This is a genomic window from Candidatus Microthrix parvicella Bio17-1 (assembly GCF_000299415.1).
Lineage (GTDB): Bacteria > Actinomycetota > Acidimicrobiia > Acidimicrobiales > Microtrichaceae > Microthrix > Microthrix parvicella.
This window is the reverse complement of record NZ_AMPG01000002.1, coordinates 628,641-859,326: the sequence shown is the minus strand read 5'-3', so window position 1 is coordinate 859,326 and position 230,686 is coordinate 628,641. Positions and strand designations below refer to the sequence as shown.

Sequence of the window (230,686 nt, the reverse complement as noted above, 5' to 3'; positions counted from 1 at the left end):
GGTCATGTGGCGTCTTGGCGACCCTGCACGCAGCCCCCGGGTGGTCGTGGCACCCATTCGCGCCCTGTTGCAACGGCTCGGCCCGCACATCGAGGAGACACGGCCGGTGATCGTGGGTGTGGGCGACACGGTCGACTCGACCCAACTCGTGGATGAACTGGTCGGGTGGGGGTATCGCCGTGAGTATCAGGTGGAGCACCGCGGTGAGGTGGCGGTCCGAGGTTCGATCGTCGACGTTTTTCCGGCTACGGCCAATTCGCCGGTGCGCATCGATCTGTGGGGCGACGAGGTTGAGCGACTCACCGAATTCTCGGTGGGCGATCAACGCTCGGTGGCCTCGATCTCCGAGGTGGAGATCCACCCGGCCCGCGAATTGTTGGTGACCGAGGAGGTGGCCGTGCGGGCCGCCAGGCTCGTGTCGGCCGAGCCCTGGGGCGCAGCGCAGTGGCAGCGCCTGGCCGACGGCGAGACGTTCGACGGCATGGAGTCGTGGCTGCCGTGGCTGACCGACACCGAACACGTGCTGTTCGATCTGCTGGACGCAGACGCCCAGGTGCTCTTGGTGGAGCCCAAGCGACTGGCCGACCGGGGCGCCGACCTCTTGGCGGAGGAGGCCGACCTGGCCGATTCGCTCGCCCGTACCTGGGGCACCGACGGCGCCTCGCTCCGTCGTCTGCACCTGCACTTCGACCGGCTGTTGGCACACACTGCGGCGCCCGCCTGGTCGGTGCTCGCCACGGCGTCGGGTCCCGACGTGCCCGTGCTGGAGAGCCACCGGTGGCCCACTGCGGTTGGCGGGGGCGAGGCCCTGACCGCTCGGCTCGGGTCGTTGCTCGCCGATGGCTACCGGGTGGTGGTCGCCGCCCACAACGCAGGCTCGCTCGATCGAATCGACGGGATGTTGGGTGACTCCGGCCTGACCCTTGCCCGGCACGACGCCGGCGTCGATCCCGAAGGATTGACGCTGGCCCGACCCGGTGGTCACCTGACGGTGGCACCGTTGCACGAGGGCTTCATCGCGTCCGAGGCCCGCCTGGCGGTGCTGGCCGAATCGGACCTGACCGGGCGCCGTCGAACCCACCGCAAGCCCAAGACCCCACGTAAGGCGTCGCGTGATGCCCAGGCGTTCTTCGCCGACCTGGCGCCGGGCGCCTACGTGGTGCACCACCACCATGGGGTGGCCCGCTACGGGGGCATGGTCACCCGCTCCCTGCCGGGGCCCAACAACACGTCGGTCGACCGCGACTACCTGCTGTTGGAATATCGAGGTGCCGACAAGCTGTACGTGCCGTCGGACCAGATTGACGCAGTGCGGCAATACACCGGCGGATCCACCCCCACGCTGTCGCGTATGGGTGGCTCGGACTTCGCCCGCACCAAGGCCAAGGTGCGCAGCCAGGTGGCCGAGGTGGCACAGGAACTAGTGGTGCTTTACCAACTGCGCACCCAAAGCGAGGGCCACGCGTATCCGCCCGACACGCCCTGGCAGACCGAGTTGGAGGAGGCCTTCGAGTTCACCGAAACCCCGGACCAGGACCGGGCGATCGACGACGTGAAGGCCGACATGGAGTCGGACCGTCCGATGGACCGCCTGGTGTGCGGCGACGTCGGGTTTGGCAAGACCGAGATCGCCCTCCGGGCGGTGTTCAAGGCGGTCCAGGACGGTCGCCAGGCCGCGATCCTGGTGCCGACCACGCTGTTGGCGTCGCAACACTTCACCACGTTCAGCGAGCGCTTCGCTCCGTTTCCGGTTCGGGTTGAGGTACTCAGCCGATTCCTCACCTCCGCCCAGGCCAAGCGTGTGCTGCAGGCGCTTGCCGCCGGCGAGGTGGACGTGGTGGTCGGCACCCACCGCCTGCTGGGCGCAGACGTGTCGATCCCCAAGTTGGGGCTGCTGGTCGTTGACGAGGAGCAGCGCTTCGGGGTGAGCCACAAGGAGCGCATCAAGGAGATGTCGGTGGGCGTCGACGTGCTCACCCTGTCGGCCACCCCCATCCCCCGCACGCTGGAGATGAGCCTCACCGGCATTCGAGACCTGTCACTGCTGCACACCGCACCCGCCGAACGCCAGCCGATCCTCACCTACGTCGGCGAGTTCGACGATGCGCCGGTGGCGGAGGCGATCCGGCGCGAACTGCTGCGTGAGGGTCAGGTGTTCTACGTCCACAACCGGGTGGAGGACATCGACCGGCGGGCCTCCCAGCTGGCCGAGTTGGTACCCGAGGCGCGCATCGCGGTTGCGCACGGACAGATGGACGAGGGCACGCTTGAGCAGGTGATGCTCGACTTCTGGGAGGGCCACTACGACGTACTGGTGTGCACCACCATCATCGAGTCGGGCATCGACATGCCCATGGTGAACACGCTGGTGGTCGAGCGCGCCGACCTGCTGGGGTTGGGCCAATTGCACCAGATCCGCGGGCGGGTGGGCAGGTCGGGCCAGCGGGCCTACGCCTACCTGTTCTACCCGCCCAATCGTGAACTGACCGAGGAGGCCTACGAGCGCCTGAAGACCATCGGAGAGAGCACCGAGCTTGGTTCGGGATTCCGCATCGCCATGCGTGACCTCGAGATCCGTGGCGCAGGCAACCTGTTGGGCACCGGCCAGTCCGGCCACATCGCAGCGGTGGGCTACGACCTGTACGTCGAGATGGTGACCCAGGCGATCGCCGAACTGTCCGGCGAGCCGGTGCGCCAACCCGCCGAGATCAAGCTGGACCTGCCGGTCGACGCGCACCTGCCCGACGACTACGTCGCGCAGGAGGATCTGCGTGTCGAGGCCTATCGGCGTTTGGCCACGGTCACCAGCCAGGCGGAGGTGGACGACATCGCAGCGGAATGGATCGACCGGTTTGGCCCAACGCCCGAACCGGCGCTGGCCCTGCTGTCGGTTGCCCGGGTGCGAGCCGAATGCTCCCGCATCGGCATCACCGAGTGCACCGCCACCCGCAACCCCGACTTCTCGGGTCCGCCGCTGCGGGCGGTGTTGGCGCCGGTGGAGCTGGGCGCATCGGCACACATGCGTCTCGACCGCGCGTTTTCGGGCGCCGTGTACAAGGCGGAGCCGGCCCGGTCCACCAACAGTTCCGCCACCACCCCGGGGGTGGGCGGTGGGCAGCTCCAGGTGCCGGTGCGGGCCGGGCACGGGTTGACCGAGGACCTGGGCACGCTGTTCGCCCAGCTCTGGCCGCCCGAAGGCACGGAGCCGCCTCCGTTGCCCCGGCCCACCGGCGGTCACGCCTCGACGGCACCGCGACGGCGAAGCACGATCGGCTCGCGGCCGCCGGCCCCAAATCGGAGACCCGCCCCATCGCCCGGCGATCCAGCTGCCATCGCCGAGGCTGAGGCCCGAGCAAAGCGGGTGGCCGAACGCCGTGCCCGGCGCTCGCAGCGGTAGCTCGCCGGGCGATCGGTCGGGTGGGGCGGCCGGCGCTACCATCGCGGGCGCACCATCCCCTGCATGCCTGGAACCCCTCTGACCATGTCGCTGATCAGCCCGCCCGCCCGAGTCCGGACACTTACCGCCTGTGTCGCCGTCGGTGCGCTGACGTTCAGCGGCTGTGGCGTGGCCGCAGAGACCACGGCCGCCACCGTGAACGGCGAGACGATCACCGACGCCCAGGTGGAACAGGCGGCGCGGGTGCAGGCCATCGGCAACCTGCCCCTGGCCGAGGACGACCCGGTGCCCCTCGAGGTACAGCGGCGGGCATTGAGCTTTCTGATCGCGGGACGGTTGCTGCAGGACGAGCAGGCCGATCTCAACATCGATGCCCCTGCGGGCTTGGCCGACGCTCTCGGTGCCCGACTGCAGGCCGATCCCGCATTCGCCAAGCTGTCCGACGGTGAGCAGAGCGATCTGGTGTCCACGGCTGTGGCGGTGGTGCCGCCTCAACAGGGTGCCGATGGCAGTCAGCCCCCCGGGGTGGCCGCCGCCATCCAGCAGGCACTGGTGAGCGATCCGGCGGCGCGGGCCACCTTTCGGGCCGAGCACCCGCAGATGTTTCGTGAGCTGTGCGCGGACATCGCCCAGGCACAGCCGGACGATGCCGACGAACTGAACCGGCTCATGGCCAAGGATCCGGCCGCCGGTTTCGAGAAGTTCGGGCAGCTCAACCAGTGTCAGACCGCGGCGGCCACCAACGGGTTGGTGCCGAGGTCGTCGCCCCAATGGCCCACCTTGAGTGCGGTGCTGTCGGGGCCGATCGACACGCTGGTGGGGCCGATCGCCTCCACGGTTGCCAACCCGGATCCGGCCGCACAGGGTGGCGGCGACAGCATCAGTCTGACCCGTTGGGTCCGTCCGACCGGGTCCCATGAGTTGGACGATACCGAGGCAACCAGCTTTGTTTCGTCGCTCGACGGGGAGACCCTGCTGACGTTGCTGGCGCTCCAGCCCGGCAGCGTGGATATCGACTCCCGCTACGGGGACGTGTTGACCGTCGGCCCGCCCGACGGGCTGCAGGTGGCCAGGGTGGCGCCCAACGGCTCCGGCGCGGTTTCGAGTTCGGCGTCCAGACCCGGCCAGGCCCCCTAGCGAGTGAGCGTCGTCCCGAGGGTCACCGTGGCCGGGCTCGGGCCGGCCGACGCCACCTTGATCCCGCCGCTGGTGTCGCAACGACTGGAAACCGGTCGCTGGTGGCTGCGCACCGCGCGTCATCCGGCGGCCGGCGAGGTGAACGCAGCGGGGTCCTTCGATGGGTTCTACGACACCAGCGACACCTTCGATCGCACCTACGAGCGCATCGTCGAGGCCCTGATCGCCGAGGCCGTCGAGCACGGCGAGGTGGGCTACGTGGTGCCGGGGTCGCCGCTGGTGCTCGAACGCGCCGTGGAACTGTTGGCGGCGGCGGCCGACCGGGGCGAGATCGTCCTCGAGGTGCTGCCGGCCATGTCGTTTCTCGATCTGGCCTGGGCGGCGCTGCGGGTGGACCCGGTGACCGTCGGTGTGCGCCTGGTGGACGGTCACCGTTTCGCCGTCGAGGCCGCCGGCCAGCGTGGCCCGCTGTTGGTGGCCCACACACACAGCAACGAGGTGCTCTCCGACATCAAGTTGGCGGTGCTCGACGAACCGGCCGCCGATCCCGGCGGCGAGGTGTGGGTGCTGTCGCACCTCGGGTTGCCCACCCAGGCGTTGACCCCGACCACCTGGGCGGAACTGGACCGCGGTGACCCCCCCGATCACCTCACCTCCCTCTGGGTTCCCACCTTGGCGTCGCCGGTGGCGGCGTCGTTGCAGGCGCTCGCCGAGGTCCTGGTCGCATCCGACAGCGGCCCGCTCGGCGACGCGGACGGCCGGTGGCGGCACTCGCCCGAGACGTGGAGGCTCGCGGCAGACCGGGTCGACGCGGCGTTGACCGGGCTCGACATCGCGGGCGGTGATGGCATCGACGAGCTTGAGGCGTCGCTGGGGGCTGCGCTCGGTGAGGTGGGCCGAATCGGTCGTCGGGCGGAACGGCAGGGCTGGTTCAACCTGGCCGACGTGGCCGCCGAAGCAGCCCTGCGCTCGAAGTAGCCCGACACGCTCGGGGCGCGATGCGTCACAATCGTGCCCATGACCGATGCAACTCACTCCGGCGGTTCCTCCTCCGGCCTCACGACCGCCAGCGGCGACATCGTCGTCAACTATCTGACCCAGGGCGACCCGACCGATCCGCCGGTCCTCATGATCATGGGGCTGGGTGCCCAGCGGGTCAGCTGGCCGCCCGAGTTCGTCGAGGCGCTGGTCGAGCGCGGCCGGTACGTGATCACCTTCGACAACCGCGATGCCGGTGAGTCCACCCACCTGAGCGACGCCGAGGTGGACCTGGGCGAGTTGGTCGGGGCGCTGCTCGGCGGTGCGCCGTTGGCGGAGGTGCCCTACACGCTGTCGGAGATGGCCGCCGATGCGGTTGCCGTCCTCGATGCCGTCGGTATCGATCGGGCTCACATCGTCGGCGCGTCGATGGGCGGGATGATCGCCCAGACCCTGGTGATCGCGCACCCGGAGCGGGCGCTCAGCCTGACGTCGGTGTTCTCGACCACCGGCGAGCCCGAGGTGGGTCGTCCGTCGGACGAGGCGGCGGCCGCGCTGATCACCCCGGCGCCGACCGAGCGCGAGGCCTACCTCGAGGCCACAGCCGAACGGTGGAAGATCTGGTCGGCACCCGAGCACTGGGACGCGGCGGCGGTTCGGGCTCGTCTGGAGCGCGAGTACGTCCGCAGCTTCGACCCTGCTGCGGTCACCCGACAGCTGGCGGCCATCCTGGCGAGCGGGTCGCGGGCCGAGGCCCTGCCCAGCGTGACCGCACCCACGCTGGTGATCCACGGGTTGGCCGATACTCTGGTGAAGCCCGACGGTGGCCGCCGAACCGCCGAGCTGATTCCGGGCGCAAAGCTGTTGGAGATCCCCGACATGGGCCACGAGCTGCCCGAGGCGCACTGGGACACCGTGCTCGATGCGGTCGAGGCCCACACCGGCGCCTGAACGGCGCCGATTGGCCCTGTCGACATCCGGAGCGCGGCGCTAGCGTGAGGGAGTGCCGCCGGAGCTTGAGGTCAACGTCTCGTTGGGCGATCTGGCCCAGCAGCTCGATGCGCAGCGATTCGTCGGGCGCCACACGGAGCGAGCGCTGGTGGCGGAGGCGCTGGCGGGGTCGCGCAGCAGCAGGTTGGTGTACGTGCACGGCCGGGGTGGGGTCGGCAAGAGCGCCCTGTGTCGGGCGGTCGCCCGCGACGCGGAACTTGGCGGCTACCGGGTTCACCGGTTGGATGGACGGACCCTCACCCCCGACCCCGACGAGTTGCGGGCGGCATTCGTCGCTGCGGCCGACCACTCGGCGCTGCTGATCATCGACGAGATCGATCAGCTGGCCGCCATGCGGGTCGCTGTCCGTGACCTGCTGGTGCAGGTGATGCCCGCCAGCTCGGTCGTCGTGCTGGTCGGGCGCTGCGCCCCGGACCGCACGTGGTTCGATGCCGGGCTCGACCAGGTGGTCGTCGAGTTGCGACTCCGTCCACTCGGCCACGCCGATGCGCTGGAACTGCTGTGTCGCCTGGGTGTGCACGACGCTGCCGTTTGCGGCCGGCTGGTTCGTTGGTCGGGGGGTTCGCCGCTGGCGCTCATCGTCGCCGCCCAGTCCGCCGAGGAGCGGCGCCTTGGCATGCCGGTGCCGCCGCCGGCGCTGGGCGTCGACGGCGACGTCGAGGCCCTGCTGGCCGATCGTCTGGGTGGTGGCGAGCTGAGCGGCGTCGACCCGGACGTGCTCGACGTCGCCGGCGTCGCTTCGGTGGTCGATGCCCGAGTGTTGGCCGCCGCACTGCCCGGCGGCCCGGTGCGCGGCGGGCTGGCCCAGCTCCGGGACCTGTCGACGGCGGAGCGGTTGGGTGCCCGGGTCAGCCTGCACCGACTCCTCCGCTCTGCGGTGCGTGCCCGGTTGGCCTCCACCGATCCCGATCGTTACCGAACGCTGGTGATGCGCACCGCCGAGCATTTGCGGCATCGCGCGCTCACCGAGGATCACCGGCTGCTGCTCGAGCTGGCCGACCTGGTGGAGGACCCAGAGCTACCGCTGAGCTTCGATCCCGGCACGTCCTACTTTCCGGACCGTGTACGCGCCGGCGACCTCGACGCGGTCGCCAGGGTGCACGACCCGACCGCCGGGTGGTTCGGGCGGCTGCGGCGCTGGTGCGAGGACGCCCCCGAGTCGGTGCTGATCGTTCGTCATGCCGACGGAACACCGGCGTCGCTGGTAGTGCTCAGCACCCCCGCCAGCCTCCCCGGCTGGGCCGCCGGTTTCATCGAGGTGGCGCCGGCGGTGGATCACGCAGCCCGTGCGGGGCACCTCGACGAGAGCTTCTTTGCTCATACGTCGGTCGTCATCGACCCTCCCGTCGATTCGGACGAACTCGCCGAGATGATGCAGGTAGGCAACTCGGCCGGGTTCGCCCGCGGGCTGGTCCGGTCCCAACGCTACGGCTACCTCACCGCCGTCGGCCGACGCGAGTGGGGCGCAGCTGACCTGTTGGGCTACCGGGAACTCCCCGAGTTGCGACGCAGCGACGACGGCCGAGAGCTGTTCACGTTGCGATCGGACTTCGGACCCGACGGGTTGATCGGGATGGTGTTTGCGATGATTCAGGAAGAGCAGCTGGGGGTGGCCTCCGTTGCCGGTAGCCGGGGCGTGGAGCTGATCGATGCGCTCCGGCACTTCCACGACGACGACGCCCTGCGGCGCTGCCGTATCGACGGCGATCCGGACGAGGTCAGGGCGGTCGTGCGGGCGGCGGTCGACGCAGCGTTCGGCGATGGCCCGACCGATGCGGTGCTGCGCCAGGCGCTGGTCCGCGCCTACCTGGACGTCGACGGCGGCCATGCCCCCGCCAGGGCCGAACTGCACATGAGCCGATCCAGCTTCTATCGCCACCTGCAGCGAGCCCGGCAACGTCTCGCCGACTCGGCCCGTTGAGCTACGGGTCCGGGGGCGCCACCCGCTTGGTGGCGGTCGCTGGGGGTATGTCGCACGGCGAGGGGTACACCGAGCGCGTCTCGACGGCGATGTTCGCGTCGGTCAGCGCAGCGACTGGATCCACGGCAGCCTCCTGCGAGGTGCCGGCGCCGCTCCACGATCCGGTTCCATCCAACGGTTCGTCCTCGGTGAGGACGAACGTCTCCCACGCATAGGGCGTCGGCCCGTGGTCCAGCTTGTTTGCCGGGTCCCGCATCTGCACCCGGCAGACCGCCCCGGTGGCGTCGGCGTCGGCCTCGGTGACGTGAGCGCTCAACTGCACCAGGAGGGGGTCGGCCAGCCCGCGCTTGTCCGGCGCCATCTCGAACCCCGGGATGTCGAAGTACGGCAGGCCCGATGCGGCGGCCGTCGCCGACGAGACCTGCTTCTTGACCGAGCTGATCAGTATCTTCGCCACGGCCAGACACGGGTCCGCTGCCGCCGCCGTCGCTTCGGAAGGTGCCCCGAGCTCGCCCCCGGCCGAGGTGATGGCGTCGGCGAACGCGGGGTCGGCCTTCAGCGAGTCGCATGGGATGCCGGCCTGCTTCATCAGCTCGACCGCCAGGAGGGCAACCTCGCCGTCGGCCAGCGCCTTCACCTGCGCGCTGGTCGGCAGGCTCGGGGGGAGGCCGAAGGAGGCCAGCACGGCGGTGACCGCGACGCCGGCCACCACCGAGGCGACGGCTGCGCATCCGTCGCCGGCGCCCTCGTCCGCTGCGGCCAGGGTCAAACAGATGGGGTTGTACTTGGCGAAGGTGTCGACCACCGCGGTGATGACGCTGTTGTAGGCGTAGCTGATGATGTCCCAGGCCTGAGCGGCTAGGTCGATGACAAACGCCACACCGGCGGCCGCTGCGTAGTAGGCCTTGCAGTACCACTCGTCGCAACGGGTGGGCGGCGGGAAGTCACGGGCGCAATAGGAACCGGAGGTGGGGTAGAACCTTCGAGCGACGTCGCGCTGGAACGTCATCCCTGGGTTTTCCAGGCTCGCACTTGGCTCGCCGGCGGCCCAGGGGACCGTGACCTGTTGGCAGCCGGTCCACTTGGGGTTGGGTGCCCGCCCGGGATCGATCGTCAGCGAGTCCACCGTGAAGTCCACCCCGGTCTCGGTGCTCTGGGGCACCGGAAGCGTCACGGGGTACGAGTTGGAGGTCGACGTTGGACCACCGCCGGTGGGGTTGGCCACTGCCCGCACCCAGACGGTGTCGCCGGGTTTGGGCAGGATCGACGTCGCCTGCACGACGGGGTCGGTGGTGCCGGCCGGAACCAGCGCGCCAAACGACGCCGATGAAGGCAGCGTGGCGCCGGCACCGGCGACCGGCGGCCTGAGCACCTTGAGCGCGCCCGGCTGACCGGCGCCCCCGGCCTGCTCGCCGGACTTCGTGGGCAGGCTCCCCGGCCGCCGGATGATGTCGGCGGTGTCGAGCACGAACGTGCCCCGTCGTCCGACCCGACTGTTCGGGATGGCAAGGCTCTGGCCGGTGGCCAGCAGCTGGGTCGGGGCCAGGGAACCGTCAGCGGGGCTGGGCTTGCCGGCGAGCAGTTGCCACTGGATGCGATCGGTGGAGTCGGAGGCGGCGTCCCAGGCGAACGTGAGCTTCTCGTCGGTGGAGCCCAGCTCCACGGCTGTGCGGGTGGGCTCGCCGGCGAGGCCCAACGTGAGGGCGGCCGGTTCGCCCACGACGGAGTTCAGCGTTTGCCCCTCGGGCACCTGGAGCTTGCCCGAGGCGACCTGTTTGGGGAACTCTCCGGCCTTCCACACCTGCAGGTCCAGGCTTCGCCCGGCGAGGGCGGGCAGCATGTTGGCGATGTCGGTGTGCACCCCGGCCTTGAACGTTTCGTTGGGATTGCTGGGAATCCTGATCCAGCGCTTTGACGATTGGGTCAGGTACAGGAAGGTGGAGCCATTGGGTTGGTCCAGGTTGAGGGTGCCGTTGACGATCGACGCGTTGCCGGTCCAGCCGGTGGCCGCCTGGCAGGCGGGGGGCATCTGAACGCTCACGGTGCTGCTGTCGCCCCCCGGGTCGCGGGCAAACACCGACTGCGCCGAGCCACCCGTGGGATCGATGACCGCTGTGCCCGATCCCGCCTTGACCCAGCCGGAGGTGCCGGAACCGGCACGAAAGATGGTGGCGCCCTTCGTGGAGGAGACCTTGACCGAACAGCCGTCCACCTTGGTGGTCGGGGCAGCGGGAGCGCCTCGCTCGGCCGTGACCTGGGCGGGCGCCTGCACGACGGCCTCCCGGACACCCCGGTCGTCGCCGCCTTCGATCTGGGCGTCGACGGTGACCACGACCGTCGCCGCGTCGCTTGCCTCCGGCCCATCTGCCTCCGGCCCATCTGCCTCCGGCCCATCTGCCTCCGGCCCATCTGCCTCCGGCCCATCTGCCTCCGGCTCGTCGGGGCCTGCGCCGGCCGGGGGTGGCTCCGGTTCGCTGACCGCATCGGGAGCCAGGCCCAGCCGTTTGGCCACCGCCTCCCGGGTCTCGCCGGGGAGCAACGTGACGAGGGCGGCCCTCTGGCCACCCGGGCCGGGCGCCACACCGACCGTGCTCGGCGCGGTCTTGGTGACGTGTCCCTTGCCGTCGACGAGCTCGGCGTGCACCAGGTGTTCGCCGGTGCTCAGGGCGGGGGCGCTCAGCGACGCCTCGGAGGAGTACTTCGGTCCTGGTGACCTCGCCACCATCCTGGCGCCGTCGTACAGGTCGATGTGGTCGATGCCGGATTTGGAGAAGCCGCCGACGCTGAACATCATCGAGCCGCCCACCGTGGTGACGGGAGCGCTCACCTGTGACATGGTCGCCTCGAAGGGCATGGCGGCGTAGACCGCGGCAGGGGCCGCCTCGGTTTGCTCCCGCCCACCGTCTGCATGGTGGCGGATCTGGACGGCGACGCCGGCGATCAGGACGGCTCCGGCGGTGACGTAGGCGAGGATCCAGAGCCGGCGAGAGGTGGTCACAGCCACGAAACGTACCGAGCAGCGACCGACCGGAGCCCGAATCTCGTCGGATCTGGGACCGGTTTGGGACCTGGTGGCCTGGCCAAGGGGCTGTCACGCACCGATACGGTCACCGCACCGGCCAGGTCACCCCGACCGTTGCCGGAAGCCAGGGGTTGGAGATGCCGGTATTCTGGGCGAAGGTGATCATCCCGGTGGTGATGGCCGCCGCCGGAGGGGGAGCCATGGTGCTGGCGGCTCGTGACGCGCCCGCGGGTGCCCTCGACTCGGCCCCGGCGCAGGTGTGGATCGATGGTCCCACCGGCGATCGGGCCTTTCCCCCCGGTGACCTGACGGTCACCGCACACGCCACCGACACCTCGATCGACGCGTTGATCCTGGAGGTCGACGGCAAGGACGTGGCCACCGACGACCAACTCGACCGGTCCGGCAAGCTGGCGCTGGCGCACTTCGCCTGGAGCGCCAAGCCCGGCCTGCACCAACTGGTCGCCAAGTCGCGGGGCACCTCGAACATCGCCTCGGCCATGCGCGAGATCGAGATCAGCGCCGACGCCCCCGCCGTCCCGACCAGTGCCGTCACCTCAACCACCGTGGCTCAGAACGCCTCGACCACCAGCGACCCGTCGGACACAACGGTTGGTGGGTCCGCCTCGACCTCGTCGGGTGTGCCGATCACCGACCCGGCAACGGGATCGGTGGTGGCCCCACCGGAAACGCAGCCGACCGGTATCGACCCGAGCCCCACCGGTGCGCCACCCGTGACGGGCCCGGCTGCTACGCCGCCACCCCAAACGCAGCCACCCGCAACGCAGCCACCCGCAAACCAGCCACCCGAAACGCAACCACCCGAAACGCAGCCACCCGCAACCCAGCCACCCGAAACGCAACCACCGCCCGTCGTGGATGGTGCCTCGGTGTCGGGCACCGTCTACGAGTACTCGTTCTGCCCGTACTCGGCCACCGTGTCGGTGCGGGCACGCAACGCCACCGGCGCGCAGGTATCGGTGGCGGGCACGTCGTTCAGCGCCCCGATGTCCGGTGGCGGACCGTCGTTCTCCGCTCAGATCCCGTCCGGTTTCACTGCCGCCGAGGTGGGCACCCACCCCGTCGTGGTGCAGGTCTCCGGCCCCGGCGGCACGGTGGAGCAAACGGTTGACAACCTCGTCGTCAACGGTGGGTGCCCGAAAGACTGAGCATCCTTGGGACCGACTTGGGACCGGTTTCAGCGCCGACAACGTGCGTGGTGCCGCCATGCTCTGTGAGGACCAGACCCAAGGAGCGTTTCATGTCACGTCAAACCCGTCTCGCCGCACTCATCGCCTGCGGCGCCCTGATGCTCGGCACGACCTCGTGCGGTTCGGACGATGGGCCGTCGGCCAACCCCGAGGGCGCATCCGTCACCACGGCCGCGCCGGCGGGCACCTCCGACGGGGGCACCGAACCCGCCGACGCCGCATCGGGCTCGGGCACGGCGACCCTGGTCGACGGTCCGGCCGCCGCCGACAAGACGGTCACGCTCACCGCCGCCGGCGCCTACGAGCCGAGCACACTCGAGGTCGGGGTGGGGGAGGAGTTCACCTTTCAAGCCGCCCCCGATGCGGGCACCCATGCTGTGTCGATCAACGGCGCGGACGCGGCGACCATCTCCGGCGGGTTGACCGAGACCTTCACCATCGACGCGCCGGGCACGTACCAGGCCACCGACGAGCTGAGCGACGCCACCGCAACGATCACCGTCACCGGTTAGCAGATCACACCTCGCGGCACCAACCTTGACAGGATTTGTTAGGGACGCCTAAAACACGTCCCATGAAGAGTGGCCTGTTGAGTTCCGTCCCCCTCGCTGCCGTGTTGATCGCCGCCTCGTGCGGCGGAGGTGATCAGACGACAACGGCGGCGTCTCAGCCCTCCGGGGCGGACGCAACGTTGAGCGCCGAAGTGGTTGAACACTACGCAGATGGTGTTTTCGCCAGCTATGGCGCCAGCCTGGACAGTGCCACCGCGATGAGCGACACGATCGACACGTTCCTGGCCACGCCGACCGAGGACACGCTGACCGCCGCCCGGCAGTCGTGGCTCGACGCCCGCCCAGACTACGGCGTGACCGAGGCGTTTCGCTTCTACGGTGGGCCGATCGATGCCGATGACGCAGGCCCCGAGGGGCAGATCAACGCCTGGCCGATGGATGAGTCGTACGTCGACTATGTCGAGGGAGATGCGAATTCGGGCATCATCAATGATCCGGAAGAACATCCGGAGCTCACCCCCGGGGCGTTGGCGGAACTGAACGAGGCCGGCGGCGAGACCAACGTGTCGACCGGCTGGCACGCGATCGAGTTCCTGCTGTGGGGCCAGGACCTGTCCGAAGATGGGCCGGGCGAGCGTCCGGCCACCGACTTCGCAACCACTGGAACTGCTGCTGCGAAGAACGCCGACCGTCGGGTCGAGTACCTGGGATCGGTCACCGAGCTGCTGTTGGCCGACCTGCAGGACGTGGCCGACGCCTGGGATCCCGAGGCCGACGACAACTACCGGGCCGAGTTCCTGGCCAAGCCGTCCGATGAGGCGCTCACCGACATCATCGGTGGCATCGGCGAGCTGAGCCGCGGCGAGTTGGCGGGCGAACGGATGTCGGTCGCCTACACCGAGCGAACCCAGGAAGAGGAGCACTCGTGCTTCTCGGACAACACCACCGAGGACATCGTTGCCAATGCCCAGGGGGTCGCCAACGTGATCACCGGTGACTATCCCGGGGGCCTCGCTGGACCGGGCCTGGCGCAACTTCTCGCCGACGACGATGAGGCCGCCGCCGCCGAGTTGACCGCTGCTGTCGAGACGAGCGTCACCTCAGCCGAGTCGATTCCCGCGCCGTTCGATCAGCACCTGCTCGACGGCGTGAGCGACGACGACCCGGGTCGCGCCGCCATCAAGACCACGATGGGCAACCTCGGAGCTCAGACCGACCTGATCGTCGATCAAGCGGCCGCGCTCGGGCTGACCGTCGAGGTGTCGTGACCGGGTTCGCCCGACGGGCTGTCGCCGTGGTGTTCGTCGCCGGACTCATCGTGTCCGCCTGCGCCGGCTCGGACGACGAGCCGGTGGCGATCGACCCCAAGCTGGGGGGCGAAGCCACCCGCTCGGCCACCAACCGCAACGCGTTTGGGCTGCCGGTCAAAGGGTTGGATGACGATCAGCGCTTGGACTTCGAGGTGGGCGACAGCTTCTTCAACCAAAACTGGGTGACGTCGCCGGCTTCGACCAAGGCGAGAGACGGGCTCGGCCCCACGTTTAACGCCCAGGCCTGCTCGTCGTGTCACGGGCTCGACGGGCGGGGAGCGCCGCCGATCGACGCCGACGACACCTCGACGCTGGGGCTGTTGCTACGCCTCTCGGTGCCGGGAACCTCGCCTGCAGGTGGTCCGATGCCCGAGCCCACGTATGGCGACCAACTGCAGGATCGGGCGGTGCCGGGCGTCCAGCCCGAGGGCATCGTTGCGATCGACTGGGTGTCCGAGACCGGCTCGTTCGACGACGGCGCCACCTACGAGCTGCGTCGGCCGAAGATCGACACTTCCGACTTGGCCCACGGGCCGTTGGGTGACGACGTGATGATCTCGCCCCGGCTGGCGCCGCAGGTGATGGGCGTCGGGTTGCTCGAGGCGATCCCGGAGGCCTCGGTGCGCGCTGCCGCCGATCCGGACGACGCCGACGGCGACGGCATCTCCGGACGGATCAACCTGGTGCCCGACCCCCACACCGGCGACGAGATACTGGGACGCTTCGGGTGGAAGGCCAACGTCGGCAAGGTCGAGGGCCAGGTGGCCGGGGCGTTCCACGGTGACATGGGCATCACCTCGCCGCTGTTTCCGGACGAGAACTGCCACAGCGATGACCCGTCGTGCGTGGCGGCCATCGGCGGCGGCAGTCCCGAGATCCCGCAGGAGACCTTTGATCGGGTCGTGTTCTACAACCGGACGCTGGCGGTGCCGGCGATGCGAGACTTCGAGTCGCCGCACGTGCGCTCCGGGGCGGAGCAGTTTGGCACCGTCGGCTGCGCCGGCTGCCACACGACCAGCCAGACGACCGGACCGGCCGACGTGCCCATGCTGAGCGAGCAGACGATCAGCCCGTTCACCGACCTGTTGCTGCACGACATGGGCCCCGGCCTTGCCGACGGCCGTCCCGACTTTGCGGCCTCCGGCACGGAATGGCGTACGCCGCCCCTGTGGGGCCTGGGCCTGGTTCCGGTGGTCAACGGCGAGCGATTCATGATGCACGACGGTCGAGCGCGAACCTTCGAGGAGGCCATCATGTGGCACGGCGGAGAAGCGCAGGCCGCGGCCGACGCGTTCGCAGCACTCGATGCCGACGAGCGCGCTGACCTGATCGCCTACCTGGAGGTCCTGTGACACGTCGTGAAATCCGCCGACCGATCGCCATTGGCGTAACGGTGCTGCTGATTGCCGCAGGGTGTGCGGGCGGTGTCAGTCGTGAGGAGACGACCGCGGCCATCGCACAGCTTGGCGCCGACGACATGGCCGCCTTGGTACCCGTGTCCCGCGAGGCCACCGACGCCGTCACCGACGCGTGTGCGTCGGGCCAACCGGGCGACGTCGAGGCAGCCGCCGACCAGGTCGCCGTCGCCCAAACCCGATGGCACGAGACCGAAGCGTGGTGGATGGGCCCGGCGACCGACCTGCGGGCCAACGCGCTGGTCGACTGGCCGGTCAACACCGACGACGTCGATGAACTGCTCGCGGCCGCCGAGCCGGTGACGATCGACGCCGACTACCTCGCCGAGTTCGTCGGCGCCGACACCCGAGGTTACGGGGCGGCCGCGTACCTGCTGGACGGCGCTCCGCTGGATGATCGAGCGTGTGACTACGCAACCGCGGCAACCGTTCTGGCGGCGTCAACCATTGATGAGGTGGCGAGCGCCTGGACCGAGTCCACCGATGCAGCGTCCTACCAGGAGCAGTTGACGGCCACCGGCGGCCTCGACGCGGTGGTCAACCACCTGCTGACGCTGCTGTCGAGCCGGGAGTCCGCCCACCTCGGTGCCCGGAGTGCGTCGATCGAGCGGGTGTTGTTTGGCGCCGATGGCGACTCGGGGCTGGCGGTCATGGTCGACGACGACCTCGCCGCCAGACTGCGCGTCGAGGCCGATCGCATGGTCGCTGTGGCAGGCCCGGTTGAGCAGCCGTCAGTTGAGCAGCAGCCGGCCGGGTTTGAGGAGGCCGCCGAGGCGCTGCGGGCCACCGTCGCCTCCGAGGTGGTCGCCAAACTGGGTATCAAGGTCACGTTCAGCGATGCTGACGGCGACAGCGCCGGTTGATCGGGCGGTCCGGCAGGTCACGGCCGCTCACGCCCGAGCGGTGTCGTCGGCCTCGCTGGAGGCGCTCCGCATCGCGTTCGGGCTGCTCGTCGCAGCGTCGGCGCTGCGGTTTCTGGCCCGGGGCTGGGTGGGGTCGCTGCACCTCGCTCCCGAGCATCACCTGACCTACCCCGGCTTCGATTGGGTGGCGCCGCTGCCCGGGGCCGGCGCCTCCCTGCACGTGGCCGTGGTGGCGTTCGCCGGGTTGGCGATCGCCGTCGGCTGGCGCACGCGCGCAGCTTTGGGGGTGTTCCTGGTCGCCTTCGTGTGGATGGAGTTGATCGATGCTGCGCTCTACCTGAACCACTACTGGCTGATGACGTTGCTGGGCGCGCTGCTGTTCGTGCTGCCGGTGGGAAGGGCCTGGTCGTTCGATGCGTGGACGGGCCGGGTCACCCCGTCGAGCGAGGTGCCGGTGTGGATGGTGTGGGCGGCCCGTTCCCAAGTCGGGATCGTCTATGTCGTTGCCGGGATCGCCAAGCTGAACGCCGATTGGCTCCTGCGGGGCGAGCCTTTGGGCATGTGGTTGGCGGCCCGCGGCGACCGGCCCCTGGTGGGATCGCTGTTCGACCTGCCGCTCACCCCGTTGGTGGTGTCGTGGGCGGGCGCGATCTTCGACCTCACCATCGTCGGCTGGCTCGTGTGGCGACGCTCCCGGCCGTGGGCGTATGTGGCGGTCGTCGTGTTCCACCTCAGCACCGCAGCGTTGTTCCAGATTGGGTTGTTTCCGTGGGCGATGATGGCCCTGACCCCGGTGTTCTTCGCACCGTCCTGGCCGGAGCGGATGCTCCGCCGGATCGGCGTCGTCGTGCCACGACCTCCGCAGGCCGATGCGCCGACAACCCCCACCTGGGTTCGTCGAGCGGCGCTTGGGCTGGTCGTCGTCAACCTGGTGGTGCCGCTGCGCCACTACGCCTACGCCGGTGACGTGACCGAGAACGAGGCCGGCTACTACGGGTCACTACGGGTCATGCTCACCGAGAAGACCGGTACGGCCCGGTTCCTGGTGACCGATCCCACGACGGACCAGGCATGGACAGTCGCCCCCGGCGACTACTTCGAACCCTGGCAGGTGGGCCAGCTGGCCTCGCGCCGGGACCTCTTGATCACCGCGGCCCACGTCGTCGCTGCCGAGGCCCGCGCCGATGGCCACCCCCGGGTGGAGGTGCGCGCTGATGCGTGGGTCTCGATCAACGGTCGACAACGCCGGCGACTGGTCGACCCGGCGCTCGACCTGGCCGCCCTTGAACGCCGGCCTCGCTGAACCGGCGCAGTCCTCGGTGGTGCAGTCCCTCGGTGGTGCAGTCCCTCGCTCCGAAGCCGAAGGTGCATCGATGCCCGGATCTACTCGAGTTGGCTGCCGTCGGGGCGGGTGGTTTGCCAGGTGCCGTCGGGGTTCCGGCGGATCGAGAAGCCTTTTTGTTTCCAGCGGTTGTGCCGGCCGCATAACGGTGCTGCGTTGGCCGGGTTGGTGGGGCCGTTTCGGGAGTGTTCGGTGAGGTGGTCGATGTCGCAGCGGCTGGCGGGTGCGTGGCAGCCGGGCCAGATGCAGTGGGTGTGGGTGGCGGTGGCGGCGGTTCGTGCTGAGCCGGTGAACCTGCGGGCTCTTCCCAGGTCGATCACGACGCCGGCTGCGTCGACGACGATCCGACGGAACGTTGAGAACAGGCTGGTGGCGGCTGTCTCGGTTGGGTCGAGGTCGTGGCCGTCGTCGGTGCGGCACATGAACGTGTCGGGATCGAAGACGGGTGGCCGGTTCTCGTCGATGGCGTGGAGCATTGCTTCGTACGCGGTTGCTGACCAGTGGATGTTGTGCACGAACCCGGGTGGGATCGCACCGTCGGGTGCGGTGGCGGCGTTCTGGAAGATCCGGAACAGGGCATCGGCGCGGCGTTGGGCGTCGGTACGGTCCAAATCGGCTTTGGTGATCTCACCGGTGCCACCGGCGGCGATCGCTGCGGCTTTGGCTGCAGCGCAGTCGGCTTCGAATTCGGCGTCGACGAACCGGTCGAAGATCTCGCGCATTTGGGCGCCCTGGGCCGAGGCGAAGAACCCGGTGAGGTCCCACGACAGGTCACCGGGGTTCGGACGGAGGCGGGTGTCGCGGTTGTTGTGGTTGCGTTCGTTGGCCGGTTCGGGGCCGTCTTCGTCGATGAGGCGTTCCCAGCGGTGGGCTTTGCTCGCGAACGATTTCGACGACATTGTCGTCGCGTCGGCGATGAATTCGTCTTGGCGGGCCTCGAGTGCTGGTGCGACCCGCTGGTTGGCGTGGACACGGCCCAACGTGTTGGCAGCCGACGTGGGCAGGGTCCCGGCCTGCCACGCCGCTTCCACCTTCGGGAGGTCGGCACACGCTTCGGCGGCCCGGGTGCGGTTGAGTGACTCGGCTTCGGACAACTTGGCGACGTGTCGGACCATGATCCTGGGTGAGCCGTGTCCGTCGGTCAGGTGGAACCGTGATCGGGTGATCTCGCCGACCAGCGCCGATTTGGCGGCATCAATCCTGCGGCCCAAGTGTTCGAGTCGGTCGATCCACACGACCGCGTCGCGGGCGTCGTCGGGGCGGACTCCGGCGGCGAACAGTTCGTCCAACGCCGCCTCGGCGTGCTCGAGTGCCGATGCCCCTGCGGGGTCGCCGACCTCGGGCTCGCGCACCCCGTCGCCATCGGTCCCGGAAGCGAGTGCTGCATCCAACGCTGCGATCTCGTCACGACGAATCCTGGCGCGCAACTCCTCCAGTGGGTCGGGGCCCTTCTGGGCCGAGTCGCTCTCCGCTGCCGATCTCATAGGTCCAGTATGCGGAAGGCCTGTGACAGTTAAGGATCCACTCCAGTGGACCGGCGAGATTCATTCATGACGTTAGTCACGTATCAAAATCCTGGCGTTGATCGATCACCGATCATCGAGCGAGTTCGCGAATTATCCGATTCCGACCTTCATCCTGAGAACGGGCCTAGATCGTGTCGAAGAAGGATGGGTCGACTGTGACGTCCTCGACGACCCGTTGCTCGGTGCTGACACCCAAGTCGTACTGCTTCAGGAGGTCACAGAGTCGGTCGCCATTGATGAGTTCTATTGGCTGAGCGCCATCGCGGGTCGCTTCGGCCTGGGCCTCTTTAGAGAAGATTCCCGTAGTGATCAACAAGCCCTTGTCACCGCGCCCCGCCATGGCCCCTCGGAAGTCTCGAACTTGAGAGGGAGCGACGTTGCCTCGGTAACGCTTGCATTGGAAGAAGGTCGGAAAGGAAACGAGAGGCGACACTCGGTATATCCCCGTCCCATCGATGCCGCCGTCACCGGATCGACCCGTGACGTTCACATTGACAAATCCAGCCTCACGCAGCAACCGCTGAGAGAGCCGTTCGAAGGCGTCCGCGGGCATCTCAAGGAGGCGGGCCAAGAGGATCGCCTTCCAGTCGTCTTCAGTCGACCCGCCATCGCCGTCCTCGTCCGAAAGCTCAGCGTCAGCGGACAGTTTCTGGGCTCGTTTTGCAGCAAGTTCGCGCCGCCACTGGCGGTCGAGATCGATGAGTTGACCTGCTGAAGCCTCGCGTCCGAAGTCGGTAATCGCCCAAACGCCTCTTGCGCTGTTGGTAACAGCGCCAAGGTTCTTCAGGTTCGTCCTGGCCCAAGCCAGCCGGTATGCGATTTCCGACTTTTCACCATCGCCGTGAAGAACTGCGAGCTGGGCGTCCGAATAGTCCTGTTGTCGAACGACCTCGTCATCGATCTCTTGGATGGTGCCAGACCCTCCCAGTTCCTTGAGCGCCGAGATGGTTGGCCAGAACGTTTCGTTCCATTTGGGGAGGGAGGGTTCACCGACTGGCATTTGGTTCAGGCTAGTCCTCGTGCGGTCTGGATCGATCCTGACAGCGCATCAGCATCGAGAAGCAGCGGACCAACGCGCGGCGTCAGTAGGCCAGTGTTGGCTCGGTGCCGGCGGGCAGGTTGATCGTCTTCGACTCGAGGTAGGCGGCCAGACCCTCGGGGCCAAGCTCCCGTCCGACCCCGGAGTCCTTGAAGCCGCCGAATGGCGCACCCCACTCCATGGCGAACCCGTTGACCGTGTAGGTGCCGGTGCGAACCTTGCGGGCGATGTCGAGGCCCGCGTCGGCGTCGGCGGTCCACACGGTGCCCGAGAGGCCGTACGCCGAGTCGTTGGCCACCCGCACGGCGTCGTCGGCATCGTCGACGGCAATGACCGCCAACACCGGGCCGAAGATCTCCTCCTGGGCGATGCGCATCGAGTTGTCGACGTCGGCAAACACGGTGGGCTCGACGAACCAGCCGCGGTCGAGACCTTCGGGGCGGCCGCCGCCGGTGGTGACGCGGGCACCCTCGTCGCGTCCGGCCTGGATGTAGCCCTCCACCCGCTCGCGCTGGCGTTCGGCGATCAGCGGTCCGCAGCCGGTTTCCATGTTGGCCGGGTCACCAACGGGAATGGCGGCGACCGCTTCGGTCAGCGCCTCGACGACCTCGTCGTAGCGGTTGCGGGTGGCGAGGATGCGGGTCTGGGCCACACACGCCTGGCCGTTGTTCATCGTCGAAGCGGCGATCAGCTCGGGCATGATCGCGTCGAGATCGGCGTCATCGCAGATGATGGCGGCGGACTTGCCGCCGAGCTCGAGGGTGACCCGGCGGAGCAGTTCGCCGCAGGCGGCGCCGATCTTGCGACCGGCCGCGGTCGAGCCGGTGAAGCTGACCTTGTCGACGTCGGGGTGGGTCACCAGGTGCTGGCCGGTCTCCCGTCCGGCCGGGACGATGTTGACCACCCCATCGGGCACCCCGGCGTCGATGCACATCTGGGCGAGGGCGTTGGCGCTTAGCGGCGTCTCCGGGGCGGGCTTGAGCACGATCGTCGATCCGCTGGCCAGCGCCGGGGCCAGCTTGAGCATCGAGATGAACAGCGGCACGTTCCACGGCACGATGCCGGCGCAGACGCCCACCGGCTCGTGGCGCACGAGGGCCGGGCCCATCATGCCGTCGCGCACCTCCTCGAAGGCGAAGCTTCGGGTCAGCTTGGCGAAGTAGTCGAGCGCCATGCCGGTGGCACCCACCTGGCCGAAGTGGCTGAACAGCAGTGGGCTGCCCACCTCGGCGGTGATCAGGTTGGCCAGGTCGTCGGACCGTTCCAGAAAGAGCGCATAGAGCCGGTCGATCACGTCGGCCCGCTCGGCGGCGGTCGAGCGGCCCCAGTCGCCGTCGAGTGCACCACGGGCGGCGGTGACCGCAGCGTCGATGTCGGCGGGCGCCCCCTCCGGGGTGGACCCCAGCTCCTGTTCGGTCATGGGCGAGATCACCGAGATGCGACCGTCGGTGGCGGGCGCCACCCAGTTTCCGCCGATGTAGAGGTGGTCGTGATGCAGGTCGGACATGAATCCCCTTGAGTCGTGCGTGTCGCCGTCGGTCGACCGATCCTAGTGACCCGCAGCTCGATCGGACGCCGGTTGGGAGCGGAGGTCGGTCGGCCCGCATGATGGATGACCATGAGCATTCCGATCAGGATCGCAATCACCGGCTACGGCAACCTCGGGCGGGGGGCGGAGGCGGCGATCAGCCAAAGCCCCGACCTGGAGCTGGTGGCTGTGGTCACCCGGCGGGACCCGGCCACGGTGACGCCGGCCAACCCGGAGACCCCGGTGGTGCACCTCGACGACGTCGCCGACCTCCAGGTCTTGGTCGACGTCATGTTGTGCTGTGGCGGTTCGAAGGAGGACCTGCCGGTGCAGGGGCCGTTGCTGGCCTCGATGTTCAACATCGTCGACAGCTACGACACCCATGCCAGGATCCCCGAGTACTTCGCGTCGGTCGATGCGCCCGCCAGGGACAACAACACCACCGCGGTGATCTCCACCGGATGGGACCCCGGCCTGTTCTCGATCAATCGGCTGATCGGTGAGGCGATCCTGCCCGAGGGTGCCACCTACTCGTTCTGGGGTAGGGGCCTCAGCCAGGGGCACTCCGACGCGGTGCGTCGCGTGGACGGCGTGGCCGCCGGCGTGCAGTACACCAACCCGACGTCGGACGCGGTCGCGCGAGCCCGTAGCGGCGAACGTCCGGAACTGACCACCCGGGAGAAGCACACCCGCCACTGTTTCGTGGTGCTGACCGACGGCGCCGACGCCGACGAGGTGGAGCAGGCGATCGTGACGATGCCCGACTACTTCGTCGACTACGACACCACGGTGACGTTCATCGACGCGGACACCCTGGCTGCCGAGCACGACGCCATGCCCCACGGCGGGGTCGTCATCCGCAGCGCCTCGACCGCCGACGGCCACGATCACACGATGCAGTTCTCCCTGGAGCTCGGCCACAACCCGTCGTTCACCGCCGGCGTGGTCGTGGCCTACGCCCGTGCCGCTCATCGCATGAATCAGGGGGGTGACTTCGGGGCCAAGACCCCGTTCGACGTGGCACCCGGCCTGCTGTCGCCCCGGTCGCCCGAGGACCTCCGGCGCGACCTGCTCTGATGGCCGACTCGCTGTTCGTTCCGCTCGGCGACGGCCGCTACCAGCCCACCGGGTTGAGCCGGGGGCCGTGGTCACCCAACGCGTTGCACGGTGGTCCGACCGCGGCGCTGGTGGCCCACGCCGCCGAGACCGTGCTGGTCGACAGCGGTGCGGACGCGCACCTGCCCGTCCGGCTGACCCTGGATCTCGAACGGGCCGTGCCCCTCGCCCCGCTCAGCGTTCACGCCGAGATCGTGCGGCCGGGTCGCAAGGTGCAGGTGGCCGAGGTGGTGATCGCCGACGACGAGGGTCGTCGGCTGGCGCGGGCCTCGATCCTGGCCATCCGACGTCGCGAGATGACGTTGCCCGACGGTCTGATCCGCCCGGTCGAGCCGCAGATCGCCGATCGATCCGTCGGGCAGAGCAGCCTCGACTGGGACTTTCCCGACGACCAGCTCGTCTTTCATGCCGATGGGACCGAACACCGCGTGGTCAAGGGATCGTTCAGCGAGCCCGGCCCGGCCACCGACTGGATCCGACTCAGGGTGCCGGTCCTGCCCGGGGTGGAGCCGACCGGGTTTCAGCGGGTGGTGGCGGCCGCCGACTTCCTCAACGGCATTTCGAGCGTCGTCGACCTCTCGGAGGCGACCTTCATCAACCCCGACCTCACCGTGACCGTGCACCGGCTGCCGGTGGGGGAGTGGGTGGCCGTCGACGCGGTGACCCGATTCACCGACGAGGGCATCGGCACCGCCGAAGCCGACCTGTACGACGAGCGTGGCCGCCTCGGTCGTGCGGTGCAGACCCTGCTGTTCGAGCCCGTCGGCTGAATCGATTGAGCCTGTCGGCTGGTCTGTTTGAGCCCGTCGGCCGACTCCAATTACACCGAGACGAGGAATCGCTCGGTGCGCGGGTCGGACGGCGCCCCCGTGCGGGTCACGGCGACCAAGCGCCGGGCGATGAGTTCACCGATGATCACCACCTCGGCGCCGGTCGGCTTGGCGCCGGTCGGCTTGGCGCCGGTCCCGCGTCGTTGCAGTCCGGGGGCATGGTCGGGCAGCACGGCCCAACCGAGCCCCAGCTCCACCATCGACAACAACACGGTGGGGTTGGAGCTCTCGAGGGTGGTCGTCGGGTCGGCACCCCGGGCACGCAGGGCGGCGTCGAGGAGTACCCGGGTGGTCGACCCTTCGGGTGGCATCACCCATGGGCCCCAACGTCGCGGGTCGGTCACCACCTCGGTGGAAACGTTGGCGGGGGCGACGATCACCATCGGCTCCTCGGCCACCGCCGTGACGGCGACGTTGGACTCCGACCCAAGCTGCGACCCGCCACTGGTGAGGGCGGCGTTGTCGGCGACAACGACGGCCAGGTCCAACTCGCCTCGTTGGACCGCCCGGGTGAGTGGCACCGAGGTGTCGACGATGACGTTCAGCGCATCGCCCGCCAGCCGCCGGACGGCAGCCAGGGCAGGTCGGCAGGTGGCCACCGCAGCCGAGTCGATGAGCCCCAGCCGGTAGGCGCCCGCAAAACCGTGACGAAGACGTTCCGCAAGCCGCCCCAGATCGGCGGCCTGGGCCAGCACCCGGTCGGCCTGGACCAGGATCTCGTTGCCCGCCGACGACAACACCCGGCGCCGCCCCACCCGTTCGAACAGCTCGATGCCGAGGCGCCGTTCCAACTCGGCGATTCCCTGGCTGAGCGCCGATTGGGTGACCCGGAGTTCGTTGGCGGCCTCGGTCCAGCTGGGGGCGCGGGCAGCTGTCTGCAGGTAGCGCAACTGCTGCGTGGACAGTGAGGGAACAGCGAAGAGCGAGGGGCTATTCATAAGACATGCCGATGAATCATGGCATTGACTCTAGGGAAGCTGTCAACAACACTCTGATGAACCCACCGCCGGCGCGCCCGCCCGGTGGACTCGAACGAAGCACTGTCCAACTCAACACCCAAGGATCCAGCCGTGACCCAGCCAAGCAGTACCCCACAACCGCTCGACATCGCGCCCGCCACCGGGCGCCTCGGCCTGCTGATGCCGGGCATGGGGGCGGTGTCCACCACCACGATCGCCGGCATCATGGCCGCCCGCCAGGGGCTGGCCGCGCCAATCGGCAGCCTCACCCAGATGGCCCACATTCGCCTCGGACGTCGCGAGGAGGGCCGCAACCCGATGATCAAGGACTTCGCCCCGTTGGCCGGCATGGACGACATGGCGTTCGGTGGGTGGGACCCCATCTCGGCCAATGCGCTGGAGGCCGCACGCACCTGTGGGGTGCTGCAGGAGGCAGACCTGGCCCCGATCTCCGGCGAGATGGAGGGCGTTACGTCGATGCCGGCAGTGTTCGATCAGCGTTGGGTGTCCAAGCTGGAGGGCATCCGGGTGAAGGAAGGGGCCAACAAGTGGGACCTGGCCCAGCAACTGGTTGAGGACATCGCCCGGTTCAAGGAGGAGGAGAACTGCGATCGTCTGGTGATGGTGTGGACCGGCTCGACCGAGGCCTACCAGGTGGAATCCGATGTGCACGCCGACCCCGATGCCTTCGAGGCCGGTATGAAGGCGAACGACCCCAACATCTCCCCCTCGCAGATGTATGCGTGGGCGGCGCTGAGCTCGGGTGTGCCGTTTGCCAACGGCGCCCCCAACCTGGCGGTCGACACCCCCTGGGCGGCCATGCTGGCCGCCGAGCGAGGCGTGCCGTTCACCGGCAAGGACTTCAAGACCGGCCAGACACTGATGAAGACCATCCTGGCCCCAGGGTTCAAGGCCCGCATGCTGGGCGTGCGTGGCTGGTACTCCACCAACATTCTGGGTAACCGGGACGGCGAGGTGCTGGATGATCCCGAGAACTTCAAGACCAAGGAGATGTCCAAGCTGGGTGTGCTGGACACCATCCTTCAGCCTGAGTTGTACCCCGACCTGTACGGCAACCTCGACCACGTGGTGCGCATCAACTACTACCCGCCCCGGGGTGACAACAAGGAGGGCTGGGACAACATCGACATCTTCGGCTGGATGGGCTATCCGATGCAGATCAAGGTGGACTTCCTGTGTCGGGACTCGATCCTCGCCGCCCCGATCGTGTTGGACCTGGCGCTGTTCCTCGACCTGGCCCAGCGCGCCGGACAGTCCGGGCTTCAGGAGTGGCTGAGCTTCTACTGGAAGGCGCCCGACGCCCTCGGTGGGATCCCACCCGAGCACGACATCTTCATCCAGCAGATCAAGCTGAAGAACACCCTTCGTGCATGGCTGGGCGAAGAGCCCGTCACCCACGCCGAGGACGAGTAGGCGGCTGCGCTCCCAGCCCCGCCTTCCGCTCTCCGTTCAGACGAGGGTCAGGTGCAGGTTGAGGCGGTCGAGGTTGGCTTTGACGGTAACCTCACCCGCGGTCGGTGGCGAGAGTTGCATCGAGCCCGACATCAGGCGGCCGACCACCTCGATGGTGAGGTGGTGGTCCGCCGCGCCCACCGGCACCTCGGCGACGATCACCCCGGCGTTCCCATCGGGACGGGTGGACACGCCGCAGCGCCGAGCCAACTCGACACCGCCGTACCGCACCACCACGGTGTCTCGGGCGAAGCCGTCGCCCAGCACCACTCGAAAGCTCCCATGTCGACTCTGGGGCGCCGCCTGACCGATGGGGGCCAGATCGGAGCTACCGTGCCGATGATCGGCCTGATGAAGCACTGACGACGGAACGTTGGACAGGAGCATGGCGAGCCTTTGTACCGGCCGGGCCGGTGGGCCGGGTGCGGTACGTCAATGAGCGCTGAAGCGAATGAGGTTTCAATAGTGTGCCCGATGCTGCACAACGATGGACGGCATCTGGTCAATGGCCACTCATTTTCCACTCAATCGCCGTCCATTCTGGTTGCGTGCTCACGCTCTGGCGATGAACTGTGGGTACATCGACCCACAGCCCCCGAAACCCTGTCCGATTCGAACCGGGCCCAAGTGCCTGCGCACGCGCTATGACGCGCTCGTGGTGGGCACCGGTCCCGCCGGTTCCGTTTTGGCCTACCGGCTGGCTCGCGCCGGGCTGAACGTCGGTGTCCTCGAGCGCGGGCGGGCCCAGCAAACCGGAACGTTTCCCGAATCGCCCGGCGAGCTGCTGTCCCAGGCCCAACTGTGGCGTCACGGTCGCCGGGTCGGCCCGGCGGACGGGCTCTTCGATCTGCGCGTCTTCGACGACCTGATGGTGCTGACCGGTTGCGGCGTGGGAGGGACCTCGTTGATCAACGCGTCGGTCTCGGTGGTGCCCGACGAGAGCGTGATGGGCGACCGGCGCTGGCCGACGGCGATCAGGGAGGATCCGGAGTGGCCACATGATTTCGACCGCGTGGGGTCCATGGTGGGCACCACGCCGTTGCCCGATGGGCGCAGGGTCGACAAGCTGACTGCGCTGGAGGCCATGGCCGAGGCCGAGGAGGTTGGCGGAGTGGTCCAGCGGGCGCCCCTCAACGTGGCTTTTGAGGACGGCTTCAACAGCACCGGCGAATACATGACGGCATGTAACGGGTGTGGCAATTGCATGACCGGGTGCAATGTCGGAGCGAAACAAACCTACGACCGCAACTATCTGTATGGGGCACGCCGCCTTGGCGCCTCGGTGTTCGCCCGGTGTTCGGTGCAACGGGTTGAGGCCACGGCGCACGGCTGGGCGGTGGTGGTGGCCGACACGATGGACCCATCGGTGCAGCGCCGCGTGGAGGCCGATCAGGTGCTGCTGGCGGCCGGCGCCCTTGGTTCCACCGAAATCCTGCTCAGATCCAGAGCGGTCGGTTTGGACGTCTCGCCCATGTTGGGTCAACGCTTCTCCGGCAACGGCGACCTGATCGCGTGGGGGTTCGACACCGACGCCCATGTGGGCTCGGTGGGCGTGCCCGGCGATTCCGGCGATGGCTGGCTGGGGGTCGGACCCACGATCACCGGGATGATCCGTGGTACCCCGAAGGACGCCGCGCCGGATGATCCAGGCGTTGACGCCTGGATGATGCAGGACGGCACCGTGCCGGTGGCCTTCGCCCGGCTGACCCCCCTGCTGATCGCAATCTCCGCGATCCTCGACAAATTGCCCCTGAACGAGGGGCCCGGACGCATTCGCGACTGGTTGCGTTCGCTCATGGACGGTCCGTATGCCGGGGCGGTCGGCCGCACCACCACCACCTTGTTCATGTCGGCCGACGATGCCGAGGGCGAGGTGGTGTTGGCCGGTTCGGGGATCGATATCCGCTGGCCGGGCGCCGGCATGCAGCGGTCACTCACCGAGGGCGGACGGCGGCTGGCAGCGGCGGCGCGCGAACTGGGCGGGCGCCCGGTGGGTAACCCGGGCCACCGCGGTCGACTGGGCAACCGGCCGGTGTCGGTGCATCCCCTTGGCGGCTGCGTGATGTCGTGTGACGCAGGCGACGGCGTCGTCAACGATCGCGGGCAGGTGTACGCCGGGGCGATGGGTCGACACGTGCATCGGGGCCTGTACGTGACCGATGGGTCGATCATTCCTCGGTCGTTGGGGGCAAACCCGTCGCTCACCATCGCGGCCCTGGCTGAGCGGACAGCCCGGCTGTTGCTGCTGGAGTTGGGCCTCGATCCGGACCCGGTCGAGCCGGTGTCCCCGCCCGAGGGGTCATCGGCCGAAGGGACGGCGCCGGTGGTGGTCGGCCCACAGGTTCGCTTTGGTGAGCGCCTTGGTGGTCACGTGATGGTCGATGGTCAGGCCTCGCCGATCACGCTGTCGCTGCGGGTGGCGGTGGACGACCCCGCTGAGGTGCGTCGCGACCCTGAGGGCACAACGCTTCGGGTCACCGGCACCGTGGAGGCGCCGCTACTGCACCCCGCGCCGATGACGGTCACCTGGGGCACGTTGCGGTTGGTGGTTGAGGACCCTGATCAGTCGGTGGGGCACCGCATGGAATACCGGCTGGGCCTTCGTGACGTTGCCGGCGGGCGGTACCGGCTGGATGCCGACAAGTTGATTCTTGACCAGCCGGGCATGGATTGGTTGTGGGACGCCACCGAAATGGTGGTGGCCATTCACCCCGAATTTGGAGATCCGCCGGAGCAGGGAGCGATCAGGTCGTACGGCATGGCACGTTTGGCCCCCTTCGACGCGGTGCGCATGGGCCTGTCGTTCCGAGGTCCCCAAGGTGGGTCGTTCAGGGAACAGGCGGGTGCGATCGGCTCGTTCCTGGGGGCCTTCGCGCTGCCGATGACCGGTGCCTTCGGCAAGGTGGCGGTGGCCGGCAAGGAACTGCGCGACGCACAACGGAAACTGGAACGACGGCGTGAGTTGGCGTTGCCGGAGCCAACCCGAAGCTGGCTCGATCGCAACGGCACCTGGTCCGACGCGATGCCTGCCGAACCGGTGGTGGGTCTATCGCGTTTCCGGGGCGGGACCGCCGGGCCGGTGTTGCTCGCACCAGGTTTTGGCATGTCGTCCGATCACTATTTGCTGGACGCCGCGGCACCCAACCTCACCGAGGTGTTGGTGGCGGCGGGCTACGACGTGTGGCTCTTCGACTACCGATCGTCGATCCTGTTTCCCGGGGCGGGCTCGCCGTCCAACCTGGACGAGATCGCACGCCTCGATTGGCCGGCCGCCGTCAACCGGGTTCGCAGCGAGGCCGGCGCGGAGGAGGTGTCGGTGGTGGCCCACTGCGTCGGCTCGGCCACGGTGCTGATGTCGCTGCTCGATGGGTTGGAGGGGGTGGGCTCGGTGGTGTGTTCCCAGATGTCGGCGCACTTTGACGTGCCCGGGTTCACCCGGCTTCGAGCGCGCCTGCGGCCGGGGCCCAAGCTGGAGGCGCTGGGCTTCACCTCGGTGTTTCCCGACCGTGGTACCGGGCTCTCGGCGCGGCTGGCCGACCTGGCGGTGCGGTCGACGCCGCTGGCTCACGGTGAGCGGTGCGATTCGCCGGTGTGTCGCTGGGTGTTCTTTTTCTATGGACCCACCCATGCTCATGCCAACCTCGACCGGTACACCCACGACCGCATCGCCGAACTGTTCGGGGAGGGGTCGCTTCGGGGCATGGACCACGTTGGCGCCATGTTCACGTCCGGGCGATTGGTGGACGCCGCCGGTGACGACTCCTATATGCCCCACGTGGAGCGATTGAAGCTCCCCATCCTGTTTCTGGCCGGTACCCGAAACCGTTTGGTGTTGCCGTCCGGTTCGGCCCGTTCGGTGGCCTGGCTGCGCTCGCACCACGGTCCGGACCTGCACCACCGCATCGAGTTGCCTGGATACGCACACCTGGACGGGCTGTTGGGGCGTCGCGCCCATCGTGACGTGTTTCCTCACATCGTCGACTTTCTTGGAGACCACCGGTAACTTCGGGCCATGACCGAAGCGACCTTTCCCATCACCGGCGATCCCGATGACGACGCGCTGTTGTTGGACGATCCCTTTGCGCTGTTGCTCGGCATGCTGCTCGACCAGCAGGTACCCATGGAGTGGGCGTTCCGATCGCCTTCCCGGCTTCGGGAGCGGATGGAGGCGGCCGAGCCCGGCTCATTCTCGCCCGCAGGGTTGGCAGCTCTGAGCGAGGATCGGGCGGTCGAGTTGTTCTCCGAGAAGCCGGCCCTTCACCGCTACCCCAAGTCGATGGGCAAGCGGGCACACGCGGTGGCCGAGATGCTCGTCGACGAGTACGACGGGGTGGCGTCGGCCGTCTGGACCACCGCAGCCGACGGCTCCGAGTTGTATCGGCGCCTGCGCGCCCTGCCCGGGTACGGGGAGGAGAAGGCCAAGATCTTCGTCGCCCTGCTGGCCAAGCGTCTTGGCATCCGTCCGGACGGCTGGCGGGAGGCGGCGGGGGTGTTCGCCGACGACGCGCCCCGATCAGCCGCAGACGTGGGCAGCGCCGCTGAGCTCACGCTGGTGCGCCAGTGGAAGCAGGCGCAGAAACAGAAGGGCAAGACCAAGCAGGAGTAGGGGCCAAGCGAGCGCTCAGGCCAGCGAGCGGGCGCCCTTGGCCAGCAAGGTGAGTCCGCGGTCCTCGGCCTCGGCGGCGATGGCGGACGGGTCGGCGTCGCCCCGCCCATCGGGCCCCACTCCGAGTCGGGCGAGTTCCACCTCGGCAAAAAGCCGCCAAGGCGTGGCGTCCACCCGGGCAGATCGGTTGGCAGCGGTCGCCAGTGCCTGAACCGCCGCCTCTTTGTGTTCGGCACCCTCCAACATCGACTCGGCGATGCCCAGGTAGTGCCAGCCAAACCCGAGGAACATCGTTTGTCCGAAGTGGACGGAAGCCTCGGGCTGCTCGCCGAACCAGGCGGCCAGCGGTGCGGCCCACTGGGTGCGACCGGTGAATTGGGCGACCAGGACGGCTGTCGATGCGAGGATCCAGTGGTTCTGTTGGCGTTCCTCACCCAGGAACGACTCCAGGTCGAATTCGTCGGCCGCCGCCGTCGCCGCGTCAAGGTTGCCCGAGACGGCGTGAAACCAGGCATCGAAGATGACCCACAGCGACCCGCGCTCGGAGAACATGCGCAGCACGTCGATGGTCATCTCGGCCGCCCGATGGTCGCCGACCATCGTTTGCCAGGGCAAGCGGACCAGACCGTCGACCACCTGAGCGTGTAAGGCCCGCCCGGTCTCGGCCAGCAGTCGGCTCGACTCGACTGCCAACTCCGATGCCAGGTGGTACTCCCCCCGCGAGCCGGCGCGCATCGCGGCGTACAACCGGTCGAGTCGCAGCATGTCGGCGCTGCCGACCTCGGCGGCCGAGGCTGCAAAGCGGGCGGCAACGTCGTCGGCCGCCTCAAGGTCACCGCCCTCCAGCGTCGTGTGGAGGCGACACTTGAGCACCTGAAGGGCCAACATCTTCTCGCCGGATTGGGCGGCGAGTGACCCGAGGCGCTCGATCAGGCTCCAGGTCACGACCGTGTCGGCGTCGATGTCGCATGCCCAATACCGATTGATGCCGATCCGGGTCCGGACGGCCGCGCCGGCGCCTGCTGCCAGACGGTCGGCTTCATCGCACATTGCCGTCCGCTCAGCGAGAGGCGTGTCCCAGTAGCGCAACTGCGCCAGGCGGGCGAGCAACTCGGCGCGTAGGTGAGGGTTCTCAGCCCCGAGCTCCTGCAGGGCGGCGGACAGCACGTCCGCAATCGATGGGTCGCTCACGTCGCCCATCGCAAGCACCCCGCCAATCTCCAGCGCGGCGATCGCCGCCAGATCGGTCCTACCGGAGCGCCGGGCCCGCTCGATCGCACGGTCGAGCAGGATGCGCCCTTCGCCCTGGTGGATGTAGGTCGACAGCACCCGACCCCGCTCGATCAACAGCTCGGCCGCCGTCTCGTGGTCGTCGGCGTCGTCGGAGATCAGGGCGAGTGCCGAGGCAAGCTTGCTGGAGGCGCGGTCGTAGGCGGAGTTGCGCACGGCCGATGCTGCGGCGGCGCGCAACCACTTGATCGCCGCCCCCCGACCGAACGATGGAGCCGCCAACAGGTAATGACGGGCGATGTCTCCGGCGGGGACCAGATCGCCGCCCGAACGACGCTCCGCCAGGAGCTCGGCGGCCCGGCGATGGAACGCTCGTCGCTGTTCCGGTCCGATCTGGTCGAGGAGCACGTCCCTGATCAAGCCGTGAACAAACCAGTAGCGGCCCGTTGACGGGTTGGTTCCGTTGCGGGCTGAGACCGCGTCCACGTCGGGCAGCGCGCTGAGCAGCCCGTCGGCAATCACCTCTTCCAGCGCCGCCACCGACTCGTCCGGGCTCAACGACGCCAACTCGATGGTGAGCCAACCGCGGGGATGGAGGCCGTCGATGGCTGCGGCGCGCAGCAGGGTCACCGCCTGCGGGGAACAGGTTGCAACGCGCCGCCATGCGAGTCGCGCCAACGACGTGGTGTCCTCGACGTCCCTGGTGCGCGCGAGTTGCTCGACAAACATGGGGTTGCCGCCACTCTGGCGAAGCAGGGTTGCGTCGTCGAGTCGATCGTCGCCCAACGACCTGGCGAGTTCAGCCACCGCCGCCTGCTCGAGGGGCCGAACCGGCACCTCGGCAACGTGGGTCTGGTGGGGTAAGGCGTTCAGCCACGTGGCCAGGGGGGCGTCCGGCACCAACTCGGCCGTCCGGGCGATGCCGATCACCAGCACCGGCGATGTGGCCAGCGGACCGATCAGGCGGCCCAACACCTCCAAGGTGTCCGCATCGACCTGGGCCAACTGGTCGATCACCAGCACCGGCGGCTCGTCGTCGGACAGGTGCTTCAGCAGGGTGCCCAAGGCGCCCAACAGCGCACTGCGGCTGGTCGTGTGCCGCGCACCCGTGTCCTCGATCCCAATCAGCTGATGGAGGGCGTCCATGGATGCGTCGGCCTCGAGCCGCTGGAGCAGCCCGGGATTGTGCACGTTGACGTGTTCCACGATGTCGGCGATCGGAGGAAACGACCGGCCCGCAGAGTCGTCGCCGGCGCCGTAGAAGACCCTGCGTGTCGGATTGCGGCGAGCAAACTCCATGACGAGCCGGGTCTTCCCGATGCCCAACTCGCCGCTCACCAGCACCAGTCGGGCGCCGCCCGCCACGGCCTGGTCGATGCGCTCCAGGTCGGGGCCCCGCCCCACAAGGGGCGCACCGGCTCGATCGATCCAACAGTCGCATCCGGAAAGAATGGTCGATGCCGGGGCGGGCGGCGGTGCTTTCAGCAGCGATTCGTGACTCAGGATCTGGCGTTCCAGGGTGTAGAGCTCGGGGCTTGGCTCAAGCCCAAACTGTTGCCCCAGCCGTCGGCGAGCATCCTGGAAACAGTTGAGCGCCTCCTGCTGGCGGCCATCGCGATACAGGGCCTTCATCAGGGCAGCCCAGTAGCGCTCGTTCTCGGGATGGTTCTCGGTGAGCACCGTCAGTTCCGGAATCAGCGCCGTGTCGTTGCCGTTGTCGAGGCGCAACTGGATCTCAAGTGATTTGAGGTCCTCTCGGAGATGTGTCAGACGAACGGCGTCGCTGCGAGCCCAGTCGTGGCTGGCGAACTCGGTCAGCGGCGGCCCGTGGAACAGCGTCAGCGCCTCGCTCACCCGCGAAAGCGCTGCGGCAGGGTCGACCTCGGCCAGGCTGCGGGCTGAATGGAGTGCGTCGTCGGCCACTACCGAGTCCAACTCGTTCGCTGCGAGCTTCAGGCGATAGGCGCACCCGCCGACGGTCACGATGCGGCCGCGTCCCACCAGGCCCCTGAGCGCATGGATCTGCTGTTGCAGGTTTCGTCGTGCCGACACGGTGTCCCGCCCGGGCCAGAGGTCGTCCATCAGGGTGTCGAAGCCCACCGCCTCGTCGTTGGCCAGCACCAGACGTACAAACAGGCCGCACTGTTTCGTGCCGGCCAGGTTGATCCTGGTGTCGTCGAGCGTGGCGCGAAGCGGACCCAGCAGTTGCACCAGCATCCGGTGGCGCCGGCGCGAAGTGTCTGCCGTGGGCAGTGGATCTGGCCCTGGCACGAGGCTCACCGTAACCAGGCCGGCCTTGCGCCGCCCAAAGCGAACCCCGTGCCGGGCTCGGGTCGGGCGGCGTCCGCGGTCGGCTACTGCAGCGCAGCTAGCGTCGTTGCGGCACAGGCACCCAAGGCGATCCCGCCCAGGAAAGGCAAGACCAGCGTGACCATCATCGATGACGTACTGGCCCGACAGATCCTCGACTCCCGAGGCAACCCCACCGTGGAGGTGGAGGTGGGCCTGATCGACGGTTCGGTTGGACGAGCGGCTGTGCCCTCGGGCGCCTCCACCGGGGCCTTCGAGGCCGTGGAGCGACGCGACGGCGGCGAGGCCTACGGCGGCAAGGGGGTGCTGGGCGCCGTCGGTGCGGTGAACGACGAGATCACCGACGCGGTGCTGGGCCTCGACGCGCTGGATCAGCGCGACCTGGACCAGACGATGTGTGACCTGGACGGCACCGACAACCTGGAGCGCCTTGGTGCCAACGCGGTGCTGGGCGTGTCGCTGGCGGCCGCCAAGGCGGCTGCGGCCAGCCTGGATCTGCCGTTGTACCGCTACGTCGGTGGTGTCTCGGCCTGCGTCCTGCCAATGCCGATGCTCAACGTGATCAACGGTGGCGAGCATGCCGACAACAACGTGGACCTGCAGGAGTTCATGCTGGTTCCCGTCGGTGCCGCCTCGTTCTCCGAGGCGCTGCGCTGGGGTACCGAGTGCTATCACAGCCTGAAGTCGGTGGTGGCCAAGCGGGGCCTGTCCACCGCCATCGGCGATGAGGGTGGCTTCGCCCCCAACCTGGGCTCCAACGAAGAGGCGCTGGCCCTGTTGACCGAGGCGATCGAGGCGGCGGGACGCACCCCCGGCGACGAGGTGGCGCTGGCACTCGACACCGCCTCCACCGAGTTCTATGCCGATGGCAAATACCAGCTGGCCGGTGAGGGCCGAAGCCTCGATGCGGGCGAGTTCGTGGCCTACCTCAGCGACTTGTGTGACCGCTACCCGATCGTGTCGATCGAGGACGGTATGGCCGAAGAGGACTGGGACGGTTGGGCTCAGCTCACCGAGGCGCTGGGCGATCGTGTCCAGCTGGTTGGTGACGACCTGTTCGTCACCAACCCGGTTCGGCTTCAGCGGGGTATCGAGGTGGGCGTTGCCAACTCGATCCTCATCAAGGTCAACCAGATCGGCACGCTCACCCAGACGTTGGAGGCGGTGCAACTGGCCACCCGGAATGCCTACACGTCGGTGATGAGTCACCGCTCGGGCGAGACCGAGGACGCCACGATCGCCGACCTGGCGGTTGCAACCAACTGCGCTCAGATCAAAACCGGGGCGCCGGCACGCTCCGATCGGGTGGCCAAGTACAACCAGCTGTTGCGCATCGAGGAACAACTGGGCGAGTCGGCGGTCTTCGAGGGTGGTGCCGCCTTGGCGCCGCGACCTGTGAACCGGCGCGGCAATGGCACCTAGGAGCGGGCGGGCCACAGCTCGCTCGCCCAGGTCGGAGGCGCACAAGGCGACCCGTAGCTCTGCGCCGCGCGTGCTCCAGATGCCATCGCGCCGCCGCTGGTTCTGGGTGGCGGCTCTGTCGGTGGTGGCGTTGTTCCTCGCCGTGCTGGCGTTGCCGGTGCGCAACCTCTTCGGTCAATCAGCCGAGTTGGGCCGTGCCCAGACGGAGTTGGTTGGCCTGCGGGCGGAGAACACCAAGTTGGAGCGCCGCCAGGCCGAACTTGAGGATCCCGAGCAGGTGGAGATACTCGCCCGCCGCAACCATGGCATGGTCTTTCCCGGCGAGGAGAGCTATGTGGTGCTTCCCCCGACCGTGGGCGGTGAGGTGCCGCCGTGGGTGGCCAAGGGGTGGAGCTTCGATCCGGCCGCTCAGCCGGCGTCGGAGCCCTAAGCTCGCCGTGAGGCCTCCCACCAAAGGATGATGAGCAGATGAGCACCCACCGACATCAAGGGATCATCAAGCCGCAGCGGCGTGGTTGGGGAAGGGTGTCCTTGGTCGCCATGGCATCGGCCGCCCTGTTGCTGGGTGCCTGTGGCGGCGGGGGCTCCGGGGGCTCCAGCGGGTCACAAACCGCCGGCGCAGGCGATGAGGGCACACCCCAGAGCGGCGGCACGGTGATCTACGCCCTCGAGAGCGAGACCAACTCCGGCTGGTGCCTGCAGGAGGCCCAGCTGGCAATCTCCGGCATCCAGGTCGCCCGGGCCATTTACGACACGCTCGTTCAGCCTGATGAGAGCGGCGAGATGCAGCCGATGCTGGCCGAGTCGGTCGAGCCCAATGCCACGTTCGATTCTTGGACCATCAAGATTCGGCCTGGCATCACCTTTCACGACGGCTCCAAGCTGGACGCCAAGGTGGTGGCCAACAACCTGAACGCCTATCGAGGTAAGTACAAGGCCCGGTCACCACTGCTGTTCGTGTTCGTGCTCGAGAACATCGCCACCGTCGAGGCAACCGACGACATGACCGTCACGGTCACCACCAAGACCCCGTGGCCGTCGTTCCCCAACTTCCTGTGGAATGACGGACGCCTTGGCATCGTCGGGCAGGCCCAACTGGACGACGCAAAGGGCTGTGACAAGAACCTGGTGGGTACCGGGCCATTCGTCAAAAAAGAATGGAAGATCAACGACCACTTCACCGCCACGAAGAACCCCGACTACTGGCAGAAGGATGCCGACGGCACGCAGCTGCCGTACCTGGACGAGATCGAGTTCCGCCCTCAGCCGGAGCCCAGCCAGCGCACCGAGGGCATCCAGACCGGCACCTACGATGCCGCCCACGTGCAGGGTGGCGACGCGCTGATCGAGTCGCAGTCGTTGGCCGACGCCGGCGCGGTCAACCTGATCGCCAACTCGGACTTCGCCGAGGTGAGCTACCTGTTGTTCAACGTGGCCAAGGCCCCATTCAACAATGCGGACGCCCGCATGGCCGTTGCCCAGGCGCTGAACCGCGAGGAGGCGAATCAGCTGCTGAGCAAGGGTCAGCAGAAGGTTGCCTCGGGCCCATTTGCCCCCGGGTCGATGGGATATCTCGCCGATGCCGGTCTGCCGGCGTTTGATCTCAAGGCGGCCAAGACCCATGTGGCGGCCTACGAAAAGGCGACGGGTAAAAAGCTGAGTTTCCTCGTGCCCTTCTTTGGTAACGCCGAGGCGCAGGCCACCCTCGAGCTGTATCAGTCGCAGTTGGCCGAGGCCGGCATCGAACTGAAGCTGCAACCCACCGAGCAGTCTGCCGAGATCGACCGGGCGATTGCCGGTGACTTCGGGGCATTGCTGTGGCGCAACCATCCCGGGGGTGATCCCGACCTGCAGTACGTCTGGTGGCAGAGCGAATCACCGGTGAACTTCGGCAAGTTCGCCGATCCTGAGATCGACAAGTTGCTCAATGAGGGCCGGGAGAATGCCGACCCCGCTGAGCGCACCAAGATCTATGAGGAGCTCAACCGACGCTTCGGGTCCGAGTTGTACAACGTGTGGACTGCCTGGGTGAAGTGGGGCGTGGTCTCAGCGCCCAAGGTGCACGGCATCCTGGGGCCGGACGTTGACGGCAAGCCGCCGTTCCCGGGCCTTGCCACCGGGCATCCGGTGTCAGGCATGTGGGTCGACGGGTAGTCGGGCTCCCGGTCGTCCAAACCTGAACCCCATCCCCGTTGCATCATGTGTCGGGACGGGTACAGTGCAGCGTCATCGGTCACATCTGGCCGCAGGTCTCGGTGGGGAATATCTAAATGTTGGGGGAACGAACATGAAGATGTCTCGGCGCACGCGAGGAATCGCAGCGACGCTGGCCATGGGCCTGGTGGCGGCGGCCTGCGGTGGTGGTGGTGACAGCGGTTCTGGGGCGAAGGCCGGGGGTGCGCCCGGCGATGAGGGCCCGCCGGTGTCCGGTGGCCGGGTGATCTACGCCCTGGAGGCCGAAACCAACGCCGGTTGGTGCCTGGCCGAGTCGCAGTTGGCCATCTCGGGGATCCAGGTGGCCAAGACCATCTACGACACCCTCGTCCAGCCCGATGAGTCGGGCAAGATGTTGCCCATGCTGGCCGAGTCGGTCGAGCCCAACGCCACTTTTGACTCGTGGACGATCAAGATTCGAGAGGGCGTGAAGTTCCACGACGGCACCAAGCTGGACGCCGAGGTGGTGAAGAACAACCTCGACGCCTACCGCGGCAAGTACGACGGTCGTAGCCCGCTGCTGTTCGTCTTCGTGCTCCAAAACATCAAAGCGGTGGACGTGACCGATCCGATGACGGTCACCATCACCACCAAGACGCCCTGGCCGGCACTACCCAGCTTCCTGTACTCCAGCGGCCGGTTGGGAATGTCGGCTCAGGCCCAGTTGGACAGCAAGGACAACTGCGACAAGGACCTGATCGGCACCGGGCCCTTCAAGCTGAAGGAGTGGAAGCTCAACGATCACTTCACGGCCGTGAAGAACCCCGATTACTGGCAGAAGGACGCCGACGGCACGCAACTGCCGTACCTCGACGAGATCGAGTATCGCCCGGTTCCCGATACCGACTCCCGGGTGGAGGGCGTTCAGACCGGCCAGTTCGACATGATCCACACCAACGGTGGTGAAGCGGTCAGCCAACTGCAGCCGCTCGCCGACTCGGGCACGATCAACATGATCGCCAACTCCGACGCCGCCGAGGTGACCTACCTGATGGCAAACGAGGCCAAGGCGCCCTTCGACAACCTCGATGCCCGCAAGGCTGTGGCCTACGGCATCAATCGCGAGGAGTTCAAGAAGCTGCGCGCCGCCGGATTGCAGGACGTCGCGTCGGGCCCGTTCGCGCCAGGCAACCTCGGATACCTCGAAGACACCGGTTTTCCCGAGTTCGACGTGGCCAAGGCCAAGGAGCATGCGGCGGCCTACAAGAAGGCCACGGGCAAAGACCTGAGCTTCACGATGTCCTACGCCGCCGATGCATCCACCAAGATCTCCGCCGAACTGCTCCAGAGTCAGCTTGCCGACTCGGGCATTGAGATGAAGCTGACATCCACCGATCAGGCGGCCCTGATCGACCGGGCCATCGGCGGCGACTTTGAGCTGGCGTACTTCCGCAACCACCCTGGCGGCGACCCGGACAATCAGTACGTGTGGTGGCACAGCAGTTCACCGGTGAACTTCGGCAAGATCAACGATCCCCAGGTGGACAAGGCCCTCGACGATGGCCGCGTCGAATCCGACGAGGCCAAGCGGGCCGGCATCTACGAGGGGATGAACGAGCGCTTCGCCGACCAGGTCCACAACATCTGGTTGGTCTGGAGCCTGTGGACGGTTTCGTCCCAGCCCAACGTCCATGGCGTGTTCGGGCCCGATGTGGATGGCGAGAAGCCCTTTACCGGCCTGGCGTCCGGCCACCCGGTCACGGGCCTGTGGGTGGACGGCGGCGGTGCGTGACATCGGACGCCCTCGGGCTGCTGGACGACGTGCGGGAGGCATGAGCAGGTGAGGTCGCTCCTTCCGAGGCTGGGACGCCTGGTGGTGGTGCTGTTCCTGGTGACGTTGTTTGCATCGTTGCTGGTCAGCTTCCTGCCCGGCGATCCGGCGGCGGTGGTTGCTCCGTTCGCCAGCGACGAGCAGCGGGCTGAGATCGCCGACGACCTTGGCATCTCCGATCCGCTGCCGGTGCGCTACGTGCATTGGCTTGGCGACTTCGTGACCGGCGACCTGGGAAAGACCTACTCCGGACCGACCTCGTCCACGGAGGTGTCGACACAGGTGGGTGATGCGTTGCCCGTCAGCCTGACGCTCATGGTGTACGCGCAGATCATGGCCTTGGCGCTGGCCATACCGCTGGGGGTGATCGCCGCCTACAAGGCCGGCGGCTGGGTGGATCGGGTGGTCTCCTCCAGCCTGTTCCTGTTCCTGGCGCTACCGGCGTTTGTGCTGGGCTTCATGCTGTCGTACTACGTGCGCCTAAAGATGGGGCTGTTCCGCACCAGGGGTGGTTACGTGGCGTTCTGGGAGGACCCGGCCACCAACCTGCAGTTCATGTTTCTGCCGGCTCTCAGTCTGGCCTTGGGGCAGGTGGCGGTGTACGCACGCCTGTTGCGCACCGACATGATCGCCACGCTGCAACAGGATTTCATCACGATGGCCCGAGCCAAGGGCCTCAGCACTCAGCGCATTCTGTGGCGCCATGCTCTTCGTCCCAGTTCGATCACGCTGCTGACGGCGGCCGGCCTGAACGTTGGCACGCTGATCGGCGGGGCGCTGGTCATCGAGGTCGTCTTCCAATTGCCGGGCATGGGCCTGTTGGCGCAGACCGCCATCGGTGGTCGTCAGTTGGTGGCGGTGCAGTCGATCGTGGCCATATTTGCTCTGCTGTATGTGTTGGTCAACGTGGTGGTCGACCTTGGATACACCGTGATCGATCCAAGGATTCGCCGTGGCTGAGTACATCGGGGAAGGCCCGTTCGACCATCCCGATCCTGGCGGTGGCATTCCCACGCCAGAGGGTGCCGGCATGGGTGCGGTCGGCGGCTCCGTGGCGGTCGTTCCGACCGGCGGGATACCGGTGGACCTCGGTACGCCTGACCAGCCGTCGAAGAAGCGCCGGCTGGGGCCTGCCGCCATTCTGGCCATCGCCTGGATCATCTTCGTGGTCGGTGGCGCGTTGCTGGCCCCGTACCTGCCGATCCCCAGCACCACCGAGACGGTCGACATTCCGGTTGGCGCCGACGGCCTGCCGTACTTCGGGCCGAGCTTCAGTCACCCCTTTGGCCTCGACAAGATCGGCAAGGACGTGTTCAGCCTGACGATCTACGGCGGCCGGGTGTCGCTGCTGGTCGGGTTCGTTTCGGTGACGGTTGGCATGCTGGTCGGTGGCTCAATGGGCATCATCGCCGGATACCTGCGGGGCAAAACCGATGCCGTGCTGTCGATCCTCTTCGACACGTTTCTGGCCATCCCGGCGATCATTCTGGCGCTGGCGCTTGTGGCCGCATTCGACCCGTCCGACCCCAGCAAGGTGGATCCCACGCGCCGGATGTGGGTGCTGGCGTTTGCGCTCGGGGTGGTGGCCGTACCGGTCCTTGGCCGGATCGCACGCGCGTCCACCCTGGCGGTTGCCGACCGTGAGTTCGTGACGGCGGCCAAGGCCATGGGTGCCAAACCGCTGCGAATCATGATTCGCGAGGTCCTGCCCAACGTGTTGCCGTCGATGCTGGTGATCGGGCTGCTTGGGGTGGGGGTTGCCATCGTGGCCGAGGGCGGCCTTGCCCTCCTCGGGGCCAGTGTGTCGTCGCCGGCGACGTCGTGGGGTGCGATCATCGCCACCAACCGCAATGCGATCAACCTCGATCAACCCTGGGTGATCTTTGGGCCATCGTCGTTCATCTTTCTCACCGTGCTCACCCTGAACTATCTCGGCGACGTGATTCGCCGTCGCTTCGACGTGCGGGACTCTGTTTTGTAGCAGCCGAGGGCTGTGCTGTAGCAGCCGAGGGCTGTGCTGTAGCAGCCGTTTCGCTCTCTTCGTCGCCTGGTTTTGAGGGGATGGTTTCGCTGTGGCGTTGTGAGTGGAGGGTTTGTCCGGAGGGGGTGGTCCAGTGGAAGGTGCCGTTGGGTTGGCCGTTGGGGTGGTGGTTGGGTGACATCTGCCAGTGGTGGCGGTGGGTGATGTCGTGGTGGGTGGTGCAGAGCAGTGCCATTGAGTCGAGGTTGGTGGGGCCGCCTTTGGACCAGTGGATGGTGTGGTGGGCTTGGGTCCAGCCAATGGGGGTGTCGCAGCCGGGGAACACGCAGCCGCCATCGCGGACCCGGAGGGCGCGTTGTTGTGCGGGGGTGGCGGTGCGGACTGCTCGGCCCATTTGGAGGATTTCGTGGGCGGAGGTGGTGACGAAGGTGTGGATGGTGGGGTTGCAGAGGAGCCGCCAGAGGTTGTTGTCGGCGAGTTTGGCGGTTCCGGCGAGGACGTCGCCGCGTTGGCCGAGGATCCGTCGGAACCAGTCACGGGAGGTTTCTCCTCCTGGTGGGGCCTGCGACACCACCAACGGATCGGCCGGGTTGGCAGGGTTGGCAGGGTTGTTGTTTCTCTCGTCGTTGCGACCGTTCGTGGGAACGTCACGGTCGTTCGGTGTGGGAGCCTGCCCACGACCGGCAGCGGTATCCCCGGCGGCGGCACCGTCGGCGGGCGGATCCCCGGCGGCGGGAACCTCGGCAGCAGTATCCCCGGCGGCGGGAACCTCGGCAGCAGTATCCCCGGCAGCGGGAACCTCGGCAGCGGGATCGTCGGCGGGCGGATCCCCGGCAGCGGGAACCTCGGCAGCGGGAACCTCGGCAGCGGGAACCTCGGGGGGCGGATCCCCGACGGCGGGATGTTGGGCGTTGCGGTCTGCGGGGTTGGTGGTGTTGGTGTTGGTGGCGGGGATGGGTGCGGCTTCGATGTCGAGGTTGATGTGGGTGACGGGACCGCCGGTGGACTGCTCGGAGGAACCCCGGCGTAACAGGTCCAGCAATGCTCGTGCTCGGAGGACCGCCCGGGTTGGGACTCTCAGGTCGGGGGTAAGGTTCGTGTCTCGGCGGGCCTGGCGGTACAACCGGTCGGTGTGGGCCTCGACCAACTGTCGGATCTCCTCCGCGGTCGACCCGGTGAAGGTGCCCTTCAGATCAACGAGACCGTCAAGGGTTTCGGACAGAAACACCTTGTCGTCGTGTTCGACCGCAGGTTCGGGGCCCTCAGTGTCCAACAGGGCACACACCGCAGACAGTTCGCGTCGCCACGAACCGAACCGGCGTCCCGTCACACGGCCCAACAGTTCGTCCTGGAGATCAACCAACGCTGTTTCGGTGCGGTCGTTGGAGGCACGCACCAGCGCCGCACAATAGGAGTGATCGATCTCACCTGCGGCCAAGGCTGCTGCGAACCGGTGGAACGTGGAATCGAGTTTGGCGGCGACCCGGGTGGTCTCAGCAGCCTGGGGGCCTGGGACCTCCTGGGTGCGGCTCAGCCAGGACGTGGTGCGTTCACCGAGTTGTTTGAGTGACGCGTTGGTGTCTTCAAGGCGGGCGATCATCTGGGCTTCGGCCGATGCCAGGAACCGGCGGCACAAGCCGATCGCCTCGACCGCGACCATCAAATCAGCCACATCCACCCCAGCACCAGCACCAGCACCAGCACCAGCACCGTCGGCATCGTCGGCATCGTCGGCATCGTCGGCATCGTCGTCAACGTCGGCAACGTCGGCAACCACAGCCGAACCCCACAACGGTTGGCGGGGCTGTGCTTTGCCGACGCCTCGCTCGACCAACAGGCGTGCCGCGTCGGCCACCGAACCCGCCAACACGCTGACCGGCACCGAGGACCCCCAATCGGGGTGCCACCGTGCGTCGACCTCGGCGAAATACACCGAAAAGTCTTTCGCCTCAGTCGTGTCGAAAACGTCGAGCATGAGGCCAGTATGACGATGGCCTGTGACAACGAAGCCGCCACAAGACCCTGAGTTGGAACATGCCGTGGGCCGCATCACCGGATGGGCGGGCGACTGCCAACGATGATCTGCAAAGAGAGGGACGTGCAGTCGTTTCGAGAGCGTTGCATCACTCGCCTGCACCTGAAGATGCGGCCCACTCGGAGCTCTCGACGGGTGAGACTTCCCACGAGGTTCGAGGAAGAGCCTCACGAGGCGTTCCAATGGCTGCGGATCGTGTCTAGTGTGAGTTTGCGCATGAGGTGGGGTCCGCCGAGACGCAGCACAAGGGGAATCATGAAGCTTGTTACAGGTCGTTCGATCAGGATGGCCGCCGCCTTGATGGCGTTGGCAACCTTGGGCGCAGCTTGTGGTTCGGCGCCGACACCAGGCAACGGCCCCGGCAAGCTGGTGGCGTTGGGCGACTCCTTTACCGCCAACTCGACGCTGCTGCCCACTACCACGACCAACGGCTGTAATCAGTCGAAGCAGAATCAGCCACGGCTGGTTGCATCCCGCCTTGGCATTGCGGACGTCACCGATGCCAGCTGTGACGGCGCCCAAACCGGCGACATCATGGGCGGTTCGACCCCGCAGATCAACAAGGTCACCTCATCTGCCAGTGTCGTCATGGTCTCGATCGGCGGCAATGATCTGGGGTTCTCCGATATCGCTGTGCAGTGTTCCAAGCGGGCCATCACCTTTAAGACCTGTCAGGGTGATTACGTCAAGGGCGGAACCGATTCGCTGACGGCCAAGGTGGCGGCCACCAGACCCAAGGTCGATCAGGTGCTCGCTGCCGTGAAGTCGCGGGCGCCTCAGGCCCGGGTCGTGCTGTACGGCTACCCGACGCTGCTGCCGATGACCGGCAGCTCGACCTGCCTGGGCATGACCTTCGCCTCGTCCGACGTGCCGTATCTGCGAGCAAAGCAGGCCGAGCTGAACGTCATGCTGAAGGCGTCGGCCCAGGCCAAGGGCGTCACCTACGTCGACGTGTACGGCCCGAGCGCCGGTCATGACCCGTGCTCGTCCACACCGTGGGTCAACAAGGTAATCGACATCCCGCCGCTGCATCCCACCCATCGGGGCCAGACGGCCGTCGGTAACCTGATCGCCGACGCCCTCAGCTAACCGGCAGCTAACCGAGGCATCCCACAAGGTGTATCTCCGGCACGGACTGGGCAGTGCCGTCTCGATCTGTCGTCGAAGGATTGATGGAGAACGAGGCTTGGGACGTTCGTCGCGTAGGCTGAACGGCGCCGCTATGGAGCAACCAGTGAACACTCCCGCCTCCGATGAACAGCAGCCGAGCGCTGCGCGCCGGGCGATTGCCACCTCCGGCGTGATGGCCATCGTCGCGGCCCTGGTGGCCTACTTCGGGCGTCGCAGCACGCCACCAACGACGTCGTGACGGCGCCACCCGTCGATTGGGTCGAGGCTGCCGAGGCTGCCGATCCCGCGAGCCTCGCTGATCAGGCTGCTGTGGCGGCGCTCCTGGGGCGCGAGCCGCAGGGAGACTTCGAGGTGGTGGTTCGGCGTACCGGTGGTGCCCCGGTGGTGATCGAGAATTCGCCGGTTTTGCCCGGCGGTCGGCCGATGCCCACCCGCTGGTGGCTGGTGGATGCTGAGCTGTGTCGGCGTGTGGGCACCCTGGAAGCCGAGGGTGGTGTGCGGCGGGCTGAGGCGGAGGTGGGGGAGGCGGTCATGGCGGACGCCCATCGGCGCTACGAGATGCTGCGCGACCGGGCGATGCCCCAGGATCACCACGGCCCGCGTCCCACCGGGGGGGTGGGCGGCACGCGGCGCGGTGGCAAGTGCCTGCACGCGCACCTGGCCTGGTGGCTGGCGGGTGGCGACGACCCCACTGGGGCGTGGGTGGCGACCCGGCTGGTGGAACGAGGCCAGGCGCCCGACCTGAGACGTGGGGATGAGCCGGTGCTGTGGCCCGAAGCGCGCGATGGCAGCGCCGACGGCGACGGCAGCGCCGACAGCGATGGCGGCGATGAGAACGACGGCGGCGATGAGAACGACGACATCGAAGGGTGTGATCCGTGACCTCCGAAACCTCTGATCGTCCGGTGCTGGCGGTGGATATTGGCACCAACACGGTGAATACGTTGCTGGCGGCGCCTGGCGAGACGCCGGTGCGACAGACGTACTACACCCGTCTTGGCGAAGGGCTCGACGCCGACGGGTCGCTCTCAGAGCAGGCCATGGGCAGGGCGTTGGGCGTTCTGGGGGAGGTTGCGGGCCTTGCCGAACAGGCCGGCGTGGCCTCGGTTGGGGCGACGGCAACATCCGCGTGCCGAGACGCCTCCAACGGCGGCTCGTTTCTCGCTCGAGTGGGTGAGGTGCTGGGCACCGTGCCCCGCGTCGTCTCGGGCGACGAGGAGGCACGGTTGAGCTTCATGGGCGCGGTCACCGGCGGCATTGAGACCTTTGGGCCCGCCGGGGCAGATTCGTTGGTCGCTTCGCTGGAGGGGCCTGTTCTGGTGGTGGACATCGGCGGCGGCTCCACCGAGTTGGCGCTGGGCCACCTCGCCGGAGGCACCGCCACGTTCACGGCGTCGGCATCACTCCAGGTGGGCTCGGTGCGCTTCACCGAACGCTACCTGCACTCCGATCCGCCCCGTCCGGAGGAACTGTCCGACTGCCTTTCGGTTGCTGAGGCCACCCTGGACGAGGTGCTGTCGGTTCAACCGTCGTTTGGTTCGGCGACCACGCTGGTGGTGGTCGCCGGCACCGCTGAGACGATCGGCGCCGTGGAACTGGGCCGCTGGGACGATCGTGAGCTCCACGGCCTGGCGATGTCCAAGGCCCAGGTGGAAGACGTGTTTCGCACACTGGCCACCGAGCCTGCCGACGATCGGCGACACAATCCGGGTCTGCCGCCGGAGCGCGTCGATTACATCGTGGCCGGCTGTTGCATCCTCGTCACCATCATGCGGCGCATGGGGTTTGCCGAGTGTCTCGTGTCGATCGGGTCGGTCCGGGATGCGGTCTGGGATGAGATGGTGGGCCCGGCGAACGCCGGGACCGTCGACAAATCGTCGAGTCCGGTCGCCGGGTCGAGCTCCGAAGCGACCTGACCGTTGCCCCGCTGGTCGGCATCGGGCAAGCGGCGCTCCACCTCGGTTTTGGTCGGACGACGGGTCACGCTGCGCGTGCTCACCGCCCACGACTTTGAGGCGTGGCGGACGGTACGGCGCCGTTCGGCCGGTTGGCTGGAGCCATGGGAGCCAATGAAGCAGCCGTCGCAGGGTGATCCGGTGGAGGACAAGGGGTCCTTCGCTGCTCGCTGCGCCGCCCGGTTGCGTGAGATCGAGGTGGGAGGCGGTTATGGGTTTGGCCTGTTCTGCCAAGAGGGTTTCGCGGGAGAGGTGAACCTGTCCAACATTCGTCGAGGTCCGGCTCAGACGGCCCTCCTTGGCTATTGGGTCGACCAGGGCCTCGCCGGTCGAGGCCTGGTTCCCGAAGGGGTGGTGTTGGCCCTGCGTTTCGCCTTCGAGGATTTGCAGTTGCATCGGGTGGAGGCGGGCGTGCTGCCCCGAAACGCGGCCAGCCTGCGGGTGATGGACAAGCTGAAGCTGGCCCACGAAGGCATCAGCCGGGGCATGCTGGAGATCAACGGGCGCTGGGAGGACCATGAGCGGTTCGCCATGGTGGCCGAGGATTGGGTCGAACGCCGCGAATCCCTGCTGACCGAGTGGGTCTGGTAGCGAGGCTCAGCCCTTGGAGCTGATTTTTCGGGACATCGCCGCCAGTCGCTCGGCAAAATCCCCCTGGTCCATCGACCACAGCTGGGTGATGAGTTCACGGTCGACCGCCTCGTCGTGGGTGGCCGCCGTGTCGATGGTGCGGAGTGTTTCGGTGGCCCGAATCAGGAGCTCTCGGGGGGCCTGGGCTGCGCCGGCCGCCAGGTCGATGGCGTTCTCCAGCAGGTCGTCGTCGGGTACGCAGCGATGAGCGAGGCCGCGTTGGTCGGCCTGGACGCCGTCGAGCACCTCACCGAACAGCATCATGGCGGCAGCGGTCTGGTGGCCGACCGCCCGCCTCAGCATCCAGCTGTGGCCACCCCCCGGGTGGATGCCGAGCGACAAGAACCGCGTGTCGAACCGGGCTGAACGGGCGGCCAACCGCACGTCGGCGGCCAGCGCCAGGTTCATGCCGGCACCGACGGCGGCGCCGTTCACCGCCGCCACCGTGGGCAGCGAGCAGCGGGCGACGCGCAGGAACCCGTCGTAGATGGCCCGGAGACCGGCTTCGCGTGAGGTTCCCAGCGATGACAGATCGGCTCCGGCGCAGAACACCGATCCGGCGCCGGTCACGACCAGGGATGAGACGCCTGAATCTGCCTCGATTCGGTCGACCGCAGCGGTGATGTGGTGGCACATGTCCAGGGTGAAGGCGTTGGCCCGCCTGGGGTCATCCAGCGTGAGCACGGCGACGCCCCCTTCGTGAACCTCCAGCCGTGCCAGCGAGTGGGGGTCACCCGTCGTTGCGGGCCGGCTTTCAGGCGCCATCCGGCTCGTCCTCGATCTGAGCGGCACGGTTGCGGATCACCGCGGGTGAGTGGCGAAAGAACTGCTCGACGTCGCTCTCGTAGCGATACTTGGGCCGGTGCCGTCCCATCGTGCGACGTAGCCGGAGGGCGCGCACGAAACTGTCCACGGACTGTGCGGAGGTGAAGTCGTACTTGAACCCGGCGGCCTTGAGCTTGGAGTTGTCGATGCCCCGGCCGTAGCGAAGCAGCGCAAGGTACGCCGGGGGGAGGTCGATCAGCCCGAGGCGTTGCAACGGCAGCGTGGCGAGGTCCGCACCGATCGCCGGAAGGTAGCCGGGCCGCTTGCCGACCATGGAGATGACCTCGCTCCATGGCAGCAGCCCGTCCCCGGCCACGTTGTAGGTGCCGGCCAGGCGGTGGTTCATGGCGAACAGGATGGACCTGACCACGTCCTCCTCGTGGGCGAACTGCAGCCGCGGATCGAAACCGAACACGGTCGGCACCAGTGGCAACTCCAGCGCCCGGGTGAGTGGGGTGCGAATGTCGGCCCCCAGCACGTTGGCGAAGCGCAGCACGGACACCGCAACCTCGGGGTTGTCCAGGTTGAAGTCGCGTACGTAGCCCTCCACCTGGGCGATTGAACGCTCGACGGTGGATCGGGGGTTGTGGCTGCGGGGTGTGTCCTCGGAGAACCAGGTGGGGTCCTCAGGCGCCGTGCCGTAGGCCATGGCCGAGCTTTTTACCACCACCGTGCGCACCGTGGAGTTCGGCGCGCTGGCCGCCGCGAAGAGGTTCATGGTGCCGATGACGTTGATCTCGTGCATGCGACGGCTGGTGAACTGCGTCGGGTCCACCACCAGAAACGTGTGCAGGATGGTGTCGATTCCGCACTTGTCAACGATTCTGCTGAGGATCGAGTAGTTCTGATCGGTTCGCACGTATTCGGTGCGATCCAGTTCGATCGTGGGCGCTTCCACATCGAGGCCGATGATGTGGCCGACGCGGTCGTCGGCCTCCAGCGCCTTGGCCACCCGTCCGCCCCAAAACGTGCCCAGGCCGGTGATCAGCACGTTCGAAGGGCCGGTTCGTCGAGCCATCTCAGCCACCCCACCAGGTACGTCGCTCGGCCACCATCTCGTACAGCGTCTCCTGAATCTGGCGTTGTATCGCCTGGGAGTGATCCATCACCCGGGTTCGGGAGTAGCGCTTCTGAGATGGGGGATCGTCGAATCGAATCGGCGGGAGGACCCGCAGTTTGAACTTGGCGGGGAGCGGCACCAGCGTGCCGAGTGGCCCCAGCACCAGGCTCTGAGGGGTGAGCGGAAGGTACGGCATGCCAAGCGCCTTGGCTCCGGGCAGCCGCAGCAGCACCGGGCTGGCCTCCTCGTTACCCATCACCGCGATGGGAATGATCGGCACGCCGGCCCGCATGGCGATCTCCACAAATCCACCTCTGCCAAACCGGGCCAGCTTGTAACGGTTGCCGATCGTCTTCGAGGTTCCTTTGATGCCTTCGGGAAAGACCAGCACCAACTGACGCTGGTTGTGCAGTAATCGATACGCGTTGTCGGGGTGGGCGGGCAGGCCGCCGGCCCGGGACCACATGGTGCCCACCACCGGAATCTTGCGGAAGAAGTTGTCTGCCAGTCCGTACACCGGGCGTTCGAGTTCGGTCTCGATGCCGTGCATGATCACGGGGGCATCGGAGGGCACCGCACCGGCATGGTTGGCGACCAGGAGCGCGCCGCCGTCGGTCGGGATGTGTTCCAGACCCTCCCACTCCGCACGGAAGTAGTGGCGGTAGATGGGATCGAAGGCGCGACGTGCCAACCTGCGAATGTTCTCGGACCGACCCCACTCGTCCACATCGCCGACCCGGGGATCATCGTCGGGGGCGATGGCCGAATCGGTGGTGGGCACGTGCACCATTTCACTTCCTGTGATCGACGTGTCGGTCGGTGAATGGCCGCGCTCACCCGTGATCGGCACAACGTTGGTGCTGCTGTCTGGGGAGCGGCTGTCCGGCATGTCCCCCAGCATAGAAGGCCTACTGTTCGTCGGCCGACGAGGTGGGGGTGAAGTCGGTGGTGAGGCAGACGCGCTCTGCGATGCCGAAGCCGGTGACCCGTTCGGGTGGTTCCCCGGGTGAGGTCGCCTCCAGAGCCACCGAGACCGAACCGCCCACACGGGGTGACAACGACACCCAACCGTCCCCAAAGCCGATTTGTTGAAGCCCGGCGGGAAGCGAGGCGGGTGATACCCGGTCGCCGACCTTGAGGACCGTTCCGGACGGCAGGCCCGGCCGGTCTCCGACGGGGAGGGTCAGCGGGATCGTCCGCTCGGTCGTGGCCAGGTCGGGGCCGGTGATCCAGATCGTCCGGACGGCGCCGTTGGCCAGACCGAAGTGCATCGGCCCGACCCGCACGACCCGGTCGACGCCCACAAAGCACGGCGGCACCGGCGGGTACTCCACACGAGACACCACCTGCCCCAACGCATCGTTCAACTGTGCCTCGGTCGCACCCAGCGCGACGGGGCCAAGACCTTTTTGGTCGAGGTTCAGGCTGGCGGGGAACTCCGGGACCGGCTGGGATTCCGCACCCTCTTCGGGTGGGGCGACGCCATCGGACACGATTCGGATGCGGCCACCGTCAACCTTGGCCGTGATGGTGCGAAGCGTGGGTCCATCAGCCGACTCCAGCACCGAGAGTTCCACCTGTCGGCCGTTGGCCCCGGTTGCCAGGGTCACCGTCGACCCGCCCTCGACCGGGTCGGTCGCAACGGCGGACCTCGTGGGCTTCGCCGCGGTGGGGGCCGCTGGCGGGGGTCCGTGCCACAGGCTGGCCGAGAGCGCCACCTGGCGCCGTCCATCGGCGCATCGATAGGCGGCGACCAGGTCATCGGCACCGTCGCCGTCGAGGTCGTCCAGCAGGGCGGTGCCCTCCAGGGCGACCTTTGTGGTCGAACCGTCGGCGGCATCGAGGCTTCCTGCCCCGTTGCTGAGGGTGACGATGCTCGCCCCGTCACCACAGTCGATGGCCGCACTTCCGTTCTGGGCGGTCGCAACGGTGAGTGCCGGGGTGCGTCGTTTCGCGGTGGTTGTGGTGGCTGTGGTGCGGGTCGGACGCCCTGCGGTCGTGTCGGTGACGAACGTGGTGGAACTGGCAGTTGAGCCAACGACCTGGCCGTCGGCGTCCAATTGAACCTCGCGATCCACCCGCTCCACCCTCACCTCGCGGCCCGAGCACGACCCGGCGACGAGCAGCGCCCCCGCCACGGCCAAGAGGGGCAGCATCGAACGTCGTGCGGGTTGCACAGCGGCCGGCGCCCCGTCGGCGGGTGGATTTCTCACCATGAGCTTCCGGGGAATTGGCATCTGGGTCAGGGTCCGGGGGGTTGAAGGCGGGACGAAACGTTCACGCCCGGAAATCATGCCCGATGCGCAGCCGTCCGGCGGGGATTGGGCTGCTGTGGTGTCCACCGTGTGCCCCGGGGGTTTGTCCGGTGTCAGTTCAAGCGCTGTAGCCGGGAGATCATGCCGTTCATCTCGGCGATCTCCATGCTCTGGTTGCGAGCCATGATCTTGGCCTGGTTTCGTACTCGTGGATCGGCGGCTCTGGCGGCCGCATAGTCCGCCATGTGGATGCCGCCCCGGTGGTGATCGTTCATCATCTGGAGAAAGAGGATGTCCTTCTCGGTGCCTGTGGCGGCTCGGAGCGCCGCCATTTGCTGGGGGCTCTGCATGCCGTCCATCTGGTCGATCGGGGTGGGTGTTTTCATCCACGTCATGGCGGTTCGGTCGAGCTCCCCCAGGTCGTGGCCCCACTCGCCCAACCACGCCGCCATGGCGCCCTGCTCGAAGCGCTGCTGGATGACGATTTCCTGGGCTTCGCCCCGCACGATTTTGTTGGACGCGTCCGCAGCCATGATCAGGCTCATCTCCACGGCCTGATCGTGGTGGTGGTACATGTCCTGGAGGAAACCGACGTCGACCGAATCGGCCGCAGGGTGGGAGGGTTCGCCGATGCTGTGACCGACCAGGCCGGCGATCAGCCCCACCAGCAGGATTGCGGCCAGCCAGCCCCCCTGCCGGTTCAGCCAGTCCAACGCTCGCCCGGCTGCGGCATCCGCCCCCGTGGCCTCAGGCTCCGTGGCCTCAGGCTCCGCGGCCTCAGGCTCCGTGGCGGCTTCCGAGGGCGCGGTGTTGGGCTCGGGGTCGTCGAGGAGCGGGGGAGGTGGCGAGACCATCGCCCCACGCTACCGGCGAGGCCCCTCGGCGGGTACTCGGCCCTGAAGGATCGGCTACCGGATCGTGCGTCGACGGCTCACTGTCACAGCGGGTCGCCATGATGACCCTCGTGAACGTGTCCTCGCTCGATTTCGCCCGAACCAGCCGTCGTGTGGCGGCGGCCGCCCGCAACGGCGGCCTGGCCGTACCCGTCTTCCGCAGCCCGCCGGCCACGCCGGGGCTCGACCGCACCCTCAAGCGGCGTCCCGACGGCAGCCCGGTGGTGGCCGTCCGCCTGGGGGGCCGCCCGGAGGCTGCGGTGTGCGCCGACCTCATCGATGGGGTGCTGGCGGTCAACCGGCTCGATGCAACTGCGGCCGCCCACTGGCGTCGGGTGCTCTGGTCGGCCGCCGTCGGGCATGAGGTCGAGCGTCTGGCCGCCTGATGGTGTCGACGGGGGCAACATCTGTGCAGGCACGCAGTATCTGGCCACGGACGCTTGGTGCCATCGGGTTGGGCGGTACGTTGGTGGACCGGCCCGGGTGGCGAAACTGGCAGACGCAGGGGGCTTAAACCCCCTGGGAGTTCACTCTCCGTGCGGGTTCGAATCCCGCCCCGGGCACGCTGGATCACGTTTGAGGGAATTCTTCGGGGCTGCGGCCTATGGTGAGCTTCAACCACGACATACGGGAGGAGGCTGACCATGAGTAAGTCCAAGAGCAAGGGCAAGAAGAACAGCAAGGGCAAGAAGAACAGCAAGGGCAAGGCCGACGCCAAGGCCAAGAAGGGCAAGAAGGGCAAGAAGGGCAAGGGCAAGAAGAAGGGCTAGTCAGCAGGTCGTTGCGGTGGCCGGGCCCCGTGATCGGGCCTGGCCACCGTGGCAATGCCGCCGCCACATCGGGCCCTCGACCATCGGCGGCTCTCGGCAAGGTGGCGCCGGGGAGGGTTTCGCCCGGCGGTCACCAGTTGTGAACCGTTGCGTCCCTCCATTTCCGTCAGCAGTCCGGATCAAAGAGCGCTTCGAGGCCGTGAAGAGCTCGCAGATGCGATGAGGGTCTGGCCATGACCTGCCGGCTCAACCGTTGAGCTCAGGCGTCGAGGCGCCGAAGCTTGATGATGCCGTCCACCAGGGTGGCCTCCTGGCCTCCTGGGCCGGTTGCCAGGCGCGCTGCGGTCTCGCAGCGCTGCACCTCCCACCGGGCCCGATCAACGCTCAGGTCGGCGAGTTCGTCGTCGGGTGATGGCATCGCCGGAGCGTCGTCTGCCACGTCGGCCCACGGCGGAAACTCGGCGTGGCTGACGATCAGCAGCGTGCCCCCGGGCGCCACCGCACCCATCGCCTGCTGAAGGATCTCGGCGCGTGCCAATGCCACTTGGGAGTGGAGGAACTGGGCTGACACCAGGTCGTACTCCCCTGTCGGAAACGACGATCCCAGCTCGTGTCGCTGCCAGACGATGCTCGTTGAAAGGCCACGTTCAGCGGCCTGGGCGGCGCCTCGGTCGAGTGCGGTCTGTGAGATATCGACGGCGGTCACGGTCCAGCCCCGCTCGGCCAGCCACAGGGCGTCGCCGCCCTCGCCGCAACCAAGGTCGAGGGCCGTGCCGGGATGCCGGCCCGCCGCCTCGGCCGCCAGCACCGGGTTCACCTTGCCGCTCCACACCTGTGGGCGGTCGAGGTAGCGGGCCTCCCAGTATTGGGTCGGGGTCTGGGCGGGGGTATCCGGCCACCACGGCTTGCGCAGCGGCGACTTCAGCAGCTTGCCTGCGGCCGAGCGGGGAAGCTCGTCGTGCACCTCGAAGCTGCGGGGGCACTTATAGCCGGCCATTCGTTCTCGACACCAGGCCACCACGTCGGCCTCCAACGCCTCGTCCCAAGCGAGGCCTTCGGCCAGCGAAACGGCGGCGTGTACCGACTCGCCCATCTCGGCATGGGGCACGGCGAACACGGCGACGTCTGAGATCGCCGGGTGGTCGGCCAACACCGCCTCGATCTCGGCCGGGTAGATGTTGACGCCTCCCGACACGATCATGTCGATGGTGCGGCCGGACAGGAAGAGGTAACCCTCGTCGTCCAGGTAGCCGACATCGCCCAACGTCCCAAAACCGTTGCGGTGCGCCGAGGCCGTCTTGTCCGGTGCGTTGTGGTACTCGAAGTCGCTGCCCAGCAGGCTGCGAAACCAGACCTGCCCGGGTTGGCCCTGGGGCACCGGCTCGCCCAGGTCGTCGAGCAGGGCAAGCTCGAAGCTGGGTAACGGCTTGCCGACGCTGCCTGGTCGTTCCAGCCACTCGTCGGAGGTGATCACGGAGATGAACCCGCCCTCCGTGCCCCCGTAGTACTCGGTGACGATGGGACCGAGGGCATCGATGAGGTCGCGCTTTGTCTGGGGCGGGCAGGCGGCGGCGCCGTGGATGACCGAACGCAACGAGTCACCTGAGAACGCGGCCCAGCGCTCATCGTCAAGGTCCAGCAGCCGCATCATTTGGGTTGGGACCAGATGGATGTTGGTCACCTGGTGCTCGTCGATCAACGACAACAGTTCGTCCGGATCGAAGCGGTGTTGGAGCACGACGGCGTTGCCGCACAACAGCGAGAAGTGGGCGAACACCCATTGCGCGGAGTGGTAGATGGGGCCACAAATGGCCTGGACCGCTTGTTGATCAGAGGCGCTCGTGATCCGCAGCTCCATCGCGGGTGCCAGCGAGTGGGCGATCAGGGTGAGCACCTCGGGGGGCCCGCCGACCGTGCCCAGCACCGATCGCACACCTTTGGGGCGCCCGGTCGTGCCCGAGGTGTAAAACATCGGGCCGCCCCGTTCGGCGTCGGCGATTTCGCCTGGAACGCCCGAGGCGACGAGCTCCTCGTATCCCTCGAACCCATCGGGCGGGTCATCGGCACCGTGCCCGTCCGGGCCGTCGACCAGGACGCGCACCGACGGCAGGCGCACCGAGGGCAACGCTGCTTCGGTGGCGCCCGCAAGGGCGAGGGCAGCGGTCACCACTTCGACCCAGCGGGCATCGACCACGACGGCCGCCGCATCGGTGTCGCCCAGCACGTAGGCGACCTCGTCGGCCACCCAGTGCCAGTTCACCGGGACGAGCAGCCAGCCCCCGTGGGCGCAGGCGAGCGCGACCTCGATGGCCTCGGCCTGGTTGCCCAGCATGGCCATCACGCAGTCGCCCGAGTTGAGGCCGCGATCACGAAGGGCGTGCACCAGACGTTCGACCCGCTCGTTGAGTTGGACCCAGGTGCGGGTGCCCCGGCCATCTACGATGGCCGGTTCGTCGCCTCGCGTTGCCACGATGTCGTTGAGCAGGACGGCCATCAGAGGCCCCGCGCCAGAGGGGCGGGTTCGCGGAGTTGGTTGGACGGCGTCATCGCTGAGATCGGCTTCTTCATGGCAGGAACGTAGCTCGCCGTGCCTCGGTACCGTCCCCAAAACCGGAGTCCTGAAGTCATGGACCACTGAAACCCGATGCCCTACCTGAGGGCGGACCGCGGAGGTTGGTTCAAGGCGCCCCGGCCTTGCGGCGGGCCCGATGATCGGCGGTGTGGGTGCGGCTGGCGCAGCGCGGGTCGTCGCAGAACCGCCGGGAGCGGTTGCGGGTGGCGTCATAGAACAGGTCGTCGCAACCCTCGGCGTCGCATCGACCAAATCGGGCGGTGCCGTGCTCGCACACCTCCTGAGCCAACGCGATGACGATGTCGGTGATGACCTGGTCGTCGAAGGTGGCGGTGTTGGGTGTCCAGTGAATGTGGGCGGGGACGCCGTCGTGTTCGACGATTGCCGGTGCGATGGGCAGTTCGGTGAGCTCCTCGTTGATGCGGGCGGCGGCATCCAGGGTGGTCATGGCGTGCAACTCTCGAAGCAGGGGCGTCAGCTGGGCCAACCGCCTACCGACCCGATGGATCGACGCCGACGATGCGGTGGCAGCGCGGCTGAACCCGTCGTCGAGCAGGGTCTGGCGAATGTCGAGCGTGTCGTCGGTCGCCCGGTTGGCCAGCTGGAATGCGAGTTCCAGAGTCACGCGGATCTCCGATTGGGTGACCGACGAAAGCTGCATGTGCCCCATGCTACGGCGGGATGGGTCGACGCGATGAGTCAAGTCGTGATAGACCCTTACCCTTCTCAACGAGCTAAACGCGTCTAGACCCTTACCGGTGCGTCCGGGCCCGGTCGGTGATGCGCACCCCAGGAGGTGTCCCGTGTCGTCAATCGTTCTGTCAGCCATGTTGGTGGTGGCCAACGTGATGGGCGCAGGCATGATCGTGCCCCAGGTGGCGCGCCTCAATCGCCTCAAGACCACCGAGGGCATTTCGGCGGCCTGGATCGGCGTCGGCCTGGCGATGAACCTGTGGTGGGTGGGTTACGGGTTGGCGAACGGCCTGTGGGGCATCATCCCCGTGTCGGTCGTCGCCTTCGCGCTCTATCTGGTGATGGCCGCCCAATTCGTTGCCCTGAACGGGCTTGGGTCATTGCGCAGCTGCGCCAGGGGAGCGGCATTGCTTGGCCTCCTGCCGGTGCCCGCTCTGGTCCTGTCGGGATGGCCGACCGCCGGCCTGGTGGTTGGGCTCTGTTATGCGATCCAGTTTGCTCCGGCCGCCCTCGCTGCGGTCCGCTCCAACCAACTCGAGGGTGTATCGCCCGTGACCTGGGTGATGGCGGGAACCGAGGCGGCGATCTGGCTTGTCTATGGGTTCCATCAGGGTGACGCGGCGCTGATCATCGGCGGAGGTGGGGGGCTGGCCATGTCATGCCTGATCCTGGTGCGCCTGACCCGGCACGTTGCCGCGCGACGTGCGGTGACGCCGGCCGACGAACTGGTCCTGGCCAGGTAGAACCGTCGGTGTCGCTTGCCCCTTGGAAGGTCCGATGCCGTTCGCCGGTACGCTTTCGCTTTGATCGGTCAGAGGTGGGTACGCATGAAACAGCGGGACATGAGGGGCACGACATGAGTGGCAGGGCATGAGGGAGCGGCGCTCGACATCGACATCGAACTTCGGGACCGGAGGGCGGGAGGCCCACGATGCCACGGGGTTTTACCAGCGCTTCCGCGCTCCGGAACTGTCTGACGACGACACGGTCCTGCCCCCGGTTCCGGTGACCGAACCGTTCAACTGCGGGGACTCCCGAGACATGGCCGGCGTGGCCGACGGGTCGGTGGCGCTGGTGGTCACCTCGCCCCCGTATTTCGCCGGAAAGGCCTACGAGGAGGAACTGGAACGCGATGGCATTCCCGCCTCCTACCTGGAGTACCTCGAGATGCTCCGGGCGGTGTTCGCCGAGTGCGTCCGCACGCTGGAACCCGGCGGGCGCATCGCGGTCAACGTGGCGAACCTGGGGCGCAAGCCCTACCGCAGCCTGTCGGCCGACGTCACCCGCATCCTCGAAGACCTGGGTCTGTTGCTGCGGGGCGAGGTGATCTGGCAGAAGGCCGAGGGCGCCACGGGATCGTGTGCCTGGGGGTCGTTTCGCAGCGCCGCCAACCCGGTGCTGCGCGACATCACCGAACGGGTGATCGTGGCCAGCAAGGGCCGCTTCGATCGTGCCCGCACCCGGAAGCAGCGGGCGGCCGAGGGCCTGCCCCATGAAAACACCCTGATGACCGAGGACTTCCTTGCCCTCACCCTTGACGTGTGGAGCATGCCCACCGAGAGCGCAAAGCGGGTGGGTCACCCGGCGCCGTTTCCGGTGGAACTGCCCGAACAGCTGATCCGTCTCTACACGTACGCCGACGATCTGGTGCTCGACCCCTTTCTGGGCAGCGGATCGACGCTGGTCGCCGCGTCCCGGCTGGGTCGCCGGTACGTGGGCTACGACCTTGACCCCGACTACGTCGACATCGCCCGCCGCCGTGTGGCGGAGGAGGGTGCGGCGCCGGATGCCCCCGCTGCCGAGCAGTTGTCGCTGGTTCCGGTTGCCCCGATCAACTCCGGTGAGCCGGGCGACGCCGATGGGCCCACCTCGCAGGACACGTTTCGGACGCGTGCGGAGCGGGAGGGCAAAGCGGCACAGAAACTGGCCGCAGAGTTGCTGGAATCGGCCGGGTTCACCATCGCCGCCACCAACAAGAAGTTGTCGACCTGTGGGGTGGTGGTCAACTTCGTGGCCGTCGATGGTGCGGGTGGGGAGTGGTACATCGACGTGCCCGGCGGTCACACCACCCACCGCGGCGGCCTGACGCGAAGCGATGCCGTGTGGAAGGCCCTTGGGCGTGCCGCCGCGCTTGGGGGGCTCCCCACACCGCGTCCGCTGTTGGTGCTGACCACCGACCTGCCGAAGCCGAAGAGCGACGGTGGGAAGGCGCTGCGATCGGCCGGACCCAGGGCCTTCTTCGACGTGATTGATCTTTTCGACGTCGAGGCCCGGGCCCGCCTGGACTCCTACGCGGCGGGCGGGGCCATCGCCACCGGCCCGCGACCGGGGTTCTGGACCGATCAGGCGCAGTTCTCTCAGCTCAGGTGGGTGGCGGCTCAAACGTGATTGCGTCGGCCTCCCAGAACGCTCGTAACGCCAGGATCCGGCCCTCGTCGTTCACCCGGTAGGTGTAGACCCCCTCGACGATCGCGCGGGCTCCGTCGGGCAACGTGGTGGTGATCGTGCCCACGTTGGCCACCTCGTGGCCGCAGGCGTAGCTCTCGCGGATGGCGAACGTCACCACATTGGGACCGATGACCGTGTCGTAGAACGCGGCGATGCCGTCGGCGCCGCGATGGCCGGCACCGTCCGGGTCGAACATCGACGGGCCGATCGGATCCTCCACCACCGCATCCGCAGCGAAAAGCGCCAGCCAGGCGGCGCGATCGCCGGCGGTCACAGCGGCCATCGACGCCTGCGACGCGGCCCTGGCCGGATGGTCGGCGGTCGCCGGCGTGGGGTTGGGTGTGTCGTTCATGGGGTCTCCGTGGTGCCTCGAGCGCTCATGGGGGTGATGACCTCGTCGCCGAAGCGGGTCACCGAGTCGAGCTGGGCGATCGGGTCATCGGGATCGCCCGGGTAGAAGTACCAGGGCGACGTGATCACCTCGGTGACGCCCATGGCCTCCACCTCCTCCATCGCCTCGGTGGTCGGCGCCACGATCGGCGTCAGCTTCACCTCGAAGCGATCGGCGGGCACCAACGCGTCATCGCCGATCTCAGCGCGGAGCTCTCGAAGCCGATCGGTGATGTCAGCAATGGCGTCGAGGTCGCATTGGGCGCCGATCCAACCATTGCCGCGTCGGAGCGACCGCTTGATGCCGGCATCGGAGTGACCACCGACGTGGAGGCGCACCGCCGGGTCGGGTGCCGGGTCCATGCGCAGACGATCGAAATCGTAGAAGCGGCCATGGTGCTCCACCCAGCCACCGGCAAGGACGGCCCGCATCACATCGATCTGCTCGTTCAGGCGGGCACCTCGGTTGGACATCTCCTGGTCGAGCCAGGCGAACTCCTCGGGAATCCAGCTGAGGCCCACACCCAGCTCGATACGACCCGGAAACATCGCCGCCGTCGAACCGACGGTCTTGGCCATCAACAACGGATGACGGAGGGTGAGCTTGGTCACGTTGGTGCCCAGCATGAGGCGCTCGGTGGTGGCGGCGATGGCGGGGATGGCAACCCACGGGTCGACGAATGGTGCATCGGCGGCCCAGAATCGTTTGCCGTCGGAGGTGTAGGGGTAGTCGGCCGAGACCTCCTCCGGATAGAACACCGATTCGGGCAACGTGACGGCGTCCCACCCGGCAGCCTCGGCTGCTTGGGCAAGCGGCAGCAGCCGGTCGGGCGGCAACATCGGGAGGGCCAGGCTGAAGCGCATTGGCCCAGTTTGCCCCAACTTGGTCAGGCGGCGCGGCGGGCCAGGAATCGTTCCAGGCGACCGAGCGCCTCGGTCAGCGTGTCGACTCGGGGCAGGGTGACAATGCGGAAGTGATCGGGGGTGGGCAGGTTGAAGCCGGTTCCATGCACCAGCAACACCTTCTCGGCCCTCAGAAAATCCAACACGAACTGCTCGTCGGATTCGATGTCGTACATCTTCGTGTCGATTCGGGGAAACAGGTAGAGGGCGCCCTGCGGCTTGGTGCACGACACGCCGGGGATGGCGTTGAGCAACCCGTGGGCCACATCGCGTTGCTCGGCCAGGCGTCCGCCCGGTGCCACCAACTCGGCGATGCTCTGACGGCCCCCGAGGGCGGTTTGGATGACGTGCTGGGCCGGAACGTTGGCGCACAGGCGCATGTTGGCCAGCATGTCGATGCCCGACAAGTAGTCGGTCGCCCGGTCGACGGGGCCCGAGATCGCCAGCCATCCGGCCCGATAGCCGGCAACTCGGTAGGCCTTGGACAACCCGTTGAACGTCAGCGTCAACACGTCTGGTGCCACCGCGGCGGCAAGTGTGTGGACGGCGTTGTCGTACAGCACCTTGTCGTAAATCTCGTCCGCGCACAGCACCAGGCCGTGGCGGCGGGCGATGTCGGCCAGACCGACGACGACCTCGGCCGGGTACACCGCGCCGGTGGGGTTGTTGGGGTTGATGACCACCAGAGCCACGGTGGACGAGGTGATCCTGGACTCGATGTCGGCCAGGTCCGGTGCCCAGTCGGCACCCTCGTCGCAGGCGTAGTGCACGGCGCGGCCTCCGGAGAGGGTGACCGCCGCGGTCCACAACGGGTAGTCCGGCGCCGGAATCAGCACCTCGTCGCCGTTGTTCAACAACGCCGACATCGCCATGACGATCAGTTCCGATACCCCGTTTCCGAGGTAGACCCGGTCGACGTCAAAGCCCTCGACTCCGCGCTCCTCGTAGTGCTGCACCACCGCCCGGCGGGCCGAGAGAATGCCTTTGGAGTCGGAGTAGCCCTGGGCGTGGGGCAGTTCGTGAATGAAATCCTGTTGGATCTCCTCCGGCGCATCGAAGCCGAAGGGTGCCGGGTTGCCGATGTTCAGTTTGAGGATCCGGTGGCCCTCGTCCTCCATCCTCTGGGCCTCGGCCAGCACCGGCCCCCGGATGTCGTAGAGCACGTGGGCCAACTTGTCGGACTTGTTCCAGCGGGAGATGGAGGGGGCCATTCCCTCCATGGTGCTGCCTGCGGAGGTTCGGCGGCTACTTGGTTTGGCCGCTGTGCCGTGAATCACCGTTGCGCCGTGCGGCAAGTCGGTACAGGGCGATCGCAGCCGTGGCGGCCACGTTGAGCGAATCCGAATCGGCCCCGATGGGGATGCTCACCAGTTCATCGCAGTCCCGCCGAACCTTGTCGCCGAGCCCGGGGCCCTCCGAACCGAGAATGAGCACGCTTCGTGGCGGTTGGTGCTCCACCAGGTGCTCCAGCGTGGTCGACCCGTCCGGGGACAGCCCCACCAGGCTCCACCCCGACAGGGGGCCTCCGTTGAGCCGACTCAGGGCGTCGCCGCCGGTGTCCCGGGCCCATGACAACACAGCGGTTGCGCCCATCGACACCCGGACGCATCGCCGGTACAGCGGATCGGCCGTCGTCGGCCCGACCAGCACGCCGTCGGCCCCCAATGCGGCCGCCGTCCGAAAGATGGCCCCCACGTTCTCGGTGTCGGCGATGCCGTCCAGGTAGACCAGCAGCGAAGCGTCGATCGTCAGCTCGGCGGGGGTGAGCGGCCGGGGCCGGGCGACCAGCCCCATCACACCGCGGTGCACCGGATAGCCAACGACCTTGGAGGCAAGCTCCTCGGAGACCAGGTACCTGGGGCCTCGAAAGGTGGAGAGGTACTCCCTGGCCGCTGCGGCACGCCGTTCGGTCAGCATCACCGACAGCACCGGTGCGCCCGCCGCGATCAGTCGCTGTAGGACGTAGTGGCCCTCGGCCAGGAACCGCCCATGTGGCGCGTTCTCGGTTGCGCTCACTTCTGTCGGGCTTGAGGGGGCGCGATCGCGTAGGGCCCGGTCGGTGAGCAGCCGATAGGGGGCCAAGCGAGGATCGTTGGCGTCCGCCAACGGAATCTCATTGTCGGCGTGTTGCTCAGGGCCCTGGCTCATGCCCCGACGGTAGCGGTGAGGTTGCCGTTGAGGGCTCGGCTGCGCCCTCAGTTGGCTGCCACGGTGTCCGGCACCGCCCCGGCAGGGTTGTCGTCGACCAGCATCACCCGGTTGTCGTCACCAACGTGCACGACCGTGGCCGCGTAGCCGTCCATCTCCTCAGGTTCGTATTCGCCGTAGCTCATGATGATCACCTTGTCGCCCGTCTGCACCAGCCGTGCAGCGGCGCCGTTCAGGCAGATGGTGCCCGAGCCCCGCTCGCCTTCGATGACGTAGGTCTCCAGGCGCGATCCGTTGTCGATGTCGACGATGGCCACCTGTTCGCCGTTGAGGAGATCGGCCAGTTCCATCAACTCGACGTCGATGGTGATCGAACCCACGTAGTGGAGGTTGGCGTCGGTCACCGTGGCGCGGTGAATCTTGGATTTGAGCATGCGGCGGCGCATCGGCACTCCTCGACGGGTGGGATTTCAGCGGTGGACGCCCGAGCCGGGTCGCCCCCTGTCGGTGCCAGGATAGCCGCCCATCGGGCTCGGCCGGTTGCGGTCGGCTCCGCCAGTCGCCACCCTGTGGCGGTGACCAAACCCGATCCCGACCCCGCATTCGACGAGCCGCGGCGGGTCGGTGTGGGACCACACCCCCAACCATGGCCGGACGACAGCCGGCTTGATCCGGACTTGTTGGCAAATGGAGATCAGCGCAACGTGGTGGATCGTTACCGCTACTGGCGCACCGAGGCGGTGAAGGCCGACCTCGACGAGCGACGCCATCCGTTTCACGTGGCCATCGAGAACTGGCAGCACGACCTCAACATCGGGTCGATCGTCCGCACCGCCAACGCCTTCCTGGCCGAGGAGGTGCACATCGTGGGTCGGCGCCGCTGGAACAAGCGCGGCGCCATGGTGACCGACAGATACCAGCACGTCCGCCATCACCCCGACGTCGACGCGCTGATCGCCTGGGCCGCCGAGGCGGATCTCGAGGTGGTGGCCATCGACAACACGCCTTCGTCCCAACCGATCGAGTCGGTCGAGCTGCCGCGCCGGGTGCTGTTGCTGTTTGGCCAGGAGGGCCCGGGCCTCACCGACGAGGCCTCGGCGGGAGCTTCGGCCACCTACTCGATCGCCCAGTACGGGTCGACGCGATCGATCAACGCCTCGGTGGCCGCCGGGATCGCCATGCACGCCTGGATACGCAGCCACGCCGAATCGCTCGGGTGATCCAACAGGCGGTCGCCTGAGACGACGAGTTCGTGCACCTGCCGACACCGTTGGGCTGAGCGATCCATCAGCGCAGGCCTCGACGCAGACGACTCGTCGATCATCATCTCTAGGATGACGAACGATTATGAGTGACTCCAACGCCCCCGACGGACCCCCCGCAGGAGATCAGCCGCCCCTCGGTGGCTGGGCAGGTGGCCCGCCGCCCGGCTCGAACCTGCCGACCCGTCCTCCGATTGCGGCGTCCGCCCGTCCTCCAACCGAGCTGCCCCCGGTGTGGACGCCGCCCGCTGCAGACGGGTCGGCCCAGCGGCCGTCCACCGGTGCGCTGCTGGCCGCTCTGGCCGCTGTGCTGGCCGTCATCCTGCTGGCCGGTGGCCTGGCAATCGTGCTGGCCAGGAGCGATGACAACACAACCGTCAGTGCCCAGCCCAGGCCGTCCGCGTCGCCGACCACCACCTCTGCCGCGTCGCCGTCCACGACCGCCGATCCGGGCGGATTGGGCGAGGTGATCGGCGACGATCCTCCCGCATCGCCCTCGAGTACCCCGGCTCCGAACACCACCGGCGCTGCGCCCGCCACGACCGCCCCACCATCCACCGAGCCTGATCCGGAGACCGAAGCCACCATCGATGATGTGATCGCATTCATCGAAAAGACGCGTGAAGCCAAGTTCAAGACTCGACCGGATGTGCAGTTTCAGGATGACGCCGAGTTCGAGAAGGGTCTGCTGAAGGACTTCGACGATCAAGAGAAGGAGCTGGCCGACGAGCAGGTGCTGTTTCATGCCCTCGGCCTGCTGCCCACCAACGTGGATCTGGCCGAGACGATGAAGTCGGCGTTGGGACTTGGTGTCGTGGGCTATTACGACCCCGAGACCAAGGAGATGGTGGTTCGGGGCACCAAGCTGACCCCGTACGTGCGAACCGTGCTGGCCCACGAGCTCACCCATGCGCTCGACGATCAGCTGTTCAACCTGGATCGACCCAAGCTGGATGAGGCCACCGACGAGACCGGGTACGGCTTCACCGTGCTGACCGAAGGGTCGGCGAGCTACGTGGAGGACGCGTACCGAAACCAGATGTCGTCGTCGGACCAGACCCGGGCCTCCGCCGAGGAACTGCAGGTTGGCTCAAATCCCGCCATCTTCAACATCCCCATCGTGATTTTGGCTCTGCTCACCGCGCCGTACACCCAAGGGCTGGACCTGGTGCAGGCCGTCGTGAAGGACGGCGGTGGGGTACAGGCGGTTCCCGGGGCGTTCAAGCGGCCGCCAACGACCTCCGAGGAGGCGATGACGCCGGCGAAGTACAAGGCGCACGAAGGGTCGGTGAAGGTGCCGGTGCCCAAGCCAGACTCGGGTGCCAAGGTGGTGACCTCCGGAGTGTTTGGGCAGATCGGGTTGACCGCGCTGTTGGCAAAGGGCATCAGCCTGGACGACCCCGCCAACGGAACCGAAGGCTGGGCGGGCGACAGCTTCGTCACCTGGAACGACGCGTCCGAGCATGCGTGCGCCAAGATCGACACCAAGCTGGACTCGGCCGCCGACGCACAAGAGCTGAAGGGCGTGCTGGAAGGCTGGGCCGCCGAGGCCACCGTGGACGCAACCGTCACGGCGTCCGGTGATCAGGTGAACCTCACCAGTTGTGCCGCAGAGGCCACCTCGGGTGGCTCTGCCGGGGTGTAACGCCGACGGTCGTTGTCGTCCAGGTTGGTCCCGTCACCTGGCTCGTTCGGCGTTTCGGCGGATGGCGTCGATCATTTCAGGGTGACGGGGCGCCGGGATGTCATGGCCCATATCCGGAAACATCAGCAGGCGTGAATCGCGGACGGCCTTGGCGGTGGCGATGCCGCCGGTGGGGCGGACCAGAGGGTCTGCCAGCCCATGGATCACCAGGGTGGGTGAGCTGAGCCGACGTAGCCCGTCGGTGCGATCGGGGCTGGCCATGATGGCGGCCGTTTGCCGGTTGGTCCCCTTGGGGCGGAAGGCCCGAGCCAGGCTGCGTTCGGCCCTGGCCCGATGGGCGGCCTCGTCCCAGTGCGGACCGCCGATCAACTTGAAGGTTGCAATCGACCGTTCGACCGCCGTTTCGCGGGTTGGTTCGGGCATGCGGGCCATCGCCGGCAGCAGCCGGGGGGCGATGCCACCATGCTTGCGATCGCCGGTGTTGGACATGATCGAGGTCAGCGACCTCACACGCTCGGGGTGGCCGATGGCCAGGCTCTGAGCGATCATGCCGCCCATCGAGGCGCCCACGATGTGTGCCGAATCAACGTTGAGCGCCTCGAGTAGCCCTGCTGCGTCGTCGGCCATGTCAGCCAGCAGGTAGCCGGTCTTCGGGGGCCGTTTGGCCATCAGGCCGAGGACCGAGCGGGCCTGCGACGGTGGGTCCCAGTCGAACTCTGTGGACAGCCCTTGATCCCGGTTGTCCATGGCGATCACCCCGAAGCCCTGCTCGACCAGCAGTTCGAGAAAACCGTCGGGCCAGTCGGTCAGCTGGGCACCCAGCCCCATGATCAGCAGCAGCGGTTCGCCGTCGCCGAAGGTTTCGTAACCGATGGTGATGCCGTTGGCGTTGACGGAGGGCATGAGTGCGGCCTTTCTGGCGGGTGTCGGTGTGGACTGGGAGGAGCGGTGGGGTGAGGGCCGACAGGTCAGCGGACCCGCCAGAAACCAGCCTTGAGGTAGGCGCCTTCGGGAAAGGTCACCGGGTGGTCAAGATCGGCGCCGGTGCGGGCCAATTCGTCGAGTTGGTCGCCGGCCACGTCGGCCGCGCCCAGCACGGCAGCGAAGAACTGATCGGCCGACACCCGGCTGGAACACGATGCCTGCACCAACACGCCGCCGGGGCGAAGCAGTGGCAGGGCCAGGTGGGTGAGGCGGGCATAGGCGCGCACTGCACCTTCCACGCTCGATTGTTTCTGGGCGAACGAGGGCGGATCGATCACGACGACGTCGTAGCCGGCACCCGAGCGGGCCAGGGTGCTCATCACCTCGAACGCGTCGCCCACCTCGGTGGTGTGGACGCAGGCGGCAACCTCGCTGCGATCGATATTGAGCGCCAGGTTGGCCTTGGCGGCCGCCAGCGTGGGTGCCGACAGATCGACGCTGTGCACGCTGCAGGCGCCCCCTGCGGCGGCGTGCACGCTGAACCCGCCCGTAGAGGCGAACACGTCGAGAACATCGCAACCTTCGGCCAACCGGCCCACCCGTAGGCGGTTGGCGCGTTGGTCAAGAAAGTGGCCGGTCTTTTGGCCGCGGCGCACGTCGGCTTCGAAGACCAGGCCGCCCTCGGTGAAGCGGACCGGCGCATCGTCGAGGTGCCCGGCGATCACGTCACCGTCGGCCAGGCCAAAGGTCTGCCCGGCAGCCACGTTTCGGGCCAGCCGCAACACCACCGAGCCGGCCCCGGTTGCGGCGAGCAGGGCGTCCACCAACACCGCCAGGTGTGGGAACCACACCGGCGAGTACAGCTTGATCACCAGCGTGTCGGCGTACCGGTCGACAACAAACCCGGGCATGGCGTCGTTTTCGCCGTTGATCAGCCGGTAGGCGGGTCGAGCCCCGGGCTCTGCGGCGACGAGCGGTGCCCGACGGGCGGCGGCCGCCATCACCCGCTCGGTCCAGAAGTGCTGATCGATCTGGACGGGCCTGCCGACGTGGAGGATCCGGATCGCAATGGGGGAGTCGGGGTCGTACAGCCCAATGGCCGCAAACTTGCGCTTGTTATCGAAGACGATGGCCAGGTCGCCCGCCGCGCCCTGGTGGTTGATCGAGGTCATCGAACGCTCGTACACCCAGGGGTGCCGCCCCCGAATTTGGCGTAATGCGTCGGCCGTGACCCGCACGGCCAGGCGACGTTCACCAACCGGTGGGAGGCGTTCCAACACGGGGTGGAGCGTAGCGGCGACAGCGGGCCGGGCCGACGCGCGCTGGTAGCCTCGGCGCATCATGTCCACCGTTCAACAAGCGGCGGCGCAGCCGACGGCCAACCCCCCGGGTCCCACGGGTGGCGGCAAACGCCGTCTCCTGCCCAGGGCGGAGCGGCGGGCGCAGATCCTGGATGCGGCAGCTTCGGCGTTCGCCCAGCGCGGCTACTCCGACACGGCCATGGACGAGGTGGCGGCCCGGGCGGGCATCACCAAGTTGATCGTCTACCGGCATTTCGGCTCCAAGACCGAGCTGTATCAGGCGGTGCTCGAGTCGGTCTTCGCCCGCTTGGCCACCGAGGTCACCGACCGCATTCCAGCCATGGTGGGCAGAGGCGCCGTGCCCAGTGCATTGATGGTGGTGGCCCGCGAGCAGCCCGATGCGCTCCGCCTCCTCATGGTGCACAGCTCGCGCGAACCCGAGTTCGACGAACTGGTCAAGCGCTTTGACGCCGTCGCCTGGTCGGTCGCCGCTTCGGTGCTCGATCCCACCGGCGACGACGAGGTTGATCGCTGGCAGGCCCGAACCCTGGCGGACTTCGTGGTCGGCGGTGTGCTGGGCTGGGTGGAACACGGCGATCCCACCCGCGACGACGAGGTGGTGGCCCGCCTGGCCGCCGGTGCGGCCCGGTTGGCGGCCGGCTGGCGGGATCGGGAACTGGACGATCCGGCCGGGAGCGTTGCCGCTCATCGGCAGACGTGCGGTCAAACCGCAGACCTGGAGGACGATCGTTGATGACCGCACACGAACCTGCCGGCGACCCGGCGCCGGTCCGATCGCCTGGGGAACTGTTTGACCTCACCGGGCAGGTCGCCATCGTCACGGGGGCGTCGTCCGGGCTGGGTCGGCGATTCGGCCGGGTGTTGCACGCCTCGGGTGCGCACGTGGTGCTCGCCGCCCGGCGGGAGGACCGCCTGGTCGATCTGGCTGCCGAGCTGAACGGGCTGCCGGGGAACGCCCGGGCCGTTGCTCAGGCCTGCGATGTGTCCGACGAGGTGGCCACTCGGGCGCTGGTCGATCGTGCGGTGGCCGAGTTTGGCACCGTCGACGTGGTGGTCAACAACGCCGGGGTGGGCGACGGCAAGCGGGCGATCGATGAGACCAACGATCGGGTCCGCGCGATGTTGGAGGTCAACCTGGTGGGGCTCTTCACCCTGTCGCGCCAAGCGGCGACGGTGATGCTTGCGAACGGTGAAGGAAGCATCATCAACATCGCGTCGGTGCTGGGCCTGGTCGCCTCCGCCCCGGTGCAGCAGGCCGCCTATTGCGCGGCCAAGGGTGGCGTGGTCAACCTCACCAGGCAGCTGGGCGCCGAGTGGGGCCGCAAGGGGGTTCGGGTCAACGCGATCGCGCCCGGATGGTTCCATTCCGAGATGACCGCCGAAACCATGTTCGACGACCCTGCAGCCATGGACTTCGTGCTCCGCGAGACCCCGATGGGGCGCGCAGGCGAGGCCGACGAACTCGATGGCGCCCTGTTGTTCCTCGCCTCGGGCGCCTCCCGTTTCGTCACGGGCATCACCCTGCCGGTCGACGGGGGTTGGACGGCGCGCTGACCCTGCGGTCAGCCGCGACGGCCGCGTGCGACCGGGTCTCATCGGTGCTCCTGGCGGTGTGAAAGGGGGGCGAACCCCCGGAGGGGTGCACCTCAACGGTGTTGGTTCTCCTGTCGTTTCTGTGAAGCGAAAAGGGTCGGAAACAGCCTGAAACCGTTGATAGGGCAGCGTTCTGCGGCGGGTTGAACGTGGTTGTGTGGCGTGCACAGGTCGCGCATCTAGGTTCGGCGGTTCCTACGCCAACCGATCCCGGAGATACACGCCCGTGCGCGCCACCACTTCATTCAACAAGATGCTCGCCCTTCCCGCACTCACCGTCACCAAAGTGACCGTCGGGGGTGGCACCGTGATCCTCGATATTCGCCACACCCGACCGCTTCTGCGGTGCCCGTGCGGATGGTCCACCCGGGCGGTCCACAGCCGCTCGACACGCCGCTGGCGACACCTCGACTGCTTCGGCATGAAAACCGTTCTCCAAGGAGAGATCCGACGGCTCTCATGCCGGGCGTGCGGCCGGGTGGTCACCGAGGAGATCCCGTGGGCCAGAACCCGCGCACGCCACACCATCGCGTTCGAACAACTCGTCGCCTGGTGGACCCAACGCTCCGACCGCACCACCGTCGCCACCGCGTTGCGGGTCCAGTGGAAATCGGTCACCGCGATCATTAGCCGGGTCGTCGCCGAGCAGCTCACCGACGCCCGCTTCGACGGGCTCACCCGCCTCGGAGTCGACGAGATCTCCCACGCGAAAGGCCACCGGTTCCTCACCGTCGTCGTCGACCAAACGTCGGGTGCGACCCTCTGGGTCGGGGAAGGCAAGAACGCTGCCACCCTCGGCACCTTCTACGAACTGCTCGGCCCCGAACGCTGCGAGAGGATCGAAGCGGTCTCGATGGACATGGCCTACGCCTACCCAGCAGCGACCCGCAAAGCCACGAACGCGACGATCTGTTGGGACCCGTTCCACGTCGTCATGCACCTCAACAAGGCAGTCACAGCAACAATTCGCTGGTCCAAACTCACCAAAACCGGGCTCCCGCTTTCCGGCGACGAAGCCCGCGATCTCCGGTGGGCGCTGCTCAAGAAGCCGTCCGATCACACCGACACCCAAGCGGCGGTGTTGAAACGTCACCAGCGTTCTCACCACGCGATCTGGCGGGCCCAACAACTCAAGGAACGCTTCCGGGGCCTCTACCAACTCGACAATCCGACCCACGCCACCGCCTACCTTGAACGATGGTTGGCCTCGGCGTGCCGGTCCCAGATCCGGCCGATGGTCAAAGTGTCCCAGCTCGTCCGCGACCACAAAGAGGGGATCATCGCGTCGGTCGAGTTGGGCCTGTCGAACTCGCGTCTTGAAGGCACCAACTCGAAGATCCGGCTCCTCAACCACCGGGGCTACGGACACCACAGCGCCAACACGTTCATCCCCATCATCTACCTCGCGTGCGCCGGCATCACCACACGCCTCCCATGGGAACCCAAACCGATCGTGACGTCGCCCCGACCGACCGCCTAAAAGCGTGTCAGACCAGCCACGCGAACATCCGGTGAACCGCCTGGGGAGTGACCCCGAACGCAGCCCCGACGGCAGCCCACGACCACCCCGCCCGGCGGGCCTCACCAACCTGAAACAGCCGCTCCTCATCCAGCAGGTCCCTCAACCGGGCAACCGCCACCATCCCCACCTCAGGCCCGTCCCCCAGCCGTCCGATCAGCTCAACCATCTCACCCCGACGATCCATGCGAACCAGTCTCACCCATCACAGAAACGACAGGAGAACCACGGTGTTTGAGGCGGTCGACCAGGTCCCCTGCACCCCCGAAATCCCCTATAAACATCGGGGTCGACAAAGGCTGGGCCAGAGCCAACGTCGGGATGACCGCCGGATTCGAAGTCGGGGTCGGGCCCGTCACCCGCCTCACCAACAACCCGGGCTGGAACGTCGACGGCTACCTTGACGGCAGCATCGCATCCGGTCCTCTCGGTCAAGGCAGCCCCGACGGTGGCACCTACCAGCCAGGCGAGGACACCACCGACACCACACCCCTCCCGCCAGGCTCCCCAACAGCGATCACCGCCGGCGACTTCCACACGTGCGCGGTTCTTCAGAACGGCACCGCCAAATGCTGGGGAAACAACAGCGTCGGGCAGTTGGGGGACGGCACCACCACCACCCGGTTGACACCCACCACGGTCACCGGGCTCTGACCCAGGACCGACCGCCCAACCGGGAACCCCACGACCCGCACATCCGCGCCGAGCGCCGGCGCCGCCCTATCCACGCCGCACCCAATCCTGCCAAACCCACATACGCCTTCAGGCTCGACGCCTCGACCATCGGTTCCGTCTCAAAAGTGGCCGATCGTGAGATGCCCAACGGACGTCGTTCGAGCGATCAGGTAAGGGTTCAGATACCCCTACTCGGCCATCGCGAACGCATCGGGGCCTCCTCAGTTGTGCGACCGTGGGTCGAAAACCTCCCGAAAAGGGGCTCTCCTGTCATTTCAACCCACGCGAACGACGGGAGAGCCCCATTTTCATGGCCCAGTCGGGCTTGATCGGCGTCGACCCAGTTTCAGATTGAGGAGAGCGCTGACGCTTGGACGCCGGGCACGACTTGTAATCCACAGGTTGATTCTCAAGGTTGCAGGTAACAACCTTGATGATCTCGCTCGGTTGTTGGGGTCACTTGAAGTTGCACCGATGAAATTCAAGGTTGCACAGACTAAGCTTGATGGATGCAGGTCAAGCGGTTCGAAAACTCACCGACTGGCAAGCTTGTCCCGATAGACGTCGAGGAGGGCGGCAGACGAGTTCAGCACGTCGCTTTCGTTCCAGCTCCCTTGCCCGCTGCGCTGGATCTTGAAGCGCGAACGTGGTCTGCCGCCGTCAACGCAGCACACCACCTCGGGCGGCTGGACGCCCTGGCGCGTGAGTTGCTCCCGAATCCGATGCTTGTGGCCCGGCCAACTATCCGACGTGAGGCGGTGAGTACCTCCGCCCTTGAGGGCACGTTTGCTCGAGCCGCCGAAGTTCTCAGTTCCGAAATCGATGAGGACCTTCCAAGAAGCCAGGCGGTCACCGAGGTGATCAACTTCATCCGTGCCACCGAGCAGGGCATCGAGCGTCGCTCCACGCTCCCGATCAGCACCCGCTTCGCGTGCGAGCTTCAACACACCCTTCTCGCAGGCACCCCGAGCGAAGACTGGCAGACCGGCAAGATACGACAGACCCAGGTACTCATCGGCCCCTACAAGGGCTGCAGCGTCCTTGAAGCCAGCTACATCCCGCCACCAGCCGACTATCTCGCCGATGGGCTGACCGCGTGGGAGACATGGATCCACGATGACAACGACCTGCACCCCATCGTCCGCGTCGCCGCCGCTCACTATCAGTTCGAGGCGCTGCACCCATTCACCGATGGAAATGGCCGAATCGGGCGGCTCATCGCGATCTTGCAACTGATCGACTACGACCTCCTGACCGAGCCCTTGCTCAACCTGTCGCCCTACTTCGAAGTTCGGTCCGACAAGTACCGTCACCTCCTCCGCGAGGTGAGCATCCGGGGGGCTTGGGACGAATGGATCTCGTTCTTCTGTGAAGCGCTATCGGCGCAAGCCTCCGATGCCGAGTCACGCATTCGCAGTCTTCTCGCCTGGCGGAGGAACACCATGGAGATGCTTCGAGCGAATCGCGTCAAGGGCGTCGCCCTCACGGTGACGGAAAAGCTCATCGAGTTTCCGACACTGACCGTGAAACACATCAGCAAAGCTCACGGGGTCAGTCCTCAGGCTGCGAACAACGCCGCTCATCGACTCATGCAGCTGGGCGTCCTCGAGGAAGTCACCGGACGCTCCTACAACCGCGTCTTCCAAGCAACGGAGGTCTTCAGCATCCTCTTCCGCAGCCCAGACCGGCCAGAACCAGGCCTGTAGGTGCCAGTCCCCCGTTGCGAAGTCGATTGGCGGGGGAGGGGGATTCGAACCCCTGAAGGATTTCGCCTTAACGATTTTTGGGTGCGGCCGAAGGTCGCCAGGTGGGATGAATCGGACGTTGATACCCGGCTCAATCTCGGTTGGCGGGCTGCCAACTCTCACCGCTCTACGCGAGAGGCTGAAAGTCCGGTCCGGAGAATGGCCCGTAGCCGGCAGGCTGCGGAGCGGAGACACGGCAGAGCAACCGAAGGTGCGGAGCAACAGATGCCGGATTGACATGTTCGACGTCAATCGACGGGGCCGCATTGTTCAGTTCTTCGATCTCGTGCAGCAAATCGAGCAGATAGTCCGGGGCCCAACCAACGCCGGCACCGTTGCGGGTGTTCAGCAGCATCGCTCGGGGGTTCACCTCGTTGGAGGGTTCGGGACCAGAGCCAGGTGGTCACCCCTGCGGAGTTCGTTGACCGCCTCGCTAGCTCCCTCGATATGGCGTGTGCCACGGCCGAAGAAGAGCGTGCAGAGACGACCTTCGGAGTTGACCTCCGCTCCGGGGAAGACCTCTACCCGATCAGTGGCCCGCACGCCCTCGCTACGGCCGAGAACTTCAAAAGGGTCGGCTTCGACCGACAGGTCCAACTGCTCCACGAAGCTGCCGTAGTCGGCGCGATCGCGAGGCATCAGCCGGTTGGCAAACATGGGGAACAACGCCGTGCTCTCGTAGGCGCTATGGAGGTCCATCAGGCCTGGAAGGCCTGGGAAGTCGGCATCTCGCTCGGCTCCCTTCAGGTACACGAACCGGAACACGGTGTTGCCTGACGAAGTCCGCTGGGCCAACCGGCCAACCGGCCAACCGGCACAATCAAGCCCTCTGGACGCCGCCACGCGACGTAGAGATGGCGTACCTCGCTCGTGGTCATGTGTTCGGGGTACAGATCGGGTGTGTCAACAAGCGCTCCCGATTGAGCAGAAACGATTCGGCGGTGAAGGAGCGTGCGGCCTCGGACACGCGACGGTAGGGATCTTTGCGAGAATGTGGCCGCTCCTGGATAAGCCGAAACCGTCAGCCGAGGAAGCGCGATGGGGCTGCCGGAAGGTCGGGCGCCTCGGATGCCGAAATGGCCGCAGTCACTCCTCTCACCGAAACGGAAACCGGCGGCGGAGGTTCGAGGTAACGGGTAGTCCTGAAGCTCAGGCACATCGGTGCTTCCGGCAGTGTGCTGGTTCAGGACATCGGTGCTCCCGGCAGGATTCGAACCTGCGCACATGGCTCCGGAGGCCAATGCTCTATCCCCTGAGCTACGGGAGCGGGGGCTCGGAGTTGCTCCGAGCGAAGGCCGATTGTAGCCGAACCGTCGGTGTTGCTCGGATCGACAGCGCCGGGGGCAGAGGCCCGATACGCAGGAGGGGAGCCGTGGTGCGAGCGAACTAGGTTCTGCCTGATGGCCGATGACGCGGAACAGGACAAGTCGACCGACCTGACCACTGATCTGACCACCGAGTTGACGCCTGGTCCGACCAAGCCCGGGCGAGGGCGTTGGATCCTCCTGACGGTGTTGTCGCTGTCGTTTCTTGGCGTCTCCGTGGTGTTGCTGGGGATGGCCGTCAATCAGCGTCAATCCGTCCAAACTGCTTCTGTCGCCGCAACCGGCGAGAGCCCCGGCGAAGATACGTCGACCGGCAGGCCCATCACCACCGCGATGCAGGAGCCCGAGGAACTTTCGGTGCCGTTTGAGTGGTCCCCCGACGGTCTTGCCCTTCTGCCGTTTGGTGCTGAGCAGGACGATGCAATCAGCGCGATGACGCAGGCGCTGGGGCCTCCGGAGGAAGTGGAGGAGGTGGCTGTGTCGGAGTGCACACCGGGAACGAATGCCCGATGGAACGACGGCGACGTGCAGCTTCGATTCGACGAGTCGGGCCGACTTGCTGCTGTGATCCTCCCCACGGAGATGTCCCGAACCGGGACCGGGCCGATCGAGACGCTTGGCGACCTTCGAACCACGTTCTCGGCGCTCGACCTGGAATATGTGGCGCCCAACCCGGAGTGGGGATACGACGATCCGTCATACACCTGGTCGGTTACGGGGCAGGAGGCGAAGGCCTCAGGCTCGATACCAGGCGACACCTCTGACACGCCCATCGACGGCGTGTGGCTGGACTCCGAGCGCTTTGACGACGTGGAGTGCTTCGAGTGACCAGCCGCGTCTCGGTCAAACTGGTGCGGTGACGACCTCCCCCCGACCGGACGCTCGCTCCCGGCCCGTGCCCCGCCAATTGCTGCCCGACACCGCCGAAACCGATGGCGACGGCTCGCTGCTCATCGGCGGGTGCCGCGTGGTCGACCTGGCCGAGGAGTTCGGCACGCCGCTTTTTGTGTACGACGAGGCCCACCTTCGCGCCCGTTGTCAGGAGGCGATCGCGGCCTTTGACGGGAAGGTCGCCTACGCCTCCAAGGCCTTTCTGTGTCGGGCGATGGCCAAGCTGGCATATGAGGAGGGAATGAGCATCGATGTGGCCACCGGCGGCGAGTACGGCATCGCTCGTGCGGCCGGGGTGCCTGCCGCGTCGTTGGTGTTTCACGGCAACAACAAGTCGGGCGTGGAATTGAACATGGCGCTGCGCGACGGCGTCGGTCGGGTGGTGGTCGACAGCTTTGATGAGCTCGACCGTATCGAGGCGTTGGTGGCGGACGGCGCTCCGGCGCCACGGGTTTTGATCCGGGTGAACCCCGGGATCGAGGTGCACACCCTCGACGAGGTGGCAACCGGCGTGCCGGACTCGAAGTTCGGTTTCCCGCTGGCGGCGGGTGACGCCGAACGGGCGCTCGCCCGCGCCGGTGGCAGTGGCGCCATGGAGTTGGTGGGCACCCACATCCACATCGGCTCGCAGGTGTTCTCGGCCGCCAACTTCGCAGATGCGCTCGCCACCCTGGGCCCCACCGTTCGGGGCTGGGGTCTGGACGAGTTCGTCGTCGGCGGCGGACTGGGTGTCCCCTATGTTACGGGGGAGGAGGCGCCCACGATCACCCAGTGGGCGGCCGGCATCCGTCGGGCGTGCGACGAGTTGGGGATCACCGCCGCCGTGTCGGCCGAGCCTGGCAGATCGATCGCTGCCGCAGCCGGCATCACGGTCTATCGGGTGGGCACGATCAAGGAGATCGAGGGTGTCCGCACCTACGTGGCGGTGGATGGAGGCATGTCGGACAACCCCCGACCCGTGCTCTACGGGTCGGGCTACGAGACCTTCCTCCCGCGGTCGGTTGCGGCCGAACGGCCGAGAACGATCACGCTGGTGGGCAAGCACTGCGAGTCGGGCGACAAGCTGGTGGTGGACGGCGCCGTCCCCGATGACCTCATGGTTGGCGACGTGATCGCCACGCCGGTCACCGGCGCCTACGGGCAGTCGATGGGGTCCAACTACAACAAGGTGCTGCGCCCACCGGTGGTGTTTGTGGCCGATGGCGATGCCAGGCTGGTCGTCCGGCGGGAGACCCTCGAAGACCTGCTCGCCACCGACGTGGGCTGATTTCGGACCAGGAAAACCGACGGCGCAAACGACTGTGGGGGAGTGGGCCTCCGGCCGGTAGCGTGGGTCCCGTGACCGCAGCTCCAGTTCCCCGTGCAGAAGGTTCTCCCGCCGCAGCCGACCAGGCCGCCACCCCAGCGACCACTCAGGGAATGACCTCGACGGAGGTCACCGTCGGCGTGCTGGGGGCGGGCAACGTTGGCTCAGCGCTGATCGAGTTGATCGACGCGCACGGCGACGACATCGAGACCCGCACCGGACTCAGGCTGCGGGTGGTGCGGGTGGCGGTGCGCTCGATGTCCAAGGAGCGCGGCGTGGCGCTGGACCCGGCGATCGTCACCACCGATGCCGCCGAGGTTGTGGCCGACCCGGCGGTCGACCTGGTGGTCGAGTTGATGGGGGGCATCGAGCCCGCTCGCGAGTTGATCGTCGCCGCGTTGAATGCCGGCAAGCCGGTGGTCACCGCCAACAAGGAACTGCTGGCCAACGTAGGCAGCGAGTTGGCCGACGTCGCCGAGGCCAACGGTGTCGACCTGCTGTACGAGGCGGCCGTCGTTGCCGGTATTCCGTTCATCCGACCGCTGCGCGAGTCGCTGGTGGGTGAGCCGATCAGCCGCATCATGGGCATCGTCAACGGCACCACCAACTACATCCTCTCGCAGATGGACACCGAGGGGGTCAGCTACGGCGATGCGCTGGCGAGCGCCCAGAGCCTGGGGTATGCCGAGCGCGACCCCACCGCAGATGTCGAGGGTCTCGATGCTGCGGCCAAGGCGGCAATCATGGCGTCGATTGCCTTCGGCGTTCGCGTGGTGGCGGGCGACGTGGCCAACGAGGGCATCTCTAAGGTGTCGGCGGCCGACATCAGCTTCGCTCGACGACTCGGCTACACGATCAAGCTGCTGGCCATCTGTGAGCGTTTCGATGACGGCTCGGTGGCCGCCCGGGTACACCCGGCCATGGTGCCGATCGAACACCCGTTGGCCGGGGTGCGCGACAGCTACAACGCCGTGTTCGTCGAGGGTGACGTGGTGGGCAACCTGATGTTCTACGGCCGGGGGGCGGGCGGTGGGCCGACCGCGTCGGCCGTGCTGGGCGACGTGATCGATGCCGCCTCCAACCTGTCGCGGGGCACCCACGCCTCGGTTGGTCACCTGGCCAAGGCCAAGTTGCGCAGCGTGGACGATCTCGCCAGCCCCTATTACGTGAACGTTGAGGTTCGTGATCGGCCCGGCGTGCTTGCTGCGGTGGCGTCGGTGTTCGGCGACCACGGCGTATCGATCCGGTCGATGGAACAGGAGGGGCTGGGCGACGACGCCCGCATCGTGTTCATCACCCATGAGTCCACCGAACGGGACGTGCAGGCCTGCCTGAGCGACCTGAAGCGACTCGAAGCCGTCGATCGGGTGGCCTCGGTGCTTCGCGTCATCAGTGAGTAGTGCCGTGCAGGTGTTGAATCCCACGGTTCCCCGGCTTCCGACAGGAGTGACACAGCCATGAGATACGTATCGACCCGTGGCGGCGGCGAGCCGCAGGGGTTCTTTGACGTGCTGTTGGGCGGCCTGGCGCCGGACGGGGGGCTCTACCTCCCCGACACGTGGCCGCAACTGCCGCCGTTGGACGAGCTGCGCGGACGTCCCTATGCCGAGGTGGCGGCAGAGGTGATGTGGCCCTTTGTGCGTGAAGACGTCGAGCGGCCCGAGTTTGACCGGTTGGTGGCCGACACCTACGCGGTGTTCGATCATCCCGACGTGTGTCCAGTGCGTGACCTGGGCGATGGGTTGTACCTCACCGAGCTGTACCGGGGTCCAACGCTGGCGTTCAAGGATGTTGCCCTGCAGTTGGTGGGACGGCTCTTCGAGGTGGCGCTGCGGCGCCGCGGCCGGCGGCTGACCGTGCTGGGGGCCACGTCGGGCGACACCGGTTCGGCGGCGATGGAGGGGTGCCGCACCACCGAGTTGGTCGAGGTGTTCATACTTTTTCCCGATGGCCGCGTGTCAGAGGTGCAGCGACGCCAGATGACCACCTTGGGTGAGCCTCGCCTGCACCCGGTGGCGGTCGACGGCGACTTCGACGATTGTCAACGGCTGGTGAAGGCGGCGTTCGCCGACGAGGCGTTCCGTGCCGAGGTCAACCTCGGAGCGGTCAACTCGATCAACTGGGCGCGGGTGATGGCTCAGATCGTGTATTACGTCAGCTCGCATCTGGCCGTCTCGCCCGACGGCTCGCCGGTGAGTTTCGCCGTGCCCACCGGCAACTTCGGCAATGTCTTTGCAGGCTGGGCGGCCCGTTCCATGGGCTTGCCGATCGACAAGCTGGTGGTCGCATCCAACCGAAACGACGTCCTGGTGCGGTTCCTTGACACCGGGGCCATGGAGTCCGCCGAGGTGCTGGCGACCACCAGCCCCTCGATGGACGTCGGTGTGTCGTCCAACTTCGAGCGCCTGCTCTTTGAGACCGGCGGTCGAAACGGGGCGCTGTGCGCCGAGATGATGGTCACCTTCTCCGACCGCGGCACCTACCGGGTGAGCCCTGCGGTGCACCGCAGCATCACCGACCGGTTCGATGGGGTTCGGGTGGACGAAGACGATGTGGCCGCCACCATCGCCGCCTGGCACGGTCGCGGTGTCGAACTCGACCCTCACTCTGCGATCGGCCTCTATGCGGGTGAGCGCCGGCGTAAGCCGGGGGTGCCCATGGTGGCGCTGGCCACCGCCCATCCGGCCAAGTTTCCCGATGCCGTCGAGGCCGCCACGGGAGTCCGGCCACAACTGCCCGAGCGGCTGGCGGACCTGTTGGATCGACCCGAACGCTTCGATTCGGTCGGCGCCGGGTTGGCCCAGGTGCAGGACCTGATGCGACGCCACGCCGCCGATGGGAGATGATGGGCTGATGAAGTATGTGGTGTGTGTTCCCGACGGTTGTAGCGATCATCCCGTGCCTGAACTGGACGGGCTGACCCCGTTGCAGGCGGCCCACACCCCCAATTTGGATGCGCTGGCCGCCCGCGGCCGTGTGGGACGGGCGGCGGTGATCCCAGAGGGCATGCCCCCGGGGAGCGATGTTGGCAATATGTCGCTGCTTGGTTATGACCCACGCAGGTTCCACACCGGCCGGGCGCCCATCGAGGCCGCCGCGCTGGGCATGCGGCTGGCAGCGGGCCAGATTGCCTTTCGGGCAAACCTGGTCACGCTGAACGAGGCCGCCGACGAAATGGTGGACTTCGCCGGTGGCCACCCCGACTCCGACGTGGCGGCAAAGGCCATGGCGGCGCTCGACGAACGCATTGGTGCCATGGTCGGCGGTGCCGGGAACGTGTCGTTCCACCCCGGAGTGCAGTACCGCCACATCATGTGCGCCGCCGCCGACTGGCTGAACGCCGAATGCGTGCCACCTCATGACCTGTCGGGCAAGGCGCTGGTGTGGCCCACCGGGCCGGGTTCCGCCGAGCTGCGGGCGATCATGGAGGCGTCGGCCGAGGTGCTGGCCGATTTTGACGACCTGGCGGCCACGCACGTGTGGCTGTGGGGGCAGGGAACCCAACCGGTGTTGGAGAACTTCACCGAGCGCTGGGGTGTGAGCGCCGGCATGGTGACCGCAGTCGACCTGGTGCGCGGGTTGGGGGTGCTGTCGGGCATGGACGTGGTGGAGGTACCGGGTGCCACCGGCTGGTACGACACCGACTACGAAGGCAAGCGGGATGCCGCACTCGCTGCGTTGGCCGCCGGAACCGATCTGTTCGTCATTCACGTTGAGGCGACCGACGAGGCCGGTCACGCGGGCGATGTGGCCGCCAAGGTGGAGGCGCTCGAGAACTGGGACCGTCGCATCCTGGCCGACCTGGTGGTCGGGCTGGACGCACAGGGGCCGTGGCGGCTGCTGTTGTCGCCCGATCATCCGACGCCGGTGGCGCTGAAGACCCACACCACCGAGCCCGTGCCGTATCTGCTGGTGGACTCGGCGGTCGATGGCCCGGGCGGCGTCTACAGCGAGGCGGGCGTGGCCGACGAGCCGATCATCCCCGGGCACCAACTGATGGCCGACCTGCTGGAGGCCCCAACCCCCGAGGTGCCGGCGTGAGTTCGAGGCGCGACGACACCCCCGACCTGTCGGGCGCGAAGCCTGATGACCAGGATGACCTGGACCATCAATCTGAGCTGGATGACCGCTCTGAGGTGCCCACCGCAACCCAAGGAGCGTTGGACGAGGCCTCCGGCCGGTTCGCCTCCACCGACGACGACAGCGAACTTCGCGGTCCCGATGCGATCGACCTCGACTTCGATGACCCCGACTGGGAGCCCGACTTCGCCGACGATGCCGACAGTCACGAGGCACCGGCGTTGCCCAGCAGGTCGCGCAAGGGTGCCGTGTCGGTGGCGTTTCTCAATGTCGGAATGGTGCTCGAAGAGATCGTCTACGGCCGCGACAACTCCAAGCCTCCTGCGGTCCAGGAGGCACGCGAGGGCGACGACGATGGGCCCATCCGCGTGCACCTCGACCCTGAAGAACCCAAGAAGTCGTGGGTGTCCCTTCACCCGGAGGCAGAAACCTCCCAGACGCCGGAGGGAAGCTCGCAGTCTGAGCGCGACGCCGGCGGGATGTCGGGCGACGAGGACGACGGCTGAACAAGTGGTTGCGGTTGGATGCCGCAAGAATTGTCGTCCGGGTTGGGTGCGTCGATAACATGCCATTTGCTGAGCCGAAGGTGAGCGACGACCGACTCCCTGCGGAGCCAGGTGGTTTCACCATGGCGTGCGCTTCCATCGACGGCCAGCCGAAACCGAATGCGTCGCCCCTTCCGGGTGCTCGCCGCATCGACATGCCGTTGACGGCATCGATGCCCAACCAAGAGGATCTCCCCACATGGCGGACGAGTCGATCGACCTGGAACGCACCAAGCTCGAAGGCAAGGACCGGACCCAACTGGTCACCATCGCCACGGCGCTGGGCACGAAGCCACCCGCTCGTGCCAAGAAGGCCGACATCGTCGACTTGATCCTCAAGTTGGCAGGCGTCGACGAGGCCGCCGCTGAGGAGCCGGCTGATGGCGACGATGATGCTCAGGCCACGTCTCCAAAAGCCGCTGCCACAAAGACCGCTGCCACAAAGACCGCTGCCCCAAAGACCGCTGCCACAAAGACCGCGTCCGACGACGCCGAGTCGACCGATGCCGGCGGGAACAGCGGTCGCTCCGGTTCGCAGAGCGGCCGACAGGGCGCTTCCGGGCGTCGGGGCGGCGAGGGACAGGGCAACGATGGTGCCGCCGGTCGGCAGCGCGCCGTAGGGAGCAAGGATACCAAGCGCCAGGTTGACCATCGACACGACGGTGACGACCAGGACGATGCCGGTGCCGGCGGCTCCAAGCAGGACGACTCCGGGCAGGACGCCTCCGGCCAGGACGGCCCCAACCAGGACGGCCCCAACCAGGACGACTCCGGCCTGGACGAGTTGGACGACGACGGCAACCGACGTCGGCGCGGCCGTCGTCGCGGTCGCAACCGTGACGAGGATGATGGCCAGTGGGAGGGCGAGCCGGTTGAGGTGGCGGGCTTTCTTGACCTGCGTGACGAGGGCTACGGCTTCCTCCGGGTCAAGGGCTACCTGCCCTCCAGGGAGGACGTGTACATCTCGGCCAAGATGGTGCGCCAAAACGGGCTTCGCAAGGGCGACCATGTCACCGGCGCCTATCGACCGGCCGGTGGTCGCGAGAAGAACCCGGCGCTGCTTCGGGTGGACAAGGTGATGGATCTCAGCCCCGAGCAGGCCCGGCAGCGGCCCCGGTTTGACGATCTCACCCCGGTGTATCCCCACGAACGCGTGGCCTTGGCCACCGCAGATCGCCCCGACGATGTCACGGCCCGTGCCATCGACCTGCTGGCGCCCATCGGGTTGGGTCAGCGCGGGCTCATCGTGGCTCCGGCGCGATCGGGGGCGACCACGGTGCTGGCCAACCTGGCCCGGGCCATTGAGGCCGCCACCCCCGACGCTCACGTGATGATCCTGCTGGTGGACGAGCGACCCGAGGAGATCACCGGCCTGGGTGAGCTGACCAACGGTGAGGTCATCGCCTCCAGCTTCGAACGCCCCCCGGAGGAGCACACCCACGTGCTGGAACTGACCCTCGAACGGGCCAAGCGTCTGGTGGAGTTGGGCAACGACGTGGTGATCCTGGTCGACGGCATCACCCGCCTGGTTCGTGCCTATTCGGCGGTTGGGCAGCCCTCGGGTCGCACGCTGCCGGGTGGCATCGACGCTGCGGCGCTGTTCCCACCGAAGCGGTTTTTGGGTGCGGCGCGAAGCCTGTCCGGGGATGGCTCGCTGACGATCCTGGCCACGCTGCGCTCCGACACCGCCGCCGCGGCCGACGAGTTGGTGTGGGCGGAGTTTGCGGGTACCGCGAACATGGAGGTGCACCTCGATCGACGGGCCGCCGACTGGCAGGTGTTCCCCGCGCTTGACCTGGATCACACCTCCACCCGTCACCTCGACGAGTTGGTGGGTGCCGATGAGGCCGACCGGATGCGGAGCCTGCGACGTCACCTGGCCTCCCTCAACGAGGACGGATCGTCGTTGGCGGGTCTGGAATGGTTGGTGGAGCAGATCCGTGCAACGCCGGACAACGATGCGCTCCTGAAGGCCACGCCGACCACCTGACGGCGCCGCTCCAAGTCGCAAACCGGGCTTCGGGCCGCTAGCGTCTTCCGGTCGCCTTCCTCCCGGTCGGCCCCACCGATCGTTACCTCAACGCTCTGCACTCCCAGAACACGCTGCCGGTTGGCACCGTGCCCCACATGAGTAGGACCTCGTTATGCGCCCAGACATTCACCCCGAGTACCGCCAGGTCGTCTTTCACGACAACTCCTCCGGCGAGCAGTGGTTGACCAAGTCCACCATCTCCACCACCGAGACGGTGACCTTCTCCGATGGCAACGAGTATCCGCTGGCCAAGGTGGAGATCTCGTCGTATTCGCACCCCTTCTTCACCGGTCAGATGAAGATCGTTGACACCGCCGGGCGCGTCGAGCGCTTCGAGCGCCGGTACGGCCGTCGCAAGCGCAGCGGCGATGCGGCTGCCACCGACGACTCGAAGTAGCAGCACCCTCCGCCGGTGGGCATCGGTGTGGGGCAGTAAATGAGTGACCACGGCCGGCTGCGCGTCGCAAAGCTGCGCACCATCTGCGAGCGATCCCTGGGCTTCGGCCAGGCCAACGTCGATGCTGAGAGCCCACTGGTCGATGGCGCCGCGCGGGCGGCGGGCGCCCACGTGGCCGTCCTTGTCGGTCGGCCGACCAGACGCAGCCTTGGCCCGGCACTCATGTGGGCGGCCAAGGAAACAGCATCGAGCGATCATGGCGGGGCCGGCCTGTCCCGGCTCGACCTGGTGCTCGATCCGAGCCTCCCGGTCGGCAGTTCGGCTCAGGCCGAACGGGATCACGCCGATTCGTCCGACTACGCCGCCTTGCCGGCCGGCGCCGCAGAGAACGCCGACCACACGGTCTTCGGTCTGCCGCCGGACGATCATCGGGAGGTGGGCGGCCACCTGGCACGCATCGGCCGACTGTTCGTTCCCGACGTTCGGGTGTGGCTGGTCGACGGTGCCGAGGTGGTCGAGGTCGACGCTGTGGCGCCACCCGCGATGGTGCCGTCGCCGTGGGACCAGGCGCCCGACCTGGTGGAACTGCTGTCCGACGCCGGGTTGGAGCTCGCCGGCGAGCCCGGCACGATTCTGGGCGAGGTGGCCGGGTTGGAGGTGGCTCGCATCACCATGGTGGATGGACGGGCCCACCTGGACATCGGCGTCGGTCGTTTCGATCAGGAACTGTCAGCTGTGGCCCAATCGGACCTGCCGCGTCGCCAGGCGTTGCAGCGAGCCGCCGATCTGGTGCGGCTTACCCGCACTCCGGACAATGGCGCCCATCCCATGACCCGCCTGGCACGGGAGCGGTGGTTGCGGGCCGAACTGATCGCTCGGCCAGGGCTGGTTGGTGCATCGGCGCTGAACGCGGAGCCGGGCCTGTGGTTGCGTGACGGGCTGCGCAGCGTGGCCCCTGCCGCAGCGTCGGGCACCGATCAGCAAGGTTCGCCCCTCGTGGTGGTCTGCTCGGCCGGTGTGGACACCGACCTGGTGCCGGCTGCGCTCGAGCTGGCCGAGGCCATCGACCCGGATGCCCGGCTGGTGCTGGCGCTGCCCGGCGCCGATGTGTTGGTCGGGACGGAGCGGGTGGCGGCGTTGGCCCGCCGACCGCCACGTATCGTCGGCCTGACCCCCCCGTGGGGGTCGTTCACAACGCGCCGGTAGTCTCCGGGGGTGTCGCAGCTCAACACCGAACGTCTCGAGACCATGGAGCGGGAGTTCGCCGACGTTGGGCTGCGCCTGGCGGACCCGGCGATCTATGAAGACCGGGAGCGTCAGGTGGCCATGGCCAGGCGCCACTCCGAGCTGGAGCCGATCGTGGCGTCGATCGAAGCCTGGCGAGCTGCCCAGGGCGAGTTGGACGCGGCGCGCGAGCTGATCGCCGAGGACGGTTCCGACCCCGAGCTGGCAGAGCTGGCGCGCGAGGCCACCGCGGCGGTGACCGCCGCCGAGGAGCATCTGCGGGCGCAGCTGATGCCCAAGGACCCGGATGCCGGCCGTCCGGTGCTGCTCGAAGTGCGGGGCGCCGAGGGTGGCGAGGAGGCCAACCTGTTTGCGCGGGAACTGCTGGACATGTATCGCACCTGGGCGGGGGGTCACGGGTGGCGGTTCGAGGTGCTCAGCGCAGACTCGTCCGACATGGGCGGACTGACCGGTGCGATGGTGCGCGTCAGCGGTCCGGACGCATGGAGCCGCCTCAAGTTTGAGGCCGGGCCCCATCGGGTGCAACGCGTGCCGGTGACCGAGGCGCAGGGCCGGGTGCACACCTCCTCTGCGGTGGTGACGGCGCTGGTGGAGGCCGACGCCGTCGAGGTGCACCTCGATCCGACCGAGCTTCGGGTGGACACCTACCGGGCGTCCGGCGCGGGAGGCCAGCACGTGAACAAGACCGAGTCGGCGGTGCGGATCACCCACGAGCCCACCGGGTTGGTGGTCGCCATGCAGGACGAGAAGAGCCAGACCCAAAACCGTGAGCGGGCCATGGTGGTGCTGCGCAGCCGACTGCTGGCGCTGCGCCGGGCCGAGCAGGCGGCGGAGACCGCCGGCGCCAAGCGGGCCCAAGGTGGCGGCGGCGGGCGCTCGGAGAAGATCCGCACCTACAACTACAAGGAGAACCGGGTCACCGACCACCGCATCGGCCTCACCTTGTACTCACTGGACAGGGTGCTTGCCGGCGAACTCGATGTGGTGTCCGATGAATTGTTGTCAGATGAACGGGCACGGTTGCTGACGGAAGCGACATGACCCAATCCGAGGTCGAGGGACCGTCCGGAGCACCGACCCCTGAGGTGGTGGGTGTCGAAGGTCCGGAGGGCGACACGACGTCGCTGGGTGAACTGCTCGCCCAGACCGGGCAGCGCCTGGCGTCGGCCGGTCTTGGCAACGCCGCCAACGAGGCCGCGTGGATGCTGGAGGAGGTGAGCGGCCTGGATCGCGCCGAGTTGGCCTTGGCTCATCGGGATCCGGTGACGGTTCGCCAGGTGGCCCGCCTGGACGCCATGGTGGCTCGACGATCGTCTGGGGAGCCGCTTCAGTACGTGCTTGGCCGGTGGTCGTTTCGTCGGCTCGACCTGGCCACCGATGCCCGGGCGTTGATTCCTCGCCCGGAGACCGAGATGGTGGTGGAGGTTGCGCTGGCGCATCTTGACCGGATCGTGGCGGACGGGGTGCGAGCGCCCTTGGTCGTCGACCTGGGAACCGGCACCGGTGCCATCGCCCTGTCCCTGGTCGCCGAACGGCCCGGGGTCCGTGTGGTCGCCACCGATGCTTCCGATGATGCGCTGAGCGTGGCACGGGCCAACCTGGCCGGTGTCGGCTCACCGGCGCGCCGGGTGCGGGTGGCGGCCGGAAGTTGGTGGGACGCGTTGGAGCCCGATCTGGCGGGCACGATCGACCTGGTTGTATCCAACCCGCCCTACGTTCCCGATGCGGCGCCACTGCCCCGGGTGGTGGAGGGCTGGGAGCCGACCGAGGCGTTGCGCGCCGGGGCCGATGGGCTCAACGACCTTCGGGTGATCATCGGCGGCGCCCCGACCTGGCTTCGGTCGGGTGGCGTCCTGGTGGTGGAGATGGGCGACACCCAGGGGGAGGAGGTCAGCGGCTTGGCCCGCCGGGCAGGCCTCGTCGATGTTGCGCTGCATGATGACCTCACCGGCCGACCCCGGGCCCTGTCCGCCAGTAACCAGAGCGCCGTGCGGGTACCGTGATGCACCCATGGCTCGTCTGATTCGCCTTCGTCCGGGTGCCGGTGCGATCGACGGCCGGGCCGTCGATGCCCTGGTCGAGGCGGTGGACTCCGGGCAGGTGGTGCTCATGCCCACCGACACCGTCTACGGCTTGGCGGCGACGGCGTCGAGGGCCGGCATCGAGTCGCTGGCCAGGGTCAAGGGGCGCGACGCCGGTAAGCCGGTGGCGGTGCTGGTTGCGACACCCGGGCAGGGGCTGGCGCTGTTTGACCAGCCTCAACAGGGCCTGGTGCGGGTTGCCAAAGCCGGTTGGCCCGGGCCCCTCACCCTGGTGGCCGAAGCAGGTGCCGGCGCCCCAACGGGCATGAGTTCCAACGGCACCATCGGGGTGCGGTGTCCCGACCACGAACTGGTGCGACGGTTGACCGAGCGCGTCGGCCCCATCGCGGTGACCTCGGCGAACCCCGCCGGTGGTGAGCCGCTTTGCGATCTTCGCAACTGGGGCGAACTGACCAAGGTGTGGCCCGAGGCTCGATCGATCGACTGCCTGGTCGACGGCGGGCCGCTCCCCGGAACGGCATCCACCGTGGTGGATGGGTCAGCCGAGCCGTCGGGCATGCCGCGCCTGCTTCGGGCGGGGCCCATCGAGTTTGATCGGATTGTGAGTTGGTGGCTTCAGGTGCCGGAGGACACACCCTGAACTAGGATGCGACGTGGCCGGGGCGAAGCGCTCGGGATGAGGGGGATGGGCAACGATGAGTTTTTGGAAGAAGCCGGCGGAGAGTGCCGGTTACCTGTCGGGAGTGGCGTTCTTTGAGGGTTTCAGCAACGAGGATCTGGCCCGGGTCGCCTCGCTGTCCGGCGAGTTGAAGGTTGGTTCCGGGGCGATGGTGATCGACCAGGGGGACACCGGCGTTGACTGCTACGTGATCATGGAAGGCACCGCCTCGGTGCGCGTTCGCGACGAGGAGGTGGCCACCCTTGGGAGTGGTGACATGGTTGGTGAGATGGCGCTGATCGACCATCGACCTCGCACCGCTTCGGTGGTGGCCACCACCGACATGCACCTCCTCCGGTTCAACTCGCGCCAGTTTCGACAACTGCTGACCGAGATGCCGAAGGCGGAGGAGCGTGTCATGACCATGCTCACCGAGCGGCTGCGGGCCGAGGGCGGCCCATCAAATGAGTGATTGACGAAAAGTCTCAAGTCTGGGTATGATTGGACTTATGGCGATGACCAGATCAACGGAACCAGTCCCCCCATCGACGGAGGCCTCCACCCCCGGACCACGTCTGGTGCCCACTCGTCGGGTCAGCTTCGAAGCGTCGCTGCAGGCGGTGCCCCGCCACTTCGCCGAGGACGGCGACCTGATTTCCAGTCACCTTGTGGCCGCCCTCTCGTCGGTGTTCCCCGAAGGCGAGGACTATTTCGTCCGCTGCGTGCGCCACTTTCGGTCCGAAATCACCGAGCCCGCCTTCAAGCGCCAGGTGGCCGGATTCATCGGCCAGGAGTCGGTGCACGGCCGGGAACACCGAGCGTTCAACGAGCGACTGGCCCAACTGGGATACCCGACGCGGCTGTACGATCGCATTGCCAAGCGGGCGCTGGCCACCCGCTACAAGGTTGCGTCTCCCAAGTCGAACCTCGCGGTCACCGTAGCGCTGGAGCACTTCACCGCAACGCTGGCCGAGCATGTGTTGACCTCGGAGGAGACCCGTGACCGGCTTGGCCATCAGGCGGTCCGCGAACTCTTCGTGTGGCATGCGCTTGAAGAGTCGGAGCACAAAGCGGTGGCGTTCGACGTGTACCGCGCGGTCGGTGGCAGCGAACGCATGCGCATCTGGACCATGAAGGCCATCAGGACGTCGTTTGTGGTCTTCATGACCCTGGCGGTACTGGGCTCGTTGGCCGGTGACCGGTCGAGCTACCGGCCGGGCGCGCTCCGCTCAAGCTGGAAGCGCCTGAAAGACTCGCCGATGCTGAGCCGGGACATGTGGGATGCGCTCCGTGAGTACGATCGTCGGGGCTTTCACCCCGATGATCGCGATACCACCGGGTTGGTCGACACCTGGCGCGCCACCCTCTTCGGTGAGGAGGGCACCCTCAACTCCAAGCTGCCCGGCGCCGCCTGAGCAGCGCCGTCCTTGGCGCCGTCACCCCTGCCGCCGTCAGCCCCGCCGCCACCGCCAAGGGCGGCACGCCGATCGGCCGGTCGTCAGCTTGTGAGGCGCAGCACGGCATCATCGACGCGGACCGATCTGCCCACGCCTTCGGCGGCCATCAATTCATCCATCGTGTCGGCATCGTCGCTGAACGCCCAGGCCCTGGCCCCGTCGGCCAGGCGAACGGCCGCGTGTGCCCGCTCGGGCAGATTTCCACGATCATGCATGACCGTGTAGGCCTCGATGCTCGCCGGCCCGCTTGGGTGCAGCACCACCGGCACCGCAGCGTCGGACGCGTCGACCTCCGCCTGGGGCGATTCCCAACGAAAGCCGTTCCGAGGCGGCTCGGTTGCCAGCACACAAAAGCTGTGCTTGTGCACGATGCCACCGTTTGCGGTCACCAGCGCCGTGCCGGTACCCAGGTCCCGCAACGCGTCCACCGTGGCGGCCAAGGCATGTGAGACCGGGTTGTTCCAGGGGCCACCGGCGAAGCACAGGCCGCCCCAGGTGGTGAGCGCCCGGTGGGTATCGATGCCCAACGCGTTGGCGGCCAGTTGCACCGCGGAAGGAAAGCAGGAATAGAGGTCGATGAAGTCGAGGTCGTTCGGGGTCAGACCCGCCAATTGCAGCGCCCGGCCCCCGGCGATTCTCATTGCCGGTGAGTCGGCAAACGACGCCCGTTCCGACGCCAGGCGATCGACCGCATCGGTTCCGGAGTGGAGGAAGATCCAGCGGTCGGTGGGTACGCCTGCTGCTGCGGCGGCCTGAGCCGAGGCCACCACAACCGATGCACCCATGTCCACGCGGGCGTTTGACACCAGGTGCTTGGTGTAGGGCCAGCCGACCCAACGGTTGCTCGCGCTGGGCGTGATCAACTCGGCTGCTGTGTAGGGGGTGCGGTCCCAGGCATGGGGGTTACAGGCGGCAACGCCTGCGAAACCGGCCCACAGTTCGCCAACGTCGGCCTGGTGGTCATCGATGCAGCGGCCCGAAGCTGCCCGGAGCGCGGTCTCGAACAACGGATACATCTGGGTGGGCATGTAGAGCCGGTGGGCGGCTTCGGCGGGATGCGCCATCTCCAGTTCGGTTGGTCCCACCATCTGATCGGGTGCAACATCGTCGCCCTGGGTGCCCCAGTCGGGCTGAGCACCGGTGGCCCGGTGGGCCGCCCTCGCCCGCCCGGCCTCGCCTCCGGTGATCGCCGCAACATCGAGCGCTCCGGTTGCGATTGCCCGGGCGGCGGCGCCCAGCAGATAGTTGGGGGAGTGACCGCCCATGGCGCAGGTCGCCGTGATGGCGCCGTCGGCACCGATGGAGTCGGCCACCTCCCGGGCCGCATCGTTGTAGCGCCAGGTCAGCGCCGGCACCGCGCCGATCCAGCCCAGCGAGCGACCGAGCGCGTCGGGTGAATCGGAGCCGCTGTCGGTGAGGGCGAGGCGAAGCGACTCGGTCATCAGCGCGGCGGGTGACAGTTCGGGGTCAGCCCGATCGGTGCGTTGCAGATGCTGCCCGACTCCGATGAGCACCGGAGTCCTGGGATCGACGCCGGCGGGAAGTGGCTGCGTTGGCATGGCCGTAGCGTGTCGCAGCGGCAGGCGTGCTGACAACTGGCCGGATGTGAACACGGAACGCGTTGCCCGTCATCCTGACGGGGCCGGGGCAATCGGCGTCGAGAGTGCTTCCGCTCGCCCGCATGGGCCCGATGCCCGTACGATGGGGCTATGCGCATTGCCGTGGGGGCCGATCACGCCGGATTCGAACTGAAGCAGGGACTGGCCGAGTTTCTTCGCGGCCTGGGCCATGAGGTGACCGACGTGGGCACCTACTCCGAGGAGCGCTGCGATTACCCCGACTTTGGCGCCGCCATCGGCAAGGCGATTTCGTCCGGTGATTCCGATCTCGGGGTCGGTGTCTGCGGTTCTGGAATCGGCATCGCGATGGCCGCCAACAAGATTCCCGGTGTGCGTGCCGCAACCGTGCACGATGTGACCTCGGCCCGTCTCGCGCGGGAACACAACGACGCCAACGTGTTCTGCGTGGGCAGTCGCTTCGTGGGTCACCAGGTGGCGATCGAGGCCCTGGAGGCCTTTCTTGCCGCCAGGTTCCAGGGGGGGCGCCACGCTCCCCGAGTGGCCAAGCTTGACGACCTCCTCGGCTGACCCGGCGGCGGCCCCACCCAAGCCGCACTCGTCGCGTCGATCGAACCCCTCGAATTTCCTCATCGATCCAAACCCCCCCCAGATCAACAAGGAGTACCCCAACGTGGGATGGCCCCAGAGCCCGGATACCGAGATCAACGACCTGCTGGATGCCGAATTGGAGCGCCAGCAACGGGGGCTGCAACTGATCGCCTCGGAGAACTTCGCCTCGCCGGCGGTCATGGCCGCCACCGGCACGGTGCTGACCAACAAGTACTCGGAGGGCTACCCCCACAAGCGCTACTACGGCGGCAACGCGGTGGTGGACGACATCGAGGACATCGCACGCAACCGGGTGTGCGCGCTCTTCGGCGCCGATCACGCCAACGTGCAGCCGCACTCGGGCGCCAACGCCAACGTGGCCGTGTACCTGGCGCTGTTGGACGCGGGCGACACGGTGTTGGGCATGAGCCTTGACCACGGTGGCCACCTCACGCACGGCAGCCCGGTGAACCTGTCGGGACGGTTTTACAACTTCGTCGGATACGGGCTGACCGAATCAGACGAGCGCATCGACTATGAGGCGGTTCGGGCCCTGGCCCATGAACACCAGCCAAAGATGATCGTGGCCGGGGCGACCGCCTATCCACGCCAGATCGATCCCAAGATCTTCCGAGAGATCGCCGATGAGGTGGGCGCGCTGTTCATGTTCGACGCGGCTCATATCGCAGGGCTGATCGCCGGCGGCGTGCATCCCAACCCGGTGCCCGAAGCCGACATCGTCACCTTCACCACGCACAAGACGCTGCGCGGCCCGCGGGGCGGCACCATCCTGTGTCGCGAGGAGCACGCCAAGGCGATCGACAAGGCCATCTTCCCCGGCCTGCAGGGTGGCCCGCTCGAGCACGTGATCGCCGCCAAGGCCGTGGCGTTTCGAGAGGCCGCCGATCCCAGCTTCGCCGACTATGCGGCCGGCATCGTGGCCAACGCCCAGGCGTTGGCCCAGGCGTTGGCCGCCCAGGGTTTCCGCTTGGTTTCGGGGGGCACCGACAACCATCTGCTGCTGGTCGACCTCCGTCCGTTCAATGCCGACCTCACCGGCAAGGTGGCTCAGGCGTCGCTCGACGCGGCGGGCATCACCCTGAACAAGAACACCGTCCCCGACGACCCCCGCTCGCCGTTCGTCACCAGCGGGGTGCGCATCGGCACGCCGGCGGTGACCACCCAGGGCATGGGTCCCGCAGAGATGTCGGAGATCGCCGAGTTGATCGCCGCCGTACTGTCGAAGCCCGACGACGCCGCCGTGCACGCCGAGGTCGCGGAGCGCACCGCCAAGCTGTGCGCACGCTTCCCGGTGTACCCGGACGCTGTTGGGTGATGCTGGTTCCCGGGTGAGTCCGGCTGATCGGGCCGGGGTGAACTGACGTGATCGCCTACGTCGTCATCCTGGCCGTGGCCTTCGGTGCCACCGTCCTCACGGTGCCCCTGGTGCGACGGTTCTGCCTGCGCGTGGGCCTGGTCTACGAACCGAACGAGCGAACCGTTCACACGCGGCCCATGCCGGCCCTGGGTGGTCTGGCGATGTTCGTCGGGTTTGCGGCGGCGTTGGGCGTGGCCGCGCTGCTCGGACGTTTCAAGCCCATGATGTCGGGCACCGAGATGGCCGGCGCGGCGCTGTGTTGCGCGGTGGCGTTCGCCACCGGGCTGACCGACGACGTGCGTCACCTCTCGGCCCCGGCCAAGGTGGCCGGGCTGGTGCTGTCAGGTTCGATCCTCTCGCTGTCGGGGCTCAGCCTGCTGTTCTTCCGGGTGCCGTTCTTCGATCTGCTGGTGTTGTCACCCGACCTGTCGGCGCTGCTCACCGTGATCTGGGTGGTGGGGATGGCCAATGCCATCAACCTGATCGACGGGCTCGATGGTCTGGCCGCCGGTATCACCGCCATTGCTGCGGCGGCCTTTCTGGCCTATTCCCTGGCGCTGTCGCGCAACGGGGTACTCGATCCGTCCAACGTGGGACCGCTGATCGCCGTCATCGTGCTGGGCGTGTGTTTGGGGTTTCTTCCCTACAACGTGCATCCGGCGAAGATCATCATGGGGGACGGCGGCGCACTGTTCCTCGGTGCAGCCATGGCAACCTCCACCATTGCCGTGGGCGGCAACTCCGACGATCCGTTCTCGGGCCAGGCATGGTTCTTCTTTGCGCCGTTGCTGGTGCCGCTCTTCATCCTGGGGGTTCCGATCCTCGACACCGCCTTCTCCATCGTGCGACGCACCGTGGGTCGCAGCGGGGTGTCGGTTGCCGACCGCAAGCATCTGCATCACCGCCTGGTCGATCGTGGGCACGGACATCGTCGGGCGGTGTTCATCCTGTGGGGTTGGACCGCGCTGCTGTCAGGGTTTGTGCTGATCCCGGTGTTCACCGGGCGCGGCGACGGCATCGTGCCCATTGGGATTTTGGCGTTGCTCCTGGCGCTCTTCACCATGCTGGGCCCTTCGGTGACCCTCCACTGGGCCCGCCGTAGGGCCGCAGCCGAATCGACCACCGAGACCCCTGTCGTGTCAATCAAAGACGGTGGGTCCACGTCTGATCAGGCAACGCCGACGCGCACCGACACCCGGGCCGGGGCTCGCCGGTAGCGACAGCTTCAGCCGCTGAATCACCAAGCCAGATCGCCGCGCAGGGCAGCGCCGACGGTGTGGTTGATCTCGTCAGAGGCGGCGACCGATGACCTGGTGATGGCGATGTTGTAGAAGCCGTGGATCTGATCGTCGAAACAGCGGTCGACCACCGGCACCCCGGCCTCCGCCAGCTTTGCCGCATACGCACGGCCCTCATCACGGAGCGGATCGAAGCCGCCGGTGAACACCAGCGCCGGTGCCACACCGGTGACGTCGGCGTAGAGCGGGGAGGCGGCGGGGTCGTGCCAGCGCTCGGAGTCCGGCAGGTACTGCCCGCGAAACCATTCCATCGAGTCCCTGGTCAGGAGGAATCCCTCGGCGAAGGTTTCGATCGACCTCGACGTCATGGTGAAGTCGGTGGCCGGGTAGACCAAGGCCTGCACTGCCGGCGGTCGCAGCCCCTGATCCCTGGCGCCAAGCGCCACCAGCGCCGCCAGGTTGCCACCGGCCGAATCGCCCATCAGCGCAAGCGCATCGCCGTCGACTCCAAGCTCGCCCGACTGTTCGCTCAGCCAGCGGTACGCCGCGAGGCAGTCGTCGATCGCCGCCGGATAGGGGGCTTCGGGCGCCAAGCGGTAATCGACCGACATGACCACGGCCCCGGAGGTGGCCGCGAGTTCCCGGCAGGGGCCGTCGTGGGAGGCGAGGTCGCCGATCACCCAACCGCCACCGTGGAAGAAGCAGATCGCCGGTGGCGTCGTCGTCAGATTGGCGTCCCGGTAGAACCGAACGCGCAGCGGTCCGTCCGGCCCGGGCAGGTCCCGTTCCCATGAGTGAACGCGTTGCGGACCGCGTGGCCCCAGGATCGCCGCCCTCGCCATGTCGCGACGTGAAGATGCAACGTCCCGGTTCTCCAGTGGGGAGACCCGGCCGGCGAGCCGGAGCATGGCCTGCACCTGCGGATCGAGGCGGCGTCCGTCCCGGATGACCTCTTCGCCCCTGCGGGCCGCGATGGCGAGCATGCTTCGAGCCGCTCGGCCGACTGGATGTACGCGTGGGGTGCTCATTGGTTCAGTCTGGCGCACTGTTGCCCGCCAGCGCGGCGGCGATGGTTCGATTGATCTCGTGAGCGGCCAACAGCGTGGGACGTGTGATGCCGATGTTGTAAAAGCCGTGGATGAGATCGTCGAAGCAGCGGTCGACCACCGGCACGCCGGCCCGGGCCATCAGCGCCGCCAGGTTGCCGCCGGCCGAGTCCCCATGATCGCCAGCCGGGTGGCGTCCAGGCCCAGCTCGCCCGAGTGACCGGCCAGCCACGCGTAGGCGGCCACACAATCGTCGATGGCGGCGGGGTAGGGGTGCTCCGGGGCCAGCCGGTAGTCAACCGCCATCACCACGGCGCCGGTGTCCTGCGCCAAAACCCGGCAGGGCGGATCGTGGCTGTCCAGGTCACCAACCGCCCAACCTCCGCCATGGAGGAAACAGATCGCCGGTGCGCCGGGCGCGGTGGTGGCGGCGCGGTGGAAGCGCACCCGGATGGGCCCGGCCGGGCCTGGCAGGTCACGCTCCGAGGTGTGCACGCCTGGCGGCACCGGTGGCCCGACCATGACCGAGCGTCCAATGTCGACCCGTGCCCTCGCAACCTGCCGGTCCTTCGTTGGTGCCACCCGCTCGGCGACGGTCAGCAGGGCTCGCATCTGCGGGTCGAGACGTCGACCGTCGCGAACGATCTCGTCGCCGCTTCGAGCGAGCACGCGGATGAGCGCACCCGCGGCGCGACCAACAGGATGCAACCTCGGGGTGGTGAACATCACCCCGACGCGCTTAGGAGAAGTCGGGCGTGTGGGTGTCGGTACCCGAGCGCAGCAGCGTGCCGGGCACGGCTCCGGTGGGCTCACCGTCGGCCACCACCGTCGTGCCGTTGACCCATACCTCGGCGATGCCCACCGCGTCGGCGAAGAGCCGCTCGGTGCCGCCGGGCAGGTCGGCCCGCATCGTGATCGGGCCCGAGTCGACCGTCGCGGGGTCGAACAGCACCAGGTCGGCGTGGTTGCCCACCTCGATGGTGCCGCGGTCGGTCAGGCCGAAGAGCCTGGCCGGTACCTGGGTCATCATCTGCACGGCCCGTTCGAGGCTGACCAGTTGGCGGCCCCGCAGGCTGTCGCCAAGAAACTTGGATGGATAGTTCGAGCCCAGCATGCGGTCCAGGTGCGCACCGGCGTCGGACCCACCGAGGATGGCGCCACTGCCTTCCCAGACCTGGCGGCGTAGCTCCCAGGAGGCGTCGTCGTCGTCGGTGGGCAGCGGCCAGAGGATGGTTTTGAAGTCGTCGGCGAGCACGATGTCAACCAGAGTGTCGAAGGGCTCCTGGCCCCGCTCGGCGGCGATGTCCTCGACCACGCGGCCCTTCAGGCCCTCGTTGGCCTCCGAGAACGTGTCGCCGATCTCGAAACGGGAGAAGGTGGTGAGGCGGGACAGCGCACCGGTTTCGGAGGCGGCCAGTTGGGCCAGCACGTGGCGCACGCCGCTCTGGCGCAGATACTCCTTCTTCTGTTCCAGCGGCAGGCCCATGATGTGCTTCCAGCCGGGCAGCAGCCACAGGCCGCAGTGGGTGCCGAAGCTCTGGGTCATGCCAGGCAGTGTCGGCATGGTCAGCGCCACCACCGACAGGCCCTCCTCGGCGGCGCGAGCGCCCACCTTCAGTTGGTGGAGGTATTCGTCGGCCTTGCGGGAGTCGACGGTGAGCACGTTCCAGTTCATGGGCCGTTGCCCGGCCCGCACCATCTCGAGGATGTAGTCCTCTTCGTCCTCGGAGTAGCCGTTGAGGCAGCCGTCCATGACGAACTCGAGCGAGGTGCCCTCGAACTCCGAAACGACGCCACACAGCGTCAGCACCTCATCACGGTTGGCGAAGCGGGAGGTGACGGGTACGCCGTCGCCGTCAGAGTGGGTGAACGACAGCGACGTGGAGAAGCCCATGCCGCCCGCCTCGATGGAGGCCCGCAGCAGTGCTGCCATGGCCTCGATCTCGTCCGGAGTGGCCTCACGTTGGCCGTCGGCCCCCACGACGTATCGACGGATGGCCGAGTGGCCCACCAGAAATCCGGCGTTGAGGGCCATCGACCCGTCGAGGCGGTCGAGGAAGTCGCCGAAGCTCTCCCAGCTCCAGTCGAGACCCCGTTCCAGCGCCTCGAGCGGCATGCCCTCCACCTTGGCCATCATGCGGGCCACGTAGTCGCCGTCGCCGGGCTGCAGCGGGGCCAGGGTGAAGCCACAGTTACCGGCGACCACGGAGGTGACGCCGTGCAGGTTGGAGGGTGATGCGGTCGGATCCCAATGCAGCTGCGCGTCGTAGTGGGTGTGGGGGTCGATGAAACCGGGGGCCAGCATCAGGCCGGTGCCGTCCACCTCCCGTTCGCCGGCCTCGGAGACGTCACCGATGGTGGTAATGCGTCCATCGGTGACGGCGACGTCGGCCGTGCGGGCCTTGGCGCCCGTGCCGTCCACCAGTTGGGCTCCTCGAATCACCAGATCTGCCATGGGGAGTCTCCGTTTCCGTATCGTTGAATGCTTGGTCGTGTCGGCCGCGCTGTGGCGCGTCGTGTCGTCGCCGTCAACCGAAACCTGACGGACCGTCAGATTCTGGCATAGTGCCCGCCGCTGCCGGAACGGAAGTTGCAAATCTCGCCGGCTACTGCTGATATATGTGTGGCAGGGGTCACCGGGTTGCGCCGGTCGAGGGAGGAAGCAATGTCACAGGCTCACGAGGCAGCTCAGCGCGGCAGAGTCGCTCATCGCGGCGGAGGTGCGCGCCTGTTGCTCGCCCTTGTGGCGTTGATGCTGGTGGCAGCCGGTTGCGGCGCCAAGGGCGACTCGGTCGCCGAGACGGGCGGAGGCTCAGACGGCGGTACCCAGGTTGCGAACGGGGGCGACTCCGGCGGACAGGCCGACGGTGAGGCCGACTTCGGTACCCTCAAGGCGCCCTGCGGCCCCGGCGAGGGCAAGATCGAGAAGTCCGAGGCCGGCAGCAAGGGCACCGACAAGCTGTACATCGGTGTGAACTCCGACAAGGGCGCCGACATCCGACCCGGCCTGCTGCGCGAGTTCTGGGACTCCTCCAACGCCTACATCGACTGGTGCAATGCCCAGGGTGGCATCGCCGGCCTCCAGATCGAACCGGTCGACCTTGACGGCCAACTGTTCAACGTTGCCCAGTACCTGCCTGCGGCGTGCAACGACGTGTTTGCCATGGTCGGTGGAGGCTCCACCTTCGACAACCTGCAACTGCAGGGCCCCGGCAACCTGAAGGAGTGCGGCCAGCTGGACATGCCCGGCTTCACCGTCACGAAGGAAAAGGCCGAGGCGACCGACACCTACATCGCCGCTGTGCCCAACCCGGCAAACGTGCGTCCGGCAGCGTTCTTTGATTATCTCGCCCAGGAGTATCCGAAAGAGGTTGGTGACCTCGCCAGCGTGTACGGCGACCTGGACACGATTCGGTTCGTCATGGACCAGACCAACGCCGTGCTCACGAAGCTCGGCAAGCCGTTTGGGCTGGGCCAGGAGATCGCCTACGCGGCTCAGGGTCAGGACTTCAAGCTCACCTCCCAGAGCCTCAAGGGTTCCGGCGCCACGATGGGCACCTTCATCGGCGAGCCGTCCAACTTCGGGCTGCTGCTCAGTTCGATGAAAGAGGACGGGCTGAAGATCCCCATGTTCGCCGAGTCAAACAACTACGACCCGCTGTTGTTGGAGAAGGGCTCAAATCCGGCCGGCGAGGTGCTGATCAGGCTTCCCCACGCTCCCTTCGAGGAGGCCGACAAATACCCGGCGATTCAAAAGTTTGAAGAGCTGATGGCCGCCCGCAAGGCCGAGGATCCCCAGACCAAGACCGCGGCGCTGGGCATCCAGTCGATGTCGGCCTGGCTGTTGTTCACCGAGGCGGCCACCGCGTGCGCCGAGCAGGGCGACCACATCATCAGCCACGACTGCATCCGTGAGCAGGTGGGCAAGATCGGAGAGTGGACCGGCGGTGGTCTGCACTCGACGACCAACCCGGGCACGAACGAACCTGCGAAGTGCATCATCTCGATGAAGGTCGACGGCGACAAGTTTGTTCGGGCGTTTCCCGAGTGGGGCAGCAAGGACGCCACCGAGGACGGCTACTACTGCCCGAAGAAGAACGCGGTGGTCACCATCGATGTTGACTGAACCCGCACGGACCCTGGCTGAGCGCGCCTCGGCCCGCTCGGGTGCCTCGCCAACGTCGGCGCACCGCGGGTGATCACCACCATGCTGGCGGCGGCCGGCACCCCGAACCTGTGGAACCAGTTTCTGACCGCGTCCGTCGCCGGGTTGGTCACGGCGGCGCTGTACGCCATTGCCGCCTCTGGCCTGGTCGTCACCTACACCACGTCGGGCGTGTTCAACTTCGCCCATGGCGCGTTCGGCATGATGGCCGCGTTCACCTACTGGCAGTTCACCGAGGGCTGGGGTCTCCCCATCTGGCTGTCGCTGCTGCTGGTGGTGGGCGTGGTCGCTCCCGTCTTCGGGGGCATCGTCGAAAAAGGGTTGATGCGCGGGCTTGAGGGCACCTCGGAGCTGATCAAGCTGGTGGTCACCGTCAGCCTGTTGTTGGCGCTGATCGGCCTGGCGCCGGTGATCTGGGACCCGACGATCGCTCGCTCGGTGCCCGAGTTCTTCCCTGACTCCGACCCGATCACCATCGCCGGGGTGGGCATCAGCATCCACCGCATCATCATCTTCGTCGCAGCGGGGCTGGTGGCCGTCTTTCTGCGTCTGTTCCTGTACAACACCCGCACGGGCATCGCGATGCGGGCCGTGGTGGATGACCGGTCGTTGGCGCAGCTCAACGGTGCTCGACCGGGGTTGACCTCCATGGCCTCCTGGGGGCTTGGCGCGGGACTGGCGGCTTTGGCCGGCGTCCTCGGCGCTCCGATCAGCACCCTGGAAGCGGTCACGCTGACCCTGCTGGTGTTCAACGCCTACGCCGCCCCGGTGATCGGTCGACTCAAGTCGGTACCCCTCACCTTCCTCGGCGCCATCATCCTCGGGCTCGCCCAGAGTTACGTGTCCAGCTTCGTCAAGCCGGGCGACACCAACGTCGTCGAACGGGCGGTCACGAGCTTTCAGATCAACACCGGCTGGACGCTGGCCAACCTCCAGAGCGCCATGCCCGCCATTGTGCTGTTCGTCGTCATGTTGTTCATCCGGCCCGAGCGGTTGCGCAGCCACAGCCTCTCGACCACCCGCGACCAGTTTCGCGTTCCCACCTGGCGGGTGACGCTGATCGGCGCCATCTTGTTCCCCATCGGCACGATCATGCTGACCGTGATCATCCCGGACGTGTTCCAGTTGTCGTTGGCCAGTGGCTACGCACTGGCGTTGGTGGGCCTGTCGTTGGTGCCGTTGGCGGGCTACTCCGGACAGATCTCGCTGGCCCAGATGAGTTTTGCGGGCATCGGGGCCGTGGTGATGGGGAACCTCGGAGTGAACAACCCGATCCTGGGAGTGGTCGTAGCGGTGCTGGTTGCCGCCACCATCGGGGCCCTGGTGTCGCTACCGGCGCTGCGGCTCTCGGGCATCTATCTCGCCCTGCTCACAGCGGCCTTTGCGCTGATGTTGTCCAAACTGGTGCTCAGCCAACAGAAGGTCATGCCTCAGGGCAACCTGGCGGTGCCGCCGTTGGTGAGCTCGTGGAACACCGCCACGGCCCGCATCATCGTGTCGGCCGTGGCGTTCACCTTGGTTGGCATCGCGGTCGTCGCCGTGCGTCGCTCCGGCTTCGGGCGGCGACTGATGGCCATGAAGGACTCCCCTGACGCGTGCGCCACGCTGGGGCTCAACCTGACCCGCACCAACGTGTACGTGTTTGCGCTGTCCTCCGGTATCGCCGGCCTGGCGGGCGCACTGTGGGCCAGCACCGCTCAGGCGGAGCAGTTCACCTTTGAGAACTCGCTCGCGGTCACCATGTTGGCGGTGGTTGGAGGTGTGGGCCTGGTGGGCGGCGCGTTCTTCGGCGGCCTGCTGCTTGGGGCGTTCCAATCGATCCTCGGTCCGATCTTCAATTCCAACGCCCTTGGGTATTTCTCGGTGTTCAGCATCTCGATCGCAAAGCTCACCAGCTTTGCCCCCGGGCTGATGGGCATTAGCCTGGGCCGCAACCCAAGCGGCGCCATGACCGAGGTCGGAGCGGGGTTTCGAGCGGTGGGCGAGCGAACCGAGGCGTTGGTGATCTCGGTGCTCGGCGCAGTGGGCATCTGGGTGCTCACCGCCGTCGGGGTGGTGTCCGGTTGGCAGTTCACCGCTGCGATCGTGGTGTGGGTGTTTGTCGTGGCCCCGTTGACGCCCCTGCTCTTCGACGGTCCGCACCCATCGCAGCGGCTGCCCGTGGCCATCGGGGGCGTCAGCGCCACCGTGGTCGCCCTGCTGGTGCCGGTCGCTTCGATCACGGAGAGCAACGGTTGGCGGGTCATCATGATCGGTGCCTTCGCCGGCGCGGTCGGCGCGGTGCTCACCCGCGTCTACGGGCCGCTCGACGCCGAGGCGGCGGCGCCACAGCCATCGCCCGACCTGGCCGGGGTGAATCGGCCCTTCGACCGCGGTGAGCTCATCGAGGTCGATGCCGCCCTCGGGCTGACCGAGGCCGACCTGGCAACCTACGCAGTCTCTGAAACCAACGGCGCCTCGGCCGTTCCGGCGATGGCCGGAAACGGAGGCGATTCATGAGCCTTTTGGAGGCACGCGGTATCACGGTTCGCTTTGGCGGAAACCTGGCCGTCAGTGACGTGGACCTCACCGTCGAGGCCGGGCAGATCGTGGGCCTCATCGGGCCGAATGGCGCGGGCAAGACCACCACCTTCAACGCGCTGACCGGCATGCTCACCCCCACGGCGGGCACGGTGATGCTGGAGGGCAGAAACGTCACCGGGTGGCCCACCTTCCGGCGGGCGCAAGAGGGCCTGGCCCGCACGTTCCAGCGCCTGGAGGTGTTCACGTCGCTGACCGTTCGTGAGAACATTCAGATGGCCGCCGAGCTGAAATCCCGCGATACCGCCGAGCACGTGGACCACATCCTGGAGCAGGTGGGCCTGACCGCTATCGCCGATGACTCGGCCAGCGCGATCTCCACCGGCATGGCCCGGCTTTTGGAGGTTGGTCGGGCGCTGGCAACCCGACCCAAGGTGTTGTTGTTGGACGAGCCTGCGTCGGGCCAGGACGAATCCGAAACGGAACGGTTCGGTGAATTCCTGGAGGAGCTGGCGGCGGATGGCCTGGCCATCCTCATGGTGGAACATGACGTGCCCCTGGTGATGCGGGTGTGTCAACGGATCGTGGTGCTGGACTTTGGTCAGGTGATCGCCAGGGGTACCCCCGCCGAGATTCAGGCCAACGAGGCGGTGTTGGACGCCTACCTCGGCTCCGCTGCCGGGGGGATGTGATCGTGGCCGGTTCGTCGACGACCTCAGCTCCGCCCGATCCGGTGATCGCAGTGGAGCCCATCCTTGAGTTGCAGGGCATTCGGGCGGCCTACGGCTCCATCGAGGTGTTGCACGGGGTGGATCTGGCCGTGATGCCGGGTGAGGTGTATGCGCTGCTGGGTCCCAACGGCGCCGGCAAGACCACCACGCTCAACATCCTCTCCGGGCTGATGAAGCCCACCGCCGGCAAGGTGCTGGTGGCGGGCCGTGACGTCACCGGAACGAAGGCCGAGGATCTGGCCCGAGCCGGCATGGCGATGATCCCCGAGGGTCGGGGCATCTTCCCAAACCTCACCGTGCGCGAGAACCTGCGCATGGCAACGTTCACCGGCAAGAAGTTGGCCGATCTGGAAGCTGCGGCCTACGGGCGCTTCAGTCGTCTGGCCGAGCGCCGCAGCCAGGTGGCCGGCACCATGTCGGGCGGCGAGCAGCAGATGTTGGCGATGGCCCGAGGGCTGGCGACCGACCCGGCAGTGCTGATCCTCGACGAGCTGTCGATGGGCTTGGCGCCGCTGATCGTCGAGGAGTTGTACGGCGTCGTTGCACACATCGCGGCGGACGGCGTGTCGATCGTGGTGGTGGAACAGTTCGCCAGGACGGTCCTCGGTGTGTCCGACCGGGCGGCCATCATGGTTCACGGAAAAATTCGCGCCGTGGGAGACCCGACGGCGATCGAGGCGGAATTGTCCAGTGCCTACCTTGGTGGGCAGTGATCAAAATCAGGAGAGTGTGAAGATGGCACAACAGGATTCACAGCGTGCCGAGCCGGCCGACCTCGGAACCGCGGTCGATCAGCCGGTGCAGGGATCGACGCAGGGGGGACCAATGGGCGATCGCGCCGAAGCGTTCACCGAGGAGGTCGGGCGGCTCAAGCTGTCGGGTAGTTCAGCCGAGGGCGAGGCCCGTGCCATGAAGCTGGGCATCGCCGGGTTGGTGATACCCGTGGTGCTTGCCGTGGTGGGGATCCTGCTCGTGGCGTCCACGTCCGATGCGGCCGATCAGCGGGCCTTCGCCTCGCAGACCTTCTGGCTGGGCAACATCATCGTCGTGATCGGCGCAACGCTGTTCCTTCGCTACTCGCTGGGTCGTTACCTGCGCTTCTGGATGATCCGGCTGATCCACGAGCAACGAGCCCAAACCGACCGCGTGGTGGATGCCATCGAGCGAACATCGGCACCGATCAGCAAGTGATCAACCTGCTCCGGTGGCAGCCGACCGGGGCGTAACTTGTGCGTTGGCACGACGTTTCGTAGAGTTCGTGCACGGATTCACAAGGCAGTCCGAGCGGTTCCGGAACACACCTCCGTGCCGTTACCGCCACCGTGCGAGGCATCGTTGCCTTCTTCGGTAGCATCCCTCCCGCCCCACGCCCGCCGTCGACGTGACTGAGAGTTCGTTTCTGTGTCCATCCAGGTGACATCCAACGCAGCCTCGCCCAAGCTGTCACCGTCCGGTGGAAGCTCCGCGGCGATGCCCAGGTTGAGCGAACAGATGGACCGCGGTCACGGTGGGTACCTCCTGGTGGCCGCCCCCGCCCTGTTTGGCCTGCTGGGTTTCTGGCTGGATGGCCTCCTCGGCTGGACCCCGGTGCTCACCATCGTCGGTGCGTTCTACGGCCTGATCGGCGCCCTGTACAAGGTCCTGACCTCGTACCGGACCGAAATGAACACGCAGGCGGACGCACGCCGCAGCGCTCGTACCTCGCCCGCCTCCTCGTCCTCCGCCACCCTTGCAACCGTCGAGGCGGGGTCGTGACTCGGCCTTCGAATCCCACCGCCCGGTCCTCCAACGCTCAGCCCGCCAACGGCTTGCTGACCCGTTTGGAAGGCCCGTCCCCGGCCATGGAGATTGCCGTCGACCTGATTCGACGAGCCGCCATCTGGTCGCCACTCGCCATCTTGGTGTCGGGGGCGATCTGGGGCACCGACGGCGCCATTTCCGCCGCATTCGCCCTGGGTCTCGTGATCCTCAACTTCCTTCTGTCCGCCTGGATGTTGCAGGCCGGTGCTCGTATCTCCATTGCCGTCATGGCCGGTGCTGCACTCTTCGGTTACCTGATCCGTCTCGGTCTGATCCTCGTTGCGGTGCTGCTGGTGAAGGACCAGCCCTGGCTCGACCCGGTCGCCCTCGGCGTGGTGCTGATCGTCACCCACCTGGGCCTGTTGTTCTGGGAGCTGCGCTACGTATCGGGCTCCATGGCGTTTCCGGGTCTGAAGCCCCGCGCCGGGCGCCGCAGCGCCGCCGTCACCGCCACGCAGGTCAACCTGACCGGCAACATTAATTCTCCGACCCCCGACGCCACCTCCTCGGTGGCCGACGCAGCCTGAGCCAAGGAGTCACCCTGTGATTGCATCCCCACTTTTGGCGTTGTCCGCATCGCCCGCCGCCCTGTTTGCGGCGGAGCCGGAGAACACCCGGGGCCTCAAGTTCCCCTCCATCGACGAGATCGTCGTCTGGCCGGCGAAGTTCGGCGGCTTCAACAAGATCGCCTTGATCTCGTTGATCGCGGTCGTCGTGCCCACCATCCTGTTCTGGCTGGCAGCCATGAAGGGCAAGAAAAACCCCATACCCCGCGGCGTGCAGAACGTGGTGGAGGCATCGGTCGACTTCATGGAAAAGCAGATCGTGATGCCAACGATCGGCCCCGACGGCATGCGCTACCTGCCCATGCTGACCGCCATGTTCTTCTTCATCTTCATTGGCAACCTGTTTGAGATCATCCCCACCTCGCACATGCCGGCCAACGCCCGTATGGCCAACCCCCTCATGCTGGCCCTGGTCACCTGGGTGATGTTCATCGGTGTGGGCCTGAAGCACAACGGGCTCGGCTACCTCAAGCAGACGCTGTTTCCCCCGGGCGTGCCCAAGGCGCTGTACCTGCTGGTCACGCCCATCGAGTTCATCTCCACCTTCCTGGTGCGCCCGTTCTCGCTGGCGGTGCGGCTCTTCGCCAACATGCTCGCCGGGCACATTCTCTTGGTCACCTTCTCGGTGCTCACCTTGGGCCTGCTCCTTGCGGAGACCATGCAGTTCGCCCTGGTTCCGCTGGCGATCGCCCCGTTCCTCGGCCTGGTGGCCTTCACCGCCTTCGAGTTGATGGTCGCCTTCCTGCAGGCCTACATCTTCTCCCTCCTCGCCGGTGTGTACATCGGCGGCGCGCTGCACCCGGCGCACTGATCCACCCCCCGGCCCACCGGCCGGCGTAACCCCCTTCGTTCCAACCACAGATGTTGTTTTCGCACAGCGGAGACACAACAAATAGGGCCTCAGGCCCCACCGACAAGGAGAACACCCAGATGAGCGTTCTGTCCCAGGCAGCACACCACGCAATCGAAATCGCCCAGCAGGCGACCCCTGCCGACGTCAGCGCCGATGAGGCCAAGTCCATCGCCGGTGCGTCCGGTGCGGGTGCGGCCTACGGCCTCGCCGCCATCGGCCCCGGCATCGGCATCGGCTACCTGGTCGGCCAGGCCGTTCAGGCCATCGCCCGTCAGCCCGAGGCCGCCGGTCAGGTGCAGACCACCATGTTCCTCGGCATCGCGTTCACCGAGGCTCTGGCCCTCATCGGTTTCGTTGTGTTCATTCTGCTCAAGTTCGTCTGAGGCCCAACCCCGTGGTTCGGCACTTGCCGGGCCGCCTCGTCGACACCACCTGAGGAGTACCTTCAATGTTGGCAACCATCATGTCCATTGCCGCAGACGGCGGTGGGGAGACCCCGGTGAACCCGGTGCTGCCCACCATGCCGGAGCTGTTGTGGGGCACCGGGCTGTTTCTCGCCCTGTGGATCCTGATGCGCTACGTGTTGCTGCCACCGGTGCGCGCCGTCATGCGTCAGCGTGACGAACAGCGTCTGTCCGATGAGGAGGGTGCCGAGCGCGCCAAGGTGGAGGCCGAAAAGGTGCGGCGCGATTACGACGCCACCCTGGCCGAGGCACGGGCTCATGCATCGACAACCGTGGACGAGGCACGAGCGAGGGGCGAGGCCCGGCGGGCCGAACTGACCGCTGCGGCCGAGTCCGACGCGGCACAGATCCGCCAGGCCGCCCTTGCCGAGGTTGAGGCCGAGCGGGCCGACGTGCTCCTCGGCGCACGTTCGCAGGTGGCCGAACTGGCCGGAACTGCGGCATCCAAGGTGCTGGGACGCACCGTTGACCCGGCGGTCGCACAGCGCATCGCCGAGACCTACCTCGCACCGTCCGAGAACTAGAGGAATACGATGAGTCAACTTGCCCTTGTAGTGGCCTCGGAAGGCAACTCCTTCTGGTTGCCCCATGATATCAAAGAGGTTTGGGTCGGTTCGCTGGCCTTCTTCATCGTCTTCGGCCTGATCTGGTGGAAGGCCGGGCCTGCCATCAAGGGGGCGATGAACAAGCGCACCGACGGTATTGCTGCGGGCCTGGCCGAATCGGCCGACGCACTGAACGCCGCCGAGTCCGAGCGTGACCAGATCAAGGCTGCGCTGGCCGACCGTGAGCGCGAGGTGGCCCGCATCCAGGCCGATGCCAAAGCGACCGCCGAGAAGGTCGAGGCCGACCTGATCGCCAAGGGCGAGACCGAGGCCAAGGCCATTCGCCATCGCGGCACCTCCGACGTTGAGATCGCTCGCCGCCAGGCACGCGCCGACGTGCAGGCCGAGCTGGCCCGCATGTCGCTTGGTGCCGCCGAGGCGGTCGTCACCGAGTCGCTCGACGACTCAGCACAATCCGACTTGATCGACCAGTACATCGCCCATCTGGGCGCCAGGTCCTAGGAGCACCCCGTGAGCGACACGCGCACCGAGAACTACGCCGAGGCCCTGCTGGGTCTTGCCCGCGCCGAGGGCGCCGAGGCCGTCGTGGCCGACGAGCTCTACCGGGTGGCCCGCGAGATCGACGGCAACGTCGAACTTCGCACCACGCTGGCCGACCTTTCCCTGCCCGCGGACCGACGCACCAAGGTGGTCACCGACGTGCTGGGCGGCAACGTGTCGCCGTCAACGCTGGCGGCACTGTCGGCGGTGGTGGCCGCCGGACGCGCCGACGAGCTGGGGGCGATCGCCAACCAGCTGGCCGAACGCACCGCCGGTGATGCAGGGCTGGCGCTGGCCACCGTGCGAACGGCCTTCGCGTTGTCCGACGACCAGCAGCAACGGCTGGTCCAGGCGCTGGAGGCGGTAGCCGGCCGTCCCATCTCGCCGAGGTTCATCGTTGATCCCGAGGTGGTCGGCGGCGTTCACGCCGAGATCGGCGACCAGGTCATCGACGGTTCCGTCCGTTCACGTCTCGCCCAGCTGCGCGAGTTGTTCTAAGGCTTTGCATCGGCGCCTTTGGGCGCCCTTCCGCCTCCCACCGCACGTCCACCAAGCCCGCCGCCCGATTGCGCCCAACCAGTTCAGCCGCACCAGGAGACTCACCCGTGACCCAGCTCTTTGATCCCGCCGAGATCACCAATGCCATCCGAACCAACCTCGAGGGCTTCGCTCCCGAGCTGACCGAGAGCCAGGTTGGCCGGGTGACCGAGGTGGGTGACGGCATCGCTCGTATTTCCGGATTGCCGAACTGCCCGGTGAACGCCCTGCTGGAGTTCGAGAGCGGCGTGCGCGGCCTGGCCTTGAACCTCGACGAGGACTCGATTGGCGCCGTGGTGCTGGGCGAGGCCGACGAGGTGGCCGAGGGCGACACCGTTCGGGCCTCCGGCGAGATCCTGTCCGTTCCGGTCGGTGACGGCATGCTCGGCCGGGTGGTCAACGCCCTGGGCGACCCGATCGACGGCAAGGGTCCGCTCACCAACGTCACCCAGCGCCGCATGGAGATTCAGGCCCCGGGCATCACCGGTCGTCAGCCCGTAGGCGAGCCGCTTCAGACCGGCATCAAGTCGATCGACTCGCTGATCCCGATCGGTCGAGGCCAGCGCGAGCTGATCATCGGCGACCGCAAGACCGGCAAAACCACGGTGGCCATCGACACGATCCTCAACCAGGCCGGTTTGGGCGTGAACTGCATCTACGTGGCGATCGGCCAGAAGGCCTCAACCGTCGCCCAAACCGTGGCCCGTCTCGAGGCCGCCGGTGCCATGGAGTACACGGTGGTGGTGGTGGCCCCCGCATCCGACCAGGCGCCGTTCAAGTACCTTGCCCCGTATGCCGGTTGCGCCATGGGCCAGCACTGGATGGACAACTCAGGCCACGCCCTCGCCATCTACGACGACCTCTCCAAGCAGGCTGAGGCCTACCGCCAGATGGCGCTGCTGCTCCGCCGCCCGCCGGGCCGTGAGGCATACCCCGGCGACGTGTTCTACCTGCACAGCCGCCTGCTGGAGCGGGCCGCCAAGCTCTCGGACGAGCGCGGTGCGGGCAGCCTGACCGCCCTGCCGGTCATCGAGACCAAGGCGGGCGACGTGTCGGCCTACATTCCGACCAACGTGATCTCGATCACCGACGGTCAGATCTTCCTCCAGGAAGACCTGTTCCGCTCGGGCGTTCGGCCCGCCATCGACGTGGGCATCTCGGTGTCACGAGTGGGCTCTGCTGCGCAGATCAAGGCCATGAAGACCGCAGTCGGCACGCTGAAGTCCGACCTTCAGCAGTTCCGTGAGCTGGAGAGCTTCGCTGCGTTCGGTTCCGATCTGGACGCCGTGTCCAAAGCCCAGCTGGAGCGGGGCTATCGCCTCACCGAGTTGTTGAAGCAGGGCGTCGGCGAGCCGATGCCGGTGCAGGAGCAGGTGGTGGTGCTGTACGCCGGTACCCGCGGCCACCTCGACGGTGTACCGGTGGAGTCGGTGCAGCGCTTTGCCGAGGAGCTGTTGGAGTACTTCCGAGCCCGTCACTCCGACCTGCTCGACGACATCAAGAGCAGCGGCAAGATCGCCGATGAGAGCGTGTTGGAAGCCGGCATCAAGCGGTTCACCGAGGAGTTCGACCCGGGCGCCGACGGCGACCACGAACCGGACGCCGAAGCGCAGGCCGCAGCCGCCTCCAAGCTGGTTGACTCCGACATCACGTTGCCCGAAGAGGACATGGCGCGGGGCGACGCGCCGACTCCGGCTTCCAAGCGACAGGGCTGATCCATGGCAGGCGCACAGGAACGAGTGTTGCGACGTCGCATCGGCAGCGTCGGCAACACCAAGAAGATCACACGGGCCATGGAGCTGATCTCGGCCACCCGGGTGACCAAGGCCCAGATGCGGGCCCGCGACGCGCGCCCGTATGCCACCGAGATCACCCAGGTCATTCAGGACCTTTCGGCACAGGGCGCCTCGGTGGATCACCCGTTGTTGGCCCAGGTGGACGACCCCAAGGTGGTGGGTGTGGTGGTGCTCGCCTCCGACCGCGGCCTTGCCGGCGCCTACAACGCATCGGTGATCCGGGCCGCAGAGCGCGAGATCCAGGCCGCCCGCTCCGAGGGCCGCGAGTATCGCCTGGTGTGCGTGGGCAAGAAGTCCAGCTCGTACTTCCGCTTCCGCGGCTACACGATCCATTCGGAGTTCGAGGGCATTTCGGACACGCCCACCTATCACGACGCCCGTGAGGTGGCCCGCACGGTGTCATCGATGTTCCTCGAACAGGGTGTCGATCGAATCATCCTGGCGTACACCGAGTTTGTCAGCATGGGCACCCAGAAGCCCCGGGTGCGTCGATTTCTGCCGTTGCAGTCCAGCGAGACGATTGGAGAGGCGGGCGACGCCGAGGCCAGGGCCGGATTCGAGTTCGAGCCCGACGCCGCCGGTGTGCTTGAGGCGTTGCTGCCCCGCTACGTCGAAAGCCGTCTGTTCTCGGCGCTGCTCGATGCCGCAGCCTCCGAACACGCCAGCCGCCAGCGGGCCATGAAGTCGGCCACCGACAACGCCGAGGACATGATCCTGCGGCTCACCCGCAAGATGAACCAGGTGCGCCAGGATGCCATCACCACCGAGATCTCCGAGATCATCTCCGGCGCCGAGGCGCTGAGCGACGATCAGGGGGACGACGGCGACACCGCCCATCACCTGGCCGCCCAGCATCTGGCCTTCGAGCACGTTACTCACGAGCACTTCAATCACCGGATGCACACGTAGTGCCTCGCGGCGCCACGAACCACTCACCAACCTTCGCACTCACCCCTTCTCCCACGAACACCCAGGAGCCCCGATGACCGCAACCGAGCCCATCGTAGATACCAACGACCCAGCCACCGATCTGCCCTCGGGCAAGATCGTGGCCATCGCCGGCCCGGTGGTCGACGTGGAGTTCCCCGCCGGTGCGATCCCCGAGATCAACACCGCCTTGGAGTTCGACCTCACCATTGGTGACGACGAGGTCACGGTGGTGGCCGAGGTCGCCCAGCAGATCGGCGAGGGCCGAGTGCGTGCGGTGGCCATGAAGCCGACCGACGGCCTGACCCGTGGCACCGAGGTGCGCAACACCGGTGGCCCGATCACCGTGCCGGTCGGCGATGCCGTCCTCGGTCACGTGTTCAACGTCATCGGACAGCCGCTCGACGTTGAGTCGATCGAGGCGACCGAGCGCTGGCCGATCCACCGTCGGCCGCCGGCGTTCGACACCCTGGAGCCGAAGGCCCAGATGTTTGAGACCGGCATCAAGGTGCTCGACCTTCTGACGCCGTACCTTCAGGGCGGCAAGATCGGCCTGTTCGGTGGTGCCGGCGTGGGTAAGACCGTGTTGATCACCGAGATGATCAACCGCGTGGCCTCCAACCACGGTGGTGTGTCGGTGTTCGCCGGTGTGGGCGAGCGCACCCGTGAGGGCACCGACCTGCTGATCGAGATGGGCGAGACCATGCTGGGCGGCACCGACCAGTCGGTGCTCACCAAGGCCGCCCTGTGCTTCGGCCAGATGGACGAGCCGCCGGGCGTGCGCCTGCGGGTGGCACTGTCGGCGCTGACGATGGCCGAGTACTTCCGTGACGTGCAGGGCCAGGACGTGCTGCTGTTCGTCGACAACATCTTCCGCTTCACCCAGGCGGGTATGGAGGTGTCCACGCTGTTGGGCCGCATGCCCTCCGCCGTGGGCTACCAGCCGACGCTGGCCGACGAGATGGGCGCCCTCCAGGAGCGCATCACCTCGACCGGCGGCAAGTCGATCACCTCGCTGCAGGCCGTGTACGTGCCTGCGGACGACTACACCGACCCGGCGCCGTTCACGTCGTTCACCCACTTCGACGGCACGACCGAGCTGAACCGTGACATCGCCGCCAAGGGCATCTACCCGGCGGTCGACCCGTTGGCGTCCACCTCGACGATCCTCGACCCGCAGGTGGTCGGCGACCGCCACTACAACGTGGCCCGTCAGGTGCAGGAGTCGCTGCAGCGCTACAACGAGCTGCAGGACATCATCGCCATCCTCGGCCTCGACGAGCTGTCCGAAGAGGACCGCGTGACGGTCGACCGGGCCCGCAAGATCGAGAAGTTCCTCTCCCAGCCGATGTTCGTCGCCGAGGTGTTCACCGGCCTGCCCGGTATCTTCACGCCGGTTGAAGAGACGATCGAGAGTTTCGAGATGCTGGTCAACGGCGACCTCGATCATCTGCCCGAGCAGGCGTTCCTCAACGTTGGCGGCGCCGAGGATGCCATGAAGAAGGCCGACGACCTGAAGAAGAACGGCTGATCATGACGTTGCAGGTTGAGTTGGTCTCCCCGGAGGCCATCGTGTGGTCCGGCGAGGCCAACATGGTGATCGCCCGAACCCTCGAGGGCGACGCCGCCTTCATGGAAGGCCACATCCCGATGATCGGGGCGCTCGCCACAGGTGTGGTTCGGGTGGTCGCCGATGGCGAGCCCGAGCGCCAGATCGCCGTGCACTCCGGCTTTGTCGAGGTGACCCCGACCGGTGAGGGCAACACCAAAGTGGCCGTGCTGTCCGATATGGCCGAACTGGCAGAGGACATCGACCTGAAGCGTGCCCAAGAGGCCAAGGGTCGAGCCGAGGACGTACTCCGCACCTCGGAGGACGACGAACAAGCCAAGGGCGCGTTGCGCCGGGCCGAGGTGCGCATCGCCGTCGCCGAGGCCGCCAAGCGCTAGCGCCCGACTGGCAGGATCCACCGGTCGACAACCCTTCCTGCGTCGAGGTTCCCCCCTAACGTGCTCCGCTGGGTGCAGAAGGGGGGAACCTCGCGTTTTGGCTGGAAGCGGGCGGTTGGCCGAAGCGCCGTGTGGCCGCCCAGCTGGGCCGTCGCTACGGTGGGCCCATGGCCATTGAACTGATCACCACCGACGGAATCTTCGCCCTCGACGGCGGCGAGTGGGAGGTGACGAACAACATCTGGCTGGTCGGCGACGACCGCGAGGTGCTGGTCTTCGATGCAGCACACGATCACCGGGCGATCGTCGACGCGGTGAACGGCCGCAAGGTGCGGGGCATCGTGTTGACCCACGGGCACAACGATCACATCAACGCCGCGGTCCCGCTGCGGGACGCCGTCGATGCGCCGATCTGGCTCCACGACGCCGACTCGATGCTGTGGGACGTCGTGTGGCCCGACGACTCGCCCGACCGGCAGCTGGCCGAGGGTGGGTCGTTCAAGGTGGCCGGCCACGAGTTGGGGGTGATGCACACGCCGGGGCACTCCCCGGGGTGTTGCTGTTTCCACGATGCGGGCAGCGGTGCGGTGTTCACCGGCGACACGCTGTTCTGTGGAGGGCCCGGCGCCACCGGCCGCAGTTATTCCGACGAGCCAACCATCGTCGCCTCGATTCGTGACCGTCTGATGGCTTTGCCGGACGAGACGGTGGTGCATACCGGTCACGGTGAAAGCACCACCATCGGGGCCGAGCGCCAGGGCATCGATGCGAAGGCCGCCGAGCTGGGCGTCTGAGCACTCCCTGCTGGCCGAGGCTGATCGCCTGGAGCGAAAAGTCTCAGTGATCGCGGATTGGCACCTTGGGCCTCTACGCCGTGTGGCGGCGCCGGTACGCTGGGCGACGTTCGTCACAGACAGCGGCCGCTTCAGCGATGAAGGGGCCCAACGGTGGGGCAGGAGCATCATGGCCGGCAAGCCCACGGGGAAGCAGGTAACGCCCGAGTCGGTCATGGACTTCGCCGAGTTTGGGCACGCCTTCGCCGAACTGGTGCTGGTGCCGGAGGTGATCGGCCCTCGGCTTCAAGCGCTCCTGCCCGATCAGCTCAAGGTGAAGGAGAGCATTGGCCCGATCACAGCGTCGGTCCGAGGTTCGGCAACGGTGGGCGACATCCAATCCATCGAGCTGGGTGTCGAAGAGATGTCGACCCTCCGCCGCCATCGGGCCGACGTGCACCTCGACCTTTCGTTGCGGCTCAACCTGAAGGTCACCAAGGAGAGCTACCGGGTGACAGGCCGCTTCCCGTTGGTGCTGACCAGCAGCGTGGTGCGCCCGCTTTCTCTCGTGGTCGACACCGAGCCGCCGGATCCGGTCGACATCGAGGTGGAGGTGGTGGGGGGTGGTCGCCTGAAGTTGGCGGAGAAGGTGGGCAATTTGGATGACCGAATCCGTGGGCACGTGGTTCGAATCGTCGAGGAGATGGTGGCCGAAACCGAGATGCACCGCCGTTTCGACGTGGTGGAACTTGTCCATCTGGCGTTGAAGGCCGTAGGCGAGCCGCAGCTGAGCGGCAAGGTCACCTACGACGAGCGAATCGACCGTGACCTCGGGGGAGCGGCCACCGGTGACTTCGTAGCCGACAACATCCCGGTTGGCGGGGCGGCGGTTGGCTGACGAGCAGGGTGGCCGGACCGACCATGACGCTCAGCTGATCGTCAGGCCGGTGAGGTCCTCGTCCGGCTCGGGGTAGGCCAGGTCGAGTCCCTCAAGGGTGTCGACGAGGATCGTGCTGATCAGATGATCCCTGAACCATTTGTGGTTGGCCGGGATCACATGCCATGGGACCGGCTCGGACGTTCGGGCCAGCATGTCGGAGTACGCAGCCTGATAGTCGTCCCACCGCTCCCGCTCGGTAAGGTCCGCCCGGTTGAACTTCCACCACTTGGTGGGATCATCCACCCGGTCCTGCAGTCGCCGGCGTTGCTCGTCGGGTGTGATGTGGAGGAACAGCTTGACGATGGTGGTGCCCTCATCGCTCAAGAGACGCTCGAACTCCCGCAGGTGCTGGTACCGAAGCTTCCACTGGGCCTCCGGCACGAGATTGTGCACTCGAACGACCAATACGTCCTCGTAGTGGCTGCGGTTGAACACGGCAATCTGCCCGGCCGCCGGAGTGTGGGCGTGGACACGCCACAGGTAATCGTGGGCCAGTTCCTGGTCGGATGGCTTCTTGAACCCGGTCACCCGAACCCCCGCGGGGTTGAGGGGGCCGAACACCCGGCGGATGGTGGAGTCCTTGCCGCCCGTGTCGGTGGCCTGGATGACCACCAGGAGCCGGTGCTTGCCCTGCGCAAAGAGGAGGTGCTGCAGTTCGACCAGGCGCTCGGACAGCGCGGCCGTGGCGGCCTTGGTGTCCGACTTGTCCAGCCCACCGTCGTCGTCGCCGGCCCAATCCGCCAGCATCACCTGGGATTCGGGATTGATCCGGTAGTTGTCGATCGCGAGGTTCATATCGGGCATCCTCCACTTATGCTGAACGGTGACCATCACCACTGTGAACGGCGCTGAGCAGACCGCGACGTGATCAGGGGGATCCCCGCCGACGCGTCGCTTTAGACGTGCATCTGGTCGGCCCGATGGTGGGTCTCCACCAGGCGGACGGTGCCTGACGTGGACCTCATGACCAATGACTGCGACTTGGCCCCAGAGGGCGAAAACTGCACGCCGTCGAGGAGTTCGCCGTCGCTGATGCCGGTCGCCGCGAAGAAGCAATTGTCGCCCCGCACCATGTCGTCCTGGGTCAGGACCTTGGACAGGTCGTACCCAGCCGCCTCGGCGGCGGCGCGCTCGTCGTTGTTGCGAGGCCAAAGGCGGCCCTGCTGGGCTCCCCGCAGGCACTTCATGGCGGCGGCGGAGATGACGCCCTCCGGGGTGCCGCCGATGCCGAAGAGGATGTCGACCGATGAGGTGGGCCAGGCCGTGGCGATGGCCCCGGCCACGTCGCCGTCGGAGATCGAGTGGATGCGTGCGCCGGTGGAGCGAATCTCGGCCACCAGGTCGTCGTGACGGGGCCGGTCGAGCACCACAACGGTGATATCCCCGGGCTTGGAACCCTTGACCTCGGCCACCCGGTTGATGTTCTCGGTGGCGGACTGGGTGATATCGATCACGTCGGCGGCCTCGGGACCCACGGCGATCTTCTCCATGTACACGCAGGGACCCGGGTCGAACATGGTGCCGCGATCGGAGACGGCGATGACCGAGAGTGCGTTGGGGCGCCCGAGGGCGGTCAGCGTGGTGCCATCGATCGGGTCGACCGCGATGTCGGCTCCGGCCCCATCGCCGCTGCCAACCTCCTCGCCGTTGAAAAGCATGGGCGCCTCGTCCTTCTCGCCCTCGCCGATGACCACCACGCCCTTCATCTGCACCGTGGCCAACATGATGCGCATGGCATCAACGGCGGCGCCGTCGGCGGCGTTCTTGTCGCCCCGGCCCAGCCACCGGGCCCCGGCCAGGGCCGCTGCCTCGGTCACCCGGACGAGCTCCATGGCGAGGTTGCGGTCGGGGGCCTGTGGGTCGGTCATGGGCAGCCAACCTAGTTGCGCCGGCCGCCGCGTCGGAAGCTGGGCCGCGTCGGCCCGCGCCTTGGGTGGTGCATGGCGTAGCTGGGACTGGAAGACTCGATCCGTGCTACGCCGCAAGAATTCCCCGACCTCCACCGACGAGCCCGATGTCGATCCGGAGGAGGCCGACGACGTCGTTGACGATGAAGCAGGCATTGTTGATGCCGTCATGGTCGATGCCGACGCACCGTCGGGCGTCCTGGCCCGGCCGCAGGTGCAACGGTTGTCCGACGCACGGCTCTTGTTCGACTGCGGTACCTGGGACCGCGACAGCCGGGCCGACCTCGATGCTGCGTTGGGGGAACGCTCGATCGACCGGGTCTGGCAGGGACCCGAATTGGTGGTCGGACTGCTGGACGAGCATCTGGTCGAGGAGGCGCTGACAGATCTTGGGGTTGGCGAGGCCCACCTGCCGGCCGATGCCGATCAGGTGGTGTACGAGGTGGGGGAGTGGCCGCGGGTGCTTCGCGATTCCCTGGCCGAGTCCCTGCTGGTGGCCGGAATCGCCTGCGGTTGGGACGACCTGGCGGACCTGCACGTGGCGGCGGCCGATGAGGATGCGGTGGATGCCATCGTCGCGGCCATGCCGGACCCCGACGAGGTGTTTGAGGAGGCCGAGGGCACCGAGGTGCAGGACCTGTTGACGCAGCTCTATGCGGCGGTCGACCGGCTCAAGGACAGCCCAAAGATCCCGGGAGCGCGTCTGGATGTGGTGGAGGCCGCCGAACGGATGGACCGCCTGGCGGTGCCCTTTGGCTTCGATGCTGCGCAGTGGCGGGATCTGGTGGAGCGGGCGGGCGACCTGCGTGACGAGATTGACGCCGACGTCGTCGCGTCGAAGCCGGCCGACGAGGCCGACGAGATCGATGAGGCTGTCGGAACCGCCGGGTCCGACGAGGATGAAGGGACCCTGGGGGAGGGTGATGTTGATGGTGGGTCGCCCGCCGAACCCCCCGATTCTGTGAGCGCCCGGCTGCCCTTTGCCGAACGGGCCGGTCAATTGCGCAACCGGCTGGTGCGGCTGGTGTGAGGACACAGCGGCTGGTGGGTAGCCGCGCGTGATCTGAATCGTTGGCACGCGTTAGGTTGCCCCGGTGCGCGTAGCCGAGCAGGAGATATTCATCTCCCGCCCATTCGCTCCTACCCGCAGGGTGGCGCTCGGCGAATCAAACCTGCCGTCGCATCCATCGCCTGGTGCCGGTGGCCTGTTGCTCGCCGGCGTGGTTGCCCATTTTTCGGACCGGATCCATCCGGATCTACTCGACGAGCAACTGCACCTGATCACCCAACTTGAATCCGGCCAGCGGATCACCCAGCCTCGGCTTCGGCACCGTTTTCAGACCGACCGGATCGGGCTGCAGCGGTGCTACCACCAGTTGTCGGTGGTGGACGACCGACTGCAATTCGATATCGATGATCACACCGGTACCGCGGAGCAGCACGTGTTGTGCGCGCTCTACGCGGCGGCCCAGTTGCCGATGGCCGATCGTCGGGGCGTGTTTGGTGCAATCCGGGTGGGTTTGCGTTGGCCTGGGGATGTCGATGCCGGGTTTGCGGCACTGGTCACCGGCCGCCGCAACGGATCGCAACTCTCGGCGCTGGCCGACCCGGAGACCTGGGCTCGCAACCTCTTGGGATTCGACGCCGACGGCGAGCTCACCCGGCGGGCGGTGCAGGTGTCGTTTCGGCGCCTGGTCACCGAGGCGCATCCGGATCACGGCGGTGCCACCATCGGCGCGGCCGGCCGGATCAGCGACCTGTCGGAGGCCAGGCGGGTGCTGTTGGCCACCACCGGTTGAGCAGCGGTCGTAGCTGATGGATGTGGACGGCCTGGTGCTCTTTCCGGGCGCCGGGTCGGGCGCCGATCACCCCAGCCTGCTGGTCATCGAGGAGGCGGTTGCCCCCCTCCCGGTGAGCCGAGTGGACTTCGCCTACCGGTCCGAAGGCCGTCGGTTCCCCGACCGCGCACCCAAGCTGATCGTCGAGGTGGTGGATGCGGTCAATCGAGCGGCCGAGCAATGGGACACCGACCCGTCGCGGCTGGTGATCGGCGGTCGGTCGATGGGTGGGCGCATGGCATCGATGGCTCTGGCCGAAGGGGCCGTGAAGGCTGCCGGGCTGGTGCTGGTCTCCTACCCCCTGCATCCACCCAAAAAGCCCGAAACCCTCCGCACAGCCCATCTTGAGGCCGTCGCAGTGCCCACCCTGTTCGTCTCGGGGGATCTCGATGCGTTCGGTACGCCGCAGGAGCTGCGGAGGGCGCACGCGTTGGTGAGCGGCCCGGTGAGCGTCGAGTGGGTGGAGGGTGGTCGCCACGAGCTGAAACGAAAGGCCGACAATGCCGATGTGGCCGGTCGGATCGCCACATGGCTGACCTGCTGACCTGCTGACCTGCTGACCTGCTGAGACCGACCGCGGGCAGGTTGGGCGTGTGGCTCGTTAGGCCACGATCTCGACGGGAACACCAAGCGGCAGGCGCCGGGCAAGCTCGTTGATGTCGGCGTTGTTCATGCGGATGCAGCCGGCTGACACGTCGGTGCCCACCGTGTCAGGTTGATCGGTGCCATGAATGCCGACCACCCCGTCGCTGCCCGCAAAAGATGTCAAGGTGTTGGAGAAGCCCGAGAGGCCATACGCGAACGTGCCGTACGGGCCACCTCGATTGGTCGGTTGCAAGAGTTCCTTGGTGTAGAAGGTGCCTCCGGGAGTGGGCGTACGGTCCTGCCCGACACCCACCGGGTAGGTGGTGGTGAGCTGACCGGCGGTGTACAGGCTGAGGCGGTGATCCGACAGGTTCACCCGCAGCTTGTAGTCGTGGTAGCTGAGCGTGACGTCGTCGCCACGGACGTAGCCGTGACTACCGTTGGGGCGAATCGGGAGCCACACCTCGTGCCACACCGTTGCGTCAGGCCCGGGTACATCCAACCTGCGAACCAGAAACACAGCGGGAAACCCGTCGTTCGTTCGGTTGGGCACGGTGGCGATCTGCTCGCCGCCCGGTGCTTTGAACACCGGGACCGACGCCAGGTCCTCCTTGCCGGTCGCCACGTAGCTGCGCCAGGTGGGGACGCCGGTGGCGACGGCGGAGGCCGCGATGCCCTCGATCGGCAGGGACGGCGCGTTGACCATGGGTGCCCTGGGTTGTGGACCCTCGTCGACGACCTCGCTGTCACCGCCGCCGCAACCGGCCACGGACGCCAGAAGTGCGAGGATGCCAACGGCGAGAGTGATGCGTCCAAGCAGGCGCCGTGTCCCCATCGCCACAGCGTACGCGGCGATGGGGTTGGCCGTTGCAGCGCCGCGCGCGGTCAGCCTTCGTCTCCGGGGGAGGGGCCAAAGACCGGCAGGTTCGGCGGTTCACGCAGGCTTCGCTTCAACTCGGCGAACCCGGGGAACTGCGCCAGGTACAACACGGCGTCCCAAAGAGGTCCGGCTTCGTCCTCGTCGGGAACCCGGCTGATCACCGGCCCAAAGAAGGCGGGCCCGTCCGGCGGTTGATAGCGGATGATGGGCGTGCCCACGTCGCGGCCGGTGGACGCAAGCGCCGCTTCGGTGTCCGCCTCGATGACCTTGTCCCAGCGCTCGTCGGTGAGGGCGTCGGCGTAGCTCGACGAAAGGCCGCACGCCTCCAACAGGCTGCGCACGCGGTCGGGCTCCGCTGCGGGCGGGATCGTCCTCCCGTCGCCGGGAGGTGGGCACTCGAAGAGCGGTGCCGTCATCGCCCGGTACAACGGGCGCATGGGCGTTGGCCCCTCCGCGTTCCTCACCGCAGCCGCCACCCGTAACAGCTGAAGCCCGGCGGTGTGGCCCTCGATGTACTCGGGCGGGAACGTCGAGTCGTAGTTGACGTCGGCGTTCAGCATACGAAGGGAGATCAGACGCCAGTCGACGCTGAATCCACGTTGCTCGACCACCTGGTCCACCCACTTGGAGGTCAGCCAGGCGAACGGGCACATCGGGTCCCAATGGAATGCCAGGTCGAAGGCGCTGTGGTCGCTGGTGTCGGTCACGGCTGCAAGGTACCCCGGGTCGACACCGACGCTCTGCCGGTGGCCACGCTCAGGAAGGTGGCGCGGCGCTTGGATCGCGATTCAGTTCCTCCAGGGAGACCCCGGCGGTCTCCGGGAGGAGGGTGAGCACGATCGCAGCGGCGAGGAGCGGCCCGATGGCCAGCAGCGCGAAGGTCGGCCCGTACCCCCAGGTGTCCGCGAGCTGCCCGGCCAGCAGCAGCCCGACCAGCCCGCCGGCAAGAGCGGCTGCGGACAGCAACCCGTTGGCCAGGCCGCGTCTGGCGGTGGGAAACATCTCGGGTCCGTACACGCCGATGGTGGCCACCGCCAGGCCGCCCACCACCGCCGAGAACAGGGAGGCCAGCCACATGGGCACCCCCGAGACCATGAACATCACAGCGGTGGTGGCGTAGCCCACCATGCCGATGGCGGCCACCGGCTTGCGGCCCCACGAGTCGCCCCAGCGCCCACCCAACACCACCCCCAGGCCGGCCGGTGTGTTGGTGCCGATGATGAAGAGCGTGACCCAGAGCGCCGAGAAGCCCCGGTCCGTCTTCAGGAAATCGGCCTGCAACTGGGTGGCAGGAGCGGCAAACACATTGATGGCCAACGCCAGCGCCACCAGCACCCACAGCCTCCGCATCGAGAAGCGTTCCCTGGGTGCTGTCGCCGGATCGACGTGGGCGGTCTCGAAGCGCTTCGATTCGGGCAGGTGCCGGGCAACGGCCATCACCAGCGGCACCAACAGCACCGCCCCTGCACACACCAACCGCCAGCCCCACAGGCCGAGGTCGGCCAGCGGCAACAATACGAGGACCAGGCCGGCACCGAGCGCAAACGACATGGACTGCAGGCCCACCGAGTAGGCCCGAACCCGGCTGGGCACCTCCTCGGCCACCAACACGTTGGCCAGCAAGACCGCCGCTCCGGACAGGTTTCTGGTGAGCACCTGGGCCCCGGTGAACGCACCCAGGCCAGGGCTGAACGCGCACAACGCGCACGCGCCTGCGGCCACCCACAACGAACCCAGCGCCAGGCGCCGTCGCCCCTGTCGGTCGGCCAGGGCCATGATCGCCAACGTGATCACCACCCCGGAGCGAATGACCGCCAGAGCGGTGGACTGCGGCCCGGTGGTGGTGATGCCGAAGTCGTCGGCGGCGAAGGTGAGCACCCGGGTGACCACCGTTGAGAGGAACCCGGCACAGATGCCGATGAGGCAGGCCGCGGTCAGGGCGGACACCGATTCGGGGTCCATGCGGGCGGGTGGGCTCCACCATGGGACCTTGCCCGGCCGCATCGGCCCCCTGCGCAGGCTGGATGTGATCAGCGGCACGAAGGCGGGCCCGAAGACCGGAATGGCCGAGGCGAAGCGGACCTCTTCGGTGAGCCGCACCGTTTCGTCGTCGTCGCCAGGGCCGACCGGCTCGATGGTGACCCGACGTGACCAGTGTCGCCAGGGCCCGTCCAACGCGGCCAGCGTGCCGTCGTCCTGGCGTTCTTCGAGCACCATGAGGTCGTCGCGGGGCGCGGCCCATGCGTCGGCTGATGCGCGGGACAGCGTGCGGGTGGTGGTGAGGTGTTTCACATGGCGGGGTAGAATGCCGTCCACCCGACGGTGTTGGAGCAGGTGACGTGAGAGAAGCAGTCGACAGAGTACTGGTGGACCTGCGCCCACTCGTGCAGGCCGACGGCGCCGACCTCATGTTGTTCGACCTCGACGAGGCGACCGGTGTGGTGCGTTTGTCCCTCGTCGGATCGTGTGCGGCCTGTCCCGGGCACTCCTCCTCAGGCAGCGCGTCAGGTGCGCCGTCCGCCGGGGTGGCGCGTATCCTGGCGGACCGAGTGCCCGCGGTGCGCTCGGTCGAGTGGGTCCCGGCATGCGACGAGACGACGCAGGAGATGTGCGGCACCGCAGTCACGCTCTAAGTGGCGTTCGCCGTAGTTGAACGAAAGATCGCACAGGACCACCCCCATGGCAACGCTGCCCACCGACCCCGAACAACTGTTGGACCTCGCCGACGCCGGCGACCGCCGGGCGCTGGCCCGAGCGCTGTCGGTGGTGGAACGCGGTGGCGCGGCAGGCTCGGCCCTGGTTCGCGCCGGCTGGTCCCGGGCACGCCACCACCGCGCTCAGCAAGATCGTGAGCCGGGAGACCGGGCCCCGGACCGGGCGCTCACAGTGGGCATCACCGGGGCGCCCGGCGCCGGCAAGTCCACCCTGAACGCAACGCTGTGCGCGGAGTTGCTGGCCCGTGGCAGGTCGGTCGCCGTCTTGGCCATCGACCCATCGAGCCCGTTCTCGGGCGGCGCCATCCTGGGCGACCGGGTGCGCATGGGCGACGTCGCCGGCGCTGACGGTCTCTACATCCGTTCCATGGCCACACGCGGTCACCTTGGCGGCTTGACCGGTGCCACCAACGATGCCATCGCCGTCCTGGGTGCCACCGGACGGGATCTCGTCATTGTGGAAACCGTCGGGGTGGGACAGGTGGAGACCGACATCGTCGACTCGGCGGACACCACGGTGGTGGTGGTCAACCCGGGGTGGGGCGACGCCATTCAGGCCAATAAGGCCGGGCTGATGGAGATCGCGGACATCTTTGTGGTCAACAAGGCCGACCGCGATGGCGCCCGCGACACGGTGACCGATCTGGAATCCATGCTTAATCTGTCCGGAGGCCATGACGATGGCCCGGCGCAGTGGCGGCCACCCGTGGTGTCCACCGTTGGAACCACCGGCGAGGGCGTGGCCGAGTTGGCCGATGCGCTGGAGGCCCATGTCGCCCACCAGCACGCCACCGGTGAACTTGACCGTCGGCGTTCCGCCCAACGATCCCAGCGGCTGCGCGAGGTGGCCGTGGCACGAGTGGGTCGAGCGTTGGACGACCTGTTGGCCACCGGCTGGGGCGGGGCGCTGCGTGCAGAGGTGGAGGAGGCGCACACCGACCCGTGGGCAGCCGCGAGCAGGTTGATCGAGCGTCTGGCTCAGCAGCTGACCGACGATTGATGCCTGCCGAGGGTGACCATGGCATGTGAAAGGTGGCACACTGGGTCCGGATCTTCAGCTGATGGTCTGCGACGGGCAGGAGCGAGTCGATGGGTTTCGGTGGATGGAATGCGAAGCGAGGTCGAGTCCGAACGGTGGTCACCGGCCTGGGCTCGGTGGGCCTGGCGAGCATTGTGGTCGTGCTCGGCCTGGTTACCGGCGCGGCGGCCGAACCGTGTGACGTTGCCGCCGACCTGGAGTACGTCGCGCTGGGCGACTCCTACAGCAGCGGCTACGGGCTGCCCGACGCCGCAGGTCCATGTGACCGCTCGTCCGAGTACAGCTACCCGGTTCGAATCCAGCAGTCCGCCCAGTTCGGTACGTTCACCGACGTCAGCTGCGCAGGAGCGCGGACACGCGACTTCTACACGGCCCAGAACGGCTCCAACCCCCGCCAGTTGGATGCCTTGTCGGAGGATACCGACGTCGTCACCTTCACCATCGGCGGTAACGACCTGGGGTTCACCGACATCATCACCGATTGCGCCACCGATGGCGACTGTCGGGACGCTTATGGCGGTCCGGGCATGCCGGACCTGATGAACAAGATCTCCGGACCGGTCGGCGATGATATTCAGCAGGCCATGTCCGACGCCGCCGCCGCTGCGCCCAATGCCGAGATCTTTGTGCTGGGTTACCCCGACCTGTTGCCGGCATCACCGACCGGCCCGGCGTGGACGCTCAGCTGCATGCCGACGTCACTGGTGGTCTCCAGCCCCGAGCGCACCGACCTTCGAGCGGTCCAGCTGGCGCTGAACGAGGAGATCGCCATGCGCGCCTCCGCCGCAGGTGCCACCTTGCACTACGTGGACACCTACACCCCCAGCGTGGGTCATGACCTGTGCTCAAGTGACCCGTGGGTGTCGGTACTGAACATCTATCACCCCACCGTGACCGGCATGCTGGCGATGGCCCTGCTGGCCCAGCAGGCGATCGACGCCCAACTGATCTCACAATGCGAACAGTCCACGACCACCAGCACCTCGACCACGACCGTTTCGACGACGACCTCAAGCCCATCGACAACGACAGCCGCACCCCCATACCTCCCGCCGTCCGGCACGGCGGTGAGTTCAACCACCACCACCACCACCACCGTCATCACCACGACCAGCACCACGACCACCTCAACCACGCCCACCTCAACCACGGCCACCTCAACCACGCCCGAGGTGGCCACGACCGCTTCCGTGCCGGCCCAAACCGCGCCGTCGCCGACGACGCCTGCAACGACGACACCGTCGGACGTGTTGCCGGTCCAGGCGACTCAACCGCAGGTGTCGGTCACTCAGCCGGAGGTGTCGGTCACTCAGCCGCAGGTGTCGGTCACCAACGCACCGGCGCCACCGCCACTGGTGACCCCGGCAACCCAGGCGCAGCCGGCGCAAGCACCTGTTCAGCCGGCAGCCCAGGTGGGTGGAGCCACCCAATCGGGGGGAACCCCTGGCGCTCCCGGCTCGATGGGTCAGGCCGGAGCGAGTCAGGGAGGGCTCGCCACGACGGGTGCCCAACCCCAAGGTTTGCTGCTGCTCGGCCTAGCCCTGATTGGGGCCGGTGTCGTTGTGGTTGTCCTCAAACGCCGCCGGAACGACTGAGTCCGGAGGGATCGCCCGGCTGCTCGCTCGCCTGGTCGGGTTGTGAAGCCCGCAAGCGGGTAGCTTTCCGGGGTCCATCAACCAAGGAGTCCATGAGATGGCCGAGGCCGACGCTCCGCTTCTTGTGGAGCGAACCGACGACGACGTGGTGATCGCCACCCTTCGCAATGGCAAAGTGAACGCGTTGTCCAACCGGGTGCTGGACGCCATTGGCGACGCCGCCGCGGAATGGGCCAAGGATCCACCCGGCGCGGTCGTGCTGACGGGCGGGCCCAAGCTCTTTGCTGCCGGTGCCGATATCGACCAGTTCGTCGCCTCCGACGAAGGGGCTGACGACGCGGTGACCTTGGTGGACACCGATGCCGTGCGGTCGATTGCTCAGGCGTTTCGTCGAGCGAGCCGGGCATTGGAGGCCCTCCCCTGCGCAGTACTGGCGGAGGTTTCCGGCTACGCACTGGGCGGCGGGTGCGAGCTGGCGCTGGCGGCCGATCTGCGCATCGCGTCGGAACGGGCGCGGTTCGGACAGCCCGAGATCCTGCTGGGCATCATCCCCGGCGGCGGCGGCACGCAGCGGCTGGCCCGGCTGATCGGGCCGTCAAGGGCAAAGGACCTGGTGTTCACCGGACGTCAGGTGGACGCATCCGAGGCGCTTGGCATGGGGTTGGTCAACGAGGTGGTGCCCCACGATCACCTGCGTCAACGCACGTTGGAATTGGCCACCTCGTTTGCGTGCGGGCCCCGTCGGGCCATCGCCCTGTCCAAGCTGGCCATCTCCAAGGGGATGGAGGGCACCCTCGAGCGAGGACTCGACGTGGAGGAAGATGCCTTCGCTGCGGTGTTCTCAACCAGCGACGCGGCCATCGGCGTCGGGTCGTTTCAACAACACGGCCCCGGCCAGGCCCACTTCAGCGGCCGCTGATGCAGGTCATCGACAGCGGGTTCGCTGCGTCGCTTGCACGGGTGTTGCCCGGTTGGCTGCGACGGCAGACCTGGCTGTCCAGGTCGGCGGCCACGCTGCTGGGCGTGGAGGTGCTGGACACCGAGACGATCGTTCGCGATCCGGCCATTGGCTGGGTGGACGTGCGGGCAATGTTTGGCGGCGGTGTTGCCGAGCGGTATCGCCTGATCGTCGCCGTGCGCACCGAGGTGCCATCGGACATCGACCCCGATGCGGTCATCGGTGAAGTCGAGGTGGATGGGCGAACGCTGGTGGTGTTCGAAGCCATGGCCTGGCGGGCGGGGGCGCTCAGCGCCATCAGGGCGCTGATGCCCCACGTCGTCGACACCGCAGTGGCGCCCGATGCGCTGACGGTTCTGCCGTGGGGAGGCATCTCGCCGACGGTGCTGATCGATGTGCGATGGGAGATCAAAGCCCATCGGCAGGTGAGCGACCTGCCCAACCCCGATGTGGAACTGCCCGCCGCCATGGCCCGCGCCGAGGTGGGGAGGGTGGCGCCGATCGCCGAGCAGGTGACGCGCAACGGCCAGGTGGCCCTTGCCCTTCGCTCAAGCCTTCGTATCCGCCAGGATGGCCTCGACCTGGTCGCCGCCAGCCTGCGGCAACTGTTTGAGGCGCGGGTACCGCCGCGTCTGGCGCGCAATGATGTGGCCGACGAGATGGAGCAGATCGGGCGCGGTGTTGCCGAGATGCACGTGGCGCTTGGGACGACCTTTGAGAGCGAACCGGCCGATGGCGGGGCATGGGCCGAGTTGCTGCTTGCCCCATTGCACCGGTTGGGGTCGGGCCGAATCCGTTTTGACCGCCTGGAGGGCGTCTTACAGCGCTTGCAAGGCGCGGAAGACCTCGGTCGATCGATTCGAACCCACGGCAACCTGCACCTTGGCAACGTGGCACAGACCATGCAGGGTTGGATCCCGCACAACTTTGAGGGTGACGGTCGACCGTATTCGGAGCTCCGTCAAAACGTGTCGCCGCTGCGCGACCTGGGCAGGCTGGTCGTGTCATTGGGGCGGGCCGCCCGCACGATGACTGAGCACTACCTGGAGGACGACTTCGAGCGTGACCGCGAGTTGGACGTGTTGGCGGATTCGTGGGAGGAGCGGGTCGTGAGCCATCTCGTCGGGGGCTACACGTCGGTCGACGAGGTGCACCGCCTGCTGCCGGCCGGGCGCGAGGCACGCGATGCGCTGTTGCGGGTGTTCGAGCTGGAGCATCAGCTCACCAACGTCATGCCCGAGACCCATGAGTCCCCCTGGGGCTAAAGCTGGGCTCAAGCAGCGATTCGACCGTTCGCAACAGAACCTCAAGCTCCCTCGGGAGCGCGGGTGCCTTGCAGGCCATCAGCCGCGGTATCTCCATTCGTTGGGATGTCGATGTGACCGGTGGGTTCGGCTCTCATGTTGTTGAGGTAGTCGGGTGTTTGCAGCTCGAGCCAGTCGACCACGACGGTGAACGGCACACATTGGACGTCGGGTCGCAGGCACGCGTCTGCCATGAAGTCGGCGGTAGCCGGGTTGAAGGCGTTGCCGCTCCAGTTGTTGAAGTGGTTTGCGATCACCAGCGGTGCACGATTTCCAGCGAGGACAGAGGCGAGGACCGTGTCGTAAACCTCGGTGGTTCGAGCCCGCATGGCGGGGGCGACTTCGGGTCGGTCCTTGCCGCCGTTGAACCTCAGCCACAGGTTGTAGTCGAGGGTGAGGGTGCGGTCCCCGTTGAAGTAGACCGTTGAGATCGGAAACTCCCACAGACCGTCGTCGTGAGTGGGCCATTCGACACCGGTGGCGATGGCGCTTGAGTCGTAGCGGTAACCCCGATCGGCCAGCGCCGGTATCAGCGCCTCCCGGTTGTATTCCAGACATGGTGCCCGGAACCCCTCGACCGTGTTGGGATCGGCGAGGAGTGGCTCGCCGATCAGCTCGGGTGCACGGTCTTTGGCGCGTTGGAAAAGCGAGGTGAACTGGTCCAGTTCTTTGCCCCACTGAGTCGCGGTCCAGGTGGCTCCAACCTCGTTCGAGGTGCCTTTGCACAGGTGCCCGACAGCGTGGCTGCCCAGTTCGTGTCCCTCGTTGACGGCCCGGTTGAGGTTGGTCAACAGGGTGGCCAACTGCTCGTCGCTTTTGGAGAAGGCGACGTCGGCCTTGCCCGGCTCGTTGCCGGGCGGGGTGTAGTCGGTCCGTGATGCCTCTGGGACGAAGTAGGTGCCGGTCATGAATACCGTGAACGTCGCCTGCGATGCTTTGGCGGTGTCGAGGAAAAGCCGCCAGCGGTCGGCGTAGCCTCCACCGTCAAAGGAGAATATGACGAATTGGGGCGGACGCTCACCGGTGGTGAAACGGCGCATCCACGGCCGTTCAAGGTCATCTGCTGAGGCTGATGGATCTCCGGTGGTAGACGTGGGGTCGGCTGCCCACACGGACCCGGCTCGTTCGTTGGTGAGCGGTAGCTGGTCCGGCTCAGAACGCAACGAACCGACGAGGCCGACCACGAGAACAGCCACCGCAACGCCGACCAGCGCAGCACGCCAGGCGCGGAGCCGCACGCCCGGAAACTTCAAGGCCATCGGGCCTCTAGGGCGTGGGTCCGCCGTTGCATCTCCACCGAAGGATGGCCATTTGGGCGCCGGCAACGGCGCCGCCGGTGATGCCGGTTTCGACGAGCCAGGTGACGGCTTGGTTGAAGCAGCTGCCGGCTGGGACATCGGAGCACCCGTGGAGACTCGACCGGGTGCAGGACACCCCTCCCGGGGGCGGCTCCACCCGGGGGTCGAGCCGCGACCGTCTCGAGTTGATGGGGACCGCCGCCCAGCGCCGTCATTGCTGCGTTGATCGAGGCTTGTCCGTCCGGACTTGAGATATATGAGAAAGAGTCCGTGGTGGGGTGCGTGCCCATCAACAACAACTTGCCGTCATGGGGAAAGAATGAGGGGTGCCCGAAATCGCCCCCGATGAGGTCCATGGTCCATGCGGGGTTGAGATCCAGTTGCCCATCGGTCGAACGGACGCTGTCGGCAGAGTTATGCCAAACGCTCCCGCCGGTCACCCTGCCGCGGTGGAGGAAGGCCTGACGCGAATGGTCTGGTGAGACGAAAAGCGCGTTGGACATGAGTTGCTGGGAGGACCCGTAACCTTTTGCCGGATCTACATGGGCTCTCGGGTGTGGTGCCATCACCCTGTAGAACGACACATCAAATATCGGCTGATCGAGCACCCGCCTGATTGCTGTTCCACCCGATGCCCGTGGGGTCGAGACCCGCCGTCCAGTTGGAGGCCCACGTGCTCGACCAAGGCGACACCCACCAGAGATTTTCTCAGACGAAACTCTATGGCTTCTCCCTCGAAAGCTGAACGTCAACTCTAGCTCTGGCCCGGCGCAGTTGCCTGCGTTGGTGTTTGCAGTGTGAACGACGCACGACAACGGCGAGTAAGCAGGAGTTCATATTGGCTGGTGTGTCAAGGGCGTCACCGGCGGTTCTTTGGTGTTGACCGTCACCTGGGTTTGCTTCGCACGGCCGCTGCGTTCACCTACTGCCCAGTCGGTTCTTGGCTCGCCAGATCGGCGCGCTGAACCTGCTTTCCGTCGGGACCCACACGGGCACGGCGCTCCAAGGAAGCCTCTCAGCAGCGACCCGACCGATGGGCGCCATCGGCGTTCGTGCGCCAAGCTTGAGCGTCCCATGGAATCCACCGCCACCTGCACCCGCCACCCCGACCGAGCGGCCGCCGTTGCGTGTCAACGCTGCGATCGACCCATCTGTCCGTCGTGCATGACGTCGGCCTCTGTCGGCTTTCACTGCCCAGACTGCCTCCGAAGCGGGGCACAACGCACCTTGCCGGTTCGGCGGGCCGACGATCCCATCGCCACCAAGGTCATCATCGGGCTGAACGTGGTTGCGTTCGTGGCTTCGGTGATCTACTCCGCCAACCTGCGGGGTGTCGAGGCCTGGTACGTGTTTGCCGACGACACGGCGTCGGTGGCGGCGGGGGAGTGGTGGCGGGTGATCACCGGCGCGTTCCTGCACGACGGCCCGTTCCACCTCGCGATGAACATGCTGTTTATCTGGGTGTTCGGCTCGGCGCTGGAGGCCCGCCTCGGCAAGGTCGGCCTGGTGGCGTTGTACATGGCGGGCCTGTTGGGTGGCGCCTTGGGCGTGGTCTGGCTGTCGAACCCACTTGGCGTCCCGGTGGGTGCGTCGGGCGCCGGATTCGCGTTGATGGGCGCGCTGGTGGTGCTGCAGATCACCCAGGGGGTGAACCTGTGGAGTTCGGGTTTGGGTGGCCTGGTGTTGTTGAACGTCGTCGTCACATTGGCGTTTCGGGGCTCGATCTCGGTGGGTGGCCAACTCGGGGGCTTCGTGGCCGGCGTGGTTGCGGGCGTCGTGCTGTTTGCCGCTCCAAGGTCTCAGCTGCCGAGATCGGCCCGGGTGGCCATCGTGGGTGCGGGCGCCGTGTTCCTCTTCGGACTCACCATCGCTTCGGCCTCGGCCAGGATGGGTGCGATCTAGGCGGGCGTTTAGACGGCGGGGCCGGCGTCGACGAGGCGGGCCAGGTTGGACAGGTTGCGTCGCCACACCCACATGAGGAACGGCCTGGCGAGCACTTGGGCCGGCGGCCCGCCAAACCACCACGGAAACTCGAGTTGCTCGCTCCAGCGCACGGTGGTGCCGCCGCCGTCTCGGGGCTCGAGCGAGAAGACGCCGGTGCCGGTGACCGCACCCTCGTGACGCACCGCCATGCGCTGCTCATCGACCCATTCGGTCACCACCATTCGGTCGGTTGTTCGGAACGGACCGACTCGGGTCGCTGCGAAGAAGATGGTGCCCTCCCCGGAACGCCGGCTGCCCTCGAAGCGGATCGACACGGCATCCTCCATCCAGCGGTCGTGGTGACCCACGTCGGCAAGGACGCCCCAGGTGGACGCCACGTCGGCTTTCACGTCGACGGTCAGTTCGATTCGACTCATGGTCCGCAAGGTAATGCCACCTGGCCGGTGGGCGGGAACACCACGGCGGGAGGTCATACTTGACCTGCGTGAGCCCGACCGTTCCAGCCTCCAGCCCCGCTCAGCCGACCACCCATGCTCCGGGCGATGAGCCGGCCACCGTTGGATTCGTGGTGGGGCCCATGGGGTTTGTCGAGAAGCTGGACGGGGCCTTCGGGTTTCTCCGCATCGAGTTGGGCGCAATGCTGGCAGGAGCGGCGGTTTTGGTGCTGCCGCCGTCGTTGCTGGCACAACTACTGGCCGGACGGACCACGGCCTTCACCGTGCTGGGAGCCGACCTGAACAACGACCCCACCGGCACCGGCGCCGGGTCGGGATGGAACGGGCTCGGGTCGGTTGTTGTCAGCCTGTGGTTGTCGTTGGGCACCCTGGCGCTGGGCGTTTATGCGGCGCTGCTACTCAGGCGGCGCCTGGCGGGACAACCGGTGGAGGTGCGCTCGCTGTTGCGAGGCACCGCCCGGCGCATGGGCGGTGGGCTCGGGGCGTGGGTGCTGCACCTGGTGGGCCTGGGCATCGGCTTTGCGGTGTGCGGCATCGGCGTGCTGGTCCCCATGACCTGGTTTTTGGTCATCGGCCCGGTGATCGGCATCGAGGACGGCGGATGGCGGGCGGTGGGCCGGTCGATGTCGCTCACCCAAAGTCGATTCTTTGGCACCATGCTGGTGGTGGTTGCCTCGACCTTTCTCACCGCATTGCTGGCGGTGGTGCCCAGCGGTGTCGTCGACCTGGTCGTCAACATGCTCGCCGGCACCACGCTTCCCACCGATTGGGAGTGGGTGCCAAGAGCGGCGGCGGGTCTGTTGGCCACGGCGGCTGCCAGCACGGTCGCCGTCTCGGTGGCATTGACCTCCTACGTCGACCTGCGCTGCCGACGGGAGGGCTGGGACCTGATGTCGAGGATGGTCGACGAGTTTCCCAGTGCCCCGACCACCCAGGCTTCGAGTGCCCCATGGGCCTGATTTCCCGGCTGGGCGACGGCCCCCCTCCGCCCACACCGGACGAGGTGCGCGAGGCGTTGGCGAGGGTGGTGCCGGCACGCTCGATCATGGACCGGCTTCTCGAGCCGGTTCGAGCTTTTGTCAGGTGGATCTTCGACAGGCTGCCTTCGCCCGATATCGGTAACCCCAACTTGCCCACCGGGGGTGTCAGCGCACTGGGCTATCTCATCATCGGCGTACTCGTCGTGGTGTTGATCGGGGCGATGGTGCTGGTGGCGCTGCGTTGGGTGCGACTTCCCAAGGGTGGCGAGGCCGATGAGGTCGGCCCGACGGTGACCACCGAGGAACTGGATGACCCCGGGGCGCTGGCCATCGAGACCGACCGGCTCCTGGAGGCCGGACGGTTCAGGGAGACGTTGTTGGCGACCTACCGTCAGTGCGTGGCCGAATTGGTGGTGCTCAATCGGGTGCCCCGTTCCCGCTCGCGGACCACCGGCGAACTGCGTGCCGATGTGGCGGCCGGCCTCAATGACGTGTCGGGGACGTTTGGTGAGCTGACAGGAGCTTTTGAGGACGCCTGGTTTGGGGCCTACGAGGTGAACCGGTCCGATGTGGAGGCGGCCCGCACCCGGGGTGCCGAGGTGACCGCCGCGGCCAAGGCCGCCGGTCGGGCCCCCAGCAGCATCGACGAGTCGACGCCTGTGGAGGTGGTTCAGCTGTGAATCGGCGAGCCGGGCCGGCCGTTGCCGGGGTGGTCGTGGTGGCGCTGGCCGTCGTCGTGGTGGCGGGCAGGGGCGGTGGGGGCGGCGCCCTCGGCCCGGACGAGAAGGGCCCTCGTGGCCTGTCGATCACCGTCGACCTTGCGGAGCAGTTGGGCACCCGGGTCACCGTGATCGACGCAGGCGACCCTGTGATCGGCTACGACGCAGTGCTGGTGCCTTCGGCCGGGGCGACCCAGCCCGACCAGGCGCGGCGTTGGACCGCTGCGGCAGAGGCGGGCGCCAGCATCGTGCTGGGGCAGCCGTCGGACCGCATTGGTGCCGACATCGGCGACTACGAGCCGGTTGACCCGTCGAACGAGCCCGGCTGCACCGTGGACGGGCTGCGATCGCTGAGCCAGCCACGCAACCCCGGGGAGCCGGTGGTGCCGGGGCCGTCCGACGAGTTCTGCTTCGGGTACCCGACCGGGGCACAGGTGGTCGTGAGCCGGGTGGGGCAAGGACGGATCGTGACGCTTGGTGGCACCAGCCTGTTTGAGAACGCCTCGCTGTCCGAACGCCTTGAGCCAGGCCAGGACCCCACCGCCGACAACCTTGTCGACAACGGTCCGATGCTGGCGGCGCTGACCGACATGGGCCGAGGCTCGACGCTGGCCATCGTTCGTCCGTTTCGTGCCCCGACGGGCGAAGGCGGCGACCAGAGTCCGTTCGAGTTGTTGTCGGCAAAGTGGCGGGGCGCGCTGATCCAACTCCTGCTGGCCGCGCTGCTGCTGGCGGTGGCCCGGGCACGCCGGGTGGGTCGTCACGTGGACGAGCCGTTACCGGTGTCGATCGCCGGTTCCGAACACACCGAGGCGGTGGGCGACCTGCTGCGCCGCCGTCGCGACCCGGCCGGCACCGCCACGCTGCTGCGGGCCCAGATCCTGTCGTCGGCCCGGCGGCAACTGGGCATCGACCAATCGGCCGCTGACCCGGCCGTGTCCCGGGCTGTGGCCCAGCGACTGCAACGGCCTCCCGAACAGGTTGATGCATTGCTGATCAGCTCACCGATCAACACCGAGTCGGCGCTGGTGCGCCTGGCCAACGACCTCGAAGACCTCAGAGGAGAACTCACCCATGGAACCACCGTCAACCGACCCCAACGGGCCGGGCCCGACCCCAGCGGCCGCCTCCCTCGGAACAGCGGCCGAGCGCACACCCCATGAGGCGGTCTCCGCCCTGCGCCAGGAGGTGGGCAAGGTGGTGGTGGGCCAGGAGGGCTCGCTGGCAGGACTGGTGACCGCGCTGCTGGTGCGCGGCCACGTGCTGCTGGAGGGGGTGCCGGGCGTGGCAAAGACCCTCATGGTGAAGACCCTCGCCGCAGCGCTCGACCTGGAGTTCTCACGGGTGCAGTTCACCCCCGACCTGATGCCCGCCGACGTCACCGGCCAGATGGTGCTCAAGGCCGACGGCGCCTCGTTTGAGTTTCGTCCCGGGCCGATCTTCACCAACCTGTTCCTGGCGGACGAGGTCAACCGAACGCCGCCCAAGACCCAGTCGGCGCTGCTCGAGGCCATGGAGGAACGTCAGGTCTCGGTGGAGGGCACCAGCTACCCACTGGCCGATCCCCATATCGTGATCGCCACTCAAAACCCGGTGGAGTATGAGGGCACCTATCCGTTGCCGGAGGCCCAACTGGACCGGTTCTTGATGAAGCTGGTGGTGGGTTACCCGTCTGAGGAACAGGAGGTGGAGGTGCTGATGCGCCACCACACCGGCCTCGATCCCCATGACGTGCGGGCCGCAGGCGTGCGGCCGGTGGCCACCTCCGCCGACCTGATCGCGGCGCGGTCCGATGTGGCCAAGGTGGTCGTCGAGCCGCCGGTGATGGCCTACGTCGTGGCGCTGGCTCGTGCCACCCGGAACCAGCCCTCGGTGCAGCTGGGTGTTTCGCCCCGGGGTGCAGCGGCCCTGTTGGCCGCATCAAAGGCGTGGGCGTGGCTGTCGGGCCGGCCGTACGTGACCGCCGACGAGGTGAAGGCGGTGGCTCGACCGGTGCTTCGTCACCGCATCATGGTGCGTCCGGAACTCGAGCTGGAGGGGTCGACCGCCGACGGCATCCTCGACGTGGTGCTGTCCTCCGTCCCGGCGCCCAGGTAACCCGTGTTTCCTGTTCCCACTTGGCGACTGGCGTTGATCGCGGCTTCGCTGTCCGTCGTGGTGGTCGTGGTTGCGCCGGCCAACGCTGCGGCGGCGCTCAGCCTGCTGGTCGGCGCCAACCTGGTGCTGGGCGTGGTGGCCGTCGGAGACTTCTTCGCCACCTTGAAGCCCAGCAGGTTGGAGGTGAGGCGCGTGTTGCCCCCCACGGCCACCCAAGGTCGCGAGGCACCTCTGGTGTGGCGGCTGACCAACCCGACGAGGGCCGGGGTTCGGGTGACCTTCTCCGACGAACTGCCGCCGTCGCTTCGAGCCGCCGACAGGCGGGCCACCGTGACGGTGGCGGGCAGCGCCACGGTTGAGGTTCGAACCACCATCGAGCCGGTGCGGCGCGGCCACATCCACCTGGGGTTCATCGGCCTGCGGCTGCGCGGCCCGCTGGGGCTGGTCGGCCGCCAGGGTCGGGTGGAACTGCCCGGAGAGCTGCGGGTGTATCCGCCGTTCCGTTCACGGGCGGAGGCCGAGCTGAAGATCAATCGCGCCCGGTCGCTCCAGCTGGGGCTGCGCACGGCCAAAGGTCTGGGCGCGGGGACCGAGTTTGAGAGCCTGCGCGAGTACGGGGTGAACGACGACTTTCGTCGCATCGATTGGCGGGCCACCGCACGGATGGGCAAGCCCATCGTGCGCACGTATCGCACCGAGCGCAACCAGAACGTGGTGGTGCTGTTGGACAATGGGCGGGTGATGGCGGGCAAGGTGGCCGGTGTGCCCCGGGTGGAACACGCCATGGATGCGGCGATGATGCTTGCTGCCGTGTCCACCGGGGTGGGGGATCGCTGCGGCCTGGTCACCTTCGACACCCGGGTGCGATCGGTGGTGGCGGCCAGCCGACGAACCGACCAGGTGATGCGCCTGACCGAGGCGATGTACGCCCTCCAGCCGGCCTTGGCAGAGTCGGACTACGTCGGGGCCTTCGCAACGACGGTGGCGCGGTTCCGGCGCCGGGCACTGCTGGTGGTGTTGACCGACCTGGTGGAGCAGGCGGTGATGGAGGCCTTGATCCCGGCGATGCCGCTGATCACCCGCACCCACATGGTGCTGGTCGGCGGAGTTCAGGACCCCGAGGTGCTGGCCTGGTCACGACAAAAACCGCTGGAGCTTGAGGACGCCTACCGGAAGACGGCGGCGCTGGCGGCGCTGGCCGAACGCGAACGCACCGCCCGACGCCTGCGGGCGTTGGGCGCGCAGGTGGTCGATGCCCCGGTCGGCAGGCTGTCCGGTCGGTTGGCCGACGCCTACCTGGGGCTCAAGGCGCGCGGGGCGCTGTAGGAGCGGGGGTGCCGGCCACGATGCCGGAGGTCAGCTTGTCCGCTCTCGCGAGGTCGGCGCGTTCGGACTCCCAAGGATCGGTCGCGTCATCCGAGCGGGCCTGCGCCAGCGCAGCGGGCCCGAACGCCAGCACGTGCAGCACCGCCGCGGCCAGGGCCAGGACGCCGATGAGGATGCGGACCGCTGCGGGCAGCCCTGACGGGGTCACCAGCGCCTCGATGAACCCGGCCACCACAAACCAGATCGCCAGGCCAACCACGATGGTGACGCCGTTGCGGGCCTCGCTGGTGATGGCCTCGGTGCGGCTGCGATCCTCGCCAGGAGCCAGGATCGCCCATCCCAACTTCAGGCCGACCGCGCCCGCCACGATGATGGCCGAGATCTCCAAAAGCCCGTGAGGCAGGATCAGGCCCCAGAACGTTCCGGCAGCGTCGTTCTGGTGCATCAGCGCACCCACTGCACCGAGGCTGAAACCGTTGGACAGCAGCACAGCGACGGTCAGCGTGCCGGCGGTTGCGCCGCCCGCCAATGCCAACAGGCTCACCTGGATGTTGTTGGTCTGCACCTGGGCCGCAAACTGCCCTGCGCCCTGTGAGCTGTAGTACTGCTCGAACTCGTGATTCGCAATCAACTCCTGCTGTTCGGGGGAGATGGTGACGTCGAGGGCCTCCGGCGAATTGTTGAACCAAATTCCGGTTGCGAGAGCTGAACCAAGGAGCAACAGCGCCGACATGGCGATGGCCCGCCGTGCCTGCACCACGGCCAGCGGAAAGCCGACCGTGAAGAACGACACGAGCGCCCGCTGGGCCCGAGCCCGTCGGCCGTAGATCACCTGGCGGGCGGCGGCCACCCGGGAGCTCAGGCCGCCGATCAGCACCTGGTCGCGATGGTTGGTGCGAACGTGGCTGAGGTGGGCGGACGTCAGCTGATAGAGCCGGAGCAGTTCCTCGGTCTCATCCAGGCTGAGGCGTCCCGGCGCCACCTGGGCGCGGCCGACCAGCTCATCGAGTCGGGTCCAGGTGGCCCGGTGGGCGGCGATGTAGCGGTCGACATCCACCCACCCAGCGTACCGGTGGCGGCTCTCGTTGGGGTCCTGGCCGGTAACCTGAGGCGGGTGAGCCCCGTCCCGCAGTTTGCCGATGTCAGCCGTCGTGGTCTGGCTGCGGACCCAAACACCGTGGTGACGCCCGAGGCGGTGCTGTTGAGCCAGCCGGTGGCCGGTATCCCCAGTCGCCTGCTGGCCCGCCTGCTCGATACGTTGCTGCAAGCCGTGATCCTGTTGATCTTCGGCATTGCAGCACTGATCGTGTCCAATTCGTCCGGGACCGTTGCCGCCTACCTGTTCTTCGGATCGTTCCTGGCGGTGCTCGTCGGTTACCCGGCGGCGTTCGAGGCGTTGTGGCGGGGCCGAACCCCCGGCAAGGCTGCGGTTGGGTTGCGGGTGATCTCAGGCGAAGGCGGTCCGGTGGGATGGTCCGAGTCGCTCATGCGTGCCATCGCCGGCTTGGTGGAGATCTATTTGACCATCGGTGCCTTGGCGATCATCGCCTCGTTTTTCAGCCCGAAGGCGCAGCGGCTGGGCGACCTCATGGCCGGAACGTTTGTGGTCAGCGACCAGGCATCGGACAAGCGGCTTCAACCGGTGGTGTTCCCCACGCCTCCCGGTCATGGCGAGTATGTCGGTCTGTTGGACGTCGCACGGCTGAGTGACGCCGGTTACGGCATGGTGCGGGAGGTGCTCCTGCGGCTGGGCGCCCTCGATCCGGCCACCCGCCGGGCGATCACCAACGAACTCGGTCATCGCGTCGTGGCGCGCATCGGCATTCCGGTACCCACGTGGATGACGGCCGAAGAGTTTCTGACGGCCGTGTGTTCGGCCTATCAGCGGCGTCAGGGCGGTTTGGCCGCAGTCGGGTTGGGAGACTACGAAACGGCGGTCACCAACCCGGCCGGCGGGTGGGCCGCCCCCAGCGGGCCACCGCTGTGGACCGGCGCCGCGGTCAACCAGCCGGTGGCGGTCGGCGGATGGAGCCCATGATGACCGGTGCCGAGCACGAATCAACCATTGCGTCGGACGAGGAGGACGTGCCGGTGCACTACCTCGATCATGCCGCCACCACGCCGCTTCGACCGGAGGCCGCCGAGGCCATGGCACGGGTCACCCAGGGCGATCTGTGGGCCAACCCATCGGGCGGTCACCTGATGGCCCGCCGCGCCCGTCGCGCCGCCGACGATGCCCGCGACGAGTTGGCCGAGTTGTTTGGCGCCCGGCCCTCGGAGATCGTCTTTACCTCCGGCGGCACCGAGGCCGACAACCTGGCCGTCTACGGCACGGTGGGGCATGGCGGCCCGAGGGAGGGCCAGGCCGTGCTGTGCTCCGCCATCGAGCACCCGGCGGTGCGTCAGCCGACCCGTGATCTCGGTGGTGTGGAGGTGGCCGTCGATGGCCGGGGACGGGTGGACCTCGATGTTCTGGAGGCGACGCTCAGCGCGGCGACGAGGGCCGGCACCACGGTGGGGTTGGTCTCGGTGATCCTCGTCAACAACGAGGTGGGCACCATCGCCACGCTGAATGCGGTGGCCGATGTGGTGCGCCGTCATGCTCCGGAGGCGATCCTGCACACCGACGCCGTGCAGGCCCACCAGTGGCTGGACGTTGCTGTGTCGGCGGCTCGGGCCGACCTGATTTCGGTGGGGGCACACAAGTTTGGCGGCCCAAAGGGCATCGGACTGCTGGTGGTGCGTGACGGTCTTCACCTGTCGCCGCGGGCGGTTGGGGGCGGTCAGGAGCGCGACCGTCGTGCCGGCACCCTCAACGTGGCAGGGGTGCTGGGGATGGCCGCAGCAGCCCGGGCCACCGCCAACCATCGCGACGAGGACCTGGTGCGCATCGCCGCGCTGCGTGACCGCCTGGCCGACGGGCTTTCGGCCGCCATTCCCGGCCTGATCGAAACGGGTGTGGCGGCCGCCACCGCCGATCAGCGTGCCGCCACCATGTCCGACCGGTCGAGCAAGGTGGCGGGCAACTGCCACGTCTGCCTGCCGGGAGTGGAGACCGAGGCGCTGCTGTACCTGTTGGAGCGGGCGGGCATCATGGCCACGGCGGCCTCGTCGTGCGCAAGCGGCGCACAGGAGCCGTCGTACGTGGTCGAGGCGCTGGGCCAGCCCCGTGAGGTGGCGCTCGGGGCGTTGCGCCTGACGTTGGGGGCAGCGAGCACCGACGCCGACGTGGACGCCGCCCTCGTTGCGGTGCCCGCGGCGGTCGAGCGACTGAAGCTCTTCTCGTGAGCGCTGCGCCGGCCACCGAGCGCGTGCTCATGGCCATGTCCGGAGGCGTCGACAGCTCGGTGGCCGCAGCCGAACTGGTGGAGAGCGGCGTTGAGGTGGTGGGGGTCACGCTGAAGCTGTGGGGTGGCGAGTCTGATTCGGGCTGCTGCTCGGTGAGCGACGTCGACGATGCCCGTCGCGTGGCCGACGCGCTGGGCATCGAACACCTGGTGTTCGCGCTTGGCGACGACTTTGAGCGGGCGGTCGTGGGTCCCTACGTCGAGGCCCACGCGCAGGGCCGCACCCCCAACCCGTGCGTGGAGTGCAATCGACACATCAAGTTCGACAAATTGTTGCGGCGGGCCCGGGCACTGGGCTTCGATGCGGTGGCCACGGGTCACCATGCACAGATCGTGTCCACCCTCGACGGGCCCCGGCTGGCTCGGGGTGCCGACGACGCCAAGGACCAGTCCTACGTGCTGCACATGCTGTCGGCCGACGATCTGGCGCGAACCCGCTTTCCCATTGGGCATCTGACCAAGGACGAGGTGCGCCGCCGCGCCGATGCCCTGGGCATGCGCACCGCCCACAAGCCCGACTCCCAGGATGTGTGCTTCATCACCAGAGCCGACGGACGACGAGCGTTCCTCGAGCGTCGCATCGACCTCACGCCGGGACGGGTGGTGACGGCGGACGGTGCCGAGGTGGGCACCGTTCCGGCCCTGGAATTGATCACGCCCGGCCAGCGCAAGGGGCTGGGTCTGCCCGGTGGCGGCCGGCGTCGTTACGCCACCGCGGTCGACCTGGATGCGGGCACGGTCACCGTTGGATTCGAAGCCGACCTGGAGGTCACGGCGCTGAGCCTGTCGCAGCCGACATGGGCCGGTGGCTCTCCACCGGAGCGCGGTGCCCGGGTGCAGGTGCAGACTGCCGCCCACGGCGCCGTTCGCAACGCTGCCTGGGACGGCAACGACCGGGTCGTCTTCGACCGGCCGGAGCGTTACGTGGCCTCCGGACAGTCGGTGGTGTTGTATTCCATCCCGCTCGACGGCAACGCACAGGTGGTGCTCGGCGGCGGCATCGCCGAGCAGGCTCCCGGCCCGTAGCGATCGCCGTTCCCGGCGACGGGTTGCAGACACCCCCGGAGGTTGCCGCACTTCCGGCCGTCAGGTGGCAAAGTGTTGTGTGGACGGTGATCAGGGATCTGGAGGCGGGTTGTTTGGCCGGGTGACCTCGGCGGTCACCGGTGCGCTCGACCTCAACGAGATTCTGTCCGGCATCGATCTCAACGACCTGCTGGACCGGCTCGACCTCGACCGGGTGTTGGCCCGCATCGATGTGGGTGCTCTGATCGACCGCATCGACATCAATGCGCTGATGGAGAAGGTGGACGTCGACGCATTGATCGCCCGGGTCGACGTGGACGAGGTGGTGGCGCAGGTTGACGTGGACGCGGTGGTCGCTCGGGTTGACGTCGACGCCGTCGTCGCCAGGGTCGATGTGGACGGCGTCGTTTCCCGGGTCAATGTGGACTCGATCATGGCGGCGGTCGATATCGACGCGTTGATGAAACGGGTGGACATCGATGCGTTGTTGACCCGGGTGGACATCAACTCCATGGTCGGCCGCATCGACGTTGATTCATTGGTTCAGAACACCGAGTTGGGCGGCATCATCGCCAAGTCAACCAGCGGGGTGGCGTCCGAGGCCCTCGACGTGGTCAGGGCACAGGGCGTCGGCCTGGACGGCTTCGTCGATCGGTGGATGGCCCGACTCCTGCGGCGAGACCGATCGGGGCTTCCGAAGGGGCCCCCGTTGTTGGTGCCCGACGATGCCGGCGCCGCCGCGGCGCCGGGGGAACCCCGATGACCACCTTCGTCCCATCCGGCACCGGCCTTGGCGCAGCGGTTGGTCCTGACGCCCAACAACTGGCCGTGACCCGCCAGGGTCACTATGCGGGGCCGGTCACCCGGCTGGTGGGATATGCCGTCGACCAGGGCATCGTCAACGGGCTGTACACCGTGACCCTGGCCTTCCTGGATGCCGGGAATCGTGCGATCAACGGGCAGGCATCGGATTTGAAGATCCCGACGGCGGTGGCCACTGTGGCCTACGCGCTGTGGTGGTTGGTGTATTTCACCTATCCGTGGGCGGCCAGCGGACGTACCCCGGGCATGGCGCTCTTCGGAATCCGGGTGGTGCGCACCGACGGCGCCGTGCTGTCCCCCGGCAAGGCGCTGGTTCGAGCGGTGACGTTTCCGCTGGGGTTCGTCACGTTCGGCTTCGGGTTCCTGTGGGCGCTGGTCGATGGGCGGCGCAGGACCTTGTACGACGTGCTGGCCGGATCATCGGTCGTGTACGACTGGGACGCCCGGGCCGCCCGCCTGAGGTTCCTGGCCCGCAACAGCGCCCCCGCCACCGATGAGGTGCAGGCTTCCTCACCCACTTCGCAACCGGCCCCGTCACAGGGTGCACAGCCGGGCGGATAACCGACACGGTGCAGACCGTGGCGCCCGTTTCCGCCATTCGAAGTTCTGTGTTGTTGGTCAGCCTTGACCAAAGCCGACGCGACGCGCATCCAGCAGAAACTCGGCCGGGCGGGAGGGGGTGAACAGCACCGCCGACGTTTCTCTGGGCACGCCCATGCGGACGTTCTGGAGACGGTCGCTCAGGCTGCCAGGGGGGTTGTCGCCGTGAGTGCGGTCGCTCGGTCGGCTGAGCGTGATCACCTCGGTGGGCCCATCGGTTCGCAACTCGACCGCCAGCCCCAACGCGCCTCCGCTGAGATCGACCCGTTCGCTCGCCGGAGCACCGTCGGGGTCGGGCCCGGCAGGGTTGGTGGCAGCCGGAGCGACGCTGAGCGTCCGGTTGCGGGCGAAGAGCACCGGATCGGCCAGGGCGAGGGGGTCCACCAGGGTGAGTCCCGCCGGCACGAAGACGACGTATCGCTGAGCGAGTCGACGCGTGACGGCCCACAGCCAGGCGGCGAACAGGATGCCAATCAGCAATGCCGGAATCCCGAGTGCCCAGCGCCCAGCCGCCAGCGCCGCCACGGCGCCAACGGGCAGACCGACGCCGGCCAGCCACAGGGGACCAATCGTCACCACCAGCGCGCCGGGGCAACGAAGGCCGTACCGACGTTCAGCGCCGTAGCTGTCGCCGTTGAGGAAGTACCTGCCGATCGACGGCAACATGATGAGGGCTGCCGCCACCACACCCGTGACGAAACCAACGACGGCCAGAATCGTGGCGGTGTCGCCCGCCACCAGGATGCCGTCCCCCGCGGCGAGCAGCAGCCCGATGGCGGTGGCTGCCGGGGCCAGCGGCACCAGCAGACGCAACAACACCAATGACTCCGGTCGCACCAGCGCAGAACACACCAGCACCATCGCCCACAACAACCAGCCAACGGTGGCGAAGGTGACCGTCGAGGCGGCTGATGCTCCGTCGAGGGCCGCCGCAGGGCCGGCCCAGGCCAGAAACGGCAGCGTGAGCCAGGCGAACCGCACGATCCAGAGAGGTGTAGGGGCATCCATCGCTCAAGATTGTCCCACCGCGCCCGCTAGCGTCGAAGTCGGAGGTTTAACCCGTGCCCCTACCCAGCGATGACACGTCACAGCCCGACGCCGCACCCGGGCCCGATCCGGCTCGTGGGCCCGATGACGGCGTCCAGTTTGACGATGTGGCCCCGCTCGACGAACCGATCACGCTTCCTCCCGAATCGGACCTTGACATTCGCCCGACCGGGGCGAAGCGCAGCGATCGGCCCAAGATCGAGATGCCGGTCGGCGAGGATGCGCCGTGGGAGCAGAGCGAGTTGGCCCCCGGTCAGCGTCGACGCAGGCTCTTGATTCTGGGCGCGGTGGTGCTGGTGTTCGTCCTGGGGGCCGTGCTGTGGGCGGTGGGGGTTGGCCACAGCATCGGTGGCAACTTCGAGGCCGCCAGCAACCGCGCCGACGAGGTAAACCTGCGTTCGGCGGCAGCCGAGGTACCGGCCGACGACTACGAACTCAGCATCGACCGCTGCGACACCGATGCCACGACCGGACGCGTGGGGGTGGGGGGCACCCTCATCCTGAAGCCGGGCGTTCGTGGGGGCACTTTTCAGGTGGTGGTTGGCTTTCTCGATGGGGAGGAGGACGTGACCACCGGCGAGGCGAGCGACGATGTGGCCCTCTCCAGGCCGGGCGACAGCGCGCCGATCGATGCGCTTGGTGACGCACTCCCGGGCCACCCCGATGCCGAGTGTCTGCCGTTGGGGGTCGTGCGGCTGGCCGGTCCCGTGTCCACATCCAGCACGGGGCCGTCGTGAGCGAGGAGACGCCGCCGCCCGAGGCGGCCGGCCGCCGGAACGGTGCCGACGACGGTGTGGATGTCCCGGCACCGGAACGGGTGGAGGAACTGCGTCGCACGCTGACCCGCTGGAATACCGAGTATTACGCCGGTGACCCCACCGTGTCCGACGCCGACTTCGACGCCGCCATGCGCGAACTCGCCGACCTGGAGGCCGCGCACCCTGAACTGGCCGCCGACGACAGTCCCACCAACGTGGTCGGTGCCACGAGCGCAAACGCAACCTTCGCCGAGGTCGGCCATGCAGTGCCGATGATGAGCATCGACAACGCCATGTCGATCGACGAACTGCGCGGCTGGGCTGATCGCGTTCGGCGCCGCCTCGACTCGGCAGGTGTCACGTCGCCGGTGCATTACAGCTGTGAGCTGAAAATCGACGGCCTGGCCATGTCGCTTCGCTATGAGAACGGCCGGTTCGTTCGGGCCGCCACCCGGGGCAACGGCAGGGTGGGGGAGGATGTCACCGCCAACGTCGCCACCATCTCGGAAATCCCCCACGATCTGGGCGGGGACGCTCCCGAGGTGCTGGAGGTTCGGGGCGAGGTGTACCTGCCCGTGGCCGTGTTCAACCTGCTCAACGAGGCGAGGGATGCCGCAGGCGAACCCCGCTACGCCAACCCTCGAAACACCGCCGCCGGATCGTTGCGTCAAAAGGACGCCACGATCACCCGCACCCGTCACCTCAGCTTCTGGTGTTACCAGCTGGGCGAGTTGGTGGGCGCCGAACACCCGCCCGGGCACGCCGCCGTACTCGGGTGGTTGGGGTCGTTTGGTTTCCCCGTCAATCCCAACACCGCCACCTTCGACTCGCTCGACGGGGTCATCGACTTCGTCGAGCACTGGGTGGAACATCGCCACGACCTCGATTACGAGATCGACGGTGTGGTGATCAAGGTCGACGAGTTGGCCGCACAACGGGCCCTGGGCGCCACCTCGAAAGCGCCGCGATGGGCGATCGCCTACAAACTTCCGCCCGAGGAGCGCACCACCCGCCTTCACGACATTCAGGTGTCGATCGGCCGAACCGGCGCCGCCACGCCCTTTGCGGTGCTCGAGCCCGTGCTGGTGGCGGGCTCCACCGTGAGCATGGCCACCCTGCACAATTCCGATCAGGTGGCGGCCAAGGACGTCCGGCCGGGCGACCTGGTGATCGTACGCAAAGCCGGCGATGTGATTCCTGAGGTGGTGGCCCCGGTGCTGGCAGAACGGCCCGTCGGCACACGGCCATGGGTGTTTCCCACGCTCTGCCCGTGTCCGCTTGGCAGCACCCTGGTGCGTCCGGAGGGGGAGGCGAAGCATCGCTGCGTCAATGCCGAGTGCCCGTTCCAACGGCTGGCCCGCCTGGCGTACTTTGCCTCGCGAGGAGCCCTCGACATCGATGGGCTGGGTGAGCGGCAGCTCCAACGGTTCATCGACCTTGGCCTACTGTCCGACGTGGCGGACATCTATTCGCTGGACTTCGAGGCGATTGCAGGGCTGGACGGCTATCAGCAACGCTCGGTGGACAACCTGGCCGCCTCGATCGAGGCGTCCAAGGATCGGCCCCTGGAACGCCTGCTGGTGGGTCTCAACATCGTGCACCTGGGGCCCGCCGGTGCCGAACTGCTGGCCCGCCGCTCTGAGAACCTGGACGCCATCGTGGCGGCCGAGGAAGGCGAGCTGGCCGCCATCGATGGCATCGGGCCCGTTATCGCCGCCTCGGTGGCAGGGTTTTTTGCCGTTGAGGACAATCGCGACCTCGTCGAACGCCTGCGGGTCGCCGGCCTGAACTTTGAGGGCACGGGCGAAGCGACGCTGCCCCAGACGTTGGCCGGTAGATCGGTGGTGGTCACCGGCACGCTCGAGGGCTTCAACCGGGAGGAGGCCGCAGCGGCCATCAAGGAGCGCGGCGGCAAGTCCCCGGGGTCGGTGTCCAAAAAGACCACGGCGGTGGTGGTGGGGGAGGACCCCGGCGCCTCCAAGCTGACCAAGGCCCACGACCTTGGGGTACCCATCTTGGATGAGCCGGCGTTCGTTGCGTTTCTCGCAACGGGTGAGTTGCCCGAATGACCCCCGAGGCCGTGCTCTTTGACTACGGCGGGGTGTTCACCGAGTCGCCTTTTGCGGCGGCCCGGCGGGCCTTCGAACGCTTGGGTATCGACCCGGTTCAGGGTCACGAGTGGATCTTTGGCTCCTATGAGGTGGACACGGCCCATCCGTGGCACCGACTGGAGCGCGGCGAGACCTCGGCCCAGGCCGCGCGGGACGAGATCATGGCCACCGCGGCTGCCGCCGGTGTTGAGCTGGACCCCTGGGTGGTGCTCGCCGAGTTGGCGGGTGGCGAAACCCGCGCCTGGATGACCGATGTGCTGGTGGCGGTGCACGCAGCCGGGGTGACGACCGCCATCGTGACCAACAACCTTGTCGAGTTCGCCGATCACTGGAAGGCGGGTCTGCCCATGGACGCCGTCGACGTCATCGTCGATTCGTCCGCCGAGGGGGTGCGTAAGCCCAATCCCGCCATCTACCGGCTGGCACTCCAGCGGGTTGGCGTCAAGGACCCGCAGTCAGCGGTGTTCGTGGACGATGCGCCGTCCAACGTTGCCGCCGCACGGGCGCTGGGCCTCATCGGGCTCGACGTGCCCCACGACATCATCGGGGCACGTGCGTGCGCCGTCACGTTGTGTGGGCTGCTCGGTCTGGAACCACCGCCCTCCTTGAGTGACGGGTGAGCAGTAGGGCGGCTCAGGCGGCGGAGAAGCACCAGGTGACGTTGCGGCCGCTGGTGGGTTCGGCGTTCACCTTCCACACGTTGGCCGCAACGCAGTTCCGGCCGGTCTCGAAGCGTTCGACCAGGCCGTCGGGCCGTGGGGTGTAGGTGATCACACCGGTTTCGGCGTTGATCACCAAACCATCGCGAACCAGCTTGCCCGTACCCTCGGCGAACTCGATGGGGTCGGAAATCGTGACCCCGTCGATCGTGAGGTTGGCCGTGTAACCATCGGCGACGTCGATGCCGACGGTCGCCTGACGCAGGATGGTGCCACCGCTCACCGGGATCAGCCGGTCGACCTCGTCGGGCAGGCTTTGGCTGGCAGCGTCCGAGCCGGTGGTGGCCGTGTTCGCAACCCAGACGAGACCGACGAGGGCCGCCACGATGGCGAGAATGGCGATCTTGGGTCCGTATGGCCTCAGCATGGTTGTCAGTCTCCCACGGGCACGGGCGCTCACCGCCGTCGCGTGGCCCGGTAGCATTCTCACCTGATGGCGCCCAGACGGCCGGAAACCCTCAGAGGTCGTGAGATCGCCGGCCAATTTCGGCTTGAGCGATTCTTGGGTCGCGGGCGCTCAACGCTGGTGTACACCGCCGAGGACCTCACCAGCGGCGACGAGGTGGCCATCAAGTTGTTGGCCAGCTCACTGACCCGAAATGTCGGGTTCATGCGTCGTTTCCGCCACGTGATGCGTTCCGCCTGCTCCTTTGACCATCCAAACGTGGTGCGGGTGATTGCCTGGGGTGAGGAACGCGAGCTGTTCGTCGTGACCGAGCCCGCCGTCGGTCCGCTTCGGGCACTGATGCTGCCCGGCAAGGGTCTGTCGCAAGGGCAGACTGCGGCGTTGGCCGTGGACGTCTCTCGTGGCCTTGCCTATCTGGCGCAGCGCAACCTGGTCCACCGGCGACTCCATCCGTCCAACCTGTTGATCGCCTCCGACGGCAGGGTGATGGTGTCCGACGCAGCCCTGGCGTGGATCCTGGCGCACGAGTCTGGTCATCAGTTCTCCGACTTTCGTTATCTGGCTCCCGAGGCGGGGAGCGGAACAACCGGTCCACCCACCGATGTGTATGCCCTGGGCATGATCATGGCTGAGGCCCTCACCGGCGATATTCCGCTGCTGGCCGGGGACGTCAACGCCACGCTGGGCCTGCGCCACGAAACCGACCTCACTCTTGACGGAAGGTGGGGGCGGATCGGCCGGGCGGTCGGGGCGACCGGCCGTGCGGACCCCGAGCGCCGGGTGCCCGCCGGACAGCTGGACGTCGGCCTGATGGCTTTGATCGCACAGATGGATCGCAGCGAGGTCGAGCTTCCCCGCATGGACCCAACCGCTCGCAGCGATGAGCTGGAATCCATGCGCCTGACGCTTCGTGATCGGCTGCCGACGGTGGCGGCACAGACCGCAGCAACGCCCGGAACCTCGGTCGGCCTGGCGGCCGGGGCCACGACTCCAAGTCGAGCAAACGACGACCACCGCGCTGCGGCCGCCGACCAGGCCAAACCGACCGACCCGCCCAAGCCGCCACCGGCCCCGCGCCGGCAGCCGGCCGCTGCGCTGCGTTCGTCCGTGCCTGCCGAGCAACCGCCTTCCGAGCAACCGCCTGCCGAGCAACCGCCTGCCGAGCAACCGCCCGATGATCCGGCCGCCGGTGTCGAGTCGAACCCGTTGACCCCAGAGGAACTGGCGGTTCGGCGCAACTGGGTGATCGGGCTGATCGTCGCATTGGTGGTGGTGTTGGCGCTCCTCGTTGGCGTCCAACGCTTTGTGCTGTCCTCGGCCGCCGAGGTGCCGCAGGTGGTGGGCGCCACCGTGGACGAGGTTCGAGCCCAGGCCGCCGACGGTCGTTGGCGGCTGAACACCACCGAGGTGCGGCGGGACAACACCAAGACCGGCGAGGTGCTGACCCAGGATCCGGCGGCCGGCACCAAACTGCGGGCGGGCGAGTCTCTCGATGTCACCGTGTCGCTTGGACCAACCCTGGTTGCGCTTCCCGAGTTGGAGGGCCTGAGCCAGAAGGACGCCGAGAACATCATCACGTTCGCCGGAATGAAGCTGGGTGACGTGGAGAGCGACTACAACGCCGACGCGAAACCGGGCACGGTGATGTCGATCTCGGCGGAATTCGCCGAGGGAACGAAGCTGTCCAAGGGCAGCACCGTCAACCTGGTGGTCTCCGACGGGGCCAAACCCCGCCAGATCCCCAAGGAACTGGTGGGGAAGAACGCGTTGAGCGTGGTGGCCGAACTGGAAAAGGCACAACTGAAGCCGGTGGTGGAACCGGTGCAGGAACCCTCGGTGGCGCTCAACTATGTGGTGTCGGTCGAGCCACCCGAGGGTTCACAGGTGACCATCGGTGATGAGGTGAAGGTTCGGGTGTCGGCAGCTCGCGAGAACGTCGCCGTGCCCAACGTGGTCGGCAGGACCGCGGCCGAGGCCGACGCCGAGGTGCGCGCGGTGGGATTGACCGTGCTTGGCATCGAAGGGCCTGCAGGCGGCACGGTGGAGCGCACCGACCCGGAGGTGGGCGCCGAGGTCCCCCAGGGCACCTCGATCCGTCTCGTCACCCGGTAAGCGGTTGTTTCAGGCCGTTGTTTCAGGCCGTGGTGTCGGGCGGTGGTGTCGGGCGGCCGAACAGAAACCCCAGGCCCCAGGCCCAGTGCATCACCGCCAGCGCGGCGGGCACCCTGACCCGACTCTTCATCGACGTGCTGCGTCCGGCGTTGAGGCCTCCGACGGTGACTGCGACGGCGTAGCCGGCGGCCGGCACCAACCAACGGACATCCTCGGCCCAGAGTGCGAACGCCGCTGTGGCGGTCACGCCCAGCACCATGACCGGCGCCACCAGTTGGCGCAGCTTGGTGGAGCGCGGGTGCCGGCGAAGCATCTCTCGCTTCCAGGTGCCGTACTGGCGGTACTGGGATGCGAGAGCGCCGAACGAGGGCCGAGGCCGATAGGTGACCACCATCGACGGCACGAACCAGACCGTTCCGCCGGTATCGCGGATGCGCCAGTTCAGCTCGTAGTCCTGGTTTCGCAGCAGCGTCTCGTCGAAGCCTCCCACCCGCTCCAAACCGCTTCGGCGAAACACCCCCAGATACACCGTGTCCGAGGGCCCTTCGGCGCCGCCGTAATGAAATCGCGAGTTGCCGACTCCGAGGCGTGACGACATGGCTACGGCGACGGCCTCCTGCGTACCCGGCCCGCCGACGGCCGACTGGACGCCACCCACCACGTCGGCGTTGGTTCGATCCAGAGCCTCGAGGGCGAGAGAGGTGTAGTCGGGGGGAAGGGTGCAGTGGCCGTCCACCCGAACCACAAACTCTTCGTCGGTGGCGGCGATGGCGCGGTTCAGCCCGTGGCTCACCCAGCCTTCCGGGTTGCTGACCACGGCGATCTGTGGATCGGTGGCGGCCAGCGCCTGCGCCACCACCCAGGTGTCGTCGTCGGAGGGAGCGACGGCGATGGCCAGCGGGCCGGCACCGCCCACCTGGGCGCGAATCGATTCGACGGTGGCCGCCAGGTCGGCCTCCTCATTGCGCACGGCAAGAACGAACGCCACCCTCCCGTCCCACCGGTGGCGATCGTTCAGAGCGTCGGCGATCTTGCTCAGGCGCCTTCTGCCGGTTGGATCTCCTCCGTCATGGCGGAGATCGCTTCGGCCAACTTCTGGGCGGATGGGTCGATCGGACCGGCCTGCATGGCCATCAGCTTGGTCATGTCGCCCTGCACCTTGATCTTGCCTGCCATGAACGCCTGCATCCCCGCCTGGGGGTTGCCGTCGACCAGGATGGCTTTGGCGGTTGCGTAGTCAAGGGTGACGGTCAGGTCGGGGTTCTCCAGTTCACCCAGGCCCATCTTCATCTCGCCGTCCGAGGTGTCCATGAAGGCTTTGACATCGCCGTCGGACACGTCGGCCGGCACGTCGGTGACCACCTGGTTCATGCGAACGACGTGAGCTGGAGGCGGCACCTCATCGCCGAGGTCCTCGCGCAACTGGGTGGCCGCAGCCACCCATTCGGGTGTTAGGAACTTGTGCTTCTCCACGTGGATACTCTCCCCTTCATGTACCGATCCGGCGCCGGTTTCCGGTCGGCAAACCTAGCATCGAGGGCGGTTTCCCGGTGAGGATTCGTTACTCGGTAGGGTGTTCGCGCCCGCTGACGGGCACCGGCACGACCCCCAGGAGGTCTCGATGCAACCCCCCAAGGATTTCTTCCGCCCGCTCGCTCTCGGCGCCCCGATGCCAGTCCGCGAGGTGCCCGCCCGGCCTTCTCGCATGATTCACTTCTTCGATCCGTCCAACGAGAAGATGGCCGCCAAGGTGCCCGACATCGCCAAGAAGGCCGATGTGGTGCTCGGCAACCTTGAGGACGCCATTTCGGCCGACAAGAAGGAGGCCGCCCGCGAGGGTCTGGTGTCGATCGCGCAGGCGACCGACTTCGGTGAGACCCAGCTGTGGACCCGCATCAACAGCCTTGACTCGCCCTGGTGCCTGCCCGATCTCATCCGTCTGGTGCCGGCGATCGGCCACAAGCTTGACGTGATCATGGTGCCCAAGGTGGAGGGCGCCGAGGACATCCATTACATCGACCGGTTGCTTGCCCAACTCGAGGCGCAGGCCGGCCTGGAGCGGCCGATCCTGGTGCACGCGCTGCTGGAGACGGCCCGAGGCGTGGCCAACGTTGAAGAGATCTGCGGCGCCAGCCCCCGCATGCAGGGCCTGTCGCTTGGCCCGGCCGACCTTGCCGCCGACCGCCGTATGAAGACCACCCGCGTGGGCGGCGGCCACCCCGGCTATGTCGTGCGCGCCGACCCCAACCCCGACGATGCCGAGGCACCCCGCACCACCTTTCAACAGGACCTGTGGCACTACACGATGGCCCGCATGGTGGACGCGTGCGCCACGTACGGCATTTTCCCGTATTGGGGCCCTTTTGGAGACATCCGCGACACCGTGGCGTGTGAGGACCAGTTCCGCAACGCCTATCTGATGGGCTGCGTTGGCGCCTGGTCGTTGCACCCGGTGCAGATCGACATCGCCAAGAAGGTGTTCTCCCCCGAGCCCTCCGAGGTGGCCTGGGCCCGCAACGTCATCCACCAGATGGGCGACGGCACCGGCGCGGTGATGATCGACGGCAAGATGCAGGATGACGCCACCGTCAAGCAGTGCAAGGTGGTCGTGGAGTTGGCCGAGGCGCTCAGCGCAAGCGACCCCGACCTGGCTGCGGCCTACCAGGCAGCGACCGACGCGGTCTTGGGCGCGGGGTCCGGCCAGTGAGCGGCGCAACCAACACCGAAGCTCTGCGCCCCCGACGTTCGGTGCTGTACATGCCCGGCGCCAACACGCGTGCGCTCGAGAAGGCCAAGGGGCTGTCCGCCGACTCGCTGATCCTCGACCTGGAGGATGCCGTGGCGCCCGATGCCAAGGCCGAGGCCCGTGACAACGTCGTGGCCGCCCTGACCTCCGGCGAGTACGGCAACCGCGAGCTGACCATCCGGGTGAACGGGCTGGACACCGACTGGCACGCCGACGACCTGGCGGCCGCTGCGGCTGCCGGGCCCGCCGCCGTCGTGGTGCCCAAGGTGAACTCGCCCGCCGATGTGGCGGCCATCGAGGCCGGGCTCCAGGCGGGCGGGGCGCCCGAACACACCAAGATCTGGGCCATGGTCGAGACGCCCCAGGCGATGCTCGACTGCGCCAACATCGCCGCCGCGTCCGAGCGCCTCACCGTGCTGGTGATGGGCACCAACGACCTGGCCAAGGAACTGCATGCTGCACATGTCCCCGGCCGCCAACCACTGCTGACCGGGTTGGGCCTGTGCCTGCTGGGTGCGCGGGCCGCCGGAAAGGTCATTCTCGACGGTGTGTACAACGACGTGCGCGACCCCGAGGGCTTCGAGGCCGAATGCCGCCAAGGTGCCCAGATGGGCTTCGACGGCAAGACGTTGATTCACCCGGGGCAACTCGATGCCGCCAATGCCGTGTTCGCTCCGGCCGACGCCGAGGTGGAGTCGTCCCGCGAGATCATCGCGGCGTTTGAGGCGGCTCAGCGTGAGGGCAAGGGCGTGGTCACGGTCAACGGCCGAATGATCGAAAACCTGCACGTTGAGAACGCCCGGCGCGTGCTCGCCATGGCCGACGCCATCGCCACTTCTGCGGGCGAGTAGCACTCCAGCTTCCGTAGGGCCAGTACCCCGCAGCCGGCCACGCAGCTTCCGCCCGGGCGACCGGTTCCCGAAGTTCCCCCGTTTTGCATCCCCTGGCGCACGATAGGGGGGAACCTCGCGTGGCTCGGCGCCAATGACCGATCGCCAGGAGCCGGCCGGGGGCTTCGAGAGCCGATGGAACGACGGTCCCCCTTTCGGTGATGGTCGATCGTGGTTTTCTCGGGTATTCCCGTCATGGCCTCGGCCCTCGGTACCATCGCAGGCCGGTCGGCGCTCGCCTCCAGCTTGGCGGCCGCTGCAGAAGCCCCACGCCCTCACCCCCCACCCGATGTTGCGGTATTCGCAACAAGGAGCCCCGCCCTGTGACCACCAATGACGGATCACCCCCGATCAGCGCCGATGATGTGGCGAAGGTGGCCGCGTTGGCCCGCCTCGAGCTGACCCGGGCCGAACTGGAAACCTTCACCGGGCAATTGGCCGACATCCTCGATCATGCAGCCGACCTGTCGATGATCGACCTGGACGGCATCGAGCCGTTGGGCACGCCGCTGGCACTCGAGAACGTGTTGCGGGCCGACGTGCCGGGGAAGACCCTGGACCGCGACGAGGTGCTGGCGTCCGCCCCGGCGGCCGAGGCCGGCAAGTTCAAGGTCACGTCGATCCTGGGAGACGGCGTATGAGCGCCCGCACCGCCATTGAAATCGCCGCCGCCGTTCGCTCGGGCGAACGCTCCGCGCTGGAGGTGGTCGACGAGTCCCTCGGCGCCATCGACACGGCCAACCCGGGGCTCAACGCCTTCTTGGTGATTACCGCTGACGAAGCCCGTGCCGTTGCCGAGTCGGTCGATGCGCAGGTGGCGGCCGGGGAGGATCCCGGCCCGCTCGCCGGCGTGCCCATCGCGCTGAAGGACAACCTGGTGACCCGTGGCGTCGCCACCAGTTGTGCCAGCCGCATCCTGGCCGGTTGGGTGCCGCCCTACGACGCCACCGTCGTTCAGCGCCTGCGCGCCGCCGGCGCGATCAGCGTGGGCAAGACCAACCTGGACGAGTTCGCCATGGGCTCCTCCACCGAGAACTCGGCGTTCGGACCCACCCGTAACCCCCACGACCCCGAGCGGGTGCCCGGCGGGTCCTCAGGTGGCTCGGCGGCGGCGGTGGCCTCGGGCATGGTGCCGCTGGCGCTCGGCTCGGACACGGGCGGCTCGATCCGTCAGCCCGCCTCGTTGTGTGGCGTGGTCGGCGTGAAGTCGACCTACGGCACCGTGTCCCGTCTCGGGTTGGTGGCCTACGGCTCGTCACTCGACCAGATCGGCCCGTTCGCCACCACCGTCGCCGATGCGGCGCTGCTGCTGGAGGTCATCGGTGGGCACGACCCCGGCGACTCCACGTCGCTCAACCTGCCGGCCCCGGACGTGAGCGCTCACCTGGATGACGGCGTGGACGGTCTGAGGATCGGCGTCATCTCCGAGTTGATGGGCGAGGGCATCGCCCCCGAGGTCGCCGCCCGCGTGCGCGCCGCCGCCGAGGTGATGGCGGCGGCCGGCGCCACCGTGGAGGAGGTGTCGATCCCATCGATCTCGGCTTCCCTCTCGGCGTACTACATGGTTGCCACCGCGGAAGCGTCCTCCAACCTGTCGCGTTACGACGGCGTGCGCTACGGCAACCGTGTGGAGGCAGCCAACGTGACGGACATGATGACCGCCACCCGCACCCAGGGGTTTGGCGACGAGGTGAAGCGGCGCATCATGTTGGGCACCTACGCCCTGTCGGCCGGCTATTACGACGCGTTCTACGCCACCGCCCAGAAGGTGCGCACCAAGCTGCGGGCCGACTTTGACGCGGTGTACGGGAACCACGATCTGTTGTTGTGCCCCACGTCGCCGACCCCGGCCTGGCGCCTTGGCGAGAAGACCGACGACCCACTCACGATGTACCTGAGCGATATCTGCACGATTCCCGCCAACCTGGCCGGACACCCCGCTGCGTCAATCCCATTCGGCACCGATGGCGCAGGGTTGCCCATCGGTGCGCAGTTGCTGGGCCCGACGCTGGGGGAGGCCACGATGTTCCGGGCCGCGGCGGTGCTGGAACACAGCGCTCGGGAAGACGTGGCAAACGACTCGCACAACGGAGGCAGGCAATGAACGACTCTGCGACGGCCCTCAGCATTCCGGCGCCGACGAGCACCACGGTCGATCTCGCCAAGTGGGAGATCGTCATCGGCCTCGAGGTGCACGCCGAGCTGTCGACGGCCACCAAGCTGTTCAGCTCCGCACCGCAGTTGTTCGGCGCCGAGCCCAACACCAACATCGACCCGCTCACACTCGGTCTGCCCGGCAGCCTGCCCGTGCTCAACGAGCAGGCGGTGGAGCTGGCCATCCGGGTGGGTCTGGCGCTCAACTGCACCGTGCAGCGCTCGGTGTTCGCACGTAAGAACTACTTTTACCCCGACCTGCCCAAGGATTATCAGATCAGTCAGTTCGATCTGCCGATCGATATCGACGGCTGGTTGGAGTTGCCCAGCGGCAAGCACGTCGGCATCGAACGCGCGCACTTGGAGGAGGACACCGGCAAGTCCACCCACGCAGGCGACACCGGCCGCCTGCAGGGCGCCTCGTCCTCGCTGATCGACTACAACCGGGCCGGGGTGCCCCTGCTGGAGATCGTCAGCCGCCCCGATATCCGCGACGCCGACCAGGCTCGGGCCTACGTGTCGGAGCTTCGCTCGATCCTGGTGGCCGTCGGAGCCTCGGACGGCAAGATGGAGGAAGGCTCGATGCGGGTGGACTGCAACGTGTCGGTCCGTCCCCAGGGCTCCGAGACACTTGGTACCCGCTGCGAGATCAAGAACGTCAACTCGCTGCGTTCGCTAGGCCGGGCGGTCGATTACGAGGCCGCCCGCCAGGTGGACCTGATCGAGGGCGGTGGCACGGTGCGCCAGGAGACCCGCCACTGGAACGAGAACGACGGTCGCACCCACACCCTCCGGGTGAAGGAGGAGGCCGACGATTATCGATATTTTGCCGACCCCGACCTGGTGCCGTGCGACCCGGGCGAGGAGTGGATCGAGCGGGTTCGGGCCGCGCTGCCCGCCCTCCCCGCCGCCCGCCGTGTCCGCCTGGCCGAGGCCGTCACTTCGGCAGGAGGCCCGACCGGCTCCCCGGAGGGGATCGCGATCGTCGTCGACCGCAGTCTGGACGCGTTGGTGCTCGCGGCGATCGAGGCCGGTGCCAACGCAGCCAGAGCGCTGACCCACGCCGAGCACAACCTTTCCGACGAGCGTTCGGCCGAGCTGGACCCGGCTGCGTTTGCCAAGCTGGTCAACCTGGAGGTTGACGGAAAGCTGTCGGCCACGCAGGCCAAGACGGTGCTGGCCTCGCTGGTTGCCGAAGGCGGCGATCCCGCCGACATCGCTGCGGCCGCCGGGTTCGAGGCGATGGACACCTCGGAGCTGGAGGGCCTTGTCGACACGCTGATCGAAGACCATCCAACCGAATGGGGGCGGTTCTGCGAGGGCGACGGCAAGGTCACCGGGTTCTTCGTCGGTCAGGTGATGCGTGCCACCAAGGGCCAGGCCGACGGCAAGGTCGTCACCCAACTCCTCAACGCCCGAAAGGGCTGACGCCCGGACCCACCACGACTACATGGCGCGGCGCAGCGAGCTGCTGGTGTCGCTCGTCGTCGCTCGACCTAGTCGTTACGGCTCCGGATTATGGTTTCGGTCGTGGTGCCGGACACGGAAACGCTGATGCGACGGGCACGAGCTTCGGCCTTGGCCATACTTGCGCTGCTACTCGCGGTTGGCGTTGCCATGACCTTGGCCGGTACTTCGGGGTCGGTCCTACGCGAGCTTGGGCTGGCAGTGGTCGGCGGTGGGGTCGTCGGCGGTGCGATCGTTGTTGTCGAGGCAATGCTGGTCGCCGCGACCTCGGAACGGGAATCCCGGGCAGCCCTGATGCAGCAGATCTCTACCACGCTTGAGCTGACCGGGATTGACCTGCGCGGTCAGAGGTTTGCGGGGATCTACCTGCCGTCGCGGACGCTGGTGGCTGCCAACCTCCGAGGCATCGTTCTGGATGATGCTCAACTGTACTTCTCGAATCTTCGACACGCTGATCTCTCGAACGCCTCAGGCCCGAGGGGTTCGAAGTTCCTGAGAGCGTGATCGTGAGCTACCCGGATATCGCCGGCATGAACCTGGCGGACTATCTCGCTCAGCGAGAATCGGTTCCCAGGATCTAACCGGTCTCGCCGGCCGACCGGCAGGCCTCGCAGCGTCCGGTGAGGGCGAAGTGCAGGTCGTCGATCTCGAAGCCATGAGCGATGAGCAGATCGTTCCTGAGACGGTCGACCACCCCGTGGTCAAGCCCAAACACCCGTCCGCACTCGCTGCACTGAACATGGCCATGGTGGTGTTCGGCCAGGTGGTAGACGGCGGGGCCGTGACCCAGGTGGACGTGTTGTACCAGTCCCAGGTCGCTCAGGGTTCGCAACGTTCGGTAGACGGTGGCCAGGTGGAGTTCCGGGTGGTCGCCTTGGAGGCGCTCGGCGAGCTCTTCGGCACTGATGTGAGCCTTGGGATCGTCGGCCAACTGGGCCAGTACCAGCCGCCGCGCCGACGTCACGCGCCCGCCGCGCCGACGCAGGTCGTCCAGTAACTCCTCGAGTCGGTCACGAGACATTTGGGCAGCTTAGAGTTGAACGCAGCCAGCTCGGCCGCCGCGACGTCGTGTCGGTGGCTCTGCGAGTGGGCGTTGCGACTTGGGTCGGGTGCGGCCTGACCAATCGTCGTTTCATACAGCGTTTCCGTGAGGTAGCGTGACGATGTACATCGTTCGAGGGGTTGGAGTCGCTGCCGTGATGATCAGACGGAGTGTCTTGGTTGGTGCCGTGCTGATTGCGGCGGTGTCCGCTCTCTTGGCTTTCAGTCCCCTGGGGGAAGTGACCTCCGACGCGTTTGAGAAGGTCAGCGTGACCCGTACGTCCGACGACGGCAAGACCGAGGTGGCGGGATCGAAGATGAACGTGTCGGGAGCCTCGAGCAAGGACATCGATCGGTCGCTGGTCGGCGTGGTCACCCTCCTGGCGATCTTCCTCGGCCTGGCGGCCTTGATGGCCGGCATCATCATGGTGAGCATGCGCTTCTGATCAACTGGGCGGACGCTCGGGTGGGAGCGTCGGGTCGAAGGTGACAGGCTGGCGTTGACGCCGGCCACTCGACGGACCGGCCGGAGCGAGGGACCTCAGATGACCACAGGCGAGCCAACCGACCTGCCGACGGGAATCGCGCCCTCGGTGCTGGAGTTGATCGGCAACACACCGCTGGTTCGCCTCAAGCGCCTGTCGGAGGAGGAGGGCATCACCGCCACGTTGGCGATGAAGATGGAGACGACCAATCCCGGCGGATCATCGAAGGATCGCCCCGCTTTGCAGATGATTCTCGACGCTGAAGCCTCCGGCGATCTGTTGCCCGGGGGCACCATCGTGGAGCCCACCAGCGGCAACACCGGCGTCGGGCTGGCGATCGTGGCGGCGCAGCGTGGCTACCAGTGCATCTTTGTGATGACCGACAAGGTGGCACCGGAGAAGGTGGACCTGCTGCGGGCCTACGGTGCCGAGGTGGTCGTGTGCCCGGTGGCGGTCCCACCGGACGATCCGGAGAGCTATTACTCGGTCGCCGAGCGACTCGTGTCCGAGACCCCCAACGCGTACCGACCCAACCAATACGCCAACCCCTCCAACCCGGCAGCGCACGTGGCCACCACCGGGCCCGAGTTGTGGCAACAGACCGATGGCCGTCTCACCCACTTCATCGCAGGCGCAGGCACCTGCGGCACCCTGACCGGCGTCGCCCGCTACCTGAAGGAACAGGACCCGGGTGTTCGGATCATCGCCGCCGATCCCGAGGGTTCGGTGTACTCCGGTGGCTCCGGTCGGCCCTACCTGGTGGAAGGCGTGGGAGAGGACTTCTTCCCTGACGCCTGGCAGGAGAACCTCTACGACGACATCATCGCCGTGTCCGATGCCGAAAGCTTCTCGATGGCCCGCCGCGTGGCCCGCACCGAGGGCATCCTGGTGGGGGGATCAGGCGGCATGGTGGTGGCCGCAGCCATCAAGGTTGCCAAGGCGGCCGGACCCGACGATGTGGTGGTGGTACTCAACCCCGATTCGGGCCGCGGCTACCTGTCGAAGGTGTTCAACGATGACTGGATGGCGAACTTCGGTTTCACCACATCGGGCGGTCGCACCCTGGCGGACGCGTTGGAGCAGGCCGGTGGCATGCAGGACTTGCTGTACGTCAACCCCGACGACACCGTTCGCCACGCCATCGACCTGATGCGCACCAACGGTGTGAGCCAGTTGCCGGTGTGCAAGAACACGCCACCGTTTGCCGAGGCCGAGGTGATGGGGGCGGTCGACGAGCTGGTGTTGATGCGGGCGGCCGCCGACGACCGGGCAACGCTGGACCTTCCGGTGGAGGAGGTGCTGGGCCCACGCCTGCCCACCATCGGCATCGGCCAGGAGGTCGGCCTGGCGATCGAGGCGCTGCGCACCGCCACGGCGCTGCTGGTGCTCGGTGGCGGACGTCCGTGTTGTGTGCTGACCCGCAGCGATGTGCTGGGGTTCTTGGAACTTGGAGACAATTCAGGAGGAGTTGAGGGTGACTGAGAACCGCGATCCCAACGACACATCGAACGGTGCTGCGGCGTCGTCTCACGGGTTCGCCACCCGGGCCATCCACGCAGGACAGCCGCCCGACCCCGTCACCGGCGCCGTCGTGACTCCGATCAGCCTGGCAACCACGTTCGCCCAGCCCGAGGTGGGCCACCTCCCCGGTGGGTTCGAATACGGGCGCACCGGCAACCCCACCCGTGCCGCCTACGAGGCCTGCCTCGCCGACCTGGAGGGCGGCACCGATGCGGTGGCGTTCGCATCGGGCCTGTCCGCCGAGGACGCCCTACTGCGGCTTGTGCCCACCGGGTCACGCGTGGTGCTGGGTGACGACGCCTACGGCGGCACCTTTCGGCTGATCTCCGCGGTGCACGGAGCCGAGGGCCGGGACCACACCGCGTTCGACCTGACCAATCCTGCCAAGCTGGAGGCCAATTGGCCCGACGACGCCACGATGGTGTGGCTGGAAACGCCCACCAACCCGCTGCTGACCTGCCTGGACATCACGGCCATCGCCGAGGTGGCTCACCGCCACGATGCCCTGCTGGTGGTCGACAACACCTTCGCCACGCCCGCCCTGCAGCGCCCGCTCGAGCTGGGCGCCGACGCGGTGGTGCACTCGGCCACCAAGTACCTCGGCGGTCACTCCGACGTGGTCGGGGGCATCGTCGCCACCTCCGACGACGAACTGGCCCAACGGCTGCGCTATCTGCAGAACGCCGTTGGCGCCGTACCGTCGCCCTTCGACTGCTACCTGGTGCTGCGAGGCCTGAAGACGCTGGAGGTTCGGATGGAGCGGCACTGTGCCAACGCCGCAGCGGTTGCCGAGGCGCTGAGCGCTCACCCCAGGGTGGGACGCGTGCTGTACCCCGGGTTGGAGGCGCATGCCACCCACGGCGTTGCGGCTCGGCAAATGTCGGGGTTTGGCGGCATGGTGAGCTTCGAGTGCGTCGCCGGTGAGGCGGCCGCGCTGGAGGTGGTCACCCACACCGAGCTGTTCACGCTGGCCGAGTCCCTGGGTGCCGTCGAGAGCCTGATCGAACACCCGGGTCGCATGACGCACGCGTCAGCCGCCGGGTCGCCGTTGGAGGTCCCGGCCTCGTTGGTGCGCTGCTCGGTGGGTATCGAGGATGCCGCCGACCTGGTGGCAGACCTGACCTCCGCCCTCGACCGTCTCGGGTGACACCGGGAGATCGGGAGCGGGCCGCCTAACCCGGGACCGGGTCGGCGAGCAGCGCCGCGATGGCGTCTAGTGGCAGATCGATGAGCGAGTCGCCAGGGCGTACCTCGATACCCAGCGACGCCAGGTGATCGCTTGACGCCACCCGTGCCTGACGGCGGGTGAGGCGTGCCTCGGGGTCGGGTGTTCGGGTCAACCATTCGGCGATGACGTTTCGAGGGTTGGCGTGACCTCGTCCCACCAGCGGCGGCAGCTGCGGCCGGTCGGCGGACGCGTCGTCTGCCAGAGCGGCTGGTGGCGTTGGGGCACCGTCAATGCGGCGTGCGACGAGCAGGTCGGCGCCGTCGGTGGCGCGGTCGGCGGGGGTGAGCCGCCAGTGAGCCCGCAGGTGCGCCTCCACCCAGCCCCGTCCGTCAACGTCGCTGCGGGGGGCTGGATCGGGGCTGCGGTCGTGCGAGTCCACGTCGCACACCAGCACCGCAGCCTCGGATTGCAGGGCGAGCAGCACCCGGGGCAGCCAACCGCCGGGATCGCCTCGAAGGTCGACCACCGGCACCGCACCCACCTGCAGCTTCGGGGCCTGCTCGCCGCCGAGCAGGCGGCGCACACCGATCGCCTGAGCGGAGCCGGCTGCACCCGTGGTGGCCGAATCCGCGCGTGCCAGGTCATTGGCCACCTTGTTGGCGATGTCCGCCGGTTGTGCATCGGGTTCGGTTGCCGAACGGGCTGCGGCGGGCCCCTGGGTGTAGAGGTTGTGGGCGGCCTCGGTGTGGTTGCCGTCGCGCCCGGTGGGTGCCAGCAGGTAGAGATCGGCACGGCCGCCGATGGCCTCGGCGCCGTCGTAGGTCACCGCACCGGGCCACATGGCGCACAGGGCCAGGTCGGCCCGCAACATCTCACGCTGCACCTGCCAGCCCAAGGTGGCCCTTGTCTCGCCGAACCCGTAGCTCACCGCGATTTTGGATTGCGGACCCGCCAGCGCGGCGGAGGCGACCGCCAGGAACGCCGCCATTCCGGCCGGCGTGTAGGGCGGATCGGTCACGACCAGGTCGGCCCACCCGGTGAGGGAGGCGGGAAGGCCCACCCGCACGTCGCACCAGCGACGGGTTGGTGACGCTGTCGAAAGTCTGGCGGCGCCGACAGCGGCCAGCACGGCGTCGTCGACGTCGAGGGCCGCCACGGCGCCAACCCTGCCGTCGGCTGCCAGCGCCAACGCATCCAGGTCGCGGGCGCCCAGGACCAACACGTTGGCGCCTCGCAGATCGAGTTGCCGATCGATCAGGTCCAGCCTCGCTGCCACCCCGTCGTGGGTGGCCGGACGGTGGTCCAACTCGCGGCGGGGTCGTGGCAACGACCGCGCCCAGCCCTCAAGTCGGGTCCGAACCTCGGGTTCAAGGAATCGACCCGCTGGTTGGGGTTGTTCCAGACCCCAGGTGCCGATGACCTCAGATCGCAGTGGGTCGTTCAGCGACCAGGTTTCGGCGTCCACGTCGAGGCCGGGTGTGTCGCCTGCCCGCCAGCCGTTCAACAGCGCCTCGATGCCGCGGCGGGACACTCCGCCGGCGCTGACCAGTTCCCCAACGGTTGCAGGCCGTTGAGTCAGGAGCTCAACCGCCGGACGAAGCGCCCGGGACGCCAACCCGGCAGGTGCCTGCGGGGGCACGGGGGTGGTGGCGGGCGTCGTCTCGTGCATCACAGGTCTCCAGCGCCGGATGGCGTAGTGGCGGGTGTGGCAGTGGTCGGTGTCGGGCGACGACCCCATTGGTCGAGGTGGCGCAGCCCGGGCGTGTCGGCGATCACCTTGGTGAAGCTCACCCGCTCGCTGGCCAGCGTTGCGGCGGTCACGGCGCCGAGTGCGACGCGGCGCCCACGAGGCGACCAGCGACGCACGGCGCCCACGGCCAGCACTGCGCCCAGCGCATTGGCCCCGGTGTCGCCCAGCATGGCGCGCTCCGCCAGATCGTCGGGCAGCAGTGATGCGGCGGTGCCCGACACCGCAGCCGCCTCAAGGGCCACCTGACGGGTGGTGAGCGAGGATACGCCGGCGGCCAACATCGCCACCTTGAGCGCTCGGCCAGGACGAAGGTCGAACAGGTTCATCAGGTTGGCCGACCCTGCGATGAAGGCACCATCCAACGACATCTGTAGCCAACCGGTTTTGGTGGCGACGCGGTCGTTCGCAACGGCGACGGCTGCTGCGAGACCCGAGGCGCCGATGGCGGCGATCTTGAGGGACCCCGTGGTGACGTCGCCGCGCAACAGGGCCTTGAGGTGGCCGCGCAGACCCTTGGTGTTGGTCGCTCCCAGCAGGTCGTCGAGGCCGCCCGCCATGCCGGAGCCGGTGGTAGCGATCAGGGCGGGCAACACCGAATCGCCCTGGGGGCCGCTGATGAGCCGACCTGATGCGAGCCCGGCGACGAGCCCGCCGACGGCGGCAGGGCCCTCCAACAACGTGACCGTCTCGCCGCGGTGGTTGGTGCGCTCCCAGCGCGAGGCACCGCCCGGAATCAGGCCGGGAAGGCGCGCCATCAGGCGCGACGCAGTCGCCGCGGCAACGTATCCCGCCGTGGGCATCGCGGCGGTCCCGCGAATCGATGGAGGTCGGGTGGCATCACTCACCGAGCCACCGTATCCGCGCCCTCTCCCGACGCTCGACCCCGGAGGCCGAGGCGGCCCGGTAGGTTGCATGAGCGGCCAGCCGGCGCCCGGCCGGGTGCGCGGCCAAGTGAGGAGGAGCCGACGTTGCGGGATCGAGCACGGCAGCGGTCACCTGACATCCGTCGTTCCGTCCGACGTCCGGGCCGATGGTGGCTACTCGGGGCGCTACTGGTGGTCGGCGGCTGTGCGTCCGACAGCGTCAAGGCCGGCCCGGCCAACGAGACGACCCCCGAGGTCGTCGATGCTCCGGTCACCGAGGTGGCCCGCTTTTCGGCACCGTCGGCCACCGCGCTGGCAGTTCGGCCGGACGGCACCTTGCTGGTCGGTGAGCGGCTCACCGGCAGGATCTTCAGCGCCGACCCGGACTCCGCCACGACCTCGAACCTGGCAACGGTGAAGGACCTGGATACGGGAATGACCCAGGGAGGACTGCTCGGCCTGGCGCTCACCTCCGAGGGAGGCATCCTGGTCTCCTACACGTCCTCCGACGGACACATCGTGATCGACCAGACGGACGCCTCGGCGCGCAACTTCACTCGTCGTTGGGATGGTCCGAAGACCGCAGAGCGGGCCAACGGCGGCCGTCTGGCGGTGCTTGGAGGCGATACTCACGATCAGAACACCCTGATCATCGGCATCGGTGACCTCCTCGATCCGGCCAAAACCCCTCGGCCGGACACGGCCAACGGCAAGCTGCTTCGCATCGACGAGGAAGGTGGTGCCGGTCCGTGGGCTTCGGGCTTCAACAACCCGTTTGCGCTTGGAAGCGACGAAACCAACACCATCTGGGTCGCCGACAACTCACCGGGCGAGCAGCCCGAGCGCCTGCTCCGGGTCACCGCCGCCCGCGCCGAGGTGGTGGCTTCGTGGGTCGACACCCGCGTGCCTTCGGGTTTGGCGGTGACCGATGACGGGGCCCTGGCCATCTGCTACTACCAAACCGGTGACCTCATGCTGGTCGATCCAGACGACCCTCAGGGCGGCACCGGGCCCCGCGTGGCCGACGATTGTCGCTACGGGGTGGTTTCGTTGGGTGATGGCCGCCTCGCCTACAGCACGGAGCGAGAGGTCGTCGTCGTCGATACGGACGGTTGATCGGCCAGGGTGAGTTCAGCCGGACGCCCCCGTGGTCGACATGGCAACCCGTTCGCGAATGAGGGCCAGCAGCATGGCGGTCGCCGGGGTGTTGTGGCCGCCGTGGGGGATCACCACGTCGGCGAAGCGGCGCGTGGGTTCGACAAAGCTCACGTGGCTGGGGCGAACCGTGGTGAGGTACTGCTCCACCACCATCTCGATGGTGCGGCCGCGCTCGGCCACATCGCGCTCCAGCCGGCGGATGAACCGCAGGTCGTCGTCCACGTCGAGGTAGACCGCCAGGTCGATCAGTTCCCGAAGGGCCGGATCGTGTAACACCAGGATGCCGTCGATCACCACCACTGCGCCCGGCTCGGCCCGTTCGGTCTCCTTCGACCTGGTGTGGGTGGTGAAGTCATACACCGGCACGTCCACCGCACGGCCGGATCGCAGGCTGGTGAGGTGCGCAAACACCAGCGGCCACTCGAAGGCGTCCGGTACGTCGTAGTTCACCTTGGCCCGCTCCGACATCGGCCGCCCGGCCTGATCGAAGTAGTAGCTGTCCACGGTGATCATCGTGACGTCGGTGATCCCCTCGGCGGCGAGAATCGAGCGGGTGACCGTGGTCTTTCCCGATCCCGAACCGCCGGCGATGCCGATCACGTATGGCGCCGCTGGTGTCACGGACCGCAGGCTAGCGACACTCCGCAACGGGCCAGATGCCTCATCCGCCGTCGTCGAAGCGCCTGGGCCTGGGGGAGACGACGTACTGCTCCAGTCTGACCCGCATGCCGTGCTGGCTCATCGCTGGAATGATCAGGCTGTTGGCGTCGCCCGGGGCGGCCAGTGCGGGTTCGGGATCCTGACCAACCGCAATGGCCTGGATGGCGTCGTAGAACTGGCCGGTGGAGTTGGTGTTGAACCTGCGGGCGAGCCACGTAAACCGTTGCCGCAACCGGCTCCGGAAGAGTGGCATCGGGTCGGCGTACTCGCTGTAGTAGCGCACGGCCGAAACCGCGTGTTTGCGCAGCGCCGCATCTCTGCCGTCGGCCGGCTCTTTGCGCTTGGCCAACCTGCCGTGTTCGGTTCCGGGCTCCATCAGCTCGATGTAGAACGAGTAGCGAATCCGAAACTGCACCAGGATGTCGTTGCCCAAGGTCAGGTGCTCGTCCTCGTTCAGGCCGCTCCGACGATGGACCAGGTAAAAGCGGCGCAGGCCGCGAGCATGCCAGGCGCCAACCCGCTCGGCTGGGAGGATCGCGTCGTATCCGCCGTGGTTGTGCTCGGCGACAAGCACCGTTCCAGGGGGTGGCGAGGGGTAGTTTTTGGCCTTGCCGCGATGATCATGCGGGCCGTTGACCAGGGGGACGGGCACGGGGGCCTCCTTGGTGCGATGGGGGCGGCCAGCGATGAAACTACCGTATTCAAGGAGTACGTGACAGCCATTTTTCACACGGCCGACGCGCTCGCTGCTCCCCAGCAAGGCAATCCGGCTCTGCGGCTGTTCAGGTCCGAGTTCGCCCGGCGGCGGGCGCGAGTGCCACCAGGAGGACCCCAACCGCCATGCTGACCCCCGCCGGTACGTAGACCTGGCGCAACTCCTGGCCGGTGGTGAGCCCACCGAGCAGGTCCAGGCCGACGGCCACCCACAGCAGTTGCACCACGCCGAACATGGTCACCACCAAGCCGGTGGCAAGGAGGCCCACCCGCATGGCCTGGCGGCTGCGAGCCATCCACGCCGCAAGGATCACCAGGGCTCCGAACGCCGCCAGCAGCGACATGGCGCGCAGCGGAATCGTCCACGCCAACTGGCTGTGGGTCGATGACCACACAACCCAGGACAATCTCGTGGGCGTGATGATCGCCAGGAACTCCAGAGCAGAACGGCCCAGCAACTCGCCTTGATCGACGACCACGTAGATCAAGGCGCTGATCGGCAGCCACAACGAGACGAGACCGGCGAGGATCCGTGCCCAGCGCCCCGACCTGACGGGTGTTCGCTCCGCCGGGGCCGAGGATGCCCTGGGGTTGGGACTGGACCAGATCGTGCTTGGGGCGGGTGCCGGGAGCGGCCGTGGTGCGCTTCGGGGTGGATCGGGCGCCGCCAGGTCATGGACGGCGGTCGCGGCGCCTCCATCGGGCTGATCCCAGGCCGATGCTCCTGCCGGGCGAGGGGCCGCCACGCCGGGGTTGACCTGCGTCGAAGGCCCATCAGCGTTCGTGACCACCGGGACGGCCTCGGTACCGGTCAGGTCGTCATCGGCCCGGGGGGCACCCACGGCCGGTGTGTTCACGGCGGGTACGGCTTCGGTTCGCAGCGATTCCGTCGTCGCCGGACCGGCTCCGGAACGGACGTCCGCAAGTGATGCCCCGCAGCCGGTGCAGAACCTGGCGTCGTCGAGTGTGTCGGTGAAACAGTTGGGGCAGATCACGTGTTGGTGGTGTCGCCTGAGCGTCTTGGGGTGTGTGTTTGTGCGTTGGCAGGCGTCGGTCATCGTCGTTGGTCGGAGTGTCGCCGCCCCCGACAAGTTACCTCAGCGGTCGGTGGTCGCTGAGGTACCCGGCCGCCGATAGAATCCTCATCGATGACCGCCCCCATAAGTCCTACAGGGCCGATCGGGGGCGCCGGAAGCCCGGGTGGCGGGCCGTCCGAGGTGTCGCCGACGCCCTGGTATCGCCTGAGCCCGTCGCAGACCGCCGACCGACTTGGTGTCGACTTGCAGTCCGGCCTCAGCTCCGCCGAGGTGCTCGAGAGTCGCGAGCGAAGCGGTCCAAACGAGTTGCTGTCCGAACCCAAACGGCCATGGTGGCTTCGCCTGGTCGATCAGTTTCGCAGCGTGCTCATCCTGCTGTTGCTCGTGGCGGCGTTGATCTCGGCAGCGGTGGGTGACCTGAAGGATCCCATCGTGATCGGCGTGGTGGTGATCATCAACGCCATTCTCGGTTTCGTGCAGGAACAGCGGGCCGACCAGGCGATGGAGGCGTTGTCGACCATGCTGACCACGCAGGCGCGGGTGCGCCGGGATGGCGCGGTCAACGAGGTTCCATCCTCCGAGGTGGTGCCGGGCGATGTGGTGCTGCTTCGGGCGGGCGACCGCATCCCGGCCGACGGCCGCTTTGTCCGGGCCACCTCGCTGGCCGTAGACGAGAGCACGCTGACCGGTGAGTCGGTACCGGTGGACAAGGACACCGAAGCGATCGAGCTGCCGGACCACCCGTCCGCCGACGGGTATGGGGCGGCCGCTCAGCTCGAGCTGGCCGAACGGTCCAACGTCGGTCACATGAACACGACCGTGGTTCGAGGCACCGCCGAGTTGGTCGTCACCGATACGGGCATGTCCACGGAGATCGGCCGACTGGCGGGCATGATCTCAGCCGACGAGCCGGGCCTGACCCCCCTTCAGGAGGAACTGGAGCGTCTGGGCACGCGCCTTGCCATGATCGCCGGTGTGGCGGTCGGCCTGGTGATCGCCGTCGGCCTTTTGCGTGGTGACGCGGCCGCCGATGCCATCCTCGGCGGCGTTGCACTTGCTGTTGCGGCCATCCCGGAAGGGCTCCCCGCCGTGGTCACGGTGACCCTGGCGCTCGGGGTCCGCCGCATGGCCGAGCGCAATGCGATCGTGAAACGACTGGCCTCGGTGGAGACGCTGGGCTCGACCACGGTGATTTGCTCGGATAAAACCGGCACGCTGACGCTTCACCAGATGACGGCGATCACGGCCTGGGCGGGTGGCACCAGCTACGAGATCTCCGGGCTGGGATACGGACCGGACGGTGAGATCAGCCCCGAGCCGGATGAGGCGCTGCGTCGTTTCGTGCGGGCCGGCGCCCTGGCCAGCGACGCGGTGCTGCGAACCGGTGAGGGCGGACAGCCCGAACTGGTCGGCGACCCGACCGAGGGTGCGGTCATCGTGCTGGCGAACAAGGCCGGCGAGCACGGCGAGACGTTGCGCTCCGAGTACCCGCGCGTGGCGGACATGCCCTTCGATTCCACCCGCAAAATGATGGCGGTGGTCACCGATGACCCCTTCGGAGGCTCGGGTCGTCGCTTGATGGTCAAGGGTGCCACCGACGTGGTGCTCGACGGGTGCACACAAATGGACACCCACGATGGCGTGGTGACGCTGGACGACAGCCGAACCGCCGAGGTCAACGACTTGATGGTTGGCTTCGGTGTGGAGGGCCTTCGGGTGCTCGCCGTGGCGGGCAAGGAACTGGCCTCCGACTGGGATGGCGACCCGGAAGCCGAACTGAACGAGCTGGTGCTCTACGGATTGGTGGGCATTCTCGACCCTCCCCGCAAGGAGGCCGGCGTGGCCATCGCCGAGTGCGGCGATGCCGGCATCGACGTCAAAATGATCACCGGGGACCATGCCACCACGGCCGCAGCCATCGGCGGGCAGCTCGGCCTCGACGGCGAGGTGGTCACCGGCTCAGACCTCGATGCCATGTCCGACGATGAGTTGGCCCGTCGCATCGGTGATATCTCCGTGTGTGCCCGCGTCTCACCCGAGCACAAGGTGCGTGTGGTCCGGGCACTCCAGGCCAACGACGAGATCGTGGCGATGACCGGCGACGGGGTGAACGATGCCGCCGCCCTCCGCCGTGCCGAGATCGGCGTGGCCATGGGCATCACCGGCACCGAGGTCACCAAGGAGGCCAGCGACCTGGTGCTCGCCGACGACAACTTCGCAACCATCGTCGTCGCCGTGGAGCGGGGTCGGGCGATCCGCTCCAACATCGTTCACTTCGTGCGCTTCCAGCTGACCACCAGCCTGGCGGCGGTCGGTACGATCCTGGTCGCTCGCATTCTCGACCTACCGACGCCCTTCAGCCCCATCCAGATCCTGTTCGTCAACATCATCGCCGACGGCCCTCCCGCCATGAGCCTGGGTGTCGACCCGCCGTCGCCCGACGTGATGAAACGCAAACCGCTGGGTCGCACCGAACCGATTCTGACCGGCACCCGTCTTCGACGCATTCTGACGACAACGGCATTGATGGCTGCCGGGGTGGTCTGGTTGCTCGCCCAGTATCGACACAGCGACATCCCGAAGTTGGCTTCGACGATGGCGTTCACCACCTTCGTGTTCGCCCAGCTGGTCAACTCCCTGGTGGTTCGCTCCGACGGGCGTGGGGTGTTCCACCGCTATACGTTCACCAACGGGGCCCTCTGGCTGACGATCGCCGCGGTGAGCGCGCTCCAGGTGGTCGTGGTGCAGGTGCCATTCGCTCAGAAGGTGTTCGACACCGTTGGGCTCACGCGCGGCCAATGGGTGCAATGCCTTTCCGTGGTGCTCGCACTGCTACTGGTCGAGGAAGTGTGGATTCGGGCGCGGAGGCTTGTCTGGCCGAACGCAAGCCTCACCTGAACGCGTGCCCGTGTCGTGGTGCGGTGGGTCAGAGGTTGACGATGGCGGGCAGTACCTCCGAGATCGAGCCGAGCACCACCACATCCGCCATATCGTCCATGGCGGTCGGCTCACCATTGACGATGACCACCGACGCTCCGTTGGATGCGGCAATCGGCACCATGTCGGCCACCGGATACACCTGAAGGGTTGAGCCGACGGCCAGCAGCAGGTCGGCATCCTTGGCTGCACCCAGCGCCCGGTTGAGGTCGGCGGCCACCAGCGCTTCTCCGAAGAAGATGGTGGCCGACTTGAGGATGCCGCCGCACAGCTCGCATGGCGGATCGGGCTCCCCGGAGCGCACCCTGGCGAGCGTGGCCTGCATGGGCGAGGTGATCCCGCAGCCAACGCACCGCACGCGCCGCATCGATCCGTGGATCTCCACCAACTCTTCGGCGGGCAGGCCGGCTTCGAGGTGCAGCCCGTCGATGTTCTGGGTCACGGTCAGGGCCAACCGGCCGGTGCGCGACAACCCGGTGATGGCGTCGTGGCCGGGGTTGGGGTCCGCCTGCCACGCCGGGTGGTCCATCCGAGCCCGCCAGGCGCGCTCGCGCACATCGGCCGAGCCCAGGTAGGTGTCGATGGTGGACAGGCGCTCCGCCTCGGGGTTGCGGGTCCACACCCCGTCCGGGCCTCGGAAGTCGGGGATACCCGAGTCGGTGGAGAGGCCGGCGCCGGTCAGCACCACGATGCGCCGTGCCGATGCGATCAATGCGTTGGCCCGTTGGATCGCCTCGGCATCGGCTGCTGGATGGGTGCTCGCCATCGCTCCAATGTACCGAGCCGTTGCGCCGAGCAGCTTCGGTGGCAATGGGGGAGTGGCCACGACGTGGAGGAATGTTGACCAAGTTGGTAGGGTTTAGGTTGTTCGGCGGAGCACCCAGGTGCCCGCCCAGGTCTCACCCCGAAACATCGATCGAAAGCCTGACACATGGCCAACTTCCGCGAACTGCTGACCGCCACCAAGCAAGAGATCCGCGAGGTGGACACCGAGACCGCCGACCGATTGCGCAACGAGGGCTCGCTCATCCTCGATGTGCGCGAAGCCGACGAGTTTGAAACCGGCGCGGTGCCCGGCGCGCTCTTTATCCCCCGGGGTCACCTCGAGAGTCAGATCGAGATGAAGTTGCCCAACAAGGACACACCGGTGATCGTGCAGTGCGCCGGTGGTGTGCGCTCGGCGTTCGCGGCCAAAACGTTGGAACAGCTGGGCTACACCGATGTCACCTCGATGGCCGGCGGCTTCGGCAAGTGGAAGGACGAGGGGCGCGACTGGAAGGTGCCACAGAGCCTGCAACCCGACCAGAAGAACCGCTACAAGCGTCATCTGCTGTTGCCCGAGGTTGGGGAGGAGGGGCAGATGAAGCTGCTGGACGCCAAGGTGCTGTTGCTGGGCGCCGGGGGTCTCGGCAGCCCATCCGGCCTGTACCTTGCGGCCGCCGGGGTGGGAACGATCGGCATCGTCGACATGGATGTGGTGGACGAGTCCAACCTGCAACGCCAGATTCTGCACACGCTGGATCGGGTGGGAATGCGCAAGGTGGACTCGGCCAGGGTGGCGATCGAGAGCCTCAACCCCGACGTGAAGGTGATCACCCACGATGTCCGCCTGGACGCCAACAACATCGCCGACATCATCTCCGGGTACGACCTGGTGGTCGATGGTGCCGACAACTTCCCGGTGCGCTACATGCTCAATGACGCTTCGGTGAAGTTGGGTATCCCGGTCATCCACGGGTCGATCTTCCGCTTCGAGGGCAACGTCACCGTGTTCGACCCCAGGCGCGGCCCCACCTATCGCGACCTCCTGCCCGAGCCTCCGCCGCCCGAGATGGCCCCGTCGTGCGCCGAGGCGGGCGTGCTGGGTGTGCTCCCGGGCATTGTGGGCTGCATCCAGGCGATCGAGACGATCAAGTATCTGCTCGACCTGGGCGACCCGCTGATTGGTCGCTACCTGGCGTTCGACGCGCTGGACATGACTTTTCGTGAGTTCAAGATCCGTCCCGACCCGGCCAATCAGATCACCTGGGAGAATCGCGACCAGATCCAGGTGGTCGAGCTGACCGATCAGTGCATGCCCGCCCCGTTGGAGGCGCCCGCCGCCGCCTGAGCGGTCACCCTCGCAGGATGGTGCACAGCGCGTCGGCGCTGTCGTCCCAGGTTGGAAAGTCCCGGGGTGCCGTCGGCGCGGAAGGTGTCGATTCGCGCTCGCCGAGCGCCGCATCGATTGCAGCTGCGAATGCGTCGGGGGCGGTGGCGTCCACGTAGCTGACGTCGTCGCCGCCCACCTCCGGCAAGGATCCGCCCGTCGATGACACCACGAGACAGCCGTGGCGGAGTGCCTCCACCACCGGCAGCCCGTAGCCCTCTGCGTGTGAGGGCACCACCACCACGTCGGCAAGGTCGTACAGGGCATCCAACGTGGCGTCGTTGACCTCCGATGGCCAACGCAGTGCCTCACCGAAGGCCTCATGACCGCGGATTCGCTGGGCGATGTCGTCGGCCTTCCAACCCTGGCGCCCCACGACCACCAGGGTGGAGTCGGTGCCCAGTCGGTCGAAGGCATCCAGCAGACCCGAGTGGTTCTTGCGAGGCTCGAGCGTTCCGACCACCAGGATCACCCGCCGGCCGGCAAGCGAAGCCAGCAGTGCGGCGTCGGCCGGTTGTTCGGCGCGGGCCACCGGGTCGGCTCCAAGCGCGATCTGTTCGATCGTTGCGGCGCCACGGCCGGGACCTGCGGCCAGGCCGGCAATTTGAGCGGCCGAATAGGCGGAGCTGGTGACCACCACGTCGGCGTGGCCGACTGCGGCTGCGACATGGGCCTGGAACACCCGGGCCAGGTTGGGATCGAACCACTCGGGGTGGGTCACGGGCAGCACGTCGTGCAGCAGGCTGATCACCCGCACCCCGGACTGCTGAAGCTGCGGGTACCAGCGGGAGCGGGGAGCATCATCGAGGTTCCAGGTGGCGTCGAGATCCAGCAGGGTGGCACCGGCCGGGATCGCGTCGATGAGCAGGTCGGCGTGATGCGGTGGTCGTTGGCGGAGGGCTCGCAGCCGTCGCGCCTCGTCGATGCGTTCCCGAACGGCGGGGACCGCGGCCACCCGGGTGATGACGCGTCGCCACCCCGGTGGATCGGCGGCGGCTGGTGCCGGCGGGTGGTTGGGCATCGCCTCGGGGTCGAACAGCGCCTCGGTTTCGGCACCATCAAGGCGTCGGTAGCACCGGTCCAGCGCGCTCCACCGCATCGGCACCACCGAAACCTCGGGGTGCTCAAGTATCAGCCGGGTCACCAACTCCGACACGGCGCGCTGAATGCCGGCCCTCCAACGGGACGCCAGGGTGTCGGTGACGTCGACGAACACCACCGTGGGCCCATCGGGCTCCGGCGACGGCAGGCCGGGTCCGGTCGGTTTGAGGAACCGGCTTCCAACAACCTCGGTGGGTGCTCGGCCGATTCGTCGCCATCGGCCACCCAGCCGGGAGGCAAGCGTGCGGGGGAGCGCCGCCTTGGTGCCGGCCCACACCTTGACCCAGCGCACGGCGATGGCGGTGTTTGGTCGCTGAAAGCGACGCACCCTGCCTACCACGTTGCGACGAACAAACGGCCACGAGTTTCCCCAGGCGGCACCCATGGCGCGGCGGCCGTCGCCAAACGAGCCGTTCCGTGCCACCGTCAGCAGCCAGTTTCGGTAGTTCAGAAAGAAGAAGCCAGGCCACGATGAACCGGCCGTGGCGCCCAACTGGTGGTACAGCACCGAGTCGGCGGCGGTGACGGTGTCCCAACCGGCCCGCCGCATTCGCCAGGACAGGTCGGTGTCCTCGTAGTACATGAAGAACCGCGGATCGAAGAGGCCGACGTCTTCCAGCGCAGCGGTCCGTAACAACACACCCCCGCCGGTGAACCCGGGGACAACCCCCGCCGTTGCCTCGCCCTCCAGAAGTGGGCCGGCCGGGTCGCCCAGATGCCGCTCGTAGCCCTCGCACCAGGTGGTCAGCGCCGTACCCAGGCTGTTGATGCGCCGCTGCGGGGGGTCGTCGGCGGCCAGGCTGAGGTGCACCAGCCCATCGACGGGGTTGGCCGTCACCTCGTTCGCACCGCAGCGGGCGCTGACGGGCCGATCGCTGTGAAGCGTCAGTGTCAACTCGGGGTCGTCGCCGGATTCGTCCGGTGCGGGTATGGGCACGGCCAGCTTGCCGTCGTGTGCCACCTCGATCTCCAGGCGAAGCGGAATCGATGGGTGTGGCGGTCGCACCACGCCCTCGAGGCACAACACCTGCGCCCAACGATCGTGGCCGTTCACCTCGACGCTGGTGACCCTCCCCCGCGCCCCGGTGTCGTGCACGTGCAGGTGCACGTCGACGAACCAGCGGTCGAAGAGGATCAAGGGCGCAGCGGCGCCGGCCGTCGGATGCGTTTCCAGCGCCCCGACCAGGGGATCCAGCCAGTCAGGATCGACCACCGCGTCGTTGTTCACCAGCGCAACGAAGGTCGACCGGCCACGTCGCAGGGCCCGGTTGATCCCTTCGGCGAAACCCAGGTTGGCGCCGTTGCGAATCAGGGTCCATCCGGGGTGGCGCCGGGCCAGCACCTCGGCCGATCCGTCGATGCTTCCGTTGTCGACGATCACCAGATCCAAGGCCTCACGGGACCAGTCGGTGGCCTCGATCGACCGCACACACCGCGACGTCAGGTCGGCGGCGTTCCAGTTCAAGACGATCACCTGCACGAGGGGGGCGGGGCTTGGAGGTGAGGCGGTCATGACGTGCCGACGATACTGCCAGGGAGGGAAATCGCCCGCCAACCTGCTAGAACCGCGGTGATGAAGGGCCTGATCCTCTCGGGTGGCGCGGGCACTCGTCTGCGACCCATCACTCACACCAGCGCCAAGCAACTGGTGCCGGTGGCCAACAAACCGATCCTGTTTTACGGCATCGAGGACATGGCCGAGGCCGGAATCACCGAAATCGGCATCATCGTCGGCTCGACGGCCGCCGAGATCGAGGCGGCGGTCGGTGACGGCTCACGGTTTGGGGTTCACGTCAGCTACCTGCCCCAGGACGAGCCGCTGGGCCTGGCGCATTGCGTGCTGATCGCCCGCGACTTCCTCGGCGACGACGATTTCGTGATGTACCTGGGCGACAACATGCTGGAACAGGGGTTGGGTGGGTTCATCGCACGGTGGGAGTCCCAACACACGGCTGCGCTGCAGCCGGCACTCGGCGATGCCCCGGACGGCCCAACCGGAGCGCCTGCCGCTCAGATACTGCTGACGCCGGTGCCGGACCCCCAACGCTTCGGCGTTGCCGAGCTTGACGATGAGGGCAACGTGGTCGCCTTGGTGGAGAAGCCGGAGGATCCGCCGTCGGATCTGGCGCTGGTGGGCGTCTACCTGTTCTCGAAGCTCATCCATCAGGCTGTGGCGGCGATCGCCCCGTCCGCCCGTGGCGAGTTGGAGATCACCGATGCCATCCAATGGCTGATCGATTCCGGGGCGCCGGTGCATCATGACCTGTTGGACGGCTGGTGGCTGGACACCGGCAAGAAGGACCCGCTGTTGGAATCCAACCGGCGGGTGCTGGAGAGCCTGGAGGCCCGCGTCGACGGCGAGGTCGATGCCGACTCCAAGGTGGACGGCCGGGTCGTGATCGAGGCCGGGGCCAGACTTGTGAACTCCGAGGTCCGTGGCCCGGCGATCATCGGTGCGGGCTCGGTCATCACCTCCAGCTATATCGGGCCGTTCACGGCGGTGGCCGCGAACTGCGAGGTGACCGACTCGGAAATCGATCAGTCGGTCATCATGGAGGGTGCCCGCATCCGGGCGGTGCCCCGGCTGACCGATTCGCTGATGGGGCGCGACAGCGAGGTGACCCGCGGCGCACGACGTTCACAGGCGACCCGTGTGACCTTGGGGGATCACTCCACGGTCGAGCTGGCCTGAGAAGCTGTGTGATCCGGCTCGCCGCCGAGCCGAACCCAACCTTGGAGCATGCCGATGGCCCAATTGAATGCGTCAGAAGAAATCGATGGTGTGGTGGTGGTGACACCGGATCTTCATCGCGATGCCAGGGGGCTGTTCATTGAGACCTACCGGCGCAGTTGGTTTCCGGGCCAGCGGGAAATGATTCAGGGCAACCGGGGCGATCGCCAACAGGGGTCGCTGGTGGGCCTGCACTATCACCTTCACCAGTCTGATTACTGGTATGTGCCAACCGGCTGGGCTCGGGTGGTGCTTCACGATCTGCGCGCCGGTGGGCCCACCGATGGTGTCACCATGATGCTGGATCTGGGTCAGGTGAACGGTGGCGACAACAACCATCTGGGCGTGTACATCCCGCCGGGCGTGGCCCACGGGTTCGCCGCCCTGACCGACATGACGATCACTTACCTCGTCGACGGCTACTACAACCCCGCTGACGAGTTGGGCGTGGCCTGGGATGACCCGGCGATCGGCGCCGACTGGGGTTTGGAGACGCCGCTGGTGTCCGAGCGCGACGCCGCCAACCCCGCCCGGAGCGCATTGGAACCCCAGTGGCGGCCCCATGCCGCACTTCGCACGTAAGCGCGGCTCCACGTGAATCCGAGGAACCTCACATGAAACTGTTTGTCACCGGCGGTGCCGGCTTCATCGGCTCCAACTACGTGCGTCACGTGCTGGCCAACACCGACGACTCGGTCACCGTGTTCGACGCGTTGACCTACGCCGGCAACCTCGCCAACCTGGCCGACATCGCCGACGACCCCCGTTATCGCTTTGTCCACGGCGACATCTGCGACCGCGATGTCGTGACGGCGGCGATGGCCGGGCACGACGCGGTGGTGCACTTCGCCGCCGAGAGCCACGTGGACCGCTCCATCCTGGGACCCGACGTGTTCGTACGCACCAACTGCACCGGTACCAACGTGATCTGCGACGTGGCACGCCAGACCGAGGTGGAGGCCATGGTGCACATCTCCACCGACGAGGTGTACGGGTCGATCGACGTGGGCAGCTTCCTCGAGGGTGATCCGCTGGATCCACGTTCGCCGTACTCGGCGGCCAAGGCCGGCTCCGACCTGATCGCGCTCAGCTATCACTCCACGTTCGACCTGCCGGTGCGGGTGACCCGCAGCTCCAATCAGTTTGGTCCCTACCAGTTTCCCGAGAAGCTCATTCCGTACTTCGCCACCACCCTGATGCAGGGCGGCAACGTGCCGCTCTACGGCGACGGCCTGAACGTCCGCGACTGGCTCTACGTCGCCGACAACTGCGTCGCCGTCGATCTGGTGCTGCGGCAGGGGACCTCGGGCGAGATCTACAACATCGGCGCCGACAACGAGCGCACCAACCGTGAGTTGACCGATCGGGTGCTGGCGCTGTTGGGCAAGGACGAGTCCTCGGTTGACTACGTCGAGGACCGACTGGGCCACGATCGCCGTTATTCGGTCAACTGTGACAAGGTCCGGGCGCTCGGCTGGGAGGGCCCCACCCGTCCGTTCGCCGACACCCTGGCCGACACCATCGCCTTTTACGTCGATCGTCCCGACTGGTGGCAGCCGCTTCTGCAACGAGTGAAGAACCGGTGACCCAAGCCTCCTCGACCTCAACGACCACCGGAGCAGATCGACGCTGGGGCGATCGGTGGGGGTTGATCGTGGCCACCTGCTGGATGTTCGCCCTTGGCCTGGGTCCGATCTACACGCTCCGCAACCGGATTCAGCCCCTTCCGGCGGGCCAGTACATCGACGATGCGCGGGTGAACGCCGCATTCGTCGTTCTGTACCTGGTGGTCATCGCCGCCTTGGCGCGTCGTGTCCCCCGGCTGTCGCGGCCCACCACGGTGTTGCTGGTAGCGCTCCACGTGTTGGTGATCGCCTCGGCCCTCTGGTCGCTGGCGCCGGGACGTTCCGCAACGCAGGGGCTGCTGTTTGCGCTGACGACGATGACGGCGGTGGTGGTGGGCGACCGCATCGGTGTCCGGGGCCTGCTGTTGGCACTGGCCGTGGCCGCTCAGGTGGGCGTGGTGCTCAGCCAACTGGCGGTGCGTCGTTCCTGGCCCAACACCATCGACGGCAACGGCGACTGGTCCGGGATCTATCTCAACCGAAACTCGCTGGGGCCGGTGGCGATGCTGGCGCTGCTTGCAACCTTCGGTGCCATGGCCCTGTGGTGGCAGGATCGAGACGGCGCCACATCACGTTCGTCGAGGGACGTCGGTCTCGGTGCCGCTCTCGGCGGCGCGCTCGTCGTGCTCGTGGTCCTGGACGTCCACACGCTGCTGCGGTCGGCGTCGCTCACCCCGGTGGTGGGGGCGGTCGTGGCGGTGCTCACCGTGATCGTCGCCGTACTGGTACCGGCGCTGCAGCAACGGTTCGCGTCGGGGCGAGCCGCTTCGGGCGGGCCGGTTACCGAGCAGGTTTCCCCGTGGCCGCTCGTCGCCGCCGTGGTTGCCACCTGGGCCGGCGTGGCGGTGGTGGCCATGGTCGGTCGTTCCCAGGTGGCCACCAATCTGGACCGCAGTTCCACCCTGTCGGGCCGCACCGAGTTGTGGGGCTGGCTGATCGACGCCATCAGCCGCCGACCGTTTGGCGGCTGGGGCTGGTTGGGCGTGTGGGAGGACCGGGCCCTGGAGGCTGAGGTGGTCGCCCGCTTCAACGTCGACTTCTCCACGGCCCACAACGCGGTGATCGAGATGCTTCTCGCCACCGGGGTGTTCGGCGCACTGCTGTTGGTGGCCACCGTGGGTGCCTTGATCTGGCCGACCGTCCAGCTGACCGCGCACAGCGGTGGGGATCGCCGCTTGGGTGTGGTCGCCCTGGGCCTGGTCGGGTACGTGGTGGCCGTCAACCAACTGGAGACCTACGTGGGTGCCAACCTGTTGCCATGGGCGTTGCTCGTCGGCGGGGCAGCCACCTGCGCCCGAACCCTGGCCGATGATGCGGGGTCCGACCGTGCCGCCGTCCCGAACCCCTCGAGAGTGAGCATCTGATGGGGCCCACCATCGACTGGGTGGTCTTGACCACCGGTGACCGCGACGACGATCTGGTTGCCGCCCTGAACTCACTTGCCACCCATCTGCAGCCCGGAGAGCGCGTCCACCTGGTGCTCAACGGTGCCGGGCTGACACCCCCGGGTCCCTCGCGCCTGGAGCATGCGGTGGCCGATGCGCTGCACGTGATCCATGCCGGGGAGAACCTGGGCATCCCCGGCGGGCGCAACGTGGGCGCGGCGGCGAGCGAGGCCGACGTGGTGGCCTTTCTCGATGATGACGCCGTGGTCCGCAGCGACGACATGGGCCGACAACTTCGGGATCGTTTCGCTGCGGACGCCAGGCTGGGCGGGGTGTCGTTTCGCATTGTTGACCCAAACTCCGGCGCGACGGCGCAGCGCCACGTGCCGCGTCCCGGCGGCGCAGGGCTGGAGCGCGAGGGTGAGGTCACGTCGTTCTTGGGCGGTGCATCAGCGCTGTCCGGCCCCATGTTCCGCTCGGTGGGCGGGTACTGCGCCGAGTTCTTCTATGCCCACGAGGAAAGCGACCTGGCATGGCGGGCCGTCGGCTCCGGCTGGCGCTTCACCTACGCGCCGTCATTGGTGGTGACCCACCCGATGTTGCCCACCACCCGCCATCGCGGCGCGATCGAACGGTCGATGCGCAACCGGGTTTGGCTCGTCCGTCGCAACCTGCCGCTGAGCGTGGCGATGCTCCACCTGATGGTGTGGACGGCCATCGGCGTCGCGAGATCCCGGTCGGTGGGGGGCCTCGTATCGATTGCCGGCGGCCTGCGCGCCGGCTGGTCCGAGGCCCCGCATTCGCCTCACCCTCCGAGTTGCGCCCAACGGTGGCGAACCGTCTGGCGGCTGACCCGAGCCGGCCGGCCCCCAATTTTGTAGCTCTGGTCGGCACTGGTGGAAGCCACCGCCCTTGGGGAGGAGCGTCGCGGTTCAACTACCCTCTGAGATGTCGACGAGCTGTGAAAGGCACCACGTGAGCCCTCGAGTAGTGATTCTGGCCGCCGGTGTTGGCTCCCGACTGGGCAAGCCGCATCCCAAGCCGTTGACGCCCATCGCCGGCGAGCACACGATCATGGACCTGCAGCTGAGGCACCTCAGCGATCGCTTCGACTCCGACCTCATCTCCATCGTCGTCGGGTTCAAGAAGGAAATGATCATGGAGGCACACCCGGGGGTCTCCTACATCTACAACGACGAGTTCGGTGACACGAACACGTCGAAGAGCCTGCAGCGGGCGCTGCGGCTCACCGGCAAGGACCCGGTGCTCTGGCTGAACGGCGACGTGGTGTTCGACCCGTCGGTGCTGGAGATCCTGCAGCCCTACATCGACCGGGACCAGAGCTTTGTTGCCGTCAACACCGAGTCGGTCTCCGATGAAGAGGTGAAGTACACCCTGGACGATCGGGGTTTCATCAACGAGATCTCCAAACAGGTGGTCGGTGGGCTGGGCGAGGCGGTCGGAATCAACTTCGTTGGCTCCTCCGACAAGCCGTTCCTTGCCGCCCGCCTGGAGGACTGCGAACCCCAGGACTATTTCGAGCGGGGCATCGAGCTTTCGATCACCCGTGACCGCCGCAAGTTCCGGGCCGTCGACATCTCGGCCGCGCGGTGCATGGAGGTCGACTTTCCCACCGATCTGGCCCAGGCCGAGACGACGTTCGCCGACCTGTCCTGACGATGAGCGACGACCTGCGCATCGGCATCCTGATCGTCGCCTACAACGCGGCATCCACCCTTCGCCAGGTGCTCGATCGCATCCCTGAGGGGTTCAGGTCCCGCGTCGAGAAGGTGTACGTCTGTGATGATTTCAGTACCGACGACACCTATCTGATTGGGCTGGGCTACAGCCAGTCCCGCGATGACCTTCCGATCACCATGGTGCGCCAGCCCAGAAACCTGGGCTACGGCGGCAACCAAAAGTCGGGTTACCGCATGGCGATCGACGACGGCATGGACGTGGTGGTGCTGTTGCACGGCGACGGGCAGTATGCGCCTGAGAAGCTGCCGGACATGGTGGCCCCGTTTGAGACCGCGTCGGCCGACGCGGTCTTTGGCAGCCGCATGATGACCAGGGGCGCGGCGCTGAAGGGCGGCATGCCCAAGTACAAATACGTGGGCAACAAGATCCTGTCGCGGTTCGAGAACTCGATGCTTGGAACCAACCTGTCCGAGTTTCATTCGGGCTACCGCGCCTATTCCACCAAGGCGCTGGCCTCGATCGATTTCGAGTCCAACAGCGACGACTTCGACTTCGACACCGAGATCATCATCCAGTTGGTCGAGGCCGGCCTTCGCATCAAGGAAATTCCGATCCCGACCTATTACGGCGACGAGATCTGCCGGGTCAACGGCATGCGTTACGCCGCCGATGTGGCGACCGATGTGGTGACCTGGCGGTTGAACAAGATGGGCTTCGGTCAGGGTCGCTTTGCCGACGTCGGGGTGGAGTACGACCTGAAGCCGGCGCCGGACAGCAGCCACGGCGTGATGTTGCGCTGGCTCGACTCGATGCCGGCGTCCAAGGTGCTGGACCTCGGATGCTCCGGCGGGCACTTCGCCGAAGCGGCGCGGGCGGGCGAGCATCGGGTCACCGGCGTCGACGTGGCGACCGCGCCGGGTGTCGAGGATCGCGTCGATCGTTTCATCCAGTCCGACCTGGACTCCGGCATGGACCAATCGTTGCTGACCGAGTTGGGCGAAGAACGCTTCGATGTGGTCGTTCTGGGAGATGTGCTGGAGCACGTCCGTCAACCCGGCCGTCTGTTGGCCGATGCCCGTGGGGTGTTGGTGCCCGGCGGATCGATGCTGATCTCGGTGCCCAACTTCGGTCACTGGTATCCCCGCATCCGCACCGCCGTGGGGGCTTTCGACTACGACATGCGGGGCATCCTCGACCGCACCCACGTGCGATTCTTCACCAGGCGCAGCTTCACCCGCATGCTGACCGATGCCAAGCTGCGGGTGGTGCGCTTCGACCAGGTTGGCCTGCCGTTGAACGTCCTGGCCGAGCGGGCCGACGGCGAGGCGCCGACCGCTGCAAGCCCGGGCATGCTGGCCCGTGCCGAGGGCGCCATGACCCAGGCATGGCCCACCATGTTCGCCTACCAGTTCGTGGTCAAGGTGGAGCCCACCTGACCGGTGTCAGCCGGGGGCGACCGCCTCCGGCTGCCTGTCGGCCGGCGTCACCGGTATCGTGCTCACCGGCTCCCGAAGATTGTTGATGGCCTCGTTCAGGTTGGCGCCGCGGCCGACGAGGCCGTCGGCGTAGGCCAGCACCTCCACCAGTTGCTGGGTGGCGTCCTTACCGGTCGCGGTCACATACACGGGACGCACATACAGCACGTCGTCGCCGTTGGGCACCAGCGTCATGGGGCCGAAGCTCACCTTTGATCCACCGGCGGACAGCAGCGTGAACTGCTGGCTCAACTCGGTGTCGCCGTTGATCGCGGCCTGCACCACCGAGGGACCGCCCAACTGCTGCTGTGCAGAGGATCCATCGGGGCTGGGAACGGTCCACAGGGCCAGCGATTCGGCGTCGTCGTTGTCGGCAAGCGCATAGGCGGACAACGCGGCGCGGGGCGAGTTGGCGTTGGCCGCCGAACCCAGGTTGAAGGGTCGGACCGACATCCAGCGCGGACCCTGGCCGGTGGCGGTGTCCAGCACCTGGGGGGCCGGTCGGATTCCGCCGGGTGCCGGATCGGTGCCGTCGATGTTGCTGCCCGGGTCGCCCGACACAATCCAGTTGCGACTGCCGTCGAGGAACAGATCCGGGTCGGTCACGTGATATCGACCGAGCAGGCTGGTCTGTACCTTGAGCAGGTCGATCGGGTAGCGAAGGTGCGAGCGGATACCCGCCGGCATCTTGGCGATCGGCGTGAACGCCCCCGGGTACACCCGGCTCCAGGCGTCGAGGATCGGGTCGTTCCCGCCTTGACGCTCGGTTCGGTACATCGTGACCGAACCGTCGTAGGCGTCGATGGTGGCCTTGACCGAGGCACGGGTGTAGTTGAACCGACCCTGGTTGAGATCGGAGTCGTCGTCCAGGCTCAGCCGGCTGGCGAACTGGGAGTTGGGGTAGGTGTCGGCGGAGGTGAAGCCGTCGATCACCCAGGTGATTCGACCATCGGACACCACCGGGTACGGGTCGGAGCCCCACTTCAAGAACGGTGCCATCGCGTGCAGCCGTTCGTTGATGTCGCGCCGATACAACAGCTGGGAGTCCTCGGTGATGTAGTCGCTGAACAGCGGGTCCAACTCGCTCTGGGAGAACGCCAGTGCGCCGCGTTTCCACAGGCTGTTGATCTCCATGCCGGTGTCGGCGTCAAACGTGGCACCGTTCTGCTGGGCCCGTCCGGTGCCGACGATGGCGTACCAGCCCTTCACCCCCTCGCCGAAGTACAGCTCGGGGTGGTCGATCTGCAACTTGTCGGCCAGCACATCGAAGTCGGGGCGTCCATCGGGCCGCACGGCGTCCGCCGGGGCCACGGCCAGGCCGTCGCCGTGGGTGAACACCAGATGCTTCTGCTCCCAGCCACCTTGTGGAAGTCCTCCGGCATCGGAACTTCGAGCGGCCAGCAGCACCGGGCGGATGGCGCCGTCGATGTCGTAGCGGTCGACGTCGACGTTGGTGACCCTCACCGCGGTGCGTCCCTCCAGCACCTGAAAGGTGGGGGCGTAGCGGTCAGAGTCGAGCAGCGGGACGCGGGCCGGGAGGCCCTTGGCGGAACCGGCGGAACCAGGCACCTGAAGCGACGGGGGCGGCGTCGGGGCGTCCTCCAGCGAGTGCTCCTTGATCTCGTCAAGCGAGAACGCGGCGCGGGTGGCCGCCAGGTTGGTCTCGACGTAGGGCCGCTCGACGATGGCCTCCTGAGGGTTCACCTTGAGGCGCAGGATGATGCCGGGCATGAGGTACAGACCGATCACGGCAACGATGCCCCAGAGGGCCCCTGCGATGACGGCGAGTCGCCTGACCCGCCAGCGGACGTTGGCGAGACACAGGATGCCGACCAGAAACCCGATCAGCGCCAGCGTGTTGAGGGTGGTCAACTGCACGTGCAGTTCGGTGTAGCCGGCGCCGACGAAGGACCCACTGGTGGACATCGCCAGCGACATCCGCTGTACCACCATGAAGTCGATGGCCTTCACGATGGCGAGCAGGCCCAGCAGCACCGCCATGTGGGCGACGGCCTTCTGCTCGGAACGGCTGACGAAGTGCCTCAGGCTGATCCGTCGGTTCACCAGATACACGAGGAGCGAGAGCGCCGCCGCACCCACCAACATCCAGCTCAGCCACGTGGTCACCAGATTCCAGAACGGCAACTTGAACAGGTAGTCGCCGACGTCGCCACCCAGGTAGGGCACCTTGGCGCCCGTGGGCCGACCCTCGCGGTACAGCAGCCAGACCTGCCACCTCGAGGCCACCCTGCGGGTCTCCCACAGGGCGAAGACCACCGGCGCAAGCACGAGCAGCCAGCGGTGGCCGGGGCCCATCTTGGCTTCGTACCACTTCAGCATTCGCCCTTTGGGCCGATCCGGTTCTGCGCTGCCTTGACGGTGTGCCCACCACACCGAGGTGCCCACCACGCCCAAGGTCACCACCATCGCCAGGGCACCCAGCTGAATTCGGGCCAGCATGCTGGTGCGCCAGATCGGCACATCGCTCACCGTCCGAAACCACCACATGTTCAGAGCCTGCTGGGCGATTGCGCGCAGGCTGAACAGGGTGGCCGCCACCGCAGCGATGACCACCAGCGCGGTGCGCTGGACCTTCGAGCGATTCTCGACGAAGGCGACAAAGAACGCCCGTTCGGTGTTGGTGGCGACTGCCATGGGGTTACGTGCCTTCCGTGTAGGTGGCGATGACCTCGTCCAGTGGACCATCGGCCAGGATGACGCCCTCTTCCAGCCAGATGCCGCGTGTACAAAGGCGTTTGAGTTCGTTCATGTTGTGGCTGACCATCAGCAGGGTGCCTGCGTGGTTCAGCATGTCCTGAATTCGTCCTTCGGACTTGGCACGAAACTCCTTGTCGCCGACTGAAAGAGCTTCATCGATCATGAGGATCTTGGGTCGAATCGAGGTGGCGATGGCGAAGAGCAACCGTGCCTTCATGCCCGATGAGTACGAGCGCAACGGCCGGTTGATCGCCTCGCCGATGTCTGCGAACTCGATGATCGAGTCGAGGCGCTCGTCGATCTGTTCGACGGACATGCCCAATGCCAGACAACCGATGCGGATGTTGCGCATGCCTGAGACCTTGGGCAACAACGCTGCGCCAACGCCCATCAGGCGGGGCTCGTAGGAGGCGTAGATCTCTCCGCCGGTCACCGGCAGAAGGCCGGCGATCGCCGCGAGGATGGTGCTCTTGCCCGAGCCGTTCGACCCCATGATGGCCACCGACTCGCCCTCATAGACGGCGAAGCTGGCGCCCTTCACCGCATGGATCACCGTTCGTCCGGCGCCCTGCATGCCGGTGAAGCGCTCTCGGAGGCCCCGGCGACGGTCCTCCCACACCTCGTAGTCGATGTCGACCTCGTTGATGAGCAACACCATGGGGCCGTGCTCGGCTGGGGTCTTTGGCCGTTCGGCCTGAGGATCGGTGGTCACCCTTACCCCCGCCCATATCGCAGCTCGGCACGCCGAAAGAACCGGAATCCCCAGACGAGGGCCAGTACTGACCAGCCGACGGCCACGCCGAACTGCTTGACGGAGAGGGGGAGGCCGAGGAACGACCATCGGTACAGGTTCAGGTAACTGGCAAACGGGTTGAGTTCCACCAGCAGGAGGAGGGGTCCCTGGACGCGATCCGCGATCTTGTCGAGAGGAAACATGACGCCGGACGCGTAGACCCCGAGGCGAAAAAGAAACGGCACGATCTGGGCCACGTCACGGAAACCGTCGTTCAGTCGGGCCACGATCATGGCGAAGCCCAGGTTGAAACCCGTCTGAATCGCCAGGAAGAACGGGATGGCCAGCCACCGTGGGTTGGGGTAGAGGCCCATCACGATGGCCAGTCCCGCAAGCATGCCGAGCTCGAACCAGAACGTGATGATGTGGCTGAAGGTCACCGAGACCGGCAGCAATGCTCTGGGAAACTTGACCGCCCGAATCAGACCCTCGTTCGAGGTGATCGCACCGGCGCCCGAGAGGACGGTCTTCGAGGTGAGGTTGTAGGCGAACACCCCGATGGTCAGCCACAGGAGGTAGTGATCGACGCCCCGAGAACCGCTGAGGATGACGCCAAAGATCACGTAGTACACCAACACCGTGAGCAGCGGGTTGGTGATGTGCCACAGGTTGCCCAGCAGGGTGTCCTGATGCCGTGCCCGCACCTCCTCCATCGGCAGCGCCGTGGCGAAATCTCGGCGTTGCCACATCTGCCGCAGGTACGTGAACAGCGGTTCTTGGGCGGCGACGGGGCGAAGTGGGGGGGTGACGTCGGGGGGCATAGGGGTTGGGTTGAGCTAGCGCGCCTTGCGCAGTGCCACCAGGCTACGCAGGGTGAGGATGACGATGCGAAGGTCAAAGGGCAACGATTGGTTCCTCAGATAGTAGAACTCGTACTGCAGCTTTTCCCGGGCACCCTCGGCATCGGAAGTGTATCCGAGGTTGATCTGGGCCCACCCGGTGAGGCCCGGCTTCACCAGGTGGCGGTAGTCATAGAACGGGATGACGTCGCTCAACTCGGCCACGTACGCCGGCTGTTCAGGCCTCGGGCCCACCAGCGACAGGTCACCCCGAAGGATGTTGGCGGCCTGTGGCAACTCGTCGATGTGCAGCTTGCGCAGGACCTGCCCAAACGGCGTCACCCGCGGGTCGCGTTCGGTGGTCCACGGCGTGGTGGAAGCCCCATGGTCGATGGTTTTCGGCTCAGGGCGAGGAACCATCGTTCGCAGCTTGTGGATACGAAAGAGCTCACCCTGCTTGCCCACCCGGGGCTGGGAGTAGATCAGCGGCCCCCGGTTGCCCACCAGGTTGCCGAGGGCCACGAACGGAACCGCCACCACCAGCGCCATACCCAACGTGATGCCCGAGGCGATGTCGAGCAACCGCTTGAGCCGCAGGTAGACCGGGGAGTGCACCTCTCCGATGTCGAAGAGCAGCGACACCTCCGCCAGTTCCGAGAGCGGAACGAGACGAAACCAGTCCTCGTAGAAGCTGAGGAGCGTGCGGACCCTCATGCCGTGTGCGTGGAGGTCGGCGGCCACGTGCGCAAGGTCGTGGTTGTCGAGCAGCTGGTCGGCCACGACCAGGATGTTGGGCTCGTGCTCGTCCACCGCAGCGCGCAGCCGATCGGCCATGGTGGGGTCGTCGGGGTCCAACGGCAGCGTGTCGGCGATTCGCATCATGGTCGGCAGGCCGCGCTCGGTGACCCGGGCCATGTCGGCGAGTTGGTCCGCCGATGCCAGCACCAGGGCGGTCGACACGCCTCGACCCCGGCTGGCCACCAGCGGCAGGGTGACCATCAGGTTCACCACCGGCATCACCAGCACGCTGGCGAACACCACAAACCTTGGCAGCAGGGCATCCCCGGCGGCGAGCTGCACCAGGGAGGCCACCGCAACGGTCGCCGCCGGGGCGGCGAAGGAGGCGCCGACCGCATGACGCATGGTGCGCACGGCGTCGGGTAGCCCGGCCATGTAGGCCACAAACAACAGGCCGATGCTCCATGCGGCGGCTGCCGCCGCCCGACCCGGGTCGCTGAGGGAATAGGACGGGTCTGCGATCGCGGTGCCGTGAAAAACAAAGAGCCCCGTCACCGCCAGGGCTGTGGCGATGATCAGCCCCAGCTGTCCAACCCGGCGTCTCACCGTGTCACCGGCGACTGCCGTCGGCGATGGCCTCGCCCCAGGCACCCTCCAGGTCGATCAGGCCGGCGCCCACGGGCCGTGAGCCTTGGCGAACGACCAGACGAAACCCCTTGTCAACCCGATCGTAGAAGTGCTGGTTGTGCTCGTCGCGCACCGCGACGCTCAGCTCGTAGGTGCCGGGCGCCAGCGGCATCCTGTCGGTGTGCCACTCGAGGTAACCGTCGGCGCTCACGGTGCCCAGACGGCGGTCCTCCAACCAGGTGGACGTATCGGCCACGTGGGTGCCCGACTCGTGGTGGACCGAAAACCCAACGACGGGCGCCTCGACCGAGGCGTTGGAGCGATAGCTGAACCGCAGCGTGCCGGGCTCGCCGCAGATGAGCGAGCTGGCCTTCTCGCCGTCGCCGTTCAACAGCTCCATGCGGATCACCTCCAGCTCGCCCGAGCCGCCGTGTGCCACACCGGTGCTGCCGTCTCCGGCCGAGCGGGAGTCTTCGGCCCGGTTGACACGGTCCAGGTACGAGGCGACCACCGCTGACGAGTCGCCCACCTCCTGCACCTTGCCACCGCTCAGCCATACGGCCCCATCACACATGGTCTCCACCACAGACAGGCTGTGGGTCACGACCACCACGGTGGCGCCGCCCTTGCGCAGCTCGTAGAGAAAGTCGAAGCACTTACGCTGGAAGGCCTCGTCGCCGACGGCGATCACCTCATCGATCAGCAGCACCTCGGGGTCGATGTTGACGGCCACGGCGAACCCGAGGCGCACATACATGCCCGAGCTGTACACCCGCACCGGAGCATCGATGAACTCGCCGATGTCGGCGAACTCGATGATGGCGCCCATGCGTTCGTCGACCTCGGCCCGGGTCAGGCCCAGGATGGCGGCATTGAGGTACACGTTCTCGCGCCCGGTGAGGTCCGGATGGAAGCCGGACCCCAGCTCCAACAGGGCGGACACGCGGCCGGACACGTCGATCGTGCCCGACGTCGGCCGATAGATGCCGGCGATGCAACGCAACAGCGTGGACTTGCCCGACCCGTTGTGCCCGACGAGGGCGTACATCGACCCGGCGGGCACGGTGAAGGTCACGTCGGTCAGTGCTTGAAAGTCCTCCTGCTTGGCCTTCTTGCGGGCCGTGATGCGCTCCTTGAGCGAGCTGGCCGCCTCGGTGCGCAGGCGGAACTCCTTGCTGACGTGATGGAGGTGGATGGACGAGTCGCCGGTTGCCTCGGCGGGTCCAGGGACGGAGTCAAAGAGGCCCATGGCTGTCTACGCTCCTGCCAATTGCCGGCGAACGGTGGTACCCAACAGGTGCACGATGTTCACAGCTCCTCGATCACGTGGGGTGCGGTTCGGGAGAAGTACCACCAGCCGAACACCATCGACGCAACCGCCCAGGCCAGGCCGTAGAGCAGGCTGGTTGCGCTCGGCAACTGCCCCAGGTACACCAGCGAACGCAGCTGCCCGACGTACTGCGTCACCGGGTTGAGTTTCAGCAGCTGTTGGGCGGTGAAGGGCCCGATGTTCGCGTCGATCGAATCGATCCGGTACACGATCGGGGTGGCATAGAACATCAGCTGCAGCACCAGCGTGATCAGGTACCCGACGTCCCGAAACCGGGTGTTCCAGACGCTGGCCGCCATGCCCATTCCCAGGCCGAAGCCCAGCGTGATGAGGACCACGATCGGCGCCAGCAGCATCGTCCACGTGGCGTTACCGAAGAGCACCATGAGGGCCACCAGGATGCCCAGCTCGATGGCGGACTGAAACGCCACCCCCGCCACCGATGCCAACGCGGGAAGCTCGGGCGGGAAGTACACCTTGGTCAGCAGCTTGCCGGCGTCGGAGAAGGCACCCAGCGGACCGTCCAGCGCAGCGGAGAATCCGTTCCACACCACCAGACCGCAGAACAGGTACATGGCGAAGTTTTGAAGCTCACCGTTGGCGCCGATCGGCGCCTGCACCTTGAAGAAGACCCCGAACACCAGGCTGTAGATCGCCAGCGACATGGCAGGGTTCAGCAACGACCAGGCCCAGCCCAACGCGCTGCGCTTGTAGCGACCCTTCAGGTCGCGTTGGGTGAGGTTGCTGATCAGCTCTCGGTGGCTGATGATCACAGCAGGGCTGGTCATGGGTGGAGTCTCTGATCCAAACGGTGGGGGGCGGGACGGTGCGCATGCGGACGCCGGCATGGCGCCTCAACCCCGCAACACTACTTGGCGTGGTTGTTGCGCCCAGGGCCCTCGTTGTTGGTGCCAGGTTCGGTACGGTGAGCCCATGACCACCAGCCGGTACCACCTCGACGAGCGGCCGACCGATCCCAACAATCCCGACGCGATCATGCTGGAGCTGGTGGGATCGGGTCGCAGCGTCCTTCACCTGGGCTGTGCCGATGAGCACATGACCCGGTGGCTCGCCGCGGCCGGGTGCGAGGTCACCGAAGCGGAGTTGGATTCGGAGGGGGCCGGTGCCGACCTCGACCACCTGGACCTTGGCGAGTTGTTCGAGGGCCGCACCTTTGAAGTGGTGTTGTGCGGCGACGTGGCGGCACAACTTCGTGACCCGACACGCATGCTGGTGGCGGCGCGACGGTTGCTGGCGCCGGGCGGTGTCGTGGTTGTGTCGGTACCGAACGTCGCCCATGGCGATGTGCGTCTCGAGTTGCTGGCCGGCCGGTTCGACTATCGCCGGGACGGCCTGCTCGACGCTGCGAACCTGAGGATGTTCACCCGCAGGTCGCTCGAATCGATGCTGGAGGACGCCGGGTTGGTCGGGGTGGACTGGCGGCGCACCCACTGTCCGTTGGGCTCCAGCGAGCTGGCGCCTCCGCTGGAGGCGGCGCCGCCTGGGGTTCGGGAGTTGCTGGAGGCGGACCCCGACGCGCTGACCTACCGGTTCATCGTGAAGGCGGTTCCCGGCGACGGCAGCCGCGAGCTCGGTGAACTGTCCAACAAGCTGGCCGGCGAGCAGCTTCGGGCCGATCGCGCCGAGTTGGAGAACGACGCGCTGCGTGCTCGCAGCGACACCGTTACCCGGGAGGCGGAGGCGATCCGAACCCAACTGGTCGAGGTCGGCTCCGGCCTCAGCCTCGGTCAAGCCATCAAGGCCTGGCGGGGTCTGGGGCCCGTCAAGCGGTGGGTGCAGGGCCGACGAGGCACCCCGTGATCCTCGGTCGGCGCTCAGACCCGGCCACCACGCCGGTGATCATCATCGTGCGCGACCGTCTGGAGCCCTTGCAGCTGCTGGTGGAGTGGCTGGAGCGCGCAGGTGCGCGGCACCTGGTCCTGCTCGACAACGATTCCACGTACCCGCCCCTGGTGGAGTATCTGGCCGCCTCGCCTCATGACGTGCGCCTGCTGGGTAGAAACCTGGGCCATCGCTCGCCCTGGCTGTCCGGCGTGGCCCAGGAGTTGGGGTGGCGCCGCCACTATGTGGTGACCGACCCGGATGTGGTGCCCGATGAGGACTGCCCGCTCGAGGTGCTTCACCACCTGCACGACGTGGTGGGCCGGCACCCGTCGCTGACCAAAGTGGGCCTGGGGCTTCGCATCGACGACCTTCCGGCCCACTACGTCCACCGCGACGACGTGATGGCGTGGGAGGCGCAGTTCTGGCGAACGTTGATCGAGCCCGGTCTGTTCAGGGCCGACGTCGACACCACGTTCGCGCTCAACCGGGCACGCACCCCCGGCTTTGAGGGCCTGGCGGCCCGAACCGGTTGGCCCTACGTGGCCCGTCACCTGCCGTGGTATGCCGACAGCGCCAACCCCACCGACGAGGCGCGCTATTACCGCAGTCATACCGATGCGGGCGTCAACAGTTGGGACGGAGATGTCCTGCCGCACTGGAAGCGGGCCACCATCGATCGGGCGGAGGGCTGACCCTCGGCACGTCGTGTGGTTCAGTTCGGGCGGAGGCGGGTTTCCAGTTCGGTGATCGAGATGGTGCGGGTGGACCTGGTCGTCTCGTCCGGAAGGACCCCGGTGAGGTGCAGGCCGATGATGGTGGCCTCGTAGCGCACCGACCAGGTCATCGTGGTCGTGACGGTGTAGCTGCCGGGTTTCAGGTAGGTGTGCAGACAGGCTCCAGGTGTGGTGTCGGCTCGGCCTCTGGCCCAGGGCACGCCTCCGCCGGGGCAGGAGACCGTGGCGCTGCCGTCACCGGGGTCGATGGCAACCGTGCCGGTTGGCGTGGCTGTGGCGGTGGCGACGTTGTTGGCGTCGGCCCGGGCGGTGGCGACGTTCGGTGCCGGGGTGTCGGCCCAGAACCACACCGGCAGGTTGACCGGGGTGATGCCGCCCTTGGGTGGTGCCGAGGTGAGATCTGGGCCGGGCAGTTTGGCGATATCGATCGCCACCCGGGAGAGTCGCTCGGGGTCGGCCGGACGGGTGGGCTGGCCGGGATTGTTGGGGTTGTAGGTGAAGATCATGGCCTCGCGGAGCACGCCGTGGTAAGAGCAGTACCGGGCGTAGTTGCTGTCACGGACGAGATCAAACACCTCCTCGCCTCGGATGATGGCGCCGTTGTCGTTGTCGACGGGCCGGTAAAACCGGCAGTCCCACCCGTCGTCAGGTGTCGCTCTGCCTCCACCCAGTGCTGGATACGCACCGCCCGACCCGGATGGAGCGCCGTTGCCGCCGTCGTTCCCGGGAACGACGATCCCCACCTCGATCTGCCCGTCGGTTTCGGGGGAACCGGCCCCCGCTGCGGGGGCGTGGCAGCAGACCATCATTCCGGCAACTGCAACGACGGCTCGTTGGAGGCGCATCCTGTTCTCCCATTCTTGGCATGTGTCTTCACGAACGCCACGACTCGCCACCCCGGCTCGGTCGGAGCCATCTGGCCGTCCCAGAAGGACGATGACGTACCGCTGTCGAGTATCTCGTCGGTCTTCAGGCTCTGGTATCGGAAGTCGTTGTATTCGCACAGTGCGACTTGGAGGCGATCCTTCTTGAGCTCGGTGAGGCCGAACACCCAGAAGGCCGATTCCGACTCGGGAGGTTCGACCCAGTATTGGCCGATCCTGGTGTTGCCACGAACGACGTTCTGGGTTTGCAGCTGCCTCAACCCGGCAGGGTTCAGGTCGGGGCGTTCGAGGTCGGTCATCGAGGTGGGAATCGTCGTGTCGGGCCTCCGGTCGGTGATGGTGATGACCATGGCGTCGAGGTACCGGTGGATGACGTCGGCGGCCTCCTGCTGCTCGTCGGTCCATGTGGGTTCCAAGAGCAGGCCGCGTGCGACGGCCGGGGTTTTGGCCCGGTATCCGCCTGCGGAGACGACGGTGCCGTCGGCCCGGCGTTCTGCCGATGGGGCCGAGGTGGGAGGGAGCGACCCGTTGCCTGCCCCGGACGTGGTGGTGGAGGCTATGGAGGCGGTCGTGGGTGCCGTGGTTGTTGCGGGCACGGCGGACGGCTCAATGGTCGGTGTCGAGCCTGTGGCAACCGGTGAGATGCCCGGGTCCTCACGCGCTCCGCAGGCGACGGCCACGAGGGCGACAACCAGCGCCAAGAAGATCCATGCGGCTGCCCCGCTGCCGTTCGAACCTGTGTAGCCGCCCATCAACCCTCGCTCGGCGTTCGTCAAGCGACCGCCCTTGTTCAACGAGGCCCGCCAGAACCTCGTCGTCGACCCCGCCGGTCGACAATCCGAGGATAACGAAGTCTCGATCGATGTCCAGCGACAAACGGCCTGATGTCGGCCCGACACAAAAGCGCTACCGTCGAAGGCGAGCACACCATCCCGCCCAGCAAGCACCTCGATTCAGGGAGTCCCTATGCCGGACATGAACCTCGGCGACCTGTCGATCGCCTCCAGCGCCTTCCAACACGGCGAGCGGCTGGCCGACAAGTTCGCCTACGCCAACGACAACGTGTCGCCTCCCCTGACCTGGAGCGATGTTCCCGAGGGCACCGCCGAATTGGTGCTCGTCTGCAACGACCCCGACGCCCCGATGGTTGGGGGTTGGACTCACTGGGTGCTCTCCGGTATCGACTCGCAGAGTTCGGGCCTGGACGGAGGCACCGACGTCGGGGTGGCGGGCACCAGCACCTTCGGCGAGGAGGGCTATGGCGGCCCCGCACCGCCTCCCGGGCACGGCACCCACCACTACTTTTTCCACCTGTACGCCGTCGATCAGCCGTCGGGCCTGCCGGTCGGCGCCACCGAGGCCGAAGCCATGGCGGCCATCGCTGGCCACATCATCGAGCAGGCGCGCATCGTGGGTACCTACAGCACCTGAGGCTCAGCCGAGCCTGGAAACCTGTGCCAGCAGTTCCAGGCTCTGCAGCCGGTTTTCCACCGAACGTGATGCGGGCACGACGATCAGTTCGTCGGCGTTTGCGTGCTGTTGAAAATCGTCGAGGTAGGTCTTCACGGTGTCGGGTGTTCCCGACGCGGTGTAACGCATCATCGAGGCCACCTGTCGTCCGCCGGGGGAGGACATTACCGAGTCCAGTTCGGCGTCGGACAGCTTCCGTCCGGGTGCCAGCAAAGCTGCGACGCGGGACCGTGTGGCGTGATTCAGTTCGTCGGCGGCCTCACGTTCGGTCGGGGCGACGATGACGTTGACGCCGGCGATCACCCACGGCTCGGTGGCCTGCTCGGATGGTTGAAATCCACGTCGGTACACGTCGACGGCCTGGGTCAACGCCTCGGGGGCGAAGTGCGAGGCAAACCCGTAGGGCAGCCCCAGGTGCGCCGCGAGCTGCGCACCGAACGTTGATGAACCCAGGATGTACAGCGGCACCTTGGTGCCCGCGCCGGGGATCGCCCGCACGCCGGGCACCCGGCTGTCGTCACCGAGAAACCCCTGTAACTCGAGCACGTCCTCGGGGAAGGACTCTGCCGACATCGGATCACGCCGGAGCGCCCGCATCGTCGGCTGGTCGGTGCCGGGTGCCCGGCCGAGACCGAGGTCGATCCGATCGGGGTGCAGCGTGGCCAGCGTGCCGAACTGCTCGGCGATGGTCAGGGGCGAATGGTTGGGCAACATGACGCCGCCGGAGCCCAGCCGGATGCTCCTGGTGTGAGCGGCCACGTGGGCGATCAACACGCTGGTCGCAGATGACGCGATCGAGGCCATGTTGTGATGCTCGGCATACCAAACCCGTGTGTAGCCGGTGCGTTCGGCGCATTGGGCCATGGCCACGCTGGCCTCCAGGGCCTCGCGTACCGTCGAGCCGCCGCGGACGACCGCCAGGTCGAGGACGGAGAGGGGGGTTGAGTGTTGTGAGGTCACGCTGGCTCGAACGAGTGGGGCCCCGGGTCTATTCCGCGCCCAAGAACTCGTGCGCCGGTCAACGGTCACCCGCAGCGACGAGCGCTGCCCCCACGATGCCCGCTTTGTTCTGAAGTGCCGCCGGCACCACCTCGGTGTTTGTGGGCACCAACGCGGCAATCTCGTCGGCAAAGCGGTCGAACTTTCGGGAGACGCCACCCCCAACCACGATCAGCTCCGGCGAGAACAGGGTGGTCAACATGGTCAGGTAGTGGCCAACCCGCCGGCCCCATTGCTCCCAGGTGAGGTGTTGGGCTTTTCGCACGGCGGCGGCGGCGTGGTGCTCGGCGACCTGCCCCTTGAACTCCAGATGGCCCAGTTCGGTGTTGGGCACCAGGTTCCCATCAACAAACACGGCGCTGCCGATACCGGTGCCCAGCGTCACCATGATGGCCACGCCGTCTCGGCCCCTCCCGGCGCCGAAGCGCATCTCGGCCAATCCTGCCGCGTCGGCATCGTTGATCACGGTGCACGGAACCCCCAGCTGTTTCGAGAACAGCCCGCAGGCGTCCGTGCCGATCCAGGTGGAGTCGATGTTTGCCGCGGTGCGAACCACGCCGGTGCTCACCACGCCCGGCACGGTCACGCCGATCACCGACGACCCGCCCAGACCGTCCACCAGTTGTGCCACCGTGTGGGCAACCCGGTCCGGCGTTGCCGGCTGAGGTGTCTCGAGCCGTGGCCGGTCCGACACCAACTCGCCGCGTTCCACGTCCACCAGGGCGGCCTTGACGCCGCTTCCGCCCACATCGACCCCGATGACCGGATGAATACCCATGGTTCGACTCTAGAGGTATCACCTTGGTGCGCCCGGAGGGACTCGAACCCCCAACCGCCTGATCCGAAGTCAGGTGCTCTATCCAATTGAGCCACAAGCGCTTACAGGCGACGATCCTACCCGACCTGACGTTGCCGTCACGTTCGGCGTTGAAGTCGGGGTGCGACGGCTACCGTCCCGGGCATGTCCGATAAGTCCGCTCAGCCAACCCACGAACGACGGCTACACGACCAGGTCAACCTGGCCACGCCCGACGGCGCACGGCTGAACCCCGACGCCGTCGGTTGGTCGTCGGCCCCGTTGCACCGCGCCAACCTGCGGGGAAGCTGGGGTCGCAACAAGCGCTGGGACTACTGGGCGGTGCTGGCGGGCGATCTGGTGGTGGCCGCCACGTTCGCCGACATCGACTATTTGGGAATCGCGGACGTGTACTGGGTCGACCTGGCCACCGGATCCTCAGGGGGCGCCGCGGCAGCCTCCCCGCTGGGACGCGGCTTGGAACTGCCGGAGCGTCCCGGCACGGCGCCGCTGACCTTTCACCACAAACGCCTCGACCTCACCATGGACGACCCAGACGACGGCACCACCACCATCTCGGCCCGCTGGACCGAGTCCGACGGCTCGCCGGCGGAGCTCGAGGCGCAGATCGCGCTGCCCGACGGTCATGAGTCGCTCAACGTGGTGATCCCCTGGAGCGAACGACGTTTTCAGTACACCTCAAAGCATCAGGCCCGGCCCGCAACCGGTCACCTGACCACGGGCGGCGTCACCCGACGGCTGGAGGACTCGTCCCGTGGCGCGTGGGGGGTTCTCGACGTGGGACGTGGGCGCTGGCCGTACTCCACCCGCTGGAACTGGGGCGGCGGCGCCGGTCGGGTTGGCGACGATGGACCGGTCGTCGGCATTCAGATCGGGGCGAAGTGGACCGACGGCACCGGTTTGACCGAGAACGGCGTGATCATCGACGGGCGACTCACCAAGGTCGGCGCCGAGCTCGCCTGGGCCTACTCCTGGGACGACCCGATGAGGCCGTGGAAGATCACCGACCCAAGCGGTCATCTCGATCTCGTTCTGACGCCCCGCTTCGACAAGTACTCGAACATCAACGCAGGCGTGCTGAAGCGGGCGACGCACCAGGTGTTCGGCGACTGGTCGGGCTGGGTGGCCGGCGACGATGGGCGGCGGATCGAATTTGAGGGGCTCCAGGGCTTCGCCGAGGAGTCACGAGCCCGCTGGTAGCCCGGTGGCCCTCAGGTGAGGTAGATCAGGCCGCCACCGACCTCCAGGTGGGCCACGCCGGTGGCCTGCAACTCCGGCGTCCACCCGGCCGAGACCGCCGGGTCGCTCTCCTCCATTCCATGGTCGGCCAGCACGACGACGGCGGTGCGGTCGCGGACTCCTGCGGCGTCGATGACGGCCAGCACGTCGCCAACCCTGGCATCGGAGTCTCGGACCGCGGCGCGGGCTGCCGGCGCATGTGGCCCCACCTCGTGGGCAACCTCGTCGGTCAACGACAGGCTGCACCAGCTCAGGGTGGGAAGCGGGTTGCCGTTCACCTGACGCCAGACGTCGATGGTGTGGGTCACGCTCAGTTGATCCACCTGGGACATGAAGTTGTACTGATCGCTGCGCAACGCCGGGTTGGGGGTCAGGTGGGCGACCTCGTCGAGTTCGGGCAGGCCGCCGGTTGCGCCACCCCGGACGAGAGCGAATGAAGAGAAGTCGGCACCCGTGTCGCAGAACTCAAATGATGCAGCGGTAAACGCGTCTGGACGGCTTCGCTTGACCGCGGAAAACAGCGTCTCGACGTTCGGGTCGAGGTGGCTCGACGAGTGGAACATCTGATCGAAGGCCAACAGATCCACTTCGCTGTCGCTACACCGGTCGTACCAGGCGTGGTGGATGATGCCGGAGTGCCCGGGATGGGCGCCGGTGAGGGCGGTGGTGTGATTGGCCAACGTGGCGGTTGGCAACGAGGCGTAGACGCCACGTCCCATCGTGGTGCCGGCGGCGGCCAGGGCGGCGATGTTGGGTGCCTCGCCCGAGGCGATCACGTCGTACAGCAGGTTGGCGTTACATCCGTCCAGCAGGAACACGACCAGGTGGTCGGGGGCGTCGCCGGTGAGCAGGTCGGCCTCCGCATCGCCGTCCTGGCGGGCGAGCAGCGCGTCGGCCCGACCCCGGCCGGTGGGCCCGACCCCGGCCGGATGTGGTTCAACTCCCAGCAGGGCGGCCAGCGTGGGCGCCACGTTCACCATGCGGGTGGCCCGGTCGACCGTTCCCAGCGCCGGGAAGCCGCAGCCCGACAGAATCAGTGGCGCACGGCCCTGCACGGCGCCCAGCGAGCCGTGCTGGCCGATGTTGGCGTCGCTGGAGTGGGCGCCGGTGTGGGTGGCGAGAAGATCGGGGGCATGGGCGCCGTCGAAGAACTGGGCGATCGAGTCGAAGGCGTGCGGGTAGGCGTTCTTGTCCCGGGTGTGGAAGCGGTGCCGTTTCTCGGCCTCGAGGCCGAGAAACCGGTCGGTTGCCTGGTCGGCCAGCGGGTTGTCGCCCGACACCTCGACCACCTGGTAGCTCCAGCGGCCGTGGACGTCGGTGCGACGGAAGCCAACCGACCCGTCGATCGACGCGGCCCTGTAGAGGTCGGGCCCGGGCGACCACACCACCACCTCCATGCGGTCAGCCAACTCCGGGGTGACCAGCGCCGCCTCCAGCCGGACCAGCGACTCGGTCCTCGTGCGAACATCCTGCGTGGCAGCGCTCATGTGGCCAGGGTAGGGCCAACCTTGGGTAGCGACCGTCGTTCGGCACCCCGGTGGGTAGTTTGCGGTTGGCATTGGGGTCGGGCTTCAAACACATCGCGAGGCTCACCCCCAACCTGGACCGCTTCTCCAAGTTCTACGAGGCCGTGTTTGGGGCTGAGGTGGCCTTCCGCATCGAGGCCCGGCCCGAGCATCCGCGCATGTTCGTCATCGACCTGGGTGGTGGCGCGGCGCTCAACGTGTTCGAGACGGACGCCGACATCGGCGAGATCCAAGAATTGGGAGACGCCTGGTCGCTGTTCTTTCGGGACATCGATGGAATGGAGCTCGAGGTGTGCGCTCCACCTGGCTGAGTCGCCAACGTCGACTGGTGCGTCGTGACACACTGGCGACATGCAGATCTCCTTCTCACCTCGGGACGCGCGGAAGGTGCTGGTTGGCATCCGGTCGTGCGTCGGTATCGGCTCCTTGGTGGCGCCCCGAAAGCTGGGTGCGCTGTTCGGCATCGACGTGAAGAACAACGAGGCGGCCATCTATCCCCTCCGGTTGTTCGGGGCGCGCGAGCTGTTCATGACGGCACCGTTCGTGCTGGGTGCCTCCGACGAGGTCACCAGCCTGGCGTTGCAGGGCGGCATCGCCGTTGACGCCGCCGACGTACTGGCGGCGTCGGCTGCGGGCACGACCGGGGTGATGGATAAGCGGTCGGCAGTGATGGCGGGCGCCGTCGCGCTCGCCGCCGTGGGGTTGGGCATCTACGCCTGCATGGAGGAGTAGCCGAGGTCACGGCTCCGACCGATCGGCTGAGCGGCCTCTGGTGATGTAGATCGTCGGTAGGTGGAACCGGACCGATCCCCTCCGGGGTGCGGTCGGTGTGCCGTCCAGGTTGGGGGTCACCGAGTACTCGACGTCAACGGGCCTCCAACGGCTGGGATGAAGAGCGGGTACCTCAACGGGTGACGGGGTCGTGCCAGGATGGTCTGATGCGCATTCTGCTCACCGGCGCCAGGGGGCAGCTCGGCACCGACATCGCCGCCCGGCTTCCAGAACGCGACGAGGTGGTGTCGGTTGATCTGCCCGAGTTCGACCTGACCGACCGTGACACGGCCCTCGGCGTCGTCACGCAGTTCCAACCCGACGTCATCCTCCACTGCGCGGCGTTCACGGCCGTGGACTTGTGCGAGGAACAGGCCGAGACCGCCTGGCGGGCCAACGCATTGGCCACCCGGTTCATCGCCGACGGCGCCCGCCGGCTGGGGGCGCACCTGGTGTATATCTCCACCGACTACGTCTTCGATGGGACCAAGGCCGGGCCGTACCTGGAGTGGGATCGCCCCAATCCCCAATCGGTCTACGGCCGTTCCAAGCTGGGCGGCGAGCTGGAGGTCGATCCCGCCTGGTCGATCGTCCGCACCTCGTGGGTGTGCGGCGAGCACGGCAACAACATGGTGAAGACCCTGCTGCGGCTGGGGGAGGGGAGCGGCCCCCTCAGTTTCGTCGACGACCAGATCGGCCACCCCACCTTCACCTCCGACCTGGCCGACATGGTCATCAAGCTGGGGCGCGAGCGGGTGCCCGGCACGTTCCACTGCACCAACCAGGGGGCGGTCAGCTGGTATCAGTTTGCCCGCACCGTCTTCGAGCTGGCCGGGTTCGACGCCGAGCGCATCAGCCCGATCCCCACCGCCCAGCTCAATCCACCCCGCCCGGCGGTCCGCCCCTCCAACTCGGTGCTCGACAACTTCGCCTGGCGCCACCACGGCTTTGCCGAGAGCCGCCACTACATCGAACCGCTCACCGAGTTGCTGGCGGCCCTCCAAACCTGAGTGGTCGCCGACGTTGCGGAGGGCCCCGGTAGCCTGCGGCCATGCCCTTGCGTTTTGTGATCATCGGTGGTGGCCCTGCCGGAGTGGCTGCGGCCACCTATGCGGCCCGACTCGGCGCCGAGGTGACGGTGATCGAGCGGGACGTGCTGGGCGGCGCCGCCAACCTGTGGGACTGCATCCCGTCCAAAGCGATGATTGCCACCGGCGCCACGTTCAACCAGGTGGACGAGGCCGGTTCGATGGGCGTCGACGTGGCGGATGCGTCGGTGCATCTCGACTCGGTGCGCCAGCGAATCGAGGCGATCACCACGTCGCTTGCCAAGTCCAACCGCACCCTGCTCGAGAGCCAGCACGTCAACCTGGTGGAGGGAACCGGCCGGCTTGTCGACCCGCACACGGTGGTGGCATCGCTCGCCGACGGCACCGAGGTGACCATCGAGGCAGATGCCGTACTGGTGTCCACCGGCAGCCGCCCTCGAATCCCGGAGTGGGCCGAGCCTGACGGCGAGCGGTTGTTGACCACCCGCGACGCCTACCCGCCACCTGAGCTGCCCGAGCACCTGGTGGTGATCGGTTCGGGCGTCACCGGCGTGGAGTTCGTTCACATGTTCAGCTCGTTGGGCTCCCGAGTGACGCTCATCGTCAGCCGTCAGCAGGTGCTGCCCCAAAAGGATCCCGAGGTGGCGGCCGTGCTGGAGGAGGACTTCCTTGCCCGAGGCGTGCACCTGCTGAAAGGTGCCCGAGCCGTCGGCGTCGATCGCAACGACGATGCGTCACTCACGGTGCGCTGCGACGACGGCCGGGTGGTCACTGGCTCGCATGCGCTGCTCGCCATCGGCTCCATCCCCAACACCGAGGGCGTCGGACTGGTCGAGGCCGGTGTGGCCATGGACGGCCTCTGGCCCAAGCAGCTCGACCATCACCTGCGCACCAACGTTCCAACGGTGTACCTGGCGGGAGACGTGTCGGGGAAGCTGCCGCTGGCATCGGTTGCCTCGATGCAGGGCAAGAAGATCGCCGAGCACGTGATGGGCCTTCACATCGTCGAGCACCGCCACCTGGACTACGACAAGGCCGCTTCGGCCATCTTCACCCAGCCCGAGATCGCCGACGTGGGACTGGCCGAGGCCGACGCCTTCGCCGAGGGCCGCAAGGTGCGGGTGACCAAGGTGCCGTTCGCAACCACCGCCAAGGCGCTGATCAACAACGACGCCCGGGGGTTCGTAAAGATCATCTCCGATCCCGCCACCGGCGTGGTGCTGGGAGGCTCGATCGTGGGCCGGCACGCCGCCGAGCTGATCTCGGTGCTCGCCGTCGCCGTTACCGCCGGGCTGCGGGTGTCGGATCTGGCCGACAGCCTGCTGGTGCACCCGGCCCTCGCCGAGGCGTTGGCCGAGGCGGCCGAGTAGATCGGCCCGGCTCAGCGGTCCCAGGTCAGGTGTCGTGGGGGCCGAGAGTTTCCTGGTGGCGGTCGGCGTAGAACTCCCAACCGGGCCCGAAGTCCACGGCGTTGAGGCTGCAACAACGTCGCGAGGGAAGCCGGGCTGACCGCTACTTCGGCGTGCTCACGTCCTACCGGGGCGGCAGCATTCGCCCGGTGGCCTTGGTGGAGGACGCCATCGACCTCACCGGCAGGTCCAGTCAGGTCAGCTTGTCCAGCACGCGTCCCATCAGGCCGGTGCGGCCGGGCACCAACCGTGCCGTGATGTCCAGCAGTCGCGCGTCCAGACCGACCACCACCCGGGCCCGGTTGTGTTCGATGCCGCGCACCACTCCCTTGGCGACGGTGCTTGGTGGGCGCAGGATCAGCGGGGCCAGGCGCGACGAGGCCATGGCCGACAGTCGCTCACTCTCGGCACCTCGGGCGGCATGCATGATGTTGGTGCGGATCGAGCCGGGAAACACCGCCGTGACCCCGATCGTTGATCCTGCCAACTCACCGCGAAGTGCTTCGGTGAATGAGCGAACCGCGCCTTTTGAGAGGGCGTAGGCGGCATTCTGGGGCAAACCGACAAACGCCACCATCGACGACATGTTCACGATGTGGGCCTCATCGGACTTGCGTAGGGTCGGCAGGAAGTAGTGGCAGCCGTGCACCACGCCCCACACGTTGATGTCGGTGATCCAGCGGAGGACGTCCAGGTCGTCGGCCTCGAAGCGTCCGGCCGCGGTCACCCCGGCGTTGTTCACCAGGATGTTGCAGGCACCGTGGGCGGCGACCACCTCGTCGGGCAACTCGGACATGCGGGCACGGTCGGAGACATCGGCGATATGCGTCGTGGCGTAGGTGTTGATGAGCGCACCGGTCTCGTCGAGGCCTGCTTGGTTGACGTCCACCAACGCCATGGCACAGCCGCGCTCGGCCAGGGCGAGGCTGATGGCCCGCCCGATTCCGCTGCCGGCGCCGGTGACCACGGCGACTCGGCCGTCAAGATTCTCCATGCCGCCATTCTGCCCGACCGCGTCGTTCATGGTCCGATGAGGACACGCAGGTCCGCGGAAACAGACGAAGAAGATGGCGGTGATGCTCTGCAGGAGGAGTGGATACTGGAAGGCGAGGGGCTCGGCCGGTCAGGGACTCGCGCAGCGGCCTGTTGGGTTACGTTGCTGGTGCCGCTGGGAGTAGATGAAGTGACCGGATGGAGTCCGCCATCGGAAGCCGACGTAGCTGGTCTGGTCGGGATCGCGGGTCATCACCCACGATGGACGGTGGGTCACTCTGTGGTGATGCCTGCACATCAGAGCAAGGTTTTCGACGTCTGTCGGGCCGCCGTGCTCCCATTCGTCGACGTGGTGGGCGTCGCACCAGCTTGCGGGCCGGTCGCACCCAGGGAAGATGCAGCCCCCGTCGCGGGTGAGGAGCGCTCGGCGCATCTGCCGGTTCGCGTAGCGCATTGCTCGGCCCATGCGAAGCGGGTCGCCGGAATTTGACACATCGAGTGGTCGGATCAGCCCGGCGGCCAGAACGAACCGCAGCACTTCCAGCGACAGGTGGTTGCCTTCGTCGTCGGTGAGTTTGCCGGTCTCCTCGTTGAGGATCACGACAAGCTCGGGTTCGGGCAGCCTGCCTTCTCCGTCGGGTACACCAGACCCACGTTCGAGGAGTTCCGCCAGGGCCTCAGCGGCTGCCTGCGCCCTTCTCGGCACTGGAGTTTCGTCGTCGGAAGCCTCGGCATCGCTGCGGTAACGGGTGAGCACTCGGTCGGTCTCAGCCTCGATCAACTTGCGGATTGTCAGGGCCAGTTCGCCCACCAGCTTGCCGGATACGTAGGTGAAACCGTCGGCGGTTGCCACCAGCCGTAGTTCGTTGTTGGCTGAGTCGGTTGCCGGGTCGTAGCCGCCGTCTTGGTCCATTTGGTGGCCGATGCCACGCAGTTCCCGGGCCCACCGCTCGAATCCGGCCACTTGGGCCAATTCGATGATCTCCGGGAGTAGGTCGTTGAGGCCGGACCAAATCCGCTTGTTCGACACTTGGTCGAGCACTTTGACGTGTTGCCAGCCGACTCGGCCGTCTTCGAGTGCGTCAATGATCAGTCGGTGTCGTGCGGTCATGCGGCGGGTGACCATGATCCGGGCGCCGCATGCCTTGGGGGAGAGCTGGGTGCGATCCGCAAGCCACGCCGATGCGGTGTGCCCATGGAGCGTGTCACACACCCCGGTTTCGGTGACTTCGAGCAACAGTTCTGCCCGTCGGTGGTCGATTCGCCGTTGCTCAGCCTCAAGGTCGATCAGTTCGGTCAGCGCGGGGGAGAGTTCGGTGCTCAAGTCGTGTGAGCGAAGAAAGTGAAGCCGCTCGGTCGACTCGGCGCGGACGGCTGAGCCGCTGCCAATCGCTTCGGACTCGTGTGAGTCGCTCCCGCCGGAGAACATGAAAAAATCGTACACCCGTTCGACTCTGAGGTCTACCAAATCTTTGGATCCTCGGCGGAAAGTGCGACGAAAAGCGCAACCCGAGGTACTCGCGATCCGTAACCTTGATTATGGTTCGTTGGAGTCACCGGTGGGCATGGTCGTTGAGCACGATGGAGGCATCCGGGTGACACCTGCAGCAGGTAAGGCCGACGGTAGGAGTGCCGATCGGTGACTTGAGCGGAGTCTGGTGGTTCGGCTGGGCGCTCTCGCTGTGGCGTTCACCACACTTCTGGTTGGCTGCGGGAATGATGTGACTGCGGACCCAGCGGTATCGGCAGCTCCCAGCAGCTCGGCGGTGGCACAGAGCACGTCATCAACTCAGCGGCCTCCCTCCGAACCTCCCACCGCTCCGCCCCCAGCGAGGCCACGAGCCGCCGCCGAAGCTCCGTCACCGTTACCCGGGATGCTCTCGGAGACCAACGGACGATTCTGTTTCGCGTTCGACTACCCCGAGACCTTCTTGGAGAGTGGCGACGAGTATGAGTCCTACCTCCAACAGGATCCGGGGCTTTGGCACATCACCGAGTCGAACAATTCGCCGGGCTCGTTTGTGGAAGGGACGGGAGAGGACGACAGCTTGAAAGATTGGCGGGTGCCCGTGATGAGCACGGATTACGTCGCCGACCCCATGATGGAAACGCGCCGGGTGGTGAAGAACGGCGACTTCCACGTCAGCTTCACCGGCGCTGCGCCCGAGTCGGTGTTCGCTGAGTACGAGCCGATTTCCGATTACCTCGCTGGAAGCTTGACGGTGATCGAGGGCTGCGAGGGTTTCTGAGTGGGCTGATGCCCGGCTCGGCGCCTACGCCCACTCGGCGCCTACGCCCACTCGTCGGCGTCGGTGACGAAATCGGCGTGGCCGTAGCTGTCGAGCAGTTTGGCCAGGCGCTTGTTCAGGTGGGCATCGACGTGGCTGGACACCAGCGGCAGACGCAGGCCGAGGCGGTAGCCGAGGATCGAGCTCCCCATGACGGCAGCGGCAAGACCGGCCGCTATCTGCTTGTCGAGCCCGAACTCGATGCCCATCTCGTCGGACCGGTCGGTGTCGCCGCCCATGAACTGACGGATGAGCACGAACCGGGAGAATCCGTCCTCGAGCCACGCGTGTACCTTGCCGCCGATGGTCGACGTGTCGAAGAGGTCGACCGCCATCGTGCCGCGCACCAGGGTGCCGCAGGTCTCGTCGTCGTAACCCTCCCGCAGCGACACGTGGCGGGCGGTCAGCAGATCGACGATCCCCTGGGGCGTCTCGCCAAGCAGGTCCGCCGGCAGGCCAAGCAGGAAACACCGATAGCGGGACACCTCAACGGTCGCCCGCTCGTCGTCGGTAAAGGTGGTGCGGCCCGAGCCCAGCACCTTCATCGACAGCATGAACACGCCGATGAGCCCCGCCGGCATTTGGTCGACCTGAGGGATCGGGATGCCGTAGGTGGCGACGTCCCAGCGATTGGAGCGCAGCAGGTGGAAGCGCACCATCGAGTGCATCAGCCGCACCTTGGCCGCCGCCTGAAACCCCTTGCCGTGGCGATCGAGCGCGCCCGGCATCGTCGTGGCCGTGAAGAAGCTGGCGGTCTCGAACACCCGCTTGACCGCCGCCTCGTTCGAGAGGGCGCCTGTCATCGTCATGGGCAACGCCGCATACTTGTTGAGGAAGGTGGCCAGGAACGCGCCTCGGATGGCGAACGGTGTGGCCGTGGCCATCGGCACCCGTTCCTCAGCCGCACCTTTGCGAACCAGGTCGAGGTCGAGCCAGTCAGGCGTGGCCTCCATCGAGGCGATCAGGTCGCGCAGCTCCTGCGGTGCGTCCTCGACAGCATCAACACCCTCGGCGCAGGCCTGCTCGACCTGGCTGATCAGGGTGGCCAACCCGTGGGTTGGGATGAGCGCGGCGTAGGCGTCGGCCACCCGGTCGCCGGTCATCGTGTAGTTGCGCATGCGTTTCAGCAGCTCGGGCCGGTCGAACACGCGGCCAACCGGCTTGCGAATGCTCGCGAAGCGTTCGTCGTCGATGTCGGCGTCGTGGTCGAGACGCTCGGGAACGATCGAGAAGTCGACCTCGCCGTACATGTCGGGGACCAATACGGCTTGATCGAGCACGCTCTGGTCGTAGGTCGTTGTTGCCGGCATCAAGTAGCCCCTCTTCGATGTGCTGCGAACGGTAGTGCTCGTTGCAAACCTTGGCCCAGGGAAGTGGCTGGGCGGTCAGCCCGATGACGCCGGCGCTGCAGCAGAAGCCGCCGCTAGATCGAGCTGGCTAGTTCCCAGACCAGGAAGGGTGGAAGCCCTTGCGGCATGTACCGCCGATAGTCGTGCTGTTGTTCGACACCTCGCCCGGTTCACCAAACTGACCTGTGAAGCGTGGACACAGCGGATCGCCCGGGGTGAGCAAAGCGGCGCCGTGGCGCCGTGCCTGGCATTGTTGAGCGACCGCCTACGGAGGAACCCCGCCGATGCCAGTCGCCACCCCGGACAAGCTGTTGTCGTTGATCGCCCCCGGTGCCCAGGTGGTCGTCCGTGACGAGGAGTGGCTGGTGCGGGCGATCGAGCCCACGTCGGCCGATGGCGTGAAGGTGCGCTGCGTCGGCACATCGACGCTGGTGCGTGACGCCGAGGCCACGTTCCTCACCAAGCTGGACAACGTCGCGCCCCTCCGCCCGGAGGAGACCCGGCTGACCGCAGACCTCTCCCCGCGGTTCCGGGCCTCGCGCCTGTACCTGGAGGCGGTGCTGCGCAAGACCCCGGTGCCGGCCAACCAGACCGGCCTGGCCCTGGCCGACCGTCACCTGCTGAAGCGTCTCGACTACCAGCGCCGGGCCGCCCACAAGGCGATCGCCGGGTTGCGCCCCCGTCTGCTGATCGCCGATGCGGTGGGCCTGGGCAAGACGCTGGAGGTGGGTCTGATCCTCGCCGAGCTGATCCGCCGGGGCCGGGGCGACCGGATCCTGGTGGTCACGCCCCGCCACATCCTCGAGCAGTTCCAGCACGAGCTGTGGACCCGCTTCGCCATCCCGCTGGTGCGGCTCGACTCCGACGGCATCGCCAAGGTGCGCCGCGAGATCCCCGCCAACCGCAACCCGTTCAGCCACTACCGCCGGGCGATCATCTCGATCGACACGCTGAAGAACGCCGGCCGCTACCGCCACCACCTCGAAGGCATTCATTGGGATGCGGTGGTCATCGACGAGTGCCACAACCTGGTCAACCGGGGCACGCTCAACAACCAGCTCGCCCGGGTGTTGGCGCCCCGCACCGAGGCGCTGCTGCTCACCAGCGCCACCCCGCACAACGGTGACCCCGAGAGCTTCGCTGAGCTGATCCGCCTGCTCGACCCCACCGCCATCGCCGACCCGACCAACATCGATGCGGCCGACATCGACCACCTGTACGTGCGCCGCCATAAGGCCCACGATGAGGTGGCCGCCGAGGTGCGCGCCGACTGGGCCGACCGGCTTCAGCCCCAGCCGCTGCTCATCGAGGCCTCCGACGCCGAGAATGCCATGTTTGCCGAGCTGGCCAACACCTGGATCCACCCAGCGTCGGGCACGGCGCCGACGTCGGGCAAGGGCCGCACCCTGTTCCCGTGGACGCTCTTCAAGGCGGCGCTGTCGTCGCACCGCGCGCTGGGGGAGACGATCGTCGCCCGCCGCAACACCCTCGCCAAGCGGGACACCCCCGACGAGGGCACCAACACGGCCGCCATCGCCACCGAGGACGCAGCACTCCAACGTCTGGGCGAGCTGAACGCCGCCATCGACGACACCAGCGCCTCCAAGCTGACGGCGCTGATCGAGCAGCTGCGGGAGATCGGCGTGGACCCCCGCAGCAACACCCGGGTGGTGGTGTTCTCCGAGCGCATCGCCACGCTCGACTGGCTGGCCGCCACCGTGCCCAAGGCCCTCAAGCTGAAGGACTCCGACGTCCGGGTGTTGCACGGTGGCATGGCCGACGTGCGCCAGATGGACGTGATTTCCGAGTTCGGCCTGGCCGAGTCGGGCGTGAAGTTGCTGCTCACCGGCGACATGGCCTCCGAGGGCGTCAACCTGCACCGCCAATGCCACCACCTGATCCACTTCGACCTGCCCTGGTCGCTCATCACCATCGAGTAGCGCAACGGCCGCATCGACCGCTACGGCCAGCGTCACGCCCCCGACGTGCGGGCCTTGCTGCTCAACCCCGACCATCCCCACCTCAACGGCGACGTGCGCATCTTCACCAAGCTGCTCCAGCGTGAGCACGAGGCCCATCGGGCGTTCGGCGATTCGTCGTCGTTGCTCGGCGTGCACACCGAGGCGCTGGAGGAGGAGGCGGTGATGGCCGGCCTGCGTGCCGGCACCGACCCGGACGAGGCCATCCCGGCCAAGCCGACGGCGGCCTTCGACCTGATGGCGGTGCTGTCGGGCGCCACCGGCACCCAGGCGGTGCCCGTCCACCGGCCGCCCAGCCTGTTCGAGAGCGATGGGGCGTTCGTTGACGAGGCGCTGCATCAGGCCTTCGACGATGCCGACACCACCATGGACGTGCGCCGCGACCCGGGCGACGACACGTTCCTGTCGCTGGTGCCGCCCAAGGACCTGATCGGCCGCATGAAGGCCCTGCCCCGCACCTACCTGGTCGAGCAGCGGGTGGCCGAGCGGCTGAAGCTCACCGGCAACGAGACCCTGGCCAACGCCCAGCTGGACAAGGCCCGGGAGACCACCGATTCGGGCTGGCCCGACGTGGGCTTCCTCGCACCGCTGCACCCCTTTGGCGACTGGTTGGTCGACAAGGTGTTGGCCACCGTGGGCCGCAACGAGGCGCCGATCATCGTCGCCGACGTGGATGCCCCGGTGTTCTGCGTGCAAGGCATGTACTCCAACGGCCGCGGGCATCCCCAACTGGTCGAGTGGATGGCCGTCACCGAGCATCTCGGCACGCCGGTGATCGCCGACCTGTTCGAGGTGCTCCAGCGGGCCAACGTCGACGCCGACATGGCCAACCCCGGCACACCCATCGACGTCGAGGTGCTCCAAGACCAGCTGGGTGACGTCATCGAGCAGGTGCGCGGCGAGCTCGAGGTGCGACGTGACGCGTACGAGGCGCAGCTGACCGAGCGGCTGGCCGAGCCCCAGGTGCGGTTGGATGCGTGGCAGATGCAGTCCGAAGCGCTGGCGATGGACCTGGTGGAGCACCGGCGCCGGGATCGCCAGAAGGTGATCGCTGCGGTGCGCTCGGACACTGCCCAGCTGATCGAGTCGATGCGCACCCAGGGCGACCCGCTCATCCGGGTGCTGGCCGTCCTGGTGGGCCCGAACCACCGGTAGCCCAAGTCGGGCACCATTTGAAATGGCCGGACGAACGACGGCTGCCCGGTCAGCTCAGGTGAGGAAAGCCTGAAGGGCGACCGTCACTGTGGGGATACCGATGATCATGGCGACCATCCATCGCGTTTGGGTGGCGAGGCGGTCCTGGATGCGACTCTCCATTTGGGACAACTGGGCGGCCAGGAAGTCTCGGGTGACCGGTTCGTCGATGTCTCGGGCTGGGAAGTTGGTCAGCATCTTCGACTGCGTCCTCGTCGGTGATGTCGGTCAGGCCGCTGTAGATCGCTGTGCGGCTGGCGTCAGCCTGAAGCCCTCCGGGCGGCCAACATCGGCATGCCGATTCCCACCAGAACCAGCGCGGTGCCGAGTAGGCCGCCGACGAGTGCCACCGACGACATCGCCCCGGAGGCGTCGACCACCTGCATCCGTCCGGCCGTCGAGCGGGGCGACAGCCGGTCCTCGCATCTCACCGTGGTCGGGGCGCCGGCCGGCGCCTCAAACTCGATCACCCGTGAGACGCCGAAACGGTCGTTAGGCGCCACCGAACCCTCTCCGCCCAGGATGCGTTGGGTCGTTCCGTCGCTCAGGTTGATGTCGCAGCCGATGCGGTCGACCTTGGGGTGGTTCGGCCCGGAGGCCAGCACCCGGTAGGTGGTGTCGGCAGCATGGAACGTGATTGGCGAGCCGGTTTCGGCCTCGCCGACGTTCCTCCAGGGAGCGATGGCGTCCTGGGCCCACGACGCAACCAGCGCGCCCACGAACACCACGACGCCGAGCGACACGAGGGAGGCGGCCAGCCGGGCGCCGGGTTTCACCGACGCGAGCCTATGGGAGAGAAGTTCGAGCGGGACGTTCGCCCGTCGGGCTGTTCGCCAACGGGGCTACTTGATGAACGCCTGAAGGGCGACCGTCAGTGCGGGGACGGCGATGATCATGCCGACCGTCCATCGTGTGAGCGACGTCAACCGCGCATCCATCGACGTGATGATGCGGGCCTCCATCTGGGACATTTCCGTGCGCATCTGGGACACACCGAGGTGTCCCGCAACGGTACCCGCCTCGACGAGTCGCTCACCGGGCTCCTTCGAGCTGGTCAACTTGGGCTACCACGCCGAGTCGGCCGAGCAGCAGCTGCTTGCCGGCGTGTTTCGGCCTAGCCGGGGTACCAAACGTTGTAGCCGCAGTAGCTCGTTCGATACCAGAGCCGGCCGGACCCGCTCACGCCGACCTGCAGGTACCGATCGTCAGCCACCTGATTGACGGTGCCGCCGATGTCCGCAAAATCGTCCTTCACGCCCTTTTCCAGGAAACTCCAGTTACGCGAAATTCCGATTGGCTGGTCATCATCCAGCTTGCGCCAGTCCCCGCCAACCCGGTACCACCGTCGTGCCTCCTTCTCGAAACACCACATCTGGTTGCTTGAAGCCAACCCGCAAAACTCTTGGTTGGGGGCGGCAACGGCCTGGCGGATTTGACCCCCGCCTGTTTGCCAGGAACCATGATCACCAACATATGGGTCATACCACCAGAGTGATTTATTGGCGCTGACCCCCACTACGTAATCATTACCGACGGAAACCTGCGTGAGCTTTCCGCCAAGACTCTTCCAGCCGTGAGCCGGAGAGTGTTCATACCCGTCCCACGCTTTTCCGCAAACTCTGGCCGTATACACGTTATGTCCGGGGCTTAATCCAGCAATGTCTGCGCACGGGGTGCCGAAGTCTTGTCCCGTGGAGACTGATACCACGTTGCCACCCAGGTTGTTCCAGCTCTGCCAGCTGCACCCCACCCCATCGCATGCACCCTTGCGGTACCAGGTCTGGCCGTTGGTCAAGCGTGCGACGAGCAGGACCGTGTCGTACCTCAGGGTAGTGATCTGAACTGCGGTGGCATTTCGGCCAACCGTGGCCCAGCCCCGTGGATTGCATGTCTCCTCGAACGTATCCGTCTTACAAGTCATCGGCTGAACTTGAATGGAGCCGTCTTGAGACAGCGCCGCTGTCATGTACAGGTCGCCGTCAACGTGAGCTACGTCCACGTCTTTCAGGTAGCCGGGCGCAGCGCCAGCGACGCCCGGCACAGTCGCGACGCTGCCCAAGACCATGGATAACGCCAGCAACGCGTGCAGGGTCCGTCGAATCGACGTTCTGCGAAGGTCAGCGCCGCTCCTTGATGGAGGCGTCGAGTCACTTGTCATCGGCTTGCTCCCGATTGGATGTTAAGGACCGCCTACTAGGCAACCTCTCGATGTAAAAACATACTTCAGTAGTTGCTGGCCAGTCCAGCCATTCTGACTACAGGTGTTGCCGCTGACGGCGCAGCGGCAACATCAGCCATGGCGACCATCCATCGCGTCTGTGACGTCAACCGTTGGTCCAGCGTGGCGTTGATGCGAGTTTCCATCTGAGCCATTCGAACGTCGCTCTCAGCAATCCGCGCACTGAGGAAGTCGCGGGTGACGGGCTCGTCGATCTCTCAGGCTGGAAAATTGGCCGACATCTTCGAGCGCTTCCTCTTCGATGATGTCGGTGAGGGCCTTGTCAATCACCGTGCGGCCCGCGACCTACCACTCGTGCTTGGCCCAGCGGTCGGCCTCGGCGTTGGTGCTCGCAATCGTTGCGTGCTCGCCGTCGATGATGGCCGCCTGGCCGGTGGGCTCGTACAGGTAGCCGTCGACGTCGGCCAGGAAGTCACCGGCGAGGAAAAGTGGGGTGTTGACGGTTGGCTTGGGTGCTGTCTTTCTCATGAGGCTCTGGCCGATTGCGACGCAAGCTGGCCGGAACTCAGGTGAAGTAGGCCTGAAGCACAACTGTCACCGTCGGGGCGGCGACGATCATGGCGACCATCCATCGCGTCTGTGATGTCAACCGTTTGTCCAGCGTGGCGTTGATGCGAGTTTCCATTTGAGCCATTCGAACGTCGATCTCAGCAATCCGCGCGTCGAGGAAGTCTCGGGTGACAGGCTCGTCGACTCCTCGGGCTGGAAAGTTGGTCAGCATCTCTTCGAGGGCTTCCTCTTCGATGATGTCGGTGAGGGCATTGTAGATAGCCGTGCGGCTCTTGTTGGTTAGGGCAATGATGTGCTCCCGCGGTCGGTTCGTCAACGCCTCGCCTGGGGTGGTGTTCAACGTACGGATCGAGGGAGACCTTGGAAATGGGTCGCGGTCCCCGGGTCGCGCTCCCCGCAGGCGGCGCCGCGGCGCCGTGCGGGCGAACCCTGCGGGGGAGTGGGCGAGGGTGACGTTTCCGTCGATCACCAACCGGGGTGAGTTCTTCTCCAACCACTATCTGGACGCGGTCATCGGCGGCGACCTCGGTGATCTGCGTAAGGCGTGGGACGAGGCGGAGGGCAAGGGCGAGCCGTCGGCGCGGTCCACGCTGAAGGGTGCGGCCAGCCGGTTCTTCAAAACCAGGGCGACGGCCAGCGAGGCCACCGGTGACCGGGCACCGGCTGCGATCGAGCACCTCAACGATGTGGTGCTCCAAGCACTGGGCTTCCAACCCAACCGCCAAAACCTCGATCTTGTGCGCAACACCACCGACCGCCTGACGATCCGGACCGCAGCGAAGGCCGAGACCGGCACGGGACGGTGGCTCGTCGCAATCGATGCTGGCTTGGCCGAGGCTCGCTGTCGACCAGAGCTTCCAAGGCAAGAGGCTCGGCAAGCGGCTGTTTCAGGACGCCCTCTGGAGATCGGTACGTGTCGCCAAAGATGTTGGCTTACGGGCATTGCTCGTTCACGCCCGAGATGAAGAAGCGGTGGCGTTTTACACAGCGCTGACTCCGTCCTTCCGACCGTCACCGAGCGACGCCCTCCACCTCTACCTGCCAATTCGAGCGCTCCTCGAGTTCCAGGGGTCCTCATGAGTGACGGTTTCTGAACCCACTCGTCCGCATGGTCTATGCCACGGTGGCAGCGCCGTCCCGCACGTGAAGCTACGCCCAGACCCGGTCACCCTCGCGTTTGATGACGCGGGCCGAGCGTCAGCTCATTGCGGGATCCGGGGTATGGGTGGTTGGCCTGGGCGCTGACTTTCTCATGAGGATCTGGCCGGTCGCTGAGCAGGCTGGGCCGGGTCTCAGGTGAAGTAGGCCTGCAGAGCGACCGTCACGGTTGGGGCAGCGACGATCATGGCGACCATCCATCGCGTTTGGGTGGCAAGGCGATCATGGAGGCGACTCTCCATCTGGGTCATCTCACCCCGGAGATCGGACATCTGAGCAGCCAAGAAGTCTCGGGTGACGGGTTCGTCGATTTCTCGGGCTGGGAAGTTGGTCAGCATCTCTTCGAGCGCTTCCTCTTCGATGATGTCGCTGAGGGCAGTGTAGATAGCCGTGCGGCTCTTGTTGGTTAAGGCCATGATGTGCTCCCGCAGTCGGCCGGTCAACGCCCCGCCGGACGTTCTGTCCAACGTACGGAATGACGGTGAACCCGGAAATGGGTCGCGGTCCCCGTGTGCTCCGGGTGCGACGCGGCGCCGCCATCGAGCCAGGAAAGGCGGGGCTGAACCGCACGCGACAGAATGGCCCCATGCCCGTTCCCGCCCCGGACATGTTGTGGTTGGTTGCTGTGTTGGGTGAGCGCTGGACGGGCGCCGAGCCGGGAAGCACCCGAGGGTGACGTTTCCGTCGATCACCAATCGGGGTGAGTTCTTCTCCAACCACTATCTGGACGCGGTCATCGGCGGCGACCTTGGTGACCTGCGCAAGGCGTGGGATGAGGCGGAGGGCAAGGGCGAGCCGTCGGCGCGCACCACGCTAAAGGGTGCGGCCAGCCGGTTCTTCAAGACCCGGGCGACCGCCAGCGAGGCGACCGGCGACCGGGCACCGGCGGCGATCGAGCACCTCAACGATGTGGTCCTCCATGCTCTGGGCTTCGAACCCAACCGCAACGACCTCGGGCTCACGCGCAACACCACCGACCGGCTCACCATCCGGACCGCAGCAACGGCAGAGACCGGCACCGGCCTGTGGCTTGTCGCTCTCGACGCGGGCCTGGCCGATTCGGCCGACGACCTGTTCGACGATGGCCCACCCAACGAGGGCCCCGCCGGTTACGACCGGCCCGCAGCCGGACGCCTCCTCGAAGCAGGCCAACGCCACGGCGACAAGAAGCAGATCGTCAGCGCCGCCGACGCGGTCGGCGAGCTGTTCGCCGTCGACGAACCGCCCCGGTTCGTGCTGGTGCTGGGCGGGCGAATCGTGTTGTTGGCCGAGCGGGCCAAGTGGGCCGAGGGCCGCTACCTGGCGGTCGACCTCGACGCCGCCCTCGAACGCAACGACGCCAAAGCCAGGGGCGAGCTGGAAACGATCGCCGCCCTGTTCTCCGCCGACGCGCTCCTGCCCGGCGGCACCGATGGCGATGGCGCCCAGAGCGCGCTCGACGAGCTGGTCGACAAGTCCCACAAGCACGCCGTTGGGGTGTCCAAGGCGCTGCGCGAGGGCATCCGCGACAGCATCGAGATCCTCGCCAACGAGGTCATCGCCCAACGGATCGCCACCGGCCGGGCCGTCTACAACCAGCAATCGGGTATCGACGCCAACGAGCTGACCAGCCAGTGCCTGCGCTACCTCTACCGGCTGTTGGTGTTGCTCTACGCCGAGTCCCGCCCCGAGCTGGGCATCGTGCCCGCCAACGACGAGGCCTACACCGAGGGCTACAGCCTCGACCGGCTGCGCGAGCTGTGCCAGGTGGACCTCGACACCGAGGCGTCCCGCAACGGCACCCACCTCGACGAGTCGCTCACCGGGCTTTTCGAGCTGGTGAACAAGGGCTACCACGCCGAAACCGCCGAGCAGCAGCTGTTTGCCAGCGAGCGGTCCCTCGACGAGGCCAACGCCCAGCCCACCAACGAGTTCTACCTCCAGTTCCCCGGGTTGGATGCCCTGCTCTTCGACACCCGCTCCACCCGCTACCTCGACGAGGTGAAGCTGCGCAACGAGGCGCTCCAGCAGGTGCTGGCCAAGCTGATGTTGGCCACCGCCAAGTTGAAGGGCGACTCGGCCGGCTACATCTCCTATGCGCAGCTGGGCATCAACCAGCTGGGTGCGGTGTACGAGGGGCTCATGGCCTACACCGGGTTCTTCGCCACCGGCGACCTGTTCGAGGTGGCCAAGGGCGGCGACCCGTCCGGTGGCACGTGGATGCTTCCGGTAGAAGATGCCGACGAGTACCCCGATGACGTGTTCGTCATGGCCGAGAACCCCACCACCGGCCGCAACGAGCGGGTGCGCCACAACAAGGGCAGCTTCGTGTTCCGGCTGTCCGGACGCGACCGGCAGCGTTCCGCCAGCTACTACACGCCCGAGGTGCTCACCCGCTGCGTGGTGCATCACGCCCTGGCCGAGCTGTTGGGTCTGGACGACTACGCACCCGAGGGCGGCAGCGCCAACATCGGCGAGGCCACCGAGCTGCTCGACCTCACCATCTGCGAACCGGCGCTGGGTTCCGGGGCGTTCCTCAACGAGGCGATCAACCAGCTGTCCGCCGAGTACCTGAAGCGCCGCCAAGCCGAGCTGGGCGAAACGCTCGACCCTGACCGGTATCTGCGCGAACTCCAGAAGGTGAAAGCCCACTTCGCGCTGCACCAGAGCTACGGGGTGGACCTCAACGCCACCGCCGTCGAGCTGGCCGAGGTCAGCCTGTGGCTCAACGCCATGCACCCCGGCCTGAAGGCGCCGTGGCTGGGCCTTCAGCTGCGGTCGGGCAACAGCCTGATCGGCGCCAGGCGTGCCACCTGGAAAGTGGGCCAGCTGAAGCACCGCCCGTGGGCCGAAACCCGCAAGGGCCACGTGCAGCCACCCACCGATCGCCCCCTTACCGACCGGCTGGCAACCGAGGGCGACACCGCCGAGGTGCACCACTTCCTGCTGCCCGGCCACGGCTGGGGTGCGGTCGCCGACCGCAAGGAGGCCAAAGAGCTACGCCCCGACGAGGCCAAGGCGCTCAAGGCCTGGCGCTACACCATCCTCAAGGCACCGACCGTGGCGCACGAAAAGCGCCTGGCATCGCTGGCCGGCGGAGTGGAGACCCTGTGGGAGCAGGCCGCCGAACGGCTCCGTCTCATCCAGGAGGGGCTCCGCCGCCCCATCGACGTCTACGGCGCCACCATCGCCGACCGACCCGCTCGAATCACCAGAGCCCAAGCAGTCCAGGCCCTCGAAGATCCCGACTCGGCGCTGGGTCGGCTGCGCACACTGATGGACGCCTGGATCGGCCTGTGGTTCTGGCCCCTCGACAACAACGCCAAGCCACCCACCTGGGACCAATGGCTGCGCGTCGCCGAAGACCTCGTCAGGCCAGACGAGCGCCACGGCCAAACCGGCCAGCTCGACATCTTCGATGACCTCCCCCAGCTCCTCGCCGCCGAAGCCGATCGATTGGAAGGTCAGATCCCCGTCGCCGAGTTGAGGGAGCGCAACCCCTGGCTGGCCGTTGCCTGCGACGCTGCCAGGAGAGAGGGAGCCTGGCACTGGGACCTCGAGTTCGCTCCTGCCTTCGCCAAGGGCGGCTTCGACCTCCAGGTCGGAAACCCGCCGTGGGTCCGTCCGCGATGGTTGGATGACGTCGTCCTTGCCGAGTTTGATCCTTGGTGGGGTATCACAGGGAAGGCGCCCAACAATGTGCTCCGCAATCGTCGAGTGGAAACTCTCGCTGACCCCACGGCGCAACATGCGTACTTGGAGGAGGTAGCCCTCGCAACCGGCGGGCTCGAGCTGATGAGATCACCGGTGGAGCGACCCTCGGTGGCGGGCATTCAGACCAACCTATACATGGTTTTCATGGACACAACGTGGCGCCACTCGACACCAGACGGGATTGTTGGGCTACTGCACCCAGAGGGTCATTTCGTCGATCCGGCCGGGGGCGCTCTGCGGAGGCAGACCTATGGTCGCCTTCGGAGACACTGGCAGTTTCTCAATGAGTTGATGCTCTTCGAAGACATTGGCGACACGGTCTCCTATGGGATCCACACATACGGCTGCGCCAAAAGCGTGACATTTGTCCAGCAATCCTCGTTATTCCACCCTGACACCGCTGATCAAAGCTTGGGTCACAGCGAAGGTGGGATGGTCCCGGGGATCCAATACCCGACTGGAGGTTGGGACCTACGCCCCCACAAATCGCGAGTCGTGACCGTTGATCCAAACGTCCTCGCCGATTGGGCGCTGCTGTTCGACGAGCCGGGAACCCCGACCGCCGAGGCGCGGCTGCTCCGCCCTGTCACGACGGCCGACCTTGAGGCCCTGTCGGTGCTCGCCCGGCAATCGAAACGCCTCGCCGACCGGGATTATCACTGGACTGCCGGCTGGCACGAGAAGGGCGCGAAGAACGAGGGGACAATTCAGTGGCGGACCGAGATCCCGGAAAACTGGGGCGATGTGATCCTTCAAGGTCCCCACTTCACGGTCGCTACCCCCTTCGCAAAGCAACCCAACGAGAATTGCAGAAGCAAAGGTGACTACACCGAATGGGATCTTGAGAACCTTCCCGAGCGCGTGATCCCACGTACCAACTACCAGCGAGCGTGCGATCCGACCACCTACGAAGCCGAGCAGGCTCACTGGGATGGACAACCTGCTGTCGGCAACTGGCGAGTTGCTTGGCGTCGCATGACCCAGCCTGGACTGGAACGGTCGCTTCAGGCAGCCCTGCTTCCACCAGGCCCGACGCACGTCCACACTGTTCATACGTTGGCCATGTCGACCGTGGCTCGGACGGCAACGATGGCTGGGTTCTGGGCGTCTCTGCCGTTCGACTACCTGGTCAAGGTGTCCGGCAAAGCGGATATCCAAGATGAGCTTGTCTCCAGATTCCCAGCGCCGCTCGACTCTCCGTTGGCTAGTGCGCTCCGGCTACGGACGCTTCGCCTCAACTGCCTGACTACCGACTATGCCCCGCTCTGGGAACTGCTTTACGAACCGGCATGGCAAGAAGATCGCTGGACCGACCCAGCCCTCACCCGGTCGGCGCTTGGCGACATCGGGCCTAAGTGGACCATGGGCACCCCACTTCGCCGGGACCAGGACCGCTGGCAGGCGCTCGTCGAGATCGACGCCCTGGCCGCACTCATGCTCGGGATGACCGCTGACCAGCTTTGCGCCATGTACCGCACCCAGTTCGCGGTGCTCCGGAAGTACGAGTACAAGATGGTCTTCGACGCCGAGGGCCGAAAGATCTGTGGCTACCACCAGAGCGCCGGATTCCGTCAGAATCAGCTCCAAGACCAGGCCAAGTCCGGCGACTTCCCGAAGGAGTGGAAGAGTATCTGGAACCTCTACGAACAGTACGAGGCCGACCCCACCTCAGTCGACTGGCAAGGCCACTTCTCCCCACCTTTCGCGCCAGCCAACCGCGAAGCTGCCATGACCCGCGCCTACCTGACTATTTCAGGTTCCGACCGAGCGGCGCGAAGTGAACCAGCAAGTGACACGTCCAATGACCATCGGAGTCAAAGAGCATGAAGCCTTGTAGAACCTGTACGGCCGTCGGCTTAGCGGTTCCACCGGTTGGAATCTGTAACCGGTGTAGTCAGCCGAGCTGCGCTGATCACCTCTACACCGAGGAGTTCCGGTCTGGCCCGAGGTACATCGGAGCGCCTGTCACCGTGACTACCCACCGCGTTCCCCCAGCATTGTTGATGCTGGACTCGCGCCTGACGGACCTCATCAAGCAGGGGGTCGGCGTGCCCGGATTCGATCCACAGTGGATTCAAGAACTCGGCGGAGGGACGGCTGCGCGCGTCCGGGAGCTTGGCTATGACGTTCCCAGTTCGATGCAGAAACTCTGGGACCGAGACTCTGGACTTGTGTGTGCGTCGTGCCGCTACGAAGGCTCCATCAAATTCTTGCACGATGCTGCAGTCCAATACCAGGGCCACCTTGGCGCACTTCGCGCCGCTAGTGAGACGGCGGCTTCACCTGGCGGGGCGGTGTTGGGTTTCCTGCAAGCTGAAGAGGCGTACACGAATCTTGGAAAATGGTACTCCAGGGTCGATGTTGCGGATCTGAATCGGTATTGGGATTTCGCATTTTCAAAGATCCCCAAGGAAGCCTTCAGCCTTGTGGAGTTGGCATCCGGATCGTGGAACAAACGGGACCGCTTCAAGGTCACGGGGCGTCAGAGATGCGCTGCCTTTGTCCGTGTGATTCCAGGTGCGGAGTATTCTGGACCCACTATTCATGTATCGGCTGTGACGGACACGGGGCAGGTGATGTGGAGTGATCCACGCGGTTTCGATGAGTCCGAAGCGAAAGGTATCGAGTCTGGAAAGTTCCCGCTTGCATGGCCAACCCGCCCGGAGGTGCGAGGTGGTGATAGTCGACTCTCCAATGCCAATAGATTCCTAGTGCCGACCGGGGGCAGCGTACGACTGATCCGCAAGCGAAGAGTTCGAAAGGCGTACCGCAGCCTCAGCCTCTACGTCGATAGCGTCGATTTCGTCAGGGCGGTTCCCTTCTATCCAGCAAAAATGGATGATGGAAGAGGCCAAAGTGGAAACCTTCTCGTAGGCCTAGCTCAGTCGGCGATTGCGAAGGGACTCTTGACAACAGCCGACCTAAGGATGCCGTCCGAGTGAATGTCGAAGTCGCTGCCCCTGTGCACGCTGCCATCTCCGCAGCGGTTGTTCTCACTGCTGCCGAGCGCACCCCGGAGCGGTGGGCGTTCAGGGGGATGGTGAGAACGCCCACGCGCAAGGACTGCCTGACGTCCGAAGGCGCGCCGTTGTGGCGATACGCCATTCGCGCCAGCTCTGACCTCACCCAATCACCACTTAGCGGCGGCGGGCCGAAGTGGACGATGGACACCCCACTTCGCCGGGACCATGAATGTTGGCAGGCGCTAGTCGAGATTGACGCCCTGGCAGCGCTCATGCTCGGACTGCCCGCCGAGCAGCTCTGCGCCATGTACCGCACACATTTCGCCGTGTTGAGGAAGTACGAGTACAAGATGGTCTTCGATGCCGAAGGTCGGAAGATCTGCGGCTACCACCAGAGCGCCGGGTACCGGCAAAGCCTTCTACAAGACCAAGCCAAGGCCGGCGACCTCCCGAAGGAGTGGAAGAACATCTGGAAACTCAATGAGCAGAACGAGGCCGACCCCACCTCAGTCGACTGGCAAGGCCACTTCACCCCACCCTTCACCAAAGCCAACCGCGAATCTTCCATGAAAGGGGCGGCCTTAGCGCTTGGCGTGGACCCCACGTCTGATCTCTATCCGCCCAGTTCGCTTGACATTCACCTAAAAGGTCGATGTCTGCTAAACGAATGACGGGACCACCGGGCAATCTGACCGGATCAGTTGGGTCAGACTCGGAGGAGACGTGCACCTGAGGGGCGCGCTGGGGCGGGAGGCCGCCGAATCAACCGAAACAACACCTGGGTCCATTCAGGATCATGAAACACCGTGACTTGCCCTGCAAAGAAGGTCTGAGTACACTTCAATCGGCGGAGACCGGCGGGTCAACATTCCCATGGACCAAGCAGCCACCACCACCACCACCACCACCACCACCACCACCCGAGCAAGCGTCGAAGCCACTAGGCAAGACGTCGCCGACGCAGTCTCGCTGGCGCTTCTGCTGCGGCCAGGCGACTTTCTAACGCGTGTTCAGGACGGAGTGCAGCTAGGGGAGCCCAATCTCCATCGCTCATACCGATTCAGCGGGATCTTCCCCTTGGAGGGCGACGTTCTCGAAGAAATTGCGATCGTGCAGAAGTTTCGGATTGCTCCTCACGCCTCCGATATTCAGGGAACGTCGGATGGAGAGAGCGCCTCCTCTGATGCAGACACCAGTGAGGAGAGCGGTAGCGAGATCGATCTTCGGGTTTCAGCCGGGGCCGATGATGGTTCCTGGCCTGTCGAGAGCTTCCTGTTCCCCTTGACTTTTACCAAGCCGTCAGCCCTCGCTGACAATCTCAAGTGTAAGTCCACCTATGCCCCGATGGTGTTGGCTTCTTATGCCATGATGACCGAGTACAAGCGAAGAATGAAGGTGATGGCGGGCCTCGCAGAACCTGGTCCAATTCGAGAAGATCTGATCAAAATGTCGGATTTTTTTGACGAAACCCACGTAGTGTTAGGAATCTGCCACGGTAGGTTGGGTAGTGTGTTTGATATAACTCTATCGTTTGAGTCGATCGCTGAACAAACGGCCATGGACTACCACTCTCGATCTGCCTTCGCTGGAGTTGTGAGGGATGAGATCTTTCATCTTCTCCCTTTCAGTTGTGAAATAGATCTCACGCAGCTGGCTCGGTCTACAGACTACACATTGGAACTGTCGGCTCCGCCTGGGCACTACGTGAGCGAGCCGTTGGTTGTGTTGGATGCAAAGAGTGATCTGGCGATGGCTTATAGTAAAAGCCTGGGAGATTCGGAAGAGTTGGCGATGCAGGGTGAGGTGGGGCTAGGTCGCGCTTTGAAGCTGGCGGCGGGTGTTATTAGGCGTGGCTATTCGACATCTCGGTCCAGGACGATCGCGCTATTTCATGGTAAACTCGGAAAGGATGAGGCACGCCATGTGAACGTCCCGCTGACCAAGATCTGCAAAGGCGCGGTGTTGGGACCGGTCTTGAATGGTCGTAGAAAGGTGTTTTATCCGGCGAGCAACAACGGCGCAGAGCATGATTCCATTGACGCCCTTCGGATCAATTTCAGCGAGATACCTCCAGGAAGTCACCTGAGGGCCTGGATTTCGCTGTCTGTTACTGCCTTGCTCCTCCTAGGGCTTCTGCCCCTTGTAGACAACGTGATCAGTTCGGGTTCCGGATCCCTAGAGGTCCTCGCCGCACTGTTGCTCGCTGCGCCGAGCGTCGTGGCGCTTGTCGGAGAGAATATTTCGATGTCGTATAAGACGTATGGTTCGCTTTCGAGCAGGCTTGCCATTGTCGGAAGCGCCCTCATCGGAATTACCGCGTCGTTCTCACTTCTTGTGGCGTCAGCGAATAATGGCAAGGTCCCCCCTTTGCCTTTCGCAGGCAACATTCAGCGACCATTTGGCAACAGCAATCTTCAGTATATTTGGATCTGGTTGCTGGTGGGGTCTTGCCTCATGCTGGTTATTAACTGGCTGGCCTGGATGTCATTGAATCGCCAGCACTCCAGAGCGACGGGTCACCCGCGCGTGGTGACTCGACTGAAATCTCTATTACCGAAACGGAAGGGCAAGGCTGAGAAAATGAATGCGAAGCAACCCGCGAATTCGAATAGCGGAATTTCAGGGAGGGCCGCCTGATGGCCAGCGGACTGATTTCCTTCCTTACCAGACTTAACCTTCGTTTGGCGGCGAAGGAGAGACGGGCTGCCATCGATTTGTTGCGGTCGGAGCCATACGTTATTTGTTCAGGACTCGAAGTGAGGCCTCCAAGAACTCACAGTCGACGCCAGCGAGCGGCCGTAGTCCAGTCGAGCAATTCCACGTCGCGCGACTTCGTGGGCGCAGGCAAGGCCGGGGCATAGCTGCTACGGCCCCGGGCCAGCGCAGCTAACGATCTCGGGCCTTGAATGGCGGTCCCGAAGTCGCGCGACGTGGACTGATCGCTGCCATCGTTCAGTGCCAGAATGATGTCGATGCGTTCCGTCGTTGACTTCAAGGGAATTCTCGACCTGCCATCGATAGGGGCTGTCCGCGACCAATGATCCCTTCGCTGGTTGTCACGGAGATTCGCCAGTCGTTGGTTGAGTACTTGGCGACGACATTTGCGCTGAGCGATGACGACACCCGAGACGCGCTGTCGGACTTCCTGACCGAAGCGGGGGAAGGGATCTTCCGAGGGCCGTACCTGCGGGTGCGCTCACCATTTCAGCAAGCGGGCTCCGACTGGCAGCCACCGCTGGAGTGGCTGCCCCACGACTTCACTCCCTACGCACACCAGGCAGCCTCGTTCGCTCGGCTGACCAGCGGCAACGGGCACGACCCGGAGCCGACGCTGGTCACCACGGGCACCGGTTCGGGCAAGACCGAGTGCTTCCTCTACCCGATGTTGGATCACTGCGCCCGGATGCGGGACGAGGGTCAGAAGGGCATCAAGGCGCTGGTCCTTTACCCGATGAACGCGCTGGCATCGGACCAGGCGGGGCGTATCGCCGAGACGATCGCGAGCGAGACTCGGCTAGCCGGGCTGACGGCTGGGCTCTACGTCGGTGAGGCCGGACGACACTCGTCGATGGGGCCTGATCACCTGATCGACAAACGGGAGGCGATCCGGGCCGATCCGCCCGACATCTTGTTGACCAATTACAAAATGCTTGACTTCTTGCTGCTTCGGGGCGAGGACCGGCCGCTGTGGGCGGCGAACGCCGCCGAGATGCTTCGGTACGTGGTGCTTGATGAGTTCCACACCTACGACGGCGCGCAGGGGACCGACGTGGCGATGCTGCTGCGACGTTTGGGCGCCACGTTGGGCATGGCCGAGCCTGGCCGTCCGCTGGGTGGCGCCACCCCGGTGGCGACCTCGGCGACGTTGGGTACGGGCGAGACCGCTAGCACGGAGCTGGCTGAGTTCGCCAGCAAGGTGTTCGGCGTTGAGTTTCCACCGGAGTCGGTGATCGGCGAGACCCGCCAGACCGTGGACGAGGCGTGCAAGCCGGTGGACTTCAGGTTGCCGATCCCTGATGCCGCCGAGGTTGCGTTGTTGCGGGACCTGGACGACGTTGCCGTTGCGTTCTGCGTCGACCCGGATGGTGACCAGACGTCGCCGCTATTCGGCCTTGATGCGGATGATGTCGACGCGGCCGACACCCGGGTGTTGCTGGGCGACAAGCTGTTGGCGCACCCGCTGACCCGTGCTGTGTTGGTAGCCGTCGGAGAGCGACCTCGTTCGTGGCCGTCGGCGGTGAAGGAGATCTTGGAGCGGGCACCCCAGTGGGGGCGGACCTACCAGGTGGATCCCGAATCGGTAGAACGTGCGCTCGCCCAATACCTGTGGCTGCTGTCCGAGGCGCGGCGCCGCGGCGCCGCCGGACCGGTGCCGCTGTTTGGGGTGGAGATTCAGCTGTGGATCCGCGAGATGTCGCGACTGCTGCGGACCGTGGACATGGAGCCGTCGTTTCGGTGGCGGGACTCCGCCGCGCTGGTGACCGAGGACGGGCCGGTACACGGCGATGCGCTGGAGTTGCCGTCGACCTACTGCCGCCGGTGCGGCATGTCGGGGTGGATGGCGATTGCTTCGGAGACCAGCGATGCGTTGGGGGTGAACCCCAACCACATCTACCGCAGCTCGATGCAGCGCTCGCCGCTGGTACGCACGATGCTGCTGGGCAACGCCGCCGACGAGTTGGTGCGCTGGTTCTCGCCGTCCGACCGGACGCTGGCCGACGATCCGTCCGAGGGTTCGCTTCCGGTGTTGGTGACCGACGGCGAGGACGCCGCACGACAGAGCCGATGCCCGGGGTGTGGGGAGCGCGACGGCATCCGCTTTCTGGGTCTGGCGGTGGCCAGCCTGGCGTCGGTGTCGATTAACGCACTGTTTGGCTCGAACCACCTGAAGGGTCACGAGCAGAAGCTGCTGGCCTTCACGGACTCGGTGCAGGACGCCTCGCACCGGGCGTCGTTCTTTGGTGGGCGCACCCACCGCTTCAACCTGCGGGCGCTGATGAGCCAGGCGTTGGCCGACGCCGGTGAGCTGTCGGTGGCCGACCTGGGCACGGCGCTGATCGACAGCGCAACCAACCCGCGCGATCTGTTCTCGCTGGTGCCGCCCGACCTGTTGCGCCATCCGGTGGTGCGAACCGTGTGGACCGACACCCCGTCGCCCCGGGCACGCGACCTGCTGGCCGCCCGGCTGGGCTTTGAGGCCGACCTGGAGTTTGGGCTGCGCGCGCGGGTCGGCCGCACGTTGGAGCTGTCCCGGGCGGCGTCGGCCCGGGTGGCGGTGGCCGACCTGGACCACTGGGCCGGGGTGGTGGGCGAGGAGCTGCAACGCGTCGTTGGCTCGTCGGCCGACGCGTTGGCGGTGGTGACCTACGTTCGAGGGCTGGTGGAGCGCCTGCGGCTGCGCGGAGGGTTGATGAACTCGCTGCTGGAGCCGTTTGTGGACGACGGCGGCTCGCAGTGGTTCATTTGGGGAGGGCGCCCTGACGGGCTGCCGCCGTTTACGCCCGACCGGGGGCGGCCGGCGTTCTTCACGACGAAGCCCAAGGGCGACCTCGACTCGCTGCAAGCGCTGTCGACCAACCCGACCTGGGTGGTCGACTGGGCGATGCGTTCGCTTGGGGTCACGGCGCAGGTGGGACGCGACCTCAACATGTTCACCATGGCGCTGCTGGCCGCCGAAACCGAGGCCGTGGTGGCCCGGAAGGTGTCGGGGCACACCGTGTACGGCATCGACCGGCGCTCGGTGCTGGTGAGCGACGTGGTGGACGAAGAGTCGCTGGACCTAGACGTCGACTCGGACGTTGCGCTGACCCCCAATGCGGTCCGCTGTGCAATGTGTGGGCATCTGCACGTGGCGCCGCCCGAGCTGTTGGACGAGTGGGTGGGCACGCCGTGCCTGCGGTATCGGTGCGGGGGATCGTTCGAGCGGGCCATTCCCCGGCCGGTGAACTACTACCGCGACCTGTATCGCAACGGTCGGGTGACCCGGGTGGTCACCGGCGAACACACCGGCCTGCTGAAGCGGGCGCCCCGGGAAGACCTGGAGGCGGCGTTCAAGGCGGGCACCGCACCCGACGCCCCCAACGTGCTGACCGCCACGCCCACCCTGGAGATGGGCATCGACATCGGCGACCTCAGCTCGGTGATGCTCACCTCGGTGCCCCGCACCCCGGCGAGCTACATCCAACGGGTGGGGCGCTCGGGCCGCTCCAGCGGCAATTCGCTGGTGACCACCTTCGTCCCCACCGACACCCACGGCCTCTACTACCTGGCCGACCCCGAGGCGATGCTGGCCGGGGACGTGCGGCCACCCAACTGCTACCTGGACGCCACCGAGATCCTGCGACGCCAATACATCGCCTACTTGGTGGACCGCACCGCCGACGGCGCCATCGAAGCGCCGCTGTTGCCCCGCCGCATCAGCAAGCTGATGAAGAAGGCCCTGGATACGGGCTCGTTTTTGCGGGCCGTGATCGACGCGTCGGTGAACGACGCGTCGCACGTCGACGCGTTTCTGGATCTGTTCGGCGAGTCGCTGTCTGAGCGCAGTCGGGACTCGTTGCGGGAGTTTGCCTCCGCCGGGATCGAAGCCCAGGTGAAGGAGGCGGTGGACACCTGGACCGAACACCAGGACGACCTGTCGAAACGGATCAAGCGCCTGACCGCCGCCGCCGACCGGCTGGAGGGCCAGGCAGGCCGCACCGAGGACGACGAACAGAAGCTGTCCGACCTGTACGGCCAACGCTCGGCCGTGAGGTTGCTGCTGAACGAGCACCGCGACGAATACTCGCTGTCGGGCCTCGAACGTCTGCGGCTGCTGCCCAACTTCATGCTGCTGGACGACACGATCACCCTCGACGCGTCCATGTGGAGCCGCGACGAATCGGGCGACTTCCACACCGAGGTGGTGGAGTATCAGCGGGGAGGGCGGCGGGGCATCATCGAGCTGGCGCCCGGCAACAGCTTCTACGCCGCCGGGCATCGCCACGTGATCGACGCGCTGGAGATCGGCACCGCCGACGCACCGGCCTATGAGACCTGGCGGCTGTGCCCGGACTGCGGGTACGGCGCCATCGACGAAGGCTCGGCGCCCGCCGAATGTGTGCGGTGCCGCAGCAAGGCCATCGCCGACACCGGCGCCAAGCACCAGATGCTGCGGCTGAAGCGCAGCTACGCCTCCGGTTCGGAGGAAGGTGCTCGGGTGTACGACGAGAGCGACCAACGGCGACGCGAGCGCTACAACGACGTGCTGTGCGTGGACGTCGACCCCCAGCGCATCGAAGGGGCGTGGACGCTGGCCGACAAGGCGTTTGGCGCCGAGTTTGCCGGGGGCACCCACTTCCGCACGATCAACCTGGGGTTCGCCGAACACAGCGGCGAGAAGCGCAGCATTGCGGGCAACGCTCATCACGTCACCGGGTTCACCGTGTGTGCGTTCTGCGGGGCGGTGCGCGACGTGCGGCAACGGACGCCCGACACCGCCTTTGAGCGGCTGCACCAGGGCTGGTGCACGGTGCGATCCGGCAAGAACACCGAGCAGTGGCAACAGGTGGTGCTCTACCACGAGCTCAACACCGAGTCGGTGCGCATGCTGTTGCCCGTCTCGATGTTTGAGGTGGGGGAGCGGCTGGCCTCGTTTAAGGGTGCGCTGCTGCTGGGGCTGCGGGCCGACTTCGGTGGCGACCCAAGCCACCTGGAGGTGGCGCTGACCGATGCGCCCAACGCGGCCGGGCAGGGGCGGCGCCGGTATCTGATGCTGTTCGACTCGGTTCCCGGCGGCACCGGCTACCTGGCCCGGCTGGCCGAGCCGGACCGGGTGCGCACGATCCTCGAGCACGCCCGCGAGGTGATCGCTCATTGCCCGTGCAGCATCGAGGGTCGCCAGGCGTGTCACCGCTGCCTGCTGGGCGTGGTGGACCGAAACGAATACGACCTGGCCCGCGACCTGGCGTTGGAGGTGCTCGACGACCTGCTGGGTGCGTGGGAACCCCGGTCGGTGGCCAGCGTGGCCGAGATCGAGATCGGCAAGGTGGAGGAGTCCGAGCTGGAGCGGCGCTTCAAGGCGGCGCTGCAGTCGTGGACGACCAACGTCGACGACGAGAACATCTCGATCACCGACGTGCCGGGCACCGGCAGGTATCGGGCGTTCGAGCTGCGCCTCGACGTCGGCGGGCTGCGCACCCGCTACCGCATCGAGGAGCAGGAGGGGCTGAGCACCAGCCCCAGCGTGTTGCCCGACTTTCTGATTACCCGGATGGACGACCGGGGCCAGAAGATCGCCGTGTTCCTGGACGGGTTCCAGTTTCACGCCTCCACCGACCTGAACAACATTGCCGCCGATGCGGCCAAACGGCGAGGGCTACGCAACGAGGGCCACCTGGTGTGGAATCTCACCTGGGACGACGTGGACGCGTTCCACAAGTCGGCACTGGTGTCGCCCCCAACCGAGGCGGCCGCCCGCGTGATCGTGGGCGGCGAGGCCCGCCGCAATGGCCAGAAGCTGCAGCACGGCCGGGGCGGGCTCTATGAGATCGACGCGCTGAACCAGAACCCGATGGCGCTGTTGCTGGACTTCCTTGCCCGTCCCAACACGGCCGAGTGGAGTCAGTTGGCCCGGTCGGCAGTCGGCGGTCTGGTCGCCGCTTCTGGCAAACAGCGCGGGGACTTGGACGTCGCAGATGGCGAGGCGTTCCTGCGGCGCGCCGCTGCGGGGCTGACCCCGGTGTGGCCCAGTGGCGACGTGGAGCGTGTTGCCTATGCGGCTCGACATGAGACCACCAACGGGCTGGGCATGACGATCCTGTTCGACGCCCGGGCTGGTCGGGAGCACGACGAGCGATGGACCGTGGTGTCGGCGTTGCCCGATACCGATCGCGACCTGACCGACCCCAATCATCGGGGTCGATGGCGAGATTGGGCCCAGTGGGCCAACGTCATCCAGTTCATCAGTGGTCCCGGCCGCCACGGCATCGTGTCGGCCACCTCCGACGCCGACGACCTGCCGCTTGAAGACCACTGGCTGGTGGCGCTTGCCCACGCCGACGACGAGTCGATGGCCGACGAGGTTGATTCCGCTCTGGCGCCAGTTGCCCTGACGGATGACGGCGCCGCGGCGCCGGGCATTTCCGACGAGATGGTCGAGGAGCTCGACCTGTTGGAAGATGATGGCGTGAAGGATCTGGTCGAAGCAGCGCTGGCGCTTGGGGCCCCCGACTTTGTGGCGGGGGAGGAGCTGGGCGGCATTCCGGTGGAGGCCGCGTGGTCGGCCGCCAAGATGGGCGTGTTGGGCGCCGACGGCGAGGATCCGGGGACTGCTGGCTGGGACCTGCGCCCGGCCGACGGCTGGACGCCCGAGTCGCTGCTCGCTGCTCTGGAAGGAACGAACTGATGTCCCGCCTCGCTGTCTCGACTGACTTCCTCAGAGACTTCGATCGCCTTGAGAGTCGAATGAAGCGCAAGCTCGAGGAGATCGTGCACAAGTTCGCGCAGCTCACGCCCGAGGAACTGCGGCGTGACAAGGGCTTGAACCTGGAGCCCTACAAGGGCTCGGCCGACCCGAAAGCTCGCACGGTCCGCTTCGACCGAAACCACCGAGGCATCGTGATGGACATCGGTGACGGCGAGACCTTCGTGTTGACCCGCGTCCTCCCCCACGAAGCGGCCGAGCGATGGATGGCGAACAACACGTTCAAGGTGAATGCGGCCACGGGGGCTCCCGAGCTCATCGACCTCGGTGCCATCACCTCCAAGGCGAATCAGATCACTGACACCTCGTCTGGGGGTGAGGCAAAGCGGCTGTTCGCCGACCGACGAGAGCGGGACTTCACCAACCTTGGCGTCGAGGCTGAGCTGGTTCCGGCACTCATGATGCTCACTTCGCAGGATCAGCTCTCGGGGCTCATCGGGCACTTCCCCGAGGGCCAAGCCGAAGCGATCATTGCCCTCAGCGGCGACGACACCGTCGATGACATCTACAAGGCCCTGGCCGGCGCCATCCACGGTGAGGTGGACACCGACGACATCGTGGCGGCGCTGGAGACACCGGCCTCGATGGCCCGCTTCTACGTGGTGGAGGGCCAGGACGAGCTTCAGAAGATGCTGTCCCAGCCGCTGGCGATGTGGCGGGTGTTCCTGCACCCGTCCCAGCGGCACTTGGCGTACCGGGAGAGCTACAGCGGCCCAGCACGCGTCACCGGCGGCGCCGGGACCGGCAAGACGGTGGTGGCGATGCACCGCGCCAAGGCGCTGGCCGACCGCCTCGACCGCCCGGTGGGCAAGCCCATCCTGTTCACGACATTCTCGCGCAACCTTGCCCAGGCCATCGAGGCCGACCTGCGCTCGCTGGGTGGCTCGGACCTGCTGGATGTGGTGGACGTGCTCAACGTCGACCAGCTGGCCTATCGGGTGGTGCAGGAAGCGGAGGGCAAGGCCCCGAGCGTCGCCGACGGCAAGTACTGCCGGAAGCTGGCCGAGCAAGTCGTGCTCGATCGTGGCATCGTCGATGAGTTCTCCGGCGAGTTCCTGATCAACGAGTGGGAGCAGGTGGTGTTGGCCAACGACTGCCGCAGCCGAGCCGACTACTTCGTCGTCAGCCGGACCGGGCGGGGGATACCCCTGAGTCGCCGCAAGCGCGCCGAGGTGTGGAAGGCGATCGAGGACTTCGAGCGGGCGCTGAACGAGGCCGGTGCCCGGACACACCCACAGCTGGCGGCGGCCGCCGCCGGTTACCTGGCGCTGCGAGACATCAAGCCCTACCAGCACGTGGTGGTGGACGAGGCGCAGGACCTGCACGAGACGCAG

General features: G+C 67.1%; 205 protein-coding genes and 3 tRNA genes (2 of these 208 only partly in view). 135 read left to right on the top strand and 73 right to left on the bottom strand.

The genetic code is table 11. The annotated features are described in order from the left end of the window. From mfd to MPARV_RS0112090, 5 genes are all read left to right on the top strand, one after another. Positions 1-3,397 carry the 3' portion of a transcription-repair coupling factor gene (gene mfd, locus MPARV_RS0112110; RefSeq protein WP_238538858.1) on the top strand. The gene continues 305 nt to the left of window position 1, outside the view, so the window shows 3,397 of its 3,702 coding nt (coding positions 306-3,702); the start codon falls outside the window, past its left edge; it ends in the stop codon at positions 3,395-3,397. Between the two features lie 63 nt (positions 3,398-3,460). After that, on the top strand, positions 3,461-4,534 hold the full coding sequence (locus tag MPARV_RS0112105) for a SurA N-terminal domain-containing protein (RefSeq protein ID WP_012225640.1): 1,074 nt from the start codon (positions 3,461-3,463) through the stop codon (positions 4,532-4,534). 3 nt (positions 4,535-4,537) lie between these two features. Next, positions 4,538-5,512, top strand: a complete 975-nt coding sequence (locus MPARV_RS0112100) for an SAM-dependent methyltransferase (protein WP_020378431.1) — start codon at positions 4,538-4,540, stop codon at positions 5,510-5,512. Between the two features lie 39 nt (positions 5,513-5,551). Continuing rightward, a complete protein-coding gene (locus MPARV_RS0112095) occupies positions 5,552-6,463 on the top strand; it encodes an alpha/beta fold hydrolase (RefSeq protein WP_012225645.1) in 912 nt (303 codons plus the stop codon). Between the two features lie 52 nt (positions 6,464-6,515). Next, positions 6,516-8,444, top strand: coding sequence for an ATP-binding protein (locus tag MPARV_RS0112090; RefSeq protein ID WP_020378430.1), 1,929 nt, complete (start codon positions 6,516-6,518; stop codon positions 8,442-8,444). 1 nt (position 8,445) lies between these two features. Here MPARV_RS0112090 and MPARV_RS0112085 read toward each other — a convergent pair whose 3' ends face one another. Then, entirely contained in the window at positions 8,446-11,442 is a 2,997-nt protein-coding gene (locus tag MPARV_RS0112085; RefSeq protein ID WP_020378429.1) for a hypothetical protein, read from the bottom strand. Positions 11,443-11,603: 161 nt separating this feature from the next. Between MPARV_RS0112085 and MPARV_RS0112080 the strand changes: the two genes are divergently transcribed. The 6 genes from MPARV_RS0112080 (at position 11,604) to MPARV_RS0112055 (ending at position 18,080) form a co-directional block, all read left to right on the top strand. Then, positions 11,604-12,635, top strand: coding sequence for a hypothetical protein (locus MPARV_RS0112080; RefSeq protein WP_012225651.1), 1,032 nt, complete (start codon positions 11,604-11,606; stop codon positions 12,633-12,635). Between the two features lie 92 nt (positions 12,636-12,727). Then, complete coding sequence (locus MPARV_RS0112075; RefSeq protein WP_012225653.1) at positions 12,728-13,189, top strand: cupredoxin domain-containing protein; 462 nt, start codon at positions 12,728-12,730, stop codon at positions 13,187-13,189. Positions 13,190-13,266: 77 nt separating this feature from the next. Next, the gene (locus MPARV_RS0112070; protein WP_200865155.1) at positions 13,267-14,457 is read left to right on the top strand and encodes an imelysin family protein; all 1,191 of its coding nucleotides are present in this window, start codon (positions 13,267-13,269) and stop codon (positions 14,455-14,457) included. Beyond that, the gene (locus tag MPARV_RS0112065; protein WP_020378427.1) at positions 14,454-15,851 is read left to right on the top strand and encodes a di-heme oxidoreductase family protein; all 1,398 of its coding nucleotides are present in this window, start codon (positions 14,454-14,456) and stop codon (positions 15,849-15,851) included. The genes MPARV_RS0112070 and MPARV_RS0112065 overlap by 4 nt, the downstream gene beginning before the upstream one ends. Beyond that, entirely contained in the window at positions 15,848-16,777 is a 930-nt protein-coding gene (locus MPARV_RS0112060; RefSeq protein ID WP_020378426.1) for an imelysin family protein, read from the top strand. Before MPARV_RS0112065 ends, MPARV_RS0112060 begins: the two co-directional genes overlap by 4 nt. Next, positions 16,752-18,080, top strand: a complete 1,329-nt coding sequence (locus MPARV_RS0112055; RefSeq protein ID WP_020378425.1) for an HTTM domain-containing protein — start codon at positions 16,752-16,754, stop codon at positions 18,078-18,080. The genes MPARV_RS0112060 and MPARV_RS0112055 overlap by 26 nt, the downstream gene beginning before the upstream one ends. 80 nt (positions 18,081-18,160) lie before the next feature. On the opposite strand, the gene MPARV_RS0112050 is transcribed toward MPARV_RS0112055, so the two are convergent. The 3 genes from MPARV_RS0112050 to MPARV_RS0112040 form a co-directional block, all read right to left on the bottom strand. Continuing rightward, on the bottom strand, positions 18,161-19,603 hold the full coding sequence (locus MPARV_RS0112050; RefSeq protein ID WP_020378424.1) for an HNH endonuclease signature motif containing protein: 1,443 nt from the start codon (positions 19,601-19,603) through the stop codon (positions 18,161-18,163). 166 nt (positions 19,604-19,769) lie between these two features. Beyond that, positions 19,770-20,645, bottom strand: coding sequence for a restriction endonuclease (locus MPARV_RS0112045; RefSeq protein ID WP_020378423.1), 876 nt, complete (start codon positions 20,643-20,645; stop codon positions 19,770-19,772). An 82-nt stretch (positions 20,646-20,727) separates the two neighbouring features. Then, the gene (locus tag MPARV_RS0112040; RefSeq protein ID WP_020378422.1) at positions 20,728-22,191 is read right to left on the bottom strand and encodes an aldehyde dehydrogenase; all 1,464 of its coding nucleotides are present in this window, start codon (positions 22,189-22,191) and stop codon (positions 20,728-20,730) included. A gap of 111 nt (positions 22,192-22,302) precedes the next feature. Here MPARV_RS0112040 and MPARV_RS0112035 point away from each other — a divergent pair, with 111 nt between their 5' ends. Together MPARV_RS0112035 and MPARV_RS0112030 are read left to right on the top strand one after the other, a co-directional pair. Further along, positions 22,303-23,289, top strand: coding sequence for a diaminopimelate dehydrogenase (locus MPARV_RS0112035; RefSeq protein WP_031278424.1), 987 nt, complete (start codon positions 22,303-22,305; stop codon positions 23,287-23,289). Then, positions 23,289-24,098 carry a thioesterase family protein gene (locus MPARV_RS0112030; RefSeq protein WP_020378420.1) on the top strand — a complete coding sequence of 270 codons (810 nt, stop codon included), beginning with the start codon at positions 23,289-23,291 and terminating at the stop codon, positions 24,096-24,098. The genes MPARV_RS0112035 and MPARV_RS0112030 overlap by 1 nt, the downstream gene beginning before the upstream one ends. Before the next feature lie 50 nt (positions 24,099-24,148). Here MPARV_RS0112030 and MPARV_RS0112025 read toward each other — a convergent pair whose 3' ends face one another. Beyond that, the gene (locus tag MPARV_RS0112025; protein ID WP_020378419.1) at positions 24,149-25,096 is read right to left on the bottom strand and encodes a LysR family transcriptional regulator; all 948 of its coding nucleotides are present in this window, start codon (positions 25,094-25,096) and stop codon (positions 24,149-24,151) included. 132 nt (positions 25,097-25,228) lie between these two features. On the opposite strand from MPARV_RS0112025, the gene MPARV_RS0112020 reads away from it, so the two are divergent. After that, a complete protein-coding gene (locus tag MPARV_RS0112020; protein WP_012225678.1) occupies positions 25,229-26,551 on the top strand; it encodes an inositol-3-phosphate synthase in 1,323 nt (440 codons plus the stop codon). 36 nt (positions 26,552-26,587) lie between these two features. Here the strand turns inward: MPARV_RS0112020 and MPARV_RS0112015 are convergent, their stop codons facing one another. Beyond that, on the bottom strand, positions 26,588-26,977 hold the full coding sequence (locus tag MPARV_RS0112015) for a hypothetical protein (protein ID WP_012225680.1): 390 nt from the start codon (positions 26,975-26,977) through the stop codon (positions 26,588-26,590). Positions 26,978-27,077: 100 nt separating this feature from the next. On the opposite strand from MPARV_RS0112015, the gene MPARV_RS0112010 reads away from it, so the two are divergent. After that, complete coding sequence (locus MPARV_RS0112010; RefSeq protein ID WP_031278423.1) at positions 27,078-30,593, top strand: FAD-dependent oxidoreductase; 3,516 nt, start codon at positions 27,078-27,080, stop codon at positions 30,591-30,593. A gap of 9 nt (positions 30,594-30,602) precedes the next feature. Then, positions 30,603-31,196 (top strand): HhH-GPD-type base excision DNA repair protein, encoded by a 594-nt coding sequence (locus tag MPARV_RS0112005; protein ID WP_020378416.1) that lies wholly within the window; start codon positions 30,603-30,605, stop codon positions 31,194-31,196. A 15-nt stretch (positions 31,197-31,211) separates the two neighbouring features. On the opposite strand, the gene MPARV_RS0112000 is transcribed toward MPARV_RS0112005, so the two are convergent. Then, complete coding sequence (locus MPARV_RS0112000; protein WP_157789584.1) at positions 31,212-34,697, bottom strand: ATP-binding protein; 3,486 nt, start codon at positions 34,695-34,697, stop codon at positions 31,212-31,214. A 156-nt stretch (positions 34,698-34,853) separates the two neighbouring features. Here MPARV_RS0112000 and eno point away from each other — a divergent pair, with 156 nt between their 5' ends. The 6 genes from eno to MPARV_RS0111965 all read left to right on the top strand — a co-directional run bounded on the left by eno (position 34,854) and on the right by MPARV_RS0111965 (position 42,124). Then, a complete protein-coding gene (gene eno, locus MPARV_RS0111990; protein ID WP_020378414.1) occupies positions 34,854-36,158 on the top strand; it encodes a phosphopyruvate hydratase in 1,305 nt (434 codons plus the stop codon). Between the two features lie 157 nt (positions 36,159-36,315). After that, complete coding sequence (locus MPARV_RS0111985; protein WP_420886257.1) at positions 36,316-36,588, top strand: FtsB family cell division protein; 273 nt, start codon at positions 36,316-36,318, stop codon at positions 36,586-36,588. Positions 36,589-36,626: 38 nt separating this feature from the next. Next, positions 36,627-38,312: an ABC transporter substrate-binding protein gene (locus MPARV_RS0111980; protein WP_012225692.1), complete on the top strand. Its 1,686-nt coding sequence runs from the start codon at positions 36,627-36,629 to the stop codon at positions 38,310-38,312. Positions 38,313-38,445: 133 nt separating this feature from the next. Then, complete coding sequence (locus tag MPARV_RS0111975) at positions 38,446-40,104, top strand: ABC transporter substrate-binding protein (protein WP_020378411.1); 1,659 nt, start codon at positions 38,446-38,448, stop codon at positions 40,102-40,104. 48 nt (positions 40,105-40,152) lie between these two features. Next, positions 40,153-41,103, top strand: coding sequence for an ABC transporter permease (locus MPARV_RS0111970; protein WP_012225696.1), 951 nt, complete (start codon positions 40,153-40,155; stop codon positions 41,101-41,103). Beyond that, positions 41,096-42,124, top strand: a complete 1,029-nt coding sequence (locus MPARV_RS0111965) for an ABC transporter permease (RefSeq protein WP_012225697.1) — start codon at positions 41,096-41,098, stop codon at positions 42,122-42,124. Before MPARV_RS0111970 ends, MPARV_RS0111965 begins: the two co-directional genes overlap by 8 nt. On the opposite strand, the gene MPARV_RS0111960 is transcribed toward MPARV_RS0111965, so the two are convergent. Beyond that, a complete protein-coding gene (locus tag MPARV_RS0111960; protein WP_020378410.1) occupies positions 42,060-44,099 on the bottom strand; it encodes an HNH endonuclease signature motif containing protein in 2,040 nt (679 codons plus the stop codon). The two genes, MPARV_RS0111965 and MPARV_RS0111960, sit on opposite strands and share 65 nt — an antisense overlap. A 315-nt stretch (positions 44,100-44,414) precedes the next feature. Between MPARV_RS0111960 and MPARV_RS0111955 the strand changes: the two genes are divergently transcribed. The 5 genes from MPARV_RS0111955 (at position 44,415) to MPARV_RS0111935 (ending at position 47,836) form a co-directional block, all read left to right on the top strand. Continuing rightward, positions 44,415-45,248: an SGNH/GDSL hydrolase family protein gene (locus MPARV_RS0111955; RefSeq protein WP_157789583.1), complete on the top strand. Its 834-nt coding sequence runs from the start codon at positions 44,415-44,417 to the stop codon at positions 45,246-45,248. Between the two features lie 145 nt (positions 45,249-45,393). Further along, positions 45,394-45,528 carry a hypothetical protein gene (locus tag MPARV_RS25815; RefSeq protein ID WP_012229813.1) on the top strand — a complete coding sequence of 45 codons (135 nt, stop codon included), beginning with the start codon at positions 45,394-45,396 and terminating at the stop codon, positions 45,526-45,528. Beyond that, positions 45,525-46,172 carry a DUF501 domain-containing protein gene (locus tag MPARV_RS22765; protein ID WP_020378407.1) on the top strand — a complete coding sequence of 216 codons (648 nt, stop codon included), beginning with the start codon at positions 45,525-45,527 and terminating at the stop codon, positions 46,170-46,172. The genes MPARV_RS25815 and MPARV_RS22765 overlap by 4 nt, the downstream gene beginning before the upstream one ends. Next, positions 46,169-47,206: a Ppx/GppA phosphatase family protein gene (locus MPARV_RS22760; protein ID WP_020378406.1), complete on the top strand. Its 1,038-nt coding sequence runs from the start codon at positions 46,169-46,171 to the stop codon at positions 47,204-47,206. Before MPARV_RS22765 ends, MPARV_RS22760 begins: the two co-directional genes overlap by 4 nt. Before the next feature lie 3 nt (positions 47,207-47,209). Then, on the top strand, positions 47,210-47,836 hold the full coding sequence (locus MPARV_RS0111935; RefSeq protein ID WP_020378405.1) for a GNAT family N-acetyltransferase: 627 nt from the start codon (positions 47,210-47,212) through the stop codon (positions 47,834-47,836). 6 nt (positions 47,837-47,842) lie between these two features. Here the strand turns inward: MPARV_RS0111935 and MPARV_RS0111930 are convergent, their stop codons facing one another. The 5 genes from MPARV_RS0111930 to MPARV_RS0111910 form a co-directional block, all read right to left on the bottom strand. Continuing rightward, a complete protein-coding gene (locus tag MPARV_RS0111930) occupies positions 47,843-48,640 on the bottom strand; it encodes an enoyl-CoA hydratase (protein WP_020378404.1) in 798 nt (265 codons plus the stop codon). After that, a complete protein-coding gene (locus MPARV_RS0111925) occupies positions 48,630-49,718 on the bottom strand; it encodes an NAD-dependent epimerase/dehydratase family protein (RefSeq protein ID WP_157789582.1) in 1,089 nt (362 codons plus the stop codon). Before MPARV_RS0111925 ends, MPARV_RS0111930 begins: the two co-directional genes overlap by 11 nt. A gap of 1 nt (position 49,719) precedes the next feature. Then, positions 49,720-50,649, bottom strand: coding sequence for a lysophospholipid acyltransferase family protein (locus MPARV_RS0111920; protein ID WP_157789581.1), 930 nt, complete (start codon positions 50,647-50,649; stop codon positions 49,720-49,722). A 19-nt stretch (positions 50,650-50,668) separates the two neighbouring features. After that, positions 50,669-51,997 (bottom strand): hypothetical protein, encoded by a 1,329-nt coding sequence (locus MPARV_RS0111915; protein ID WP_157789580.1) that lies wholly within the window; start codon positions 51,995-51,997, stop codon positions 50,669-50,671. 131 nt (positions 51,998-52,128) lie between these two features. After that, on the bottom strand, positions 52,129-52,869 hold the full coding sequence (locus tag MPARV_RS0111910) for a DUF305 domain-containing protein (RefSeq protein ID WP_020378400.1): 741 nt from the start codon (positions 52,867-52,869) through the stop codon (positions 52,129-52,131). Between the two features lie 110 nt (positions 52,870-52,979). Between MPARV_RS0111910 and MPARV_RS0111905 the strand changes: the two genes are divergently transcribed. The 3 genes from MPARV_RS0111905 (at position 52,980) to MPARV_RS25810 (ending at position 53,678) form a co-directional block, all read left to right on the top strand. Continuing rightward, positions 52,980-53,294 carry a hypothetical protein gene (locus MPARV_RS0111905; protein ID WP_157789579.1) on the top strand — a complete coding sequence of 105 codons (315 nt, stop codon included), beginning with the start codon at positions 52,980-52,982 and terminating at the stop codon, positions 53,292-53,294. Between the two features lie 91 nt (positions 53,295-53,385). Beyond that, a tRNA-Leu gene (locus tag MPARV_RS0111900) sits at positions 53,386-53,471 on the top strand. An 81-nt stretch (positions 53,472-53,552) separates the two neighbouring features. Next, entirely contained in the window at positions 53,553-53,678 is a 126-nt protein-coding gene (locus tag MPARV_RS25810) for a hypothetical protein (RefSeq protein ID WP_020378398.1), read from the top strand. Positions 53,679-53,937: 259 nt separating this feature from the next. Here MPARV_RS25810 and MPARV_RS0111890 read toward each other — a convergent pair whose 3' ends face one another. Further along, entirely contained in the window at positions 53,938-56,172 is a 2,235-nt protein-coding gene (locus tag MPARV_RS0111890; RefSeq protein WP_020378397.1) for an AMP-binding protein, read from the bottom strand. A 184-nt stretch (positions 56,173-56,356) separates the two neighbouring features. Further along, positions 56,357-56,911: a CGNR zinc finger domain-containing protein gene (locus MPARV_RS0111885; protein WP_012229835.1), complete on the bottom strand. Its 555-nt coding sequence runs from the start codon at positions 56,909-56,911 to the stop codon at positions 56,357-56,359. A 142-nt stretch (positions 56,912-57,053) separates the two neighbouring features. Here MPARV_RS0111885 and MPARV_RS0111880 point away from each other — a divergent pair, with 142 nt between their 5' ends. Together MPARV_RS0111880 and MPARV_RS23665 are read left to right on the top strand one after the other, a co-directional pair. Then, the gene (locus MPARV_RS0111880) at positions 57,054-57,686 is read left to right on the top strand and encodes a hypothetical protein (protein WP_020378396.1); all 633 of its coding nucleotides are present in this window, start codon (positions 57,054-57,056) and stop codon (positions 57,684-57,686) included. A gap of 127 nt (positions 57,687-57,813) precedes the next feature. Continuing rightward, on the top strand, positions 57,814-59,331 hold the full coding sequence (locus tag MPARV_RS23665) for a DNA-methyltransferase (protein ID WP_012229838.1): 1,518 nt from the start codon (positions 57,814-57,816) through the stop codon (positions 59,329-59,331). On the opposite strand, the gene MPARV_RS0111870 is transcribed toward MPARV_RS23665, so the two are convergent. Genes MPARV_RS0111870 through panD form a run of 5 tightly spaced genes read right to left on the bottom strand, consistent with a single transcriptional unit; the run spans position 59,306 to position 63,278 of the window. After that, positions 59,306-59,743, bottom strand: coding sequence for a nuclear transport factor 2 family protein (locus MPARV_RS0111870; protein ID WP_020378395.1), 438 nt, complete (start codon positions 59,741-59,743; stop codon positions 59,306-59,308). The two genes, MPARV_RS23665 and MPARV_RS0111870, sit on opposite strands and share 26 nt — an antisense overlap. Beyond that, the gene (locus MPARV_RS0111865; RefSeq protein ID WP_020378394.1) at positions 59,740-60,645 is read right to left on the bottom strand and encodes a TIGR03619 family F420-dependent LLM class oxidoreductase; all 906 of its coding nucleotides are present in this window, start codon (positions 60,643-60,645) and stop codon (positions 59,740-59,742) included. Before MPARV_RS0111865 ends, MPARV_RS0111870 begins: the two co-directional genes overlap by 4 nt. A gap of 23 nt (positions 60,646-60,668) precedes the next feature. Continuing rightward, positions 60,669-61,895 (bottom strand): pyridoxal phosphate-dependent aminotransferase, encoded by a 1,227-nt coding sequence (locus MPARV_RS0111860; RefSeq protein WP_020378393.1) that lies wholly within the window; start codon positions 61,893-61,895, stop codon positions 60,669-60,671. A gap of 34 nt (positions 61,896-61,929) precedes the next feature. After that, on the bottom strand, positions 61,930-62,832 hold the full coding sequence (locus MPARV_RS0111855; RefSeq protein ID WP_020378392.1) for a TrmH family RNA methyltransferase: 903 nt from the start codon (positions 62,830-62,832) through the stop codon (positions 61,930-61,932). A gap of 47 nt (positions 62,833-62,879) precedes the next feature. Beyond that, complete coding sequence (gene panD / locus MPARV_RS0111850; RefSeq protein ID WP_031278393.1) at positions 62,880-63,278, bottom strand: aspartate 1-decarboxylase; 399 nt, start codon at positions 63,276-63,278, stop codon at positions 62,880-62,882. A 123-nt stretch (positions 63,279-63,401) separates the two neighbouring features. Between panD and MPARV_RS0111845 the strand changes: the two genes are divergently transcribed. Both MPARV_RS0111845 and MPARV_RS0111840 read left to right on the top strand, forming a co-directional pair. Next, a complete protein-coding gene (locus MPARV_RS0111845; RefSeq protein WP_020378390.1) occupies positions 63,402-64,052 on the top strand; it encodes a TrmH family RNA methyltransferase in 651 nt (216 codons plus the stop codon). Between the two features lie 127 nt (positions 64,053-64,179). Next, positions 64,180-65,739 (top strand): hypothetical protein, encoded by a 1,560-nt coding sequence (locus MPARV_RS0111840; protein WP_020378389.1) that lies wholly within the window; start codon positions 64,180-64,182, stop codon positions 65,737-65,739. 33 nt (positions 65,740-65,772) lie between these two features. Here MPARV_RS0111840 and MPARV_RS0111835 read toward each other — a convergent pair whose 3' ends face one another. Both MPARV_RS0111835 and MPARV_RS0111830 read right to left on the bottom strand, forming a co-directional pair. After that, positions 65,773-66,642 carry an alpha/beta fold hydrolase gene (locus tag MPARV_RS0111835; protein WP_020378388.1) on the bottom strand — a complete coding sequence of 290 codons (870 nt, stop codon included), beginning with the start codon at positions 66,640-66,642 and terminating at the stop codon, positions 65,773-65,775. Positions 66,643-66,707: 65 nt separating this feature from the next. Further along, positions 66,708-67,943 carry a class I SAM-dependent rRNA methyltransferase gene (locus tag MPARV_RS0111830; protein ID WP_020378387.1) on the bottom strand — a complete coding sequence of 412 codons (1,236 nt, stop codon included), beginning with the start codon at positions 67,941-67,943 and terminating at the stop codon, positions 66,708-66,710. 61 nt (positions 67,944-68,004) lie between these two features. Between MPARV_RS0111830 and MPARV_RS22755 the strand changes: the two genes are divergently transcribed. From MPARV_RS22755 to MPARV_RS0111815, 3 genes are all read left to right on the top strand, one after another. After that, positions 68,005-68,718: a TetR/AcrR family transcriptional regulator gene (locus MPARV_RS22755; protein WP_012229856.1), complete on the top strand. Its 714-nt coding sequence runs from the start codon at positions 68,005-68,007 to the stop codon at positions 68,716-68,718. Next, the gene (locus MPARV_RS0111820) at positions 68,718-69,539 is read left to right on the top strand and encodes an SDR family NAD(P)-dependent oxidoreductase (RefSeq protein WP_012229858.1); all 822 of its coding nucleotides are present in this window, start codon (positions 68,718-68,720) and stop codon (positions 69,537-69,539) included. Before MPARV_RS22755 ends, MPARV_RS0111820 begins: the two co-directional genes overlap by 1 nt. Before the next feature lie 292 nt (positions 69,540-69,831). Then, entirely contained in the window at positions 69,832-71,058 is a 1,227-nt protein-coding gene (locus tag MPARV_RS0111815; RefSeq protein ID WP_157789578.1) for an ISL3 family transposase, read from the top strand. Between the two features lie 7 nt (positions 71,059-71,065). On the opposite strand, the gene MPARV_RS0111810 is transcribed toward MPARV_RS0111815, so the two are convergent. Beyond that, entirely contained in the window at positions 71,066-71,284 is a 219-nt protein-coding gene (locus MPARV_RS0111810; protein WP_012222510.1) for a hypothetical protein, read from the bottom strand. 134 nt (positions 71,285-71,418) lie between these two features. Between MPARV_RS0111810 and MPARV_RS0111805 the strand changes: the two genes are divergently transcribed. Together MPARV_RS0111805 and MPARV_RS0111800 are read left to right on the top strand one after the other, a co-directional pair. After that, the gene (locus MPARV_RS0111805) at positions 71,419-71,751 is read left to right on the top strand and encodes an RCC1 domain-containing protein (protein WP_020378385.1); all 333 of its coding nucleotides are present in this window, start codon (positions 71,419-71,421) and stop codon (positions 71,749-71,751) included. A 530-nt stretch (positions 71,752-72,281) separates the two neighbouring features. Further along, entirely contained in the window at positions 72,282-73,478 is a 1,197-nt protein-coding gene (locus MPARV_RS0111800) for a Fic family protein (protein WP_020378384.1), read from the top strand. A gap of 166 nt (positions 73,479-73,644) precedes the next feature. Here MPARV_RS0111800 and MPARV_RS0111795 read toward each other — a convergent pair whose 3' ends face one another. The 3 genes from MPARV_RS0111795 to MPARV_RS0111785 all read right to left on the bottom strand — a co-directional run bounded on the left by MPARV_RS0111795 (position 73,645) and on the right by MPARV_RS0111785 (position 74,784). Further along, a complete protein-coding gene (locus tag MPARV_RS0111795) occupies positions 73,645-73,872 on the bottom strand; it encodes a hypothetical protein (protein ID WP_020378383.1) in 228 nt (75 codons plus the stop codon). An 11-nt stretch (positions 73,873-73,883) separates the two neighbouring features. Next, positions 73,884-74,312: a hypothetical protein gene (locus tag MPARV_RS0111790; protein ID WP_157789577.1), complete on the bottom strand. Its 429-nt coding sequence runs from the start codon at positions 74,310-74,312 to the stop codon at positions 73,884-73,886. A 400-nt stretch (positions 74,313-74,712) separates the two neighbouring features. Next, a tRNA-Arg gene (locus MPARV_RS0111785) sits at positions 74,713-74,784 on the bottom strand. Positions 74,785-74,917: 133 nt separating this feature from the next. Between MPARV_RS0111785 and MPARV_RS25570 the strand changes: the two genes are divergently transcribed. The 14 genes from MPARV_RS25570 to MPARV_RS0111715 all read left to right on the top strand — a co-directional run bounded on the left by MPARV_RS25570 (position 74,918) and on the right by MPARV_RS0111715 (position 89,453). Further along, the gene (locus MPARV_RS25570; RefSeq protein ID WP_012222528.1) at positions 74,918-75,670 is read left to right on the top strand and encodes a hypothetical protein; all 753 of its coding nucleotides are present in this window, start codon (positions 74,918-74,920) and stop codon (positions 75,668-75,670) included. Between the two features lie 28 nt (positions 75,671-75,698). Beyond that, positions 75,699-77,000, top strand: a complete 1,302-nt coding sequence (gene lysA / locus MPARV_RS0111775) for a diaminopimelate decarboxylase (RefSeq protein WP_020378381.1) — start codon at positions 75,699-75,701, stop codon at positions 76,998-77,000. 152 nt (positions 77,001-77,152) lie between these two features. Then, complete coding sequence (locus MPARV_RS0111770; RefSeq protein ID WP_020378380.1) at positions 77,153-78,439, top strand: homoserine dehydrogenase; 1,287 nt, start codon at positions 77,153-77,155, stop codon at positions 78,437-78,439. Between the two features lie 57 nt (positions 78,440-78,496). After that, entirely contained in the window at positions 78,497-79,885 is a 1,389-nt protein-coding gene (thrC, locus tag MPARV_RS0111765) for a threonine synthase (protein ID WP_012222531.1), read from the top strand. Continuing rightward, the gene (locus MPARV_RS0111760) at positions 79,875-81,080 is read left to right on the top strand and encodes a cofactor-independent phosphoglycerate mutase (protein ID WP_012222534.1); all 1,206 of its coding nucleotides are present in this window, start codon (positions 79,875-79,877) and stop codon (positions 81,078-81,080) included. Before thrC ends, MPARV_RS0111760 begins: the two co-directional genes overlap by 11 nt. After that, positions 81,077-81,625 carry a hypothetical protein gene (locus tag MPARV_RS0111755; RefSeq protein WP_012222536.1) on the top strand — a complete coding sequence of 183 codons (549 nt, stop codon included), beginning with the start codon at positions 81,077-81,079 and terminating at the stop codon, positions 81,623-81,625. The genes MPARV_RS0111760 and MPARV_RS0111755 overlap by 4 nt, the downstream gene beginning before the upstream one ends. A 238-nt stretch (positions 81,626-81,863) precedes the next feature. After that, the gene (gene rho / locus MPARV_RS0111750; protein WP_020378378.1) at positions 81,864-83,654 is read left to right on the top strand and encodes a transcription termination factor Rho; all 1,791 of its coding nucleotides are present in this window, start codon (positions 81,864-81,866) and stop codon (positions 83,652-83,654) included. A gap of 154 nt (positions 83,655-83,808) precedes the next feature. Next, a complete protein-coding gene (locus tag MPARV_RS0111745; protein ID WP_012222540.1) occupies positions 83,809-84,093 on the top strand; it encodes a type B 50S ribosomal protein L31 in 285 nt (94 codons plus the stop codon). A 39-nt stretch (positions 84,094-84,132) separates the two neighbouring features. After that, positions 84,133-85,299: a hypothetical protein gene (locus tag MPARV_RS0111740; RefSeq protein ID WP_020378377.1), complete on the top strand. Its 1,167-nt coding sequence runs from the start codon at positions 84,133-84,135 to the stop codon at positions 85,297-85,299. 9 nt (positions 85,300-85,308) lie between these two features. Continuing rightward, the gene (gene prfA / locus MPARV_RS0111735) at positions 85,309-86,379 is read left to right on the top strand and encodes a peptide chain release factor 1 (protein ID WP_012222542.1); all 1,071 of its coding nucleotides are present in this window, start codon (positions 85,309-85,311) and stop codon (positions 86,377-86,379) included. After that, positions 86,376-87,341 (top strand): peptide chain release factor N(5)-glutamine methyltransferase, encoded by a 966-nt coding sequence (prmC, locus tag MPARV_RS0111730; RefSeq protein WP_020378376.1) that lies wholly within the window; start codon positions 86,376-86,378, stop codon positions 87,339-87,341. Before prfA ends, prmC begins: the two co-directional genes overlap by 4 nt. Positions 87,342-87,348: 7 nt before the next feature. Beyond that, positions 87,349-88,020 (top strand): L-threonylcarbamoyladenylate synthase, encoded by a 672-nt coding sequence (locus MPARV_RS0111725; protein WP_020378375.1) that lies wholly within the window; start codon positions 87,349-87,351, stop codon positions 88,018-88,020. A gap of 55 nt (positions 88,021-88,075) precedes the next feature. Next, on the top strand, positions 88,076-88,510 hold the full coding sequence (locus MPARV_RS21280) for a Crp/Fnr family transcriptional regulator (protein ID WP_012222553.1): 435 nt from the start codon (positions 88,076-88,078) through the stop codon (positions 88,508-88,510). A 43-nt stretch (positions 88,511-88,553) separates the two neighbouring features. Next, complete coding sequence (locus MPARV_RS0111715; RefSeq protein ID WP_051011997.1) at positions 88,554-89,453, top strand: metal-dependent hydrolase; 900 nt, start codon at positions 88,554-88,556, stop codon at positions 89,451-89,453. 83 nt (positions 89,454-89,536) lie between these two features. Here the strand turns inward: MPARV_RS0111715 and MPARV_RS0111710 are convergent, their stop codons facing one another. Next, positions 89,537-91,054, bottom strand: coding sequence for a hypothetical protein (locus MPARV_RS0111710; RefSeq protein WP_031278371.1), 1,518 nt, complete (start codon positions 91,052-91,054; stop codon positions 89,537-89,539). Between the two features lie 150 nt (positions 91,055-91,204). On the opposite strand from MPARV_RS0111710, the gene rpiB reads away from it, so the two are divergent. The 3 genes from rpiB (at position 91,205) to MPARV_RS0111695 (ending at position 94,258) form a co-directional block, all read left to right on the top strand. Beyond that, positions 91,205-91,642 (top strand): ribose 5-phosphate isomerase B, encoded by a 438-nt coding sequence (gene rpiB, locus MPARV_RS0111705; protein ID WP_012222566.1) that lies wholly within the window; start codon positions 91,205-91,207, stop codon positions 91,640-91,642. Between the two features lie 103 nt (positions 91,643-91,745). Continuing rightward, positions 91,746-92,999, top strand: coding sequence for a serine hydroxymethyltransferase (locus MPARV_RS0111700; protein WP_031278369.1), 1,254 nt, complete (start codon positions 91,746-91,748; stop codon positions 92,997-92,999). Positions 93,000-93,046: 47 nt separating this feature from the next. Then, positions 93,047-94,258: a glycosyltransferase family 4 protein gene (locus MPARV_RS0111695; RefSeq protein ID WP_020378371.1), complete on the top strand. Its 1,212-nt coding sequence runs from the start codon at positions 93,047-93,049 to the stop codon at positions 94,256-94,258. Between the two features lie 20 nt (positions 94,259-94,278). Here MPARV_RS0111695 and MPARV_RS0111690 read toward each other — a convergent pair whose 3' ends face one another. The 4 genes from MPARV_RS0111690 to MPARV_RS0111680 are packed head-to-tail and all read right to left on the bottom strand — an operon-like array spanning position 94,279 to position 97,780. Beyond that, positions 94,279-95,307 carry an alpha/beta hydrolase gene (locus MPARV_RS0111690; protein WP_157789576.1) on the bottom strand — a complete coding sequence of 343 codons (1,029 nt, stop codon included), beginning with the start codon at positions 95,305-95,307 and terminating at the stop codon, positions 94,279-94,281. A 4-nt stretch (positions 95,308-95,311) separates the two neighbouring features. Further along, positions 95,312-95,467, bottom strand: a complete 156-nt coding sequence (locus tag MPARV_RS25375; RefSeq protein WP_012222575.1) for a hypothetical protein — start codon at positions 95,465-95,467, stop codon at positions 95,312-95,314. Then, positions 95,467-96,051, bottom strand: coding sequence for an alpha/beta hydrolase fold domain-containing protein (locus tag MPARV_RS21275; RefSeq protein WP_202948829.1), 585 nt, complete (start codon positions 96,049-96,051; stop codon positions 95,467-95,469). Before MPARV_RS21275 ends, MPARV_RS25375 begins: the two co-directional genes overlap by 1 nt. A 13-nt stretch (positions 96,052-96,064) precedes the next feature. After that, positions 96,065-97,780 (bottom strand): N-acyl-D-amino-acid deacylase family protein, encoded by a 1,716-nt coding sequence (locus tag MPARV_RS0111680; protein WP_012222581.1) that lies wholly within the window; start codon positions 97,778-97,780, stop codon positions 96,065-96,067. Between the two features lie 210 nt (positions 97,781-97,990). Here MPARV_RS0111680 and MPARV_RS0111675 point away from each other — a divergent pair, with 210 nt between their 5' ends. The 18 genes from MPARV_RS0111675 to MPARV_RS0111590 all read left to right on the top strand — a co-directional run bounded on the left by MPARV_RS0111675 (position 97,991) and on the right by MPARV_RS0111590 (position 114,408). Next, positions 97,991-99,451, top strand: a complete 1,461-nt coding sequence (locus MPARV_RS0111675; RefSeq protein ID WP_020378369.1) for an ABC transporter substrate-binding protein — start codon at positions 97,991-97,993, stop codon at positions 99,449-99,451. A 69-nt stretch (positions 99,452-99,520) separates the two neighbouring features. Further along, the gene (locus tag MPARV_RS0111670; protein WP_012222585.1) at positions 99,521-101,989 is read left to right on the top strand and encodes a branched-chain amino acid ABC transporter permease; all 2,469 of its coding nucleotides are present in this window, start codon (positions 99,521-99,523) and stop codon (positions 101,987-101,989) included. Then, a complete protein-coding gene (locus MPARV_RS0111665; protein ID WP_020378368.1) occupies positions 101,986-102,702 on the top strand; it encodes an ABC transporter ATP-binding protein in 717 nt (238 codons plus the stop codon). Before MPARV_RS0111670 ends, MPARV_RS0111665 begins: the two co-directional genes overlap by 4 nt. Next, positions 102,699-103,454 carry an ABC transporter ATP-binding protein gene (locus MPARV_RS0111660; protein WP_020378367.1) on the top strand — a complete coding sequence of 252 codons (756 nt, stop codon included), beginning with the start codon at positions 102,699-102,701 and terminating at the stop codon, positions 103,452-103,454. The genes MPARV_RS0111665 and MPARV_RS0111660 overlap by 4 nt, the downstream gene beginning before the upstream one ends. A gap of 22 nt (positions 103,455-103,476) precedes the next feature. Beyond that, positions 103,477-103,932, top strand: a complete 456-nt coding sequence (locus tag MPARV_RS22750; RefSeq protein ID WP_012222591.1) for a hypothetical protein — start codon at positions 103,477-103,479, stop codon at positions 103,930-103,932. Positions 103,933-104,142: 210 nt separating this feature from the next. Continuing rightward, a complete protein-coding gene (locus MPARV_RS0111650; RefSeq protein ID WP_020378365.1) occupies positions 104,143-104,496 on the top strand; it encodes an AtpZ/AtpI family protein in 354 nt (117 codons plus the stop codon). Further along, a complete protein-coding gene (locus tag MPARV_RS0111645) occupies positions 104,493-105,068 on the top strand; it encodes an ATP synthase subunit I (RefSeq protein ID WP_020378364.1) in 576 nt (191 codons plus the stop codon). The genes MPARV_RS0111650 and MPARV_RS0111645 overlap by 4 nt, the downstream gene beginning before the upstream one ends. 16 nt (positions 105,069-105,084) lie before the next feature. Next, complete coding sequence (atpB, locus tag MPARV_RS0111640) at positions 105,085-105,918, top strand: F0F1 ATP synthase subunit A (protein WP_012222598.1); 834 nt, start codon at positions 105,085-105,087, stop codon at positions 105,916-105,918. Between the two features lie 152 nt (positions 105,919-106,070). After that, entirely contained in the window at positions 106,071-106,343 is a 273-nt protein-coding gene (gene atpE, locus MPARV_RS0111635; protein WP_031278359.1) for an ATP synthase F0 subunit C, read from the top strand. Between the two features lie 65 nt (positions 106,344-106,408). After that, positions 106,409-106,948: a F0F1 ATP synthase subunit B gene (gene atpF, locus MPARV_RS0111630; RefSeq protein WP_012222602.1), complete on the top strand. Its 540-nt coding sequence runs from the start codon at positions 106,409-106,411 to the stop codon at positions 106,946-106,948. A 9-nt stretch (positions 106,949-106,957) separates the two neighbouring features. Then, positions 106,958-107,491 (top strand): F0F1 ATP synthase subunit B family protein, encoded by a 534-nt coding sequence (locus tag MPARV_RS0111625; protein WP_081582254.1) that lies wholly within the window; start codon positions 106,958-106,960, stop codon positions 107,489-107,491. Between the two features lie 9 nt (positions 107,492-107,500). After that, a complete protein-coding gene (gene atpH / locus MPARV_RS0111620; protein ID WP_020378360.1) occupies positions 107,501-108,028 on the top strand; it encodes an ATP synthase F1 subunit delta in 528 nt (175 codons plus the stop codon). A gap of 107 nt (positions 108,029-108,135) precedes the next feature. Next, a complete protein-coding gene (gene atpA / locus MPARV_RS0111615) occupies positions 108,136-109,782 on the top strand; it encodes a F0F1 ATP synthase subunit alpha (RefSeq protein ID WP_020378359.1) in 1,647 nt (548 codons plus the stop codon). 3 nt (positions 109,783-109,785) lie between these two features. Next, positions 109,786-110,772 carry a F0F1 ATP synthase subunit gamma gene (locus tag MPARV_RS0111610; protein WP_012222614.1) on the top strand — a complete coding sequence of 329 codons (987 nt, stop codon included), beginning with the start codon at positions 109,786-109,788 and terminating at the stop codon, positions 110,770-110,772. Between the two features lie 73 nt (positions 110,773-110,845). Then, positions 110,846-112,321 (top strand): F0F1 ATP synthase subunit beta, encoded by a 1,476-nt coding sequence (atpD, locus tag MPARV_RS0111605; RefSeq protein WP_012222616.1) that lies wholly within the window; start codon positions 110,846-110,848, stop codon positions 112,319-112,321. 2 nt (positions 112,322-112,323) lie between these two features. After that, positions 112,324-112,737, top strand: a complete 414-nt coding sequence (gene atpC, locus MPARV_RS0111600; RefSeq protein ID WP_012222618.1) for an ATP synthase F1 subunit epsilon — start codon at positions 112,324-112,326, stop codon at positions 112,735-112,737. Positions 112,738-112,904: 167 nt separating this feature from the next. Then, positions 112,905-113,531, top strand: coding sequence for an MBL fold metallo-hydrolase (locus MPARV_RS0111595; protein WP_012222620.1), 627 nt, complete (start codon positions 112,905-112,907; stop codon positions 113,529-113,531). A 169-nt stretch (positions 113,532-113,700) separates the two neighbouring features. Further along, on the top strand, positions 113,701-114,408 hold the full coding sequence (locus MPARV_RS0111590; protein ID WP_157789575.1) for a hypothetical protein: 708 nt from the start codon (positions 113,701-113,703) through the stop codon (positions 114,406-114,408). 30 nt (positions 114,409-114,438) lie between these two features. Here MPARV_RS0111590 and MPARV_RS0111585 read toward each other — a convergent pair whose 3' ends face one another. Then, positions 114,439-115,245, bottom strand: coding sequence for a polyphosphate kinase 2 family protein (locus MPARV_RS0111585; protein ID WP_020378356.1), 807 nt, complete (start codon positions 115,243-115,245; stop codon positions 114,439-114,441). Positions 115,246-115,346: 101 nt separating this feature from the next. Further along, positions 115,347-116,318 (bottom strand): class II fructose-bisphosphatase, encoded by a 972-nt coding sequence (gene glpX / locus MPARV_RS0111580; protein ID WP_012222641.1) that lies wholly within the window; start codon positions 116,316-116,318, stop codon positions 115,347-115,349. A 103-nt stretch (positions 116,319-116,421) separates the two neighbouring features. Here glpX and MPARV_RS0111575 point away from each other — a divergent pair, with 103 nt between their 5' ends. From MPARV_RS0111575 to MPARV_RS0111565, 3 genes are all read left to right on the top strand, one after another. Then, entirely contained in the window at positions 116,422-117,387 is a 966-nt protein-coding gene (locus MPARV_RS0111575; RefSeq protein ID WP_020378355.1) for a hypothetical protein, read from the top strand. Between the two features lie 64 nt (positions 117,388-117,451). After that, on the top strand, positions 117,452-118,156 hold the full coding sequence (locus MPARV_RS0111570; protein ID WP_012222644.1) for a hypothetical protein: 705 nt from the start codon (positions 117,452-117,454) through the stop codon (positions 118,154-118,156). A gap of 16 nt (positions 118,157-118,172) precedes the next feature. Then, complete coding sequence (locus MPARV_RS0111565) at positions 118,173-118,739, top strand: alpha/beta hydrolase family protein (RefSeq protein ID WP_012222645.1); 567 nt, start codon at positions 118,173-118,175, stop codon at positions 118,737-118,739. Between the two features lie 57 nt (positions 118,740-118,796). On the opposite strand, the gene MPARV_RS0111560 is transcribed toward MPARV_RS0111565, so the two are convergent. Genes MPARV_RS0111560 through MPARV_RS0111550 form a run of 3 tightly spaced genes read right to left on the bottom strand, consistent with a single transcriptional unit; the run spans position 118,797 to position 121,976 of the window. Next, positions 118,797-119,615 (bottom strand): L,D-transpeptidase, encoded by an 819-nt coding sequence (locus MPARV_RS0111560; protein ID WP_020378353.1) that lies wholly within the window; start codon positions 119,613-119,615, stop codon positions 118,797-118,799. Between the two features lie 50 nt (positions 119,616-119,665). Further along, positions 119,666-120,367 (bottom strand): mycothiol-dependent nitroreductase Rv2466c family protein, encoded by a 702-nt coding sequence (locus MPARV_RS0111555; protein WP_020378352.1) that lies wholly within the window; start codon positions 120,365-120,367, stop codon positions 119,666-119,668. A gap of 49 nt (positions 120,368-120,416) precedes the next feature. Beyond that, complete coding sequence (locus MPARV_RS0111550) at positions 120,417-121,976, bottom strand: MFS transporter (RefSeq protein ID WP_012222651.1); 1,560 nt, start codon at positions 121,974-121,976, stop codon at positions 120,417-120,419. Between the two features lie 23 nt (positions 121,977-121,999). Between MPARV_RS0111550 and MPARV_RS0111545 the strand changes: the two genes are divergently transcribed. The 5 genes from MPARV_RS0111545 (at position 122,000) to MPARV_RS0111525 (ending at position 127,231) form a co-directional block, all read left to right on the top strand. Continuing rightward, positions 122,000-122,293, top strand: coding sequence for a NifU family protein (locus MPARV_RS0111545; protein WP_081582253.1), 294 nt, complete (start codon positions 122,000-122,002; stop codon positions 122,291-122,293). 46 nt (positions 122,294-122,339) lie between these two features. After that, the gene (gene meaB, locus MPARV_RS0111540) at positions 122,340-123,374 is read left to right on the top strand and encodes a methylmalonyl Co-A mutase-associated GTPase MeaB (RefSeq protein ID WP_012222655.1); all 1,035 of its coding nucleotides are present in this window, start codon (positions 122,340-122,342) and stop codon (positions 123,372-123,374) included. An 89-nt stretch (positions 123,375-123,463) separates the two neighbouring features. Continuing rightward, entirely contained in the window at positions 123,464-125,008 is a 1,545-nt protein-coding gene (locus tag MPARV_RS22745) for an SGNH/GDSL hydrolase family protein (protein WP_051011974.1), read from the top strand. Positions 125,009-125,105: 97 nt separating this feature from the next. Further along, positions 125,106-125,927: an enoyl-CoA hydratase/isomerase family protein gene (locus MPARV_RS0111530; RefSeq protein WP_020378348.1), complete on the top strand. Its 822-nt coding sequence runs from the start codon at positions 125,106-125,108 to the stop codon at positions 125,925-125,927. Beyond that, positions 125,927-127,231: a maltokinase N-terminal cap-like domain-containing protein gene (locus tag MPARV_RS0111525; protein WP_020378347.1), complete on the top strand. Its 1,305-nt coding sequence runs from the start codon at positions 125,927-125,929 to the stop codon at positions 127,229-127,231. Before MPARV_RS0111530 ends, MPARV_RS0111525 begins: the two co-directional genes overlap by 1 nt. Positions 127,232-127,272: 41 nt before the next feature. On the opposite strand, the gene MPARV_RS0111520 is transcribed toward MPARV_RS0111525, so the two are convergent. Then, entirely contained in the window at positions 127,273-128,529 is a 1,257-nt protein-coding gene (locus tag MPARV_RS0111520; protein ID WP_020378346.1) for a polysaccharide deacetylase family protein, read from the bottom strand. Positions 128,530-129,732: 1,203 nt separating this feature from the next. Here MPARV_RS0111520 and MPARV_RS0111510 point away from each other — a divergent pair. After that, entirely contained in the window at positions 129,733-130,470 is a 738-nt protein-coding gene (locus MPARV_RS0111510) for a rhomboid family intramembrane serine protease (protein WP_162143555.1), read from the top strand. 8 nt (positions 130,471-130,478) lie between these two features. Here the strand turns inward: MPARV_RS0111510 and MPARV_RS21270 are convergent, their stop codons facing one another. Next, positions 130,479-130,928 carry an SRPBCC family protein gene (locus MPARV_RS21270; RefSeq protein WP_012222670.1) on the bottom strand — a complete coding sequence of 150 codons (450 nt, stop codon included), beginning with the start codon at positions 130,926-130,928 and terminating at the stop codon, positions 130,479-130,481. A gap of 68 nt (positions 130,929-130,996) precedes the next feature. On the opposite strand from MPARV_RS21270, the gene MPARV_RS24765 reads away from it, so the two are divergent. From MPARV_RS24765 to MPARV_RS0111480, 5 genes are read left to right on the top strand one after another with little or no spacing between them, the layout of a single operon-like run. Beyond that, positions 130,997-131,926: a hypothetical protein gene (locus tag MPARV_RS24765; RefSeq protein ID WP_020378344.1), complete on the top strand. Its 930-nt coding sequence runs from the start codon at positions 130,997-130,999 to the stop codon at positions 131,924-131,926. Beyond that, positions 131,917-132,627, top strand: a complete 711-nt coding sequence (locus tag MPARV_RS24760; protein WP_012222674.1) for a DUF4129 domain-containing protein — start codon at positions 131,917-131,919, stop codon at positions 132,625-132,627. Before MPARV_RS24765 ends, MPARV_RS24760 begins: the two co-directional genes overlap by 10 nt. Beyond that, positions 132,624-133,829, top strand: coding sequence for a DUF4350 domain-containing protein (locus MPARV_RS0111490; protein WP_012222676.1), 1,206 nt, complete (start codon positions 132,624-132,626; stop codon positions 133,827-133,829). The genes MPARV_RS24760 and MPARV_RS0111490 overlap by 4 nt, the downstream gene beginning before the upstream one ends. Next, positions 133,741-134,763, top strand: a complete 1,023-nt coding sequence (locus MPARV_RS0111485) for an AAA family ATPase (RefSeq protein ID WP_012222678.1) — start codon at positions 133,741-133,743, stop codon at positions 134,761-134,763. The genes MPARV_RS0111490 and MPARV_RS0111485 overlap by 89 nt, the downstream gene beginning before the upstream one ends. 3 nt (positions 134,764-134,766) lie before the next feature. Then, positions 134,767-136,089 carry a DUF58 domain-containing protein gene (locus tag MPARV_RS0111480; protein WP_012222680.1) on the top strand — a complete coding sequence of 441 codons (1,323 nt, stop codon included), beginning with the start codon at positions 134,767-134,769 and terminating at the stop codon, positions 136,087-136,089. On the opposite strand, the gene MPARV_RS0111475 is transcribed toward MPARV_RS0111480, so the two are convergent. Beyond that, a complete protein-coding gene (locus tag MPARV_RS0111475; protein WP_012222681.1) occupies positions 136,067-137,146 on the bottom strand; it encodes a stage II sporulation protein M in 1,080 nt (359 codons plus the stop codon). The two genes, MPARV_RS0111480 and MPARV_RS0111475, sit on opposite strands and share 23 nt — an antisense overlap. A gap of 57 nt (positions 137,147-137,203) precedes the next feature. Between MPARV_RS0111475 and MPARV_RS0111470 the strand changes: the two genes are divergently transcribed. The 5 genes from MPARV_RS0111470 to MPARV_RS22740 all read left to right on the top strand — a co-directional run bounded on the left by MPARV_RS0111470 (position 137,204) and on the right by MPARV_RS22740 (position 141,845). Then, positions 137,204-138,127: an RDD family protein gene (locus tag MPARV_RS0111470; protein WP_157789574.1), complete on the top strand. Its 924-nt coding sequence runs from the start codon at positions 137,204-137,206 to the stop codon at positions 138,125-138,127. Continuing rightward, positions 138,127-139,377, top strand: coding sequence for a cysteine desulfurase family protein (locus tag MPARV_RS0111465; RefSeq protein WP_155852197.1), 1,251 nt, complete (start codon positions 138,127-138,129; stop codon positions 139,375-139,377). The genes MPARV_RS0111470 and MPARV_RS0111465 overlap by 1 nt, the downstream gene beginning before the upstream one ends. Further along, complete coding sequence (mnmA, locus tag MPARV_RS0111460) at positions 139,374-140,462, top strand: tRNA 2-thiouridine(34) synthase MnmA (protein ID WP_020378341.1); 1,089 nt, start codon at positions 139,374-139,376, stop codon at positions 140,460-140,462. Before MPARV_RS0111465 ends, mnmA begins: the two co-directional genes overlap by 4 nt. A gap of 79 nt (positions 140,463-140,541) precedes the next feature. Then, entirely contained in the window at positions 140,542-141,225 is a 684-nt protein-coding gene (locus MPARV_RS0111455; RefSeq protein WP_012222689.1) for a hypothetical protein, read from the top strand. Then, entirely contained in the window at positions 141,222-141,845 is a 624-nt protein-coding gene (locus MPARV_RS22740; RefSeq protein WP_020378340.1) for an RDD family protein, read from the top strand. The genes MPARV_RS0111455 and MPARV_RS22740 overlap by 4 nt, the downstream gene beginning before the upstream one ends. A 57-nt stretch (positions 141,846-141,902) precedes the next feature. Here MPARV_RS22740 and MPARV_RS0111445 read toward each other — a convergent pair whose 3' ends face one another. Beyond that, the gene (locus tag MPARV_RS0111445; protein ID WP_031278330.1) at positions 141,903-142,892 is read right to left on the bottom strand and encodes a hypothetical protein; all 990 of its coding nucleotides are present in this window, start codon (positions 142,890-142,892) and stop codon (positions 141,903-141,905) included. 53 nt (positions 142,893-142,945) lie between these two features. Here MPARV_RS0111445 and MPARV_RS0111440 point away from each other — a divergent pair, with 53 nt between their 5' ends. From MPARV_RS0111440 to MPARV_RS22735, 3 genes are read left to right on the top strand one after another with little or no spacing between them, the layout of a single operon-like run. Beyond that, the gene (locus MPARV_RS0111440; protein WP_020378338.1) at positions 142,946-143,668 is read left to right on the top strand and encodes a hypothetical protein; all 723 of its coding nucleotides are present in this window, start codon (positions 142,946-142,948) and stop codon (positions 143,666-143,668) included. After that, positions 143,665-145,758, top strand: a complete 2,094-nt coding sequence (gene ligA / locus MPARV_RS0111435; RefSeq protein WP_020378337.1) for an NAD-dependent DNA ligase LigA — start codon at positions 143,665-143,667, stop codon at positions 145,756-145,758. Before MPARV_RS0111440 ends, ligA begins: the two co-directional genes overlap by 4 nt. After that, complete coding sequence (locus MPARV_RS22735) at positions 145,755-146,420, top strand: HAD family hydrolase (RefSeq protein WP_012222698.1); 666 nt, start codon at positions 145,755-145,757, stop codon at positions 146,418-146,420. The genes ligA and MPARV_RS22735 overlap by 4 nt, the downstream gene beginning before the upstream one ends. Positions 146,421-146,433: 13 nt before the next feature. On the opposite strand, the gene MPARV_RS0111425 is transcribed toward MPARV_RS22735, so the two are convergent. Further along, positions 146,434-146,886 (bottom strand): hypothetical protein, encoded by a 453-nt coding sequence (locus MPARV_RS0111425; protein WP_012222699.1) that lies wholly within the window; start codon positions 146,884-146,886, stop codon positions 146,434-146,436. 66 nt (positions 146,887-146,952) lie between these two features. Here MPARV_RS0111425 and MPARV_RS0111420 point away from each other — a divergent pair, with 66 nt between their 5' ends. Next, the gene (locus tag MPARV_RS0111420; protein ID WP_020378336.1) at positions 146,953-149,037 is read left to right on the top strand and encodes a Stk1 family PASTA domain-containing Ser/Thr kinase; all 2,085 of its coding nucleotides are present in this window, start codon (positions 146,953-146,955) and stop codon (positions 149,035-149,037) included. A gap of 22 nt (positions 149,038-149,059) precedes the next feature. On the opposite strand, the gene MPARV_RS0111415 is transcribed toward MPARV_RS0111420, so the two are convergent. Both MPARV_RS0111415 and MPARV_RS0111410 read right to left on the bottom strand, forming a co-directional pair. Then, a complete protein-coding gene (locus MPARV_RS0111415; RefSeq protein WP_012222703.1) occupies positions 149,060-150,025 on the bottom strand; it encodes a glycosyltransferase family 2 protein in 966 nt (321 codons plus the stop codon). A 47-nt stretch (positions 150,026-150,072) separates the two neighbouring features. Further along, a complete protein-coding gene (locus MPARV_RS0111410) occupies positions 150,073-150,510 on the bottom strand; it encodes an SCP2 sterol-binding domain-containing protein (protein ID WP_012222705.1) in 438 nt (145 codons plus the stop codon). A gap of 148 nt (positions 150,511-150,658) precedes the next feature. On the opposite strand from MPARV_RS0111410, the gene MPARV_RS0111405 reads away from it, so the two are divergent. The 6 genes from MPARV_RS0111405 (at position 150,659) to MPARV_RS22730 (ending at position 156,798) form a co-directional block, all read left to right on the top strand. Continuing rightward, positions 150,659-151,744, top strand: a complete 1,086-nt coding sequence (locus tag MPARV_RS0111405; RefSeq protein WP_012222707.1) for an HpcH/HpaI aldolase/citrate lyase family protein — start codon at positions 150,659-150,661, stop codon at positions 151,742-151,744. 23 nt (positions 151,745-151,767) lie between these two features. Further along, a complete protein-coding gene (locus MPARV_RS0111400) occupies positions 151,768-152,634 on the top strand; it encodes an HpcH/HpaI aldolase/citrate lyase family protein (protein ID WP_031278324.1) in 867 nt (288 codons plus the stop codon). 362 nt (positions 152,635-152,996) lie between these two features. Next, positions 152,997-153,314: an Asp-tRNA(Asn)/Glu-tRNA(Gln) amidotransferase subunit GatC gene (gene gatC / locus MPARV_RS0111395; protein ID WP_020378334.1), complete on the top strand. Its 318-nt coding sequence runs from the start codon at positions 152,997-152,999 to the stop codon at positions 153,312-153,314. Continuing rightward, positions 153,311-154,777, top strand: coding sequence for an Asp-tRNA(Asn)/Glu-tRNA(Gln) amidotransferase subunit GatA (gatA, locus tag MPARV_RS0111390; protein ID WP_020378333.1), 1,467 nt, complete (start codon positions 153,311-153,313; stop codon positions 154,775-154,777). Before gatC ends, gatA begins: the two co-directional genes overlap by 4 nt. Next, positions 154,774-156,255, top strand: coding sequence for an Asp-tRNA(Asn)/Glu-tRNA(Gln) amidotransferase subunit GatB (gene gatB, locus MPARV_RS0111385; protein ID WP_020378332.1), 1,482 nt, complete (start codon positions 154,774-154,776; stop codon positions 156,253-156,255). Before gatA ends, gatB begins: the two co-directional genes overlap by 4 nt. A 102-nt stretch (positions 156,256-156,357) precedes the next feature. Further along, entirely contained in the window at positions 156,358-156,798 is a 441-nt protein-coding gene (locus MPARV_RS22730) for a pentapeptide repeat-containing protein (RefSeq protein WP_157789573.1), read from the top strand. A 73-nt stretch (positions 156,799-156,871) separates the two neighbouring features. Here MPARV_RS22730 and MPARV_RS0111370 read toward each other — a convergent pair whose 3' ends face one another. Continuing rightward, positions 156,872-157,315: a Fur family transcriptional regulator gene (locus MPARV_RS0111370; protein WP_020378330.1), complete on the bottom strand. Its 444-nt coding sequence runs from the start codon at positions 157,313-157,315 to the stop codon at positions 156,872-156,874. Between the two features lie 178 nt (positions 157,316-157,493). Between MPARV_RS0111370 and MPARV_RS0111365 the strand changes: the two genes are divergently transcribed. From MPARV_RS0111365 to MPARV_RS0111355, 3 genes are all read left to right on the top strand, one after another. Next, positions 157,494-157,781, top strand: a complete 288-nt coding sequence (locus MPARV_RS0111365; RefSeq protein ID WP_157789572.1) for a hypothetical protein — start codon at positions 157,494-157,496, stop codon at positions 157,779-157,781. Between the two features lie 99 nt (positions 157,782-157,880). Beyond that, positions 157,881-159,302, top strand: coding sequence for a cystathionine beta-synthase (locus tag MPARV_RS0111360; protein ID WP_020378328.1), 1,422 nt, complete (start codon positions 157,881-157,883; stop codon positions 159,300-159,302). Further along, on the top strand, positions 159,295-160,488 hold the full coding sequence (locus tag MPARV_RS0111355; protein ID WP_020378327.1) for a cystathionine gamma-synthase: 1,194 nt from the start codon (positions 159,295-159,297) through the stop codon (positions 160,486-160,488). Before MPARV_RS0111360 ends, MPARV_RS0111355 begins: the two co-directional genes overlap by 8 nt. Before the next feature lie 25 nt (positions 160,489-160,513). On the opposite strand, the gene MPARV_RS0111350 is transcribed toward MPARV_RS0111355, so the two are convergent. Both MPARV_RS0111350 and MPARV_RS0111345 read right to left on the bottom strand, forming a co-directional pair. Then, positions 160,514-162,178, bottom strand: coding sequence for a bis-aminopropyl spermidine synthase family protein (locus MPARV_RS0111350; RefSeq protein WP_157789571.1), 1,665 nt, complete (start codon positions 162,176-162,178; stop codon positions 160,514-160,516). Next, a complete protein-coding gene (locus tag MPARV_RS0111345) occupies positions 162,178-163,104 on the bottom strand; it encodes an MraY family glycosyltransferase (RefSeq protein ID WP_202948828.1) in 927 nt (308 codons plus the stop codon). The genes MPARV_RS0111350 and MPARV_RS0111345 overlap by 1 nt, the downstream gene beginning before the upstream one ends. 123 nt (positions 163,105-163,227) lie before the next feature. Here MPARV_RS0111345 and MPARV_RS0111340 point away from each other — a divergent pair, with 123 nt between their 5' ends. Beyond that, positions 163,228-164,238, top strand: coding sequence for a PQQ-dependent sugar dehydrogenase (locus tag MPARV_RS0111340; RefSeq protein WP_157789570.1), 1,011 nt, complete (start codon positions 163,228-163,230; stop codon positions 164,236-164,238). 15 nt (positions 164,239-164,253) lie between these two features. Here the strand turns inward: MPARV_RS0111340 and udk are convergent, their stop codons facing one another. The 3 genes from udk to MPARV_RS0111325 form a co-directional block, all read right to left on the bottom strand. Then, on the bottom strand, positions 164,254-164,901 hold the full coding sequence (udk, locus tag MPARV_RS0111335; protein WP_012222732.1) for a uridine kinase: 648 nt from the start codon (positions 164,899-164,901) through the stop codon (positions 164,254-164,256). Between the two features lie 40 nt (positions 164,902-164,941). Continuing rightward, positions 164,942-165,592: a hypothetical protein gene (locus MPARV_RS0111330; RefSeq protein ID WP_020378322.1), complete on the bottom strand. Its 651-nt coding sequence runs from the start codon at positions 165,590-165,592 to the stop codon at positions 164,942-164,944. Positions 165,593-165,722: 130 nt separating this feature from the next. After that, the gene (locus tag MPARV_RS0111325; protein WP_155852199.1) at positions 165,723-166,649 is read right to left on the bottom strand and encodes a zinc ribbon domain-containing protein; all 927 of its coding nucleotides are present in this window, start codon (positions 166,647-166,649) and stop codon (positions 165,723-165,725) included. Positions 166,650-166,802: 153 nt separating this feature from the next. Here MPARV_RS0111325 and MPARV_RS0111320 point away from each other — a divergent pair, with 153 nt between their 5' ends. Next, positions 166,803-169,589 (top strand): cation-translocating P-type ATPase, encoded by a 2,787-nt coding sequence (locus MPARV_RS0111320; RefSeq protein ID WP_081582249.1) that lies wholly within the window; start codon positions 166,803-166,805, stop codon positions 169,587-169,589. Between the two features lie 28 nt (positions 169,590-169,617). Here the strand turns inward: MPARV_RS0111320 and MPARV_RS0111315 are convergent, their stop codons facing one another. Further along, on the bottom strand, positions 169,618-170,394 hold the full coding sequence (locus tag MPARV_RS0111315) for an SIR2 family NAD-dependent protein deacylase (RefSeq protein WP_012222737.1): 777 nt from the start codon (positions 170,392-170,394) through the stop codon (positions 169,618-169,620). Between the two features lie 165 nt (positions 170,395-170,559). Here MPARV_RS0111315 and moeB point away from each other — a divergent pair, with 165 nt between their 5' ends. After that, positions 170,560-171,738 carry a molybdopterin-synthase adenylyltransferase MoeB gene (moeB, locus tag MPARV_RS0111310; protein ID WP_012222739.1) on the top strand — a complete coding sequence of 393 codons (1,179 nt, stop codon included), beginning with the start codon at positions 170,560-170,562 and terminating at the stop codon, positions 171,736-171,738. Positions 171,739-171,742: 4 nt separating this feature from the next. Here moeB and MPARV_RS0111305 read toward each other — a convergent pair whose 3' ends face one another. Then, positions 171,743-174,391, bottom strand: coding sequence for a glycosyltransferase (locus MPARV_RS0111305; RefSeq protein WP_081582248.1), 2,649 nt, complete (start codon positions 174,389-174,391; stop codon positions 171,743-171,745). 60 nt (positions 174,392-174,451) lie between these two features. Here MPARV_RS0111305 and MPARV_RS0111300 point away from each other — a divergent pair, with 60 nt between their 5' ends. The 7 genes from MPARV_RS0111300 (at position 174,452) to MPARV_RS0111270 (ending at position 181,756) form a co-directional block, all read left to right on the top strand. Then, a complete protein-coding gene (locus tag MPARV_RS0111300) occupies positions 174,452-175,570 on the top strand; it encodes a sugar phosphate nucleotidyltransferase (protein ID WP_012222741.1) in 1,119 nt (372 codons plus the stop codon). A gap of 54 nt (positions 175,571-175,624) precedes the next feature. Next, entirely contained in the window at positions 175,625-176,191 is a 567-nt protein-coding gene (locus MPARV_RS0111295) for a dTDP-4-dehydrorhamnose 3,5-epimerase family protein (protein ID WP_100221315.1), read from the top strand. Positions 176,192-176,223: 32 nt separating this feature from the next. Further along, the gene (gene rfbB / locus MPARV_RS0111290; RefSeq protein ID WP_020378318.1) at positions 176,224-177,195 is read left to right on the top strand and encodes a dTDP-glucose 4,6-dehydratase; all 972 of its coding nucleotides are present in this window, start codon (positions 176,224-176,226) and stop codon (positions 177,193-177,195) included. Beyond that, positions 177,192-178,598 carry an O-antigen ligase family protein gene (locus tag MPARV_RS0111285; protein WP_020378317.1) on the top strand — a complete coding sequence of 469 codons (1,407 nt, stop codon included), beginning with the start codon at positions 177,192-177,194 and terminating at the stop codon, positions 178,596-178,598. The genes rfbB and MPARV_RS0111285 overlap by 4 nt, the downstream gene beginning before the upstream one ends. Beyond that, positions 178,598-179,500, top strand: a complete 903-nt coding sequence (locus MPARV_RS0111280) for a glycosyltransferase family 2 protein (RefSeq protein WP_012222749.1) — start codon at positions 178,598-178,600, stop codon at positions 179,498-179,500. The genes MPARV_RS0111285 and MPARV_RS0111280 overlap by 1 nt, the downstream gene beginning before the upstream one ends. A 94-nt stretch (positions 179,501-179,594) precedes the next feature. After that, a complete protein-coding gene (locus tag MPARV_RS0111275) occupies positions 179,595-180,296 on the top strand; it encodes a phosphocholine cytidylyltransferase family protein (protein ID WP_034392196.1) in 702 nt (233 codons plus the stop codon). Between the two features lie 2 nt (positions 180,297-180,298). Next, the gene (locus MPARV_RS0111270) at positions 180,299-181,756 is read left to right on the top strand and encodes a bifunctional glycosyltransferase/class I SAM-dependent methyltransferase (protein WP_020378316.1); all 1,458 of its coding nucleotides are present in this window, start codon (positions 180,299-180,301) and stop codon (positions 181,754-181,756) included. A gap of 6 nt (positions 181,757-181,762) precedes the next feature. Here the strand turns inward: MPARV_RS0111270 and MPARV_RS0111265 are convergent, their stop codons facing one another. The 6 genes from MPARV_RS0111265 to MPARV_RS0111240 are packed head-to-tail and all read right to left on the bottom strand — an operon-like array spanning position 181,763 to position 189,568. Continuing rightward, entirely contained in the window at positions 181,763-184,450 is a 2,688-nt protein-coding gene (locus MPARV_RS0111265; protein WP_031278318.1) for a UPF0182 family protein, read from the bottom strand. Between the two features lie 4 nt (positions 184,451-184,454). After that, complete coding sequence (locus MPARV_RS0111260; protein ID WP_012222756.1) at positions 184,455-185,225, bottom strand: ABC transporter ATP-binding protein; 771 nt, start codon at positions 185,223-185,225, stop codon at positions 184,455-184,457. Between the two features lie 2 nt (positions 185,226-185,227). After that, positions 185,228-186,067: an ABC transporter permease gene (locus MPARV_RS0111255; protein WP_012222758.1), complete on the bottom strand. Its 840-nt coding sequence runs from the start codon at positions 186,065-186,067 to the stop codon at positions 185,228-185,230. Between the two features lie 15 nt (positions 186,068-186,082). Beyond that, positions 186,083-187,429, bottom strand: a complete 1,347-nt coding sequence (locus tag MPARV_RS22725; protein ID WP_157789569.1) for a sugar transferase — start codon at positions 187,427-187,429, stop codon at positions 186,083-186,085. A gap of 4 nt (positions 187,430-187,433) precedes the next feature. Next, the gene (locus MPARV_RS0111245) at positions 187,434-188,699 is read right to left on the bottom strand and encodes an ABC transporter ATP-binding protein (RefSeq protein ID WP_012222763.1); all 1,266 of its coding nucleotides are present in this window, start codon (positions 188,697-188,699) and stop codon (positions 187,434-187,436) included. Positions 188,700-188,758: 59 nt separating this feature from the next. Next, entirely contained in the window at positions 188,759-189,568 is an 810-nt protein-coding gene (locus tag MPARV_RS0111240; protein WP_012222765.1) for an ABC transporter permease, read from the bottom strand. Positions 189,569-189,713: 145 nt separating this feature from the next. Here MPARV_RS0111240 and MPARV_RS0111235 point away from each other — a divergent pair, with 145 nt between their 5' ends. Both MPARV_RS0111235 and MPARV_RS0111230 read left to right on the top strand, forming a co-directional pair. After that, positions 189,714-190,601 (top strand): methyltransferase domain-containing protein, encoded by an 888-nt coding sequence (locus tag MPARV_RS0111235; RefSeq protein WP_020378314.1) that lies wholly within the window; start codon positions 189,714-189,716, stop codon positions 190,599-190,601. After that, positions 190,598-191,317: a hypothetical protein gene (locus tag MPARV_RS0111230; protein ID WP_020378313.1), complete on the top strand. Its 720-nt coding sequence runs from the start codon at positions 190,598-190,600 to the stop codon at positions 191,315-191,317. Before MPARV_RS0111235 ends, MPARV_RS0111230 begins: the two co-directional genes overlap by 4 nt. Positions 191,318-191,337: 20 nt before the next feature. On the opposite strand, the gene MPARV_RS0111225 is transcribed toward MPARV_RS0111230, so the two are convergent. Both MPARV_RS0111225 and MPARV_RS0111220 read right to left on the bottom strand, forming a co-directional pair. After that, positions 191,338-192,204 carry a hypothetical protein gene (locus tag MPARV_RS0111225; protein ID WP_157789568.1) on the bottom strand — a complete coding sequence of 289 codons (867 nt, stop codon included), beginning with the start codon at positions 192,202-192,204 and terminating at the stop codon, positions 191,338-191,340. After that, the gene (locus MPARV_RS0111220) at positions 192,165-192,995 is read right to left on the bottom strand and encodes a hypothetical protein (protein ID WP_157789567.1); all 831 of its coding nucleotides are present in this window, start codon (positions 192,993-192,995) and stop codon (positions 192,165-192,167) included. Before MPARV_RS0111220 ends, MPARV_RS0111225 begins: the two co-directional genes overlap by 40 nt. A gap of 214 nt (positions 192,996-193,209) precedes the next feature. Between MPARV_RS0111220 and MPARV_RS0111215 the strand changes: the two genes are divergently transcribed. Then, positions 193,210-193,674, top strand: a complete 465-nt coding sequence (locus MPARV_RS0111215; RefSeq protein ID WP_012222775.1) for a YbhB/YbcL family Raf kinase inhibitor-like protein — start codon at positions 193,210-193,212, stop codon at positions 193,672-193,674. Between the two features lie 3 nt (positions 193,675-193,677). On the opposite strand, the gene MPARV_RS0111210 is transcribed toward MPARV_RS0111215, so the two are convergent. The 3 genes from MPARV_RS0111210 to MPARV_RS0111200 all read right to left on the bottom strand — a co-directional run bounded on the left by MPARV_RS0111210 (position 193,678) and on the right by MPARV_RS0111200 (position 195,591). Continuing rightward, positions 193,678-194,673: an LLM class flavin-dependent oxidoreductase gene (locus MPARV_RS0111210; protein ID WP_020378309.1), complete on the bottom strand. Its 996-nt coding sequence runs from the start codon at positions 194,671-194,673 to the stop codon at positions 193,678-193,680. A 58-nt stretch (positions 194,674-194,731) separates the two neighbouring features. Further along, positions 194,732-195,490 carry a polyphosphate--glucose phosphotransferase gene (ppgK, locus tag MPARV_RS0111205; RefSeq protein ID WP_020378308.1) on the bottom strand — a complete coding sequence of 253 codons (759 nt, stop codon included), beginning with the start codon at positions 195,488-195,490 and terminating at the stop codon, positions 194,732-194,734. Positions 195,491-195,514: 24 nt separating this feature from the next. After that, positions 195,515-195,591: transfer RNA gene (locus MPARV_RS0111200), tRNA-Arg, on the bottom strand. Positions 195,592-195,673: 82 nt separating this feature from the next. Between MPARV_RS0111200 and MPARV_RS0111195 the strand changes: the two genes are divergently transcribed. After that, positions 195,674-196,729: a DUF2804 domain-containing protein gene (locus tag MPARV_RS0111195; RefSeq protein WP_020378307.1), complete on the top strand. Its 1,056-nt coding sequence runs from the start codon at positions 195,674-195,676 to the stop codon at positions 196,727-196,729. Positions 196,730-196,740: 11 nt separating this feature from the next. Here the strand turns inward: MPARV_RS0111195 and MPARV_RS0111190 are convergent, their stop codons facing one another. Then, positions 196,741-198,255, bottom strand: coding sequence for an alkaline phosphatase family protein (locus MPARV_RS0111190; RefSeq protein ID WP_020378306.1), 1,515 nt, complete (start codon positions 198,253-198,255; stop codon positions 196,741-196,743). A 50-nt stretch (positions 198,256-198,305) separates the two neighbouring features. Here MPARV_RS0111190 and MPARV_RS0111185 point away from each other — a divergent pair, with 50 nt between their 5' ends. The 4 genes from MPARV_RS0111185 to MPARV_RS0111170 all read left to right on the top strand — a co-directional run bounded on the left by MPARV_RS0111185 (position 198,306) and on the right by MPARV_RS0111170 (position 201,484). After that, entirely contained in the window at positions 198,306-198,605 is a 300-nt protein-coding gene (locus tag MPARV_RS0111185) for a VOC family protein (RefSeq protein WP_012222790.1), read from the top strand. A gap of 40 nt (positions 198,606-198,645) precedes the next feature. Then, positions 198,646-199,026 carry a hypothetical protein gene (locus tag MPARV_RS0111180; RefSeq protein WP_012222791.1) on the top strand — a complete coding sequence of 127 codons (381 nt, stop codon included), beginning with the start codon at positions 198,646-198,648 and terminating at the stop codon, positions 199,024-199,026. 206 nt (positions 199,027-199,232) lie between these two features. Beyond that, positions 199,233-200,075, top strand: a complete 843-nt coding sequence (gene rfbD, locus MPARV_RS0111175; RefSeq protein WP_012222792.1) for a dTDP-4-dehydrorhamnose reductase — start codon at positions 199,233-199,235, stop codon at positions 200,073-200,075. Between the two features lie 41 nt (positions 200,076-200,116). After that, a complete protein-coding gene (locus MPARV_RS0111170) occupies positions 200,117-201,484 on the top strand; it encodes an FAD-dependent oxidoreductase (RefSeq protein ID WP_012222793.1) in 1,368 nt (455 codons plus the stop codon). 232 nt (positions 201,485-201,716) lie between these two features. On the opposite strand, the gene MPARV_RS0111165 is transcribed toward MPARV_RS0111170, so the two are convergent. Both MPARV_RS0111165 and MPARV_RS0111160 read right to left on the bottom strand, forming a co-directional pair. Further along, entirely contained in the window at positions 201,717-202,517 is an 801-nt protein-coding gene (locus MPARV_RS0111165; RefSeq protein ID WP_034393867.1) for an SDR family NAD(P)-dependent oxidoreductase, read from the bottom strand. A gap of 129 nt (positions 202,518-202,646) precedes the next feature. Further along, positions 202,647-203,945 (bottom strand): HNH endonuclease signature motif containing protein, encoded by a 1,299-nt coding sequence (locus tag MPARV_RS0111160; RefSeq protein ID WP_100221314.1) that lies wholly within the window; start codon positions 203,943-203,945, stop codon positions 202,647-202,649. A gap of 445 nt (positions 203,946-204,390) precedes the next feature. Between MPARV_RS0111160 and MPARV_RS0111155 the strand changes: the two genes are divergently transcribed. Further along, positions 204,391-204,765 carry a hypothetical protein gene (locus MPARV_RS0111155; protein WP_020378303.1) on the top strand — a complete coding sequence of 125 codons (375 nt, stop codon included), beginning with the start codon at positions 204,391-204,393 and terminating at the stop codon, positions 204,763-204,765. Between the two features lie 41 nt (positions 204,766-204,806). On the opposite strand, the gene MPARV_RS0111150 is transcribed toward MPARV_RS0111155, so the two are convergent. Continuing rightward, positions 204,807-206,114 (bottom strand): oxygenase MpaB family protein, encoded by a 1,308-nt coding sequence (locus MPARV_RS0111150; protein WP_020378302.1) that lies wholly within the window; start codon positions 206,112-206,114, stop codon positions 204,807-204,809. Between the two features lie 323 nt (positions 206,115-206,437). Here MPARV_RS0111150 and MPARV_RS25370 point away from each other — a divergent pair, with 323 nt between their 5' ends. Together MPARV_RS25370 and MPARV_RS25365 are read left to right on the top strand one after the other, a co-directional pair. Then, on the top strand, positions 206,438-208,093 hold the full coding sequence (locus tag MPARV_RS25370) for a DEAD/DEAH box helicase (RefSeq protein WP_020378301.1): 1,656 nt from the start codon (positions 206,438-206,440) through the stop codon (positions 208,091-208,093). Positions 208,094-208,138: 45 nt separating this feature from the next. After that, on the top strand, positions 208,139-209,287 hold the full coding sequence (locus tag MPARV_RS25365) for a hypothetical protein (protein ID WP_020378300.1): 1,149 nt from the start codon (positions 208,139-208,141) through the stop codon (positions 209,285-209,287). A 54-nt stretch (positions 209,288-209,341) separates the two neighbouring features. Here MPARV_RS25365 and MPARV_RS0111140 read toward each other — a convergent pair whose 3' ends face one another. The 6 genes from MPARV_RS0111140 to MPARV_RS0111115 all read right to left on the bottom strand — a co-directional run bounded on the left by MPARV_RS0111140 (position 209,342) and on the right by MPARV_RS0111115 (position 212,415). After that, positions 209,342-209,524 carry a hypothetical protein gene (locus MPARV_RS0111140; protein WP_012222804.1) on the bottom strand — a complete coding sequence of 61 codons (183 nt, stop codon included), beginning with the start codon at positions 209,522-209,524 and terminating at the stop codon, positions 209,342-209,344. A gap of 62 nt (positions 209,525-209,586) precedes the next feature. Beyond that, entirely contained in the window at positions 209,587-210,102 is a 516-nt protein-coding gene (locus MPARV_RS0111135) for a hypothetical protein (RefSeq protein ID WP_020378299.1), read from the bottom strand. Between the two features lie 66 nt (positions 210,103-210,168). After that, positions 210,169-210,384 carry a hypothetical protein gene (locus MPARV_RS0111130; RefSeq protein ID WP_031278299.1) on the bottom strand — a complete coding sequence of 72 codons (216 nt, stop codon included), beginning with the start codon at positions 210,382-210,384 and terminating at the stop codon, positions 210,169-210,171. A 56-nt stretch (positions 210,385-210,440) separates the two neighbouring features. Further along, positions 210,441-211,406: a tectonin domain-containing protein gene (locus tag MPARV_RS0111125; RefSeq protein ID WP_157789566.1), complete on the bottom strand. Its 966-nt coding sequence runs from the start codon at positions 211,404-211,406 to the stop codon at positions 210,441-210,443. 444 nt (positions 211,407-211,850) lie between these two features. Continuing rightward, positions 211,851-212,033: a hypothetical protein gene (locus MPARV_RS0111120; RefSeq protein WP_020378296.1), complete on the bottom strand. Its 183-nt coding sequence runs from the start codon at positions 212,031-212,033 to the stop codon at positions 211,851-211,853. A gap of 37 nt (positions 212,034-212,070) precedes the next feature. Further along, positions 212,071-212,415, bottom strand: coding sequence for a hypothetical protein (locus tag MPARV_RS0111115; protein ID WP_020378295.1), 345 nt, complete (start codon positions 212,413-212,415; stop codon positions 212,071-212,073). 109 nt (positions 212,416-212,524) lie between these two features. On the opposite strand from MPARV_RS0111115, the gene MPARV_RS0111110 reads away from it, so the two are divergent. Together MPARV_RS0111110 and MPARV_RS26070 are read left to right on the top strand one after the other, a co-directional pair. Further along, positions 212,525-213,040, top strand: a complete 516-nt coding sequence (locus MPARV_RS0111110) for a hypothetical protein (protein WP_031278295.1) — start codon at positions 212,525-212,527, stop codon at positions 213,038-213,040. Beyond that, on the top strand, positions 212,958-213,155 hold the full coding sequence (locus MPARV_RS26070) for a hypothetical protein (RefSeq protein WP_420886256.1): 198 nt from the start codon (positions 212,958-212,960) through the stop codon (positions 213,153-213,155). Before MPARV_RS0111110 ends, MPARV_RS26070 begins: the two co-directional genes overlap by 83 nt. 212 nt (positions 213,156-213,367) lie before the next feature. Here the strand turns inward: MPARV_RS26070 and MPARV_RS0111105 are convergent, their stop codons facing one another. Beyond that, positions 213,368-213,649 carry a hypothetical protein gene (locus tag MPARV_RS0111105; RefSeq protein ID WP_031278293.1) on the bottom strand — a complete coding sequence of 94 codons (282 nt, stop codon included), beginning with the start codon at positions 213,647-213,649 and terminating at the stop codon, positions 213,368-213,370. A 256-nt stretch (positions 213,650-213,905) separates the two neighbouring features. Between MPARV_RS0111105 and MPARV_RS0111095 the strand changes: the two genes are divergently transcribed. From MPARV_RS0111095 to MPARV_RS0111070, 6 genes are all read left to right on the top strand, one after another. Then, positions 213,906-218,753, top strand: coding sequence for a hypothetical protein (locus MPARV_RS0111095; protein WP_020378290.1), 4,848 nt, complete (start codon positions 213,906-213,908; stop codon positions 218,751-218,753). A 176-nt stretch (positions 218,754-218,929) separates the two neighbouring features. Beyond that, on the top strand, positions 218,930-219,868 hold the full coding sequence (locus tag MPARV_RS24755; RefSeq protein WP_157789565.1) for a hypothetical protein: 939 nt from the start codon (positions 218,930-218,932) through the stop codon (positions 219,866-219,868). After that, positions 219,865-220,560 carry a hypothetical protein gene (locus tag MPARV_RS22720; protein ID WP_020378289.1) on the top strand — a complete coding sequence of 232 codons (696 nt, stop codon included), beginning with the start codon at positions 219,865-219,867 and terminating at the stop codon, positions 220,558-220,560. The genes MPARV_RS24755 and MPARV_RS22720 overlap by 4 nt, the downstream gene beginning before the upstream one ends. 202 nt (positions 220,561-220,762) lie before the next feature. Continuing rightward, the gene (locus MPARV_RS0111085) at positions 220,763-222,526 is read left to right on the top strand and encodes a hypothetical protein (protein WP_020378288.1); all 1,764 of its coding nucleotides are present in this window, start codon (positions 220,763-220,765) and stop codon (positions 222,524-222,526) included. 451 nt (positions 222,527-222,977) lie between these two features. Beyond that, a complete protein-coding gene (locus tag MPARV_RS0111075) occupies positions 222,978-229,274 on the top strand; it encodes a DEAD/DEAH box helicase (RefSeq protein ID WP_172636575.1) in 6,297 nt (2,098 codons plus the stop codon). Continuing rightward, positions 229,274-230,686: the 5' portion of a UvrD-helicase domain-containing protein gene (locus MPARV_RS0111070; protein ID WP_031278284.1), read on the top strand. The gene runs 753 nt beyond the window's last position; 1,413 of the gene's 2,166 nt are visible here — the first part of the coding sequence; the start codon lies at positions 229,274-229,276; its stop codon lies beyond the right edge, outside the window. Before MPARV_RS0111075 ends, MPARV_RS0111070 begins: the two co-directional genes overlap by 1 nt.

Excerpts from the sequence above, each read along its gene's own strand:
- MPARV_RS0111530 (WP_020378348.1), top strand. The coding sequence starts at position 125,106 with ATGGCCGAGGCCGACGCTCCGCTTCTTGTGGAGCGAACCGACGACGAC.
- MPARV_RS0112015 (WP_012225680.1), bottom strand. The coding sequence starts at position 26,977 with ATGCTCCTGTCCAACGTTCCGTCGTCAGTGCTTCATCAGGCCGATCAT.
- MPARV_RS0112075 (WP_012225653.1), top strand. The coding sequence starts at position 12,728 with ATGTCACGTCAAACCCGTCTCGCCGCACTCATCGCCTGCGGCGCCCTG.
- MPARV_RS0111220 (WP_157789567.1), bottom strand. The coding sequence starts at position 192,995 with ATGGGCGGCTACACAGGTTCGAACGGCAGCGGGGCAGCCGCATGGATC.
- MPARV_RS0111255 (WP_012222758.1), bottom strand. The coding sequence starts at position 186,067 with ATGCCCCCCGACGTCACCCCCCCACTTCGCCCCGTCGCCGCCCAAGAA.
- MPARV_RS21280 (WP_012222553.1), top strand. The coding sequence starts at position 88,076 with ATGAGTTTTTGGAAGAAGCCGGCGGAGAGTGCCGGTTACCTGTCGGGA.
- MPARV_RS0111165 (WP_034393867.1), bottom strand. The coding sequence starts at position 202,517 with ATGGAGAATCTTGACGGCCGAGTCGCCGTGGTCACCGGCGCCGGCAGC.
- MPARV_RS22750 (WP_012222591.1), top strand. The coding sequence starts at position 103,477 with ATGGCACAACAGGATTCACAGCGTGCCGAGCCGGCCGACCTCGGAACC.
- MPARV_RS0111485 (WP_012222678.1), top strand. The coding sequence starts at position 133,741 with ATGGAACCACCGTCAACCGACCCCAACGGGCCGGGCCCGACCCCAGCG.
- MPARV_RS25370 (WP_020378301.1), top strand. The coding sequence starts at position 206,438 with ATGCCAGTCGCCACCCCGGACAAGCTGTTGTCGTTGATCGCCCCCGGT.
- MPARV_RS0111215 (WP_012222775.1), top strand. The coding sequence starts at position 193,210 with ATGCCGGACATGAACCTCGGCGACCTGTCGATCGCCTCCAGCGCCTTC.
- MPARV_RS0111870 (WP_020378395.1), bottom strand. The coding sequence starts at position 59,743 with ATGAACGACACACCCAACCCCACGCCGGCGACCGCCGACCATCCGGCC.
- rfbB (WP_020378318.1), top strand. The coding sequence starts at position 176,224 with ATGAAACTGTTTGTCACCGGCGGTGCCGGCTTCATCGGCTCCAACTAC.
- MPARV_RS0111150 (WP_020378302.1), bottom strand. The coding sequence starts at position 206,114 with ATGCCGGCAACAACGACCTACGACCAGAGCGTGCTCGATCAAGCCGTA.
- MPARV_RS0111370 (WP_020378330.1), bottom strand. The coding sequence starts at position 157,315 with ATGTCTCGTGACCGACTCGAGGAGTTACTGGACGACCTGCGTCGGCGC.
- MPARV_RS0111910 (WP_020378400.1), bottom strand. The coding sequence starts at position 52,869 with ATGGTCTCGCCACCTCCCCCGCTCCTCGACGACCCCGAGCCCAACACC.
- MPARV_RS0111960 (WP_020378410.1), bottom strand. The coding sequence starts at position 44,099 with ATGCTCGACGTTTTCGACACGACTGAGGCGAAAGACTTTTCGGTGTAT.
- MPARV_RS0111245 (WP_012222763.1), bottom strand. The coding sequence starts at position 188,699 with ATGGGCCTCTTTGACTCCGTCCCTGGACCCGCCGAGGCAACCGGCGAC.
- MPARV_RS0111860 (WP_020378393.1), bottom strand. The coding sequence starts at position 61,895 with ATGGCCCCCTCCATCTCCCGCTGGAACAAGTCCGACAAGTTGGCCCAC.
- MPARV_RS0112050 (WP_020378424.1), bottom strand. The coding sequence starts at position 19,603 with ATGAGATCGGCAGCGGAGAGCGACTCGGCCCAGAAGGGCCCCGACCCA.
- MPARV_RS0111835 (WP_020378388.1), bottom strand. The coding sequence starts at position 66,642 with ATGCCCTCCGTCAACGCCAACGGCATCACCATCGGTTACGAAACCTTC.
- glpX (WP_012222641.1), bottom strand. The coding sequence starts at position 116,318 with ATGACCGACCCACAGGCCCCCGACCGCAACCTCGCCATGGAGCTCGTC.
- MPARV_RS0111510 (WP_162143555.1), top strand. The coding sequence starts at position 129,733 with ATGACGTCGGCCTCTGTCGGCTTTCACTGCCCAGACTGCCTCCGAAGC.
- MPARV_RS0112005 (WP_020378416.1), top strand. The coding sequence starts at position 30,603 with ATGACCGAAGCGACCTTTCCCATCACCGGCGATCCCGATGACGACGCG.
- MPARV_RS0111180 (WP_012222791.1), top strand. The coding sequence starts at position 198,646 with ATGCAGATCTCCTTCTCACCTCGGGACGCGCGGAAGGTGCTGGTTGGC.
- MPARV_RS0111715 (WP_051011997.1), top strand. The coding sequence starts at position 88,554 with ATGACCAGATCAACGGAACCAGTCCCCCCATCGACGGAGGCCTCCACC.
- MPARV_RS0111350 (WP_157789571.1), bottom strand. The coding sequence starts at position 162,178 with ATGCACGAGACGACGCCCGCCACCACCCCCGTGCCCCCGCAGGCACCT.
- MPARV_RS0111760 (WP_012222534.1), top strand. The coding sequence starts at position 79,875 with ATGGGAGATGATGGGCTGATGAAGTATGTGGTGTGTGTTCCCGACGGT.
- MPARV_RS0112045 (WP_020378423.1), bottom strand. The coding sequence starts at position 20,645 with ATGCCAGTCGGTGAACCCTCCCTCCCCAAATGGAACGAAACGTTCTGG.
- MPARV_RS0111085 (WP_020378288.1), top strand. The coding sequence starts at position 220,763 with ATGGACCAAGCAGCCACCACCACCACCACCACCACCACCACCACCACC.
- MPARV_RS0112030 (WP_020378420.1), top strand. The coding sequence starts at position 23,289 with ATGGCCGACTCGCTGTTCGTTCCGCTCGGCGACGGCCGCTACCAGCCC.
- MPARV_RS0111120 (WP_020378296.1), bottom strand. The coding sequence starts at position 212,033 with ATGAGAAAGACAGCACCCAAGCCAACCGTCAACACCCCACTTTTCCTC.
- MPARV_RS25375 (WP_012222575.1), bottom strand. The coding sequence starts at position 95,467 with ATGGCCCGGGCCGGCGTGCCGGTGGTCGACCGCTGCTTCGACGATCTC.
- MPARV_RS0111865 (WP_020378394.1), bottom strand. The coding sequence starts at position 60,645 with ATGCGCTTCAGCCTGGCCCTCCCGATGTTGCCGCCCGACCGGCTGCTG.
- MPARV_RS0111975 (WP_020378411.1), top strand. The coding sequence starts at position 38,446 with ATGAAGATGTCTCGGCGCACGCGAGGAATCGCAGCGACGCTGGCCATG.
- MPARV_RS0111160 (WP_100221314.1), bottom strand. The coding sequence starts at position 203,945 with ATGTTCTCCGGCGGGAGCGACTCACACGAGTCCGAAGCGATTGGCAGC.
- MPARV_RS0111805 (WP_020378385.1), top strand. The coding sequence starts at position 71,419 with ATGACCGCCGGATTCGAAGTCGGGGTCGGGCCCGTCACCCGCCTCACC.
- MPARV_RS0111740 (WP_020378377.1), top strand. The coding sequence starts at position 84,133 with ATGAGTGACCACGGCCGGCTGCGCGTCGCAAAGCTGCGCACCATCTGC.
- MPARV_RS0111420 (WP_020378336.1), top strand. The coding sequence starts at position 146,953 with ATGGCGCCCAGACGGCCGGAAACCCTCAGAGGTCGTGAGATCGCCGGC.
- MPARV_RS0111445 (WP_031278330.1), bottom strand. The coding sequence starts at position 142,892 with ATGGATGCCCCTACACCTCTCTGGATCGTGCGGTTCGCCTGGCTCACG.
- MPARV_RS0111405 (WP_012222707.1), top strand. The coding sequence starts at position 150,659 with ATGCAACCCCCCAAGGATTTCTTCCGCCCGCTCGCTCTCGGCGCCCCG.
- MPARV_RS23665 (WP_012229838.1), top strand. The coding sequence starts at position 57,814 with ATGAGGGAGCGGCGCTCGACATCGACATCGAACTTCGGGACCGGAGGG.
- MPARV_RS0111745 (WP_012222540.1), top strand. The coding sequence starts at position 83,809 with ATGCGCCCAGACATTCACCCCGAGTACCGCCAGGTCGTCTTTCACGAC.
- gatA (WP_020378333.1), top strand. The coding sequence starts at position 153,311 with ATGAGCGCCCGCACCGCCATTGAAATCGCCGCCGCCGTTCGCTCGGGC.
- MPARV_RS0111295 (WP_100221315.1), top strand. The coding sequence starts at position 175,625 with ATGGCCCAATTGAATGCGTCAGAAGAAATCGATGGTGTGGTGGTGGTG.
- MPARV_RS0112095 (WP_012225645.1), top strand. The coding sequence starts at position 5,552 with ATGACCGATGCAACTCACTCCGGCGGTTCCTCCTCCGGCCTCACGACC.
- MPARV_RS0111425 (WP_012222699.1), bottom strand. The coding sequence starts at position 146,886 with ATGCTGAGGCCATACGGACCCAAGATCGCCATTCTCGCCATCGTGGCG.
- MPARV_RS0111520 (WP_020378346.1), bottom strand. The coding sequence starts at position 128,529 with ATGGCCTTGAAGTTTCCGGGCGTGCGGCTCCGCGCCTGGCGTGCTGCG.
- MPARV_RS0111315 (WP_012222737.1), bottom strand. The coding sequence starts at position 170,394 with ATGGCGAGCACCCATCCAGCAGCCGATGCCGAGGCGATCCAACGGGCC.
- MPARV_RS25810 (WP_020378398.1), top strand. The coding sequence starts at position 53,553 with ATGAGTAAGTCCAAGAGCAAGGGCAAGAAGAACAGCAAGGGCAAGAAG.
- MPARV_RS22745 (WP_051011974.1), top strand. The coding sequence starts at position 123,464 with ATGGGTTTCGGTGGATGGAATGCGAAGCGAGGTCGAGTCCGAACGGTG.
- MPARV_RS25570 (WP_012222528.1), top strand. The coding sequence starts at position 74,918 with ATGGCCGATGACGCGGAACAGGACAAGTCGACCGACCTGACCACTGAT.
- MPARV_RS21275 (WP_202948829.1), bottom strand. The coding sequence starts at position 96,051 with ATGTTCACCACCCCGAGGTTGCATCCTGTTGGTCGCGCCGCGGGTGCG.
- MPARV_RS0111915 (WP_157789580.1), bottom strand. The coding sequence starts at position 51,997 with ATGCCAATTCCCCGGAAGCTCATGGTGAGAAATCCACCCGCCGACGGG.
- MPARV_RS0111170 (WP_012222793.1), top strand. The coding sequence starts at position 200,117 with ATGCCCTTGCGTTTTGTGATCATCGGTGGTGGCCCTGCCGGAGTGGCT.
- rfbD (WP_012222792.1), top strand. The coding sequence starts at position 199,233 with ATGCGCATTCTGCTCACCGGCGCCAGGGGGCAGCTCGGCACCGACATC.
- MPARV_RS0111610 (WP_012222614.1), top strand. The coding sequence starts at position 109,786 with ATGGCAGGCGCACAGGAACGAGTGTTGCGACGTCGCATCGGCAGCGTC.
- MPARV_RS0111955 (WP_157789583.1), top strand. The coding sequence starts at position 44,415 with ATGAAGCTTGTTACAGGTCGTTCGATCAGGATGGCCGCCGCCTTGATG.
- MPARV_RS0111305 (WP_081582248.1), bottom strand. The coding sequence starts at position 174,391 with ATGACCGCCTCACCTCCAAGCCCCGCCCCCCTCGTGCAGGTGATCGTC.
- MPARV_RS0111770 (WP_020378380.1), top strand. The coding sequence starts at position 77,153 with ATGACCTCGACGGAGGTCACCGTCGGCGTGCTGGGGGCGGGCAACGTT.
- MPARV_RS0111675 (WP_020378369.1), top strand. The coding sequence starts at position 97,991 with ATGTCACAGGCTCACGAGGCAGCTCAGCGCGGCAGAGTCGCTCATCGC.
- MPARV_RS0112010 (WP_031278423.1), top strand. The coding sequence starts at position 27,078 with ATGGACGGCATCTGGTCAATGGCCACTCATTTTCCACTCAATCGCCGT.
- meaB (WP_012222655.1), top strand. The coding sequence starts at position 122,340 with ATGGCAACGCTGCCCACCGACCCCGAACAACTGTTGGACCTCGCCGAC.
- MPARV_RS0111795 (WP_020378383.1), bottom strand. The coding sequence starts at position 73,872 with ATGCTGCTGAACACCCGCAACGGTGCCGGCGTTGGTTGGGCCCCGGAC.
- MPARV_RS0111815 (WP_157789578.1), top strand. The coding sequence starts at position 69,832 with ATGCTCGCCCTTCCCGCACTCACCGTCACCAAAGTGACCGTCGGGGGT.
- MPARV_RS0111270 (WP_020378316.1), top strand. The coding sequence starts at position 180,299 with ATGAGCGACGACCTGCGCATCGGCATCCTGATCGTCGCCTACAACGCG.
- rho (WP_020378378.1), top strand. The coding sequence starts at position 81,864 with ATGGCGGACGAGTCGATCGACCTGGAACGCACCAAGCTCGAAGGCAAG.
- MPARV_RS0111725 (WP_020378375.1), top strand. The coding sequence starts at position 87,349 with ATGGCTCGTCTGATTCGCCTTCGTCCGGGTGCCGGTGCGATCGACGGC.
- MPARV_RS0111890 (WP_020378397.1), bottom strand. The coding sequence starts at position 56,172 with ATGGCCGTCCTGCTCAACGACATCGTGGCAACGCGAGGCGACGAACCG.
- MPARV_RS0111265 (WP_031278318.1), bottom strand. The coding sequence starts at position 184,450 with ATGGCAGTCGCCACCAACACCGAACGGGCGTTCTTTGTCGCCTTCGTC.
- MPARV_RS0112055 (WP_020378425.1), top strand. The coding sequence starts at position 16,752 with ATGCTGACGGCGACAGCGCCGGTTGATCGGGCGGTCCGGCAGGTCACG.
- MPARV_RS0112040 (WP_020378422.1), bottom strand. The coding sequence starts at position 22,191 with ATGTCCGACCTGCATCACGACCACCTCTACATCGGCGGAAACTGGGTG.
- MPARV_RS0111565 (WP_012222645.1), top strand. The coding sequence starts at position 118,173 with ATGGATGTGGACGGCCTGGTGCTCTTTCCGGGCGCCGGGTCGGGCGCC.
- MPARV_RS0111525 (WP_020378347.1), top strand. The coding sequence starts at position 125,927 with ATGCAGGTCATCGACAGCGGGTTCGCTGCGTCGCTTGCACGGGTGTTG.
- MPARV_RS0111195 (WP_020378307.1), top strand. The coding sequence starts at position 195,674 with ATGTCCGATAAGTCCGCTCAGCCAACCCACGAACGACGGCTACACGAC.
- MPARV_RS0111625 (WP_081582254.1), top strand. The coding sequence starts at position 106,958 with ATGAGTCAACTTGCCCTTGTAGTGGCCTCGGAAGGCAACTCCTTCTGG.
- ppgK (WP_020378308.1), bottom strand. The coding sequence starts at position 195,490 with ATGGGTATTCATCCGGTCATCGGGGTCGATGTGGGCGGAAGCGGCGTC.
- MPARV_RS0111140 (WP_012222804.1), bottom strand. The coding sequence starts at position 209,524 with ATGCTGACCAACTTCCCAGCCCGAGACATCGACGAACCGGTCACCCGA.
- MPARV_RS0111300 (WP_012222741.1), top strand. The coding sequence starts at position 174,452 with ATGAAGGGCCTGATCCTCTCGGGTGGCGCGGGCACTCGTCTGCGACCC.
- MPARV_RS0111840 (WP_020378389.1), top strand. The coding sequence starts at position 64,180 with ATGAGTGACTCCAACGCCCCCGACGGACCCCCCGCAGGAGATCAGCCG.
- MPARV_RS0111365 (WP_157789572.1), top strand. The coding sequence starts at position 157,494 with ATGATCAGACGGAGTGTCTTGGTTGGTGCCGTGCTGATTGCGGCGGTG.
- MPARV_RS0112035 (WP_031278424.1), top strand. The coding sequence starts at position 22,303 with ATGAGCATTCCGATCAGGATCGCAATCACCGGCTACGGCAACCTCGGG.
- MPARV_RS0111690 (WP_157789576.1), bottom strand. The coding sequence starts at position 95,307 with ATGAGCACCCCACGCGTACATCCAGTCGGCCGAGCGGCTCGAAGCATG.
- MPARV_RS22735 (WP_012222698.1), top strand. The coding sequence starts at position 145,755 with ATGACCCCCGAGGCCGTGCTCTTTGACTACGGCGGGGTGTTCACCGAG.
- atpC (WP_012222618.1), top strand. The coding sequence starts at position 112,324 with ATGACGTTGCAGGTTGAGTTGGTCTCCCCGGAGGCCATCGTGTGGTCC.
- panD (WP_031278393.1), bottom strand. The coding sequence starts at position 63,278 with ATGCGCCGCCGCATGCTCAAATCCAAGATTCACCGCGCCACGGTGACC.
- MPARV_RS0111680 (WP_012222581.1), bottom strand. The coding sequence starts at position 97,780 with ATGGCAGATCTGGTGATTCGAGGAGCCCAACTGGTGGACGGCACGGGC.
- MPARV_RS0111360 (WP_020378328.1), top strand. The coding sequence starts at position 157,881 with ATGACCACAGGCGAGCCAACCGACCTGCCGACGGGAATCGCGCCCTCG.
- prmC (WP_020378376.1), top strand. The coding sequence starts at position 86,376 with ATGACCCAATCCGAGGTCGAGGGACCGTCCGGAGCACCGACCCCTGAG.
- gatB (WP_020378332.1), top strand. The coding sequence starts at position 154,774 with ATGAACGACTCTGCGACGGCCCTCAGCATTCCGGCGCCGACGAGCACC.
- MPARV_RS0111980 (WP_012225692.1), top strand. The coding sequence starts at position 36,627 with ATGAGCACCCACCGACATCAAGGGATCATCAAGCCGCAGCGGCGTGGT.
- MPARV_RS0111105 (WP_031278293.1), bottom strand. The coding sequence starts at position 213,649 with ATGGCCTTAACCAACAAGAGCCGCACGGCTATCTACACTGCCCTCAGC.
- MPARV_RS0111585 (WP_020378356.1), bottom strand. The coding sequence starts at position 115,245 with ATGAACCTCGCGATCGACAACTACCGGATCAATCCCGAATCCCAGGTG.
- atpF (WP_012222602.1), top strand. The coding sequence starts at position 106,409 with ATGTTGGCAACCATCATGTCCATTGCCGCAGACGGCGGTGGGGAGACC.
- MPARV_RS0111560 (WP_020378353.1), bottom strand. The coding sequence starts at position 119,615 with ATGGGGACACGGCGCCTGCTTGGACGCATCACTCTCGCCGTTGGCATC.
- MPARV_RS0111590 (WP_157789575.1), top strand. The coding sequence starts at position 113,701 with ATGGCCGGCAAGCCCACGGGGAAGCAGGTAACGCCCGAGTCGGTCATG.
- MPARV_RS0111280 (WP_012222749.1), top strand. The coding sequence starts at position 178,598 with ATGGGGCCCACCATCGACTGGGTGGTCTTGACCACCGGTGACCGCGAC.
- MPARV_RS0111855 (WP_020378392.1), bottom strand. The coding sequence starts at position 62,832 with ATGAGCCAGGGCCCTGAGCAACACGCCGACAATGAGATTCCGTTGGCG.
- MPARV_RS0111800 (WP_020378384.1), top strand. The coding sequence starts at position 72,282 with ATGCAGGTCAAGCGGTTCGAAAACTCACCGACTGGCAAGCTTGTCCCG.
- MPARV_RS0111465 (WP_155852197.1), top strand. The coding sequence starts at position 138,127 with ATGACCGGTGCCGAGCACGAATCAACCATTGCGTCGGACGAGGAGGAC.
- MPARV_RS0112080 (WP_012225651.1), top strand. The coding sequence starts at position 11,604 with ATGCCGGTATTCTGGGCGAAGGTGATCATCCCGGTGGTGATGGCCGCC.
- MPARV_RS0112105 (WP_012225640.1), top strand. The coding sequence starts at position 3,461 with ATGCCTGGAACCCCTCTGACCATGTCGCTGATCAGCCCGCCCGCCCGA.
- thrC (WP_012222531.1), top strand. The coding sequence starts at position 78,497 with ATGAGATACGTATCGACCCGTGGCGGCGGCGAGCCGCAGGGGTTCTTT.
- atpD (WP_012222616.1), top strand. The coding sequence starts at position 110,846 with ATGACCGCAACCGAGCCCATCGTAGATACCAACGACCCAGCCACCGAT.
- MPARV_RS0111240 (WP_012222765.1), bottom strand. The coding sequence starts at position 189,568 with ATGACCAGCCCTGCTGTGATCATCAGCCACCGAGAGCTGATCAGCAAC.
- MPARV_RS0111930 (WP_020378404.1), bottom strand. The coding sequence starts at position 48,640 with ATGGCGCCTGAAAGCCGGCCCGCAACGACGGGTGACCCCCACTCGCTG.
- rpiB (WP_012222566.1), top strand. The coding sequence starts at position 91,205 with ATGCGCATTGCCGTGGGGGCCGATCACGCCGGATTCGAACTGAAGCAG.
- MPARV_RS21270 (WP_012222670.1), bottom strand. The coding sequence starts at position 130,928 with ATGAGTCGAATCGAACTGACCGTCGACGTGAAAGCCGACGTGGCGTCC.
- MPARV_RS0111925 (WP_157789582.1), bottom strand. The coding sequence starts at position 49,718 with ATGGCTCGACGAACCGGCCCTTCGAACGTGCTGATCACCGGCCTGGGC.
- MPARV_RS22755 (WP_012229856.1), top strand. The coding sequence starts at position 68,005 with ATGTCCACCGTTCAACAAGCGGCGGCGCAGCCGACGGCCAACCCCCCG.
- MPARV_RS22740 (WP_020378340.1), top strand. The coding sequence starts at position 141,222 with ATGACCACCTTCGTCCCATCCGGCACCGGCCTTGGCGCAGCGGTTGGT.
- MPARV_RS0111665 (WP_020378368.1), top strand. The coding sequence starts at position 101,986 with ATGAGCCTTTTGGAGGCACGCGGTATCACGGTTCGCTTTGGCGGAAAC.
- MPARV_RS0112025 (WP_020378419.1), bottom strand. The coding sequence starts at position 25,096 with ATGAATAGCCCCTCGCTCTTCGCTGTTCCCTCACTGTCCACGCAGCAG.
- MPARV_RS0111920 (WP_157789581.1), bottom strand. The coding sequence starts at position 50,649 with ATGCCGGACAGCCGCTCCCCAGACAGCAGCACCAACGTTGTGCCGATC.
- MPARV_RS0111885 (WP_012229835.1), bottom strand. The coding sequence starts at position 56,911 with ATGCAGCTTTCGTCGGTCACCCAATCGGAGATCCGCGTGACTCTGGAA.
- MPARV_RS0111710 (WP_031278371.1), bottom strand. The coding sequence starts at position 91,054 with ATGCCAACGCAGCCACTTCCCGCCGGCGTCGATCCCAGGACTCCGGTG.
- MPARV_RS0111595 (WP_012222620.1), top strand. The coding sequence starts at position 112,905 with ATGGCCATTGAACTGATCACCACCGACGGAATCTTCGCCCTCGACGGC.
- MPARV_RS0111225 (WP_157789568.1), bottom strand. The coding sequence starts at position 192,204 with ATGCGCCTCCAACGAGCCGTCGTTGCAGTTGCCGGAATGATGGTCTGC.
- MPARV_RS0111155 (WP_020378303.1), top strand. The coding sequence starts at position 204,391 with ATGCTCTCGGAGACCAACGGACGATTCTGTTTCGCGTTCGACTACCCC.
- MPARV_RS0111810 (WP_012222510.1), bottom strand. The coding sequence starts at position 71,284 with ATGGATCGTCGGGGTGAGATGGTTGAGCTGATCGGACGGCTGGGGGAC.
- MPARV_RS0111235 (WP_020378314.1), top strand. The coding sequence starts at position 189,714 with ATGACCACCAGCCGGTACCACCTCGACGAGCGGCCGACCGATCCCAAC.
- moeB (WP_012222739.1), top strand. The coding sequence starts at position 170,560 with ATGGCCAACTTCCGCGAACTGCTGACCGCCACCAAGCAAGAGATCCGC.
- MPARV_RS0111190 (WP_020378306.1), bottom strand. The coding sequence starts at position 198,255 with ATGAGCGCTGCCACGCAGGATGTTCGCACGAGGACCGAGTCGCTGGTC.
- MPARV_RS24755 (WP_157789565.1), top strand. The coding sequence starts at position 218,930 with ATGCTGGACTCGCGCCTGACGGACCTCATCAAGCAGGGGGTCGGCGTG.
- MPARV_RS24760 (WP_012222674.1), top strand. The coding sequence starts at position 131,917 with ATGGGCCTGATTTCCCGGCTGGGCGACGGCCCCCCTCCGCCCACACCG.
- MPARV_RS0111820 (WP_012229858.1), top strand. The coding sequence starts at position 68,718 with ATGACCGCACACGAACCTGCCGGCGACCCGGCGCCGGTCCGATCGCCT.
- MPARV_RS0111320 (WP_081582249.1), top strand. The coding sequence starts at position 166,803 with ATGACCGCCCCCATAAGTCCTACAGGGCCGATCGGGGGCGCCGGAAGC.